Annotated in this window: 139 protein-coding genes, 2 tRNA genes and 3 pseudogenes (1 of these 144 running past the window's edge); 136 read left to right on the forward strand and 8 right to left on the reverse strand. The window is 39.6% G+C overall.

What is annotated here, in order from left to right; all coding sequences use genetic code 11:
* On the reverse strand, positions 1-960 hold the 5' end (the start) of the coding sequence (locus L877_RS0107700) for a BMP family ABC transporter substrate-binding protein (RefSeq protein WP_026835559.1). It extends 981 nt beyond the left edge of the window; the window shows 960 of its 1,941 coding nt (coding positions 1-960); the start codon lies at positions 958-960; the stop codon falls past the left edge of the window.
* A gap of 204 nt (positions 961-1,164) precedes the next feature.
* Between L877_RS0107700 and L877_RS0107705 the strand changes: the two genes are divergently transcribed.
* The 4 genes and pseudogenes from L877_RS0107705 (at position 1,165) to L877_RS0107715 (ending at position 5,267) form a co-directional block, all read left to right on the forward strand.
* A complete protein-coding gene (locus tag L877_RS0107705) occupies positions 1,165-1,773 on the forward strand; it encodes a nucleoside triphosphate pyrophosphatase (protein ID WP_026835560.1) in 609 nt (202 codons plus the stop codon).
* A 127-nt stretch (positions 1,774-1,900) separates the two neighbouring features.
* A pseudogene (locus L877_RS14580) lies at positions 1,901-3,568 on the forward strand (GDSL-type esterase/lipase family protein); the annotation flags it as partial.
* A 234-nt stretch (positions 3,569-3,802) separates the two neighbouring features.
* Positions 3,803-4,006, forward strand: a pseudogene (locus L877_RS14585) (DapH/DapD/GlmU-related protein); the annotation flags it as partial.
* A gap of 82 nt (positions 4,007-4,088) precedes the next feature.
* Positions 4,089-5,267, forward strand: coding sequence for an FprA family A-type flavoprotein (locus L877_RS0107715; RefSeq protein WP_026835562.1), 1,179 nt, complete (start codon positions 4,089-4,091; stop codon positions 5,265-5,267).
* 128 nt (positions 5,268-5,395) lie between these two features.
* On the opposite strand, the gene L877_RS0107720 is transcribed toward L877_RS0107715, so the two are convergent.
* Positions 5,396-6,037, reverse strand: coding sequence for a hypothetical protein (locus L877_RS0107720; protein WP_026835563.1), 642 nt, complete (start codon positions 6,035-6,037; stop codon positions 5,396-5,398).
* A 122-nt stretch (positions 6,038-6,159) separates the two neighbouring features.
* Positions 6,160-6,528 (reverse strand): hypothetical protein, encoded by a 369-nt coding sequence (locus L877_RS0107725; RefSeq protein ID WP_026835564.1) that lies wholly within the window; start codon positions 6,526-6,528, stop codon positions 6,160-6,162.
* 182 nt (positions 6,529-6,710) lie between these two features.
* On the opposite strand from L877_RS0107725, the gene L877_RS0107730 reads away from it, so the two are divergent.
* The 9 genes from L877_RS0107730 to L877_RS13555 all read left to right on the forward strand — a co-directional run bounded on the left by L877_RS0107730 (position 6,711) and on the right by L877_RS13555 (position 18,322).
* Positions 6,711-6,794: transfer RNA gene (locus L877_RS0107730), tRNA-Leu, on the forward strand.
* Positions 6,795-6,841: 47 nt separating this feature from the next.
* The gene (locus L877_RS0107735; RefSeq protein ID WP_026835565.1) at positions 6,842-8,056 is read left to right on the forward strand and encodes a peptidylprolyl isomerase; all 1,215 of its coding nucleotides are present in this window, start codon (positions 6,842-6,844) and stop codon (positions 8,054-8,056) included.
* 36 nt (positions 8,057-8,092) lie between these two features.
* Complete coding sequence (locus tag L877_RS0107740; protein WP_026835566.1) at positions 8,093-11,875, forward strand: phosphoribosylformylglycinamidine synthase; 3,783 nt, start codon at positions 8,093-8,095, stop codon at positions 11,873-11,875.
* Positions 11,876-11,887: 12 nt separating this feature from the next.
* Complete coding sequence (locus L877_RS0107745) at positions 11,888-12,313, forward strand: hypothetical protein (protein WP_026835567.1); 426 nt, start codon at positions 11,888-11,890, stop codon at positions 12,311-12,313.
* Entirely contained in the window at positions 12,310-13,326 is a 1,017-nt protein-coding gene (locus L877_RS0107750; RefSeq protein ID WP_026835568.1) for a hypothetical protein, read from the forward strand. The genes L877_RS0107745 and L877_RS0107750 overlap by 4 nt, the downstream gene beginning before the upstream one ends.
* A 20-nt stretch (positions 13,327-13,346) precedes the next feature.
* Positions 13,347-14,201 (forward strand): diadenylate cyclase CdaA, encoded by an 855-nt coding sequence (gene cdaA / locus L877_RS12690; protein ID WP_051437752.1) that lies wholly within the window; start codon positions 13,347-13,349, stop codon positions 14,199-14,201.
* On the forward strand, positions 14,198-15,442 hold the full coding sequence (locus L877_RS14130; protein WP_156923014.1) for a CdaR family protein: 1,245 nt from the start codon (positions 14,198-14,200) through the stop codon (positions 15,440-15,442). Before cdaA ends, L877_RS14130 begins: the two co-directional genes overlap by 4 nt.
* A 44-nt stretch (positions 15,443-15,486) precedes the next feature.
* On the forward strand, positions 15,487-17,178 hold the full coding sequence (gene leuA / locus L877_RS0107765) for a 2-isopropylmalate synthase (RefSeq protein WP_026835570.1): 1,692 nt from the start codon (positions 15,487-15,489) through the stop codon (positions 17,176-17,178).
* 1 nt (position 17,179) lies between these two features.
* Positions 17,180-18,322: a polysaccharide deacetylase family protein gene (locus L877_RS13555; protein ID WP_051437753.1), complete on the forward strand. Its 1,143-nt coding sequence runs from the start codon at positions 17,180-17,182 to the stop codon at positions 18,320-18,322.
* Between the two features lie 659 nt (positions 18,323-18,981).
* Here L877_RS13555 and L877_RS0107775 read toward each other — a convergent pair.
* Positions 18,982-23,199: a 2-hydroxyacyl-CoA dehydratase gene (locus L877_RS0107775; protein ID WP_026835571.1), complete on the reverse strand. Its 4,218-nt coding sequence runs from the start codon at positions 23,197-23,199 to the stop codon at positions 18,982-18,984.
* Between the two features lie 225 nt (positions 23,200-23,424).
* On the opposite strand from L877_RS0107775, the gene L877_RS0107780 reads away from it, so the two are divergent.
* From L877_RS0107780 to L877_RS0107975, 38 genes are all read left to right on the forward strand, one after another.
* Entirely contained in the window at positions 23,425-24,348 is a 924-nt protein-coding gene (locus L877_RS0107780; RefSeq protein ID WP_026835572.1) for a magnesium transporter CorA family protein, read from the forward strand.
* Positions 24,349-24,359: 11 nt separating this feature from the next.
* On the forward strand, positions 24,360-25,268 hold the full coding sequence (locus L877_RS0107785; RefSeq protein WP_026835573.1) for a rhomboid family protein: 909 nt from the start codon (positions 24,360-24,362) through the stop codon (positions 25,266-25,268).
* 21 nt (positions 25,269-25,289) lie between these two features.
* Positions 25,290-28,487 (forward strand): glycosyltransferase family 39 protein, encoded by a 3,198-nt coding sequence (locus L877_RS13560; RefSeq protein ID WP_051437754.1) that lies wholly within the window; start codon positions 25,290-25,292, stop codon positions 28,485-28,487.
* A 19-nt stretch (positions 28,488-28,506) separates the two neighbouring features.
* Positions 28,507-29,922 (forward strand): hypothetical protein, encoded by a 1,416-nt coding sequence (locus L877_RS0107795; RefSeq protein WP_026835574.1) that lies wholly within the window; start codon positions 28,507-28,509, stop codon positions 29,920-29,922.
* Positions 29,906-30,259: a hypothetical protein gene (locus L877_RS12705; protein WP_051437755.1), complete on the forward strand. Its 354-nt coding sequence runs from the start codon at positions 29,906-29,908 to the stop codon at positions 30,257-30,259. The genes L877_RS0107795 and L877_RS12705 overlap by 17 nt, the downstream gene beginning before the upstream one ends.
* A gap of 14 nt (positions 30,260-30,273) precedes the next feature.
* Positions 30,274-31,170, forward strand: coding sequence for a DUF2953 domain-containing protein (locus L877_RS0107805; protein WP_026835575.1), 897 nt, complete (start codon positions 30,274-30,276; stop codon positions 31,168-31,170).
* A 35-nt stretch (positions 31,171-31,205) separates the two neighbouring features.
* Positions 31,206-31,580: a GerW family sporulation protein gene (locus tag L877_RS0107810; protein ID WP_026835576.1), complete on the forward strand. Its 375-nt coding sequence runs from the start codon at positions 31,206-31,208 to the stop codon at positions 31,578-31,580.
* A gap of 120 nt (positions 31,581-31,700) precedes the next feature.
* On the forward strand, positions 31,701-31,886 hold the full coding sequence (gene rpmB / locus L877_RS0107815; RefSeq protein ID WP_026835577.1) for a 50S ribosomal protein L28: 186 nt from the start codon (positions 31,701-31,703) through the stop codon (positions 31,884-31,886).
* A gap of 194 nt (positions 31,887-32,080) precedes the next feature.
* Positions 32,081-32,437: an Asp23/Gls24 family envelope stress response protein gene (locus L877_RS0107820; protein ID WP_026835578.1), complete on the forward strand. Its 357-nt coding sequence runs from the start codon at positions 32,081-32,083 to the stop codon at positions 32,435-32,437.
* Positions 32,438-32,474: 37 nt separating this feature from the next.
* Entirely contained in the window at positions 32,475-34,181 is a 1,707-nt protein-coding gene (locus L877_RS0107825; RefSeq protein WP_026835579.1) for a DAK2 domain-containing protein, read from the forward strand.
* Between the two features lie 112 nt (positions 34,182-34,293).
* Positions 34,294-36,999: a DNA polymerase I gene (gene polA / locus L877_RS0107830; RefSeq protein WP_026835580.1), complete on the forward strand. Its 2,706-nt coding sequence runs from the start codon at positions 34,294-34,296 to the stop codon at positions 36,997-36,999.
* Between the two features lie 31 nt (positions 37,000-37,030).
* Positions 37,031-37,621, forward strand: coding sequence for a dephospho-CoA kinase (gene coaE / locus L877_RS12710; RefSeq protein ID WP_051437756.1), 591 nt, complete (start codon positions 37,031-37,033; stop codon positions 37,619-37,621).
* Between the two features lie 12 nt (positions 37,622-37,633).
* Positions 37,634-38,437 (forward strand): MBL fold metallo-hydrolase, encoded by an 804-nt coding sequence (locus L877_RS0107840; RefSeq protein WP_026835581.1) that lies wholly within the window; start codon positions 37,634-37,636, stop codon positions 38,435-38,437.
* A 17-nt stretch (positions 38,438-38,454) separates the two neighbouring features.
* A complete protein-coding gene (locus L877_RS0107845) occupies positions 38,455-38,991 on the forward strand; it encodes an NUDIX hydrolase (protein WP_026835582.1) in 537 nt (178 codons plus the stop codon).
* Between the two features lie 77 nt (positions 38,992-39,068).
* Positions 39,069-40,112, forward strand: a complete 1,044-nt coding sequence (locus L877_RS0107850; RefSeq protein ID WP_026835583.1) for an ABC transporter ATP-binding protein — start codon at positions 39,069-39,071, stop codon at positions 40,110-40,112.
* Entirely contained in the window at positions 40,113-41,003 is an 891-nt protein-coding gene (locus L877_RS0107855; protein WP_026835584.1) for an ABC transporter permease subunit, read from the forward strand.
* Positions 41,004-41,015: 12 nt separating this feature from the next.
* Complete coding sequence (locus L877_RS0107860; RefSeq protein WP_026835585.1) at positions 41,016-42,449, forward strand: Gldg family protein; 1,434 nt, start codon at positions 41,016-41,018, stop codon at positions 42,447-42,449.
* Positions 42,449-43,987, forward strand: a complete 1,539-nt coding sequence (locus L877_RS0107865; protein WP_026835586.1) for a DUF4340 domain-containing protein — start codon at positions 42,449-42,451, stop codon at positions 43,985-43,987. The genes L877_RS0107860 and L877_RS0107865 overlap by 1 nt, the downstream gene beginning before the upstream one ends.
* A gap of 102 nt (positions 43,988-44,089) precedes the next feature.
* Positions 44,090-45,481 (forward strand): asparagine--tRNA ligase, encoded by a 1,392-nt coding sequence (asnS, locus tag L877_RS0107870; protein ID WP_026835587.1) that lies wholly within the window; start codon positions 44,090-44,092, stop codon positions 45,479-45,481.
* A gap of 39 nt (positions 45,482-45,520) precedes the next feature.
* Positions 45,521-46,522 carry an aspartate--ammonia ligase gene (asnA, locus tag L877_RS0107875; protein ID WP_026835588.1) on the forward strand — a complete coding sequence of 334 codons (1,002 nt, stop codon included), beginning with the start codon at positions 45,521-45,523 and terminating at the stop codon, positions 46,520-46,522.
* A 92-nt stretch (positions 46,523-46,614) separates the two neighbouring features.
* Positions 46,615-47,985 (forward strand): RNA-binding domain-containing protein, encoded by a 1,371-nt coding sequence (locus L877_RS0107880; RefSeq protein WP_026835589.1) that lies wholly within the window; start codon positions 46,615-46,617, stop codon positions 47,983-47,985.
* A 21-nt stretch (positions 47,986-48,006) separates the two neighbouring features.
* Complete coding sequence (locus L877_RS0107885; protein ID WP_026835590.1) at positions 48,007-48,216, forward strand: response regulator; 210 nt, start codon at positions 48,007-48,009, stop codon at positions 48,214-48,216.
* A gap of 113 nt (positions 48,217-48,329) precedes the next feature.
* Complete coding sequence (locus tag L877_RS0107895; protein ID WP_026835591.1) at positions 48,330-49,502, forward strand: iron-containing alcohol dehydrogenase; 1,173 nt, start codon at positions 48,330-48,332, stop codon at positions 49,500-49,502.
* 198 nt (positions 49,503-49,700) lie between these two features.
* On the forward strand, positions 49,701-51,827 hold the full coding sequence (gene nrdD, locus L877_RS0107900) for an anaerobic ribonucleoside-triphosphate reductase (RefSeq protein WP_026835592.1): 2,127 nt from the start codon (positions 49,701-49,703) through the stop codon (positions 51,825-51,827).
* 11 nt (positions 51,828-51,838) lie between these two features.
* On the forward strand, positions 51,839-52,363 hold the full coding sequence (nrdG, locus tag L877_RS0107905) for an anaerobic ribonucleoside-triphosphate reductase activating protein (RefSeq protein WP_026835593.1): 525 nt from the start codon (positions 51,839-51,841) through the stop codon (positions 52,361-52,363).
* Positions 52,353-52,802 carry a dUTP diphosphatase gene (gene dut, locus L877_RS0107910; protein WP_026835594.1) on the forward strand — a complete coding sequence of 150 codons (450 nt, stop codon included), beginning with the start codon at positions 52,353-52,355 and terminating at the stop codon, positions 52,800-52,802. The genes nrdG and dut overlap by 11 nt, the downstream gene beginning before the upstream one ends.
* Positions 52,744-54,840, forward strand: coding sequence for an ATP-dependent DNA helicase RecG (recG, locus tag L877_RS0107915; RefSeq protein WP_084554830.1), 2,097 nt, complete (start codon positions 52,744-52,746; stop codon positions 54,838-54,840). Before dut ends, recG begins: the two co-directional genes overlap by 59 nt.
* A 117-nt stretch (positions 54,841-54,957) precedes the next feature.
* Complete coding sequence (locus tag L877_RS0107920) at positions 54,958-55,908, forward strand: hypothetical protein (protein ID WP_026835596.1); 951 nt, start codon at positions 54,958-54,960, stop codon at positions 55,906-55,908.
* A 134-nt stretch (positions 55,909-56,042) separates the two neighbouring features.
* Positions 56,043-58,190, forward strand: a complete 2,148-nt coding sequence (locus tag L877_RS0107925) for an HD domain-containing phosphohydrolase (protein WP_026835597.1) — start codon at positions 56,043-56,045, stop codon at positions 58,188-58,190.
* 15 nt (positions 58,191-58,205) lie between these two features.
* Positions 58,206-61,835: a hybrid sensor histidine kinase/response regulator gene (locus L877_RS12715; protein WP_051437757.1), complete on the forward strand. Its 3,630-nt coding sequence runs from the start codon at positions 58,206-58,208 to the stop codon at positions 61,833-61,835.
* A 55-nt stretch (positions 61,836-61,890) separates the two neighbouring features.
* Entirely contained in the window at positions 61,891-64,221 is a 2,331-nt protein-coding gene (locus L877_RS0107935; protein WP_242837137.1) for an HD-GYP domain-containing protein, read from the forward strand.
* Between the two features lie 402 nt (positions 64,222-64,623).
* The gene (rsmD, locus tag L877_RS0107945; protein ID WP_026835599.1) at positions 64,624-65,178 is read left to right on the forward strand and encodes a 16S rRNA (guanine(966)-N(2))-methyltransferase RsmD; all 555 of its coding nucleotides are present in this window, start codon (positions 64,624-64,626) and stop codon (positions 65,176-65,178) included.
* A 5-nt stretch (positions 65,179-65,183) separates the two neighbouring features.
* The gene (locus tag L877_RS12720; protein WP_156923015.1) at positions 65,184-65,840 is read left to right on the forward strand and encodes an ATPase; all 657 of its coding nucleotides are present in this window, start codon (positions 65,184-65,186) and stop codon (positions 65,838-65,840) included.
* Between the two features lie 31 nt (positions 65,841-65,871).
* On the forward strand, positions 65,872-67,062 hold the full coding sequence (locus L877_RS0107955; RefSeq protein ID WP_026835600.1) for an acetate/propionate family kinase: 1,191 nt from the start codon (positions 65,872-65,874) through the stop codon (positions 67,060-67,062).
* 55 nt (positions 67,063-67,117) lie between these two features.
* Positions 67,118-67,390: an ACT domain-containing protein gene (locus L877_RS0107960; protein ID WP_026835601.1), complete on the forward strand. Its 273-nt coding sequence runs from the start codon at positions 67,118-67,120 to the stop codon at positions 67,388-67,390.
* A 47-nt stretch (positions 67,391-67,437) separates the two neighbouring features.
* Positions 67,438-68,802, forward strand: coding sequence for a PFL family protein (locus L877_RS0107965; RefSeq protein ID WP_026835602.1), 1,365 nt, complete (start codon positions 67,438-67,440; stop codon positions 68,800-68,802).
* 110 nt (positions 68,803-68,912) lie between these two features.
* Positions 68,913-69,095: a 50S ribosomal protein L32 gene (gene rpmF / locus L877_RS0107970; RefSeq protein WP_026835603.1), complete on the forward strand. Its 183-nt coding sequence runs from the start codon at positions 68,913-68,915 to the stop codon at positions 69,093-69,095.
* 194 nt (positions 69,096-69,289) lie between these two features.
* Positions 69,290-69,805 carry a hypothetical protein gene (locus L877_RS0107975; protein ID WP_026835604.1) on the forward strand — a complete coding sequence of 172 codons (516 nt, stop codon included), beginning with the start codon at positions 69,290-69,292 and terminating at the stop codon, positions 69,803-69,805.
* Positions 69,806-70,342: 537 nt separating this feature from the next.
* Here L877_RS0107975 and L877_RS0107980 read toward each other — a convergent pair.
* Positions 70,343-70,426, reverse strand: a tRNA-Leu gene (locus L877_RS0107980).
* A gap of 265 nt (positions 70,427-70,691) precedes the next feature.
* Positions 70,692-72,284, reverse strand: coding sequence for a glycoside hydrolase family 43 protein (locus L877_RS0107985; protein WP_034785426.1), 1,593 nt, complete (start codon positions 72,282-72,284; stop codon positions 70,692-70,694).
* A 420-nt stretch (positions 72,285-72,704) separates the two neighbouring features.
* On the opposite strand from L877_RS0107985, the gene L877_RS0107990 reads away from it, so the two are divergent.
* The 64 genes and pseudogenes from L877_RS0107990 to L877_RS0108305 all read left to right on the forward strand — a co-directional run bounded on the left by L877_RS0107990 (position 72,705) and on the right by L877_RS0108305 (position 139,355).
* On the forward strand, positions 72,705-75,725 hold the full coding sequence (locus tag L877_RS0107990; RefSeq protein ID WP_051437759.1) for an extracellular solute-binding protein: 3,021 nt from the start codon (positions 72,705-72,707) through the stop codon (positions 75,723-75,725).
* Positions 75,726-75,752: 27 nt separating this feature from the next.
* Positions 75,753-76,685 (forward strand): carbohydrate ABC transporter permease, encoded by a 933-nt coding sequence (locus L877_RS0107995; protein WP_026835607.1) that lies wholly within the window; start codon positions 75,753-75,755, stop codon positions 76,683-76,685.
* A 17-nt stretch (positions 76,686-76,702) separates the two neighbouring features.
* Complete coding sequence (locus L877_RS0108000) at positions 76,703-77,566, forward strand: carbohydrate ABC transporter permease (protein WP_026835608.1); 864 nt, start codon at positions 76,703-76,705, stop codon at positions 77,564-77,566.
* A gap of 16 nt (positions 77,567-77,582) precedes the next feature.
* Positions 77,583-79,079: a hypothetical protein gene (locus L877_RS12725; RefSeq protein ID WP_034785428.1), complete on the forward strand. Its 1,497-nt coding sequence runs from the start codon at positions 77,583-77,585 to the stop codon at positions 79,077-79,079.
* Positions 79,076-79,747, forward strand: a complete 672-nt coding sequence (locus tag L877_RS0108010; RefSeq protein ID WP_026835609.1) for a YIP1 family protein — start codon at positions 79,076-79,078, stop codon at positions 79,745-79,747. The genes L877_RS12725 and L877_RS0108010 overlap by 4 nt, the downstream gene beginning before the upstream one ends.
* Positions 79,748-79,771: 24 nt before the next feature.
* Positions 79,772-82,354, forward strand: coding sequence for a DUF5696 domain-containing protein (locus L877_RS0108015; protein ID WP_026835610.1), 2,583 nt, complete (start codon positions 79,772-79,774; stop codon positions 82,352-82,354).
* On the forward strand, positions 82,355-83,269 hold the full coding sequence (locus L877_RS0108020; RefSeq protein WP_026835611.1) for a carbohydrate ABC transporter permease: 915 nt from the start codon (positions 82,355-82,357) through the stop codon (positions 83,267-83,269).
* Positions 83,262-84,257 (forward strand): carbohydrate ABC transporter permease, encoded by a 996-nt coding sequence (locus L877_RS0108025; protein ID WP_026835612.1) that lies wholly within the window; start codon positions 83,262-83,264, stop codon positions 84,255-84,257. The genes L877_RS0108020 and L877_RS0108025 overlap by 8 nt, the downstream gene beginning before the upstream one ends.
* 158 nt (positions 84,258-84,415) lie before the next feature.
* A complete protein-coding gene (locus L877_RS0108030; RefSeq protein WP_026835613.1) occupies positions 84,416-85,846 on the forward strand; it encodes an ABC transporter substrate-binding protein in 1,431 nt (476 codons plus the stop codon).
* Positions 85,847-85,992: 146 nt separating this feature from the next.
* On the forward strand, positions 85,993-88,137 hold the full coding sequence (locus L877_RS0108035) for a glycoside hydrolase family 3 C-terminal domain-containing protein (RefSeq protein ID WP_242837138.1): 2,145 nt from the start codon (positions 85,993-85,995) through the stop codon (positions 88,135-88,137).
* 45 nt (positions 88,138-88,182) lie between these two features.
* A complete protein-coding gene (locus tag L877_RS0108040) occupies positions 88,183-90,198 on the forward strand; it encodes an alpha-glucuronidase (protein ID WP_034785430.1) in 2,016 nt (671 codons plus the stop codon).
* Between the two features lie 20 nt (positions 90,199-90,218).
* Positions 90,219-91,289 (forward strand): mannonate dehydratase, encoded by a 1,071-nt coding sequence (gene uxuA, locus L877_RS0108045; protein ID WP_026835616.1) that lies wholly within the window; start codon positions 90,219-90,221, stop codon positions 91,287-91,289.
* 19 nt (positions 91,290-91,308) lie between these two features.
* Positions 91,309-92,907, forward strand: coding sequence for a mannitol dehydrogenase family protein (locus L877_RS0108050; protein WP_026835617.1), 1,599 nt, complete (start codon positions 91,309-91,311; stop codon positions 92,905-92,907).
* Between the two features lie 12 nt (positions 92,908-92,919).
* Complete coding sequence (nrdR, locus tag L877_RS0108055; protein ID WP_026835618.1) at positions 92,920-93,375, forward strand: transcriptional regulator NrdR; 456 nt, start codon at positions 92,920-92,922, stop codon at positions 93,373-93,375.
* Positions 93,376-93,426: 51 nt separating this feature from the next.
* Entirely contained in the window at positions 93,427-94,965 is a 1,539-nt protein-coding gene (locus L877_RS0108060; RefSeq protein WP_026835619.1) for a YifB family Mg chelatase-like AAA ATPase, read from the forward strand.
* A 322-nt stretch (positions 94,966-95,287) separates the two neighbouring features.
* A pseudogene (gene dprA, locus L877_RS14405) lies at positions 95,288-96,129 on the forward strand (DNA-processing protein DprA).
* A 42-nt stretch (positions 96,130-96,171) separates the two neighbouring features.
* Positions 96,172-98,271 (forward strand): type I DNA topoisomerase, encoded by a 2,100-nt coding sequence (topA, locus tag L877_RS0108070; protein ID WP_026835620.1) that lies wholly within the window; start codon positions 96,172-96,174, stop codon positions 98,269-98,271.
* 109 nt (positions 98,272-98,380) lie between these two features.
* The gene (locus L877_RS0108075; RefSeq protein ID WP_026835621.1) at positions 98,381-99,142 is read left to right on the forward strand and encodes a transcriptional regulator; all 762 of its coding nucleotides are present in this window, start codon (positions 98,381-98,383) and stop codon (positions 99,140-99,142) included.
* Positions 99,143-99,244: 102 nt separating this feature from the next.
* The gene (gene flgB, locus L877_RS0108080) at positions 99,245-99,634 is read left to right on the forward strand and encodes a flagellar basal body rod protein FlgB (RefSeq protein WP_026835622.1); all 390 of its coding nucleotides are present in this window, start codon (positions 99,245-99,247) and stop codon (positions 99,632-99,634) included.
* A 16-nt stretch (positions 99,635-99,650) separates the two neighbouring features.
* Complete coding sequence (flgC, locus tag L877_RS0108085) at positions 99,651-100,088, forward strand: flagellar basal body rod protein FlgC (RefSeq protein WP_026835623.1); 438 nt, start codon at positions 99,651-99,653, stop codon at positions 100,086-100,088.
* Positions 100,089-100,121: 33 nt separating this feature from the next.
* Positions 100,122-100,442: a flagellar hook-basal body complex protein FliE gene (gene fliE / locus L877_RS0108090; protein ID WP_026835624.1), complete on the forward strand. Its 321-nt coding sequence runs from the start codon at positions 100,122-100,124 to the stop codon at positions 100,440-100,442.
* A gap of 41 nt (positions 100,443-100,483) precedes the next feature.
* Positions 100,484-102,106, forward strand: coding sequence for a flagellar M-ring protein FliF C-terminal domain-containing protein (locus L877_RS0108095; RefSeq protein WP_026835625.1), 1,623 nt, complete (start codon positions 100,484-100,486; stop codon positions 102,104-102,106).
* Between the two features lie 6 nt (positions 102,107-102,112).
* Positions 102,113-103,123 carry a flagellar motor switch protein FliG gene (gene fliG, locus L877_RS0108100; RefSeq protein ID WP_026835626.1) on the forward strand — a complete coding sequence of 337 codons (1,011 nt, stop codon included), beginning with the start codon at positions 102,113-102,115 and terminating at the stop codon, positions 103,121-103,123.
* On the forward strand, positions 103,116-103,988 hold the full coding sequence (locus L877_RS0108105) for a FliH/SctL family protein (RefSeq protein ID WP_026835627.1): 873 nt from the start codon (positions 103,116-103,118) through the stop codon (positions 103,986-103,988). Before fliG ends, L877_RS0108105 begins: the two co-directional genes overlap by 8 nt.
* The gene (gene fliI / locus L877_RS0108110; RefSeq protein WP_479723596.1) at positions 103,985-105,337 is read left to right on the forward strand and encodes a flagellar protein export ATPase FliI; all 1,353 of its coding nucleotides are present in this window, start codon (positions 103,985-103,987) and stop codon (positions 105,335-105,337) included. Before L877_RS0108105 ends, fliI begins: the two co-directional genes overlap by 4 nt.
* Before the next feature lie 28 nt (positions 105,338-105,365).
* Positions 105,366-105,821, forward strand: a complete 456-nt coding sequence (gene fliJ / locus L877_RS0108115) for a flagellar export protein FliJ (RefSeq protein ID WP_026835629.1) — start codon at positions 105,366-105,368, stop codon at positions 105,819-105,821.
* A gap of 21 nt (positions 105,822-105,842) precedes the next feature.
* Complete coding sequence (locus L877_RS0108120) at positions 105,843-106,592, forward strand: MotE family protein (protein ID WP_026835630.1); 750 nt, start codon at positions 105,843-105,845, stop codon at positions 106,590-106,592.
* A 139-nt stretch (positions 106,593-106,731) separates the two neighbouring features.
* The gene (locus L877_RS0108125) at positions 106,732-108,108 is read left to right on the forward strand and encodes a flagellar hook-length control protein FliK (protein ID WP_084554833.1); all 1,377 of its coding nucleotides are present in this window, start codon (positions 106,732-106,734) and stop codon (positions 108,106-108,108) included.
* A gap of 13 nt (positions 108,109-108,121) precedes the next feature.
* Positions 108,122-108,889: a flagellar hook assembly protein FlgD gene (locus L877_RS13575; RefSeq protein ID WP_051437762.1), complete on the forward strand. Its 768-nt coding sequence runs from the start codon at positions 108,122-108,124 to the stop codon at positions 108,887-108,889.
* Between the two features lie 32 nt (positions 108,890-108,921).
* A complete protein-coding gene (locus tag L877_RS0108135; protein WP_034785433.1) occupies positions 108,922-109,311 on the forward strand; it encodes a TIGR02530 family flagellar biosynthesis protein in 390 nt (129 codons plus the stop codon).
* A gap of 82 nt (positions 109,312-109,393) precedes the next feature.
* Positions 109,394-110,839, forward strand: a complete 1,446-nt coding sequence (locus L877_RS0108140) for a flagellar hook protein FlgE (RefSeq protein WP_026835633.1) — start codon at positions 109,394-109,396, stop codon at positions 110,837-110,839.
* A 141-nt stretch (positions 110,840-110,980) separates the two neighbouring features.
* Positions 110,981-111,169: a flagellar FlbD family protein gene (locus L877_RS0108145; protein WP_026835634.1), complete on the forward strand. Its 189-nt coding sequence runs from the start codon at positions 110,981-110,983 to the stop codon at positions 111,167-111,169.
* A gap of 24 nt (positions 111,170-111,193) precedes the next feature.
* Complete coding sequence (locus L877_RS0108150) at positions 111,194-111,997, forward strand: motility protein A (protein WP_026835635.1); 804 nt, start codon at positions 111,194-111,196, stop codon at positions 111,995-111,997.
* Positions 111,998-112,942 (forward strand): OmpA/MotB family protein, encoded by a 945-nt coding sequence (locus L877_RS0108155; RefSeq protein WP_026835636.1) that lies wholly within the window; start codon positions 111,998-112,000, stop codon positions 112,940-112,942. It abuts the gene before it with no gap.
* Positions 112,943-112,954: 12 nt separating this feature from the next.
* On the forward strand, positions 112,955-113,467 hold the full coding sequence (locus L877_RS0108160) for a hypothetical protein (protein ID WP_026835637.1): 513 nt from the start codon (positions 112,955-112,957) through the stop codon (positions 113,465-113,467).
* 63 nt (positions 113,468-113,530) lie between these two features.
* Positions 113,531-114,508, forward strand: a complete 978-nt coding sequence (fliM, locus tag L877_RS0108165) for a flagellar motor switch protein FliM (protein WP_026835638.1) — start codon at positions 113,531-113,533, stop codon at positions 114,506-114,508.
* 6 nt (positions 114,509-114,514) lie between these two features.
* Positions 114,515-115,690 (forward strand): flagellar motor switch phosphatase FliY, encoded by a 1,176-nt coding sequence (fliY, locus tag L877_RS0108170; RefSeq protein WP_026835639.1) that lies wholly within the window; start codon positions 114,515-114,517, stop codon positions 115,688-115,690.
* A 19-nt stretch (positions 115,691-115,709) separates the two neighbouring features.
* Positions 115,710-116,072, forward strand: coding sequence for a response regulator (locus L877_RS0108175; RefSeq protein ID WP_026835640.1), 363 nt, complete (start codon positions 115,710-115,712; stop codon positions 116,070-116,072).
* 1 nt (position 116,073) lies between these two features.
* Entirely contained in the window at positions 116,074-116,421 is a 348-nt protein-coding gene (locus L877_RS0108180; protein ID WP_026835641.1) for a flagellar biosynthetic protein FliO, read from the forward strand.
* A 24-nt stretch (positions 116,422-116,445) separates the two neighbouring features.
* Positions 116,446-117,300, forward strand: coding sequence for a flagellar type III secretion system pore protein FliP (gene fliP, locus L877_RS0108185; protein WP_026835642.1), 855 nt, complete (start codon positions 116,446-116,448; stop codon positions 117,298-117,300).
* Between the two features lie 37 nt (positions 117,301-117,337).
* Positions 117,338-117,607 (forward strand): flagellar biosynthesis protein FliQ, encoded by a 270-nt coding sequence (fliQ, locus tag L877_RS0108190; protein ID WP_026835643.1) that lies wholly within the window; start codon positions 117,338-117,340, stop codon positions 117,605-117,607.
* A gap of 20 nt (positions 117,608-117,627) precedes the next feature.
* The gene (fliR, locus tag L877_RS0108195) at positions 117,628-118,404 is read left to right on the forward strand and encodes a flagellar biosynthetic protein FliR (RefSeq protein WP_026835644.1); all 777 of its coding nucleotides are present in this window, start codon (positions 117,628-117,630) and stop codon (positions 118,402-118,404) included.
* Between the two features lie 15 nt (positions 118,405-118,419).
* Complete coding sequence (flhB, locus tag L877_RS0108200) at positions 118,420-119,520, forward strand: flagellar biosynthesis protein FlhB (protein WP_026835645.1); 1,101 nt, start codon at positions 118,420-118,422, stop codon at positions 119,518-119,520.
* Between the two features lie 36 nt (positions 119,521-119,556).
* Positions 119,557-121,593, forward strand: a complete 2,037-nt coding sequence (flhA, locus tag L877_RS0108205; RefSeq protein ID WP_026835646.1) for a flagellar biosynthesis protein FlhA — start codon at positions 119,557-119,559, stop codon at positions 121,591-121,593.
* Positions 121,590-122,897 (forward strand): flagellar biosynthesis protein FlhF, encoded by a 1,308-nt coding sequence (locus L877_RS0108210; RefSeq protein WP_026835647.1) that lies wholly within the window; start codon positions 121,590-121,592, stop codon positions 122,895-122,897. Before flhA ends, L877_RS0108210 begins: the two co-directional genes overlap by 4 nt.
* Positions 122,897-123,799 carry a MinD/ParA family protein gene (locus L877_RS0108215; RefSeq protein ID WP_034785435.1) on the forward strand — a complete coding sequence of 301 codons (903 nt, stop codon included), beginning with the start codon at positions 122,897-122,899 and terminating at the stop codon, positions 123,797-123,799. Before L877_RS0108210 ends, L877_RS0108215 begins: the two co-directional genes overlap by 1 nt.
* 13 nt (positions 123,800-123,812) lie before the next feature.
* The gene (locus L877_RS0108220) at positions 123,813-124,562 is read left to right on the forward strand and encodes a flagellar brake protein (protein ID WP_026835649.1); all 750 of its coding nucleotides are present in this window, start codon (positions 123,813-123,815) and stop codon (positions 124,560-124,562) included.
* A gap of 13 nt (positions 124,563-124,575) precedes the next feature.
* Entirely contained in the window at positions 124,576-125,661 is a 1,086-nt protein-coding gene (cheB, locus tag L877_RS0108225) for a chemotaxis-specific protein-glutamate methyltransferase CheB (RefSeq protein WP_051437764.1), read from the forward strand.
* Between the two features lie 63 nt (positions 125,662-125,724).
* Positions 125,725-127,809, forward strand: a complete 2,085-nt coding sequence (locus L877_RS0108230) for a chemotaxis protein CheA (RefSeq protein WP_026835651.1) — start codon at positions 125,725-125,727, stop codon at positions 127,807-127,809.
* 15 nt (positions 127,810-127,824) lie between these two features.
* Positions 127,825-128,286, forward strand: a complete 462-nt coding sequence (locus tag L877_RS0108235; RefSeq protein ID WP_156923016.1) for a chemotaxis protein CheW — start codon at positions 127,825-127,827, stop codon at positions 128,284-128,286.
* On the forward strand, positions 128,286-128,771 hold the full coding sequence (locus tag L877_RS0108240) for a chemotaxis protein CheD (RefSeq protein ID WP_026835653.1): 486 nt from the start codon (positions 128,286-128,288) through the stop codon (positions 128,769-128,771). Before L877_RS0108235 ends, L877_RS0108240 begins: the two co-directional genes overlap by 1 nt.
* A 23-nt stretch (positions 128,772-128,794) precedes the next feature.
* Positions 128,795-129,121, forward strand: a complete 327-nt coding sequence (locus L877_RS12740) for a hypothetical protein (protein WP_034785437.1) — start codon at positions 128,795-128,797, stop codon at positions 129,119-129,121.
* A gap of 38 nt (positions 129,122-129,159) precedes the next feature.
* The gene (locus tag L877_RS0108250) at positions 129,160-129,933 is read left to right on the forward strand and encodes a FliA/WhiG family RNA polymerase sigma factor (RefSeq protein ID WP_341349140.1); all 774 of its coding nucleotides are present in this window, start codon (positions 129,160-129,162) and stop codon (positions 129,931-129,933) included.
* A gap of 35 nt (positions 129,934-129,968) precedes the next feature.
* Entirely contained in the window at positions 129,969-131,543 is a 1,575-nt protein-coding gene (locus L877_RS0108255; protein ID WP_207637251.1) for a DUF342 domain-containing protein, read from the forward strand.
* 25 nt (positions 131,544-131,568) lie between these two features.
* Entirely contained in the window at positions 131,569-131,874 is a 306-nt protein-coding gene (locus L877_RS0108260) for a hypothetical protein (protein ID WP_026835656.1), read from the forward strand.
* Positions 131,875-131,884: 10 nt separating this feature from the next.
* Positions 131,885-132,532, forward strand: a complete 648-nt coding sequence (locus tag L877_RS0108265) for a DUF6115 domain-containing protein (RefSeq protein ID WP_026835657.1) — start codon at positions 131,885-131,887, stop codon at positions 132,530-132,532.
* 66 nt (positions 132,533-132,598) lie between these two features.
* A complete protein-coding gene (locus tag L877_RS0108270; protein WP_026835658.1) occupies positions 132,599-133,597 on the forward strand; it encodes a leucine-rich repeat domain-containing protein in 999 nt (332 codons plus the stop codon).
* 123 nt (positions 133,598-133,720) lie between these two features.
* A complete protein-coding gene (locus L877_RS0108275; RefSeq protein WP_026835659.1) occupies positions 133,721-134,716 on the forward strand; it encodes a leucine-rich repeat domain-containing protein in 996 nt (331 codons plus the stop codon).
* A gap of 36 nt (positions 134,717-134,752) precedes the next feature.
* Positions 134,753-135,142 carry a hypothetical protein gene (locus L877_RS0108280; RefSeq protein ID WP_026835660.1) on the forward strand — a complete coding sequence of 130 codons (390 nt, stop codon included), beginning with the start codon at positions 134,753-134,755 and terminating at the stop codon, positions 135,140-135,142.
* Between the two features lie 50 nt (positions 135,143-135,192).
* Positions 135,193-136,032, forward strand: a complete 840-nt coding sequence (locus L877_RS0108285; protein ID WP_026835661.1) for a DUF3737 family protein — start codon at positions 135,193-135,195, stop codon at positions 136,030-136,032.
* Positions 136,033-136,047: 15 nt separating this feature from the next.
* On the forward strand, positions 136,048-136,257 hold the full coding sequence (locus L877_RS0108290) for a hypothetical protein (protein WP_026835662.1): 210 nt from the start codon (positions 136,048-136,050) through the stop codon (positions 136,255-136,257).
* A gap of 273 nt (positions 136,258-136,530) precedes the next feature.
* Entirely contained in the window at positions 136,531-137,256 is a 726-nt protein-coding gene (gene rpsB, locus L877_RS0108295; protein WP_026835663.1) for a 30S ribosomal protein S2, read from the forward strand.
* A gap of 29 nt (positions 137,257-137,285) precedes the next feature.
* Positions 137,286-138,218 carry a translation elongation factor Ts gene (gene tsf, locus L877_RS0108300; RefSeq protein ID WP_026835664.1) on the forward strand — a complete coding sequence of 311 codons (933 nt, stop codon included), beginning with the start codon at positions 137,286-137,288 and terminating at the stop codon, positions 138,216-138,218.
* Positions 138,219-138,311: 93 nt separating this feature from the next.
* Positions 138,312-139,355 (forward strand): 3-deoxy-7-phosphoheptulonate synthase, encoded by a 1,044-nt coding sequence (locus tag L877_RS0108305; protein ID WP_034785438.1) that lies wholly within the window; start codon positions 138,312-138,314, stop codon positions 139,353-139,355.
* Between the two features lie 105 nt (positions 139,356-139,460).
* Here L877_RS0108305 and L877_RS0108310 read toward each other — a convergent pair whose 3' ends face one another.
* Both L877_RS0108310 and L877_RS0108315 read right to left on the reverse strand, forming a co-directional pair.
* Positions 139,461-139,769 (reverse strand): AzlD domain-containing protein, encoded by a 309-nt coding sequence (locus L877_RS0108310; protein ID WP_026835666.1) that lies wholly within the window; start codon positions 139,767-139,769, stop codon positions 139,461-139,463.
* Complete coding sequence (locus tag L877_RS0108315; RefSeq protein WP_242837139.1) at positions 139,762-140,472, reverse strand: AzlC family ABC transporter permease; 711 nt, start codon at positions 140,470-140,472, stop codon at positions 139,762-139,764. The genes L877_RS0108310 and L877_RS0108315 overlap by 8 nt, the downstream gene beginning before the upstream one ends.
* A gap of 203 nt (positions 140,473-140,675) precedes the next feature.
* On the opposite strand from L877_RS0108315, the gene L877_RS13580 reads away from it, so the two are divergent.
* From L877_RS13580 to L877_RS0108420, 21 genes are all read left to right on the forward strand, one after another.
* Positions 140,676-141,710: a bactofilin family protein gene (locus L877_RS13580; protein WP_051437765.1), complete on the forward strand. Its 1,035-nt coding sequence runs from the start codon at positions 140,676-140,678 to the stop codon at positions 141,708-141,710.
* Positions 141,711-141,740: 30 nt separating this feature from the next.
* Positions 141,741-142,445: a UMP kinase gene (gene pyrH / locus L877_RS0108325; protein ID WP_026835668.1), complete on the forward strand. Its 705-nt coding sequence runs from the start codon at positions 141,741-141,743 to the stop codon at positions 142,443-142,445.
* Between the two features lie 39 nt (positions 142,446-142,484).
* Positions 142,485-143,039 (forward strand): ribosome recycling factor, encoded by a 555-nt coding sequence (frr, locus tag L877_RS0108330; protein ID WP_026835669.1) that lies wholly within the window; start codon positions 142,485-142,487, stop codon positions 143,037-143,039.
* A complete protein-coding gene (locus L877_RS0108335) occupies positions 143,036-143,737 on the forward strand; it encodes an isoprenyl transferase (RefSeq protein ID WP_026835670.1) in 702 nt (233 codons plus the stop codon). The genes frr and L877_RS0108335 overlap by 4 nt, the downstream gene beginning before the upstream one ends.
* A 16-nt stretch (positions 143,738-143,753) precedes the next feature.
* A complete protein-coding gene (locus L877_RS0108340; protein WP_026835671.1) occupies positions 143,754-144,560 on the forward strand; it encodes a phosphatidate cytidylyltransferase in 807 nt (268 codons plus the stop codon).
* Between the two features lie 30 nt (positions 144,561-144,590).
* Entirely contained in the window at positions 144,591-145,766 is a 1,176-nt protein-coding gene (gene dxr, locus L877_RS0108345; protein ID WP_026835672.1) for a 1-deoxy-D-xylulose-5-phosphate reductoisomerase, read from the forward strand.
* A gap of 20 nt (positions 145,767-145,786) precedes the next feature.
* Entirely contained in the window at positions 145,787-146,908 is a 1,122-nt protein-coding gene (locus L877_RS0108350) for a M50 family metallopeptidase (RefSeq protein WP_026835673.1), read from the forward strand.
* A 24-nt stretch (positions 146,909-146,932) separates the two neighbouring features.
* On the forward strand, positions 146,933-147,985 hold the full coding sequence (ispG, locus tag L877_RS0108355; RefSeq protein ID WP_026835674.1) for a flavodoxin-dependent (E)-4-hydroxy-3-methylbut-2-enyl-diphosphate synthase: 1,053 nt from the start codon (positions 146,933-146,935) through the stop codon (positions 147,983-147,985).
* A gap of 11 nt (positions 147,986-147,996) precedes the next feature.
* The gene (locus L877_RS0108360; protein WP_034785439.1) at positions 147,997-152,508 is read left to right on the forward strand and encodes a PolC-type DNA polymerase III; all 4,512 of its coding nucleotides are present in this window, start codon (positions 147,997-147,999) and stop codon (positions 152,506-152,508) included.
* An 85-nt stretch (positions 152,509-152,593) separates the two neighbouring features.
* Positions 152,594-153,514: an aspartate carbamoyltransferase gene (pyrB, locus tag L877_RS0108365; protein ID WP_026835676.1), complete on the forward strand. Its 921-nt coding sequence runs from the start codon at positions 152,594-152,596 to the stop codon at positions 153,512-153,514.
* Between the two features lie 22 nt (positions 153,515-153,536).
* On the forward strand, positions 153,537-153,959 hold the full coding sequence (locus L877_RS0108370; protein ID WP_026835677.1) for an aspartate carbamoyltransferase regulatory subunit: 423 nt from the start codon (positions 153,537-153,539) through the stop codon (positions 153,957-153,959).
* Between the two features lie 2 nt (positions 153,960-153,961).
* Positions 153,962-154,261 carry a DUF1294 domain-containing protein gene (locus L877_RS0108375; RefSeq protein ID WP_051437766.1) on the forward strand — a complete coding sequence of 100 codons (300 nt, stop codon included), beginning with the start codon at positions 153,962-153,964 and terminating at the stop codon, positions 154,259-154,261.
* A gap of 121 nt (positions 154,262-154,382) precedes the next feature.
* A complete protein-coding gene (locus tag L877_RS0108380; RefSeq protein ID WP_026835679.1) occupies positions 154,383-156,659 on the forward strand; it encodes a hydratase in 2,277 nt (758 codons plus the stop codon).
* Between the two features lie 72 nt (positions 156,660-156,731).
* On the forward strand, positions 156,732-157,217 hold the full coding sequence (locus tag L877_RS0108385; RefSeq protein ID WP_051437767.1) for a VanZ family protein: 486 nt from the start codon (positions 156,732-156,734) through the stop codon (positions 157,215-157,217).
* Positions 157,204-158,583 (forward strand): 23S rRNA (uracil(1939)-C(5))-methyltransferase RlmD, encoded by a 1,380-nt coding sequence (gene rlmD / locus L877_RS0108390; protein WP_026835681.1) that lies wholly within the window; start codon positions 157,204-157,206, stop codon positions 158,581-158,583. Before L877_RS0108385 ends, rlmD begins: the two co-directional genes overlap by 14 nt.
* Positions 158,584-158,718: 135 nt before the next feature.
* Positions 158,719-160,098 (forward strand): MATE family efflux transporter, encoded by a 1,380-nt coding sequence (locus tag L877_RS0108395; protein ID WP_026835682.1) that lies wholly within the window; start codon positions 158,719-158,721, stop codon positions 160,096-160,098.
* A gap of 2 nt (positions 160,099-160,100) precedes the next feature.
* Entirely contained in the window at positions 160,101-160,847 is a 747-nt protein-coding gene (locus tag L877_RS13585; protein WP_026835683.1) for a MerR family transcriptional regulator, read from the forward strand.
* Positions 160,848-160,988: 141 nt separating this feature from the next.
* Positions 160,989-161,420 (forward strand): MerR family transcriptional regulator, encoded by a 432-nt coding sequence (locus tag L877_RS12755; RefSeq protein ID WP_051437768.1) that lies wholly within the window; start codon positions 160,989-160,991, stop codon positions 161,418-161,420.
* A gap of 90 nt (positions 161,421-161,510) precedes the next feature.
* Entirely contained in the window at positions 161,511-162,497 is a 987-nt protein-coding gene (locus L877_RS0108410) for a YPYG domain-containing protein (protein WP_026835684.1), read from the forward strand.
* A gap of 62 nt (positions 162,498-162,559) precedes the next feature.
* Positions 162,560-162,979, forward strand: coding sequence for a hypothetical protein (locus L877_RS0108415; RefSeq protein WP_026835685.1), 420 nt, complete (start codon positions 162,560-162,562; stop codon positions 162,977-162,979).
* 63 nt (positions 162,980-163,042) lie between these two features.
* The coding region (locus L877_RS0108420; protein WP_026835686.1) for a transposase at positions 163,043-163,305 on the forward strand (263 nt) is incomplete at its 3' end.

Here is a 163,305-nt window from a genome sequence, read left to right on the forward strand (position 1 = left end):
AACTTCGTTGAGGTGGAGCCTGCCGAGTTCGTGAGCGTAGATCCAATCTGACACTTTGGGCTCTCTGTCGTAGACAAATGCGACTTTTTTCTTGGCGTGAGAAATAATCTTTTTGAACATATTTTTTACAAATTTTTTCTCATCACTTGGATCCATGACTATTTCGACTGAGTGGGACTCACCCAACAGAACGATTTCCGGCCATATCTTTTCAAGCTGCTTTTTGATATCTGCTGGTAGTTTGTCCTTGACCTTTTTGTAAGGATAAACAGATATGTAGAAGAGCAGGGCGTCGCCGACTGTGATAGTCAGCTTGTTGCCGCCGCACTCGTTGTATGCGAGCGTGAAGTTGTTGTAAAATGATGAAAAATCAATCTTTTTGTCATCATTCCAATCCTCGGCGCTTGTTACGCCTAGGCTGCTGAGCAGAGAGGGAAAACTACCCAACTTGCTCATCTGAATAAAGTTAACCTTTGTTATCTCATAGAAATCCATATACTCATAATAGATTTGAACATCGATATCATGAGTTTTTTTGGGGATTTTCCTTGTAACATCGGCGAATATAGTTGGACAATCCATATACTTGAGGACACTTACTCGCTTGTTTCCTTCGAGTACATAGTATTTTCCCATATATTCATATACTTTGACTGCATCATGTATACCCTCGGATATCTGAGCGTCATGAAGCTTGGACCATTTCATAGCGAACTCACTGTTGTAATCTAACAGTGGCATAAAGTTGGATGCAAATGCATTGGTGCGCCCGGCTGTACATGTTCCTATGACCTGATCCAAAGGAATATCCATAGTTCCAAGGTATACTTCACCTTCAGTCACAGTTCTAGACAAAATGTCATCCAAAACCGGGAGGTAAGGGTAGTGTCCCTTGGCAGTTCTTCTTCTAAACATATATCGCCCTTCTTGCAGGGCGTTCATATAATCTTCGTATGCCATAAATCTCCTCGTGCGGTCCGTTGTCGGACTATTTTCAAAAACAAACGTTAGTCCGTTTGATTTACGTGTTTCTATTCAAGTTTATTGTATTATATTGCTTGAGTATTGTCAAAGTAAATACTTGCCTTTTTTTGGTATTTGGAGTATAGTTAAATTGAGAAAAGTTTGTGGATTTTTGGAAATTCACTGAAATGGAGGTAAAAAATGCTGAAGTTTGCTGGGAAAAAGGTGGTTTTAGCATCTGCGTCACCTAGACGCCAAGAATTACTAAAAAATATTGTAAAGGATTATGAGACGTTCAACACGGAGTGTGATGAATATGTAGCTAGCTCGGAACCTGAGGAAATCACTTCGATTCTCTCAAAGAGAAAAGCTATGGCAGTTATTGATGCAGAGCACATCAAGGATTCGATTGTTATTGGAGCAGATACGGTTGTCTGCCTTGATTATGATATTCTAATAAAGCCAAGTAATGAAGAAGAAGCTTATGATATGCTCGAGAGGCTCAATGGAAGAGGTCACGAAGTTGTATCGGGTGTTACGATATTGGTAACAGATGAGCATGGAAAGGTTGTATATGAATCAACTTTCTCAGAGAGTACCAATGTTGAAGTGGCTCCAATGAATGACGAGGAAATTAATGAGTATATTGCTACAGGTGAACCAATGGACAAGTGCGGTGCTTACGGAATTCAGGGCGAGTTTTCGAAGTATGTTACTGAGATAATGGGAGATTATTATAATGTCATGGGATTGCCCGTGGCTAGGCTCTACAAAGAGTTGAAGCTGTTGGATGAAATAAGTACAATATAATTCAAAAAAAATATAAAAAATATGTAATTTTACTAGAAGTATAGCACAGAATATGGTATAATATTCTACAGAATTAGTTTGAGTAAACCGAACAGCAAAAACTAACGACAAGGAAGGTAAGGATTAAATGAAGCGAATTTTATGTTTTGGAGATTCTAATACAGATGGTTACTCACCGGACGGTGGAAGATATGACGACGACGTGCGTTGGCCTGGAGTATTAGGTGCGTTATTGGGTGAAAGATTTGAAGTAGTCGTAGATGCTAAAAATGGCAGAACGATTGCCTTTGATGATCCATATGCAGAAGAGAATTGCAATGGTATGAATGATATTGTTGAGAGCATTAAGGCCAATGAACCACTTGATATGATTATTATCATGCTTGGAACAAACGACCTCAAGATGCATTTCAACGCTACTCCTTCTATTGTTGCAGAAAAACTCAAAGAAATGTGTGATGTCGTCAAAGAGAATAGTGATGCTAAAATTTTGCTTATGAGTCCTGCACTTTTGGGCGATCAGATTGAGTATTCAAAATACCATTTGGAGTTTGGTAGAGAACAGGTTGATTACTCTTTCGATATGGGACCACAGATTCAGAAAGTTGCAAAGGAAGTGGGAGCGGATTACTTGGATGTTTCGCTTGTTGCTGAATTCAGTAGCAGTGATTGCTTACACTTTACGTCAGAGGCCCATCAAAGTGTCGGAAAAGCTGTTAATGACGTGGTTATGAAAGCTTTTGAAGCAGAGCTCAAGGCCGAGGAAGAAGAGGCTAGACGCAAAGCTGAGGAAGAAGAAGCCAGACGTAAAGCTGAAGAAGAAGCCAGACGTAAGGCTGAGGAAGAAGAAGCTAGACGTAAGGCTGAGGAAGAAGCCAGACGTAAGGCTGAGGAAGAAGAAGCTAGACGTAAGGCTGAGGAAGAAGAAGCCAGACGCAAGGCTGAGGAAGAAGAAGCCAGACGTAAAGCTGAGGAAGAAGAGGCTAGACGTAAGGCTGAGGAAGAAGAAGCTAGACGTAAGGCCGAAGAAGAAGAGGCTAGACGCAAGGCTGAGGAGGAAGAAGAAGCCAGACGTAAGGCCGAGGAAGAAGAGGCTAGACGTAAGGCTGAAGAGGAAGAAGCTGCTAATGAGGATGACACTCCAGAGTTTAAGTTAAACCTCGAAGATGAAGAATTATTCAAGAGCAAAGAAAGTGATTTTGTTATCGATAAGGCTGAGGATTTCTCAGATGATGATGATACACTTATTGCGGGTAACATTAGATTTGACGATGATTTTGATGATTTCCCAACAGTTGCAAGTGGTGAGGAATTAGCAGATTTCCACGCAGATGATAGTACTGAAGAAGAAGTGAGAAAGAAAGTTGATGCTATTCTCAAGAAAGCTGAGGAGGAAGTTGCTAAGGAAGAGCAGAAAGAGGATATTATTCTCAAGGGCGAGATTACCACTGTGGATGGAATTTCTTCAGAAGAGGCAGTGGGACCAACAGAAGATGTATTCGGAAGTACTCTTGGAAGCTTGTCAGGTGGACTTGATGATGAGGAAGAGGAAAACTTTGGTACATTGACTGCAGGTGTTGACGAAAAAGACAGCGGCGAAGAGGACGGCATGTTCGGTAGTCACTCAAGCGGTGTTTCTGGACAGCAGGAGAGAATGTTGTCTAAGAAGCTGTACAAGGATACAGATCCTTCACTTATAGCTGCACGTGGTAATGCACGTAGATTGATGCAGATGTATGATCGTATAGATAGTGAGAATCTGGATTCACAGAGAGACGCTTTAAGAAAATTGTTTAAGTCAATTGGAAGCGAAGCTAAGATTGATGCACCATTTAGATGTGATTATGGTAATAATATCACAATTGGTGACAATTTCTGCGCAGGATTTAATTGTGTGATTCTTGACACAGCGGAGATTAAGATTGGAAACAATGTTACATTTGGTCCGGGTGTTCAAGTTTATGCAAGTAAATTGCCAATTGATGCCAATGTAAGAAACAAAGGATACGCTTGCTCAGATGGAGTTACAATTGGTGACGACGTATGGGTAGGAGGTAATGTAACTATCATGCCTGGTGTTACAATCGGAAACAATGTTGTTATCGGTGCTGGTTCTGTTGTAACAAAGGATATCCCGGATGGCGTTGTAGCATATGGCAATCCATGTACTGTTCAGCGCGACATCGATGAGGAAGATAAGAAGTTCTGGGATGAGAAAATGATTGAATTGTAATTTATATTACGATGATATAGTGATAGGCGTCTTCTTGAAGGCGCCTATTAAAAATTTATGACCAAATGAATAGGAGGAAACAATGGACGTAAAAATAAGTGATGCAATTAAGTATGTTGGGGTAGATGATACAACTATCGATTTGTTTGAAAGCCAGTATGTTGTGCCGGAGGGAATATCATATAACTCTTATGTTATTCTCGATGACAAAATTACAATCATGGATACGGTTGATGCCAGAGCTACAGATGAGTGGATAGAAAATGTGAAGAAGGTTCTCGGGGACAAGACACCGGAGTATCTCGTGGTATCTCATATGGAGCCGGATCATGCTGCAAATATTGAAGTATTGGCAAAGATGTATCCAGATATGAAGATTGTTGGAAATGCCAAGACTTTTGTATTTATGAGTCAATTCTTTGAGTTTGATTTTGAGGATAGAAAAGTGGTTGTTGCTGAGGGTGATGTTCTCGATCTCGGTGCGCATAAGCTTCAATTTATCATGGCACCTATGGTTCACTGGCCAGAGGTTATGATGACCTATGAGCAGACGGAGAAGGTTCTGTTTGCTGCTGATGGATTTGGAAAATTTGGTGCTCTTTCTCTCACTGCTCATGAGGATGACTGGGCTTGCGAGGCGAGAAGATACTACTTCAATATTGTTGGAAAATATGGAATGCAGGTGCAAGCGGTATTAAAGAAAGCTGCAACACTTGACATACAGAAGATTTGTCCTTTGCATGGACCTGTACTCGATGAGAATCTTGGATATTATATCAATCTTTATGACACATGGAGTAGTTATAAGCCAGAGGATAAAGGTATATTGGTTGCATATGCTTCAATACATGGAAATACGGCTAAGGCCGCAGAGGAACTTGCTAAGATGTTAGAGGAAAAAGGTGCACCAAAAGTAGTTCTCAGCGATGTGTGTCGAGATGATGTAGCTGAAGTGATTGAGGATGCGTTTAGATATGACAAGATGATTGTGGCGGCTTCATCATATGATGCTGGACTATTTCCACCTATGGAAGAATTTTTACATCATTTGAAGAGCAAAGCGTATCAGAATAGAGTTGTGGGAATTGTTGAAAATGGTTCATGGGCGCCTTCTGCTGCAAGAACCATGAAGTCAATTTTTGATGGAATGAAAAATTTAACAATTATTGATGATGTAGTTACAATTAAGTCAACATTGAAGGATGACTCCAGGGCAGCGCTTGAGAAGCTTGCAGATGATATTATAAAGACTAATATCTAATTAGAAAAATTGTATTACAAGCAGTATACATAAAAAAAGCTTTCCGCATTTTGTGGAAAGCTTTTTTGGGGAATCGCATATTGCTGGTCTTACTCCCTGCGGTCGTAAGACAATTATTGGAATCGTTTTTATAAAAGCGAATATCCAAAACTGTTCACTATAGCATCTAGCTTTTTGCCTGCATGGCAGAGAGGGCATTCTGTCTGGCTGAATGACTTATAGTCATCAAAATCCGCTGTGCTAAATATGTGATTGATTTTATGTCCGTCAATCTCATCAGCAGCGGAGAAAATCGCTGAAATACCCTGGATAATACCGCCGTAGTACTCGATGCACTGCAAGCTCTGAGAAATAGTCTTACCTGTTGTTGCAGAAGCGAGGAGTAACAGAATATTTTTGTTCCTTACCATCGGCTGAATATTATCTCTAAACATCATCTGTCCGCTAGAGTTGAACTCGGGTTCGATAACATAGATACTCTGATGCATATTCATGGACATTACGCCAGCTTCGGTTAGCTTTTCTGCGAGGAAAGCACCGATAACATAGCAGCCGTCCATACATATTACTGTATCGATTGGCTTGTTGTACTGATAATCCTTGGCCATTGTCTTTGCAACTTCGTAAGATTCTCGCTGACCGGATTTTAATCTCGTCATATCCATATAATAATTGATATGTGAGTGTGTTGTTGCAAAGTGTCCGGGCATAACCTTAAGGATAATCTTTGAATTGTGTTTAGATGGTATCTTGATTTCGTTTTCTAGCATTTTTGTACCTCCTTGTGGTTGTATATTAATAAGTTCTCATATAATATTCGCAATTCAAACTATGTATGAAACATCGTGATTACAGGGATTAAAGGAGTATATGATAAAAATATATTTTTGTATTACCTTGCAGAAGTATTATCTATTTCATCCTCTGATTCCTGTGAATCAATAGAGTCAGTTTCTTCGGAGTCGTCTTCCTTTATTTTCGGTGGCATAGATAAATATGCCAAGATAAATAGGAGGATTGACATGACAATTGGCGCGGCATATATGCCATTTTTTATAGTATCGCTGATTTGAACTCTTGGATTTTGGAAATATACAAAAATAGCAATATAGATGCCAAATATGATTGTTCCAAGAACGATTCCTAGAATCCTTCCTATGTTCTTGCCTTTGAACCAGGCTTTTAGCAGGCAATATACAACTGTATATGCGAGTGCTCCATCGATGATGGCGAATAGTAACCAGCCAATTGGAATTCCCATGATAGCTCCTTTTCATACGTTAAATCACATATATACTAGTGTTAAATTACACATAATATTATACTACAACTATAGTATGTTTGGCAACAAGAAAATGATATGCATAAAATATGTACTTTTTTTAAAAAGAATGGTCAGTTATATTGACATTTTTCTTGCTTTATGGTATTTTTAATAGGTATGCAGGAATGGCGGAATTGGCAGACGCGCACGGTTCAGGTCCGTGTGGTAGCAATACCATGAGGGTTCAAGTCCCTTTTCCTGCATCCTTTTATCTAAAAGGAAATATAGACTATGATTTATGGAGGAAGTCATGAACAGTTCAAAGAAATTGGCAAAAAATGATGGTGTGGGAAAAGACACTAATGATGTTGTAGAAATCGGAGGATTAGGAGAACTTAACAAGTATAAGGTTCTGGGGATTATCGGAATACTCGTGATTCTAGTTTTAGGTGTAGGTATTTGTTACATGCAGTTGAGACCTCGTGCAATCCTCGAAGTGACAAGAACAGATGGAACAAACAAGGCAAGTGAAACTGTATATCTCAAAGATGCTATGTACAACATAGCTAGCGTTGAGAACCAGTATAATGCATATAGCAGCATTTATCAGCAGCTTTATGGCTCAACTTATTGGGAAATGGAAGATGCCGATGGTAAGGGTCGTGATGGCTCTAGTGCAGCAAAGAAGCAGATTATGGATACAATTAAGCAGGAGACTGTTCTCTCAATGGAAGCTAAGGCGCTTGGATATAGCCTTACTGATGCAGAGAAGAAACCTCTTCAGGATCAGGCCAAGAAATTCGTAGATGGTTTGACAGACAGCCAGAAAAAGCTTGATGGGCTTGATACTAAGACAATTGAGAAAGTTTTGGAGAGAAGTGCTCTTGCTGATAAGTATCGTAACATCATCCTTTCCGAGAGCGGTTTCAAGGAGGATGAGGTAAAGGCCACAGTTGACAAGAAGGAATTCCGTCAGTATGATCTTCAGTATTATATGATTAGCAATACAAAAGATGATAAGGATGTAGATAAGGCAACTAAGGCTAAGAACTTTAAGGCAATGCAGGAGCTCAAGAAGAAGGCTGAAAAGACAAAGGACTTCTCTAAGCTTGTATTGGCAACAACAGGCGCTGGTGCAGTAAGTGCAAGTGCTATCAGCGGTGACAGTGTGTCTGCAGAGGAGAGCGGAATTAATGCAATGAAGACAGAAAAGATTATTGCAAAAGATATCAATGAATCTTCATTCCTTGACAAGAAGACGAGAAAACAGCTTATCAAGATGAAGAAGGGCGAGATCTCAGATGTTATCGAGGGAAGTGATGGATATTACTTGGTTCGCATGGACAATGATAATAGCACAGAGGCATATGATCAGGAGTGCGAGTCAGTGGTAAATGAAGAGAAAGATAATAAAGTTAAAGCAAAGCTCAAAGAGATATTGCCTAAGTATCAGATTGAAGTTCAGGCATATTGGAAGAAGCGTGTAAATATCGGTTATATGACAAGTGATGGCGCTGTACAATAGTGAGCGCTTGCAAGTTTAAGAAAAGGAGAAGCGAGCATGGCTAATGTTAAGAGAATTTATGTAGAGAAAAAGGATTCCTATGCAGTTGCTGCAAAGGATTTACATAATGAGATTAAGGAATATCTTGGAATTACAGGTATTGACAAGGTAAGAGTACTCATTAGATATGACATTGAGCGCGTTACTGATGAAACATATAAGAAATCACTTTCTACAGTTTTTTCAGAACCACCGGTGGATTTTCTTTATGAGAATGATTTTGACAAAGATGCAGATGATTTGATATTTTCCGTGGAGTATCTTCCCGGTCAGTTTGATCAGAGAGCAGATTCTGCAGAGCAGTGTGTGAAGCTTCTCAATGAGAAAGAAGAGCCTATCATTCACTCAGCAACAACCTATGTGTTGCATGGACATATTACAGATGAAGAGTTTTCAAAGATTAAGGAGTATTGTATCAACCCAGTCGATTCAAGAGAGACTGATGAGACGGTACCTGAGACTTTGGTTACTCAGTTTGATGAGCCGGAAGATGTAATCATATTTGACGGATTCAAGGATATGGAAGAGAGTAAGCTGAAGGAGCTATATGATTCTCTTGGACTTGCAATGACATTCAAGGATTTCCTACATATTCAGAAATATTTTAAGGGAGAAGAGGACCGCGATCCAAGTATGACAGAGATTCGCGTTCTCGATACATATTGGTCAGACCATTGTCGCCATACAACATTTTTGACAGAATTAAAGAATGTTAATATTGAGGGCGGCGATTACGTTGAGCCTATTAAGAAGACTTTTGATGAGTATAAAGCTCAGCATGAGGAATTATATAAAGGTAAGGATGGCAAGTTCGTATCACTTATGGACATTGCACTTCTCGCAATGAAAAAGCTTCGTAAAGAGGGCAAGTTGGAGGATATGGAAGTATCTGATGAAATCAATGCTTGTTCAATCGTAGTTCCTGTAGAAATCGATTATGAAGATGGCAAAGGCCCTGTAACAGAAGAGTGGCTTGTGTTCTTTAAGAATGAGACACACAATCATCCTACAGAGATTGAGCCATTTGGTGGAGCTGCCACATGTTTAGGTGGAGCTATCAGAGACCCATTGTCAGGTCGTGGATACGTATATCAGGCCATGCGTGTTACCGGCGCTGCAGATCCAACAAAGCCACTGTCTGAGACTCTCACAGGTAAGCTTGCGCAGAGAAAGATCGTAACAGGTGCTGCAAGTGGTTATAGTTCATATGGTAACCAGATTGGTCTTGCTACAGGATTGGTTGATGAGATTTATCATCCAAATTACGTTGCCAAGAGAATGGAGATTGGTGCTGTTATGGGAGCTGCACCAAGAAGAAATGTAATTAGAGAGAATTCAGATCCAGATGATGTTATCATCCTTCTCGGCGGAAGAACAGGTCGTGATGGATGTGGTGGAGCAACAGGTTCTTCTAAAGCACACAACACAGAGTCTATTGACACATGTGGTGCAGAGGTTCAGAAGGGAAATGCTCCTACAGAGAGAAAGATTCAGAGACTCTTCAGAAGAGAAGAGGTTAGTAAGATTATAAAGAAATGTAATGACTTTGGTGCTGGTGGAGTTTCAGTTGCTATCGGTGAATTGGCTGATGGTTTGACTGTTGACCTAGATAAGGTACCTAAGAAGTATGCTGGTCTTGACGGAACAGAGTTGGCTATTTCTGAGTCACAGGAGAGAATGGCTATCGTCGTTGATCCAAGTGATGTAGATAAGATGCTTGGATTTGCTGAAGAGGAGAATCTCGAGGCCGTTCCGGTTGCAGTTGTAACAGAAGATCCTCGCTTGATCCTCAAGTGGAGAGGCAAGGAGATAGTTAATATTTCAAGGGCATTTCTTGATACCAACGGAGCTCATCAGGAAACAGATGTTGTTGTAAAGACTCCATCTAAAGCTGATAATTATATTAATAGAGATATTAAAGTTGATGGATTTAAGAGTGCTTTCCTCAGTAAGATTGCAGAACTCAATGCTTGTTCGAAAAAAGGTTTGGTAGAGATGTTTGATAGCTCTATCGGAGCAGGAACAGTTGATATGCCATATGGTGGTAAATATCAGTTGACACCAATTCAGACCATGATTGCTAAGCTTCCTGTAATCAAGGGAAAGACAGATGTTGTAACTATGATGAGTTACGGCATGGATCCATATCTAATGAGCTGGAGCCCATACCACGGTTCACAGTATGCTATTCTTTCATCAGTTGCAAAGATTGTTGCAGCCGGTGGTGATTTTAAGAAGATTAGATTTACTTTCCAGGAGTACTTCAAGAGAATGACAAGTGATCCGGAGCGTTGGGGAGAGCCGATGGCTGCATTGCTTGGTGCATATGATGCTCAGGTTAAGTTAGGGCTTCCATCAATTGGTGGAAAGGACAGTATGTCCGGAACATTTAATGATATTGATGTTCCACCAACATTGTGTTCATTCGCTGTAGATGTGGCTAAGCTTTCAGATGTTATTACCAATGAGTTCAAGGCTGCCGGTCATAGAATTGTTAAGTTCACAATAGCTAAGGATCAGTATGATTTACCGGAATTTGACAAGATTATGGAGCAGTATGACAAGATTCATAAGCTTATTCTTGATGGTGTTATCAAGTCTGCATATGCCCTCGATGGAAATGGTGTGGCAGATGCAGTTGCTAAGATGGCATTTGGTAATAAGATTGGTGCCAAGTTCTGCAAGCACAAAGATTTGGAATATTTCTTCAAGCCTGCGTATGGCGAAATCATTGCAGAGATAGAAGAAGAAGACTTAGCTAAGCTTGATGAAATCGGTGTTGAATATGATAGAATTGGTAAGACACTCGATGAGGCTAAGTTTGAGTGTAGAGATGAAGAAGTATCTATGGAAGAGGCCTTGAAGGCTTGGACCGGAACACTTGAGAAAGTATTCCCAACTCGATCAGGAGTTGAGCAAACCAAGATTGAGACAGGACTCTATGATACAAAAGATATATATGTATGTAAGAATAAAGTTGCAAAACCTAAGGTATTTGTTCCTGTATTCCCTGGTACAAACTGCGAGTATGACACTATTAAAGCATTTGAAGCAGCAGGTGCCGACACAGAGAGTATTGTATTTAAGAACATGACAGAGCAGAATATCGCCGACAGCGTAGATGCTTTTGAGAAAGCTATTAAGGATTCTCAGATTCTCATGTTCTCAGGCGGATTTAGTGCAGGTGATGAGCCAGATGGTTCAGCTAAGTTCATCACATCAATCTTCAGAAATGAGAAGATCAAAGATGCAGTTCACCAATTGCTTCAGGAGAGAGATGGACTTGTACTTGGTATCTGTAATGGATTCCAGGCACTTATAAAGTTGGGACTTGTACCATATGGTGAGATTAAAACTCAAGAAGATAATTCACCAACCCTTACTACTAACAGTATTGGCAGACATATCAGCAAGTCTGTTTATACTAAGGTAGTGACAAACAAGTCTCCATGGCTACAAAAGGCAACACTTGGCGGTGTATATTCTATTCCTGCATCTCATGGTGAGGGAAGATTTGTAGCAGACAAAGAGTGGATTGACAAGCTCTTTGCCAATGGACAGGTAGCAACTCAGTACGTGGATGTTGATGGAAATCCTACAATGGATGAAGATTATAATCCTAACGGATCTTATGGAGCTATCGAGGGAATCACAAGTCCAGATGGACGTGTTCTCGGTAAGATGGCTCACTCTGAGAGACGTGGTGATGGAGTCGCTATAAATATATTCGGTAATCAGAATCAACTTATATTTGAAAGTGGAGTTGAATACTTCAAATAACAAGGAGATTGCATGTTAAGTGAAGAAAAAATCATTCTTATGACCAGGCTCGCTGAGTTTGAACAGGGAGCTGGTCAGATTGATTTAAAAAGAACGAATTATTATAAAACTGACTACATAAGGTGGCAAATTATCAAAACACTTCTCTCGGTTACGGGAGCAGTGTTTTTGGTGCTTTTATTAGTTGCATTGTATAATGCGGAATATTTAATAACTAATGCGTTGGAACTTGACTTTGTAAATATTGGAAAATATATTCTCGTTATTTACATTGGAACCTCAATTTTTTTCGTATGTTTGACGATAGCTATTTCATCAATACAATACGAGCAATCCAAAAGGCGCGTCAAGGAGTATTATGCAAATATGAACAACTTGATGGAGTACTATGAGGAAGAAGAGAATAACAGCAACAAAAAGGAGGATATGTTCCCATGATGACTTTACTCGTTCTAGAGTCCAAGCTAAAAAATATCTATGCGAGATATTCTCGTTGGATTAGAATAATTGTCAAGTTTATTATCGGGATTAGTATTACTCTGGTTGTTGGAAATACGATGCCATATAATCCCATGGTATGCGATAATATTATGCTATTGTCGCTTGTACTTGGATTTCTGATTGCACTGACACCTGATTCAGTCGGAATATTTTTGGCTTCGGCTGTGGTTGTAGCTCAGGTTATGTATATTTCAATAATAATGGCAGTGGTATTTCTCTCTGTAGTGATTATATATATTTTGCTATTTGGCAGATTTGATGAGGGACAGAGTCTGTTTATAGTATGCTTGTTGCTATTTTGGACTATTGATCAACCCTATGCATTTCCGATTATAATTGCATTGCTTGGAACAGTTGCTTATGTTCCGGCATGTATAATAGGAGTTTTACTCCATTATGTCATCAGCGGAATCAAGGAATATCATCTTTTGACTATGGGAAAAGTTGAAGCTCCAAGTCAGATTGAAGGATTGAGATTTATTGTGGATTATATCGCAAGAAACAGAGAAATGCTCCTTTATATGGGATTGTTTTCAGTAGTTATTGTATTGGTATTTATCCTTCGCAAGAGAAGTTATAATTATGCTTCATATGTGGCAATTGCAGTTGGTCTGATTGTCTCTGCTGTGGGAATGATTGTTGGTGATACTATGCTTGGAACTAAAACTGATATAGTTAAACTTCTGATAGCTATGTTGGTTGCGGCTATATTGTCCATCATAGTTCAGTTCTTTAGGATGAACCTAAATTACTCGGGTGTTAGGATGCTACAATTCCATGACGATGAGTATTATTACTATGTGAAGGCCATTCCAAAAATCAAAGTTGAGGCCAAGGATAAGACTATAAAAAATATTAAGGATTTGGAGCCGGAGGCGATAGATCTGCAGGATAAGATAGAAAAAACATTAGAAGAGGATTTGGAAGCAGAGAATCTTAAGAAGAAATAAAACTAAGTGAGGTGGAAAGCATGGAAGCAATCAAATCATTTTTTCGTGACTATGTTGCATGGCTGTCCATGCCAGATATAAATATTGTCGATATTATCGAGATTTTGGTTATCGCATTTGCGGTATATCAGATTATCATATGGATAAAAGATACCAGGGCGTGGGTACTGCTCAAGGGTATTGTTATCCTTGTTTTAGTATGGCTTATTGCCCTAGTCCTAAACATGAATGCGCTGCTATGGATTTTCCAAAATGCTATGGTTATAGGAATTACAGCCATAGTCATTATATTTCAGCCAGAGTTTAGAAATGCTTTGGAAAAATTGGGACGTAAGTCTTTTGCATCGCTGACAACTCCGTTTGAAGGTGACAAGTATAGAAATGAGAAATATTCTCAGAAGAGTATCGACAGTATAATCAAAGCTGTATATGCTATGGCAAAGGAAAAAACTGGTGCTATTATCGTTGTTGAGAAGGACATTCAATGTCGTGAAGTCGAATTAACCGGTATTCCTTTGGATGCGACTATAAGCAGTCAGCTCTTAATAAATATTTTTGAGGACAAAACTCCGCTACATGATGGAGCGGTAATTCTTAGAAATGATAGGATCGTTGCTGCTACATGTTATTTGCCATTATCAAACTCAATGAAAATAAGCAAAGATCTTGGAACAAGGCATAGGGCAGGTTTAGGTGTCAGCGAGGTATCTGACTCAATCACAATCATTGTTTCAGAAGAGACAGGTGGTGTGTCAGTTGCACAAGAGGGAAAACTAAGAAGATGGATCGAGGAAGATGAATTGCGCAAGATTCTTCGAAAGGTTTCCCCACATAGAAGTAAAGCTAAAGGCGATTACGGGAAGGGGGGAGTATGATGAAAAATCTATTGACCAAGAATCTCGGAATTAAGTTGATTGCACTAGTACTAGGTTTCTTGATTTGGCTATTTATCATCAACTTCACCAATCCGACGATTACTAAGAAGTTTGAAGATATTCCGGTACAGATTGTCAACGAAAGCGTTATATCTTCTGCAAATCAAGTTTATACTGTAAAGTCAGGCGATAAGGTTGACGTAGTTGTCAAGGGCAAGAGAAATATTGTCGAGTCCCTCAATTCGGGAGACTTTGAGGCCATCGCCGATTTGTCCAAACTTTCAACAGTAAATACTGCGGGAATTGAAGTTAAGGTAAAGGATGAAAGGAATAAGAATCTGGAAATTGATTGGAATAATGAAGTTCTCAGCATTAAGCTAGAGAAGAAAGTGACACAACAGTTTAAGGTAAAGGTTATTACTGAGGGCGAGTTGGCTGAGAATTATATACTAGGTCCTATAACTGTTAATCCTTCCATGATTGAAGTCAGTGGTGCAAAATCACAAATCAAGAAGATTGATGCAGTTGGAGCAGTTGTTCAGCTAGATGGCCAGAACAAAGACTTCGAGAAAGAACCGACGGCAATCCTATATGATGCTGACGGAGAAGTCCTCGATGGAGAGGGAGTTTCTCTGGATAAGGATTCGGTGGATGTAAAGGTTAATGTTTTGCCAACCAAGACAATTCCTGTTAAGGTTCTAACCAGGGGAACAGTAGCCTCGGGATACAGTCTGACTAAGACAGATTTTAAGCCGGAGAGTATTCAGGTTTCAGGAGATAAGAATGCTTTGTCAGGTATTAATGAAATCACAATACCTGTTGATGTTGATGGTGCCAGAAGAAGTGTAGAAAAAGAAGTGGATTTGGAATCACTGCTACCGAGTAGTGCAACCCTTGCGGACGATTTTACTACTGTTTCAATAAAATGCAATATCGTCAAGAAGGGAATAAGAAAATTCAAGGTTTCTACATCTGATATCACAGTGAAAAATCTTCCGAACAATCTGGCTATTTCCTATGACGATGAGGACGAGAGTCACAATGTCGTTGTTGTTGGCGAAGAGAGTAAGATTAAGGACTTGACTCTTTCATCACTAAAGGCTACTATAGACCTAAAGGGAATGTCAGTTGGAAGTCATAAGGCAAATGTGAATCTGACACTTCCAAATGGTGTTAAGTTAAGACGTCCTATTAGTGTTAAGATAACACTAGAGGAGACAGAGATACAGAGTGTAGATTAGTATAACCAAGGAATAAGAAAGAGAATTTAGAGAGGTGAACAAATATGTTGAATTATAAGAGGTATAAGAGAGTACCAGTTGTTGATTACCCAGAGCGTGAGTGGCCTAACAAAGAAATTCAGAAGGCGCCTATCTGGTGTAGTGTGGATCTTAGAGATGGAAATCAAGCTTTGATTGAGCCCATGATTGTTGAGGAAAAGGTTGAATTCTTCAAGTTGTTGGTTAAGCTTGGTTTTAAGGAAGTAGAGATTGGCTTTCCAAGTGCTTCCCAGATAGAATATGACTTTTTGAGAAAGCTTGTTGATGAGGATTTGATTCCTGATGATATGTATGTTCAGGTGTTAACTCAGTGTAGAGAGCATTTGATTGAGAAGACTTTTGAGGCTATTAAAGGCGTTAAAAAAGCTATTGTGCATATCTATAATTCAACATCAACACTTCAGAGAGATGTTGTATTTAATGCTTCTATGGATGAAATTAAGCAGATAGCCATAGATGGAACCAAGATGGTAAAAAAATACATGGAAAATCATGACGGCGAGATTATCCTTGAGTATTCTCCTGAGAGTTTTACGGGAACAGAGCTTCCTTATGCGTTAGAAGTATGTGAGGCTGTGTTGGATGAGTGGGGAGCTTCAAAAGATAAGAAGGTAATCATTAACCTTCCATCAACGGTTGAGATGAATACTCCAAATGTTTATGCAGACCAGATTGAGTGGATGGCTAAGCATTTTAAGGACAGAGAGAGAGTAATCCTCAGTATCCATCCTCATAATGACAGAGGTACTGCTGTTGCCTCAGCTGAGCTTGCATTGCTTGCAGGTGCAGATCGTGTAGAGGGAACACTTTTTGGAAATGGTGAGAGAACAGGAAATGTAGATGTATTGAATATTGCATATAATATGTTCTCACAGGGAATTAATCCGGAACTTGATATTGAAAATGTAAATGAGATTATAGATGTTTACGAGAGATGCAATAAGATGGATATGGATATGAGACATCCATATGCAGGAAAGCTTGTATTTACTGCTTTCTCCGGTTCACACCAGGATGCTATTAATAAAGGTGTTCAGGCTATGAAGGAGAGAAAAGGCGAATATTGGGAGGTTCCATATCTTCCGATTGACCCAAGTGATCTTGGAAGAGAGTATGAGCCAATCGTGCGAATCAACAGCCAGTCCGGTAAGGGTGGAGTTGCATTTGTCATGGATACTTACTATGGCTTCAAATTGCCGAAGAACATGCACAAGGAGTTTGCTGATGTGATTCAGGTGATATCTGAGAAGCAGGGTGAAGTTACACCTACTCAGATTATGGATAAGTTCAAAGAGAAGTATATCGATATGAAGGAGCCATATCACTTCCGTAAGATCAAGATTGAGGATTTGAGTGATGATTCTGTCGATGATGACGAGTTTGATACAAAGATTACATTGACATTCACATTCAAGGGACAGGAGAATGTAGTTGAGGCATTTGGAAATGGTCCGATTAATGCCGTTCAGCGTGCGATGCAGGATGTAATCGGATTCCAAATCAAAGTATTGGATTACAATGAGCATGCATTGACTCAGGGTTCTAATGCCCAAGCTGCAGCTTATATTCACTTGTTAGATGAGGAAAAAGACGATGCAACATTTGGTGTTGGAATTAGTTCGAATATAAACAGAGCATCTGTGAGAGCTGTATTCAGTGCAGTTAATAGACTTCTTGCCAAAAGAGGTGAGAACTAAAATGAATAAGAGAATGAAAAGGATTATTGCTACGTCTTTTACAGTGGCGGCATTTGCCTTACTTGGCGGAATATTTTCAAGGGAGATAGCTTGTAATGCTGAAGAGACAAGTATCACTTTGCAGCTTGGAGAGTTGTATGATATTGGAGCTGGGGATAATGCTGTTGTCACCAGTGACAATAATAAAATTGTAAGTATTGTTGATGGTAAGATTCATGGATTGAGTCACGGAAAGACGGCGATTACAATAGATACAGACGAGGGATCTAAAGTTATTGATATCACGGTAAAGAAAAGTGGTTTTCCATATGGTGAAATTACCATGTACAAAGGTGAGAGATTGCCACTTTGCTTTACAGAGTTCAAGCACAAAGATGCCAAGTGGAAGACCAGCAATAAGAAAGTTGCGAAGCTCTCTGGCAGCGAGATTGTTGCCAAGAAAGTCGGAAAAGCAACTGCCAAGTGTACAATCAATGGAAAGACTTATGCTTGTCATATAAAGGTAAAAAAGGCTCCCAAAAAGCTTGTCTATCTGACATTCGATGATGGTCCAACCAGGAGTTCAACGCCTAAGATTCTCAAGATATTAAAGAAGAATAATGTGAAGGCAACTTTCTTTGAGATTAATCCAGCTAAGGCTGATTATGATCTCACCAAAAAGATTATTAAGAGTGGTCATACACTTGCTGTTCACGGATATTCTCACAATTATAATTATATCTATGCATCTGAGTCAAGATATAAGAATAATATTACAAAGCTTCAGAAGCTATTCTTCAAGAAGTTTGGAGTATGGACTGTTCTCACAAGGTTTCCGGGGGGAAGCTCCAATATGGTCAGCAGATTTAATCGTGGAATCATGACTAGATTGACAAAGTCCGTAAAGAAGTGGGGATATAAGTACTTTGATTGGAATGTGTCTTCTGCTGACGCCGGAGGAGCGAAAAATCCTAAGCAGGTTTATAAGAGCGTAAAAAGGGGATTGCATGCGGGAGAAAATGTTGTCTTGATGCATGACTTTGCCAATAATTATAAGACTATAAATGCACTTAATAAAGTCATTAAGTATGGTAAAAAGCATGGTTATGTATTTAAAGCAATGACAGCAGCTACAACAGAGATTCATCATGGTGTAAATAATTAGATAATAAAGTAAGAAAATAAAAGGGGCTCTCGCACTAACAATTAAAAAATTGTTAGTGCTCAGCTCCTTTTTGTGTCTAAATTAGGGAGATTTTATTATTATTCTTTGTTAATTGAGAGGCGTGAGGGGCATGCCTATTTGAAAAAAGAGGATTTGGCATGCCACGAGAGGGGAAAAGACTTGACTGTTAATTCGCATCAAATCTAAAAATAAGCGCACTAATACAAGCCTTATCAAAAAGTAATTTTGAGGATTTTGAATTTTCAAAATTTATGCTGTTTTCAAAGGAAATAAATGAGTTCCAGTTGTCAGATATCTTCTAAATTGCATATCCTACTAATGTCTTACTCCCTATGGTCGTAAGACAATTATTTTTCGGAGGAATGTCAGCACTAGATAAGTATAATAATTGTCTTACAAGCAAAGCTTGTAAGACCAGCAATATGCGTTTATTGTCTTACGAACGACGTGAGTAAGACTAGCGCTATGCGATTCCGATAAATTGTCTTACGACCAAAGGGAGTAAGACCAGCAATATGCGATTCCAATAAAACAGGAAGAGACCAACCAGAGAGAGACTTCAATGCGTATGCATTGCGTCTCGAGTCGGTTGGACTCTTCCTGTTTTTAAACTGTCTTAGTGCGACAGCCCCTTTTATTTAGTCGTTAAGAGCCTCGTTTGCTGTTGCAAGCATAAGCTTGATACGGTTGAGCTGATTAACTTCACTTGCACCTGGATCGTAGTCTACTGCAACGATATTAGCACCAGGGAATGATTTTCTCAGAGGTTTGATAACTCCCTTTCCAACTACGTGGTTAGGCAGACAACCAAATGGCTGAGTACATACGATGTTTTTGACACCGCTATGGATGAGTTCTATCATTTCTCCTGTTAGGAACCAACCCTCTCCGGTTTGATTACCGGCAGATACGAATGGCGAAGCGTAGTCCACAAGATCGTATATTGATGGTGGTGCTTCGAAACGGTTGCTCTTTTCTAATTCTTTTTTCATGTGCTTTCTGGCATTCTCGAGATACCATATACCTGCTTTACCCACCAACTTGCTGGTCTTAGATTTACCAAAATGTTCCGCTTGATAGATGGAATCATACAGGCTATACATGAAGAAATCGAGCATATCAGGGCATACTGCTTCTGCGCCCTCTTTTTCGAGGAGCTCGACGATGTAATTGTTGGCCGCAGGAAGGAATTTTACTAGGATTTCTCCAACGATTCCAACTTTTGGCTTTTTGATACTCTCGTCTATCTCTATGCTGTCGAAGTCCTTGATGATTCCGGTTATATTTTTCTTGAATTCGGAATTCTTAGGGTGCTTAACCGCTTCTATACATATGTTTTTCCACTTTTCGTGGAGCTTATTAACCGAACCGGGCACCTTCTCATAAGGTCTAGTCTTGTATACAACTCTCATAAATAAATCGCCGTAAATCAGGGCGTGAAGTGCACCCTTTAGCAATCTATAGTTGATGTGGAATCCGGAGTTTGCCTCTACACCGGCACTGAGTGAGATAACAGGTATCTGTTCCATGCCGGCATTTTGAAGTGCGCGTCGGATAAAGCCTATATAGTTTGTTGCACGACATCCACCACCGGTCTGGGAGATGATAACAGCCGTTCTGTCAAGATCATATTCACCTGAGAGAAGCGCTTTCATAATCTGTCCTACAACTATGAGTGAAGGGTAGCATGCATCATTATTAACATACTTCAGGCCGTAATCGAGTTCGTCACCGCCTGTTGGAAGTTGAACAAAAGTATAACCGCATGCTGCCATAGCCGGTATGAGCATGTCAAAATGAATAGGAGACATCTGAGGCGCTAGAATTGTATAATTCTTTCGCATGTCTTCTGTAAACTCAACTCGCTTGTAAGAAGTATCAACCGGTTTTGGCTTAATGCCCTTTCTATCTCTGTCCTTGACAGCGGAGATGAGAGAGCGAATACGAATTCTTGCCGCACCTAAGTTGTTTACCTCATCGATTTTCAAAACAGTGCATATCTTGCCTGATTTTGTCAGTATGTCATTGACCTGATCTGTCGTTACTGCATCCAGACCGCATCCAAATGAATTGAGCTGTATGAGCTCCAGATTATCCTGGGTTTTGATAAATGAAGCTGCAGCATATAGTCTTGAGTGATACATCCACTGGTCCATGGCGATAGTAGGCCTGTCGATTGGAGCCAGATGTGAGATGCTATCTTCAGACAATACGGCAATGTCATAACTTGTAATCAACTCAGGAATTCCATGGTTAATCTCTGGATCGATGTGATAAGGACGACCGGAAAGGACGATTCCCTTTTTGTTATTTTCTTTCATCCATTTTAGGACTTCCTCGCCCTTCTTACGGATGTCATCTCTTGTATGTTCAAGTTCCTCAAATGCCACCTTGACAGCGCTACGAATCTCGCTCTCAGGGATGTTGTTTGACTCGGACATAACCTTTGCCAGCTCGTTTTCAAGAATCTCTTCTGACTCAAAGGAGAGGAAAGGATTTTGGTATATTATATCTTCGGATTGAAGTTCTTCTACATTATTTTTGATATTTTCGCCGTAGGATGTGACGATAGGACAGTTGTAGTGATTTCCCGCACCGTCAAACTCTTTTCTCTCGTAAGGAATACAAGGATAGAAGATATACTTGATTCCGTGATTGAGAAGCCATGCCACGTGTCCATGTGCCAACTTAGCAGGATAGCACTCCGATTCACTTGGGATTGACTCGATTCCAAGTGAGTAGATTCCGCGAGTTGACTTAGGAGATAAGATTACCTCGTAGCCAAGTTCTGTAAAGAAAGTATACCAGAACGGATAATTTTCATACATATTGAGAACTCGAGGAATTCCAACTTTGCCTCGGTAAGCCTTGTCAGGTGAGAGAGGCTTATAATAATTGAACAAGCGATAATTCTTGTATTCATATAGGTTTGGAATATTTTTATTGCTTTTCTCTTTTCCAAGCCCGCGCTCGCAGCGGTTACCTGAGATGAACTGTCGTCCGCCACCGAACTTGTTGATGGTGAGAAGACAGTGGTTTGTACATCCCTTACACCTAGACATGGAACTCTCAAATTTGAGGCTGATGATATCTTCAAGTGAAAGCATAGTGGTAGGCACATCGCTTTCGTAGTGCTCCCTTGCGATGAGAGCTGCACCAAAAGCGCCCATGATTCCCGCAATATCCGGTCTGACTGCTGTACAGCCTGATACTCTCTCAAAACTCCTGAGAACAGCATCATTGTAAAATGTTCCGCCTTGTACGACCACGTGAGTTCCAAGATCCTTTGGATCCGTGAGCTTAATAACTTTGAGCAGAGCATTTTTAATAACCGAGATTGCAAGACCGGATGAGATGTCAGCGACTGTGGCACCTTCCTTTTGGGCTTGCTTTACCTTGGAATTCATAAATACGGTACATCTTGAACCCAAGTCGATTGGATTCTCAGCAAATAGAGCCAGCTTAGCGAACTCTTTTACTTCGTAGTTGAGAGACTTGGCGAAAGTCTCGATAAATGATCCGCATCCGGAAGAACATGCTTCGTTGAGCTGTACGCTGTCTACGGAGTTGTTCTTGATTTTGATGCATTTCATATCCTGTCCGCCGATGTCTAAGATACAATCAACTTCAGGGTCGAAGAATGATGCGGCATAGTAGTGAGATACAGTCTCAACTTCGCCTTCGTCTAGCATCAGAGCGGACTTTATAAGAGCTTCTCCGTATCCGGTGGAGCAGGAGCGAACGATGTTTGCCCCCTCTGGGAGAAGTTCATAGATTTCCTTTATTGCCTTGATTGTAGTTTTAAGGGGGCTTCCGTTGTTGTTATCATAAAATGAATACAAAAGGGATCCGTCCTCGGCTACAAGCGCAACTTTCGTGGTTGTGGAGCCGGCATCGATTCCAAGGAATACATTGCCCTCATAGGAAGCAAGGTCGGCTTTTTTAACTGCATGCTGATTATGTCTTTCGGTGAATTCAGCATACTCCTTTTCCGAAGCGAAGAGTGGCTCCATACGGGTGACTTCAAACTCTAAGTGAATCTCTGAATTGAGTTTTTTGAATAATTTCTTGAGAGTTGTCTCGCCTTCGCCGGTAGAGTTCATAGCTGCACCACTTGCTGCGAAGAGGTGAGAGTGAACCGGTGCGATTATGGCATCCTCTTCAAGCTTCAAAGTTCTTATAAATGCGGCCTTAAGTTCTGTCAGGAAGTGGAGCGGACCACCGAGAAATGCAACATTTCCGCGAATAGGCTTTCCGCATGCTAGGCCACTGATTGTCTGATTTACCACTGCTTGGAAGATGGATGCGGCCAAATCCTCCTTGGCGGCTCCCTCGTTAATCAGTGGTTGTATATCTGTTTTGGCAAATACTCCACATCGCGCGGCGATAGGATAGATTGCTTGATAATTCTTTGCATACTCATTGAGACCAGCTGCGTCTGTCTTCAAGAGAGAGGCCATCTGGTCGATAAATGAACCTGTACCTCCGGCGCAGATTCCGTTCATTCGTTGTTCAATACCGTCAGTGAAGTAGATTATCTTGGCATCCTCTCCACCGAGTTCTATTGCAACATCAGTTTGTGGTGCGAAGTCCTTGAGACTAGTTGCCACACTTACAACTTCTTGCACAAATGGTATATCTAAATGTTTGGATATGGACAATCCGCCAGATCCTGTAATCATAGGAGCTACAGGCATATCACCTATTTCTCCAAGAGCCTTTTCTACAATACTTTTCAAGGTCTCCTGAATATTTGCATAATGACGTTGATAATCTGAAAATAGAATTTCATTATTATCATTGATTATGGCTATCTTGACCGTAGTAGATCCAATATCAATACCAATACGATTCATTGTGCATCCTCCATTCAAAAAAATCTTCTTATATTTATATATAAAGAGCACTAAATTTTAGTATATCCTATCTTAAGCGATTTGTCAAAGCAAATCGTAATCTAAATCATTTGACAAAAGGCACTCAAAAAAGTATAATTAATATGTCTGTGCTTTTAGGTCAAAACATGGATTTGCATGGAATTGACCCGGTGCGGAATATTTTCACGAGAGGGGAGTTTGTGTATGCTTCAGATATTCAAAAAAGACGAATCTATAAAGGAACTTAAAGCCCTAGAGGAAGGCTGTTGGGTGGCACTTACAGCCCCGACATACGAGGAACTCAACAAAATCAGTGAGGCGACTAATATTGATATTGACGATCTTCGTGCTCCGCTGGATGATGAGGAGAGATCGCGTATTGAGCATGAAAATGACTACGTTATTATCGTGGTTGACATTCCATCTCTCGATGAGAAGGATAGATATGTGACTATTCCGCTTGGTATATATATTACCAAGACTATGATTGTCACAGTTTGTCTTGAGGAAACACCGATATTGACGGCGTTTATGAATGATAGAGTGAAGGAATTCTATACTTACAAGAAGACTAGATTTGTGTTCCAGATTTTGTATAGAAATGCCACATCTTATCTGAGATATCTTCGAATTATCAATCGAAAGAGTGACCAGATAGAGGATGAGCTTCACAAATCTCAGAAGAACAAAGAGTTGATCGAACTCTTGGAATTGGAAAAGAGTCTGGTATACTTTACCACGTCATTGCGTTCAAACGAAACTGTGTTAGAAAAATTATTGCGCACAGATAAAGTTAAGAAGTATCCGGAGGATGAGGAGCTCTTGGAGGATGTAATCGTAGAAAACAAGCAGGCCATCGAGATGGCCAACATCTACAGTGGAATCCTCAGTGGAATGATGGATGCCTTTGCCTCGGTTATTTCCAATAACCTCAACGTGGTAATGAAATTCTTGTCAACTGTGACAATTGTGCTGTCTATTCCTACTATGATTGCCAGTTTCTACGGCATGAATTTTGATAATATTCCCCTTGGGCATAATCCGTTTGGATTTGTCATAGTTGTGGTAGTGGCACTGTTTATCGCCCTCGGCGTGTCATTGGTATTTTGGAGAAAGAATCTATTTTAGGAGATTATACAATGAATTTTATGGACAATTTGGAGAGGAAACTCGGAAAGTTTGCTATAAAAAATCTCATGTTGTATATGTGCATAATCAACGTGGTGGGAAGCATACTTGGAATTATCAATCCAACTTTGTATTACAGCTTTCTGAGTCTCGATGTTTATCAGATATTACATGGACAGGTGTGGAGGTTGGTGACATTTGTATTGTATCCGTCACTCAATCTCTCGGACGGTGGATTTATCATAAATCTACTGTTTTATGCCATCATGCTTTATATCTATTTTTGGATAGGAAGAGTGCTAGAGAATATGTGGGGAACATTTAAGTTTAACGCATTTTACTTCTTTGGCATCATACTCATAATACTATTTACATTTGGATACTACTTTGTATTGATTAGTGCAAACGGCGCGAATATGGGACAATTCATAGGATTGAGTCTCTCGGCACAGATTACACTGGAAGAGATTAATCTTGCGATGTTTTTGATATTTGCCTTTTTGTTTCCGGATACACAATTTATGTTATATTTCTTGATTCCGGTAAAGGCCAAATGGCTTGGGTATTTGTACTTGGGATTCAATGTATACAATATTGTGACATTTTTCATGTCGGGTCAGTTCCAATATATCATGAATATGTTTTTGATTGTAGCGGCATTGATAGACTTTGTAGTATTCTACTTCTTGACGAGACCGACTAAGAGATACACTCAAAAGGTCAAAGTCAAGACCAAGAAGAGGCAGTCTGATAGATCGAAGAACAGTGGTGGCTCGGGTCAGGGACCTCGACATAAGTGTGCAATTTGCGGAAGAACAGAGCTAGATGCACCGAACCTTGAGTTTAGATACTGCAGTAAGTGCAGAGGGAATTATGAATATTGTTCCGAGCATTTGTTTACACATGAACATGTAAAATAAAACAAGGGAGAAAATATACTAATGTTTAAGGATATCATCACAGTAACAGTATTATCAATTATTACATTTTGGGCAGTTTATAAGTATGCTCTAAAGCCGGAAGTAATCGGATTTAGAGGAATCAGAGAGAAAGAGATGAAGTTCAATTGGATGTATATCTCGATTGTCATGGGTATTGCGCTTATTATCAAGCTCTACCTGGCATTTAAGTACGATGGATATATCGGAGATATCAATTGCTTTAGATCTTGGTCAGATACGATCTACAATGAGGGAATCGGCAGATTCTACTACGTAGACGAGGGAAATGGTTATCCACCGGGATATTTGTTTGTCCTCTGGATTATGGCATGCTTAAGACATCTATTCAAAATCGATAATTACGGCGATTATGGAATTATGTTTATCAAGCTCGTTCCTATTCTCTGCGATATCGCAGCTGGATTTGTCATCTACAAACTCGCCAAAGAGAGATTTTCTGAGTTTGCTTCAGTGACACTTGCTGTAATCTACGCACTCAGCCCAATTACAACTATTGACTCGGCGATTTGGGGTCAGGTTGACAGTGTATTTACACTTTGCATACTTCTTGTTTGTTACTTGTGTATGAAACAGAAGAGAATAGCTGCATACTTTGTTTTCTGTCTCGGAGCCCTTCTCAAGTTCCAGACTATTATGTTTGCGCCTATCCTCATCTATACGATTATTGATCAGGTATTTTTACATGACTTCAATGTCAAGAAAATGGTCCGCGACTTGGTTGGCGGTCTCGGCGCGATTGCGTCAATGTTTATCTTCTGTATTCCATTTGGTCTTGATGTTGTAATTCCTAAGTATATCAACAGTTTGGGATTGTTCGAGTATTGTACTATCAATGCTTACAATTTCTGGGCTATCGTTGGAAAGAACTGGGTAAGCCAAAATGAGAAGTTTTTGTTTGTCAAGGCAGTTAACTGGGGAACAGTAGCTATCCTTGTGTCAGTTGCCTTATCAGCTCTTGTTTACTTCAAGATGAAGAATGACAAGTCAAAGTACTTTATGAGCATGGCTGTACTTCTTACCAATATGTTCTTGTTCTCAGTTCGTATGCATGAGAGATATTTGTTCCCGGCTATAGTTCTCTTGTTGGCAGCATTTATCTACAGACCTTGTAAGGAAGTATTTTTCTGCTTTGCTTCGGCGGCAGTTCTTCAGTTCTTAAATGTCGCTCATGTGTATTATGCATGGGCAGAGGAGGGAACGACGGGACCTTCCGGCTATATTGTGGGAGCAACAGCAGTTGGAACTATTTTCTTCTTTGGATATACACTTTATGCTATATTTAAGAAGACAGAAGTTGTGACAGAGCCTACAATTATTCCTAACAATGAGAGTAAGAAGGACAAGAAGGCAAGGCTCATAAGAACTATGCCTAAGGAAGAGAAGAAGAAGTTTAAGTTTACAATTCTTCCTTCGGCGCCAAAATTACAGATTACTAAGATTGACCTCATAGCAATATTTTCTCTGATGGCTGTATATTCATTCTTTGCTTTCAGAGACCTTGGAAATGCCCATGCACCTGAGACCGGTTGGTTTGGAAATAAGGCGGGGCAGCAGATAGTCCTAGATTTTGGTGAGCAGAAGGACTTCACCAACATGTATGCTTTCTGTGGAAACTATGAGGGAAGAATATACTATGTTGAGGCAAGTAACGATGGAACAAATTACAATAATTTGGGAAGTGTTACCGTAGATAAAGTATTTAAGTGGAACGACCTTGGTATTAATGCAAGTGAGGAAAATCCTACACCGGGATTCAATCTTACTGCCAGATATCTCAGGTTCTCCCTAGCTCACAATGAGGGCACTTTACTTGAACTAGCATTCAAGGAAAAGTCCGGAAAACTCATTCTTCCGGTAAACAAAGATGAGTACAAAGAGCTCTTTGATGAGCAAGACGAATATGTGGATATTCCTACATTTAGAGACGGAACATATTTTGATGAGATTTATCATGCGAGAACAGCATATGAGATGATTCATCATATGTATTGCTATGAGAATACACATCCACCACTTGGAAAATTCTTCATATCACTTGGAATTAGAATCTTTGGTATGAATCCATTTGGTTGGAGAATAGTGGGAACTGTTTTTGGTGTTGGTATGATACCGCTCATTTATATGTTTGGTATGAGATTGTTCAGAAAGCGTTGGATGGCAATCGTTCTAGGATCGCTTTTTGCATTTGATTTCATGCACTTTGCTCAGACCAGAATTGCGACGATTGACGTTTACGGAACATTTTTCATAATGGCAATGTTCTACTTCATGCTTCGCTATGCGCAAACAAGTTTTTATGATACTGAGTTTAAGAAGACACTTATTCCTTTGGGATTAGCAGGTGTTATGATGGGACTCGGTTGCGCAAGTAAGTGGACAGCTGTATATGCAGCAGCCGGACTTGCAGTGTTCTTCTTTGCAATCATGTTCCAGAGATATAGAGAGTTCTGTATAGCAAGAAATAATCCTGGTGGAAGTACAGAGGGAATTTCGCACAAGTATATCGCAGAGAATTTTACAAAATACTTCTGGAGAACTATCGGATTTTGTGTGATTTTCTTCATGGTTATTCCGGGATTAATCTACCTTTGTTCATATATTCCATTTAGCGATGGAAGTACAGATAACTTGTTTATGCAGATGATCAATAACCAGAAGACTATGTATAGCTACCACAGTCAGTTGGATGCCACACATCCATATTCATCAGTTTGGTATGAGTGGCCGGTTATGATCAGACCTGTATTCTATTACAGTCAGACCCTTGCCAACGGCTTAAAAGAGGGTATCAGTGCATTTGGTAATCCTCTTGTATGGTGGGCAGGTATATTTGCAACTATTCATATGGTATATAGAATATTTAAGAAATATGATAGAATTGCACTATTTATGATTTTTGCATATCTTGTACAGTATTTGCCATGGATGCTTGTAGAGCGATGTACATTTGCATACCATTACTTCCCAAGTGTGCCATTTGTGGCAATGATGGTTGTTTATTCACTTTCCTTGTTCTGGGGAGAAAATCCTAAGACAAGAAAGCTCATATATGCATATTGCGGTGTGGCTTTTGCTATATTTGTACTGTTCTATCCACTACTCTCGGGACAGCCTGTGAAGTATGATTATGTCAAGGATGGCTTGCAGTGGCTTAGTGGATGGGTGCTGACTATTTAAATAACTGAAAGGTGAGAGAATGAACAATATTAGACGAAAGATAAAGTCGATAGAAAAGAAGACGGATATTGACGTAGAATTAAAGGAAATAGTTGATGAGATGTATGATATCTATATCAAGTTTTCCTGCTTTAATATACTTTTTATGTCTGGGTATTATGTAAAAAACATACCGGACAAAGTGGAAAACACTCCTGTATCAAAGTTGCAGGAGGAAGTGAGAGTTGTAGTTGACAATCACTTGGGCAACCGAGAGGTGACTGACGAATCTCTTGAGAGATTGCTCAAAATAAGAGAGAATAATTGTACTCTGGCAGAGTCTTATTCCAGATATGTGGATGAATTAAGTGTCTACTTGGAATTGCTCAATATAAGAGAATTTGATTTTGGCAACAAGGCAAAGGACTTTTTGGCCGATCATACTGAGCCAAAAGTTATTGATGAGATTAGAAATTATATTCTCCTAGGGGAGACGGATGCTCAGAAAAAGGCAAGATACGCGGATATCATGCCACTTATTCCAGAGAAGATAACGAAGAATAAGCTATTTAACAAGATAGAGAATTTTGTGAAGATTTTTGAAGGCGATCTTCAGTCATTTGAGTCTTTTGCATATAAATGCAGGACAGCAGCGCTTGCTAAATCCGTAGATGAAAAGGTCCAAGACGCCGGTATAGAAGCAGGTCTTGCAAAGCTCAGGGAGATTGATTTTGACGACTTCACCGAAGGTGACTGTGAAGCGGCATTTTTGATGGCCAAAAAACTCATAGATGATGTGGACTATGTAATAGACGCTCTTTACTCGAGCCAGGAAATGATTAATAACATCTATGCTTATAGTTTGCTTCGCAGATATGTTGATGCCAACAATCTCCAGGGTGATAAGGGGCTTCTCACAGAAGAAGTTATCAAGTACATTACCGGCACAATTGACGGGGAGCAGCCTGATGATAAGTTCACAGACAAAATGGATAGAATGTTTGCGGATCTGGTCAGTGATGTGAGTGAATTACATGGCATTAGTGAAGTATTGATGGAAAATGCGAAGAGATGTGGTGTAGATAGCGATCTAGTTAAATCTATATCGGAAATAATAGATATAGAGAAACTCTTCTCAAGCAGTGTATATGCTGAACTAGAGGGAGATGGTGATAGAGCGGTATCGGGAGATGTTGTCGCGATGACTGGAGAGCTTATCAATGAGTTGGATGAGTGTCTATCCAAAGCGCCAACCAGTATCAGAAAAATTCTCATCAAGAATATCAATGCCTTGATGCCGGCATCAGTTGACTTTAGCTCTTCTCTAGAAGAATATGTCATGCTCAACTTGTTTACTGCTAGATCTGATAGCGAGAGGGCGTTCTACGTATCTGAGATACTCGAGGTCATCCAGAGCGAGAAAAAGGAAGGCGATATAAGTGATTTTTTGGTATAAGGATTTGATTGTCAGTTCGTCGCTTTCAGGCAAGGAAAAGGTCTTCAAAAGAGATGTGGAGAAGAGGAGTGTCTTCGCCAAGCTTCCGTTTAAGAGGAGCTATTATATAATTTGCCTTGCTGAAAATTCTGACAACTTGCTTGAAATCATACCCACAGACCAAATGTTTTTTAAGTATTATGGCGTCAAGGATATTTATATCGTTGGAATCGCAAAGACAAACCAAGAGGCAGTGGAACTAGTGTCTTCAATAGTCAGCGAGGGGTATGAGAAAGACATAGACTTTGATGTCAGATCATATTATCCCAAGAAGGACTTTTGTAAGGGCAAAAAGTAGAGAAAGGCGATGTTATGGTTATATTAACTATATTAAAAGTAATAGGAATTGTGCTTTTGATCATTCTTGGTATTGTTCTTTTAGCATTGCTTGCAGTCTTGTTTGTTCCCGTTAGATATGCGGCGATATTCGAGACAGAAGATAAAGTAAGAGTGAATTACAGAGTGTCGTGGTTTCTCAGGGCGGTGCAATACAAAAAGGGAATATCAAGCAGTAAGCCAAAGCTTTATGTTTTCGGAATTGATGTTGCAGCAGTTAAGTCATGGTTTCGTAGAAAAATGGGCCGCGAGGACGAAGTTTACGAAGATATTCACGTGGAAAACAGTGACGTTGGACTTGTAGATGACTATCACGAGGAAGCGGAAAACCATGAGGAAAAGGTCAGCAATTTTTCAGTTGAGAGTGATTATGATGATGAGAGGCTTTCTGATGATGACGAGATAGATCCGGAACTTGGCTATGAGGAGAAGATTCCTAAGGAGGGACTTTTGAAGAAGGCCAAGAGGGCCGGAAAGAATGCAAAAAAAGCAAAAAAGAACTTTTCATTTGATAAGATATCTAGTATAATAAAAATGTTGAAAGATTCGGGGAATCAGCGAGTTTTCGACAAAGTCAAGAAAGAGTTTATAGGAATTGTAAAGTATATTCTTCCATACAAGATAAGCGGAAGATTTAATGTGGGAACGGGAGACCCTTGTACTACAGGGTGGATTATAGGAGCTGTGGGTCTCACGCCGATTGCATACATGGATGGTGTAAAGATTGAGCCTGATTTTGAGGAGAAGGTTTTTACAGCTGACGGTTTCGTTAAGGGAAGAATGCGAGTTATATTTTTCTTGCGCGTGATTATTAGATGCTATAGGGACGAGGAAATGATGCGAACCTATAGAGAATTTAGAAATGTATTATAAGAAGTATATGATAAAGGAAAGAGAGGTTTGGCAAGATGAATGAGAATACTTTTGGAAGCACAGTAGAGGCTTTATTCAAGGGCATGGATAGTTTTATCACAACAAAGACTGTAATTGGTGACGCAGTTAAGTTTGATGATGGAACCATTATATTACCGCTTGTCGATGTGAGTTTTGGTGTGGCAGCAGGTGCCTTTACAAATTCAGATCAGAAGAAGAATAACGGCGGCGGTGGTATGGGTGGTAAGATCCAGCCAAGTGCTGTTCTTGTTATCAAAGACGGTAAGACTAAGTTAGTAAATGTCAAGAATCAGGATGGAATCACCAAGATACTTGATATGGTTCCGGATGTCATCGACAAGGTTAAAGGTGACAAGAAAAAAGATGACGAAGATGTTGATGTAGAGTGATGATATGAATAATTAAAAAAAATTCAAAAAAACACTTGCATAATTCTTTGACATTTGATACAATTGACATGTTGTGTGTGAAAAAAATAATGTTTTGATATACAAAAGGAGGTGCTTTTCATGGCAAAGTGCGCAGTATGCGGAAAAGGCGTACATTTTGGTAATGCAGTGAGCCATTCTCACAGGAGAAGCAACAAGATGTGGAAGTCAAACTTGAAGTCTGTAAGAGTTAAGGTTAATGGTGGTACTAAGAAAATGTATGTATGTACTTCCTGTCTTCGTTCAGACAAAGTTGAGAGAGCATAGTTTAAAGTGTTTTAAAAAAGCTAATGAAGTTCTGGATGCTTGCATTCAGAACTTTTTTCGTGACATTGGAATTAAACAAATTGCGGTCTGTCCCCATGCTTGATTTTTCACCTAGAATGTAGTAGAATATATATGTATGTGTATTAAAAGAAATCAAATGTCTAATACACTTAGACATGGAAAGGTGGTTAATTATGGCAGGACAGATGGACGGAAACATGGGCAAGGTTGTTGTTGATGAAGATGTTCTAGCAAAATATGCAGGCTCCGCTGCTGTTGAGTGTTTTGGTGTAGTTGGCATGGCTTCAGTTAATATGAAAGAAGGACTAGTCAATTTATTGAAAAAAGATAGCATCAGACACGGTGTTGAGGTACAAGTTCAGAATAATAAGATATATATTGTTATGCATATTATTGTGGCGTATGGTGTAAGTATTATGACAGTGGCAGGCAATCTTGTTAAGAATGTAAAATACAAAATAGAAGAGTTTACCGGTATGGAGGTTGGTAAGATAACCGTGCTTGTAGAGGGAGTAAGGTTAGTAGACTAATCTGGTATCGAATCTAGTTTTTTGGAGGGCAATAAAGGTGGCAACTAATGTGATTGATGCAGCAGTTGTTAGGAAGTGTTTTTTATCAGGTGCTGCTGCACTTCAAGCAAAGAAAGAGTACATCAATGAACTGAATGTATTTCCTGTTCCGGATGGAGATACTGGAACTAATATGACAATGACTATCATGTCATCAGTTCAAAGCGTAAAAAGTATAGAAGAAGTGAAGATGTATGATATCTGCAAAGCGATTTCCGGTGGAGCATTGAGAGGAGCTCGTGGAAATTCAGGAGTCATATTATCACAGCTTTTGCGCGGATTTACTAAGACGCTTGAAAAGAGAGAGGAAGTAGATGTTCTCACTTTGGTTGACGCATTTGAAAATGCAGTTAACTCGGCTTATAAGGCAGTTATGAAGCCAAAGGAAGGAACAATTTTAACAGTTGCAAAGTCTGGTGCCGAGAAGGCACGTGAGATAGAAGACGAGCATGATGATATCATTCCATTTATGGAGGAAGTCATCGAAGAGATGAGAAATACTCTTGATCAGACTCCTGAGATGCTTCCGGTTTTGAAGGAAGCCGGAGTTGTTGACTCGGGTGGTATGGGGCTTTTGACAGTTGTCGAAGGAGCATTTGACTGTCTCAGAGGAAAGAAAGTTGATTACAAGAGCGTACTTAATGAAGCGCCGGGCAAGAAGGGTGTAACTCCTACAAAAGGTGGAGCATCTAAGGGCGCAGCCAAACAGGGTATCAGCACAGAAGATATCAAGTTTGGATATTGTACAGAGTTCATAGTATTGTTAGAGAAAGAGTATACTGACAAGGATGAGCGCGAATTCAAAGCTTATCTTGAGAGTATAGGAGATTCCATAGTATGTGTATCAGATGATGATATTGTAAAAGTTCACGTACATACCAATGATCCCGGCCTTGCATTCCAGAAAGGATTGACATATGGCCAGTTGACAAGTATGAAAGTTGACAATATGAGAGAAGAGCACAACGAAATCCTCATAAATGCCAGCGAGACATACAAGAAGGAAGAAAAATCCGAACAGGCAGAAGAAACTGCAGAGCCGGCAAAGGAAGTTGGATTTATCAGTGTATCTGTCGGTGAAGGATTATCTGAGATATTTAAGGGACTTGGCTGTGACTATATCATCGAAGGTGGGCAGACTATGAACCCTAGCACAGATGACATTCTCGGTGCAATAGGGAAAGTCAATGCTAAGGTTATTTATATACTGCCAAATAACTCAAATATTGTTTTGGCAGCTAATCAGGCCAAGGATCTTACGACAGATAAGGAGATTGTTGTTGTTCCTACTAAGAATATTGCTCAAGGCATAACAGCGATGATTAATTATGCCGAGGGAAGCTCTACAGAGGACAATGCAGCATCGATGCTATCTGCTGCCCAAGATATCAAGAGTGGTCAGGTCACTTATGCAGTCAGAGACACATCTATTGACGGCAAGGAGATAAGCTCCGGAGATATTATGGGACTCAGTGATAAGACCATTGAGGCTGTTGGTAAAGATATTAAAGAGACTACAGTCGAGCTCATCAAGCGATTGATTGATGATGACTCTGAACTCATAACCTTGTATTATGGTGAGGAGATTTCAGAGGAGGAAGCTACAGATGTAGCTAGCGAGATTGAGAGTAGTTACGAAGACGTTGAAGTGGAAGTTGAATACGGCGGACAGCCTATTTACTACTATTTTGTTTCAATAGAATAATTAATATGGCATCATTTGTTTGGAGAGTGCCTCCGATGGCAGTTCTGTCAGACGGCATCTCCGACAAAGGTGCTATTTTTTAAATGAGATTCTTTGAGGGGGATTTCTTACAATGAGTCAGCAAGACAAGTTATTATTAATAGATGGAAATAGTATTATAAACCGTGCCTTTTATGGTGTGCCTACCTTGACTAACAAGGCAGGATTGCACACTAATGCAGTGTACGGTTTTTTGAATATTTTGACTAAAACCATGGATGAGGAGAATCCTACACACATGCTGGTGGCTTTTGATGTCAAGAAGCCCACATTTAGGCATAAGATGTTTGAGGAATACAAGGGGCAGAGGTCTCCGATGCCGGGAGAGCTCAAGGAGCAGGTTCCTGTTCTCAAAGACGTGTTAAAAGCCATGGGTATTACAATCAAAGAGGAGCCGGGGATTGAGGCGGATGATATTCTCGGAACAATGGCTAAGCTTGGAGAGAAGAAGGGATATGATGTAACCATTCTCTCAGGAGATAAGGATTTGCTTCAGTTGGTTACAGATAAGATCACAGTCAAGATTCCCAAAAGCATGAAAGGTACTACAACCGTAGAAAAGTATAAGCCTGCAGATGTAATCGCAAAGTATGGAATCACACCTATTCAGATTATAGACTTGAAGGGACTTATGGGAGATTCATCTGATAATTATCCCGGTGTTCCAGGCGTTGGTGAGAAGACCGCTCTCAAGTTGTTGACTCTTTATGGGACACTTGAAAATGTTCTGTCAAATATTGACAATATTAGTGGCAAGAAACTCAAAGAAAACCTAGCTAATAATGTGAAACTTGCTGAATTGTGCAAGGAGCTTGCTACAATCAAAGTGGATTGCAAGTTGGGAATAAATGTAGAAGATTGCAAATTGGAGAATATTTATAACGAGGCGGCCTATGATGTCCTCAGTAAACTTGAGATTAAGACATTTCTCTCAAGATTTAAACTCCAGAATAGTGGCGGTAATGCTGCTGTAGAGAAGGGCTTTGCCTATGTTAATAAAAAAGAGCAATTTAGCCATGCAGTTAAGACTTGTCTTGAGTCGGATATAGTTGCTTTTAAGCTTTTGCTTCAGGGAAAGAATGATGATGAAATCGAGAACAGCGGACAATTTACCTTTGTCTTAGAGGAAAAGCCTAGGATTTTAGGCCTGGTTCTTGCATGCAACTCGAAGATGGTATATTTTTGCAGAGTTGGAGATGAGATTGGGGTAGATGATATACGAGAAGCTCTGGGCAAATTAGAAGAGAGCTGTGATACTCTAGTCACCAACAATCTCAAGGACCAGTTAGACGAGATGCAGGACGTGGATATAACAAAGTACTTTGATACAGAGATTGCATCATATGTAATTGACCCTCTTGGAAAGAGCAACTATTCTGAGGATATATCGATGGAATATGCAGAGATTAGCATGCCTACGTATGAGTTGCTTTTTGGAAAAGAAAAGATAGCGAGCCTTATAGAGAGCAAGAGAAAAGAAGTAGTAAGATACTACTGTTATGATGCATTGGTTTCTTTCCTGGCTTTCAAACCAATGCGAAGAAAACTCAAGAATATAAAATCCTATGAGTTGTTTACACAGGTGGAGATGCCGCTTGTAAAAACGCTTCACAATATGGAGCGCGAGGGTATATATATCAAGAAGGATGAGCTTGCCAGGTACGGAGAGAGATTGGCAGAGAAAATCGATGAGCTGCAAGCTGACATATATAGACTTGCAGGAGAGGAATTCAATATCAACTCGCCAAAGCAGTTGGGAGTGGTATTGTTTGAAAAGCTGAACCTTCCATACGGGAAGAAGACCAAGACCGGGTACTCAACATCGGCGGAGGTTTTGGAGAAGCTTAGAGTTGAAAATCCAATTGTTGAAAATATACTTGAGTACAGACAGTTGTCTAAACTCAAGTCCACATATGCAGATGGTTTATCCAATTATATCGACCCGGATGGTCGCATCAGAACCACTTTTAACCAGACTATTACTGCTACCGGACGACTAAGCAGTACAGAGCCGAATTTGCAAAATATTCCGATAAGGATGGACATAGGGCGAGAGATTAGAAAAGTATTTGTGCCAAAGCAGGGATATGTATTTCTTGACGCTGATTATTCTCAGATTGAACTCAGAGTCCTCGCTCACATGTCTGGAGATGATGAGCTTATAAAGGCTTATAGAGAAAATGCAGATATTCATCAGACAACGGCATCGCTTGTATTCCACGTGCCTTATGATGAAGTCACAGAGCTTCAGAGAAGAAGTGCCAAGGCGGTTAACTTTGGTATTGTCTATGGCATAAGTGGATTTGGGTTGTCAAGAGATCTTGGCATAACAAAGAAACAGGCTGAGCAGTATATAGAGGACTATTTTGCATCTTATCCAAAGCTGAAGGAGTATTTAGATGGTCTTGTAGATGCGGGAAAGAACAAGGGATATGTGACATCTCTTTATGGACGAAGAAGACCGATACCTGAGTTGTCTTCATCTAACTACATGCAGAGACAGTTTGGAGAGAGAATAGCCAAGAATTCTCCTATTCAGGGAACTGCGGCGGATATAATCAAGATTGCAATGATAAATGTCGACAGAAAGTTGCGTGAAAAGGGACTTGAGTCGAGATTGATTCTTCAGATACACGATGAATTGCTCATAGAGACCAAGGAAGAGGAGATTGAAATAGTCAGAGAGATTCTCCAGAGCGAGATGGTCAATGCGGCAAAACTCGATGTTCCGTTGATTGCTGAGGTTAAGCAGGGCTCGGATTGGTATACCGCGAAGTGATGCGGAATATTTTTCTTTGATGGAGAGATAGATGATTATTGGAATTGTTGGTGGAGTTGGAAGTGGCAAATCAGAAGTTTTGAATATTATTAAAAGGCGCTTTGGGGCCAGGATTATCATGGCCGATGCGGTTGGAGCCAAGATTATGAGAGCAGGGGAGCCCGGTTTTGAGCCGATTGTGGAGCTTTTTGGTCCGGAAGTGATTGGTGCTGACGGGGAACTTGACAGAGAGTATATTGCCAGTCGTGTATATAAGGACGAAACGCTTATGGAAAGACTGGAGGCAATAGTTCATCCCTTGGTAAAAAAAGAGGTTAAGAGCTATGTAGAGCACTTGGATCCGGACGAGATATGCTTTTATGAGTGTGCTATAATGTTTGAGACGGGAAGTGATGAGATATGCCACAAGATTTGCGGCATAATCACAGATGATGATATTAGGATTCAAAGGCTTCAGGAGAATCGTGGCTATAGCCCGGAGAAGTCTAGGGAGATAATGAGTAAGCAGATGTCATGTGATGAATTGAGAAAACGATGTGACTTTGTGATAGAGAACAACCGTGGAAAGGAAGAGCTGGAGGCTCAGGTGATGGAGGTTCTTGAAAAATATTTTGTAAAATAGAGGAATGATGCTATGAGATTATACAGTTTGGCCAGCGGAAGCAGCGGAAACTGCACTTATGTTGAACCGGAGGACGGCGGAAGAGGAATTCTCATTGACGCCGGAATCAGCATGAAGAGAATAAGAGAGGGATTAGAAAATCAGAACATCAATATTGAAAATGTTCTGGCTATTTTCGTGACTCATGAGCATGCAGACCACATTAGCGGATTGGGGCCTGTAGTTAGAAAGTATGGGATTCCCGTGTACTCTACCAAGGGAACTATAGATTATATACTTGAAAGTGGCAAGTGTGGAAAGCTGGATGAGAGCCATTTTAATATAATAGTTCCGGATGAGGAGATAGAGATAGATGGAATCAAGGTAACACCTTTTAGAATCTCCCATGACGCGGCGGATCCTGTGGGATACAGATGTTATTCCGGGGGAAAGAATATTGCAGTTGCCACGGATATCGGTGTATGCAATGAATATATATTTAACTATCTCAAGGAATGCGATGCCATATTATTGGAGGCAAATCATGATATCAGCATGCTTCAGGCAGGACCGTATCCGTATTCTTTGAAACTCAGGATTCTCGGGAATGAGGGGCATCTGTCAAATGATAAGTGTGCAGAGTTTGTGAAGAGATTGGCTCATTATAAGCTGAAAAATCTTATATTGGGGCATCTGTCTAATGACAACAACTACCCAGAGTTGGCCTATCAGACGGTGAAGAATGAGTTGCAATTGGAGTGCGACACTCATGATATTCCGATGCTTGATATGTGCGTTGCCAAGCGAAGTGGACCGACACCGCCGGTAGTAATATGATTTTGGAGGAAGGAAAAGTGGATAAGTTTGAGATAATAAATAGAAAACTAGAGCACAAGGGAGCAATTGTCGATTTTTATACTCTTGATGTGAAAGTACCCAATGGTAATATAGCTCATTGGGATCGCATAGAACACAAGGGGGCATCGGCGATTGTTCCTGTTGACGAAGAAGGAAAAATAATCCTTGTAAGACAATACAGAGGGGCGATAGATGATCTGATGCTTGAACTTCCTGCCGGAGGAAGAGACAGCATTGATGAGGATTTTCGAACATGTGCTACAAGAGAATTAGAGGAAGAGATAGGCTATAGATCTGAAAATGTAGAGCATCTAATAGATTATCACTCGGCAGCAGCTTATACAAGTGAATTGATAGCAATTTACTATGCAACAGATCTCATTCCATCACACCAGAATCTCGATGAAAATGAGATGATTGATATTGAGAGGTATACTATTGCTGAGATAGAAGATATGATTTTTAGCGGAGAGATTACGGATGGCAAGACGATTGCGGGAGTTTTGGCATATAAATCTCTTATAAGTAGATAATTCACATTTTGGTAACAAAAAGATAGTAGAATTATAATCGCGTTATAGAGAAGAAAATACCTAAGGAGGTTGACAAATTGATAGAAGTAAAGAATCTCGTCAAGAGATATGGAGATAGAAATGTTGTCGATGATTTGAGTTTCACAGTAGACAAGGGACAAGTAGTGGGATTTCTTGGACCAAATGGAGCAGGTAAATCAACTACCATGAATATTATTACCGGATATATATCGGCGACAGAAGGCGAAGTTAAGGTAAATGGATATGATGTATTTGAAGATCCGGAGAAAGCTAAGGCTTGTATAGGTTATCTTCCGGAGCAACCGCCGGTATATCCTGACATGAAGGTTAGAGAGTATCTTGCCTTTGTAGCTGAGCTTAAGAAGGTTGACAGAGAAGACAGAGAGAAGCAGATTCTAGATGTCGTCAGAGCAACGAAGATTCAGGATGTGTCCGAGAGACTTATTAAGCATTTGTCCAAGGGATATAGACAGCGTGTGGGACTTGCCGGGGCTATGATTGGCAATCCGGATATCCTCATTCTCGATGAGCCAACAGTTGGTCTTGATCCCAAGCAGATTATAGAAATCAGAAATCTCATAAAGGAGCTCAGCAAAGAGCATACAATCCTCATAAGTTCTCATATTATGCAGGAAGTAAATGCTGTTTGTAATCAGATATTGATTATCAATCAGGGAAAACTCATATTGTCTGATACACCGGAAAACATTCCGGAACACATATCTCAGACCAATGAGATAGTATTTCGCGCCAAGGGCGAGAAAAACTTGGTCAAGAGTCTTGTTGAGAAGCTCGATGATGTCATTGATTTTAAAATCAAGAGAACAGAGGAACAAGAAGTTATTCAAGTGGAGTTATCAAGCCCGGCAAACAAGGATGTAAGAGAGGATATATTCTTTACATTTGCTGAGGCCAAGTGTCCTATTATAGAGATGAATCTCAATGTTCCTACACTTGAGGAAGTATTCCTGCGATTGACAGGTGAGGGTACACGCCAGTATGGTGGCAAGATTTCCAAGGATGAGCGCAAGAAGATGAAGAGAAAGCTCATTCAACAGAAGAGAGATAAAGAAGAGAAAAGCGAAGAGGAGGCCAAGTAAATGTTTGCAGTTTATAAGAAAGAATTGAGGTCCTACTTCACATCGATGATAGGATGGGTGTTTATCGCATTCTTCCTGGTTCTTGTAGGCCTGTATTTTATGGTATATAATTTGATGAATGGCTATACGGATTTTGGAGCAGTATTCACAGGAATAGAGATGTTCTTTGTATTGCTTCTTGTGCCTGTTCTCACTATGAGAATTATAGCTGAGGAGAATAGACAGAAGACGGATCAGTTGCTATATACATCACCGGTATCAATAACTAAGATTATTGTTGGAAAGTATCTGGCACTTATCACCTTGTTTGGAATGGCTATGGCAGTTGTATCCACGTATCCATTGATTTTGTCCGGACTTGTTAAGGATGTTGCGACAAACAACGAGAGCGTTGACTTCGCCATGGCATATGGAAGTATCCTTGGGTTCTTCCTTCTCGGATCGGCATATATCGCCATCGGACTATTTATCTCGTCTCTCACTGAGAGTCAGGTAATATCAGCGGTTGTATCCGGTATCATAATGATTTTTACATACCTTATGACTAGCCTTGCAACTATGCTACCGGCGAATCATACGTTTGTATTTTGGTTCTTGGCAGCTCTTATCATCGTTATTGCCATTATCCTTGGATTCTGGATTCACAACCCATGGATGACTGCATTAGTTGCCATTGTTGCGGAAGTGGTCCTCACGGCATTATTTATTCTGAAGACAGAGAGTTTTGATGGACTTATCGGAAATGCTCTCAGCTCAATATCTATTGTTGACAAGTATCAGAATTTCACCATGGGAATATTTGACGTAAATGCACTTGTTTACTATATCAGTGTGGCATTTATATTTGTATTTGTAACAATTCAGAGAATCAAGAAGAAGAGATGGAACTAATGGAGGGTAACCATGAAATCATTTAATGAAAATTTTAAGAATAGAAAATTTAAAATGGGCGGTTATCAGACATTAATCATGATAATTGTCCTGGTTGTAGTAATATTTATCAATCTTGTGGTCAGCAAGATTGATATCACAGTGGATTTGAGTAGCGATCAAAAGTATACTCTCACAGAGGATACCAAGAAATTCTTGGGAACTGTAAAGGACAAGATTAAGCTTTATTATATGTGCGAAGACGGAGAGCAGAACAAGGTTATCGAGAAAGTTCTCCAGCAGTACAACCGCGGTAACGTGGAAGTTGTTGACAAGGATCCAATCATCTATCCTAGTTTTTCCAAGGAGTTTACGGATGATAAGGTAAATAACAATGACGTTATCGTTGTCAATGAGAACAACAAGAAGAGCAGACACGTGCTCATGTCAGATATGTATATAACTGATATGAATTACAATACATATACAGAGAGTCATACTCTTGATGCCGAAGGACAGATAACAGCGGCTATCGAGGGTGTAACGTCTGCCAAAATAAAGAATTGTTATTATACATCCGGTCACAATGAGGTTGAGCTTTCATCGGCATTTAAGGATATTCTCAACAAGTCAAACTATAAGCTCAGTGAGTTTGCTGCAAATTCTGCAGAAAAGCTTCCTGCGGATTGTGATGTGCTCATTATCAGTGGACCTGAGTATGATTTTAGCGATGCTGAGTACAATATGATTTCTGAGTATCTAAAGGGTGGCGGAAAAGCCATGATATTTATCAATCCAACAACCAAAAAAGGACTTAAGAACTTCAACAAGATTATGGCTGATTACGGCGTAGATGTCTGCGAGGGATGTGTCATGGATATTGAGGAGGCACTGACCGAGAAGTATCCTACAGTATTCATTCCGAAGGCAGCAGAGCATGATATCACAGCAGGTCTCGATGAAAATACTCAGACTGTAGTTGCAAGTGCAAGAGGTATGCTCAAGCAGAGCAATGTAAGAAGTTCCCTTACAGTTGATTCCCTCTTGACAACTGCTGACAGCGCTTATTCCAAGACAGATATTACATCCAAGGTTCTCGATAAGGAGAAGAATGATGTAAATGGTCCGTTTGATGTGGCTGTTGCAATTAAGGACGACTTTACGGAGAAGACCAAAGGTAAGGGACTTGCTACCAATATTGTTGTTTTTGGTTCAGCCAACTTTATTGCCAATGAGTTCATCTCAACAAAGCAGTATGGAAACCGTACAATGATTGTTAATTCCATGACATACTTGACTGGACAGGAGAGTTCGACTCTTGCTATACCTCAGAGAAACCTAGACCAAGAAATGGTATCTATAAAGGACAGTGACAAGATATTCTTTACAGCTTTCCTCGTTGTAATTATCCCACTTGGATTGCTCATCACGGGATTTATCATTTGGTTTAAGAGGAGGAAGAACTAGTGAGCAAAGGTGCTAAGAAAACTATAACACTTCTGGGACTTGTTCTTGTTTTGGGCGGAATAATTGCAGCATATATGCTTGTGCCTAAGAAGGACAACAAAAAGCAGGAAGTAAAGAAAGAGAATATTGGTGTGGCCAATATCCTGACAGATGGAATTAGATTGGTAAAGATTGATGCCGGTGAAAATAAAATGGAGCTTGTCAAAGATGGCGATTCTTGGAAAATAATGGAAAAGCCAAGTGCGCCGGTTGACAGAGAAGAGGTTGATAAATTTCTCAAGGGATTTGAAGCAATCAGAGCTACCAAGGAAATCAAGATGGATTCAGTGGGACTCGGCGAATATGGACTTGAGAAAGATTATAAGACAATTGAGATAGTGGATGAAACGGGAAAGAAGTACGAGTTTAAGCTTGGAGCTGATGTTCCTGTAGAAGGTGGAATGTACGGAACATTTAACGATGTAAAGCTTGTATATGCCTTCAATGAAGAGTTTAGCAACAAGTTGAAGACCACTATGAATTCCATTATCAAAAAGGACGTTATAGAGAATGTTGGAGAAGAGTACTTGACGGGCGTCAAGATAAATCTCAAGGGGACTGATATATTTGAGGCCAAGGTGGTAGAACCTAAGGATCAGGTGGATCTCTACAACGACTGGAATATCGTTAAGCCGTATGCAAAGCCTCTTTCAGGGACCAATACGGAAGATTGGACTACACTTCGCAAGTTATACAGCTCTCTCAAATTTGATGAATTGATCGAGTATGACGCGAAGGATTTAAAGAAGTATGGGCTTGATAAGCCGGACGCTTGCGTGGATGTGGATTATATCGAGGCCAAGAAGGGATATAAGGCAGATGATGATGAGCCAACAACAACAGCTCTCCCACAGAATCAACTGTCATCGGGAAGAACCAATGAAGGCATGAGAATTATAAGTAAAGCCAATGTGATTCCCAAGAAATTCCAGAAAGCCAAGTCGTACAAGTTTTTGGTTGGAAAGAAGACAAGCGATGGAAGCTACTATGTAAAACTTGGATCCAACAATAATATATACAAGCTCTCAGCTGAGATGGTAGACGGCATGGTAAATGTAGATGCATATACATATATGGACCCATGTGTCTATGCCGTTCTCATCAATGATATCAAGGGCTATGAGGTTGAGATTGGTAAAACCAAGATTAAGGTAGACAGAGTAGAAGAGAAGAATGATGCGGGAAAGAAAGTTGACCGCTGGGTTATCAATGGAAAGAAAATTGATGACTCCAAGGAAAATGAGGTTCTAACTCCATATAGTAAGGCTTATCTTCTTACCTTCACATCAAAAGTGGATCCAAAGGTGGACCCTAAGGCCAAGAAACCGGTTATGAAGATTACTTACCATCAGAAGCTAAATGACGTTGTTGTCAAGTATCTTCCATACGATGGAACCAACTTCTACAAGATAGATAAAAATGGAATGGATTATTTCCTTGTGGACAAGAATTCGGCGGATGCGGCTATGAATGCATTCAAAGGATTATTAAAATTGTAAAAAACCCATTCAAAGTATTGAAATATTATGAAAAATAGTGCATAATAGGGTATGTATTTGTAAAATTGTGTGAGAGATTAGAATTAATGAGGAGATGAAAGAATGAATCTTGTAAGTATTAGAGACTTATTTAAGAACCAAGAAGAGTATATTGACAAGAAAGTGACTGTCGGCGGTTGGGTTAGAAGTATCCGCGACTCTAAGACATTTGGCTTTATTGTTATCAATGACGGAACATTTTTCGAGCCTTTACAGGTTGTATATAATGATTCAATGGACAATTTCAAGGAAGTGAGCAAGATTAATGGTGGAGCGGCTATCATAGTGACAGGAACTCTTGTTGCGACACCTAATGCGAAGCAGCCTTTTGAGATTCAGGCAGATACAGTGGATGTAGAAGGAAGCTCTACTAGCGATTACCCATTGCAGAAGAAGAGACATACTCTCGAATTCCTCAGAACAATGACACATCTCAGACCTAGAACCAATACGTTCCAGGCTGTATTTAGAGTGCGTTCACTCATCGCATATGCTATTCACAAATTCTTCCAGGAGAGAGATTTTGTATATGTACATACTCCACTTATCACAGGTAGTGACTGCGAGGGTGCAGGTGAGATGTTCCGCGTAACTACACTGGATATGGAAGATATTCCTAAGGATGAGGACGGAAATATTGATTATAAGAAAGATTTCTTCGGCAAGGAGACAAATCTTACAGTTAGTGGTCAGCTCAACGGTGAGACATATGCTCAGGCATTTAAGAATATTTATACATTTGGTCCTACTTTTAGAGCAGAGAATTCTAATACTACAAGACATGCGGCTGAGTTCTGGATGATTGAGCCGGAGATTGCTTTCGCAGATCTCGGAGACGATATGGATTTGGCTGAGAGCATGCTCAAGTATATTATCAATTATGTTTTGGAAAATGCTCCGGAAGAGATGGATTTCTTCAACAAGTTTATCGATAAAGGTTTGATTGATAGACTTAAGGCAGTAGCTAGTGCAGACTTTGGTCGCGTTACATATACTGAGGCCATAGAGATTCTCGAGAAGAATAATGATAAGTTCGAGTACAAAGTATCTTGGGGAGTGGATCTTCAGACAGAGCATGAGAGATATCTCACAGAGGAAGTATTTAAGAAACCTGTATTCGTCACAGACTATCCAAAAGAGATCAAGGCTTTCTATATGAAGTTAAATGAGGATGACAAGACTGTAGCAGCTATGGACTGTCTCGTTCCTGGAATCGGTGAGATTATCGGCGGAAGTCAGAGAGAGGACGACTACGATAAGTTGGTTAAGAGAATGGAAGAGTGCAATCTCAAAAAAGAGGACTATGAGTTCTATCTTGATCTTCGCAAATATGGTTCAACAAGACATGCGGGATTTGGACTTGGATTCGAGAGATGCGTAATGTATCTCACAGGAATGCAGAATATCAGAGACGTAATTCCATTCCCACGTACAGTTAATAACTGTGATTTATAAGAAACACTGAGATATATAGGTGAAAGCGAGGAACAACAAATGATTAAACCAAGTGAATATAAATCAGCTCTTAACATTAGAGAGACAGAGGTAGCCATAAAGTTAGTTAAGGATTTTTTTGAGCGAGCTATCGCAAAGAACTTGAATCTTACGAGAGTGTCTGCGCCACTTTTCCTTCCACCTGAAACAGGTCTCAATGATGACCTCAACGGTGTAGAGAGACCGGTTGCATTTGGCATCAAGGAGCAAAATGAGCGCGAGGTACAAATCGTTCATTCACTTGCCAAGTGGAAGAGACATGCCTTAAAGAGATATGGCTTTGAGGTCGGTGAAGGCCTTTATACTGATATGAATGCCATTAGAAGAGATGAGGATACAGACAATATTCACTCAATCTTTGTTGACCAATGGGATTGGGAGAGAATAATCAAGCACGAAGAGCGCAATGTAGATAAGCTCAAGGAGATTGTGGGACTTGTATATAAGTCTTTGCTTGAAACTGAAGAGTATATGGCAAACCAATATGATTATATCAAGAAAGATTTGCCGGAGAATATTTTCTTCGTTACAACATCTGAGTTGGAAGAAAAATATCCTGACAAGACGCCAAAGGAGAGAGAGTATATCGCCGCTAAGGAGCATGGTGCTATATTCCTTATGCAGATAGGAGATAAACTTGCATCCGGAGAGCCTCACGATGGAAGAGCTCCGGATTATGACGATTGGGCTTTGAATGGCGATATCATCGTATACTATCCAGTTCTTGATATTGCTCTTGAACTCTCTTCAATGGGAATTCGAGTTGATGAGGTTTCTATCCTTGAACAGCTCAAAAAAGCCGGTTGTGAGGAGAGAAAGGACCTTCCTTTCCAGAAGGCGGTTATAGAGAAGAGACTCCCTTATACTGTGGGTGGAGGAATCGGTCAGTCAAGAATATGTATGTTCTTCCTCAAGAAAGCGCACATAGGCGAGGTTCAGTCATCTATTTGGCGCGAGGACATGATGGAAGAAGCTAAGAGCTGTGGAATTAATATTTTGTAAGATATAAGACAATAATTGAAAGTCTGGTGTGTTTTCACAGCAGGCTTTCTTTGACATTTAATAGTTGCTCAAGAAGTTGGAGGTTATTGTTTATGGCAGAAAGTCAAAACATTGAATATAAAGAATCCTGGCGGGATGAATACCTGAAGTGGCTTTGTGGCTTTGCCAATGCCCAGGGCGGCACCATTTACATCGGTGTTGATGATGCTGGTGATGTTGTCGGTGTTAAGGATGTCAAAAAGCTGATGGAAGATATCCCGAATAAGATTCAGTCAGGGCTTGGCATTGTTGCCGATGTGAATAAGCTCACGAAGGATGGGAAAGACTATTTGGAGATCAAAGTGAAGCCAAGTTCTTTTCCCATCAGTTATCATGGAGAATTCCATTACCGAAGTGGAAGCACGAAGCAGCAACTGACTGGGATTGCGCTGTCGGAGTTTATAATGCAAAAAACCGGTTTCCGATGGGAAGATGTTACTGTCGATAATATTACAGTAGACGATTTAGACGATGAAAGCTTCAAAATATTCCGAAGAGAAGCCTTAAGCAAAAAACGGATGTCGGAAGCAGAATTGAATGTTTCCAATGCAGAACTTCTGAAGAAGCTTCATCTAATAGTCGATGGAAAACTGAAGAGATCGGCAGTGCTTCTATTCTACAAAGATCCGGAGATTATTCAAAATGGCAGTTTTGTAAAGGTCGGGAAGTTCGATGAGAGAGGCAGGGTAGTCTATCATAATGATCTTGAAGAGTCGCTGATTGTAAATGCGAGTAAGGTGATCGACCTAATCTATCAAATGTACCTGAAGGCCAAAATCAGTTATGAGCATGATATAAGGGTTGAAGAATATCCTTTTGCACGAGAAGCTATCCGCGAGGCAGTTTATAATGCTATTGCGCATAACTGTTATATGTATGGTACTCCGATACAGATACGTATTATGGATGATGCCATAACCATAAGCAACAGCTGTATTCTTCCCGAAGGCTGGACGGTGGATACACTGATGGAGCCGCATGAGTCAAAGCCTTATAATCCGGATATCGCCAGGGTGTTTTATCGTGCCGGTTTTATTGAAAACTGGGGTCAGGGTATCCAGAAGATATGTGGTGAGTGCAAGGGAATCGGGGCAGAACTCCCTGTGTATGAACTGACAGGTACTACATTACGGATTCGGTTCAAGGCACTGGAAAGTGCACTTATAGATCAGCCTAATACGCCAAACCGCCAGAATGGCGGATTAAGTGGCGGAATAGATGGCGGATTGGCGGAAAAGATTATTGAATTGATCCGTGCAGATGAAACTGTCAAGGTTTCCGAGATGGCTGAATCATTGGGTATTCCTAAGAGAACCATTGAGCGAGAAATGAAGAGACTCCGTGACAGTGAACGTATTTCCCGTGAAGGCGGTAACAGATATGGGCGTTGGAAGATAAAACAAGAGGACAAAGTTAGTAGTTAGACCAATCGGAAGGTAAGAAGTATGATTGAAGTATATTATGCGGAGGATGATGAAAGTATAGTCCAATCTGTGAAGGAGTATTTAGAACGGAATGATGCTAAAATTGTAGTATTTAAGACAATTTCCGAGATAAAAAGTGCATTAATGAATCATTTACCCGATGTTGTTTTATTGGATCGGAATATGCCGGACAGGCAAGGCTCTGGAGAGTGGAATACGGATGAAAAATGAATTTTTAAGGAAACATCCGTATATAGAGGAATATTGGAAACGCATATTGCTGGTCTTACAAGCTTTGCTTGTAAGACAATTAATGAATTAAGAAAGAAAGGACTATGATAACTATGGATAATTTTCAATTTTATTCACCAACTTACTTTGAGTTCGGTAGAGGTGCAGAGGATAAAGTAGGAGAGCTTTTGAAGCGATTTGGGGCAAGTAAAGTGCTTATTCACTACGGAGGTGGATCCGTTCAGAAAAGTGGACTTTTGGACAAGGTTAGAGCAAATCTTGAGAAAGCGGATATACCATTCTTTGAACTTGGAGGAGTAAAACCAAATCCTAGAAGTGGTCTAGTATATGAGGGTATTGATATTTGTAAGAAAGAGGGCATTGACTTTATCTTGGCAGTAGGAGGTGGAAGCGTTATAGATTCTTCTAAGGCTATTGCTGCCGGAGCATGCAGTGATGAGGATTTTATTAACTTCTACAGAGGCAAAGCCAAGTTTGACAAGGCATTACCTGTGGGAACAATACTCACTATAGCAGCGTCCGGTTCTGAGGGGTCAGGAAATAGTGTTATAAATGATGAGGAGATAGGTAAGAAGAAGGGCATCAGAGGTGATGTTTTACGTCCAAAATTCTCTATTCTCAATCCTGAGTGGACTATGACTTTGCCAGCTTATCAGACAGCTGCAGGATGTACAGATATTATGGCTCACGTCTGCGAGAGATATTTTTCTAACACAGAGGGTGTTGAAGTGACAGATAGACTTTGTGAGGCCTTGTTAAAGACTATTTTAAAAGAGGCTCCTATTGTCATCGAAAACCCTAAGGACTATGATGCAAGAGCAAATATTATGTGGGCTGGAATGCTTGCGCACAATAACGTATGCGGCGTTGGAAGAGTTCAGGACTGGGCAAGTCACCATATTGAGCACGAGTTATCTGCTCTATATGATGTGACTCATGGAGCAGGTCTTGCAGTTATCATGCCTGCGTGGATGAGATATGTTGTAAATATCAACCCAGGCAAGTTGGTTGACTTTGCAAGAAATGTTATGGAAGTTGAGGAAGCAGAAGATGACATGGCAACAGCTATGCGTGGAATTGAAAAGTTCGAAGCATTTCTCAAGTCCATTGGAATGCCTTTGACATTTGATGAAATTGGTGCCAAAGAAGAGGATATAGATTATCTGACAGAAAAACTTCTCGGTAAGAACAAGACTGAGGGTAATTATGTCAAGTTGGAAGCGGAAGATGTGAAGAAAATCTATCATTTCGCCGCAAACCGCTAAAATGGGCACTTACAACAACTAGTGTTCATTTTATAAAAATCTCATAAAAAATCACAATATATTGTTGCAATGGAAATCGTGTAGTGATATAATTAATTCTAGTGTGGTTCTGATATAGATATTGTGGGTGATATACTATATCAGACATAGTGTTCGACAATATGTTGTTAGAGGATTAATTTATGAGAGGATGGTTTTGTGAAGGTAATAAAGCGTGACGGTCGAGTTGTTGACTATGATAGGAATAAGATTTTAATTGCAATCAGGAAAGCGAATGCTGAGGTGGAGCAGTTTGAGAAGGTGCCTGAGGACGATATAGATGGCATCATTGCAAGTATCGAGAATTCTAAGCGTGAGACTATTCAGGTGGAAGATATTCAGGATATGATTGAGCAAAAGCTCATGGCTGCAGGGAAATTTGTTCTTGCTAAGACTTATATTATCTATCGTTATACAAGAGAAATGGTCCGCAAGGCAAACACAACAGATGATTCTATCATGAGCCTTATTAAGAATAGCAATAAGGATGTTATGGAGGAAAATTCCAATAAAAATGCCTATATTGCATCAACGCAAAGAGACCTGATCGCCGGAGAGGTGTCAAAAGACCTTACAAAACGTGTACTTCTTCCGGAGAAGATTGTAAAGGCACACGAAGATGGAGTATTACATTTTCATGACATGGACTATTTTGTGCAGCCTATTTTCAATTGTTGTCTCATTAATATCGGAGATATGCTTGAGAATGGAACTGTCATGAATGGCAAGCTCATCGAGAGCCCTAAGAGTTTCCAGGTTGCGTGCACAGTAGTAACTCAGATTATCTCTGCCGTGGCAAGTAGTCAGTACGGCGGACAATCAGTTGATGTTAGACATCTCGGCAAATACCTCAGAAAGAGTGCGGACAAGTACCGCAAAAGATATGAAGATAAATTCGCCGGATCAGTTCCAGGCGATGTTATAGATAAGATGGTAGCTGAGAGAGTTAGCGATGAGCTTCGCTCAGGCGTTCAGACAATCCAGTATCAGATTAATACATTGATGACCACCAACGGTCAGTCGCCATTTGTCACTCTTTTCCTCAATTTGGACAAGGATGACGAGTATATCGAAGAGAATGCGATGATCGTAGAAGAGATTCTAAAACAGCGTTTAGAGGGAATCAAGAATGAGAAGGGCATATATGTAACCCCTGCATTCCCTAAGCTCATCTATGTTTTGGATGAATTCAATTGCCTCAAGGGCGGAAAATACGATTATATCACAAAGTTGGCAGTAAAATGTTCAGCTAAGAGACTTTACCCGGATTATATCTCAGCTAAGAAGATGCGTGAGAATTATGAGGGAAATGTCTTCAGCTGTATGGGATGTCGTTCTTTCCTATCTTCATGGAAGGATGAGAATGGCAATTATAAGTGGGAAGGACGCTTTAATCAAGGTGTTGTAAGTCTTAATCTCCCACAAATTGGAATCCTTGCGAAGGGAAATATGGAATACTTCTGGCAGCTTTTGGAGGAGAGACTTTCACTTTGCTTTGAGGCGCTCATGTGCAGACACAGAGCGTTGGAGGGTATCACAAGTGATGTCAGTCCTATCCACTGGCAGTATGGTGCAATAGCCAGGCTTGAAAAGGGCGAGAAGATTGACAAGCTTTTGCATGATGGCTATTCGACCATTTCTCTTGGATATATCGGTTTATATGAGGTGACCAAGCTCATGACAGGGGTAAGTCATACTACCGAAAAGGGCAAGGAATTTGCACTTAAAGTCATGAATAGACTCAGACGTGCAACGGATACTTGGAAAGAAGAGACAGGACTTGGATTTGGTCTTTATGGAACTCCGGCCGAAAGCCTTTGTTACAGATTTGCTGAGATTGACAAGAAGAGATTTGGATCAATCGAGGATGTTACAGATAAAGGATATTATACTAATTCATATCATGTTGACGTCCGCGAAAAAATTGATGCTTTTAGCAAGTTCAAGTTTGAAAGTCAATTTCAAAACATCTCATCCGGAGGTGCTATATCATATGTGGAAATTCCTAATATGCAGAAAAATATTCCTGCACTTGAGGAACTTGTAAAGTTTATTTATGAGAATATTCAGTATGCTGAGTTCAATACAAAGTCAGATTATTGCCATGTGTGTGGATTCGATGGAGAGATTATTGTCAATGATAAGCTTGAGTGGGAATGTCCTAATTGCGGAAATAAAGACCACAGCAAGATGAATGTAACCAGAAGAACATGTGGTTACCTGGGAGAGAATTTCTGGAATGTTGGAAAAACTAAGGAGATCAATGCCAGAGTTTTACATATCTAAGGAGTTCAGCTATGAATTATGCAGATATAAAACAATATGATGTTGCAAATGGTCTTGGTGTTAGAGTATCCATATTTGTAAGTGGATGCACCCATCACTGTAAAGGGTGTTTTAATGAAGCCACATGGGACTTTAATTTCGGACAGCCATTTACTCAAAAAGAAGAAGATGCAATAATAGATTACCTTGCACCAAGTTATGTTTCCGGATTATCTTTGCTCGGAGGAGAACCCTTTGAACCCGTAAATCAGATGGGATTGCTACCGCTTTTAAGGAGAGTTAAGGAATTATATCCGGAGAAGGATATTTGGTGTTATACAGGATATCTATTTGATGAAGATTTGATTGGCAAGATGTCTCATAAGTATGATGAAACTATGGAGATGCTGTCATATATAGATATCTTGGTTGACGGACCATTTGTCTTGGAAAAGAAAAATCTTAAGCTCAGGTTTCGCGGGAGCGAGAATCAGAGGATAATCAGGGTGCAGGAGTCGTTAAAAACAGGAAAGGTAGTTCTTTGGGATGGAGAATAGATTTAAAGTAAGTTTTAAGAAGCTTGATGAGAGAGCTCAGGTGCCAACATATGGAACTGAGTTTGCTGCAGGCGCGGATCTGTATGCATGTATGGATGAGGCGATTGTTATAAAGTCCGGTGAGACGGCATTTGTGCATACCGGAATAGCAATGGCAATTCCTGTTGGAGTAGTGGGACTGATCTATGCCAGAAGCGGGCTTGCATGTAAGAAGGGCTTGGCACCGGCCAACAAGGTTGGAGTAATTGACTCAGATTACAGAGGTGAGATTATGGTGGCGCTTCACAACCACTCCGGTGTGGATATAGAAGTGGAGCCAGGGGAGCGTGTTGCTCAAATGGTTATGGCGCCATATTATGTTGCAGATTATACAGAGGTAGATGAACTGGAAGATACCGAGCGTGGAGCGGGCGGATTCGGATCAACAGGAAAGTGCTAATATGAGATTAGAGAGCAGTATAAGAGATATTAAGGGGATTGGAGAGAAAGCAGAAAAAAACTTTCATAAATTAAATATCTATACTGTAGGAGATTTATTGGAACACTATCCGAGGGATTATGATGAATTCAAGGATATTGTTCCTATTTCTAGTGTAAAAATTAATCAGATTTGTGCAGTTGAAGTTCTTCTAAAAACTAGACCCGTGATGAATATGAAAAGCCGTTTTAAGGTTGTCTTGGCGGATTTTTACGACAGAACAGGCACTATAAGTGTTGCATGGTTTAACATGCCATTTGTTGCCAAACAGTTAAAAATGGGAACAAGTTATATTCTGCGAGGAATGGTCAGTGAAAAAAAGGGAAAACTCTATATATCCCAACCCAAAATCTATAGCAAGAATGAATTCTATAAAAATGTGGGAAAGTTTCTTCCTATCTATCCCTTGACAATGGGAATAACCAACAATCAAGTAAAAAAGGCTATGGAATTTGCTTTGGGAGAATGTGATGATCTGAAAGAATTTTTGCCATCAGAAATCAGAAAAAGATATAATTTGCCAATTTATAGTAAGGCTATAAAGGGAATACATTTTCCGATGTCCGTAACTGAATACAGAGAAGCCAGGAAAAGACTTGCATTCGATGAACTATTCTTATACCAAGCGGCTTTATATGCTATAAGAAATCAAAGAGCTAACAAATCGGAGTATGTGGCGAATCAGGATATAGATGCGTTGGAATTTTCAAAGACTTTGCCTTATGAGTTGACTGGAGCTCAAAAGCAAGTGTCTAGCGAGATAATAAGTGATTTGGAGAGCGGTTATGTGATGAACCGTCTTGTTCAAGGAGATGTTGGCTCAGGTAAGACGGTAATTGCCGAGATGGCTATATACAAAACCGTAAAGTCTGGATACAAGGTGGCTTTTATGGTTCCTACAGAAGTATTAGCCCATCAACACTACCAAGAATTATCTAGAGTATTTGAAAGTCATGGGATAAGTGTATGCCTTCTTGTGGGTTCTCAGACGGCCAAAGTGAAGAGAGAGATTAAGGAACAACTTGCCTTTGGCATATATGATGTTGTTGTTGGAACTCATGCCCTAATTCAGGATGATGTTGACATCCCAGATCTTGCTCTTGTGATTACGGATGAACAACATAGATTCGGTGTTCGTCAGAGAGAAAAATTATCCGAGAAAGGTAGCATGCCTCACATATTAGCTATGAGTGCGACGCCTATTCCAAGGACACTTGCACTTGTCTTATATGGTGATATGGATATCTCCATAGTTGGAGAGAGGCCTAGTAATCGACTTCCGATAAAAAATTGTGTGGTTGGAAGAGAATATAGACCTACAGCCTATAAGTTTATCTACGATGAAGTAAAAGCAGGTCATCAGGCTTATATTATATGTCCAATGGTGGAAGAAAGCGAGGATAGCGAGCTAGAGAGCGTTGTGGAGTATTGTGACATGCTATCAGAAATTTATGGAGATAGGTTAAGGGTTGATTATCTTCATGGGAAGATGAAGCCAGTGGAGAAAGAAGATGTTATGACAAGGTTTGGTCAAGGTGATATCGACATCCTTGTTTCTACAACTGTGGTCGAAGTCGGAATTGATGTTCCAAACTCAACCGTTATGATGATAGAAAATTCTGAGAGATTTGGTTTGGCTCAACTTCATCAGTTACGCGGACGTGTTGGACGAGGCGGTAGCCAATCTTATTGTATATTTATGATGGGAAATACAAGTAAAGAAGGACGTGAGAGACTCAATATTATAGCTAATTCCAATGACGGTTTTGTGATTGCTGAAAAAGATTTGGAATTACGTGGTCAGGGAGATTTCTTTGGTGTGATGCAAAGTGGCGAGAGACCATTTTTAATTGCAGATATATTTGAAGATTCAGATATAATTCGTTATGCTGCAGAAGAGGTAAAGAATTACGATTTTGAGAGTATATGTTCCTTTTATGAAAAGAATAGGAGATTTAGAGAGAGATTAGAGTATTATATGGGAAATGTTTCACTATAAAATTTCAAATAATACTTTACAAAAAAGGTTCTCTTGTATAATTAAATATATTGACATTGTTTTAAATATAGTGATATAATTTAAAAGGTTTAAATATATTCATAGGGAGACAGAAGAATGAAAAAAAGAATTGTTATTTTGGTTGGATTAGTACTATCGCTATCATTGGGAAATACTACTAATGCAAAGAGCTATGTAAGTGAACAGGACATCCTTCAGAAGAATGAATTCGATGGAATGTATAAAACAGCTGATGGGGAGGTTAGATTCATCAAGGAAGAGCCAGATGACTCACCGAGAGTATGTAAGTGGACTGGTGATGGTTATGAAAATATCAAAGATCCATTTTGCTATTTTGTATGGGGAGTTGATGAGAAGCATACCACAGGATATACTTCTCCAACTGCAGCAAAATCCGGAAAAGCTTTTTATGCAGCGAAAAAAACTGTTCTTTTCAAGTACAATAAGTACGGAAATGTCAAGGCAAGATATGACCTTCGAAGACGTATACGCGGTTATAAAATTCAAAAGGTTTTTTGGGTTAAGGGCGATAAAGTGCTTTTGCAAATAAGAAAGTCATCGACAAAGAAAAGAATAATATTAGTGGATATAAGAAAGAAGAGAGTTGTCAAAAGATACAGTTCCAAGTATAAATCCGTCAAAGCTGTCTCTGGCAAGTATGCCTTTGTTGTATCTGGAATCATCGCAGACGGGGATGAGAAAATCAAAAAAATAGTTGTATCCAGCGGAAAAGTTGTAAAGAGCTTGGAAACTAAAAAACTGAGAAAAACTGCATCAGATCTTGAAGATGAAGATGATAAGTATGGTTTGCTTAAGAATCAATCCATGACGGGTGCGATTTACAAGGGAAAACTATATGTAAGATATTATGGTGGTCTGTATTTGTGCGACTTCAAGAGCTCCAAGTTCAAAAAGGTTGAAACTGAGAAGTTTAAAGCGGGAAATTTTTACGTTGGAACAATGATGTTTGACAAGTCAGGTGATTTGTATGCGATGGGATATACAGAAAAATCCGACTATGTTACAAATTTATATCTATACAAATAGTATTAAGAGGAGGCATAGAAATTCTATGTCTCTTTTTTTTAGAAGGCGAATTGTTGTCTATGGCAAGTTTTTGTGGTAAAATATTCCTATAGTATGAAGAATGAAAAGGGACTATCAAGTAGGAGGCTAGATAAGTGAAAGGATACTCAAGAAGATCACGTAGGGGTAGTATGCTTAGAGCATTGGCGGTGTTCATTGGAGTGTCGGTAAGTGTGGCATTATCATTTATAGCTTATCATTATAATTTTCCGATATATCCGGATACTGTGGGGACAGTAGGCGTATCATTGATAGGGGGAGCATTTCCGGGAATAGTTGTTGCGGTTGCGACAGATCTTATCTGCACAGCATTCAATCCCAATGCATTATATTTTTGTTTTATAAATACATTAACTGCGATTTTTACTGCATGGTATATTAGAAAAAAATCACATTATAACCTTAAGAGATATGTGCTTTTTGTTTTGATTTCTGGTTTTGTTGCCGGAGGACTGAGTGGCTTGGTTCAATGGGGACTTTTTAATGATGTGCAAAACTCGTCCCTGTCTGCATTTAACAGCGCTATCAAAAATAATTATGGAATTCCCAATATCGTTGTTATTCTCATATCTAATATTTTACTCAATATAATTGAAAAAAGTTTATCGCTTGGAATCGGTTTGTTAGTTCACAGATTCTTAACTGATAAGATAAAAAAACAAATAAGGAACAGCGCTCTAAGGCAAAATCCACTGTCCATAGAGAGAATAAAATTTGTGGATTCGGCTAATGCCAGAACTAGTTTATCTGTCAAAGGTAGAACTTCACTTATGCTACTTGTTGTAGCTTTGACTCTTATGATTATTATGGGGAGTATAGGTATAGGCTTATACTTTAATAATGCTAAAAAAGAAAAAACTGAACATGCTTTAGCTACAGTTCAATCTGCGTCAGATGTAATAGATGGTGACAAGATTAGAACATTTATCCAAGAGGGAAAAAAGGCAGAGGGATATGAGGAAACATATAAATTGCTATATTACATATGGAAAAGCTCTCCAAATGTTCAATATCTATATGTGGTGACGTTTGATGAAGAATATGCCACATATGTTTTTGATGTCAGAGACGAGAGCAACAGAAAACGTTTTAAAATCTATAAGCCGGGAGAAAAAGTAGCTATAAATGAGGAGTTTAGGGAGCATCTACCTCAATTATTGGCTGGAAAAGATATTAAGCCAATTGAGACTAATACCGATTGGAGTTGGTTGTTGGCGGTATATAAACCTGTTTATGACAGCGAGGGACGCTGCGTATGCTATGTTGGTGCGGATGTTTCGATGGAATATATTGCTGATTACATGAAAGACTTTATTATAAGAGTATTTCTAGTTTTATCGGGTTTCTTTGTCTTGATTGTCGCTTTTGGTTTGTGGAATACCGGGGTTTATATAGTATATCCTCTTGATAGTATTATGACCGGAATCGAAGAGTTTATTAAAGCCGGAACAGATCAAAGACAGCTTGATGATGCAGTAAAGAAGATGCGAACAATAAATATTCATACAGCGGATGAAGTAGAGAAGTTATATCAAGCGATATGTGATATGGCCTCTAATCAGGTCGAACAGATGCGAAGTGTGAGAAGGTTATCTGAGAATACTGCGAAAATGCAGGATGGTTTGATTATTACCATGGCTGATTTGGTTGAAAACCGAGATTCAGATACGGGAGCACATATCCAGAAGACATCAGAATACGTTAGGATAATAGTGGAGGGACTGAAGAAAAAAGGGTATTATACAGAAAAGATTACACCAAAGTTTATGTCTGATGTGGTTCGAAGTGCGCCATTGCACGATGTAGGAAAGATTAATATATCTGACAACATACTAAATAAACCCGGAAAACTCACGGATGAAGAGTATGAGATTATGAAAACCCATACTACTGCAGGTAAGATGATTATGGAGAAAGCCATCAGTACTGTAGAGGGTGAAAATTATCTGAGAGAAGCGAAGAATATGGCGGCATATCATCATGAGAGATGGGATGGAAAGGGTTATCCAGAGGGACTTCACGGCGAAGTGATTCCATTGTCGGCGAGAATAATGGCAGTGGCTGATGTCTTTGATGCCCTTACTTCGAAGAGAGTATACAAACCGGCTTTTTCCCTGGAAAAGGCAATTTCCCTTATAAAGGAAGGGGCGGGAACCCAGTTTGATGAAAAGTGTGTAGAAGTCTTTATAGATTCGTTAGCAGAAGTAAAAGCCGTGATGACAAGATACAATGAGGATCATTAGGAGGTGGGCATTAGTATGAAAAAGGAAGAAGGAAAATTAATTTATATTTTTATGATGATTTTTGCATGTATGAGTGCAGTAATTACATGGGATGATTCTCTTGCGGCATCTACTGATGATCAAGTAAAATCAGCTTCAGCTGAAAAGTATGATTTTTATGGTGGCGGATATGCTGCGACAGGGCAGATATTTGGAGCAGGATATACCACAGAGCTCTATAATTCAACAAACAAACTTCCTACATCGGATGCCATGTATATAATGGGATCCAGAGACGGCCACGTGTGGGTTGGCGGATATGCAGGAGTTATGCGTTTTGACGGTTCCGAGTTTGAAAGACTTGATGCGTCAGAGGGACTTACCAGTGCAAGAGCTATATTTGAAGATTCCAAAGGAAGAATATGGGTAGGAACAAATGACAATGGTGTAGTTGTGGTGGATAATGGCACGAAAACGCACTTAACTTACAAAGATGGGCTACCTTCGTCGTCAATAAGAAATTTTGCGGAGGATTCGAGTGGGAATATTTTTATAAGTACTACTTCGGGTATATGTTATGCGGATAGTAATTATAATATTCATGGTATTCCAGGAGCTGACTTGTCTAATGAAAGAATACTTCGCCTTACTTCAGATTCAACAGGACGAATATATGGTCAGACTGCCAGTGGACTTGTGTTTGCCATAGAAAATAAAAGAATTGAGGAAGTTTATACAAGCGAGCAGTTGGGAATGGGGCTTATCACAACGATATTAGCTGATCCATGGAATCCGGGAAATGTGTATATAGGGACAGAGGAAAGTGTTGTTTATTGCGGAAAATTTGGCAGTAGGTCAGATGATATGCGAAAGATTCCTCTCGGGGATATAGGAAGTGTTCATTGGCTGAATTTTGATTGCAAGAGAATATGGGTGTCATCAACGACGGAGATAGGGTATTTAAACGAGAATAAACATTTTTGTAAATTAAGTAATATACCCGTGAATTCAGGAATCGAGATGGCCACATCAGATTATCAGGGGAATATATGGTTGGCTTCCTCTACTCAAGGTGTCATGAAAATTGTTACCAATAATTTTGTCGATTTGACAGGTGAAGTGGGATTGCCAAGAGAAGTGGTAAACTCTGCATGCATTTATCATAATTGTATTTATATTGGAACAGACAATGGATTGCGTGTACTTGATTACAATAAAAAACAAGTTACCAACAAATTGACAGAATACGTGGGGAATGATCGTGTGCGCTGTATAAAGACCGACAATGATGGGAATTTGTGGGTTTCGACATATACAGGAAATAAGGGAGTTATTTGCTATACCAATGAGGAGACGCTCAAAGTATTTACTACCAATAATGGGTTGCCTCATAATGAGGTTCGCAGCTTGGCTATTGGTAAAGCGGGAAGAGTGCTAGTGGGCACCAATGGTGGACTGGCAGTTATCCAGGACGACGATGTGGTTAGAACTGTAGGAACTCAAGAGGGAATAACGAATACTGTATGTCTCACTGTGGAGGAAGAATTGAGTGGAAGTATTATTGTGGGCACAGATGGGGATGGTTTGTATGAGATAAAGAATGATTCGATAAGAAAGTATGGAAGAGAAGATGGACTGACCAGTGATGTTGTTTTGAGAGTAATCCGTGACGATGCTAGGCATGTGACTTGGATTATAACATCTAATTCGATAGAGTATATGAAAAATGGGAAAATATATCAAATCAAATCAATTCCATTTAATTACAACTATGATATGTGCTTTGATAACAAAGATAATGCGTGGATTCTCTCTTCATATGGAGTATATTCCATTAACGTTGAGGATATGCTTAACGACTCTGTAAATAATTATAGTCTTTATACATTGGAAAATGGTCTGCCATATTCTATTACTACTAGTTCGTACAGTATGAAGGATGAAGATGGTAATCTGTATATTCCGGGAAGAAACGGTCTGATAAAAGTTGATATTAATGATTATAATGTAAAAAGAGATAAAGTTTTAATTGACATTCATTCCATATATTGTGATGAAATGAGAATCTATCCGGACGCCAATGGTGAATATCAAATACCATCATCCACCGGTCGTGTGAAGATAAAGGCATCAGTTATGGACTATACTATGCTTAATCCAACAGTACGTGTCTATATGGAGGGTGTAACGGATGAAGGTATTTGCGTTCCAATGAGTCAGCTAGACAGTTTGGAGTATACAAATCTTCCATATGGAGATTATAAACTTCACATTCAGATAATTGACAGAGTTACAGGAAATGCCCTCCAGGACAGCACATTTAACATAAAAAAGATTGCAAAATACAGCGAACTACTCATAGTTAAGATATTGGGATTGGGCCTTATCGTATTGTTTGTGGGATTTGTAGTATGGAGAATTATGAAATCAACAGTAGTTGCAAGACAATACGAGGAGATTAGCGAAGCCAAGGAAGCTGCGGAGAGGGCCAATGAGGCGAAGTCAAGGTTCCTTGCCAGCATCTCTCATGAGATTCTCACTCCGATAAATGCTATTATGGGCACCAATGAGATAATGGGACGAGAAGATACTACAGGAGTGCCTCAAGAGTATAGAGATGCGATTCGTAGATATAGAACAAATATCAGAAATGCATCAGAGTCTCTATATGCGCTTATAAGTGAGTTGCTCAATATATCCAAGATTGAGACTGGACAAATTAGCCTTGTAGAAGAAGAATATGATTTATCCAAATTCATTCGTTCAGCTATATCAATGACAAGAATTAGAAGCGAAGAAAAAGGAATTAAACTAAATGTATCTATAGATGAGTTGCTTCCGTCTAAATTGTATGGAGATATAGCAAAAATTGAGCAGATATTGCTTAATTTGTTGACGAATTCAGTCAAGTACACAGAAGTGGGAGAAATCAAGGTCAATATCTCAATGACGAGTAGAAAAGACGATTATGCTCATCTGCGATTTCGAATAAGCGATACGGGGAAAGGAATAGCAAAAAAGGATTTAAATGCTATTTTTGTCACTTATGATAGGCTTGGAGAAGAGGATGAGGGAACTCTCAATGAAACCGGACTGGGATTAGATATCACCTATAAGTTGGTGAAAATTTTAGGAGGAGATATTCGCTGTAAGAGTAAGGTTGGAGAGGGAACCGAGTTTGTAATTGATTTGGATCAGAGAATAATCGATGAAACTCCGATTGGAAAATTTGAGGAGTCAGTCGACGAAGAAAACACGGAAAACACATATAAACCGAGCTTTGTAGCGCCGGATGTGGATATTCTTGTGGTTGGAGATAATCCATCCAATATAAATATTATCAAGGGCTTGCTTAGAGATACTAAGGTCTTTGTTACAACATCTCATAGTGGAGAAGATGCCCTTGAGGCCATCAAGGATTCCAAGTTCGATATCATTGTCATAGAGCAAGTACTGGCAGGTATGGATGGCATAGAGACTGTTGACAAGATAAGGAAATATGATGAAAATATTCCGATATATCTAATCGTTTCAGGTGACCTAGTCACGGAAGAATACTTGGAATCAAACGAGAATAATGGAATACTTAAACTTCCTATTGATTATAGAGAATTAGAGAATATAATTATGAAACATATTTCTGATAATATCATGATAAAATATTAATCATAGGATTGCTAGGGGGAATTTTGTGATATTTGATTTTATACGAGAACATCAAATGAATATTATGCTGGCACTTTGTGCAATATGCGCCAATATGGCAATATTGCTTATGTTTACGCGCTTTTTAACTCCGAGAAGAAGGTTGATACTGATCCTTATGGAAGTAGCGGCGACTCTCCTGTTGGGGTTTGATAGAGCTGCGTATCTTTATAAAGGGGATATTTCAGATGTTGCATATATTATGGTGAGATTATCCAATTTTATGGTATTTTTCCTCACTTCAGCAATTGTATTTATATTTAATATTTATATTACGGACTTATTGTTAAATGAGGGAAAATTAGAGGTTGTTCCCAAAAGATTAAAGTTTATTCAGGTCATAACTATAATCGGAATGCTCATGGCAGTTGTGTCTCATTTCACAGGGCTATATTACTATATTGATAGCAATAATGTATATCACAGAGGTCCTGGATTTCTCCTTTGTTACGTTATTCCTGTAATTGCTCCGATTGTTCAATTTTCTGTAATTAGAGCTTATAAGAAAAAGTTTAGTCGCTTGATTTATGTATCACTCACATTGTATGTTTTCATCCCAATTATTGTGGGAATTATACAGATTTTTACATATGGATTATCTATAGTTAATATGGCAATGGTCCTTGTTTCGATTTCATTGTATATTTTTTCCTACCTGGATGTTAACGACGCCATAGAAAGGAAACATCAGATAGAGGTTGAAAATCTTGAGAAAGACCAACAGAGTATGAAACGACTTTTTGACCAAACTGCGATGGCGTTTGTAAAAGCGGTTGAGAAAAGAGATGCAAGTTCGGTGGGACATTCTCTTTGCGTGGCCAAGGTGTCGAGAATTATAGCAGAAAGAGCCGGTAAAAACAAAGAGGAATGCGATGAGGTCTACTATGCCTCTCTTCTCCACGACGTGGGATTGATTGGAATAGCCGACGCGGAAATGCACACATCGACATTAGATGACAAAGGCTATGAAAGAGCCAAACTAAAATCAACTCTCAGCGCTGATATCCTGGCGAATATCACAGAATATCCTTATCTCAGTCAGGCGGCAAAGTCCGTATGTGAAAAATATGACGGATCTGGGTATCCTGACGGTTTAAAGGGAGAAGAGATACCGGATATTTCTCGAATAATAGCTGTTGCAAATGCATATGACATATTGGCATCCAAGGATGATAAGTACTCGGCTCGCTCTTATCAGGTCATGAGGGAAGAGTTTATCAAGCAATCCGGAAAGGTGTTTGATCCGAAGTATGCAGATATAATGATCAAGATTTTAGATGAGAAACAGGAACAAGTAAATACAGATGAAAAACTAGAACCGGAAAAGGCAATAAAATGTTCTGCCTACAGAGAAGAAGTTACAACGGGAGTCCTCCTGAAAGAGGAGAAGGTGAGTATCAAATTCAATTGTAACGAGACTAAATCCCAAGACAGTGATTTTTCTGCACCATCTATAATTGTATTTGATTCAGATGATAGGAGTATTCACAGTAACTCTAAGGCCATCGAAGAGTACCGTTATGTGGAATTTGGAGAAGTGTGGTTTGACGGGAATTTCATATGCACAAGTGCAAGAAATATTGAAACGATAATTAAAGATGACGATAATATGATCAAAGATGCCAGTGAATATGAGATTATAGCAGGGAAATACGAGGATCATTTGTTGATAATTATGAGAAGTGCAACTCAAACTCTTGAGACAATTATAGCGCTTCCGGATAATTCAAATTCTGCCTATATAAGCTTGACAGGGGAAAATTGCGATATAAGCAATATTGTAATTAAGAGGGTTGGTGCATGTCTGACTGAGAACAGTATTAGAAAGATTGTCAAGAAAATTAATTATACAAATCGATTAGAATCTGACATACCAAATGTTCAGATTGACAGAACCTGTTCCGCCTTCACAGAGGGAATCCTTCTTAATGATGATATTGATATTAGTTTTCATTCACGAAGTCTTCCGTCTTCGAATCTTGTTTGGCAGTGCCCTTATGTGCTTTTGTATTACTCGGATGACGGGCGAGTTTATGGACGTGGATATTATGAATATGCTTTGATAAAGCTCAATGGTGAGGGGACTGGAAAATCAAGTCTTGTCGACAATACATTCACCATGAGTAAATCCGAAGACTTCCCTGGATGGGATGAGTGGAAGAGAAGGAATAAAGAGGGATTGGAGTACTTGGTTTCTGTTGAAAAGAATAAAAAGAGGGTTAAGATAATATCAGATAATCTTGGTATTCATATTGAGAATATTACCAATTTTTCAGATAAAATAGACAAGGTTTATGTATCATTAACCGGTGATCAAGTCGCACTGACCGACATTAGGGTGGAGTAATAAAAGGTCATAAGACAGTATCCCAACAGATATACAGCCCTGCAGGCTGCCAATGTGGAAGACGGTGATGAGAAGTATGGGATACTAAGAAGGGTGATTTTAAGAAAATATCAACACCTAGTTTTAGTGCCGGGAAAATGTACTTTGGAGATATGATATTTGACAAATCAGGAAATGTATTTTGTCTTGGGAATACTATTAAGAGCGGTACTCCGACGAATCTTTTCTGGTATTATTGATGATGATAATAGAAAAGGTATTTGTTCTTATTTTGAGAATAAATACCCTTTTTGGGCATTTTATATGAAGATAAAGTATAAAAACCCTTGAAATTTCAAGCGTTTTCGTATACAATAGATTGGGTAGGGGTAGGTGTGTGCAAAATTTGACGGAGGAATTCTAATGAGAGTAATCGCTGGAAAGGCAAGAAGGATTCCCCTTGTTACAGCTGAGGGCAAAGATACAAGGCCTACGACAGATAGGATTAAGGAGACACTTTTTAATATTATTCAAGATGATGTTCCGGGAGCGATGTTTCTTGATTTGTTTAGTGGATCTGGTGCAATTGGAATCGAGGCACTTAGCAGAGGGGCGAAGAAGGCATATTTGGTTGAATTTGCCAGAGAGCCATTGAAGTGTATAAAGGCAAATCTTCAGAAGACAAGACTTGAAGAAGATGCTGTGGTTCTGCCGATTGAGGCCACATATAGTATCGCCAAGCTTGGCAATGATGGGATTAAGTTTGATATCATATATGCGGATCCACCGTATAGATCGGGGTTCGAAGAGAAGATAGTGGACTTGATTGCCCATTCTAATATAGTCAAGGAAGATACTTTGGTCATAATAGAATCGGCATTGGAAACGGAAGTTGATTATATCGATGACAGCTTATATGAAGTTGTAAAGATTAAAGAATATAAGACGAATAAACATATCTTTTTAAGAGTAAGATAACAAAGATGAAAGGAAAAGGTAATAATATGACTAAGTCAAAGATTGAACAATTGCTTGATGAATTGGCAGATTATATCGATGGTTGCAAGGGGAGTAAGTTAGCGCCAAACAGAGTTACCATTGATAGGGATGTATTCTATGAAATATTTGAGGATTTGCAGAGCAGTATTCCGGAGGAGATTTCAAGATATCAGAAGATTATTCAAAACAAGGATAAGATTATCGAGAAGGCTCAGGAAGATGCATCTGTTATGGTTAGTGAAGCTCAGACTAAGACTGAACGACTTCTAGATGAGAACGAGATGGTTCAAGAGGCATATAGAAGAGCTGAAGAGATCATGGCCCAGGCTCAGGCTGAGGCTGAGCAGATTGTTGGAGAAGCAGTTGCTCAAAGTGATGAGATTAGGAAAAGTGCGCTTGTTTATACAAGTGATTTGCTCGGTGGAGCTGGCAAGAATATTGAAGCTGCTCTCAATGAGTTTGAGACAAAGTCAACTATGTTGATTTCTGCTTTGAAGATGGATGCAGAAGAAATCCGTAATAACAGAGCAGAATTACAATCACAGATAGAGGGGCAGGATGTTCAACCTGAAGAGGTTGCAGCACCTACAGAAGAGAGTATCGAGGAGATTACTTTTGAACCTGTAAATCCTGAAGAATAATAATATAAATAATTGAAAGAAGGCATTAAAGATGAAAGTATTAGTTATCAATTGTGGAAGCTCATCTCTGAAGTATCAGCTTATTGATTCAGATACAGAGGAGTCATTGGCAGTAGGTTTGTGCGAGAGAATAGGTATTGACGGAAGGCTTAATCACACTCCAAAAGGTCAGGATAAAGTGGTTATTAATCAGGATATGCCAGACCATAAAGTTGCTATTAAGATGGTTATTGATGCACTTACAGATAAAGATCATGGAGTGATAGCAAGTCTCGATGAGATTGACGCAGTTGGTCATAGAGTTGTGCACGGTGGAGATAAATTTGCAGAGTCAGTTGTTATTGATGATGAGGTTATCAAGGGTATTGAGGAAGTAAGTCCTCTCGCTCCTTTGCATAATCCTGCAAATCTTATTGGAATTAGAGCATGCAAGAGCATCATGCCGGATGTTCCCGGTGTTGTAGTATTTGATACAGCATTCCATCAGACTATGGAACCGGTTGCATATATGTATGGACTCCCATATGAGTGCTATGAGAAGTATAAAGTTCGTAGATATGGATTCCACGGAACAAGTCATAGCTTTGTATCTAAGAGAGCCATGGATATTCTTGGACTAGATCCTGACAATTCCAAGATAATTGTTTGTCACCTTGGAAATGGTGCCAGCGTCACAGCAGTAAAAAATGGCAAGTCAGTTGACACATCAATGGGTCTAACACCATTGGAAGGTCTCGTGATGGGTACCAGATCAGGAGACATTGATCCGGCCATCATCGAATATTTGGCTAAAAACATGAACAAATCTCTTGAGGAAGTTATGAATATCATCAACAAAGAATCAGGTGTATATGGACTCTCAGGAGTTTCAAGTGACTTTAGAGATTTGGAAGCGGCTGCCAATGAGGGCAATGAGAGAGCACAGTTGGCTCAAGAAGTATTTGCTTATAGAGTGCTTAAGTACATAGGTGCATATACAGCTGCTCTTGATGGCGTAGATGCAATAGTATTTACTGCTGGTCTCGGTGAAAATAACGCGTTAATGCGCGGTATGATTTGCAAGAACCTTGGTTTCTTGGGAATTAATATTGATAAAGAAAAGAATTCAATTAGAGGACAAGAACAGGTTATCTCAACACCGGACAGTAAGGTGTCAGTAGTTGTAGTTCCTACTAATGAGGAGCTTGCAATTGCCAGAGAAGCTGTTGCGCTAATTAAGTAATTTGCTCTTCTAGAGATGATAAATTGAGCGGATTATTTTAAAAGGGGAAATGAAAATGATAAAGTCGATAATTACAGTTGTTGGAAAAGATAGTGTGGGAATCATTGCTAAGGTTTGCACATATCTTTCAGAGGATAATATCAATATACTTGATATATCTCAGACAATCGTTAATGGATATTTCAATATGATGATGATTGCAGATGTTTCAAATGCATCAAATAGCTTTGAGAGTATCGCCGAAGAGCTCGAGAAACTCGGCGATGAGATCGGTTGTATTATCAAGATTCAGCGCGAGGATATATTCAATTCTATGCATAGAATTTAAAGGTGCAAAGAAGATAAATTTAATTTGATATGGAGGATGATGCAATCGTGATAAACATAGATGAAGTTCTAGAAACTAACGCGATGATCGAAGAGGAAAACTTGGATGTCAGAACAATAACTATGGGAATTAGCTTGTTGGACTGTGCGGATTCTAAGTTGGACGTTTTATGTGACAATATATATAAACGAATAACTGAAAAAGCCAAGGACTTAGTTAAGGTTGGCGAAGATATAAGCAGAGAGTATGGAATTCCTATTGTAAATAAGAGAATTTCAGTTACGCCTATAGCATTAGTTGGTGGAGCCGCATGCAAGACTCCGGAGGATTTTGTGGAGATTGCAAAGACTCTTAACAGAGCGGCAGAGGCGGTTGGAGTTAATTATATTGGTGGATATAGCGCGTTGGTTGCCAAGGAGATGACTAAGAGCGATGAAAATCTCATCAAATCAATGCCTATGGCGCTTTCGTCTACTGACAGAGTGTGTAGTTCTGTAAATGTTGGTTCGACCAAGATTGGAATTAATATGGATGCAGTTAGACTTCTCGGACATATTATAAAAGAGACTGCAGCAGCAACAGCAGAAGAGGATTCAGTGGGATGTTCCAAGATTGTTGTATTCTGTAATGCTCCAGACGATAATCCTTTTATGGCAGGAGCATTTCATGGAGTTACTGAGGGCGATGTTGTCATCAATGTCGGCGTAAGTGGCCCGGGAGTAGTAAAGAATGCTCTTACCAAAGTGAAGGACAAAGATTTTACAGAAATATGTGAGACGATCAAAAAGACTGCATTTAAGATTACCAGAGTGGGCCAGTTGGTGGCTAGCGAGGCATCTAAGAGGTTAAATGTTCCGTTTGGAATTATCGATTTGTCTCTTGCACCTACTCCGGCAGTTGGAGATAGTATTGCAGAGATTTTTGAGACCCTTGGACTTGAGAGAGCGGGAGCTCCCGGAACAACGGCAGCGCTTGCTATGCTCAACGATCAGGTCAAAAAAGGCGGAATCATGGCATCCTGTTCCGTAGGTGGCTTGAGTGGTGCATTTATCCCTGTTAGTGAAGACCAGGGTATGATTGATGCCGTAGTGGATGGAAGTCTTACATTGGAAAAGCTCGAGGCGATGACTTGTGTATGTTCGGTTGGTCTTGATATGATAGCTATCCCTGGCAATACCAGTGAAGCTAGTATATCCGGAATTATCGCTGACGAGATGGCTATCGGTATGGTAAATCAGAAGACAACAGCGGTAAGAATTATTCCGGTAGTCGGCAAGGATGTAGGTGAGCAGGCTGAATACGGCGGACTTTTCGGATATGCGCCAATTATGCCGGTAAACAAGTTCAGTTGTGAGGATTTCGTGAATAGAAAAGGACGCATTCCTGCGCCGGTTCACAGTTTTAAAAACTAAAGATGATAAAAGATTGATAATTTTTCAAAAAGATTTCAAAAAATCATTGACAAAGAAATTAACAATCGTTATAATATTAAGAGTGTTTGAATTTAAGGAGGTGTAATGACATGTCAATTTGTCCTAAGAATAAATCTTCAAAATCAAGAAGAGACAAGCGCAGAGCTAATTGGAAGATGACTGCTCCAACATTAGTTAAGTGTAGCAAGTGTGGCGAGCTTATGGTTCCTCATAGAGTATGCAAGAACTGTGGTAGCTACAACAAGAAAGAGATCATTGCTGCAGCAGAGTAGTTTTAGCGCGTTTTACAATGATATAAGAATTTACAGAACCCGTTTTTCGGGTTCTTTTCTTTTGTGGAAAAATATATTGTAGGTCTTACAAGCTTTGCTTTTTTCTGAATTCACAAGTTTTACATATTTTATACACACTTTCTAAAACTTCTTCAAGTATATTGATAAAAAAGAAAAAGAAAGGAATGGTAATTATGGCAAAGTTGAATTTAAGAAAGAGTTTGGCGGGAATCCTATGTGGCGTTATGGTTTTGGGATGTCTTGTCGGTTGCAGCGAAAAAAAGGGAGATGATACTACAGTTGTTGGCAGAATCTCTTCGATATCTGATAGTGAAATTCAGATTGGTGTATTGAATGGTGATGCGAAAAATATGAATCCACCACAGGGAGATAAAGGCCCTAAAGGGGATAATGGAAGACAAAAACCACCGGTTAGCGGAGACAGTATCCAGGGTGAGCCAAAATCTGTTGATCATGGAAAGGATATCAGTGGGAAGCCAATGGACAGTGGTGAGACAAAGACGATAAAAATCAATGGCAGTACAAAATTCTATAAAGAATCAAGTGGAGAAAAACAAGAAATATCCAGTGCAGATCTTGAACTGGGAGAATTTGTCGAAGTAACTCTTGATGGAGATGAAGCCTCGATGATCGTTGTAAAAAACATGGATAGAAAGGATGGCAACAGAAAATCAAAAAATACTAAATAAATGCGTTTTCAACAAAAAAAGGAACATGAAACATGTTCTCTAAGGGGCATGCCTATGTGAAAAAGCTTGATTTGGCATGTCCCCGGAGGGACTTGCTCCGCTCCCAAGCGAGCCACGGGGCATGCCTATGTGAAAAAGCTTGATTTGGCATGCCCCCAGAGGAATTTGCTCCGCTCCCAAGTGAGCCGCGGGGCATGCCTATGTGAAAAAGCTTGATTTGGCATGCCCCCAGAGGGATTTGCTCTGCTCCCAAGTGAGCCGCGGGGCATGCCTATGTGAAAAAGCTTGATTTGGCATGCCCCCAGAGGGATTTGCTCCGCTCCCAAGTGAGCCGCGGGGCATGCCTATGTGAAAAAGCTTGATTTGGCATGCCCCCAGAGGGATTTGCTCCGCTCCCAAGTGAGCCACGGGGCATGCCTATATGCAAATAGAAGGTTTGGCATGCCCCGAGAGTGGGAGAGAGTTGTTCGAGAAGGCGTGACTTTATTTTTATTGCTATACAACAAAAAAAGGAACATGAAACATGTTCCTTTTTTATGCGGATGGTGGGACTTGAACCCACACGAGGTTGCCCTCGCAAGATTTTGAGTCTTGTGCGTCTGCCAATTCCGCCACATCCGCAAAATCTTATGTTAGAAGCATTAGTATTTTGCTAAACCAACAAAAACTATTATATCATCAAAGGGTATGGTTGTCAATTTTTTTTTGGAAAAAATATGAGTTTTTTGAATTAGCATAATAAATGTCTTACGAACGACGTGAGTAAGACCAGCGCTATGCGATTCCGATAAAATGTCTTACGAACGACGTGAGTAAGACCAGCGACATGCGTTTCCTCCCCCAAAAAACGGTCTCCCGCCCAGAGGCGAGAGACCGTGATATATTATTATGCATTTACATATTCCATATAATCGAAGTGTGCCCAGTCGTCAGCTGATGAGTCGCCGGTCTCGGCGTATATTCCCATTGTAGTTCCAACGAATCCGCCGGCTACATCTGTTGATAGGATTCGTCCGTTCTGAACATCTCCGATTTGAACAAAGTCGCTATAATCAGATCCTGTGCAGGAATATGAGAAGTACAAGTCTTGCTGGTCAGCGATTAACCTAAGTGTGAGTGTCTCATAGAAGTTGTCTAGAGTCTTCTCGCAGACTGTCTGAACATTATCATGCTCAACTTTAATGAGCTGGATATGAGATTTATCACCCTTCTTGGAAACTAACAACTGATAGTTGTAACTCTGGCTTTGGAAAATCGCGATTCCCGCCTTCGAGGTATCAGATGCAGGATCAAAGCTAAGCTTAGATTGGAACTTGAAGGATGGTGCCTGCTGTCTCTGACATACAAAAGTTGGCGTGTCATAAGAGGAGAGAAGATCAGTATAACACTTCAGTGAAAGATGACTTTCTTTCTTATCATAAGAGTAATTCTCCTTGATAGGATTTCTGACATACATCATATGGAGTGGAAGCGTATCATTGTTAAAATCTTCCCTGGCAGGAACCGGTGAAGGGATAAATAATGGAAGGTCCGGTGCAATTCCCTGGTCTTCGACAATAGCTTTGCCTGGATTGATGACAGGCCATCCACCTTCCCACGTAAATGGTACAAGGAATGTCTCTCTTCCGAGATTTCGGTGGTAATCCCCGCCATATGGTCTTGATGCCAATAGTACCATCCACCATTCACCATTTTGCGTTTCAACTATATCAGGGTGACCGACGTTTACAATAGGATATGAATAACCCAAATTTCTGTGGGTGAGGATAGGATTTCCTCTATGTCCCTCAAACTTTTCGAACAAACTCTTGCTTCGGGCGATTGAGATTGCATGATCATGGGCGGTTCCGGCCTCAGAAATCATCAGGTAGTACCAACCATCTTTCTTATAGATATGTGGTCCCTCAGGCCACTCCATATCTCTGAGAGCACCGTGCCAAGCAGGAAAACTCTCGCCGACAAGCTGCATGGTCTCCAAATCCAACTCCTGAATATATATCTCATTGTCACCAAAGTACTTTGCGCCTTCGCGTCGTGGCTGAGTACCACAGTAGTAACATTTTCCATCGTCGTCGAAGAAGAGGGATGGATCAATACCGGCAGAGCCCAGTGGATATGGTTTTGACCATGGACCACGAGGATCCTTGGCTGTAACAATAAAGTTTCCGAGCTCATCAGATACATTTGTAGTAATCATATAAAATGTTCCGTTATGATATCTAAGCGTTGGGGCGAATATTCCGCGGCTTGTTTCAGAGTTTTCCGGACTTCCGTTTGGAATTGGGAGTTGCTCCGGTGTAGTTAAAACATTACATATCTGTTCCCAGTGAACGAGGTCCTTGCTATGAAAAATAGGAACGCCCGGGAAATATGTGAACGTTGATGTTGCTACATAATAATCATCGCCTACACGGCAAATTGTTGGGTCTGGATAGAAGCCCGGCAGAATCGGGTTCTGAAAGGTTTTCTTGATAATCATAAATATTCTCCTTTTAGTTTGCTTTTGTGCAAAATTACAACAGCGCACGATTTATTGTGTAAGATATACGAAGTCATAGGATATCCTTTTGTCAAAAATGACTTGAGATTTATGACAGTATGATTAAAAATCTATAAATATTTCGAAAACGTTATAGATAATGCACAAATATTTTTAAAAATATTATAAAATAGAGCCAATTTCTTGTAAATAGTTTTCGACAAAAAAAGAATAAAAAAATTTTTTTGGTAAAAATTCATAAAAAATCACAAAAAACATATAGACATTTTACAAAGCTAATGATATAATTGTAAGTAATCATGTGTTAAATACATAAATACGACTTGAACTGTGTATCCTACACGGGGTTTTTTCTTGTGTAAAAATACACAAAAAGGGCGAAAGGAGAAAGCGACAGCCATGTCAAAGTTGATGAAAAAAAAGGGCTTGAGGAATTTTCTGATATTTGTACTACTTGTTGTAGCACTGGTAGTATTCTTCCAAATTAAAGGAAATTCTAAGAGCGACAACTCCGCAAAGTACAAGGGAGTAGATTTTGAGAACACTTCGACGGATTATGGAAGAAGTGATACGTATGCCCAGTACGTCAAAGCGCACGGAGAGAATGAGCCAGCAGGAGACGGTAATGCTTATGATGTAGATTTGTTTAAAGCAAAGACATCAAACGGCACTAAGAAACGTCCGGGTGTTGGGCCAAATGACGATAAGTCAGACGCATTGCAGATTCCGGAAGAGGGATTTGCTGAGTTCACAATCGATGTTAAAGAGGAAGGTTACTACAATATTTATACAGAGTACTTCCCAACAACGGATGAAGATGACCGTGGAATCAACATCGAGGCCAAGGTAGAGATTAACGGACAGGTTCCGTTTAATGGAGCAGACTCTATCTCATTCCAACGTGTCTATGTCGACAAAGGTGAGCCTACAAAGGATAACCAAGGAAATGAGGTTAGACCTACACAGGTTCAGGATCCAAACCAGCGTTGGATGCCAGCCTACTTTGAAGACGGAACGGGATACGAGGTAGATCCGTACAAGTTCTTCTTTAAGAAGGGTAAGAATGTTCTCCGCATCACAGGAGTAAATGAAAAGTTTGTAATTCGTAAGCTTAAAGTTGCGAATATGGCTAAGACTCCTACATATGAAGAATATGCAAAGGGTATTAGCGAAGAGAACACTGCACAGCAGGGATGTAAAAAGATTCAGGGAGAGGACGCAGTAAGACGTTCAGCTCCATCATTGTATGCAACATACGATCGTACATCAAGTGACACAGAGTATGTTGACAAGAATGGAAAGGTCTCTGTTGGAAACACCAGTAAACAGGTTCTTGATATGACTGGTGGTACTCAGTGGAAAGTTCCTAACGATTGGATTGAGTGGGAATTTGAAGTTGAGGAAGAAGGAAACTATGTAATCGGTATCAAAGGACGTCAGGGATATAACAGAGGTTATATCGCCAACAGATCTTTGTACATAGATGGAGTGATTCCTTTTGAAGAGGTTTCCCAGATTAGATTTAGCTACAGTAACTACTGGGATATGACATGCCTTCAGGATGCGAAAGGTAATCCATACAAATTCCATCTTACCAAAGGAAAACATGTGATTAGACTTAAGAATACACTTGGAGATCTTGGTGAGTATTTGTCAGAGCTTTCAGATAGTGTATTTAATATGAATAAGATGTATAGAACGATTCTCGTTTTGACAGGTACAGAGCCTGATGAGTATCGTGACTATCAGATTGAAAAAGTTTATCCAGAAGTAATCGAAGCGATGGATTTGGAGTCTAAGAGACTTTACAAACTCGTTGATGAAGTTACAGAGTACGCTGGGGAGAAGAGTGGAGAAATTTCAGTTGCCCAGACACTTGCAGCACAGATGGAATTGTTCGTTGAAAGACCGGACAAGATTCCTGGAACGCTTGCAAACTTCAAAGAGAATATCAGTTCACTTGGAACATCAATTAATAACTTGAGTGCAGCTGCTATGGATATTGACTATATTGCAATTGCAGACGACAAGAAGAACCTTCCTTCTGTAAACGAAGGTGGATTTGACAAGATGGTACACGAGAGTATCCTCTTCTTCAATTCATTTAGAAGTGATTCTTCTGCACTTGGTAATGTCTATGACTCAAAAGACAAAGACGTTATCGATGTATGGATTACAGCTGGTCGTGACCAGAGTACAATCCTTAAGAACATGGTTGACCAGGTATTTACTCCAGAGTCAAATATCAAGGTTAACGTTAAGTTGATTGATGCAGCGAATACAGTAAGTTCTGCTGGAGTTAATGCGATGCTCCCAGCCGTTATCTCAGGATTTGGTCCTGATGTGGCACTCAGTATCGCACAGACAGAGCCTGTTAACTATGCACTTCGTAATGCGGTAGTTGATTTGACTCAGTTCCCAGACTTGAATGATGTATTGTCAGAGTATTATGAGAGTTCATATGTATCATATGAGTTCAATAATGGAATATATGCTTTGCCGGAGACACAGAACTACAACGTTATGTTCTATCGTACAGATATCATGGGAGACCTTGGTGTCGATGTAGAGAAGGATGTTAATACTTGGGATGACGTTCTCAGTATTCTTCCAATTCTTCAGAAGAACAGTATGACATTTGCAGTTCCTTCAGTAGAGAGAAAGATCGGTAATACTACAAACCCTGACCTTGCTAACTACTATGCTCAGTTGTATCAGCGTGGTGGAACACTTTATGATGACCAGGCTATGGAGACAACAATTGGTACAGCAGAGGGAATCGATGCATTTGAATTCTATACTAAGTTGTTTACAAACTACAAACTCGCAAAGCAGTATGACTTTGTAAACCGTTTCAGATCAGGAGAGATGCCTATCGGTGTTGCAGATTACAACAACTTCAACACTTTGGCTGTATTCGCACCTGAGATTAAAGGTTTGTGGAATTTTGCTAAGATTCCTGGAGTTAAGGATAAGAATGGACGCATTAATAGAGCTACTCAGTCATGGGGTACATGTTCTATGATGCTTCGTGGAGCTGAAGAGCGTAACAAGAAAGAGAACAGCTGGAAGTTCCTTAAGTGGTGGGCTAGTGCTGAGACACAGGCTACATTCGCTAGCGAGCTTGAGGCGGTTATGGGTGCATCTGCACGTTATGCTACAGCTAATAAGAAGACTTTCGATACTCTTTCATGGAGTAGTAAAGAGTCTGCAGCTTTGAAAGAACAGTGGAAGTCAGCGTTCGGATTACCTGAGGTTGCTGGTGGATATTACACATCTCGTCATATCACTAATGCTATCCGTAGGGTTATGAATCAGAACGAGGATCCTCGTGAGACTATTCTTGATTACGTTCGTACAATCAATGAAGAGATTACGAACAAGAGACAAGAGTTCGGCTTACCAGTGAAAAAAGAGTAAAATACAAAAAGAGAGGAGAGTTAATGTATGTTTCTTAAAAAATACTTTTCAATAAAGAAACGTAATGCCAAGATTGCTTGGAAAAAAGCAAAGGCGTCTAGAACATGTTATTTGTTCTTGTTACCATACTTTATTGTATTTACAGCATTCTATATTTTGCCGGTATTGATGTCGATTTATTATAGTTTCACTTACTATAACGTATTGGAGCCTGCAAAGTTTATAGGCTTTGACAACTATATTGATTTGTTGCTCAGTGATGATGTAAATCTTATTGGTATCAAGAATACATTCCTCTTGGCAGCTATTACAGGACCACTTGGATATGTCATGGCATTTATCTTTGCGTGGTTCATCAATGAGCTTCCAAGATATATCAGAGCTTTCGCGGTTTGTGTATTCTATGCACCTACAATTTCCGGACAGGCATATATGGTATGGTCAATCCTGTTCAGTGGAGATGCTTATGGTTATGTAAACGCGTTCTTTATTAAGTTCGGTATCATCAGCGAGCCGGTTCTATGGCTCACTGATGTGAAATATATGATGAATGTAGTTATCGTTATTGTACTTTGGATGAGTCTTGGTACAGGATTCCTTTCATTCGTTGCCGGTCTTCAGGGTATCGATGCTTCACAGTTTGAGGCCGGATACGTTGACGGTGTTAAGAACAGATGGCAGGAGCTTTGGTATATCACATTGCCTAATATGAAACCTATGCTTTTGTTCGGTGCGGTAATGGCTATCATGCAGTCATTCGGTGTAGCGGATGTAACAATGGCACTTTGTGGTTTCCCAAGTACAGACTATGCAGCCAGAACAGTTGTAACTCACTTGATTGACTACGGTACAACTCGTTTTGAGATGGGTTATGCATCTGCAATTGCTACGTTGCTGTTTATCGTAATGATTATATGTAACAAGGCAGTACAGGCATTACTTAGCAAAGTTGGAACTTGATAGGAGGTATTAGACAGATGAAATTAATCAAAATTAAGAGAAGAAAACCTAACCGTTCACGCGGTGGTGACTTAGGCGTTTATATAATGTTGATCTTGTTTGGTTTATTCTTTGTTATGCCTCTTGTATATGCTATAAGTAGTGCATTTAAGCCATTGGATGAGATTTATCTCTATCCACCAAGATTTTTCGTTAAAAACCCTACATTCAATAACTTCCAGGATTTGTTGGTAGTTATGTCAAGTTCATATGTACCATTCACAAGATACGTCTTCAATACAGTTTTGACAACTCTTGTTGGAACACTTGGTCACTTGCTCATAGGTTCCATGGCAGCATATGTTCTTGCAAAATATGATTTCCCACTTGGAAAGGGAATATTTAACTTGATTCAGTCAGCCCTGATGTTTAACGCATATGTACTTATGATTCCTACATATCTTGTTATGTCAAATCTCGGCTGGGTTGATACATACTTGGCACTTATTGTTCCAGCCTTTGCGCTTCCTATGGGATTGTTCCTTATGAAGCAGTTCATGGAGCAGATTCCTGACGCTTTGATAGAGGCGGCTAAGATTGACGGTGCCAAAGAGGGAAGAATTTATCTTCAGATTGTCATGCCTAACGTAAAGCCTGCTTGGCTTACTGTGACAATCTTCTCAGTACAAACATTGTGGAACCAAAAAGGACAGGTTTATATTTACTCAGAGGAATATAAGATGCTTCCTTATGCACTTCAGCAGATTATGTCTGGTGGTGTTGCCCGTGCGGGTGTAGGTTCTGCTGCAACGATGGTTGTTATGATGGTTCCAATTGTTATCTTTATCGCAGCACAAAGTAACATTTTGGAAACAATGGCAAGCTCTGGTATTAAGGATTGATAAGGGGGATAAAGAGATGAGAGTATCATATAAAAGAATTACATCTTTACTTGCTCTATTAGTAGTTTTATCCATATCTTTATCAGTTGTGGATGTACAGGCTAGCACGAGTTCAGATGGAAATCACTTCACATATATATATGACTGTTGGGGATACGATCGTGAATCTCCAGATGCATATTCAGTAACTCGAACAATTACAGGTGCTGATTTCGAGTGCGGAAACTTCAAAGACCCTGAAGGTTTGTATGTAAATGGTCAGTATATGTACGTGGCAGATTCTGGAAACAACAGAATTTTGGAGTTTACATATATCAATGATAAATTCGAGTTTATCAAAGAAATCAGTAAGTTCCAGTACAATGGAAAAGAGGAGAGTCTTAAAACTCCTCAGGATGTTTATGTAAATGATGATGGTGATTACTATATCGCCGATACAGGAAACTTCAGAATTGTTCATCTTGACAAGAACTTGAACGTTGTTAAGATTATCACAAAGCCAGAGGATGAGACAGTTAGTTCTTCAGAAAACTTCATTCCACAGAAGCTTGTTGTTGATAGTTCAAAGCGTATTTTCTGTCAGGCTCAGAACGTGAACAAAGGTTTCATGGAGTTCGCCGATGACGGATCATTTACAGGTTATGTAGGAGCAAGTAAGGTTACATATAACTTCTTTCAGTATTTGTGGAAGTTGGTTGCTACAAAAGAGCAGCGTGAGAGAATGGCACTTTTTGTACCAACTGAGTATAGTAATCTATGTCTTGATTCAGAAGGATTTATCTATGCGACAATTGCTGCAATTGGTGAGGATGTAACTATTGAAAATGCTCAGCCAATTCGTAAGCTTAATGCAAAGGGAACAGATATCCTCGTTCGTAATGGTTATGAAGAGCCATATGGTGACTTGAGATATACACCGGACGGAGAGATGAAGGGACCTTCAAAGTTCGTAGATATTACATGCCTTGATAATGATGTTTATTATGCACTTGATAATACACGTGGACGTGTATTTGCATATGACTTCCAGGGTAATATGCTCTATGCATTTGGTGGTCACGGATACAAGGCAGGATATTTTATTAATGCTGTGGCATTGGAGGATCTTGGCGATACACTTTGTGTATTGGATGCAAACCTTGGTTCTATTACACAGTTCTCATTGACTGATTACGGTACCCTTATTAATCAGGGATTGAGCCAGTATAAAGTCGGTGATTATGACGGATCAGCTTCAACATGGAGAAAGGTGCTTAAGCACAACGGTAACTACGACCAGGCTTATATCGGAATTGGTCGTTCAGAGTTGAGACAGAAGCACTATGCTGAGGCTATGAAGTACTTCAAGATTAAGCTTGACTCTACCAACTACTCAAAAGCATATAAGTTATATCGTAAAGAGTGGTTCGAAAGCAATATCTTATATATTCTTGCGATCATAGTTCTCCTCGTATTGATAGGATTTGGTCGTGGGTTCATAGTGAAAGCAAGGAAGGAGGTAGAGCGAGGATGAGCTTAAAGCAACGTATTCTTAACAAAGATGCATGGAGTGCGTATGGAAGATCCTTGAGATTTTCACTTCACTGTATCGTCCATCCATTCGATGGTTTCTGGGATTTGACCCATGAAAAAAGAGGATCAATGGCAGCGGCAAATACATTGATTGTTCTAGTATTGCTTGTTAACCTCTTGAAGCTTGGTTTTACTAATTTCATGTTCCAGGACCCTGTTGTCAACTGGAATGAAGTAAACTTGCTCATGGAAATCATGACATTCTTGCTACCATTTTTAGTATATTGTTTGGCAAACTGGTGCCTTACAACTTTGTTTGAAGGTAAAGGTACTTTGAAAGATATTTATATGGGAACAGCATATGCATGTACACCATATATTATCATTCAGTTGCCACTTATGATAGTTAGTAATTTCGTAACAGAAGAGGAAGGTTCCTTCTATGTATACTTTGGATACTTCTCATTGATTTGGTCAGGACTTTTGATCATGGCTTCTGTAATGATGATTCACGACTTCTTGCTTGGAAAAGCATTTGTGTCTATCGTCTTTACTCTCGTGGGAATGTTGGTAATCGTATTCCTTATGGTTCTCTTCTTCAGTTTGATTAGTGACGGTATATCATATTTCTATTCGATATACAAAGAAATCGTCTACAGATTCTATTGATTGGGAAGGAGGACATAGTTAATAATGAAAAAGAAATTAACATTATTTATTGTTACTGCAATGGCTTCACTCCTGATGGTAGGCTGTACAAGTACAACCACTTCTAACAAGGAAATTAAGACCTATAAGAATGATGGTTGTAAAACTGTAACAATATCAAATGACGATTTGGAATTTACTGTTGACAAGGACACTACACAGTTTAAGCTTGTTAACAAGAAAAATAATAAGGTTTATACATCTAATCCTTCTGCACAGGATGTTGAAAAGTATGCCAATGCTAAGGGACCACTTAAAGAGGTTATCAGTTCAACACTTAACCTCACATATTCCAATAGCACTGACACAAAAAAAGAAATCAACAACTTCTCAGCATCAGTAGGCAATGGAAACTACTCAATTGAGAAGGTTAGCGACAACGAAGTTGATGTTAACTATTCAATCGGAGAGATTGAGAGACAATACCTTTGTCCATTGGCAGTAAAAGTTGATGTAATGGAAAAGTATCTCGAGGGCTTAGACAGTTCAACAAAGAGAGCAGTTACTCGTAACTATGTTAAGTACGAGTATGACGGATTTGAGACTGATGCCGAGAGAGATATGGCACTTGAGAAGTTCCCTGATCTTCAGGAACATCCGGTATATTACCTCAATGAGAAAATTACTGAGTCCAAGGCTAAGCCTTTGGAGGAGATTTTCGCAAAGATAGGTTATACAGAAGAGCAGCGTGCCAAAGATATGGAGGGATACAATATTGACCGTAACAGCGGCAAGCCTGTATTCTCTATCACAATGCAGTATATCCTTGAGGATAATGAATTAGTTGTAAATATTCCGATGGATAAAATCGAGTACAATACAAAGTATCCAATTGTTGAGTTGCAGGTTCTTCCATACATGGGAAGTGCTAACAAAGACGAAGAGGGATTCTCAATTGTACCTGATGGAACTGGTGGTATTATTAACTTCAACAATGGCAAGACTACTCAGCAGACATATCTCGCTGAGATGTATGGTTGGGACTACGGTATCAGCCGTAAGAGTGTTGTTGATGAGACAAGAGCGACATTCCCAATGTTCGCCATTGCCAATAAGTCATCAGAGCAGTCATTCCTCTGCGTATCAGAATCAGGTAGTGCTTATTCAAGCGTTATGTCTGATATAGCAGGTAAGAAGAGTGGATACAACTACAGCAGATTTGTATACAAGATGGTTCATGGTGAGAACATGGACATTTCATCTAAGTCAGATACAACAGTTCGTGTATTTGAAGATGGCTTGCCTAAGGGCGAGAACATCAAACAGAGATATATCTTCTCTCAAGACACAGATTATGTAAGTCTTGCAAAGACATACCGTGAGTACTTGATGAAGAGATATCCGGAAATCAAGAAACCTGAAGAGGGATCAATTAAGTCAGTTCCTATGGCAGTTGAGTTGATCGGTGCAGTAGATAATGTTGAGCATATCTTGGGATATCCGGTAACACGTCCACTTGCATTGACAACATATGAGGATGCGCAGAAGATTTTGACTCAGTTGTCACAATCTGGCATCAGCGATATCAGCGCTAAGTACACTGGATGGTTCAATGGTGGTGTAGATCCTACATCAGCAGCTCATGTGGACTTGATTGGAAGACTTGGTGATTCTTCAGATATGAAGGCATTGAATAACTTTGTAAAGAACGAAGCTGCAGTAAACTTCTACTATGGTGGTAAGTTCATGTATGTTGGAAAGAACAAGTTGCTTTTCGACGGATTCAATGTCAACAGAGATTCAGCTAAGTTTGTTAGTAGAGAGATCTGCGAGATTTATTCAACAGATCCAGTAACATATCAGTCAAATGAGGACTATGAGACATGTGGTCTTTACTACTTGACTAAGCCATCATATATGTTAAATAATATCGACCACTTTGTTGATGAGATTACAAGTTATGGTGGAAAGAATGTAAGTTTTGAAGACATCGGATATTCTCTTGCAGGAGATTATAATTACAAGTCAAGAGTATCTCGTGAAGCTTCACTTAACAAGCAGGTTGAGAAACTTAAAGCTTTGAAAGAGCATGATAATGGTGTGATGATTACTACAGGAAATATGTATGCAGTACCATATGCAGATTATGTTACTGACCTTAACATTTCTCCTAAGGCAGTTAATATCATCGATGAGTCAATTCCATTTCTTGAGATTGCACTCCATGGTTTGGTTAAATACTCAGGAAGTGCTATAAACCTTTCTGCAGATGAGAAGGATATCGTTCTTAAGTCTGCTGAGACTGGTTCAGGACTTTACTTCACATTTATGAATGCTCCAACTTCAGTCTTGCAGGATGGCCAGTATACACAGTACTATGCATGTAACTTCACAGATTGGAAAGATACAGCTGTTGAATTGTATAACAGATTCAACAACGAGCTCGGTGATACATATGGTTCATATATCACTAACCATGAGAAGCTTGCAGAAGGTGTATATAAGACAACATTTGAAAATGGTAATTACGTTGTTGTAAATTACAATTATTCAGATTATGATGACGGAACATACAAGGTACCAAAGAGAGACTTTGTTACTAAGAAAACTAATGGAGGTGATAAGTAAATGGATAAGCCAAAGAAGAAGAGAAAAAGAACGCTTGCGCAGGGAAATGCCATTGCGGGATACTTATTTATACTTCCATTTATTTTAGGATTTATCTTGTTTATGATAATTCCATTGGGTCAGTCACTTATGATGACTTTTAACGATGTTTCTCCACAGTCCGGAGGATTTTCGATGACTTGGGTAGGAATTAAGAATTACAAAGATGCATTTATGGTAGATGCGGAATTCGTTCCTACACTTTTGAGTGAGATTACAAAGATGTTGATCAATACACCAGCAACATTGATCTTCAGTTTCTTTATCGCATTGATACTTAACCAGAATTTCAAGGGAAGAGGACTCGTAAGAGCAATCTTCTTCCTTCCTGTAATTCTTTCATCAGGTGTTATTGTGGGAATCGAGTACAACAATGACCTTTTGAATGATATGAAGGATGTTATCTCTGAGACAAGTAACGATGCAAGTGTAACAGGAGTTTTGGAAGATATCCTTGTTACATCAGCTAATAGTCCAATGTCTAGATTGTTTGAGTATGTATTTAATATCATCAATCAGGTTTATGATATTGCTATTGCATCTGGTATTCAGATTATTATTTTCTTGTCCGGATTGCAGACTATTTCGCCTAGTATGTTTGAGGCGGCTAAAATTGAGGGATGTACTGCTTGGGAGAGTTTCTGGAAGATTACTTTCCCAATGGTAAGCTCACTGATTCTTGTAAACGTTGTATATACTGTTATTGACTTCTTCCTCAAGACAGATAATAATGTCATGGCGAAGATTTCAACAGAAGTAGGAAAGACGAGTTATGGTTTTGCATCAGCAATGGCTTGGGTATACTTTGTATGTGTTGCATTGATACTCGGAATTGTTGCGCTGATCATCTCGAAGAGGGTGTACTATTATGAGTAAAAAAGGAAAATTCAAAAACTTTCTTGAAAGAAATAAAAAGTCTAATGGATATTTGCTCAGAAAGACATCTTTCAACGTTGGATTTAAGATTATCAGAGCAATATTGATATTCGGACTGTGCTTTATGATTTTGCAGCCATTGTTGAACAAGATTTCCATCAGCTTCATGGAAGAGCAGGATTTGTACGATTCAACTATCGTTGCAATACCAAGACATTTTACATTGAGCAATTATAAGATTGCTTCATCACTTATGTCTTACTGGGGATCACTTCTTAATACAGCATGGATTTCATTGCTTGTAAGTGTACTTCAGATTATCTCTTGTACATTGGTAGGATATGGATTTGCAAGATATAAGTTCCCTCTCAAGGGATTGTGGTTCGCTGCAGTTATTCTTGTAATTATCATTCCACCATCAACAATTCAATCATCATTGTACCTTAACTTCTGTTACTTTGATCTCTTTGGATTGTTTAAGATGATTACAGGTCAACCACTTAACCTTCTTAATTCGTTAACTCCATATGTTCTTATGTGTATGGGTTGTATGGGACTTAAGAGTGGTTTGTACATCTATATGATTCGTCAGTTCTTCCGTGGAATTCCTAAGGAATTGGAAGAGGCTGCATACGTGGATGGATGTGGAAGACTTAAGACATTTATTAGAATTATGCTTCCAGACGCTAAGCCTATTATCACATCATGCTTCTTGTTTGCATATGTATGGCAGTGGACAGATTCATTCTATTCTAATTTGTTCTTGAAGGATAAGTTTTCTCTGTTAGCAGTTAAGCTTACAGGAGTTTCCGGTGCTTTGGACAGTTACCTTATGCACAGAGGAATCGCCATGAAAGCTACAACAGCATACTCACAGGGTATGATTGCTACAGGAACACTTATGGTGATTGCACCATTGATTTTATTGTATCTCTTTGCACAGAAGGGATTTGTGGAAAGCTTGAGCCAGTCAGGTATCAAGATGTAATTGAGATATTCATTTAAGGCATACAAAATATGCACAAATGATATAATACAATACATTTTTCTAGTGACATATTGGAAAAATGCGTGTATAATATAATTATAGTTATGAAGTTATTGCGAATGCATAACGATATTTATTTTAAGGAGGTAACAATAACTATGAGAGCAAATAAGAAAAAATTGCTTGCTATGGGACTTTCCGTTGCACTTGCCATCGGCTGTCTTTCAGGTTGTGGTGGAAATGGTAGTTCGCCTGATTCAAAGAAGACTGCAGTTGATGACAAAAAAGGCGGAAGTTCAACAAAGAAGAAAATGGATGATTTGGGTGGCATAAATGTCCTTATCGGAGACTGGTACACAACAGATGAAGTTGGTGAGACAGACTATGCCAAGGCTACTGAGAAGTATCGTAAGGATATTCAGACTAAGTACAATTTCAAGATCAAGAGATCTAATGAGTATTCTTATACAGATATGCAGGAGACATACGTTAACGGCGTAATGTCACAGAGCCCAAGTTGTCAATTGTTCTACTTGTATCAGGAGATGGTTTCTGCGCCTCTTATGAGAGGACTTATGAAGGATCTTTCTAAGCTTCCTGAATTTGATTTCTCAGAGGAGAAGTGGAATCCAACAGTTACTGAGATCATGAGTATTGGTAATGGTATTTGGGGAATGAGCAATGAGTCAGAGCCTCGTGGAGGATTATTCTTCAACAAGCGTATGCTCAAAGATGCTGGTATTGACCCAGATGAGCCATATGATCTTCAGAAAGCTGGAAAGTGGACTTGGGATAAGTTCGAAGACTATTGTAAGAAGCTTACAGTAGATACTGATGGAGACGGTAAGACAGATCAGTATGCTTTAGCAAGTTTCTCTAAGTACTATTTGCCAATGTGTGCAGCTAACAACATGGCAACATTTGTTAGTCGTAACAAGGATGGTAAGTATGAGAATGCAACAGGTACATCTGAATTCCTTTATGCTATGAACTGGGGTATGAGCCTTATGGATAAGGGCTATATTATGCCTAAGCCAAACGGAGCTGCATGGGATTGGTACAAAGCTGCATTCCGTGACGGAGAAGTTGCTATGCAGACTGCAGAAGTTTATGAGATTAGTGCATTCGCAAGCATGGACGACGAGTGGGGATTTGTAATGTTCCCTTATAACCAGAAGAGCAAGGATAAGAACATTACAAACAAGACAACTCCTAACGACAATATCATCGTAATGCCAAGTTGTACAAAGGATGATGACGCAGAGAAGATCGCTGCTGCATTCGACCTTTATACAGAGCCTACTCCAGGATATACTCTTGATGACAGATGGAAAGAGACATATCTTGAGCAGTTCAAGGATACACGTGCTGTAGATGAGACATTGCAGATGATGACAGAGCAGAAGCACAAGCAGACATCATATCTTCCACTTATCAATGATCTTGATTATGGTGATTTCTGTTACGCAGTATATGCTGGCGCAACAAAGCCTAAGAAGAAGATTGAAGAGATTTCTGCTCAGTGGGATAGCAAGATTAGTGATATGAATAAGAAGTATGCAAACTTTGCTGCTACTCATTCAAAATAATCTGATTAATCTAGAATAGGAATGAGAGGACTGTTCAGAATAAGCTATTTGTTTGTTTTGTTCAGTCCTCAATTTTTAATAATTCAACGGAAAAGTATGTATTTAAGTTTTTTTGAAAGGAAAAATTAGCATCAATGAAGAGATATATGGATGAAACATTAAGCTTTGAGGAAAGAGCTAAAGCATTGGTGTCAGAGATGACATTGGAGGAAAAGGTTTATCAGACTTTGCATAGTGCGCCTGCAATTGATAGACTTGATGTAAAGGCGTACAATTATTGGAATGAGGCACTTCACGGAGTTGCTAGAGCAGGTACAGCTACTGTATTTCCGCAAGCTATCGGTCTTGCGGCAACTTTTGATGAAGATTTGGTAGAGAAAATAGCAGTGACCATATCTGACGAGGGACGCGCTAAGTTCAACGCTCAGCAAAAATATGGTGACTATGATATATATAAGGGACTTACATTTTGGTCTCCAAATGTCAATATTTTTAGGGATCCCAGATGGGGAAGAGGACATGAGACTTTTGGTGAGGACCCGTATCTCACATCAAGATTAGGAGTGAGATTTATCAATGGTATGCAAGGAAACCATGAAAAATACATGAAAGTTGCAGCATGTGCCAAGCATTTTGCTGTTCACTCAGGTCCGGAAGACGAGAGACATAGTTTCAATGCTGTTGTTTCTGAAAAAGATTTGCGAGAGACATATTTGCCGGCATTCAAGGCATGTGTCAAGGAAGCTGGCGTCGAGGTTGTCATGGGGGCATACAATAGAACCAATGGTGAGCCTTGCTGTGGTAGCAAGAGACTCCTCGTTGATATCCTTAGAGGCGAGTGGAACTTTAAAGGTCATGTGACATCTGATTGTTGGGCAATAAAAGATTTCCATGAGTACCATATGGTTACCTCTACTCCTGTAGAAAGCGTTGCCTTGGCGATGAATATGGGATGTGACTTGAATTGTGGAAACATCTACGGCAATCTTCTCAAGGCAGTTAAGGACGGACTTGTCGAGGAAGAAACTATCACGAGAGCAGTAGAGAGATTGTTTACTACTCGAATGAAGCTCGGACTATTTGACAAAAAGGAAAATGTTCCGTATAACACTATTGATTATAGCATTGTGGACAGTAAGGAACATAAGCAGATAAATGAAGAGGCTGCAAGAGCCAGTATCGTACTTGCCAAGAATGAAGGTAATATGCTCCCTCTTGATAAGGCTAATATCAAAACTATTGGCGTCATTGGACCTAATGCCAACAATAGAAAAGCTCTGGTTGGAAACTATGAGGGAACAGCATCTGAGTATATCACTGTTCTCGAGGGAATTCAGAGAGAAGTTGGAGATGATGTAAGAGTTCTCTATTCTGAGGGCTGTCATCTTTGCAAAGATAGAATTCAGGGACTTTCATGTGGAAATGATAGAATGGCTGAGGCCAAAGCTGTGGCGGATGCTTCGGATGTTGTTGTCGCTGTCATGGGGCTTGATGCAAGCCTTGAGGGCGAAGAAGGCGATGAGGGTAATGAATTTGCCAGCGGAGATAAGCCAAATCTCTCTTTGCCTGGGTTGCAAGAAGATGTACTTAAGGCCCTTGTAGAGTCCGGAAAACCGGTAGTATTAATTGTTCTTTCGGGTAGTGCCCTCGCAATCAAGTATGCAGATGAGAATATTCCGGCGATTCTTCTCGGATGGTATCCAGGTGCAAGAGGTGGAAAGGCCGTAGCTGACGTCCTTTTTGGAAAATATTCTCCAGAGGGAAAGCTCCCTGTGACATTCTACAATACTACAGAGGAGTTGCCTGACTTTAAGGATTATTCTATGGAGAATAGAACTTACAGATATATGAAGAATGAAGCTTTGTATCCATTTGGATATGGACTTAGTTATACAAGCTTTGATCTCAGTGATGTAAATATTTCAACACTAGATGCTTCAAGTGAAAATATTGATATTACTGCAAAACTCAGCAATAATGGCGAGATGGACGGAGCGGAGACAGTTCAGGTATATGTTAAGTATCACGGTGATGGTGCGCCAAATTGTCAGCTCAAGGCTCTTAAAAAAGTTCACCTGAAGAAAGGCGAGACAGCTGATATAAAGCTTTCACTGGACAGAAATGCAATGGGACTTTATAATGATGAAGGTGTCAAGGTGGTTCGCAAGGGCGACTATGAGGTGTTTGTAGGATTGTGCCAGCCTGACAGTAGGAGTGTGGCATTAAAGGGAACAAAGCCGGTTACCTTCAAAATGTCTAATTCTTCTGATGACATTGTTGTACCGGAGTGATAGACTAAAATAGAGAAAAAATTGGAATGGAGATTAATAGAGTTAATGTTTAATAGTACTAATTATACAAAGTGTTGGCTTAATTATAAAGCCATTGACGCAGAAAAAGTACGTGAGTGCTTTGCCAATGTTATACTTATGTCAGCTGATCGAGTTGCAATTACAGCAGCGGAAGAGTATTGCGAGCACATGGGTGCAATGTTGGATGCAAAAATAGAATATTCTACAGATATAGAATATGAACCTGCGGTGTGTTTGCAGGTTGAGGAAGATGATGATTGCGATGCTCTGACCAACCAGTCATTTTACATTGAAAAGAATGAGGACAGTTATGCAATTGTTGGAAAGAGCGGATATGCTTTACTTCAGGGTGTCTATGCATTTCTTAGAATGGTTTATCTTGGAGATTTGGAGAAGATTGATGGGCAGAGATACGAGTTCACGCCTTCTATGCCCCTGAGAATTGTAAATCATTGGGATGATATGGACGGCTCGATAGAGAGAGGATATTCCGGCAGATCATTTTTCTATGACAACTATGAGATGTTTTACAATGACAGAGTGGAGTATTATGCCAAGTTGATGGCATCCATAGGAATTAATGCCATTGTGATTAACAATGTCAATGTGCACCAGAATGAGACTTATCTCATTACCGATAGATATTTGGAAATTGTGAGAAAATATTCCGATTTGTTTGGCAAATACGGTATGAAGCTTTTTCTCAGTGTAAACTTTGCCGCACCGATGGAGCTTGGGAATTTGGAGGTTTCTGATCCCCTTGATTCAGATGTATGCAAGTGGTGGGAAAAGGCGATAGCTCATGTTTATGAGGTGATACCGGAGTTTGGAGGTTTTCTTGTCAAGGCGGACTCGGAGGGAAGGCCGGGACCATTTACATATGGGCGAACTCACGCGGATGGAGCCAATATGCTTGCAAGAGAGTTGAAAAAGTACGGTGGACTGGTGATTTGGAGATGTTTTGTTTACAATTGTGGGCAGGACTGGCGAGATACGAAGACGGACAGAGCGAGAGCTGCATATGACCATTTTATGGAACTGGACGGAACATTTGACGACAATGTTATACTTCAGATAAAAAATGGTCCTATGGATTTTCAGGTTCGAGAGCCCGTATCTCCAATGTTTGGCGGATTGAAAAAAACGAATATGATGTTGGAAGTACAGATTGCACAAGAGTACACGGGTCAGCAGATTGATTTGTGTTATCTAATTCCTATGTGGAAGGAGATTCTTGAATTCGATACTTTTGCCGAGGGTGAGGGCTCCACGGTGGAAAAAATCGTTTCCGGGAAGGCCTATGGCAATAAGTATTGCGGAATGGCCGGAGTTATCAATACAGGAGATGATGAAAACTGGACCGGGAATGAGCTGGCGGCAGCTAATCTGTACGGTTATGGAAGGTTGGCAATGGATCCAAGTCTCAGTGCAGAGGATATTGCCAGAGAATGGATCAGATTCAGCATATCAAAGGAAGATGACATCGTGGATGATGTGGCAAAGCTTCTCGGTGGTTCATGGGCCACATACGAGAAGTACAACGCACCCCTTGGAATAGGCTGGATGGTGACCCCGCATTATCACTATGGACCGGATATTGACGGTTATGAATACGACAGATGGGGAACATATCATAGAGCTGATTTGCATGGGATTGGTGTGGATAGAACGGATTCTGGAACAGGATATGTCAACCAGTACAATGAACCTTGGCGGAACATTTACGCGGACAGGGATAGATGTCCTGAGGAGTTGATACTCTTTTTCCATCACTTGCCTTATACCTATGAATTAAAGACGGGGAAGACAGTGATACAGTACATCTATGATACTCATTTTGAGGGCGTAGAGGAAGTCAGGGAGATGATTGGGGTTTGGAAGAATCTCGAGGGAAGAATAGATAGAAGAATCTATGATAATGTTCTTGAGAGATTTGAAAGACAATTAAATAATGCCATAGAATGGCGAGACAGAGTCAATACATATTTTTACAGAAAGTGTGGCATTGACGATGCAAAAAATAGGAAAATATTCAGATAATTAGAAAGGATGATTAAAAAATGGATATGACATTGAGATGGTACGGTGAGGGTAATGATAGTGTTACATTGGAGCAGATTAGGCAGATTCCCGGTGTTTCGGGCGTAATTACTGCATTGCATGATATTCCTGCCGGAGAGGCTTGGACATATGAAGATGTAATGGCCAGAAAAGAGCAAATTGAGAAGAAGGGCCTCAAGTTTGTGGGTGTTGAGAGTATCAACGTCCATGAGGATATCAAGATTGGTTTGCCTTCACGAGATGAGTTGATTGAGAATTACAATAAGTCTTTGGAGGCAGTTGGAAAAGCAGGTATTCACCTTGTATGCTATAATTTTATGCCTGTATTTGATTGGACAAGGACAGACCTTGCCATGCCTCTGGAGGATGGTTCTACAGCTTTGGCCTATGACTCATCAATTATCGATGGTATCGATGCCAGTGAAATGTTTGAGAGAATAGAGAAGGCCAGTGGCGGATTTGTTATGCCAGGTTGGGAGCCTAATAGAAAAGATGAGATAATGGAGCTTTTTGACAAATACAAAGATGTAGATGCTGATAAGCTCAGAGCAAACTTCAAGTATTTCTTAGATGGAATCATGGACACTTGTGAGAAGTATGAAATCAAGATGGCCGTGCATCCGGATGATCCTGCATGGGATGTTTTCGGACTTCCACGTATTGTTACTTGTGAGGATGATTTGCTCAAGATTGCTGATATGAACAAGAGTATTTACAATGGATTTACATTCTGTACGGGATCTCTTGGAAGTAATCTTGCTAATGATTTGCCAAAGATTATCAGAAATCCTAAGATTGCAGAGAGAATTCACTTTGCGCATATCAGAAATATTAAATATGAAAATGATCAGTTGTTCCATGAGGTTTCTCATTTGTCAAGCGATGGTAATTTTGACATGTTCGAGATTGTAAAAGCCCTTATTGACATGGGATTTGATGGTGTAATCAGACCAGATCACGGAAGAATGATTTGGGATGAGAAGGCTAGACCTGGCTATGGTCTATATGACAGAGCTCTTGGTGTTGCCTATATCAACGGACTTTGGGAAGCTATCAATAAAATGAGATAAATTAGGAGGAACAGAGAACATGAAGTTGTTGGATTTAGAAAATGAGATATCAAAAGAATGGGAAGAGAAGGGATATGACCTTCCAAAATATGATAGAGAAGCTGTGAAAAAAGCTACAAAGGAGAATCCTACATGGGTTCATTTCGGCGCTGGGAACATTTTCCGCGCGTTTCCCGCTGCTAAGTTGCAGGATTTGTTGAATCAGGGAGAATACGACAGAGGCGTAATTGTGGCTGAGAGTTTTGACCACGAGATAATCACAAAAGCTTATAAGCCTTATGATGCATGGAGCTTATCTGTTGTATTAAAAGCCAATGGAACGATAGACAAAGTTGCTGTTGGAAGTGTGGTTGAGTCATTGGTGGCAGATCCTGCTAATGAGGATTATGCAAGACTAAAGGAAGTTTTCGAGAATCCTTCGCTCCAGATGGCAAGTTTTACAATCACTGAAAAGGGTTATTCTCTCGTGAATGGCGCAGGAGACAAGCTTCCTGGTGTAGATGAGGGAATCCTCAGCGGCCCGGGGGCTCAAAGCCATCTCATGGGAAGAATTGCGTCTCTTTGCTATGACAGATTTAAAGCTTGCAACAAGCCTCTGGCACTTGCCAGTATGGACAATTGTTCACATAATGGAGACAAACTCAAAGCAGGAGTCATGGAATATGTGAATGGATGGAAGAATAATGGCAAAGTTGAGGATGAGTTTGTTGAATATATGAATAATAGCATTTCATTCCCATGGTCTATGATTGATAAGATCACACCACGTCCAGATGAGAATGTGAGAGAGATGCTTACTAAGGATGGATTTGAGGATACTGAACTCATCATCACAGGATTTAATACATATACAGCGCCTTTTGTCAATTCAGAGGAGACAGGATATCTTGTAATTGAGGATGATTTCCCAAATGGAAGACCACCTCTTGATAAAGTGGGAATTCTATTTACAGATAGAGAGACAGTTGACAAGGTAGAGAAGATGAAGGTTTGTACATGCCTAAATCCACTTCATACAGCCCTTGCTATATATGGCTGTATGCTTGGTCATACGTCTATTCATGATGAGATGGATGATGAGGATTTGAAAAATCTCATCACCAAGATGTGTTATGAAGAGGGAATGCCGGTTGTAGTAAATCCCGGTATTATTGATCCCAAGGATTTTGCAGATGCGGTTCTCAGATTGAGACTGCCAAATCCTTTTATGCCGGATACGCCTCAGAGAATTGCCTGTGATACTTCACAGAAGCTTCCAATTAGATTTGGAGAGACGATTAAGGCATATGAAAAATCCCAAGAACTCGATCCCAAGAATCTAGAATTGATTCCACTTGTCATAGCAGGATGGTGTAGATATCTTATGGGAATTGACGACAATGGGGAAGCTTTCGAGCAGAGTCCAGACCCAAGACTCGATGAGGTAAAGGCTTATGTAAAAGATATCAAGTTTGGGGACACAGATGTACATGCAGCACTTGAGAATATTTTGAAAGATGAGACTATTTTTGCTGTTAACCTCTATGAGGTGGGACTTGGCGAAAAGATTGAAAAGTTGTTTGTTTCACTTATCTCAGGAAAGGGTGCTATAAGAAATACAATTCACAAGTCACTTTAGGAGGAAGAGTTTATGAAATGTCCTTTTTGCGGAGAAGAGAATACTAAAGTTATTGATTCTCGTCCAGCTGATGAGAATACTTCAATCAGAAGAAGACGTCAGTGTGAAAGTTGCGAAAAAAGATTTACAACTTATGAAAAACTAGAGACAATCCCTCTTGTAGTTATCAAGAAAGATCAGTCTAGAGAGCCATATGACAGGGCAAAGATTGTTCAGGGGATATTTCAGTCTTGTACTAAGTTGCCAATCTCTTTGGATGACATCACAAAGATTGTTGACGGAATCGAAAATGAGATTTTCAATATGGGAGAAAAAGAAGTTTCCAGCCAGATTATCGGTGAGATAGTTATGGAGAGATTGAAGATTGTTGATCCCGTTGCATATGTTAGATTTGCGTCTATTTATCGTGAATTCAAAGACGTAAATACCTTCATGGACGAAATCAAAAAAATACTGGACAACAAATAGACTTGAGTGTATACTTATTGTTAGGTGTTTCTCTTGAGTAAGGAGAATTATTTGTACAGTAAAGTGTATAGTGCGGGAATCTACGGGATTGAAGCACAAGTAATTGATGTAGAGGCAGACGTGTCACTAGGTCTGCCTTGCTTTAATATGGTGGGATTTTTGGCCTCTGAGGTTAAAGAGGCTAGGGAGCGTGTGCGCATATCTATTCAAAATGCCGGGTTTTCTTTCCCGGCAAAGCGCATTACCGTTAATCTATCACCGGCGGATTTGAGAAAAGACGGATCGGGCTTTGATTTGCCCATAGCAATAGCATTATTTGCCGCTTTCGGTGTCATATCACAGGATTATTTAGAAGAGACTATTATTACAGGTGAATTGGGCCTTGACGGGACGGTGTCCGGCGTGAAGGGTGTCCTTTCTATGGCTATTTTGGCAAAGAATAAGGGGTTTAAGAGAATTATTCTTCCGGAAGAAAATGCCAGAGAAGCTGCTATGGTAGAGGGCATAGAGGTTATAGGGGCAAGGAGTTTAGTTGATATTGTCTCTTTTTTTAGGGGTGAGAGAACACTCAAGCCAACTAAACCGGAGAACTGGGCCATGTTGCGACAGAATGAAACTTCTGGCATGGATTTTTCTGACATAAGAGGACAGAAAATGTGCAAGAGGGCCATAGAGATAGCAGTAAGTGGAGGTCATAATATTCTCCTGATTGGTGCACCGGGGATAGGAAAGACTGCTATTGCAAAGCGAATTCCCGGTATCATGCCAAGTCTTACAAGGGAGGAATCACTGGAGCTAACGCAGATCTATAGCGTATCCGGGCTTTTGAATAAGGATGTGCCTATAATATGCAACAGACAGTTTAGAGCACCACATCACTCTGTGACACAAGCAGCATTGTTAGGGGGCGGTAGAGAGCCCATGCCGGGAGAGATAACTCTATCGCATAATTCGGTACTTTTTTTGGATGAGTTGACAGAATATCCGATGAGTGTACTAGAGGCCCTTAGAGAGCCCTTGGAGGAGGGAAAGATAACTATATCTAGACTTGGTCGTTCCTATGTATTCCCGGCGCGTATGATGCTTGTGGCGGCTATGAATCCGTGTAAGTGTGGGTATTTTCCCGATATGAGAAGATGTAGATGTTCTAATACTGAGATTAGAAGATACCTCTCCAAGCTCAGCGAGCCTTTGTTGGATAGAATAGACATCTGTGTCGAGATGGAGCGAGAGATACCGATGTATGAAAATCAGAGGGGAGAAGCCAGCCAAACAATCAGGGAGAGAATAGAAGAAACCAGAGAGATTCAGAGAGAGCGATATAGAGAGGAAGACTTTGAGACCAACAGAGAGTTGGAGGGTAAGAACCTAGAGAAATACTGCGAGCTGACAGGGGAGACGCGGAATATTTTCAGGGAAATTATAGATACTCATATGCTTTCGGTTCGAAGCAGTCAGAGATTACTCAAGGTGGCGAGGACAATCGCTGATATGGATCACAGTGAGATAATCACAGAAAATCACATACTGGAGGCGGCCACATATAAAGTGATTAATAAAAAATATTGGGGGGAAAACTTATATGAATAATCAATATATTATATCAAGTAATAATATAATAACAAATAGTGATATACAAGAAGGACAAAAAGCACAATTTAAGGGAGATAACTCTGAGAAAATATACTCTGATTGGTTGTGCACTATAGACAACATTGGGCATAAAAAAATACTCGAATTAATCAGAATATTTAAATCCTGTTACAATGTTTTTCATGCATCTGAAAAAGAGATTGATAGAATTCCGCTATTGACAGAAAAGGATAAAAGAAATATTATTAACAGCAGAGATATGATTCATCTTGATGACATAAGGGCAAAGTGCGAATCCAAGGGGATACGCTTGATGACCATGTTTGATGATGATTATCCGGAGCAATTGGAGAGCTTGAGCAATCCTCCAAAACTCATATATGTCAGGGGAGATATGCCTGAACTAGGCAGTTGTGTGGCTATCGTAGGGGCAAGAGCTTGTTCAGTATACGGACGAGAGAATGCCAGGGGGATAGGAAAGTACCTAGCTGAGCGAGGTCTGACTATAGTCAGCGGTATGGCTCGCGGTATAGACGGTTGGGCACATCACGGAGCCCTTGAGGGCGGAGGAAAGACAGTTGCTGTATTGGGAAGCGGTATAGATGTTCCATATCCCAAGGAAAATGGGCGACTATACAAGAATATATTGGAGAATGGCGCGATTATATCGGAGTATGGACCGGGGGTACGAGCAAATCCATCTTTTTTCCTATGCGCAATAGGATTATTGCAGCTCTTTCTACAGGTGTAGTGGTAATTGAAGCAGAGAAGAAAAGTGGTTCATTGATTACAGCGGATATGGCTTTGGATCTTGGCAAAGATATTTTTGCTCTTCCGGGAAGATGTGGAGACAGTCTCAGTGCGGGTTGCAATAACCTCATAAAGCAAGGAGCATTCATAGTTTCAGACTATTCTGACTTTGATGAAATTTATGCTTTTTCTTCCAATATAAATAAAATTTTTTCAAAAAAAGGAAAATTTTTTCTTGAAACATATGAAAAAATGGTGTATGCTAATTTAAGTCTTGAGCCTAAGCACATCAATCAGATTGCCAATGAGTGTGAAATGCAGACAAGTGAAGTAATGAGGCACATATACGGCCTTTTGAAAAAGGATTACGTTAAGGAAGTAGGCATGAATTACTACATACGGCAAGATTGAAAACAGGCAAAATTTACAAAAGTTTAAGGAGAGAGTTGGGAAATGGCTAAGAATTTGATAATAGTTGAGTCGCCTGCGAAGTCCAAAACTATAAAGAAGTTTTTGGGTAGTAATTATAATGTTGTGGCTAGTAATGGTCATGTTAGAGATTTGCCTAAGAGTAAGATGGGTATAGACTTTGATAATGATTTTGAACCACAGTATATAACTATAAGAGGAAAGGGTGAGCTTCTTGCACAGCTCCGAAAGGAAGTTAAGAAAGCGGATAAGATATTCCTCGCAACTGACCCGGACCGTGAGGGAGAAGCTATATCTTGGCACTTGTGTAATGCGCTAAAACTCGATATGAGTAAGACTAAGAGGATTACTTTTAACGAGATTACCAAGAATGCAGTTCGCCAAGCTATCAAACAGTCTCGAGAAATAGATATGAACCTTGTTGATGCACAGCAGGCCAGACGTGCACTTGACAGGGTGGTTGGATATTCCATCAGTCCACTTTTGTGGGAGAAAGTTAAGAGAGGGTTGAGTGCGGGACGTGTTCAATCTGTGGCACTTCACATAATTGCGGAGAGAGAAGCTGAGATAGATGCTTTTATTGCCAAGGAATACTGGAGTCTTGATGCATTGTTTGAAGTCAAGGGAAGCAAGAAACCGCTTGAGGCCCATTATTATGGTGATCCTAAGAAGAAGGAGTTTATCACAAGGCAGGAACTTGATGAGATTATCTCTGACTTAAAAAATGCCAAGTATGAGGTCAAAGAGAAGAAGATTGGTGAGAGAATCAAGAAGCCACCTCTGCCATTTACAACAAGTACAATGCAGCAGGAAGCTTCTAAAAATCTGAATTTTGCGACACAGAAGACTATGAGGGTTGCGCAACAACTCTATGAAGGAATTAGTATAAAAGGTCATGGAACTGTAGGTTTGATCTCTTATTTGCGTACAGATTCTACCAGAATCTCAGAGGAGGCAGATCAGGAGTGTAAGGAGTTCATAAAGAAAAACTACGGAGATGAGTATATCATCTCTCCAAAGCATGTCAAAGAAGATTCCAGAAAGATACAGGATGCCCATGAGGCTATTCGTCCAACTGATGTCAATCTTACGCCTTCAGTTGTCAAGGATTCTCTGACACGCGAGCAATTTAGACTATATCAGTTGATTTGGAAGCGCTTTGTTGCAAGCCGTATGGATGCCGCTAAGTACGAGACCATGACAGTCAAGATTGAAGCCGGAAAACACAGTTTTAGAAGTACTGGATCTAAGATTGCCTTTCCTGGATTTTTGGCAGTTGAGAAAAAGTCCAGCGATAAGGCTGAGAATAATGCAGTTTTGAAGAAGGTGGAAGTTGGCGATAAGCTAAAATTTAGTGAATTTAGTGAGGAACAGCACTTCACACAGCCACCTGCTCATTATACAGAGGCCAGTCTTGTTAAGACTTTGGAGGATATGGGAATCGGCCGTCCAAGTACCTATGCGCCGACTATTTCTACGCTTATAAATAGGCGTTATGTCGCTAAGGAGCAGAAGAATTTGTATCTTTCTGACCTTGGAGATATTGTGGACAAGATCATGGTAAGTGCTTTTCCAAGTATTATAGATGCCGGTTTCACGGCTATGATGGAGACATTGCTTGATGGAGTTGCCGAAGGAAATGTCAAGTGGAAAGATGTTTTAAGAAACTTTTATCCAGACTTTAGGGAGGCGTTGGATCATGCCGAATCCAACCTGGAAAAGGTGGAGATTAAGGACGAAGTGTCCGATGAAATCTGTGAGAATTGCGGAAAGAATATGGTTATCAAGTATGGACCACATGGAAAGTTTCTCGCATGTCCAGGATTTCCTGATTGTAGAAATACTAAACCATACTTTGAGAAAATCGGTGTTAAGTGTCCTAAGTGTGGTGGCGATATAGTAATTAAGAAGACTCAAAAGGGTAGAAGATACTATGGATGTAGCAATTACCCTGAGTGCGAGGTTATGACGTGGCAGAAGCCATCTAACCACAAATGTCCTAAATGCGGTGATATGTTGCTTGAAAAGGGCAACAAATACGTCTGTGTTGATCAGAATTGTGGAACCGTATTGGCAAAATCTGATATTGACAAGGATTCTAAGTCTCAAGATGATAAGAATTAAGTCATGTAATACTTGAATTTTTAGAAATCTTGTGATAGAATATGTACATGTATAACAATATCTTGTGTTATCTACAAAAAAATAATAATTTGCATAAGCGAGGTATAGGATGAGCGTTGATTTACTTGACAAAACCAGAAGGATTAATGGCCTTGTTCGTGATAGTCGAGTTCCCAAACTTGCTTTCAACGATATTTGTAAGGTTTTATCGGAGCTTTTGTCATCAAACGTCTATGTTATAAGTAGCAGTGGTAAGGTATTGGGAGTATCGTTTCGTGATTTGGACAATGTGATTTCAGAGATTCCTGTGGTAAAGAGTAAGAGGATTGATTCTAAGATTGCCAGCAGGATGAAGAATGTATTGTCCACCAAGGAAAATGTCAATTTACAATTATTGGGATTATCCCGAGATGAAGTGAGAGGATTGCAGGCAATGATTACACCTGTATATGTGGCAGGTAATCATTTGGGTGCGTTGTTTTTATATCGTAAGGAAGAAGAATATGATATTGAGGATATCATATTATGTGAGTATACAACGACTGTTATCGGACTTGAGATGCAGAGGTCTGTCATGGAGGAGAAGTCTTCTGAAAGTCGTATGAAGCAGGATGTAGACTCAGCAGTTAGCATTCTTTCTCCGCTGGAGAAAAAAGCTATCATGAATGTTTTGGGAGAGGTTGATTCCGGAGAGTCAACTATTGTTGTATCCCAGGTTGCCAAGGAATCCGGGATAACCAGAACTGTAATTATCAATGCTCTCAAGAAGATGGAGAGCGCGGGTTTGCTTGAGACCAAGTCCATGGGAGTAAAGGGGACTAATATCAAGGTCCTCAATAGCATAATTTACGAAGAATTTGATATTATGTAGAATTTATCAACGCAAAAGGAATTGTGATAATTCATAATGCCATTTGCGTTTTTGAAAGTATGAAACTTATAACTCATGATCCTATGAAAGGTTGTGATAGTTGTGATATTATCAAATGCATACAACTATATCAATGTTTTGGACAAGACAGCTGACGCCAGTTGGAAGAGAAATGATGTTCTCGCCAACAATATAGCTAATGCTGATACTCCTGGTTACAAGAGAAAAGATGTTCAATTCGAGTCATTTCTTTCGTCGGCGATAGCTGGAACAGATTCGCTTGATGCAACTGTTGCCAATATTGATCTCAATGAGCTCAATAGCATGACATATACAGATCAAGTGGGTATGAGCTTCAGGTATGATGGAAATAATGTTGATATTAATACCGAGAATGTAGAACTTGCAAAGAATCAGCTCAAGTACTATACTCTCATGAATTCGATGAATGCTGAATTTTCACGACTCAAAGCAGCTATGAAGACAACATAGTTAAAGGAGTGATTATATGTCTGTTTTTGGAGCAATGGATATAAGCGCCACAGGTATGACGGCGCAACAGTTGAGAACTGATATAATCGCACAGAATATTGCCAATGTCAATACGACCAGAGATGCGAATGGAAATCCCTACAAGAGAAAAACAGTGCGTTTTGAAGAAAAGAGTTTTCCAACATTTGACGAGTCGCTCAGCATGGCAAATGGTCACACGGGAAAGGGCGTTAAAGTAACACAGATCGTAGAAGATCCCAGTCCCGGAAATATGGTATATGACCCATCACATCCGGATGCTAATGAGGATGGATATGTAGTATATCCTAACGTTGATACGGTTACTGAGATGACCAATCTTATCGATGCGACCAGAGCTTATGAGGCCAATGTAACAGTGTTAAATTCTACCAAGAGTATGGCACTTAAGGCCTTGGATATATCAGGAACTTGATGACATGTAGTTTGGGGTAAAGGATGAGAATAAATGGATATTTCTAAGATTAATGCAATTGATCCATTGGGGTCCGCCAGCATATATGGCAATTCAATCAGAGCTGTTGACAAGACAGAGTCTGAGCAAAGTTTTGATTCTTTGTTATCATCTGCAATGGGGCTGATTAAGGAAACTGATGCCCTGAGTAATAAGGCAGAGGAAGAGGAAATCAAGTATGCTATGGGTCGTTCAGATAGTATACATGATTTGCAAGTTGCTCAGCAGAAGGCGTCTGTGTCATTACAGTATACTGTGGCAGTGAAGAATGCGGCAGTAGAGGCCTATAAGTCTATTATCAACATGCAGTTTTAATTAGCTGATTTTGCCAGAAAATATGAGGAGCGTATTCAACAATGATGGAACAATTGGTATCCATTAAGGATAAGATTTTAGATTTTTGGAATAAGTACACAACAAAGCAAAAAACTATCATCATATGTGTGGTATTGGCGATATTTTTTGCTATTGTTGTGTTGTCTTATGTTTTGACTAGGCCGACATATAAGCATCTTGCCACACTTTCGGATCCTGCACTTGCCAGTACTTTGTCTAGTTCACTGGACACTGAGGGGCTTGATTACAAGATGGAGTCAGATGATTCCGGAACAACGTCTTTTGATGTTGAGGAAAGTGATTATTCCAAGGCGGTTCTTGCAATGGGATCTAATGGAATTGTGGACACAGAGATGTCATGGGATGAGGCTCTTGAAAGTGATATGACCTCATCATCACTTGAAAAGCAAACCAAGATAACATTGGCTTTGCAGTCGTCTATCAAGACTAATCTCATAAATTTTGAGAACGTGGAAGATGCCACAGTGATTATTGACAAGAAAAAAGACGATAAGACTATTTTATCTGAGTCAGAAGAAGCTTCGGTGAGCGTTACGCTCAAACTCACCAGTGGCAAGGAACTCAGTAAAGAGACGGCAACTGCTATGGCATACTACTTAACTAATGCCGTTGGAAATAAGTCAACAGACAATGTTGTCATTGTAGATACTGCTGGAAATCTTCTCTATGGAGCTAAGACAGATAATACTCTCGGTGGAACTATTTCAAGTACAGAGGATTATAAGGCGAAGCTTCAGAAGACATTTGCAGAGCGTACAGAGAAGATGTTACTTAAAGCTGGTTTTGATGATGCGGATGTAAGTGAGCCGGCAATTAAGTTCAACATGGATAAGGTAAGCGAATTGGTAACTGAGTATTCTGTGGCAGAAGGACAGGATCAGGGTTATTATTCCAGTTCTTATGAGTATTCTTCTACAGGAAATTCAGGAAGCGGAGGTGTTCCGGGAACTGATTCCAATACCGAAGAAACAGATTATATGCTTCAGGATTCCGGTTCATCAAATTCTGAGACGATATTAAACAAGTACAATTATCTCCCTAACGAGGATGTAAAGAATATAGAAAAAGAAGTTGGAGCGGTTGTACCGGAAGAGTCTTCTGTTGGTGTTGTATTGACAAAATACAAAAAGATATCACAGGAGTCACTTGAGGAATCGGGCGCTCTCAAAGATATGAGTTTTGAGGAATATGTTGATGCTAATAGTGCATCTACTGAGATAGATGTGCCAGAAAATGTGATTCCGCTTATTGCAGCAGCAACGGGAATTGCTGAGAATAATATTAGCGTTGTGGCATATGAAAAACCAGTTTACGAAGCGAGCGAAGACAAGGGAATATTTGGCAATGTGACGAATTATCTCATGATAATTTTGGCAGTTCTCATTGCAGCGCTTCTCATATTCGTTATCATTAGGGGAACTTCACCTGTTGAGGTTACAGAGACTGAACCTGAGTTGTCAGTTGAGGATTTGCTCTCAACTACAGATGAGGAAGATAGCATTGATGATATCGAGATTTCAGAGAAATCTAAGATGCGACTTGCCATCGAAAAGATTATTGATGAGAATCCGGAGGCAGTTGCATTGTTGTTGCGAAATTGGATTAATGAAGATTGGGGGTAATGCATAATGGTTTCTATTGATGAAATGGATGGAATTCAGAAGGCGGCAATACTCCTAATTACTTTGGGACCGGAGAAGGCGTCTAGTATATTCAAACATCTTAAGGACGAAGAAATAGAGCAATTGACACTTGAGATAGCCAATACTCGAAATGTGTCACCGGCTCAAAAAGAAATGGTATTAAATGAGTTTTACGAAGTCTGTCTTGCGCAGCAGTATATCGCAGAAGGTGGTATTGGATATGCAAAGGATCTTCTTCAGAAAGCTCTGGGTGAGGATAAAGCCAGTGCAGTTCTTGGAAAACTCACTGCATCTCTTCAGGTTAGACCATTTGAATTTATCAGAAAAACAGAGGCTTCGCAGATACTCAACTTTATTCAGGATGAGCATCCACAGACTATAGCGCTTATCCTTTCATACCTGTCAGCCGGACAGGCTGCGGCGATTATCAGCACGCTTCCGCCAGAGAAACAGACAGATGTTGCAAAGCGTATTGCACTCATGGATAGAACATCCCCTGATGTAATCAAGGAAGTTGAGGGAATTCTTGAACAGAAACTAGCTTCGCTTGTCAATCAGGATTATACGATTGTGGGCGGTATCGACTCAATCGTAGAGGTTTTGAATACAGTAGACAGAGGAACAGAGAAGCATATCATGGAGAATCTGGAAATCGAGGAGCCAGAGCTTGCAGACGAAATTCGCAAGAAAATGTTCGTATTCGAGGATATTCTCATGCTGGACGACCGTTCTGTTCAGCGTGTGCTTAGAGAGGTTGAAAACGGTGAACTTGCTATTGCACTCAAGGGCTCCAACGAGGAAGTTCAGAGTCTCATTTTCAACAATATGTCTACACGTCTTGCAGCCATGATCAAAGAGGATATGGAATATATGGGTCCTGTGCGACTCAAGGATGTTGAGGAAGCTCAGCAGAAGATTGTTAATGTTATCAGAAGATTGGAAGATTCAGCTGAAATCGTTATTTCCAGAAGTGGAGGTGACGAGATAGTTGTCTAATCTAATAAAAAATGGATATATAAATGTCCAACAGGGTAAAGCTGTCGTTATTGACCATAGTGGCGATAATGGGGGCTTTGATTCCTTTACAGAGGGAAAAAAGTTTAAGACTATTGCCGAACTTGAGGTTGAAAAGGGACTCCAGATGTATGGAGATCTTTCTATGGCAAGTATAATGGGTGAATCCGAAGAGGTTTCTGAAGTATTGCCGGAAAGTAAACCGGAGATACAATTCGATGAGGAGATTGAGGCGCAGGATATTTCTCTTGAAGAAAAGGCAACTGCGCAGGCTGAGAAAATCGTAAATGAAGCCAGACAACTTGCAGAGCAGATTCAGCAAGAGGCGAAAGCTGCCGGTGAACAGCTTAAAGCCGAGGCTTACGAAGAAGGACTTCATAGAGGGTATGAAGAGGGCATGAAGAAAGCTTCAGAGGAGCTTGATGCAAGAGAGCAAGAGATTTTAGAATTAGATAGAAAGTCCAAAGCAGAGTTGTCTCAGTGCATCGATACGATTGAACAAAAGTATGTGGGGATAGTTATGTCCTTGGTTGAGAAGTTAACGGGAAAAGTAGTTGAAAATAGTCCGGATGTGATTCTCTACTTGATAAAATCCGCCGCTAGAGATATGGAAAAATCAAGGGAGATTAAGATTAGAGTATGTACTGATGAACTGCCTGGTGTTGAAGCTTTGAAAAGTGAGATTCAAGCGGAAATCGGAGGGGATTGTACAGTTGAAATTGTACCGGACTCTGCCGTTAACGAGGGACAGTGTATCATTGAAACTGAACACCAGATGGTTGACTGCGGTATTAAGACGCAACTCGAAATGTTGCAGAGAGATTTGTCGACGCTAATCGGGGAATGACGGTGATTGATATGGATATGGCAAGTATTGTCAATATGGAACGATACGAAGGAATAATGACGAGAAGTTTTGTTAAACCTCTTGGAAAAGTTGCCAAGGTTGTTGGATTGACAGTTGAGTCAATTGGCCCCGAGGCAAAACTCAACGACTTATGCCTTATTAAGTCACATGCAAATGCTGGAGTGGTAAAGGCTGAAGTGGTGGGCTTTAGAGATGACAGAGTTCTTCTTATGCCCTATGATAACGTAGAGGGAGTCGGACCTGGAAGTTGGGTGGAAAATACGGGAAGACCGCTGATGGTAAAGGTGTCCGATGACTTGCTTGGAAAGACACTTGATGGAGTGGGAAATGTCATAAGCGGTGAAGAGCTGGATGAATATTGTCCGGCATACTCAGTTGAAGCGGAGCCGCCGGATCCCATGAAAAGAGAAATGATATCAGATCACCTGGCGCTGGGAGTAAAAGCAGTAGATGGGTTGATTACTGTCGGCAAGGGGCAAAGGATTGGCATATTTGCCGGAAGTGGTGTTGGAAAGAGTACCCTGATGGGAATGTTTGCCCGCAATACCAAGGCAGACATAAACATAATTGCCCTCATCGGAGAGCGTGGACGTGAGGTAAGAGAGTTTATAGAAAGAGATTTGGGGAGTGAAGGTATGGCCCGCTCTGTGGTGGTTGTTGCCACATCGGACAAACCTGCGCTCATAAGAAATAAAGCCGCTAAGACAGCTACGGCTATTGCGGAATATTTTCGAGATCAGGGAAAAGATGTATTGTTGATGATGGACAATCTGACGCGATTTTCCATGGCACAGCGAGAGATTGGGCTGGCGTCCGGGGAACCGCCTGTATCAAGGGGATATCCACCGAGTGTTTATGCGGAAATGCCAAAGTTGTTAGAGAGAGCGGGGAATTCTGAAGTTGGAAGTATAACAGGGCTCTATGCAGTGTTGGTAGATGGTGATGACTTCAATGAACCTATATCCGACACAGCCAGAGGTATCCTCGATGGGCATATAGTTTTATCAAGAGCGATGGCTCAGAAGAATCATTATCCGGCTATCGACGTGCTGCAGAGCATTTCTCGTGTTATGTCGGCGGTGGCTTCACCTGAGCACAAGAAGCTTGCCGGTACGCTGAAAAATGTTCTGGCAACATATAGTGAGGCGGAGGATTTGATAAATATCGGCGCATACAGACCGGGATCAAACAAGTCTATTGATTTTGCCATTGAGAAGATTGATGCTGTGAATGAATTTTTGATGCAAGGCACAGAGGAGAAGTTTACTTTCGAGGAAACACTTGAAAGAATGGCTGCTATTTTTGACGATGGGGGAGCAGTTGGATAAGGGAAAGTGATGCATGGAGGTGAGTCTTTTGGCCAGGTTTAATTTTTCAATGCAGAATATCCTTGACATGAAGGAAAAGTTAGAAGAACAGGCAAAAAACGAGTATGCTGAAGCCAACATGCGTCTCATGGACGAGCAGGAAAAGGAAGCTGCGCTGGCAAAAAGACAGGAGCAGGCTGAGATAAGACTTGCCCAGATGCTTCATGAGCAACTTGCAGTGATGGAGATTAGACGGCGAGAAGAAGCTGTTGAGATATTAAAAATGTACAAAAAACAGCAACAATTAGCTGTCAAACGCTGTGAGAAAGAAGTGGAAGCTGCAAGAGAGCGACTGCAACTTGCCATGCAGGAGCGAAAAATGTATGAGAAACTTAGAGAAAAAGCCTTTGAAAAGTTTCTCAAAGAGGAGCTGGATAAGGAGCAAAAGGAAGTTGATGAGCGCAATAGCTATCAATACGGTACTGCAGCGCAAACATCAAATTAGCAATAGAGATTGGAGATTAAGATGGCAGATAAGAATAAAGATGCAGATAATACTGTTGAAAAAGAAGAGGGCGCCGGTAGCAAGGTGCTGACTATCGTGATAGTGTTGCTCATAATACTGATATGGCTTGCTGCGTTTGTTGCACTTGTTAAAATGGACGTAGGTGGCTTTGGAAGTGAAGTTTTGGCGCCGGTTGTAAAGGATGTGCCGGTGGTTAATATGATTCTTCCGTCAAAGGTGACAGAGGAAAAGAAGGATCCATCACTCTATACCAATCTTGACGAGGCAAATGCTAAAATCAAGGATTTGGAGGCACAGCTAGCCAAGGCTAAGAGCAGTGGCTCTGCAAGTAGTGACGAGGTCAAAGAATTAAAGGCAGAAGTTGATAGATTAAAGAAGTTCGAATCTCAGCAGAGGGCCTTCGAGCAGAGAGTTAAGGAATTTGACGAGGGAGTTGTCTACAATGACAAGGCTCCTGAATTAGAGGAATACAAGAAGTACTATGAACAGATTTCTCCTGATAATGCGGAGAATATTTATAAAAAAGTTCTCAAGGATTATCAGCATGAACAGGCGATTAAGAAACAGGGAACAGTATATAGTAAGATGGATGCCAAGAAAGCTGCAGCTGTTCTTGAGACCATGGCAACGGACATAGGTCTTGTGGCTAAGATTCTTGATACTATGACAGAATCAAAGAGCGCGGCAATACTCAATGAAATGACACCGGAAACTGCCGCTCAGATAACAACGAAGATGACTTCAAAGTAGAAAAATCATATAATTCTTTTATCAAATAGTATAATATTTCTCCGACCTATGTCGATATATTTAAAGACAGAATTTTACTTTATATTTACCAGGGCAAATGCCCTGGTAGATGTGGAATTAAAGCGAGGAGGATGGACAGATGCAATCACAAAGCATATCGATGCAATTCACGACGATTCAATCTGCTTCGACCGGAAAGACCACAAAAGTAAAAGAATCCAATTTTGACAACTTCATGTCAAAAGTGTCTTCGAATGTTAATAATAACCAGGATTCTAAAAGCGATTTTAATGCGGACAAACAAACAACAAAAGCCCAGGGGACAGATGAAGAGTACAAGAATGATGGGGATTATAGGCAGAGAAGAGCAGAATTGAATAGTAAGACAGAAGTCAGATCAAAGGACGAATTTACTGAAGAAGATTTCGAGAAAGTCGAAGAAAAGATTGTAGATCTTCTTGAAGATACCTTTGGTATGTCGAGAGATCAGGTGGAAGACATTATGAATCAGCTCGGAATTACGTGTGCTAGTTTCACACTCGTAGTTACAGAGATGACAATTGATGCCACAAGCCTAAGAGCTTTTGTGATGGAAGCTCACGGAATTGAAGATGTCAATGCATTCCTCACTTCAGACAAGCTCGTGACAGAGCTTAACAATCTAATGAATGGAATCGAAGATATTCTGGATGAAATGCTTGGAATTGACATGAAGAATCTCAATGATTCAAGTATGAATTATCTCAAAGAGTTCTCAGAAAAGTTTTCAAAAATCATGGAAGATTTTGTAAATGGACAAAGTGAAGAACAGAGGGAAGTTACCGCAGAAACTCAGGCGAGTGTTCAAAGCGATTTGCAGGACGACTTGAATGCTCAGAACACAGATGCTGTGGATGACGCCAATGGATCTGAGATTACAATCGAAGTCACCGGTGAGAGTAAAACCGGAGATTCATCGAATAATCAAGGTGAAATGTCCCGACAGGGCGACAATGGCAATCAGTTAAATGCTTTTGTTGAAAATCTCAATCAAAATTTCAACGCTAATGCTGTTGATGGGGAGATTAGTGAGGCTACAACAGGAGTTTCATTTGATCAGATTGTAAATCAAGTCGTCAAACAGATTAAGATCAGGGTAATGCCTCAGACAACGAGTATGGAGCTTATGCTAAACCCTGCAACCCTTGGAAGAGTCAATCTCAGTGTTATGACTAGAGAAGGAGTTGCAACTGCGACATTGACAGTGCAGAATGAATATGCGAAGGAAGCACTTGAAAGTCAGATTGTAACACTCAGAGAGAATCTTGAAAACCAGGGACTCAAGGTTGAATCTGTGGAAGTAAATGTTTCAAACTTTGGATTTAAGAACCAGGAGGATTCAAACAATCAGAACCTAAATGGAAAGCCTAAGAAACGTATTAAGGTAGGAAGGGGAACCAATCAAAGCGAAGAAGTTCCTGAAGAGGAGAACAATGCTGCTACAAATCCGGATGGAGTTGTAGATTTTACAGCATAGAAAGGAGAACGCTATGGCAACATCTATTAATGGTTTGATTGCAGGCCTAGATGATTTGTCGTTGTCTACAAAGAGAACCAATGCCACAGAAGATAATCAGACTAAAGCTGGTGGAGATCTTGGCAAAGATCAATTTCTCCAACTCTTGGTAACTCAGATGAAAAACCAGGACCCATTGGAGCCGGAAAAAGATTCTGATTTTATCGCTCAACTAGCTCAGTTCTCATCACTTGAGCAAATGCAAAACCTCAATGAAACAGTTCAAAACTCACAGGCATTTGGACTTGTTGGTAAATCCGTAGTAATCAATACAACGAGTACTAATGGAGATGTAAATGAGGTCAAGGGTGTTGTAGACTATATCACAATGTCTAACGGAGAGGCGAAGATGTCAGTAAATGGCAATCTTTATCCGATAAGTGATTTGGCAGAAGTTAAGGATTCATATTATGCAATCCAAGAGTTTCTTCCAACAGTTGAGAAGGCGGATTGCACATATGACAAGACCAACAAATCACCGATTACAATCAATTTAGACATGGGACAAGCATCATATTCGGCTTCAAATGTTGCAGTCAAACTCAACGGAAATTTTGTTGATAAGAGTTATCTCACATATGAGAAGGGCAAATTATCGATTTGGCCGGGTGCTATGGATTCCCTTGGAATTGGAGAATATAAAGTTGAATTCCAGTTCGATGATCCATACTCAACAATTGTGGGTGACAAAGTTACTCTTAAAGTCATCAACAGCGGTGTAACTAACCAGGACAAAGAATAATATGTTTTCTCTACAAATTGGAGGTGGTTAATATGATGAACATATTAAATAATAACTATGCTTCCATTGATGAGATTAGAGATAAGATATCGACCAATCCTCATGTATCGACTAGAAATGAGGAGAAGACAAAGACGGAAGAGTCTTTTAAAGATGTTTTTCTAGAGATGGAAAACCAAGTGAAGTTTTCCAAACATGCGTCTAAGAGACTTGAGACGCGGAACATTTCCATGACTGATTCTCAGAGGCAACGGCTTGAAGATGCCACGGAACGAGCCAAAGAGAAGGGGATGAAGGAATCTTTGGTTATGGTAGACGATCTTGCTTTTATCGTAAATGTTCAGAAAAAGACTATTGTCACAGCAGTGAATGACACTGAAAAGGCAATTTTTACAAACATCGATGGAGCGGTTATAAATTGACATGCTGGCCCTTTTGAGGAGGCATGAGAGGTTCTTGAATGCCAGATAGAACCTCTACCAAGTGAAAGGAAGGGTGATCATTATGATGAGATCATTGTGGTCCGGCGTATCCGGATTGAAAGTACATCAGACAAAGATGGATGTTATTGGTAATAATATTTCAAATGTAAATACAGTTGGATTTAGATCAAGTTCTGTTAACTTCACAGACGTTTTTTATCAGACAACTCAGAGTGCGTCAGGTCCTAACGCAGATACAGGTGCAGCGGGTAAGAATGCTGTTCAAATCGGTCTTGGTTCCAATGTTGCGGCTGTAAGCGTAAACATGAGCGGAACAGGCGCTACAAGTCGTACAGACCGTGGAATGGACCTTATGATCAATGGAGATGCGTTCTTCATCGTAAAGAGCGGAACAGAGACGTACTTTACAAAGTCTGGATGCTTTGATGTTGATGCTTCCGGAACACTTTATTGTACAACAAATGGAGCTTCAGTTCTTGGCTGGGGAGTAGATGAGAGAAACAATATCCGCAAGGATACAGTTGACACAATAAAACTCATGTCCCCTGAGAACAAGAATATTGATCCACAATCCACGTCAGCAGTGACATTGTCAGGTAATATTGACAGCAAGGATCCACTTGTTCAATATGACGTTAATGGAGCCGGTTATCCAATTGCCATGGGATTTTATGATAGCCTTGGAAACTACTATACTGCCAAGCTCACAACCATGAAATCCAATGAGACAACTGATACAGAGTATAGCCTTGGGGTGTCTGATATCCTTGACAATAACGGCGTTTCGATTCTCAAGCAGGAGACTTTGGACGAGGCGGGAAATAAAACTTATGTCAGCACTGAGCAGTATGTGAATTTTGCGGGAAATGATCTTTCATATACAGTTGATCCGGATGGAACAGTTACGTTTGATAAGAGCGATGCTTTGCTTACTTTCAACGGAGCTACAGGAGCATTTGTCAGTGTGACAGGAGAGTCAGAGGGCAAACTCAATCTCAAGTTAAATGACGGCGCAGCTACCAATAATCCGTTCCCGGTTGGAGGAATTGACATTGACTTCTCAGCTCTTACAATGTTTGCATCTAGCGGAAACAGTGCAGTCAATTCTGAGAGAGGCGATGTTGATGGATACAATGCAGGTAATTCGGCAGGTTCTATTAATGGCTTTACAATCAATCCGGATGGAAAGATTTATGCTGTTTATGACAATGGCGACGACAAACTCTTGGGACAGATTGCAGTTGCATCTTTTGCAAATCCTTCTGGCCTTGAGGCAGTTGGAAATAGTCTGTTTGCAGCCACTCTTAACTCAGGAGAGTTTGATGGAATAGGCAAGGACATCTCAGAACTTGGAAGCTTTTCTATCGGAGCACTTGAAATGTCAGATGTTGACTTGGCCACAGAGTTTACTAACATGATTACAACTCAGCGTGGATTCCAGGCTAATTCAAGAACTATAACCACATCTGATTCAATGCTTGAAGAGCTCATCAACCTCAAGAGATAAAAAATATAAAAATATTGAAAAATTATCGGAAAAGGGAAACTTTTTGTTTCCCTTTTCTTTACGTTTGTGGTATAATTAAATAGGTATTGTGTGGGCTGATTATTCTACAGTTGTAATCTAGCATAATAGGAGTGATATTCTATGATTGAGTTGACGAGAATGAATGGACAAGTTTTTTCTTTGAATTGTGATTTGATAGAGACTGTTGATGAGACGCCTGATACGGTGATTTCACTGACGACCGGGAAAAAGCTGGTTGTCATGGAAAGTCGACAGGAAATAACTGATATGATTATTGAATATAAGAATAGGATTTTTTCGAATAAATAACAGATAATTAAGGTGGTGAACATAATGGATTTAGCATCTATTATAGGTTTGATAGGATGCGCGGGCGCGGTGGTATATGGAATCGTATCTGGTGACCAGGGTATGGCCGCACTTGGAAATTTTTGGGATACTCCTTCGTTCCTTATCGTTGTTGTCGGTTCCTTGATGTGTATGTTGACTATGAGAGACGATTTTGGAGACTTTATCAACTGTCTTAAGTCGGCAGGTATTATCATGAAACCACCAAAGGGAAATGAGCAGGAGACTATCCAGACTATTATTGACTTGGCCAATGTGGCCAGAAAAGAGGGACTTCTCCAGTTAGAGGAGTCGGCATCCAACATTGAAGATGAATTCATGAAAAAGGGTCTTATGTTAATTGTCGATGGTACGGATCAAGAACTTGTTGCCAGTATCTTGGAGGCTGATCTTGGCTGTATCGAGGCACGTCATATGAAAGTATGTGCATTTTGGGATAATTTGGCAGCTATGGGTCCTGCATGGGGAATGATTGGTACACTGATTGGACTTATCAACATGCTTAAGCTTTTGGATGATCCAAGTTCTATCGGACCAAACATGGCAGTTGCGTTGATTACAACATTGTATGGTTCGCTTCTTGCAAACTGGATTGGTATTCCCATTTCGACGAAGCTCAAGGCGATAAATGCCAAAGAGATTATGCTCAAAGAAGTAATATGCGAGGGTATACTCTCGATTCAAGCGGGAGAAAACCCAAGAGTTATCGAAGAAAAGCTCAAAGCATTCCTTGCTCCAAAGCTTAGAGAAGGAATGAGCGGAGAGAGTTCTGAACAAGGCGGTGAGTAAATGGCTCGAAAAAAGAAAGCGGAACCAGAATCAGCTGGAGGAGGATGGATTAGCACTTTTGCGGATCTTATGAATTTGCTTTTGTGCTTTTTCGTGTTGTTGTTTTCGATGTCAACTGTAGATGCGGATAAGTATGAAGCGATCGTTACATCACTGTCGGAAAGTATTGATATTTTTAGTGGTGGTGGAAGTACTGTCGGAGAAGGTGCTTTTGTTTCTGATGGGACTACATTCAAGATAAAGCTTGAGCAGTACTTTGATGAATTTGACAAATCGGGTAATGAAGAAGAGACTAAGACCGATGCTTCAGTAACCGGTAAGAACAAAGAAGAAGGCAAGGATGAGTATAATCCTAATCATAATCAGAATATCGATGACAATGATAGGCCGGGGGATAAGAACAAGACTGATGAGAACCAGCAGGCCGCAGCAGATAAAACTGATCTTGAGAAGCTAAAGGATGAAGAACTGGCTAAACTCAAAAAGAAGACCGAAGAGATGTACGAAGAGGTTGCAGAAAAGGCCGGAGATAAGAAGATTGAGGATATGATCAATGTGAATATGGATGAGAAGTTCCAGTATGTGCAGATCAGCCTCAGCGGTGCAGTTTTGTTTGATTCTGGAGATGATCAGATTAAGAAATCGGCCATTCCGATTCTGAGTAAAGTGGGAGACATCTTAAGGATTTATGGAGATAAGAGAATACGTATAGAGGGGCATACGGATAATGTTCCGATTAGCAGTGGAAGATTCAAGAACAACATGTGGTTGTCAACTGCCAGAGCAACTAACGTATTCGAATATTTTGTAGATAAAAAAGGATTATCGCCAAAAAAACTGGAGGCAACAGGTAGAAGCCAGTATGACAGAGTTGCATCCAACAAAACGGCAGAAGGAAGAGCCAAGAATAGGCGTGTAGAGATTAAGATTTATACAGAAGATTAGTGGAGGTAGATCATGAAAAAGAACATTTTGACAATTATAATTGCAGCATCAACAGTATTAAACTTAGTGTTGACTATGGTACTTGTTTTCTCAGTGGTACCTGCCATGAATAAAACCAATAATTTGGTTGATAAAGTTGCTACAGCAGTGGACTTGGAACTTGAGGAGACAGGACAGAGCAAAGGTTATGAGGTTACGGACTTAGAGCCTTATGATATAACATTTGAAAATAAACAGACAATCAATTTGAAGAGAGATCAGAGTGATACAGAAGCTCATTTTGTAATACTTGAAGGTGTAACAGTGTCCTTTAACACAAAGGCGGATGACTATGATGACATATCCGCATCGGTTAAGGGGTCTGGTGTCTATATATCTGACATTGTGAAGGAAGTTATTTCTCAGGAGACGATTCAGACTCTTGACGAGACCAAAATCAAGGAAAAAGCTCTTGAAAAAGTCAAGGAGTTCTATAAGTCAGAATGTATTGTCAGAATATCTCTGAAAGGATACATGTTCCAATAATTTGAGAAATAATTTGTATTATTCACAATATGTGGTATAATAAAGACAAGTGAGGTGAGATTTATGGGAGACGTCTTGTCCCAAAGCGAAATTGACAACTTGTTATCAGCTATGAGTAACGGAGAATTTGATCCGAATAGCGCAGGAACCGAGGATGAAGTCCAAGTCAAGGATTATAACTTTGCCAGACCATCCAAGTTTTCCAAAGACCATCTTAGGACGCTCGTGTTCATATTTGAACACTATGCAAGATTGCTTTCCACAAATTTACCTGTTTATCTTAGAAAAAATGTTCAGGTGGAGGTTATGCACTCGGAGGCGACTACATTTCAGGAGTTTTCCAATTCGTTATTGAATCCTGTTTTGCTTGGTATAGTGAATTTTCGTCCTCTTGAAGGCAATATAATTATAGAACTTGCCAGTGGGTTGGGGTATACCATGGTAGATCGAATGCTTGGTGGATTTGGACTGCCGATAGAAAAGACAAGAGATTTTACGGAGATAGAGCTTAATATCATCGAGAGAATCATGATTGTTTGCACAAATCTTTTAGTAGAGCCATGGGAAAATGTTCTGGAAATTGATCCTTCTCTTGATAGGATTGAGACAAATTCTCAATTTGTTCAATTTATTTCCCCTAATGAGATGACTAGTATTGTGACTATGAGTATAAAGGTCGGGGATGTTGAAGGACTTATGAATATATGCGTTCCATACTCAGTTGTCGAGCCTGTAATCGATAAGATTAATACTAAGTATTGGTATTCGACTACAGAGTCTAAGGACGATGAGATGTATAGAGAAATCATAGAGGAAAATATTAATAAAGCCAAGATTCCTGTCAGGGCAATCATGGGTAAAAGTGTTATCTCTGTTAATGATTTCATGCATATGCAGGTAGGTGATATTATTAAAATCAACACCAAAGTAGATGATGATCTTGATGTTTACGTGGGAAATATTAAGAAGTTCTCGGCTGTTCCGGGAGCTGTTGATGATTCTTATGCAGTGAAGATCAAGTCAATATATAGAGAGGAGTAAAGTGCTATGGACGGAATGTTATCGCAAGAAGAAATCAATGCACTTCTCGGCAGTATGGAGGCTGACGAACCGGTGGAACCGGTTGCTGCTGAAGGGGATTCAGCTCCAGCAGAGGGCGCTGGCGAGGAAGTACGTTTGTCTTCCGATGAGAGCGATGCATTAGGTGAAATTGCCAATATAAGCATGGGAACAGCTGCGACAACGTTGTCAGTTCTTGTCAACAATAGAGTTGAGATTACTACACCTAGCTTGTCATATATCAAGTTGGAAGATCTCAAAGGGTTGTCGGAAGCACCATGTGTATTTATATATATTTCATATAAGAGTGGTTTACAGGGAAGAAATGTTCTTATCATCAAAGAGAGAGATGTAAAAGTCATTACGGATCTCATGATGGGAGGAGATGGAACTAATACAGAAGCAGAGTTGACAGAGTTGCACCTCAGCGCTATATGCGAGGCGATGAACCAGATGATGGGCTCGGCTGCAACATCTATGTCATCTATGCTTGACGAGGTGGTAGATATAAGTCCGCCTACTTCTGTAAAAGTTGATTTTGACCAAGATCAAATCGAGATCGAAGGTCTCGAAGATATGAAAGATAAAACTTTTGTTCAGGTGTCATTTAGAATGACAATAGGTGACTTGGTGGATAGCGAGATTGTTCAGTTGTATCCGATAGATTTTGTTAGAATGATTTATGATAGGTTCACAAGTAATATGGCCGGAGGAGAAGCGGAAGAACCGGCACCAGTACCAGAACCTGCACCGGCACCAATGCCAGACCCGGTAAGTGCTCAGCCACAGGCGACACCACCACAGGGAATGCCTGCAAATCAAGGTATGATGCAACAACCATATGTTGCAGCGCCACAGCAGGAGTTGAATGTTCAACCGGCGCAATTTCAATCATTTGTGCCTATTCAAAATATGGGCGGAATTGCACCAGAAAACATCGATCTGATTATGGATGTGCCACTTGAGGTTACAGTTGAGCTCGGAAGAACAAGTAAATCTATTAAAGAGATATTAGATTTTTCACCAGGAACAATTATAGAGCTTGATAAGTTGGCAGGCGCACCGATTGATGTGCTTGTCAATGGAAAATTCATTGCTCTTGGTGAGGTTGTAGTAATAGAAGAAAGTTTTGGTGTTAGAGTGACAGAGATTATCAAAGAATGATTACGGAGGAAAGATTATAATGGCAAAAAGTGTTCTAATATGTGATGATGCTGCTTTCATGAGAGTCATGATTAAAGACATATTAACTAAGAATGGTTATGATGTTGCTGCGGAAGCAGAGAATGGCATCAAGGCAGTGGAAAAATACAATGAAACTAAACCGGATCTCGTTATGATGGATATTACTATGCCAGAGATGGATGGGATTCAAGCACTCAAGAAAATCAAGGAGATTGATTCAGCTGCGAATATAATTATGTGTTCAGCCATGGGTCAGCAGGCCATGGTTATTGAGTCAATCCAGTCCGGAGCCAAGGATTTTATCGTAAAGCCTTTCCAAGCTGACCGAGTTATCGAGGCCGTTAAGAAGGCGATAGGATAGAATGGGAGAGAATATTTTACAGCTTATTGCTACAATCATCATCTTTGTATTGATTCTTGTGGCAACTTACTATGCAACCAAGTGGATTGCCGGTAGTGGAGCATTGCAAGCTCGGACCAAGAATATTAAAGTTCTAGAGACTTTCAAAATTGGTCCTAACAAATATATACAGATAGTTCAATTGGGTAGCAAGTACTATGCTATCGGTATTTCTAAGGACAATATAACCTTTTTAACATCCTTAGAAGAAGATCAATTGGACTTGACGCCACCTGAGATTAATAGAGATATATCATTTAAGGATGTAATTTCTAAGGCAATATCAGGTGTGAACAAAGAAAATAAATAATTATAAGGAAAAAGGTTTATAGAGATGAGAAAGAACAAAAGGGCGATTATACTAATATGCAAAGTAATACCTCTTTGTTTAGTATTGTGTATATTGACCTTTTTTTCGGATGCAATGGTATATGCTGCTAAGGGAGTCAGCTCCAATGCCAATGTAAACGAAATAGGAGGAAGCACGAAAGGAGAAGTTCAGGATCCAGATGACCCTGAGAATTTTGAATTTAATATAACTACCAATGCAGGAACGTCGAGTTTATCTGCCACTTTGCAGATGGTCCTCGTATTGACAGTTTTGTCTATTGCGCCATCAATTCTTATTATGTTGACGTCGTTCACGAGGATAATCGTGGTGCTACACTTTGTCCGCTCTGCGTTGGGAACGCAAACTACGCCCCCCAATCAAGTTTTGGTTGGGTTAGCGTTGTTTTTGACGTTATTCATTATGTCACCTGTAATTAATCAGGTTAATAAAGACTGTGTTCAACCTTTTCAAAAGGGAGAAATCAAGCAGGAAGAAGCATTAAATGCGGGATTAAAGCCTATAAGAGAGTTTATGTTCAAGCAGACCAATAGGTCGGATATCAAGCTCTTCTTGGAAATCGAAGGCAAAAATGCTGAGATTACATCCAAAGAAGACATACCAACCATGGTCCTCATTCCATCATTTATGATAAGTGAGTTGAGAACAGCTTTTATAATAGGTTTTTTGATATATCTACCATTTATTGTAATTGATATGATAGTATCATCTACTCTCATGTCTATGGGAATGATGATGCTGCCGCCGACGACAATTTCCATGCCATTTAAGATATTGCTATTTGTATTGGCAGATGGTTGGAATTTGATAATCGGTCAACTTGTCAAGACGTTTTATTAGCGGAATATTTTCCTAAAAAACCAGGAGGAGATAGTTCATGACAGAAGCAGATGTTGTTGAAATTTCATATAAGATGATTATGCTCATTATAAAATGTTCCGCGCCGTTGTTGCTCGTATCCCTTATAGTGGGACTTATAATCAGTATTTTCCAGACAGTCACTTCTATTCAGGAGCAGACATTGACGTTTGTTCCGAAGCTAATTGCGATTTTTGTGACATTGCTCTTAGCCGGAGGTTGGATTATGAATAATTGCAAGGATTTTCTGACTGAATTATGCCAGAGTTTCGCTGCATATGTAAACTGATATAGAAATGGTTTGAGAGTATGAATTTTACTGTAGAACATTTGGAATTTTACCTGTTAGTATTAATACGGGTTTCAGCTTTTATACTTGCGGCGCCATTTTTTAGTTATCAGACGGTGCCAAGACGGGTAAAAGCTGTTTTGAGCATAATGCTCGCGATATTTATTATACAGATTATTCCGGTTGAAAAAGTTAGCTATACAGGAGTGCTGGGATTTTCGTCCTTGGTTATCCAGGAAGCTGCCGTGGGAATGATGCTTGGGTTTATGTGCAATTTTGCAATGTATATCGTGAGTTTTGCCGGAAACTTGATGGACATGGAGATGGGGCTATCCATGGCTTCTATGTTTGATCCATCTACTAGGATTCAGGTTACTGTTTCCGGTTCGATTTATAATTATTTGGTTATGCTTGTTTTGATGGCAACCAATATGCATTATGTGGTTATAAGGGCTATTACGGATGCCTTTAAGTATTTTTCTGTTGGCAAAGCGGTGTTTAATGGCGATCTTGCATCTATGACGATAGAGTTTATAACGAACTATTTTATCGTCGGATTTAGGATTGTTCTTCCGGTATTTGCATGTATGTTAGTGATTAATGTTGTTTTGGGCGTTCTCACAAGAGCAGCGCCTCAGATGAATATGTTTGTTGTGGGTATGCAGCTCAAGGTGCTGGCGGGAATTGTAGTACTGATGATTGTCCTGAATACAATTCCGACAGTTGCCAACTTTATAATGGAGCAGATGAAGTCCATCATTGTGGATATGTATAAGTACTTTACCCCGACGAGATAGGTATGGTGAAGGGAAATGCTTGATTTAGATCTCCAATTCTTTGCCGCAGGCGGTGACGGCGGAGAAAAAACTGAAGAAGCCACCCCCAAAAAATTAGAAGATGCCAGAAAAGAAGGCCAGGTAGCCAAAAGTCAGGACATCGGAGTGGCAGTTTTGCTGACTATTTTCTTTGCTTATATGAAAATATTCGGCGGAATGACTTCTGATCGAATCCTTGGAGTTTTTAAATATTATTATGGTCATTTAGATGAGTATGCTTTTGACTTTAATGTGGGGAGAGCGATGAATGCGCTGACCTTCGGCGGAAGAGAGATGTTGATAGTGACGCTCCCTATAATGGGTATGTTGCTTTTGGGAGGCTTTGTTGCCAATGTATATCAAGTAAAATGGCAGCCCACCATGAAACCGCTTCAACCAAAGTTTAGCAAGCTCAATCCCATATCGGGTATGAAAAAGCTCTTTTCCAAGGACAAACTTTTTGAATTGGTAAAGTCGGTAGTTAAGCTGATTGTACTATTTTATGTTGTATATACATCTCTTCAGGATGAGTGGGGATTAATAGTTAATATTTATAGGCTGGATTTGATTCCGGCAGTAAGTTTGGTAGTTGATACTGTATTGAATACAGGTTTAAAAATATGCGTAGTATTTCTCATTATTGCCGTAGTGGATTATATGTATCAAAAGCATAAGTTCCGCAAGGATATGAGGATGTCTAAGCAAGAAGTTAAGGATGAATACAAGAATACTGAGGGTAATCCTCAGATTAAAAGCAGAATTCGCAACAAGATGATGGAAGTATCAAGAAGAAGAATGATGCAAAGTATTCCTGAGGCAGATGTGGTCATCACAAACCCGACCCACTTGGCAGTGGCACTCAAGTATGACAGGGATTTGGCGGAGGCGCCTATTGTACTGGCAAAGGGTGCGGATTATCTGGCCGAAAAAATCAAGAATTCTGCATATGATAACAATATAGAGATTGTTGAGAACAAGCCATTGGCGCGTATGTTGTATTACAACGTGGAGTTGGGTGACCAGATTCCACCGGAGTTGTATCAGATGGTAGCAGAGATACTTGCATATGTATACGAATTACAGGGCAAAGTATCCTAGTATTAAATAAAGTGAGAGAAGGGAGGCGGAACGGCGATGAAAAGAATGGACATAATGCTTGGAGCGTTTGTGTTGATTCCTATTTTGTGTCTCATTATTCCAGTTCCCCTAACCCTTTTGGATATTTTATTTACCCTTAATATATCCCTCTCCATGATAATACTTTTTAATTCATTATTTGCCAAGGAACCCCTTGACATGTCATCGTTTCCAACATTGCTCCTTCTCACAACACTTTTTAGGTTGTCGCTTAATGTAAGTTCCACGAGAAATATTCTGCTAAATGGAGATGCGGGAAATGTAGTAAGTACATTTGGAAACTTCGTTGGTGGAGGTAATCTGGTAGTTGGATTCGTTGTATTTATCATCCTTATTATCATGCAGTTGATGGTAATAAATAAGGGTTCTGAGCGTGTATCTGAGGTAACAGCCAGATTTACACTGGATGCCATGCCGGGTAAACAGATGGCAATTGACGCTGACCTCAATACAGGTGCGATAACAGATGAGGAAGCCAAAGCAAGGCGAGAAAAAATTCAGGAGGAATCGGCTTTTTTTGGTTCCATGGATGGTGCTACTAAGTATGTTAAGGGAGATGCCACAGCTGGTCTTGTCATAACGTTAATTAACTTTGTGGGAGGACTTCTCATCGGTATTTTGATGAATGGAATGGATGCCGGTACGGCACTCCAGACATATTCAATTCTCACTATCGGTGACGGACTTACCAGTCAGATTCCGTCTCTTATGATAAGTTTGGCTACAGGTGTACTTGTAACCAAGGGATCTAAGGAAGCTGATATCGGTGGAATATTGCAAAAGCAACTCTTAGGAACTCCAAAAGTTTTGATTATTGTAGGAGTTGCACTGATTGGACTCGGAATATTTACTCCGATGAATATTATTATATTCTGCGCATATGGTATTGCTTTTATAGTTGCCTCGAGAGTTATGTCCAACGAGCTCGAGCAAGAGGAAACGGCCATGGAAGTCAGCGAGGAAGAAGAGTCTGCAGAGGAGATTCGAAGGCCGGAGAATGTCAGTACATTGCTTAAGGTTGATATGATTGAGCTTGAGTTTGGTTATGGAATCATCCCATTAGCCGATGTGCAACAGGGGGGAGATTTGCTCGATCGTGTTGTTATGATACGACGACAGATTGCTCTGGAACTCGGTTGCGTGGTTCCTATGATTCGTTTGCGAGACAATATTCAGCTCAATCCGAACCAGTATGTTATTAAGATCAAGGGTGTGCCTATAAGTGAGGGAGAGATTCTCTTCGATCACTATATGGCGATGAATCCTGGATTTATAGAGGAAGAGCTAACGGGTATTCCTACTTTTGAGCCTTCATTCCACTTGCCTGCCATCTGGATTACAGAATCCCAGAGGGAGCGAGCAGAGGCACTGGGATATACAGTGGTGGATCCACCTTCAATCATTGCAACGCATCTCATGGAGATTATCAGATCTCACTTGCATGAGTTGCTCACAAGGCAGGATGTTCAGAATCTCATCGACAATGTCAAGGAAGCCAACGAGACACTTGTCAACGAGCTTGTGCCTAAGCTTTTGAATGTAGGTGAGATACAAAAGGTTCTTCAAAATCTTCTTATGGAGGGCATCTCCATTAGAGATTTGATTACAATATTTGAGACTTTGGCGGATTATGCGTCTACGACACACGATACAGACGTTCTGACAGAATATGCAAGACAGAGTCTCAAAGCGGCTATTTCCAATAAATATTTCAATGGAAATGAAGCCACAAGCGTTATAACACTTGATCCAAAGGTTGAACAGGAGATAATGGATTCTGTTAAGCAGACAGAGCAGGGGGCATATCTAGCTTTAGATCCTGAATATACCAGCAAGATTTTTGAGTCTCTCAGAGAAGAGAGCAGCAAGCTTGATGATCTTGGTAAGACGCCGATTATTATTACATCGCCTATCGTGCGAATGTACTTTAAACATTTAACGAGAGAGCAATTTCCTAATTTGCATGTTTTGTCATATAATGAGATTGCTTCTGAGGTAGAACTTCAATCAGTTGGGATGGTGACAGTTGAATGATAATAAAAAAGTTTATTTCTAAAACTGAAGATGAGGCGATTGAACTTGCAAAGCAGGAACTTGGCAAAGATGCTGTTGTCCTTAATATCAAGAAGACAAAGCCCAAGGGACTTTTCAAGTTTTTTGTCAAAGGTAAAGTTGAAGTGACGGCTGCGCTTGAAGAAAATATAGATTATAAAGCCAACAAAGCTCAGTCAGATGGGAATCAGAAGGCCAAGGCAGGCAATACCATTGATTTGGCTGCAGAGGCATATATCCCTGATATTATCGCTGATTCCAAGGAGAAAGACAAGGACAATCCTACTATAGAGGAGAAGCTTGATAGCCTTCAAAAAATCATCGAGAAGCAGATGTCTGATAACAAGAAGAGTGAAAATGTCAAGGAACAAGAAAAATCTGACCAAGATGAGAAGAAGGATGAGGATAAAAAAGACGACAAGGACTCTCAGAAAGACCGAGGTGTCAGTAAAGCTGAAGCTTGCAAGTCTCTGATTTGCAAGCAAATGGTGAAAAATGAGGTAGATGAAGAGATTGCTAAGAATCTCATAGAGGAGATTGACAAGTCACTGCCTAAGGATGCGGCACTGGATCAGATTCTAGGTGTGATTTATCAAAAAATCATTCTCATGCTTGGACAACCTTATGATATAAGAGAAGCAAAGAAGGAGTCCGGCAAGAATGGAAAGAAGGAAGACAAGAAGTGCAGATATGTATTTTTCCTTGGTTCTACCGGTGTAGGTAAGACGACTACAATCGCCAAGATTGCATCAAAGCTTAAGATTGAGGATGAGAAAAATATTGCGCTAATTACAGCAGATACATACAGAATTGCGGCTGTTGAGCAGTTAAAAACTTATGCGAATATTTTAAATATTCCCCTGGAAATTGCTTATACAGAGGGGAAGGGAGATCGTCTGGATGATATGATAACACAGATGGATCAATATGAATACTGTCTGATAGATACCGCAGGTTGCTCTCATAAGAACAAGGAGCAGCTCGGCGAGCTTCAGAAGTTAATAGATATGATTCCTTTGAATCAGAGAGAAGTATATCTTGTGCTAAATGCAGCTACAAAGTACAATGATTTAAAGGAAATAGCAGATGTATATTCCAAAATCACGGATTATAGCATGATTTTTACTAAACTGGATGAAACCTCTTCATCGGGGGTTATGCTAAACATGAGAGAATATACCGGCAAGCCACTATCATATGTCACATGGGGACAAAATGTTCCGGAGGACATAGGCATTGTTGACGCACAGAAAATTGCCAAGAAACTGTTAGGAGGTAATTCATAATGGATCAGGCTGAAAAGCTTCGTAAAATGTTGAAAAGCCAAGCCTCCGAAAAGCGAGAAACAAATGCCAAGGTGGCAAAAGTAATTACTGTCACCAGTGGAAAGGGAGGAGTTGGCAAGAGCAGCTTGTCTGTTAACCTTGCGATACAACTCAGCAGAATGGGCAAGAGAGTCATCGTATTCGATGCAGACATAGGTTTGGCAAACATAGAGATAATGTTGGGGGTTAGACCTATATATAATTTGGCCGATTTAATGTACAGAGGTAAAAATATCAAGGATATTATTACCTATGGTCCGGAAAACGTGGGATTCATATCAGGTGGATCGGGAATTCACGAATTGTCGAATCTCACAAAAGACCAGATTTATTCTCTAGTACATAAGTTGATTGAGTTAGATCAGCTGGCAGATGTTATTATTGTTGACACAGGGGCAGGTATTAGTGATATGGTTCTTGAATTTGTGGCCGCAAGTGAAGAGATTCTCCTCGTGGCAACACCGGAACCAACATCAATTACAGACGCATATGCGCTGCTTAAAACGCTCAACCGCAAAATCAGAGACAGAGCTGATAATACAACTGTAAAGTTGGTTGCGAACCAGGTTAATAACGAGAGTGAGGCAGTGGAATTATATAAGAAATTCGGCATAGTTGTTGATAAGTTTTTGGATATCGGAATTGAAGAGTTGGGATCAGTTCCATATGACAGAGATATGCAAAAAGCAATTATGAAACAAGCGCCGATAAGCATTAGCATACCAAATGCAAAATCAGCAAAAGCAATTGGAGAAATAGCTAGAAAACTTGAAAATATTCAAGAAGAGCCAGAGAATCCAATTGGAATGGTCCGGGTATTTTCCCGCTTAATAAGGTTATCATTAAAGAAAGAAAATAAATGATAGGAGACAGATAATGAACGAGAAAATTAGGATTGGTGACAGGATTGAGTTGCAGCACATTAAGAGCGCTGCGAGAGCAAAATTATCGGATAAAATTTATAGGAGTCAGTTGCTTGATTATGATGGCAATGCAACTCTTAGAATTGCTATGCCTATTTATGAGGGGAAAATTATTCCTTTGGAAATAGGTGACGAATATGAGATAACATTTCTCTCATCAAGAGGAATTAATCTCAGCAGAGGAACGATAATCAGGAGATTTAAAGAGGGAACAACATACTTGTTAGAGGTTAGGTTGGATACTGATATCGTCAAGAATCAAAGAAGACAATTCTATAGACTGGATTACATGATGGAGATGAGATTTAGAATTGTTACTGAACCCGAAGAAGTCTTGAGATATAGATTGAAGATGAACAATTTTAACAGCATTGCTGATAAGATTGAATGCGAGGAGCAAATCGAAAAGATTGAGAAAATCTGGATTGATGCAATGTTGTCAGATATAAGCGGTGGTGGCGGAAGATTTCAGTGTGCAGCTGATGTCAAGCCGCAATCGACAATAGAGGTAGAAATACCTCTTGGAAATATGGTGGGAGATAAGGTATTTAGATCATTTGCAAGAGTTATTGCAGATGAGTATATACCGGATAGTACCAGAGATTATGAGATAAGGTGCGAGTTTGAGAGTTTAGAAAACAGAAAACAGGAAGAAGTAATAAAGTTTATTTTTGACGAGCAGAAGAGAAGGCTGAAAAAGTAGAGGAGATTTACATATGCCTATAAATAAAAAAATACTCGTAATAGACGATTCTGCACTCATGAGAAGGGTATTGAGTGATATAATTAATAATATCGAGGGATTCGAGGTTATTGATTGTGCCGCCAACGGCCTCGAAGGTGTAGAATTGCTTGAAAAAGGAATCAAATATGATTTTATAATATTGGACATCCATATGCCGAAGATGAACGGATTGGAATTCTTGAAGTATATGGGAGAACATAATTATAAAATTCCCGTTATTCTGTCTAGTTCGCTTGCCTCCAGAAGTACAAAGGAGACAATTATCGGACTGGAACTTGGAGCATATGATTTTATCAAAAAGCCCACGCGAATTGGCAAAGACAATGCAGAGGCTTTTACCAATGAGCTCAGGGGGATACTTGCCTGCACATCAGTGTATAATGTGGCAGATACAATTAGAAATTCCTTTGACCGTGTGGAAAAAGCGGAAGTGGTGAAGAAGAAAAATATTCCGCTGAGTGACGACGATGTGATGTTTAGTGATACGATTATTTTTATTGCTACATCTACAGGTGGTCCTAAGGCTTTGCAGGATGTTATTCCGCTATTTCCGGAAGATATTCCATATCCGGTTGTGGTTGTTCAACACATGCCATCCGGTTTTACCAAGTCTCTTGCAGATCGACTCAATGATAAGAGTTATTGTAAAGTTATGGAGACTGCCAATGATATGCAGCTTTGCAGAGGAAATATATATATTTGCAAAGGTGGATATCAGACTAGACTCATAAAAAGAGATGACGGAACTTATGCATTTAATGTCGAGAAGGGAGAGGTCAGAGGAGGACTCAGACCATGTGCGGATGTTTTCCTTGAATCAGCATTGGATGCAAAGATTAAGAATATTTATGCGGCGGTTCTCACCGGAATGGGAACAGATGCTTGTTCTGGACTTAAGAAGGTCAAAGAGAATATTGACGCATATATTGTGGGACAAAGTGAAAAAACTTGTGTTATTTATGGTATGCCAAAGGCGGTTGTGTCAGCCAAAATTGCTGATGATGTGGCAGATATCGGAGAAATAACAAAGACTATTATGAACAGGATTTATTCGTAGTATAAAAGGGATCAAATAATCAATAGCCAGACCTCAAAGCAAGTCGGCAGAACGGAGGGTAAGATGGATACAAGTCAATATTTAGAGTTATTTATTGATGAGACAAAGGAGCATTTGCAAGCTCTTAATGAACATATCCTTGTGCTGGAGAAGGACCCGGAGAATGAAGATACTATTAATGAGATTTTCCGTGCGGCTCATACTCTCAAAGGAATGTCCGGTACTATGGGATTTACCAGAATGCAGAGATTGACTCATGATCTGGAGAATGCCTTTACTGAGATTAGAAATGGCAACATGAAGGCCAATAGCAAACTTGTGGATATCATGTTTCGTGGACTTGATGCCTTGGAACAGTATCTTGATGTCATATCATCCACCGGTGAAGAGGGTACTGAGGATAATGAGGATATTATAAATGACATCAATAATATTATCAAAGAGCAGACAGGCGGTGGCGCTGATGATGCATCGACAGGTGCCAAAACAGAGACAAAGAGCGAGGACAAGAAGACAGAGACAAGTGTTTCTGATCTCGATAAATATGCAAAGATTGAGGTAAATGAATCTGATATCCTTGCTATTGAAGCTGCCAAGCAGGATGGCCATAAAATATATGGTGTAACTGTTTATCTGCAAGAATCTTGTATATTAAAAGCTGCCAGAGCATTTCTCGTATTTAAAAACCTTGAAACTAAGGGTGAGCTCATAAAGTCAGTTCCGACAATCGAGGAAATTGAGGATGAAGAATTTGATTTTGATTTCAGTTGGATTATCGCATCGAAGTCGACAGCAGAGGAAATAGAGAAAGCTGGTATGAGTGTATCCGAGGTTGCACAGGTCAGAGTTGGAGAGTTCAATTACTCTACACCTGCCGAAGAAGAGGTTAAGGAAGAAAAGCCGGCAGATAAGTCTCAAAAAGAAGAAAAAAGTGGCGGAGAGGCTGCTCCTAAGAAAACTTCACATGGAAGTAAAGGGAAAGTTGCCAGCAGATCAGTTCGTGTGGATATCGACAAGTTGGATGTTCTTATGAATCTGGTTAGTGAACTTATCATTGCCAAGAATGGTCTGATTTCTGTCAGGGGTACCGAGGAAATGGCTGCATTTGAGGGCAATTCGGTATTTAATGAAAATCTAGAGTACTTAGAGAGAATTACAACCAATCTTCATGAGTCGGTTATGAAAGTTCGAATGGTACCTATTGAGACGGTAGTAAACCGTTTTCCTCGTATGATTCGTGACTTGAATAGAAAACTGGACAAGAAGATGGAATTATATATGTCCGGTGAAGATACAGAGCTTGATAGAACTGTTATTGATGAGCTGGGGGATCCGTTAATGCATCTTTTGAGAAACTCAGCCGATCACGGACTTGAGAGTAATGAAGAGCGCGTTAAGCTTGGAAAACCAGAAGTGGGATCTATTTACCTAGATGCCTATCAAGAAGGTAACAATGTAACTATTGAGGTACGAGATGATGGCGGCGGAATTGATATAGAAAAGATCAAGAAAAAAGCCTTGGAGAAGGGAACAATCACGGAGCAGCAAGCGGAGACGATGACTGAGAAAGACTATATAGACTTACTTTTTAAGCCAAGTTTCTCTACTGCAGATAAGGTATCTGACATCTCTGGTCGAGGTGTAGGTCTTGATGTAGTTAAGACCAAAATCGAAGCTCTGGGCGGAAGTATCGATGCCAAGACTGTCAAGGGTGAGGGAAGTACATTTACAATTCAACTTCCACTGACTCTGGCTATTATTCAAGCATTGATGATTGTGGTTGCAAATGAAAAGTATGCAATTCCACTGGGAAATATTGATACAATAGAAAATATTAGCCCGGATGATATAAAGTTGGTTCAGTCCAAAGAAGTAATTAATCTGAGAGGAAGTGTAATTCCGGTTGTTCGCATGAGAGAAGTTCTCTGTGTGGATGAAGAGGCGGAAGAGCAAGAGGAATTTATCGTGGTGGTTGTCAAGAAGGGCGATCAGAGACTTGGATTGATTACTGATGGATTGATAGGACAACAAGAGACAGTTATCAAATCTATGGGTCATTATATCACCTGTGAAAAATTGTTTAGCGGAGCTACTATTCTCGGTGATGGTGAAGTTGCATTGATTCTTGATACAAATACAATGATGTAAGGAGGGGTATGAATTATGGATGAAGTATTGGAAAACCAGATTGAAGAAGAGATTCAATATATCGTAATCAATCTTGATAACGAGCAATATGGAATAAACATTGATGTTGTTGAGAGCATAGTGCGTATCCCTAGAATAACAAGAGTTCCAAGGTCTCAGGACTATTATGTCGGAGTGATTAACCTTCGAGGTGAAGTTGTTCCTGTGATGAGCTTGAGAAAGAGATTTGGAATTGAAGAAAAGGAATACAGTAATGCAACTCGTATTATTATTCTCAAGTTGGAAGATCAGTCACTTGTGGGAATTATCGTCGATCAAGTTAGCGAAGTTGTAAATTTAGAAGTTGGTGATATTGAAATACCAAATTTCAAACTCGATGAGAGGACTGCAGGATATCTTTCAGGAATTGGAAAATATGGCAAGGAATTGATTTCATTGCTTGATATCCAAAATGTAGTAGGGGAGCAAAAGGTTTGATGAAAGACAGTATTACAGTTGGATTGTCAGAGTTTAAGATTTGCAAAAGTCCACAGAAGATAGTAACTATCGGGCTTGGCTCTTGTGTAGGTGTTATTATATATGATAAATCTACGAAAACTTGTGGCATGGCACATGTTATGATGCCAGATAGCACCAAGTTTCCACAGGAGAATAACAAACTTAAATTCGCAGATATTTGCTTAAGTCGCATGATTGAAAGCTTGCTTGAGTCGGGGGGTCACAAGACTGAACTTATTGCAAAGATTGCAGGTGGAGCTTGTATGTTTGGCGAATCACAGGACAATCCTTTGATAAATATTGGTGCGCAAAATGTTGAGGCCGTCAGAACATTTTTAGAGAATAATAGTATTCCTATTGTTGCCGAAGATGTGGGTGGAGACTATGGTCGCACACTTGAATTTGATCCGTCTAATGGAGAATTGAAAATTAGGACGGCGATGGGAGAACAGAGTATAATATAGTTGTTAATGGAAATGGTGGTTTTATGAAATATAAGTTTATTCCCGCATTTGTAATGTTACTTGCTGGTTTTATATGTTGCATTATAAGCATTGTACAGCGGTGGGATGTGTTAAGGGCTTTGGGAATATTGGCCGTTGTGCTGATTATTTTCTATATTCTGGGGCAGATATTTGCGCAGGCAATTGGTAAGGTGGTTGTCGAGCGTGAGGCAGCTCTGAAGGCTGAGCGGGAGAGACAAGTTTATGAGGAAGCTGAACTTGCAAAGCAAAGGAAAGAAGAGGCGAGAAAAGCGAGAAATGCCAAGTACCACTCGGATTCCGAAGAAGAGCCTGAAGAAGCAAGTGAATAGTGTGAAATACAAGGGATAGAGAAAGGTAGAAAAAAGTTATGGCAATGAAGGAATCAGAGAGAAAGAAGCTATGGGAGAAGTATAAAGCTAAGAAAACTCCTGAGCTCAGAGAAAAACTTATAATTGAATATGCAAATCTGGTTAATCTTGTAGCCGGACGAATGGGGATGTATCTAGGATATACTGTAGAGTATGATGATCTCGTGGGATATGGTGTCTTCGGATTGATTGATGCTATTGACAAATTTGACATAGAAAAAAATGTTAAATTTGAGACATATGCCAGCTTGCGAATTAGGGGAGCCATACTTGATCAGATAAGAAAAATGGATTGGATACCAAGAGCGCTTCGTCAGAAGCAAAAGCAATTGGATCAGGCAATAGTTAAGCTTGAAGGTCAATATGGAAGACAAGCTACAGATGAAGAGGTGGCAGGTGAGCTGAATATTTCCATGGAAGACTATCACGACTTGAAGAACGAGGTTAGCTTTACAAACCTGGTTTCTCTTGATGATTTTATAGAACAGGGCGGGGATACCAGATATGATGTATCAGGAAGTAGCAGGTTTGAACAGCCTGAGGATGCTATAGAAAAAGAAGAGCTAAAGCAGAGATTGATAGATGCGCTTGGTGTGTTGACTGAAAAAGAGAGAACAGTTATTACATTATACTATTATGAAGAATTGACTCTCAAAGAGGTAAGTAAAATTTTGGAGGTTTCGGAGTCGAGAGTATCACAATTGCATACCAAGGCTTTGACGAAAATCAAAGGACAGATTGGAGATGCAATTGAACTAATTAATTTGTTTTAAAAATGGGTGAAGACATGAAGAATTCGTATTTTCAAGTGATTTGTAAGAATAACAAAACATATCTACAGGTGACCCCGGGAGACGAGGGATGTGAAAAATTATCTGTGGATGAAATAACAAGATACATCGATTTTATCAATATTGATAGGATCGATGTTGTTGCGCTAAAATCTTACATTGACAGTGAGAATTATGAAACACCATTTTTGCTGTCTATGGAGACTATAATGCCAGAACGCGAGCATCTTGACATAACTGTTAAAGATGAGGGAAGAACGGCAATAGCAAGGTTTTATCCCCCAGCAGCTGGAGGAGACTTGATCGACAAAGAGGAGATTATAAGTGATATTCAGTTTATGGGAGTGATTCATGGGATTGATGAAAATGCCGTGGACGATTTTATTGAAAATAGGCAGTATTGCACAGATTACGTGATTGCGAGGGCAACCGAACCTATAGAGGGCTATGATGCCTCTATAGAGTATTTTTTTGATATAACTACAACGGTAAAACCCAAACTCAATGAGGATGGAAGTGTTGACTTTCACCAATTGGGGAATATCAAAGCAGTAGAGGCGGGAGATATGTTGGCAAGACTCACGCCGGCTATGCGCGGCAAGAATGGAATTGACGTCAGAGGCAAGGAATTATTGGCGAAGAAAGTAAATACCAAGAGCCTTCGATATGGTAGAAATATTCGTATATCTGAAGACAAATGTACTATTTATTCGATGGTTTCAGGTCATGTATCCCTTGTGGAAGATTTAGTAATGGTATCAGATATTTATGAGGTACCAGCCAATGTAGATACATCTACTGGTGATATTGATTACAATGGAAGTGTAAAGGTCAATGGAAATGTCAATACCGGTTATTCGATTCGTGCAACAGGTGATATAATCATAAATGGCGCCGTAGAGGGAGCGGATATATATGCAGGTGGTAACATTGTCATCCTTCGTGGTATGCAGGGAATGAGTCGCGGTCGAATAGAAGCCAATGGAAATATAACAGCCAAATTTATAGAAAATAGTCAAGTTGTATGCGGTGGAGACCTTAAGTGCGATGCGCTTTTACACAGCGATGTGGAGTGCAAGGGTAGTATAGCCGTTCTTGGAAGAAAAGGCCTGATTAATGGTGGAAATGTTCGGTCTTATGGAAAGATTGAAGCTAGTAATCTTGGCTCCAATATGGGTTCTTCTACAAAAGTAGAATTAATTTCCGGAATAGAACTCAGTAAACAGATCAATAGTCACGAAAAAAAGATAGACGAGGCTAGAGCATCAATTAATAAGCTCAATGAAGTTCTCGAGGTTATTAAGGAGTCCATCGAAATTGAAGATGAAGTAAAGGAAGCACACATACAATTTCTCAAGACAGCCATATCCTCAAAACCAAAGCTTTTGAAGGAGATTAGCGTTTTGAGAGAGAGGATAGAACTGGCTGAGGAAATACTAGAGAGGACAAGAAAAGCCTCCATAAATGTAGGTGGGAAAGTATACTCAGGAGTTAAGATATCAATTCATGATGTATCGCTTGTAATTAGCAAGGATACTTCACACTGCAAGTTTGTGAGAGATGGAGCGGATATTCGCTCTAAAGCCCTTTGATTTTGAAACAAGAGGAGATGATATTATGCCGATAAGTGGAATAGATGCGGCTACACTGGCGCCGCGAACAAACGAAGCTGCTGGTTATGCCAATAGAGAGCAGATGATGAATCAAAATATCTTGGATCAAGGAGCATTTTCACTACAGAGAAATGTGGAGCATGATGCCCACAGAGCAGTGGAAAGTCAGAAAAGTGAGACCGAGAATATGGATAGAGATGCCAATCCTGACCATAGAGGGGGCGGTAACAGAAATCGCAAAAAAAAGGATAATGGTCAAGAAGAGGTAATGGCACCTAGATCAGATAGTAAGTTTGATATTATGATTTGACGGAGGAAACATGTTAGCAATAGAGATTATAATCCTTGTGCTGGGATTTAGCTTTATAGGAATTAGTTTTTTGGTTGGAAGACATAATTCTTATGAAACTGTAGATGAAGGTGAGGAACCTAATTCGATTCAGATTTGGTCCCACAAAGAAGAGGAACTGATAAAAAGACAAATAGATAATATTCTCACAATTTCAAAAGAGGAAGTCCTGTTAGAAGCTGATGAAATTCTCAATAAAAAAAGCAATGACAAAATCATGCAATTTGATGAGTTTGCCTCAGAAGTGATGGCCAAGATTGAGAACAACCATGAGGAAGTCGTATTTATGTATAGCATGCTTGAGGACAAAGAAAAATCACTCAAGGAAATAATGGCTAAGACCAATCAATATGGCTCTACCAGAACGGATAATTTGCAAGGACAACTAGAAATAGAGTTGTCATCCAAGGGCAAGAAAAAATCTGGAAAGCCAGAGAAAAAGTCAAAGGTTTCAGAGGATACCGTTGCAGAAATAATCGATCCGTCTGAGAAATCCAGCAGAATCAAAGATAGGATAATAGAGGCTTATAAGAGTGGAATGTCAGTAATGGAGATTTCCAGAGAGCTTCAAATTGGTCAGGGTGAGGTCAAGTTGTTGATTTCGCTTTATTGTAAGTAGATAGTTGTAGATTGGTGAGAAGCAAAACATGAAAAACAGTAAGAGTGTAAAGAGAGTTGTAAAAAGATGAAAGTAAGAATAAGAAAAACTGTAGCCATAATTTTGTGTATTTGTATGTGTGTCACACCCCTCAGCATAGAAGCAAAAACAAAAAAGACATCGGGGAAAGATGGAAAAAATATAACATGGAACTATGATAAGCAAACAAAAACCTTAACATTTTCTGGATCAGGACCGATTTCAGATTTTGAGATGGATGGACATAGTGCAGAACCAGGATGGTATGATTGGAGTGAAAAGGCAGAACATGTAGTGATAGAGGAGGGAATAACGGTAATAGGAGAAATGGCATTGTATCATTTTATGAACGTAAAGTCTGTTAAATTGCCAGAAACTTTAACAGAAATAAAATGCGATGCGTTTGAATATAATTTGGAACTAAAGAATATCAATCTTCCTGAAAGTCTTAAGACCATTGGTGAGGGGGCGTTTGAATTGTGCCGTAAACTTGAAATAAGTGAAATGCCTAAAAATGTAAAAAGGATTGGGGAAGGTGCATTTGAGAATTGCCAAACAATAAAGAAATTTACATTTCCTAATAACGTAAGAAAAATAGAAAGAAGAGTGATGGGAGATAATAGGAATTTGCAAGATGTTAGGCTGTCGAGCAATGCAACAAGAATATGTGGAGGGGCGTTTTATAATTGTAAGAAACTAAAAGTGTTGGATATTCCTAAAAGTGTTACACGTGTGGCGATGAGTGCTTTTAAAGGTAGTGGATTGAAAAAGATCGTATTACCGGAAAATGTGAAGAGAATTGATAACGGAAATGAAGATGGTCGTAAAGTTTTTAAAAAGAGGTATGGTTTACTTCCGACTAAAAACCTTCGTGTCATAGAAATCCATTCAAAGAAAGTAAAAAAGATTGAAAAGAATTCCTTTGGTGGCTTATCACGCAAAGTGGTAATCAAGGTGCCAAAGTCCGTGAAAAAGAAGTATATCAAAATGCTTAAAAAGAGTGGATTGTCAAAAAAGATAAGGATTAAGGCTTTAAAGAAGAAATAGGATTTTCTGTAATAGTTCGTGAAACAGAGATGTTGTAAGTGGATGAAATCACTGAAGCGCAAACTAAGAAAAGAAGTTGTGAAAAACCTTGCAAATAAGAATGTAAAAGGGGTTGACTAAAAAATGGAAGTAAGAATAAGAAAAATTATAGCAATAATTTTGAGTATTTGTATGTGTATCACACCCCTCAGTATAGACGCAAAAACAAAAAAGACATCGGGGAAAGATGGAAAAAATATAACATGGAACTATGATAAGGGAACAAAAACCTTAACATTTTCTGGAACAGGACCGATTTCAGATTTTGAAATGGATGGACATTGTCCAGAACCAGGATGGTATGATTGGAGTGAAAAGGCAGAACATGTAGTGATAGAAGAGGGAATAACGGTAATAGGTAAAACGGCTCTTCGTGATTTTTTAAATGTGGAATCAGTTGAACTACCAAAGACTTTAACAGAAATAAAATACGATGCGTTTGATTATAATTTGGAACTAAAGAATATCAACCTTCCTGAAAATCTTAAGACCATTGGTGAGGGGGCGTTTGGATCGTGCCGTAAACTTGAAATAAGTGAAATGCCTAAAAATGTAAAAAGGATTGGGGAAGGTGCATTTGAGGATTGCCAAACAATAAAGAAATTTACATTTCCTAATAACGTAAGAAAAATAGAAATAGGAGTGATGGGAGATAATAGGAATTTGCAAAGTGTTAAATTATCAAGCAATGCAACAAGAATATGTGGATCAGCATTTTTTAATTGTAAGAAACTAAAAGTGTTGGATATTCCTAAAAGTGTTACCCGTGTAGCAATGAGTGCGTTTGCAGGAAGTGGATTGAAAAAGATTATATTGCCAGAAAATGTGAAGAGAATTGATAACGGAGATTATGGCTGTAAGGTTTTTAAAAAGATGTTTGATTTACTTCCGACTAAAAACCTTCGTGTCATAGAAATCCATTCAAAGAAAGTAAAAAAGATTGAAAAGAATTCCTTTGGTGGCTTATCACGCAAAGTGGTAATCAAGGTGCCAAAGTCCATGAAAAAGAAGTATACTAAAATGCTTAAAAAGAGTGGATTGTCAAAGAAGATAAGGATTAAGGCTTTAAAGAAGAAATAGCTTGTAAGACAATTTTAAATAATGGAGGAAATAGAAGTGAACGCAAAGATGTTTTTTCGCGGTCTTGGAATAGGCATGGTTTTAACAGCGCTTATTCTATGTATTTTCTATAGACATGACAGTGAGGTTGATATTATACGGAAGGCAAAGCAGCTGGGAATGGTATTTCCAAATGTTGAGTCAGCTAGTGTAGAGTCAGCTGTCTCAGAACAAGCCAAACAACCCACACCAATTCCGACAGTAAAACCTACTGCAAGACCGAGAAAGGAAAAGAAAGAAGATAAGAAAGTGATTTCTACAAATGTAGAAACGAGCACATCTGAGATAAAGGATTCCAAGAAAACTAGGGAGATGAAGCAAAAGTTAGAAAAAAGTCGGCAGGATATAACATCTGCCTCAAGATATAATAATAGAAATGAGCAGTAAATTGCTTTATTTTTACAAAACAAAACAACAAGAATAGGAATGATAGTATTATGAAGGTGATAGAAGGACAGGCTTTTGATGAAGAGAGAGCCTTATATAATGCTGTGGATACAAGAGTTGAAAATTGCATATTTGATGGCCCCGCAGATGGGGAGTCTGTATTAAAAGAGTCGCGTAATATAGAAGTAGTTAATTGCAGGTTTTCTCTTAGATATCCTCTATGGCATGTTCAAAAGTTTTTAATGGAAGACGTGTCTATGGATGAGTTGACTAGAGCTGCTATCTGGTATTCAAACTTTGGATATATTAATAATTGTACTCTTGGAGGAATCAAGGCGATTCGAGAGTGCAGTAATATCATAATAGAGAATTGCAAAGTGAACTCTGTTGAGTTTGGTTGGAAGTCGCAGAATATAGTAATCAATGATTCTGAGCTTGAGTCAGAGTATATATTCTTTGACACAAGAGATGCGGAACTAAATAACGTCAAAATGAAGGGAAAGTACTCTTTTCAATATATGGATAATCTCACAATTAACAATTCAATTCTAGACACCAAAGATGCCTTTTGGCACAGTAAAAATGTCACGGTCAGGGATAGTGTGGTTAAGGGAGAGTATTTGGCATGGTTTTCAGAAGGCTTAACTCTTATAAATTGTCAGATTATAGGAACACAACCCCTTTGCTATTGCAAAAATTTACGATTAATTAATTGTACCATGGAGGAAACAGATTTGTCTTTTGAATATTCTGAAGTGGATGCAGACGTAAAAGGAAATATCATCTCTGTTAAGAATCCAAAATCAGGAAGAATCGTGGCGGACTCTATTGGAGAAATTATTAATGAAGATTCTGTTATGGAATGTGACGCGGACATAATTATACGTTAGCAAGGAGGAGTTTGTATGCAGTTAAAGAAATTTAAAATATTCAGCAAAGTAGGAATTATCCTAGCATTAGTACTTTTTCTTGCCATGAATTTTGTTTTGTTTGCTACAGGGCTTGGGAGATATATATTTCCGGCTATTATTCTTGGAGGTTTAGGTTTTTCTCTAATTATACTAATTGTTATATATGAGTTTGTCCGTCAGAATAAAAAAAATGACACTAGATAGATATGTCGCATTAATGAAAATACTACGAGTCTACTAGGTAAATCCTAGTGGACTCGTTGCATTTAACAAAACTTTTAGAGAAGACGATAAAAAATGCTTTTAGAGAAGCAATAATAATTGAAAAAAAGTTCTTGCATTTTAACATCTTATGTGTTAAAATATTAAGCGTTGATTAAACACGTTGGCGGATCTTGTTTAAGGGTGCCGTGGTTTTGCGGTCTTAGAGGGATTTGAAGTCAACGGAAGAAAATAACCAAACGGAGGTAAATAGTAATGAGTGTTATTTCAATGAAACAGTTACTTGAAGCAGGTGTTCATTTTGGACATCAGACAAGAAGATGGAACCCTAAAATGGATGAGTACATCTACACAGAGAGAAATGGTATCTATATCATTGACCTTCAGAAGTCTGTAGGCAAAGTAGATGAGGCTTACAATGCAATCAAAGATGTTGTTGCAGATGGCGGAAACATTCTTTTTGTTGGTACAAAGAAGCAGGCTCAGGATTCAATCAAGAATGAGGCAGAGCGTTGCGGAATGTACTATGTAAATGAGAGATGGCTTGGAGGTATGCTTACTAACTTCAAGACAATCCAGACTCGTATTAAGAGACTTAAAGATATCGAGAAGATGTCAGAGGACGGAACATTTGATGTACTTCCTAAGAAGGAAGTTATCAACCTTAAGAAAGAGTGGGCTAAGCTCGAGAAGAACCTTGGTGGTATCAAAGATATGAAGGATATCCCAGATGCAATCTTCGTTGTAGATCCTAAGAAAGAGAAGATTTGTATTCAGGAGGCTCACATTCTTGGTATTCCTCTTATCGGTATTGTTGATACAAACTGTGATCCAGAAGAGCTTGATTATGTAATCCCTGGTAATGACGATGCTATTCGTGCAGTTAAGCTTATCGTTTCTAAGATGGCTGACGCTGTTATCGAAGCAAAGCAGGGTGAGACATTCACAGCTTCAGAGGACGAGGCTGCTGATGCAGAGTAATATAATATTTGTGAAAGGAAGTAAGTAATATGGCTATTTCAGCATCTATGGTTAAAGAGTTAAGAGAGATGACAGGCGCCGGAATGATGGATTGTAAGAAAGCTCTTACAAAGACAGATGGCGATATGGATAAAGCAGTAGATTATCTTCGCGAGAACGGTCTTGCAAAGGCTGAGAAGAAAGCGGGAAGAATTGCTGCAGAAGGTATTGTTAAGACAACTATCAGCGCAGACGGCAAGAATGCTGCAATCGTTGAGGTTAACAGTGAGACAGATTTCGTTGCTAAGAATGATAAGTTCCAGGATTTCGTAAAAGATGTAGTTGAGCAGATTAACACATCAAGCGCTGCTGATGTTGAGACATTCCTTGATGAGGCTTGGGCTAAGGATTCTTCTAAGAAAGTTAGTGAAGAGCTTGCATCTATGATTGCTACAATCGGTGAGAACATGAACATTCGTCGTTTTGAGAAAGTTGCTGCAGAAGATGGAATGGTTGTTGACTACATCCACGCTGGCGGTAAGATTGGTGTTCTCGTTGCAGCAAAGACTGACAACACTGGTGACGAGGTTGTTGAGTGCCTTAAGAACGTAGCTATGCAGATTGCAGCTATGAATCCTAAGTACCTTTCAGCTGATGATGTATCAGAAGAGTACAAGGAGAAAGAGAAGGAAGTTCTTCTTGCTCAGGCAAAGAACGATCCTAAGAATGCAAACAAGCCAGATGAGATTATCGAGAAGATGATCATCGGACGTCTTAATAAAGAGCTCAAAGAAGTTTGTCTTACAGAGCAGGTTTATGTTAAGGCTGAGAACAAAGAGACTGTCGCTAAGTATGTTGAGTCTGTAAGCAAGAGTGTTGGTACAACAATCGAGCTTAAGTCATTCGTTCGTTTTGAGACTGGAGAAGGTCTTGAGAAGAAGAATGAGGACTTTGCAGCTGAGGTTGCAGCACAGCTTAAATAATTCTTATTAATTCAAGACTTTATGGGCATGAAGGGTTTATCTCTTCATGCCTTTTGCATTGAACTTATAATTTTATATTTGAAGGAGAAAAACATGAACATCAATAAGAACATTCAGTTCGAAAGAAAGCTTGCACTTCCTGCAGAAGTTAAAGATATGATTCCTGTGGATGAAAGTGTAAAAAAAACAATTACAAAGCGTAGAGAAGAGTTATTAGATATTTTTGCAGGAAAGGATGACAGACTTATTCTGATTATAGGTCCATGTTCTGCGGACAATGAAGATAGCGTAATTGACTATGTATCCAGACTATGTCCGGTTCAGGAAAAAGTAAAGGATAAGATTTTTATCGTACCAAGAATATATACCAATAAGCCTAGAACAACAGGAGCTGGTTATAAGGGAATGCTACATCAACCGGATCCTACTGCTAAACCAGACTTGTTCAAGGGTATTACTGCAACAAGACACCTTCATTTGAAGGCAGTCAAAGAAACTGGTTTTGTCTGTGCAGATGAGATGCTTTATTCTGAAAACTATAGATATCTAGATGATATCTTGGGTTATGTGGCTGTAGGTGCTAGAAGCGTAGAAGACCAACAGCATCGACTCACTGCCAGTGGTGTAAATGTTCCGGTGGGTATGAAGAATCCAACAAGTGGAGATTTTTCAATCATGATGAATGCCATTATGGCTGCACAGCATTCTCATACATTTATTTACAGGGGCTGGGAAGTTCACACAGAGGGAAATCCGTACACACATGCAATTTTGCGTGGTTATACCAATTCACACGGACAGTCCAAGGCAAACTATCATTACGAGGAATTGCTTAGATTGTGTGATTGCTATGATGAAAATGATTTTCTCAAGTTCCCTTCACTTATTGTGGATACCAATCATGCAAATTCTGGCAAAAAGCCACTTGAACAGCCTAGAATTATCAAGGCAGTTCTCAATTCTGCAAGACATAATGACAGAATCAGCAAACTTCTCAAAGGTTTCATGATAGAGAGTTATATCGAAGATGGAGCTCAAGGTGTTGGAGATGGTGTATATGGTAAATCAATTACCGATCCATGTCTTGGTTGGGAAAAATCAGAAAAATTAATCTATGATGTAGCGGATATTATTTAATAATAATTGTCTTACAAGCAAAGCTTGTAAGACCAGCAATATGCGTTTCCATTAAAATGACCAACCGACTCGAGACGTTGAAGTCTTGAATTGGTTGGTCATTTTTTATATTATTAATTCAGTTATATATACTGCAATGCAAGAAATCAATGCAACAATTATCAGCGACTTTGTTCTCGTTGAAGTTATAACTGCTATGATAAAACCAATTATTCCTGAGATTACATTGGATGTAACATAGAAAACTGCTGGAATTGTCATTGCAGCGAGAACAGTATAGGGAATATAGTGGAGAAAACTCCGTATCCTTTGATTATCAATCTTCTTGGAAAAGGCAACAAATGGCACTGATCTTATGAGATAGGTAACAGCGACAAGTATTGCAAGATATGAGAAAAACTGAATATTATTCATCTTCATTCACCTCACTTACGGGGAGTATTAAAGCACCTACCAGAGCGGCGACAACTGCACAGATACTAATTGAAAAACCGACAGGAACGGTGTTTACAACAGGAACATAGTAAAAGAATAAGCTTAGCAATACAGAGATGAAGACAGTAATTGCAACCTTCATATCCTCAATAATTCCCGGTGTTATTATAGCTATAAACATTGCATATATGGTTATTCCCAGTGCGGTTATGATGCTTGCAGGAAGAACGTTGCCTGCTATTGCACCCAAAAGAGTTCCGGCTGTCCAGCCAATCCATGGCATAGTTGAAAGACCGCCAAAGTATGACCGTGTGACTTCTTTTTTCATGCTGGCAACAGCGAATATTTCATCTGTTATAAAGAACCCATATAGAAGACGGAATATTTTTCCGAACTTTTCGTCCACTTTTTGTGAGAGTGAGATGCTCATAAAGGAATATCTGATGTTAATCGTAATCTGTGAGATAATGAGTTCGACAAATCTTCCCGGTGTGAGCATAACATCAATTGCCGAAAATTGTCCGGCAGATGTGAGAACAAGCATCGAAATCAGAAGTGCCTGCCACCAATAAAACCCCTTGGAAGTAGCTATCAAACCAAAGGTGAAGCTTACACTTATATACCCCAATCCAATGGGAATTCCGTCTTTTAAACCTTTTAAATAGTTTTGCATAATATCCATTCTTTCATTATTTTTTTAAAAAGCACTATTCTAGTGTATCACAAATTGTGATTTGTGTCGATGGAAAAAAATTAGTTGGAATTTTTGACCAAATAAGGTATAATAATATAGTGTATGCAACAAGGGGATGTACATCGAACCTGTAAAAGGGTCATATGATGTATATGTGTTTGCAATAGTAGTATGGAACGGAGGATCGTTTAATGAGTTTTTTTAAGGATTTAAAGGACGATATAGCACAGTCCATGGATGAACTCGCTGAGTCTCTCGAAGAGCAAGAGACAGAAAACCAGGACGCTAATAACCAGGATGAGGATCAAGCTAGTATCGAAGACGAGGTTCAGCAGGAGATAGATTCTTTTTTGCAGGATGATGCAAAGCTCAATGATATCATGGAGGATGAGAATTCCAAGGAGGATGTTTCTCAAGAAAAGGATTCTATTGAGGATGAGATAAGTAAGATCGAGGAGAGCATACAGGCATTTAATATGCAGAATAAAGAAGAGGAATCTGAGGGAGATGATGTTTCCGAAGATTCTGACGGGGGAGAAGATATGGCAAGTGAAGAATTGGAAAATGATATTGAAGAATCTGAAGAAACTGAAGAAACTTTAGAAGAAGAGTTGGAAGAAGAGACTTCAGAAGAGGAAGAGACTTCAGAAGAAGAATTTAAAGAAGAAGAAGTCGAGGATTCACAGAATATTTTCGATGAAGATAATGTGGGGGATATGACATTGGAAGAGTATCAGGCCAAGATGGAGGAGGTGAATGCCTTCGAGACGGCAGACGGACCATCTGTTGATGAAACTACCGTTATTACCAAAGGAACCACCATCAAGGGTGGAATTCAGTCGGATACCTCTCTTGTTGTCAAGGGAGTTATTGATGGTGATGTTGACTGCCTAGGAAAGCTTTCTATCATGGGTACAGTGTCCGGGGATAGTGAAGCATCAGAGATATTCGTGAGTACTCAGAGGCATGAGGGCAACCTTCGCAGTAGAGGAATTGTAAATATTGATGTTGGATCAGTTGTTGTGGGAGATGTAGAGGGTACTTCTCTTATTATCTCCGGCGCATTGAGAGGTAATATCATTGTAAATGGTCCGGTTGAGATCGATTCTACAGCGGTAGTAGTTGGAAATATAACTGCAAAATCAATTCAGCTCAACAGTGGAGCTGTGGTTGAGGGGAATATTTCACTAAAATACGCTGATGTAGATCTTGACAGCATCTTTTAAATAATTTATGTATATTTAAGGAGAGAGAATATGAAATATAAGAGAGTATTGTTAAAGCTTAGTGGAGAGGCATTGTCCGGTGACAAGGGCACTGGATTTGACGAGGCAACATGTGTAAAAGTTGCTGAGCAGATAAAGAAACTTAATGAAAGTGGATGTGAAGTAGCCATCGTTATTGGCGGTGGAAATTTCTGGAGAGGAGCTTCAAGTGATACTATTCAGAGAAATAAAGCAGATCAGATTGGTATGCTTGCAACAGTTATGAATTGTATCTACATGTCTGAAATTTGCAGAAATGCGGGGATGATGACACAGGTTCTCACTCCGTTCGAGTGCGGATCATTTACAAAGCTTTTCAGTAGAGACCGCGTGGAGAAGTACTTCTCTAAGAATATGGTGGTATTTCTTGCCGGCGGAACGGGTCATCCATACTTTTCTACAGACACAGCTACAGCACTCAGAGCTGTGGAGATTCAGGCTGATGTGATTCTTGCGGCAAAGTCAATTGATGGCGTATATGACAAGGACCCAGAAAAGTATCCGGATGCCAAGAAGTATGACACACTTCCTATCAGTCGTGTTATCGATGAAAAATTAGCTGTTGTAGACTTAGCATCAGCTGTTCTCTGTTATGAGAACAAGATGCCTATGTGTTTGTTCTCACTCAACGAGGAGAATAGCATTATTAATTGTGTAGAGGGTAGATGTACCGGCACGACAGTTACGACAGATTAATAATAAAAGAAAATAGATCATAATTTGGAGGTATATATTATGGAATTCGATAAGAAAGTTTATGAAGAGAAAATGGAAAAGACTCTATCCAATTTGCAGGAAGAGTATGTAAATATTCGCGCAGGAAGAGCAAATCCTCATATTTTGGACAAGATTCAGGTTGATTACTACGGAACACCAACCAATATTCAGGGTGTTGCCAATGTGTCAGTTCCTGAGGCGAGAATGATTCAGATTCAGCCATGGGATGCAAGTCTTATTAAGGACATAGAGCATGCCATTATCGCATCAGATATAGGTCTTACACCGGCTAATGATGGAAAGATTATCAGACTTGTATTTCCTGAGCTCACAGAAGAGCGCCGTAAGGAACTCGTTAAGGACGTAAAGAAGAAGGGTGAAAATGCCAAAGTTGCCATCAGAAATATCAGACGTGATGCCAATGAGACTATCAAGAAGCAGAGCAAGGCAAACGAGATTTCTGAGGATGAGCAGAAGACCCTTGAAGATGAGATTCAGAAGCTTACAGATAGCTATGTGAAGAAAGTTGACTCAGCTATTGAGAATAAGTCAGATGAGGTAATGACAGTATGAGTATTCCAAAACATGTGGCAATCATACTTGATGGCAATGGAAGATGGGCGAAAAAACGCCTACTTCCTCGCAAAGCCGGACATGTGGCTGGGGCGAAGACCGTTGAGCAGATATGCGAGGATGCATGGAACCTGGGCATCAAATATTTGACTGTTTATGCATTTTCTACTGAGAATTGGAGTCGCCCACAGGACGAGGTAGATGCGCTTATGAAGTTGCTTGGAAAGTACCTTGTGGACTGTATCGAGCGAAGTATGAAGAATGACATGAGAGTCAAAGTTATAGGAGATAAGACGGGACTCGATCCTGAGCTCGTCAAAAAGATCAATGAGTTGGAAAAAGTCACAGATAATAATCAGGGCTTAAACTTTATTATTGCATTGAATTATGGAAGTAGAGACGAGATTGTTCGCGCCACTAATCGTATCTGTGCTGATTACAAGGATGGAAAAATTAGCGAGGTAACTGCGGACATACTTTCAGATTATCTTGATACAAAGGGAATACCTGATCCGGACTTATTGATTAGAACCAGTGGCGAGGAGAGATTGTCAAATTTTCTGTTATGGCAATTGGCATATACAGAATTTTACTTTACAGATGTGCTCTGGCCAGATTTCAATAAAAAGGAATTGGAAAAGGCTATAGATTACTACAACGGTAAAGATAGAAGATTTGGTGGCGTAAAAAACAAATAGATTGGAGTAATCGATAATGTTTATTAAGAGACTGGGCAGTGCAGTGATTATGCTTGCTGTTACTGCTGCCGCACTTGTGCTGGGAGGTAATTATCTTCTGGCATTAGTAGCGCTATGCTCGCTTGTGGCAGCTTATGAGTTGCTAAAGGCGGGAGGAATCGAGAAAACACCGGTTGCATTTACATCATATATTGCAATATTTTTTATATACTTCTTACATTTTTTGGATATGAGTAAGTATGAGAATATGGTATTGGCTATAGCTGCAGTGTCTTTACTTGGTTGTTATGTCTTTAAAAATGAGAAAACTAAGTATAAAGATGTCTGCCTAGGCTTTTTTGCCATAATATATGTGGGATTCTTGCTGACACATGCCTATATGACGAGAGAATTATCACACGGAAGTTGGTTTGTGTGGCTTATTATCATCGGATCTTCCGGTTCAGATACATTTGCATACTTATTTGGAAGATTATTTGGAAAAAAACATTTTTCCAAGATCAGCCCCAACAAAACTGTTGAGGGATGTATAGGCGGATGCTTGGGAACGGCAGTTTTATCTCTTGTATATTCGTTCTTTATACCGACGGATGTCAATTGCTTATTTAATATCAATATGCACCTGGCATTTTTTATCATTGGATTGTTGTGTTCAGCAGTTTCACAGATTGGGGATTTGGCAGCCTCCGCCATCAAGAGGGGATATGATATCAAGGATTTTAGCGATCTAATTCCCGGACATGGTGGAGTGTTAGATAGAATAGATAGTATATTATTTGTTTCACCATTTGTATATTATCTCGTAATTCTATTTTTGAAATAATTATGGTTATGTAATTAGAGGTGGTTAAAGATGAGAAGTATTTGTTTGCTTGGATCAACGGGTTCTATTGGAACTCAAACCTTGGAGGTTGTGCTCAATAATCAAGAGGAATTAGCCATAGTATCTATGGTTGCAGGAACCAATGTTCCGTTGTTCGCAGAACAGATTGTGAAGTTTCATCCCAAGAAAGTTTGCATGAAGAATGCAGAGTATTCTCGCGAGTTAGAGGATGAATTGAGAGATAGATATAAATTAAACAGCGAAAGTATGCCGGAAATTCTCAGTGGAATGGATGGTATTATAGAGTGTGCAACTATGGAAGAAATTGACATAGTTGTGGCGGCAATGGTTGGTATGATTGGATTAAGACCGGTCATATCAGCGATTGAAAAAGGCAAGGATATTGCCCTTGCCAACAAAGAGACATTGGTTACAGCAGGACATCTGATTATGCCACTTGTAAAGGAGCATGGTGTCAAGTTGCTCCCTATCGACAGTGAACACTCAGCAATATTTCAATGTATGCAAAGTGGTGGCTACGATGAGATAGAGAGTCTTTATCTGACGGCTTCGGGCGGACCATTTCGCCATTATAGTAAGGATGAGCTGAAAAATGTGACAGTAAAGGATGCGCTTAACCATCCCAATTGGAGCATGGGGAAAAAAATCACCATCGACTCTGCTACGATGATTAACAAAGGGCTAGAGATTATCGAGGCATGTCATCTATTTAGATGCTCGATTGACAAGGTCAAGGTTGTTGTTCAACCTAAAAGCTTGATTCATTCAATGGTGGGATTTCAGGATGGCGCTATCATGGCACAGATAGGCACACCAGATATGAAAGTGCCGATTCAGTATGCCTTGATGTATCCTCGAAGGCCAAGGATGTCTGGCGAGAGAGTGGATTTTTCTAAGATAAGTTCTATATCTTTTGAAGAACCATCTGAAAATTTGAAGGGGATTATGCTTGCAAAGAAAGCATTTGAGATTGGCGGAAGTATGACAACGGTCATGAATGCGGCTAATGAGTATGCAGTCGCTGCATTTCTTGACGAGAAGATTTCATTCGTTGAAATCTACGAATTGATAGAATATGCGATGGATAATCATTTGGTCACAGAAAATCCATCTTTAGATGATATTCTGTTAGTTGAAAAAGAGACATATGAGAAGTTAGATTCCTATTTACAAAGGAAAATCTAACCAGAATAAGGAGAGTTAGAATGAATATATTTATAGCAATTGTATTGTTTAGTGCGATTATACTTTTCCATGAATTTGGACATTTTATCGTCGCTAAAGCGAACAAAATTGGAGTTATTGAGTTTTCTCTTGGGATGGGCCCAAGAATTATATCTTATGTTAAAACAGATGAGGGAAAGGTTGTAAAATTCTTCGGTTCCTCATCATTTTTTGAGGATGAAAAGTTCAAGGGACATACCATTTATTCGTGGAAAGTGCTTCCATTTGGTGGATCGTGTGCAATGCTTGGAGAGATGGAGCAGGATCTTGAAGAAGAAGCTGCTTTCAACCAGAAGAGCGTCGGTGCGAGAATGGCAGTTATATTTGCCGGACCATTTTTTAACTTTATCCTTGCATTCATCCTTGCTATTTTTGTCATTGGATTAGTTGGATGGGATAAAGCTGTTGTCACCGGTTTTTCGGAGAATTCTGCTATTCAGGAGGCCGGAATCAAGGAAGGAGACTTGATTACATCTATTGACGGCGAGAAAATCGTTGTTGACCGTGAGATTTCCTTCTTTCTTCAGTTCAACCAGCTAGAAGTAGGAAAACCTGTTCAAATCACATATGAGCGCGATGGCAAGGAGAATACTGTGGCCGTAAATCCGAGAGAACAGGTAAACAAAGATGGCACTAAGAGTGTCAAGCTCGGTTTTTTCCACGGTCAACGCATAAAGGACAATGTCTTAACGATTTTAAAATACTCTCTCTATGAGGTTAAGTTCTGGATTTCCACAACCCTCAAGAGTTTGTATATGCTTGCAAGTGGTCGCGTAAGTGTCAAGGAGGCATCCGGACCGGTTGGAATTGTGAAAATGGTCGGAGATGTAGTTGATCAGAGTGCACCGGAGGGATTGCTTCTCGTGGTGGTAAATGTTCTGAACATGGGAATTCTTCTCACAGCGAATCTTGGAGTTATGAACTTGCTTCCAATCCCAGCTGTGGACGGCGGAAGACTTTTCCTCCTTGTTATTGAGGCTATACGAAGAAAACCTTTGCCTGAGAAAATTGAGAATGGAATTAACATCGGAGGTTTTGCGTTTCTCATGCTTCTCATGGTACTAATTATGTATAATGATATTGTGAAACTAATTGCTAAGTGATATAAAGATATGTGAGGTGCATCCATGAATAATACAAGGGAAATTGCCATAGGAAATGTCAAGATTGGTGGGGATAATCCCATCGCAATCCAATCAATGACAAATACTAAAACTGAAGATGTGAAGGCCACGGTTGAGCAGATTAACAGACTTGCAGCCGCTGGATGTGACATTATCAGAGTTGCAGTTCCGACTATGGAGGCAGCCAAAGCAATATCTGAGATAAAGAAACAGATAAATATTCCGCTGGTGGCTGACATTCACTTTGATTATAGGCTTGCTATAGCCGCAGTGGAGAATGGAGCCGATAAAATCAGGATAAATCCTGGGAATATAGGCAATATGGAAAGAATCAAGGCTGTTGTAGATAAGTGTAAAGAATATAATGTTCCTATTCGAGTGGGAGTTAACAGTGGTTCTCTTGAGTCAGGCCTTGTGAAGAAGTACGGAGGCGTTACAGCAGAGGGGATAGTAGAAAGCGCCCTTGATAAAGTGAGGATTATCGAAGAACTCGGTTATGAGAATCTTGTGATAAGTATTAAATCCTCGGATGTGTTAATGTGCATTAAAGCTCATGAAATAATCTCAAAGAAAACGGATTATCCATTGCATGTTGGAATTACAGAATCTGGCACGGTCATGTCGGGAAGTATTAAGTCATCAATAGGACTTGGCAATATTCTGTACCAGGGGATAGGGGATACTATAAGGGTTTCTTTGACAGGAGATCCCATCGAAGAAGTTAAGGCGGCGAAGCTGATTCTCAAGACATTGGGTCTAAGAAGTGGTGGGATTACTGTTGTATCTTGTCCAACATGTGGAAGAACACAGATTGACCTGATAGGTCTTGCTACAGCTGTAGAAGAACTTGTTCAGGATTATGATCATTTAAATATCAAGGTTGCTGTCATGGGATGCGTTGTCAATGGACCGGGAGAAGCCAGAGAAGCTGATATCGGAATCGCCGGTGGAATAGGGGAAGGACTTCTTATCAAGCACGGAGAAGTTATAAAGAAGCTGCCGGAAGGCGAATTTATATCAACCTTGAAGTATGAATTAGATAATTGGAATAATTGAGGTGATATTTGATGGAAGCATTTTTCTCAGTGTTTTCTAATCTAAAGTGTAATAATACTCTTAAGAATGAGTACGGCGATGTTGTAGTTGATAAGATTGTGGCATCCAAAGAAAAGAAAATTGTATATATATATTGTCGCAAGGACCATTTGCTCAGTTATCCTAGAATTGAAGCGATGGAGAGAGAGCTTTTTAGACAGGTTTTCAAGAGCATGAATATAAAGCCGAACATTTATCTGAAATATACTGGATATGAACGTCAGACGGTAGAAGATATAGTTGGAAAAATCGGAAAGCAAATGGTCGAAGAGCTTAAGGACATCAATGTTGTTGCTGCAAATTTTTTCTTCAAATACCCATATAAAGTGACAGATAATAAAATAACATTAGTTGCAGAGGAGTCTTTTCTCTCCAGAAGTTACATGGAGGAGTTTAAGGCTACTATTACCATGTATTTTAAAAATCACTTTGACTTAAAGCCCGAAGTTGAATTCGAGTTTGTGGAGAGAAAAGAAGTAGGTGAATGGGAGCCGGAAGTATATCATATTGAGTATTTGCCGAGAGCGAAAACTGCGGAAGAGATAAAGCAAGAAAAGGCCGAGAGAAAGAAGAACAAGAAATCTGGGGCAGATGGAGCCGGAGCCGGCGCAGATAAGGGAGGCGGCGGAGAAAAGCCTGCAAAGGAAAAAGCAGGTGGTTTCAAATCGGCTGGAAATGGCGGTGGATATGCCAAGAGAAAGAGTTACAACAGAGTACCGAAGGATCCTGATCTTATTTATGGAAACAATTGTGAGGGAAATGTTGTTAAGATTATAGACATTCAAGATGACATTGGAGAAGTTGTGATTGAGGGACAAGTCCTCGAATTTGAAGAGCGTCAGATAAAGAGTGGAAACTATATTATTATTCTCGCCGTGACAGATTTTACAGATACAATCAGGGTTAAGTTCTTTGTCAAGCAGGCAATCATGGAGGAAGGCGAGCTGAAGACCATGTTGTCTACAGGCAATTTTCTGAGATTTAAGGGAGTTGCCAGGCATGATGATTTTGATCATACTCTTGCAATTAACAATGTCATGGGTATAAAGGAAATCAAGGATTTCAGAGTAAAGAGAGAGGACAAGGCAAAGGTCAAGAGAGTGGAACTCCATGCTCATACCAAGATGAGTGACATGGATGGAATAACTCCGATTGGAGAACTTGTCAAGAGAGCTCATGATTGGGGACACAAGGCAGTTGCTATAACAGATCACGGAGTGGTTCAGGCCTTCCCGGAAGCAAACCATGCTTTTGAAGATTTGGGCTTGGATGAAGATGATGATTTTAAGGTTATTTACGGTTGTGAGATTTATCTGGTTGATGATATTTACAATCCGGCAGTGTTTAACCCAAAATCACAGAGTTTGATGGACGAATTTGTAGTATTTGACCTCGAAACTACCGGTTTTTCTGAGGCGAATGATAAAATTATAGAGATAGGTGCCGTCAAAATCAAAAATGGAAAGATTGTGAGCCGATTCAGTGAGTTTGTGAATCCAGAGATAAATATTCCGGACCATATAACGAAACTCACATCTATTACAGAAGATATGGTCAAAGATGCAGAAACCATCGAGACCATGCTTCCAAAATTCCTTGAATTTATAGGAGATGCGGTTCTTGTTGCTCACAATGCCGGATTCGATCATGGTTTTATCGTTGAAAAGGCGAAACAACAAGGCATAGATACTGATTTTACCGTAGTGGATACGGTGAATGTTGCAAGATATCTTATTCCGGATCTTGGAAAAGCTACACTTGATAATGTGGCCAAAAAGCTCAAGGTTTCTCTTGGGCATCACCACCGAGCTGTGGATGACGCCGAGGCGACTGCTGGAATATTTGAAAAAATGATAAGTATGCTTGGCGATATGGGAATTGACAATCTTGATATTCTCAAGGAAAAGACAGATAACTCAGAGGAGATTGTCAAGAAAAAGCATCCTAATCATTGTATAGTTCTTGTCAAGAATGAGATTGGTCGAGTTAATTTGTATAGACTGGTATCACTTGCTCATCTTCAGTATTTTCACAGACATCCAAGGATTCCTAAGAGCCTTTTACAGAAGTATAGAGAGGGATTGATAATTGGATCTGCTTGCGAGGCCGGTGAGCTCTACTCCGCGCTTTTGAGAGATGAGCCACAGAGGAGAATTAAGGAATTATGTGAGTTTTATGATTATCTGGAGATTCAGCCTGTGGATAACAATCTTTTTATGATAGAGAGTGAGAGGATTGAGTCGGTCAACTCTGTAGAGGATATAAGAGATTACAACAGGCGAATAGTGGAGTTGGGAGAAATATACAACAAACCGGTAGTGGCCACATGTGATTTGCACTTTCTTGATCCCGAGGACAACATTTACAGGAAAATCATCCTTGCGGGCAAGAAAATGCGCGACGTGGACACACAGCCACCACTATACATGAGAACTACAGACGAGATGTTAGAGGAATTTAGCTATCTTGGGGAAGAGAAAGCCTTTGAAGTGGTTGTTACCAATACCAATAAGATTGCCGACGAGATTGAGAGAATTTCACCGGTTTATCCGGATAAATGTCCACCTGTAATTGAGAATTCAGATGAGATGCTAAAAGAGATTTGTTACAATAAGGCGAAGTCAATGTACGGAGAAGTTCTTCCGGAGATAGTTAAGGAGAGACTGGATAGAGAATTAAACTCTATTATATCCAATGGATTTGCCGTTATGTACATCATTGCGCAGAAGTTGGTATGGAAATCCAATGAGGATGGTTATCTAGTTGGATCCCGTGGATCGGTAGGATCTTCCTTTGTTGCCACCATGTCAGGAATCACGGAGGTTAATCCTCTTCCCGCGCATTACTATTGTAAGGAATGCCATTACAGTGATTTTGACTCCGAGGAAGTAAAGGCATTTTCAGGAAGTTCGGGATCTGACATGCCACCAAAGAAATGTCCCAACTGTGGGGCAGAACTCGAGAGAGATGGGCATGATATACCTTTTGAAACATTCCTTGGTTTTTATGGAAACAAAGAGCCGGATATAGACCTTAACTTTTCGGGTGAGTATCAGAGTAAGGCTCATGCATATACTGAGGTTATCTTTGGTGCAGGGCAGACTTTTAGAGCCGGTACTATAGCCGGTGTCGCCGAGAAAACGGCATATGGATTTGTAAAGCACTACTTTGAAGAGAGAGAGACTCCAAAGCGTCATGAGGAGATAATGAGACTCTCCAAGGGATGTGAGGGAATCAGGCGCTCAACAGGGCAGCATCCGGGCGGTATCATAGTTCTTCCGCTTGGAAATGAGATTTATACATTTACACCTGTTCAGCATCCGGCCAATGATATGAACACGCCTATTATTACAACCCACTTTGACTACCACTCCATTGACCACAACCTTTTGAAACTAGATATACTCGGACACGACGATCCTACCATGATAAGAATGTTAGAGGATATAACTGGGGTAAATGCTCAGAAGATTCCTCTCGATAACAAGGAAGTTTTGGCACTGTTTGAGGACACAAGTTCACTGGGAATTGGGCCGGATGAGTTGATGGACTGCGACCTGGGAAGTTTGGGAATCCCTGAGTTTGGTACGGATTTCGTAATGCAGATGTTGAGGGATACAAAGCCCAAGAATTTTTCGGATCTTGTTAGAATATCGGGCTTATCTCACGGAACAGATGTATGGCTCAACAATGCACAGTATTTTATAGAGCAGGGAAATTGTACCCTGTCCACGGCAATATGTACTCGAGATGATATCATGACATTCCTGATTCACAAAGGTGTAGAGAAGGGACTTGCTTTTGATATTATGGAGGCTGTCCGTAAGGGAAAGGTTGCCAAGGGCAAAGAGAAAAAATGGCCTGAGATGGAAGCGGCCATGAAGGAAGCCGGAATAGAGGACTGGTACATAGAATCCTGTAAAAGGATTAAGTACATGTTCCCAAAAGCTCATGCGGTTGCCTATGTCATGATGGCATTTAGAATTGCCTACTTTAAGGTGTTCTTTCCACAGGCGTACTATGCAGCTTACTTCAGTATTCGTGCCAAGGCATTTAATTATGAGAAAATGTGTATGGGACGAGATGTTCTGGAGAAGCACATGAAGGAGTTCAAGAAGAACCAGAAGCCGAGTCCCAAGGATGTTGCTGAGTTTGGTGACATGAGAATTGTACAGGAAATGTATGCCAGAGGCTTTGAATTTATGCCTATAGATATTTACCGAGCCAAGGCCAGTAGTTTTCAGGTTATTGATGATAAAATCATGCCTGCGCTTACTGCCATTGATGGAATGGGAGCATCGGCTGCAGAAGGACTTGTTGAAGCTGCTAAGAAAGGCAAGTTTAGTTCTAGAGAGAACTTTAGAAATCGAAGTAAGGTTAATTCTACAGTAACTGAGACTATGAATCGGTTGGGACTTCTCGGAAATTTGCCTGAGAAAGATCAGTTGTCAATATTTGATTTTGGAGACCATTTACTATTGTAATTTCGTCCTAAGTATTGTAAAATAATCTATAGTTGGATTTGTGTGAAATCCGTAAATTTGATTATTATACAGTGAGGTTAGAAATATGCGACATATAATGGATGCTCTCGATTTATCACCAGAAGAGTTAGATGATTTGATTTGTCTTGCCAAGAGAATAATTGACAATCCAGAAAAATATTCAGAATGTTGTAAGGGAAAGAAACTTGCAACGTGTTTTTATGAACCAAGCACACGTACCAGACTAAGTTTTGAGGCTGCTATGCTCAACTTAGGTGGTAGTGTTCTTGGTTTTTCTTCTGCTGACTCAAGTTCAGCGGCAAAGGGCGAAAGTGTATCGGATACTATAAGGGTAATTTCTTCATATGCGGATATATGTGCAATGCGCCATCCCAAGGAAGGTGCTCCGCTTGTGGCATCTATGCACTCCAGAATTCCCGTTATCAATGCCGGGGATGGTGGACACAATCATCCAACACAAACCTTGACAGATTTGCTTACAATCAATATTCTCAAGGGAAGATTTGACAATCTTAAAATTGGTTTTTGTGGAGACCTCAAGTTTGGTAGAACTGTTCATTCACTTATAAATGCCATGGTAAGATATGAAAATGTAGAATTTGTTCTCATATCACCACCTGAACTTCGAATACCGGACTATTTGCGCAAGGGAACACTTGATGCTAACAACATCAAGTATACAGAGGTAAGTGATTTGGATTCTGTCATTGGAGATATGGATCTTCTGTATATGACAAGAGTTCAGAGGGAGAGATTCTTTAACGAGGAAGACTATATTCGTTTGAAGGATAGTTTTATACTTGATGCAGCAAAGATGGCACTTGCGAGAGAAGATATGTTGGTGCTTCATCCACTTCCTAGAGTGAATGAGATTTCTACAGAGGTGGACGAGGATCCTCGTGCAGTGTATTTTAAGCAAGCTCAGTATGGAGTTTATATTCGCATGGCTTTGATTATGACGCTTCTCGGTATTAAAGTAGATTGATAGAAAGGAATTAGGTGAAAGAATGCTTAACATTGGTGGATTGGATCAAGGTGTGGTAATTGATCACATTAAAGCCGGACATGGAATGAAGATTTATGATTATCTGGGACTTGAAAAATTCGATTGTTCTGTTGCAATCATCAAGAATGCCAAGAGCAACAAGATGGGCAAAAAAGATATCATCAAGATAGAAGGGCCGCTTAGAGTTGATCTTGATATTCTAGGAGTTCTCGATGATAAGATCACTATTAACATAATTGAACACAATGATATTGTTGAGAAGAGAGCGTTGAAGCTTCCCAAGGTAGTGACCAATATCATTAAATGCAAGAACCCAAGATGCATAACTTCTATTGAACAGGAACTGGATCACAAGTTTGTACTCACGGATCCGAAGGAACGAGTATACAGATGTATGTATTGTGAGCAGAAATTCAAGGAGTAGTTATGTTGGAAAAGTTTTATTTTGCTCACCAAGATTTAATATTGTATTTTGTAGCAGTGATAAATATTCTCACGTTTTTCATATATGGGATTGATAAGTGGAAGTCAAAACACAAGAAATATCGCATATCAGAAAATTGTTTGATTAGTTTGGCTGTGATAGGTGGGGCTTTTGGAGCATATCTTGGTATGAGAGCATTTCATCATAAGACCAAGAAGAACAAGTTTCGCATAACGGTGCCTCTGTTTGCTTTATTATACATGGCATTCTTCATATGGATGTATGTACATGTAAAGCTATGATGTATAGAAAAAATATTTGCAAAATAGAGAAATAAGAAGTATAATATTGAATGATGTGTTTTGACTTTTAAAGCGCGTCAATCATAGAAGATTATAATTTATCAGAGTAAGGAGAGAGACAATGATCAATTTGTATGACGGCGGAGCTTATCTCGTTAATGGAAAAGAATTAGTTCCGGAGAACGAGCAGGGAAAGCTTGACAGCCTTGGAGTTAAGACAAGCAAAGAAGATGCCAAGAAAGGAACTATGGCATATAGAATATTAGAAAACCACAATAAGTCTGGAAATATGCAGAACTTGAACATTAAGTTTGACAAGCTTATTTCTCATGACATTACATTTGTTGGAATCTTGCAGACTGCAAGAGCATCAGGACTTGAGAAGTTTCCGGTGCCATATGTATTGACAAATTGTCATAATAGTTTGTGTGCCGTAGGTGGTACTATCAATGAAGACGACCATGTTTTTGGTTTGTCATGTGCTAAGAAGTACGGCGGAATCTATGTTCCACCTCATCAGGCAGTTATCCACCAGTTTGCCCGTGAGATGCTTGCTGGCGGAGGAAAGATGATTCTTGGTTCTGATAGCCATACTCGTTATGGAGCTCTTGGAACGATGGCAATGGGCGAAGGTGGCCCAGAAATCGTTAAGCAGCTTCTCGAGCAGACATATGATATCGCTATGCCTGGTGTAATTGCTATTTATCTTAAGGGAGCGCCTGCTAAGGGAGTTGGTCCTCAGGATATCGCTTTGGCAATTATTGGCGCGGTATTTGAAAATGGTTATGTCAATAATAAAGTTATGGAATTTGTAGGAGATGGAGTTAATAACTTAAGTGTTGATTATAGAATTGGTGTTGATGTTATGACAACAGAGACAACATGTCTATCTTCAATATGGAAAACAGATTCCAAGGTAAAGGAATTCTATGACATACATGGAAGAAGCGAAGACTTTAAAGAGATTAATCCACAAGATGTAGCTTACTACGATGGTGTGGTTGAGGTTGATTTGTCTAAGATCAAACCTATGATTGCAATGCCATTCCACCCAAGTAATGTATATACTATTGAGGAGCTTAATAACAATCTTGAGGATATCCTCCGTGATGTTGAGAAGAAAGCTCTTGTCAGTCTTGACAATAATAAAGACATTAAGTTTACACTTACAGATAAGATTAAGAATGGTAAGCTCTATGTAGAGCAGGGCGTTATCGCTGGTTGTGCCGGTGGTGGATTTGAGAATATCTGTGATGCTACGGATATTCTTAGAGGAAAATACATCGGCGCTGATGAATTCTCTCTAAGCGTATATCCAGCTAGTCAGCCTATTATGATGGAAATAGCTAAGAATGGATGTTATGCAGACTTGTTGGCTACAGGAGCTACAGTGCGTACTGCATTCTGTGGACCATGCTTTGGTGCAGGTGATGTTCCAAGCAATGGCGGTCTTAGTATCCGTCATTCAACACGTAACTTCCCTAATAGAGAGGGATCAAAGGTTACAAATGGTCAGATTGCATCTGTTGCGCTTATGGATGCTCGTTCTATTGCTGCAACAGCAGCTAATAAGGGATATCTTACAGCCGCAACTGATATAGATGTAAATTATAATAAGCCAAAGTATTTCTATGATAAGAATATTTATGAGAATCGTGTATACAACGGAGTAGGAAAGGCTGATCCATCAGTTGAGATTAAATTTGGTCCTAATATCGTTGATTGGCCAGAGATGTTCCCACTTACAGAAAATGTATTGTTGAAGGCAGTTTCAATGATTCATGATCCTGTAACAACGACAGATGAGCTCATCCCTTCTGGAGAGACATCATCATATCGTTCTAATCCTTTGGGACTTGCTGAGTTTACACTTTCAAGAAAGGACCCTGCATATGTTGGTAAAGCCAAGGAAGTTCAGAAAGCAGAGAAGGCGAGACTTGCAGGAGAAGATATATTTGCAGTAGATCCTGAACTTGAGAGCGTATATAAAGCAATCAATGAAAAGTTCGATGCAAAACCAGAGGAGACAGAGATTGGAAGTGTGATTTTTGCTGTTAAGCCTGGTGACGGTTCAGCTAGAGAACAGGCGGCAAGTTGTCAGAGAGTACTTGGCGGAATGGCCAATATTGCCCGTGAGTATGCGACTAAGAGATATCGTTCAAATCTCATTAACTGGGGAATGCTTCCATTTGTATTTGATGGTGAGCTTGAGTTCGACAAAGATGATTATATCTTTGTTAAGGATATCAAGAAGGCAATCGAAAACAAAGAAGATACTATCAAAGCATATGTTGCCAATAAGGGCATGAAGGAGATGGAACTTCATCTCGGAGCTTTGACAGATGATGAGAGAGAGATTATTCTCAAGGGTTGCTTGATTAACTACAATAGAAAATAAGAATAAATGATATATTCATCAGGGCTCACTGATAAGGTGGGCCTTGATTTGTATATAGAGGAATAGTGGGTTATGTTTAGAAACAATAACAGAATATTTTACTTGGTGTTAATTGTAATTGTTTGTGGTATTATTTTTTCTTTTTCCGCCACGCCCGGCAATGAATCTGATTCAGAGAGTTTGTATGTTGGAAGAATGATATGCAATGCTGTGGTACCCGAATATCAGAGGATGAGCGAGACGGAACAATACAACTTAGCATTTAGTATTAATTATGATATTAGAAAGTGTGCCCATGCTTTGGAATACGCGGTTTTGGCAATGTTATTTTTCGGCTTTTGGGATTCATTTAGGACCTCAAAGTGGAGGGTATTTATGATTGCAGGTTTGTGCACGTTGCTTTATGCCGCCAGTGATGAATTGCATCAAATGTTTGTTCCGGGTAGGGACGGAAAGGTTTTGGATGTAATTAATGACTGTCTAGGCGCATGTATTGGGCTGTTGGTGATACTATTAATAACGCGATTTAAAAGGAAGAAGATTGATGAAGAAAAATGAGATATATCAGGGAAAAGTGATGAAATTAAAATTTCCCAATAAAGGAGTCGTCGAAGTAGAGGGCGAGGAAGACAAGGTAATAGTGAAAAATGTTCTGCCCGGACAAGTTGTTTCTTTTAGGCTGACCAAGAATAAGACCAATAAAAAAGAAGGGCGCTTGATTGAAGTTGTCGAGGCTTCTGAAGTGGAGAATCAAGTTCCACCATGCCCTCATTTTGGTGAATGTGGAGGATGTTCTTATCAGAGCATGTCATATGATAGACAGACGGAACTTAAGCTCAGCCAAGTTAGAGAGCTTCTTACCAATGTTGTTCCGGATATAAAACTTGATACATGCGTTGAGAGCCCAGATATCTGGGAATATCGCAACAAGATGGAGTTTTCCTTTGGAGATGAAATCAAAGACGGACCATTGACTTTGGGATTACACAAAAAGGGAAGCTTTTATGACATTGTTCCGGTAAAAGAATGTAGAATTGTACATGAGGATATACGCAAGTGCTTGGCGACAACACTTAATTATTTTGCTGAAAAAAATATTTCATATTATCATAAGATGAGCCATGAAGGATATCTCAGACATTTGCTTGTCAGGAGATCAAGGAAGAATCAGGAAATCATGCTTTGCCTTGTGACGACTTCACAAATTGAAGATGATGATGAGTTAATCTCTGGATATTCGAAAGCTATTCAGGAACTTGATCTTCAGGGGAGTTTGGCTGGAATACTCCACATGACCAATGATGGCCTTGCAGATATGGTACGAGCTGACAAGATTGATGTTTTATATGGAGCGGACTATTTTTACGAGGAAATATTGGGATTAAAATTCAAAATCACGCCATTTTCCTTCTTTCAAACAAACTCTTACGGAGCAGAAAAACTATATTCGATTGCAAGGGAATACCTAGGTGATGAAAAGAAGAATGTGGTCTTTGATTTGTACAGTGGAACGGGGACTATCAGTCAGATTATTGCACCTGTTGCGGGAAAAGTGATTGGTGTTGAAATTGTTGAAGAGGCGGTGGAAGCTGCTAAGGAGAATGCGAAACTCAATAAACTTGACAATGTAGAATTTATAGCGGATGATGTGCTGAAGGCGCTTGATAATATTGCTGATAAACCGGATTATATCATTCTTGATCCACCGAGGGAAGGCGTTCATCCTAAAGCACTAAGAAAGATTCTTGAATATGGAGTCGAGAAGATGATATATATTTCCTGTAAACCAACATCTCTCGCAAGAGACCTAGAGATGTTCATAGAGTATGGCTACTATCCAGAAAAGGCTGTGTGTGTTGATATGTTTCCGTGGACAAGAGGGGTTGAGACGGTTTGCCTCTTAAGTAGAAGTGTGGTAAAATAAACATATGTGCTTGCTATACGCATTCTGTGCCGGATAGGGATGATGATAATGAAGATAGTAGGGAATCTTTCATTGAAGTAATCATCTGTTTAAGGGATTCTAAGGGATAAAAGTAACAGTTTAAATGAAAGGTATATGATTAAAATGGGTAAGAAGAGTTCTATCGTAATTGACGAGAAAACACCGCTGCTTTTCTTGGCAGGTCCGATGTTTCTTGAAATGCTGCTCAATACTATGCTCCACAATGTGGATACAATTATGCTTAGTCACTATGACGAATATGCGGTTGGAGCAGTGGGTAATGCCAATACTATTATGTTCATGATGAACATTTTGTTTAATATCATTGCAACGGCGACAAGTGTTGTTGTTGCTCAGTATCTCGGAGCAAAGCAGTATAAGAAGATGAATATGATTTATACGCTTTCCGTAATCGTAAATCTAATTGTTGGATTTGCAATTAGTGGCTTGTTCTGCGCGGCTAATCCGTTTATCATGGATTTTCTCCATGTATCACCGGAGATGCGTCCGTATTCCATGATATACATCTATATTGTAGGTGGATCTGGAGCTGTGACTGCAGTATTTAACGTAATGCTTCAGATTCTTAGATGTAACGGCTATACCAAGATAGGTATGTGGGTAACATTTGCAATCAATATTTTTAATATAGTTGGAAATTATTGTTTCCTTTATGGACCATTGTCGTTCCTGAAAATGGGAGTTGCAGGAGTGTCAATATCAACGGTTGTTGCTAGAGTTTTGGCAGTTATTGCCGTGATAGTTTTCTTCTATGTCATGAAGATTGGTAGGATTTCTCTGAAATATTTGAGACCTTTCCCAGGAAAACTTCTTATTAAAATGATTAAGATAGGTCTTCCTACAGCGGGAGAGCATCTTACTTATAATCTCTACCAGACCACATTACTCTCATTTGTAAATGCAATGGGAAATGATGCTGTAAATGCTAGAGCATACTGCAATACTCTGATTTCCTTTGGAATGATTTTCTCCAACTCTTGTGCAATGTCTACTCAGATAATAACGGGACATCTCGTGGGTGCAGGAAAATCAGAAAAGGCATACAAGCGAGTATTTAAGACATTAAGGACATCCATGCCAATAACGATTGCATTATCGGGGATAAATGCTTTGCTATGTAGGTATACGATGCAAATATTTACACAGAATGAGAATGTCATTGCTCTCGGTCAGATGATAATGATTGCTGACATATTTGTTGAAGCAGGACGCTGTCTTAATATGACTTTTGTAAGTAGTCTGAAAGCAGCAGGAGCTTATGTATTCCCATTGATAGCCGGTATTATATGTAATTGGGGACTTGGTCTGACCACAGGATATGTTGTTGGCGTTGCTATGGGAGTTGGAGTTGCCGGAATATTTGCCGGAACTGCTACCGATGAGTGCATCCGTGGGCTTATCGTCATGTATTATTGGTACAAGAAGAAGTGGTTTGGTAAATCTGTTGTCAACAGGAAAAAGGAGGAGACTTAATAATGGGACTGTATCGCCTCAGTGAAGTGGTAAAGAGGACAGGAGTTTCACGAAGGGCCCTGCAAGGGTATGAACGGATGGGACTCGTCAGACCTACGGACAAAACTGAGAGTGGATATTGGCTTTATGACGACGAAGCGATTGGAACTATCATCTGTATTAAGATGATGTCATGTGCGGGTTATACGAGAAAACAAATTAAAGAGATTCTTGATCACGGCTATTTTACTTTAGAAAATATTGATCAGATTGTTGAAAATTTGGAAGATAAGAAAAAAAGAATAGAGAATATTCTGGAGTACATGAGAGTATATAGAATAGTATATCAAGAATATAAAAGAGTATTACAGGATAAGATATCCCCCGAATTAGCTGATGATTGGGTTGCTCGTATACTTCCCGAAACTTCAGTGTCTATTGAAGAAATTGTAGACTATATGATGGAAGATGAATATGAATTTAAATATCATAATATTATGCTTGTGCTGTTTGAGATAGTGATGCATTATGATGATGGCATAGATGATCCGAACAATCAAGAAAAGATATTGCGTGTATTCAATTTTTTCAAAAATGAAGGGATTTTTGATGACGAAAAGCCATCAGAAGAATTTATCCAAATGCTTGAAGAATTAGCAGATGAGGGATTCTATGATAACATGGATAAAATGCTGGGGGTTAATGGTAGAAAGATTGTGCGCGAAGCGGCACAGGAGATGATAAATAATTACAAATTAGATTTAATATAGAAAAATGGTGTATAAGTAAACAATTACACTGATTTATCGATGTTTTTAACGCTGGAATAATTCTAGCGTTATTTTTTTGCTCCAAAGTATTGACCTGCACGTTGCGTGCAGGTGTATATTATTCTTGTGGAGGTCGTAATCATGAAAAAGATTAGAGAGGTATGTGAAATAGTCGGGGTCTCGAGAAGGACCCTTCAGGAGTATGATAAGGTAGGATTACTAAAACCTACGGAAAAGTCAAGTGCAGGATATTGGCTATATGACGATGAGGCCATAGGTATGCTTATGCTCATACAAGTATTTATTCAGTCCGGCTACAAGAGAAGTGAGGTTAAGAAAATCATAGACTCTCCAGAAATTGATTTTGTGAAAGAGTACGACAAAGCGATTGATGTCCTTGAGAAGAAGAAAAAGAGGATTAATGGCAATATTAATCTGTTAAATCAGCTCAAGAGTGTATCAATGGATGTAACTGATGTGAAAACTTATGATGAAAAAAGCCTAAATGAGAGCTTCGCAGGAAGCAGCTTCCTTAACCAATGGAATGAGTTGTTGAGGAAGATGTCGGTGTAGAGGTAATGCATGTGTTTTAAAGTGCTTTTCTAGTAACATTGTGGGCGTGGATTTAAAAATACTAGAGTTAAAAAAGAGGATGGTGACAACATGAAGAAGATAATTATAATTATGTCAATACTTGTTTTGTTAATATGTGGGTGTTCAGCAGAGAAGATGAATTATGAAGGAAATATAAGCTCTGATGTTTCTAGTAGTAATGATATTAATGAAATGGGTGGAAAGAAAATTGTTATTGACGATTATTATGGTGCAAATTTAGAAAAAACTATAAAAGAATTGGAATCAAAAGGTTTTGATAATATAGATTATGAGCCAGATGGATATATGTTTATATTTGATACATCAAATTGGATAATTACTAAACAAAATCCTGAATCAGGTCAAGAGGTTGATCCTTCATCTAGAGTAACATTTAAATGTGTTAAGGCAAGTGATTTTGACAACCAAAATGAATCGGAAGAAATTGTGGAAGATGATGATTCTACAAATAAAACAGAAGAGTCAAAATCAGACACCGTAAAAGGAAAATTAAAAAAAGAAAACAAAGTCAATATCTTGAAAAAAATTAAAGGGAAATCAGTTTCAAGTGCAATCAGAATCACCAAGAAACATGGATATAAGGCGAAATTCAAACATGCAATCAGCAAAATGGATTATTCGATTGGAACACTTAAATATACATGGCCAGGAAAAAAACTAGCAAAAGAAGTACTGGTCACGAAAGTGGGGAAGATAAACGCAGAGAAGAAGTCAATTGTGTTATATTTTAATTCCAAAAAGAATATTGCTAAGCAAAACAGGAAAAAACGCATGAGAAAAGTGCTAAGCAAAAGGCTTGATCCTATAAGCGCTTGGACAGCGGCAGAAGATTATGGTAGGTGGAATTATAATGATTCTTTTAACCTTCATTATTATACGATGAAATATGCTGAAAGACCAATAAATAAGAAAACATGGTTTCTTAAGGCAGGATGTACTATTAAATCAAATGGCGATAAATATAGTTTTACATGTGAGGCAAAAGTTGCTGGAACTGATAATAATCCAGTTGTTAAGTATTTTATAGTATATTGATTTTATTCATTTGTTAAATTAATATTAGATTTACGGTATCGATATATGTTAGGAGGAATACTATGAAGAAGAGAATTATATTTATAATTTTGATATTATCGGTTTTATCAGGCTTTTGGCGAAGTGATGTTGAGGCATCAAAAAAAACAAGATTGACAAAAAATAGAATCACGATAAAAAAAATGTCAAGTGTATCCGTAAAAGTAAAGAATCCAAAGTCAAGAGTGAAATGGACAGTAGAGAATAAAAAAATAGTCAAGATAAAATCTGTTAGCGGAAAAAAGAAAAACCATTGTAAGATTGTTCCGCTTAAGAATGGCAAAACAAAGGTGAAGGCGAAAGTGGGCAGGTATAAACTAAGTTGTAAAATCATTGTAAAGGTCAATGCATTGTCGAAAAAATTTACAAATAATAAGTATCATTATAATGACAATGACACTTATAACGACAATGATACTTATAATGATAATGATGTAATATAATAATAGTTGGCACTTTTCTTAGGAAGTTTGTAGTGATATAATACAACCCAAAGGAGGTGCCACATGGCAACAAAAAAACAACGTAAATACGACATGGAATTTAAAATCCAAGCAGTTAAACTTGGTAAGGAAATTGGCGTTCAACGTGCTGCAAAAGAGCTCGGCATACCCGCACATACCATTTATAACTGGAATAAACAAGTCAAAGATGGAAGTCTTGACATCGGCGAAGGTGCTCATTCGCCCTCTAATGCCCGTACACTTAACGCAGAAATGATTGAACTGCGTAAGAGGATAAAAGCCCTGGAAAAGGACAATAAACGTCT

It is taken from the genome of Eubacterium xylanophilum ATCC 35991, from assembly GCF_000518685.1.
Taxonomy (GTDB): Bacteria; Bacillota; Clostridia; order Lachnospirales; family Lachnospiraceae; genus Eubacterium_F; species Eubacterium_F xylanophilum.

Coding starts and splice junctions, on each gene's coding strand:
- leuA (WP_026835570.1), top strand. CDS start 15,487: ATGTTGAATTATAAGAGGTATAAGAGAGTACCAGTTGTTGATTACCCA.
- L877_RS14130 (WP_156923014.1), top strand. CDS start 14,198: ATGATGAAAAATCTATTGACCAAGAATCTCGGAATTAAGTTGATTGCA.
- L877_RS0107720 (WP_026835563.1), bottom strand. CDS start 6,037: ATGCTAGAAAACGAAATCAAGATACCATCTAAACACAATTCAAAGATT.
- L877_RS0108335 (WP_026835670.1), top strand. CDS start 143,036: ATGAGTATTCCAAAACATGTGGCAATCATACTTGATGGCAATGGAAGA.
- L877_RS0107740 (WP_026835566.1), top strand. CDS start 8,093: ATGGCTAATGTTAAGAGAATTTATGTAGAGAAAAAGGATTCCTATGCA.
- L877_RS0107920 (WP_026835596.1), top strand. CDS start 54,958: ATGAAAAAAAGAATTGTTATTTTGGTTGGATTAGTACTATCGCTATCA.
- L877_RS0108380 (WP_026835679.1), top strand. CDS start 154,383: ATGATCAATTTGTATGACGGCGGAGCTTATCTCGTTAATGGAAAAGAA.
- L877_RS0108275 (WP_026835659.1), top strand. CDS start 133,721: ATGGAAGTAAGAATAAGAAAAATTATAGCAATAATTTTGAGTATTTGT.
- L877_RS12725 (WP_034785428.1), top strand. CDS start 77,583: ATGAGAGTATCATATAAAAGAATTACATCTTTACTTGCTCTATTAGTA.
- L877_RS0108265 (WP_026835657.1), top strand. CDS start 131,885: ATGTTAGCAATAGAGATTATAATCCTTGTGCTGGGATTTAGCTTTATA.
- L877_RS0108215 (WP_034785435.1), top strand. CDS start 122,897: ATGGATCAGGCTGAAAAGCTTCGTAAAATGTTGAAAAGCCAAGCCTCC.
- L877_RS0108125 (WP_084554833.1), top strand. CDS start 106,732: ATGCAATCACAAAGCATATCGATGCAATTCACGACGATTCAATCTGCT.
- L877_RS13555 (WP_051437753.1), top strand. CDS start 17,180: ATGAATAAGAGAATGAAAAGGATTATTGCTACGTCTTTTACAGTGGCG.
- rpmB (WP_026835577.1), top strand. CDS start 31,701: ATGGCAAAGTGCGCAGTATGCGGAAAAGGCGTACATTTTGGTAATGCA.
- polA (WP_026835580.1), top strand. CDS start 34,294: ATGAGTCAGCAAGACAAGTTATTATTAATAGATGGAAATAGTATTATA.
- L877_RS0107960 (WP_026835601.1), top strand. CDS start 67,118: ATGATAAAGTCGATAATTACAGTTGTTGGAAAAGATAGTGTGGGAATC.
- L877_RS0107735 (WP_026835565.1), top strand. CDS start 6,842: ATGAACAGTTCAAAGAAATTGGCAAAAAATGATGGTGTGGGAAAAGAC.
- frr (WP_026835669.1), top strand. CDS start 142,485: ATGGAATTCGATAAGAAAGTTTATGAAGAGAAAATGGAAAAGACTCTA.
- asnS (WP_026835587.1), top strand. CDS start 44,090: ATGAATCTTGTAAGTATTAGAGACTTATTTAAGAACCAAGAAGAGTAT.
- pyrH (WP_026835668.1), top strand. CDS start 141,741: ATGAAATATAAGAGAGTATTGTTAAAGCTTAGTGGAGAGGCATTGTCC.
- L877_RS0107895 (WP_026835591.1), top strand. CDS start 48,330: ATGGATAATTTTCAATTTTATTCACCAACTTACTTTGAGTTCGGTAGA.
- flhB (WP_026835645.1), top strand. CDS start 118,420: ATGCTTGATTTAGATCTCCAATTCTTTGCCGCAGGCGGTGACGGCGGA.
- L877_RS0108210 (WP_026835647.1), top strand. CDS start 121,590: ATGATAATAAAAAAGTTTATTTCTAAAACTGAAGATGAGGCGATTGAA.
- uxuA (WP_026835616.1), top strand. CDS start 90,219: ATGGATATGACATTGAGATGGTACGGTGAGGGTAATGATAGTGTTACA.
- L877_RS0107985 (WP_034785426.1), bottom strand. CDS start 72,284: ATGATTATCAAGAAAACCTTTCAGAACCCGATTCTGCCGGGCTTCTAT.
- L877_RS0108290 (WP_026835662.1), top strand. CDS start 136,048: ATGCAGTTAAAGAAATTTAAAATATTCAGCAAAGTAGGAATTATCCTA.
- L877_RS0108155 (WP_026835636.1), top strand. CDS start 111,998: ATGGCTCGAAAAAAGAAAGCGGAACCAGAATCAGCTGGAGGAGGATGG.
- L877_RS0107810 (WP_026835576.1), top strand. CDS start 31,206: ATGAATGAGAATACTTTTGGAAGCACAGTAGAGGCTTTATTCAAGGGC.
- L877_RS0108010 (WP_026835609.1), top strand. CDS start 79,076: ATGAGCTTAAAGCAACGTATTCTTAACAAAGATGCATGGAGTGCGTAT.
- L877_RS0107750 (WP_026835568.1), top strand. CDS start 12,310: ATGATGACTTTACTCGTTCTAGAGTCCAAGCTAAAAAATATCTATGCG.
- fliE (WP_026835624.1), top strand. CDS start 100,122: ATGGATATTTCTAAGATTAATGCAATTGATCCATTGGGGTCCGCCAGC.
- rpsB (WP_026835663.1), top strand. CDS start 136,531: ATGAGTGTTATTTCAATGAAACAGTTACTTGAAGCAGGTGTTCATTTT.
- L877_RS12715 (WP_051437757.1), top strand. CDS start 58,206: ATGAAAAAGGAAGAAGGAAAATTAATTTATATTTTTATGATGATTTTT.
- L877_RS0108305 (WP_034785438.1), top strand. CDS start 138,312: ATGAACATCAATAAGAACATTCAGTTCGAAAGAAAGCTTGCACTTCCT.
- L877_RS0108000 (WP_026835608.1), top strand. CDS start 76,703: ATGAAATTAATCAAAATTAAGAGAAGAAAACCTAACCGTTCACGCGGT.
- fliM (WP_026835638.1), top strand. CDS start 113,531: ATGGGAGACGTCTTGTCCCAAAGCGAAATTGACAACTTGTTATCAGCT.
- coaE (WP_051437756.1), top strand. CDS start 37,031: ATGATTATTGGAATTGTTGGTGGAGTTGGAAGTGGCAAATCAGAAGTT.
- L877_RS0108415 (WP_026835685.1), top strand. CDS start 162,560: ATGAAGAAGAGAATTATATTTATAATTTTGATATTATCGGTTTTATCA.
- L877_RS13580 (WP_051437765.1), top strand. CDS start 140,676: ATGAGTTTTTTTAAGGATTTAAAGGACGATATAGCACAGTCCATGGAT.
- nrdG (WP_026835593.1), top strand. CDS start 51,839: ATGAATTATGCAGATATAAAACAATATGATGTTGCAAATGGTCTTGGT.
- fliQ (WP_026835643.1), top strand. CDS start 117,338: ATGACAGAAGCAGATGTTGTTGAAATTTCATATAAGATGATTATGCTC.
- L877_RS0107990 (WP_051437759.1), top strand. CDS start 72,705: ATGTCAAAGTTGATGAAAAAAAAGGGCTTGAGGAATTTTCTGATATTT.
- rlmD (WP_026835681.1), top strand. CDS start 157,204: ATGAAGAAAAATGAGATATATCAGGGAAAAGTGATGAAATTAAAATTT.
- L877_RS0107880 (WP_026835589.1), top strand. CDS start 46,615: ATGGCAGAAAGTCAAAACATTGAATATAAAGAATCCTGGCGGGATGAA.
- L877_RS12740 (WP_034785437.1), top strand. CDS start 128,795: ATGAAATATAAGTTTATTCCCGCATTTGTAATGTTACTTGCTGGTTTT.
- ispG (WP_026835674.1), top strand. CDS start 146,933: ATGAATAATACAAGGGAAATTGCCATAGGAAATGTCAAGATTGGTGGG.
- topA (WP_026835620.1), top strand. CDS start 96,172: ATGGCTAAGAATTTGATAATAGTTGAGTCGCCTGCGAAGTCCAAAACT.
- L877_RS0108140 (WP_026835633.1), top strand. CDS start 109,394: ATGATGAGATCATTGTGGTCCGGCGTATCCGGATTGAAAGTACATCAG.
- L877_RS0107715 (WP_026835562.1), top strand. CDS start 4,089: ATGGACGTAAAAATAAGTGATGCAATTAAGTATGTTGGGGTAGATGAT.
- dxr (WP_026835672.1), top strand. CDS start 144,591: ATGAGAAGTATTTGTTTGCTTGGATCAACGGGTTCTATTGGAACTCAA.
- L877_RS0107975 (WP_026835604.1), top strand. CDS start 69,290: ATGGCAAAGTTGAATTTAAGAAAGAGTTTGGCGGGAATCCTATGTGGC.
- L877_RS0107935 (WP_242837137.1), top strand. CDS start 61,891: ATGAATATTATGCTGGCACTTTGTGCAATATGCGCCAATATGGCAATA.
- L877_RS0108145 (WP_026835634.1), top strand. CDS start 110,981: ATGATTGAGTTGACGAGAATGAATGGACAAGTTTTTTCTTTGAATTGT.
- fliG (WP_026835626.1), top strand. CDS start 102,113: ATGGTTTCTATTGATGAAATGGATGGAATTCAGAAGGCGGCAATACTC.
- L877_RS0108340 (WP_026835671.1), top strand. CDS start 143,754: ATGTTTATTAAGAGACTGGGCAGTGCAGTGATTATGCTTGCTGTTACT.
- rsmD (WP_026835599.1), top strand. CDS start 64,624: ATGAGAGTAATCGCTGGAAAGGCAAGAAGGATTCCCCTTGTTACAGCT.
- L877_RS0108030 (WP_026835613.1), top strand. CDS start 84,416: ATGAGAGCAAATAAGAAAAAATTGCTTGCTATGGGACTTTCCGTTGCA.
- L877_RS0107780 (WP_026835572.1), top strand. CDS start 23,425: ATGCTTCAGATATTCAAAAAAGACGAATCTATAAAGGAACTTAAAGCC.
- L877_RS0108015 (WP_026835610.1), top strand. CDS start 79,772: ATGAAAAAGAAATTAACATTATTTATTGTTACTGCAATGGCTTCACTC.
- L877_RS0108395 (WP_026835682.1), top strand. CDS start 158,719: ATGATTAAAATGGGTAAGAAGAGTTCTATCGTAATTGACGAGAAAACA.
- L877_RS0108220 (WP_026835649.1), top strand. CDS start 123,813: ATGAACGAGAAAATTAGGATTGGTGACAGGATTGAGTTGCAGCACATT.
- L877_RS0108385 (WP_051437767.1), top strand. CDS start 156,732: ATGTTTAGAAACAATAACAGAATATTTTACTTGGTGTTAATTGTAATT.
- L877_RS0108095 (WP_026835625.1), top strand. CDS start 100,484: ATGATGGAACAATTGGTATCCATTAAGGATAAGATTTTAGATTTTTGG.
- L877_RS0107745 (WP_026835567.1), top strand. CDS start 11,888: ATGTTAAGTGAAGAAAAAATCATTCTTATGACCAGGCTCGCTGAGTTT.
- L877_RS0108035 (WP_242837138.1), top strand. CDS start 85,993: ATGGATGAAACATTAAGCTTTGAGGAAAGAGCTAAAGCATTGGTGTCA.
- L877_RS0108040 (WP_034785430.1), top strand. CDS start 88,183: ATGTTTAATAGTACTAATTATACAAAGTGTTGGCTTAATTATAAAGCC.
- L877_RS0108310 (WP_026835666.1), bottom strand. CDS start 139,769: ATGAATAATATTCAGTTTTTCTCATATCTTGCAATACTTGTCGCTGTT.
- L877_RS0107995 (WP_026835607.1), top strand. CDS start 75,753: ATGTTTCTTAAAAAATACTTTTCAATAAAGAAACGTAATGCCAAGATT.
- L877_RS0108230 (WP_026835651.1), top strand. CDS start 125,725: ATGGATACAAGTCAATATTTAGAGTTATTTATTGATGAGACAAAGGAG.
- L877_RS0108410 (WP_026835684.1), top strand. CDS start 161,511: ATGAAGAAGATAATTATAATTATGTCAATACTTGTTTTGTTAATATGT.
- L877_RS0107820 (WP_026835578.1), top strand. CDS start 32,081: ATGGCAGGACAGATGGACGGAAACATGGGCAAGGTTGTTGTTGATGAA.
- cheB (WP_051437764.1), top strand. CDS start 124,576: ATGCCTATAAATAAAAAAATACTCGTAATAGACGATTCTGCACTCATG.
- L877_RS0108360 (WP_034785439.1), top strand. CDS start 147,997: ATGGAAGCATTTTTCTCAGTGTTTTCTAATCTAAAGTGTAATAATACT.
- pyrB (WP_026835676.1), top strand. CDS start 152,594: ATGCGACATATAATGGATGCTCTCGATTTATCACCAGAAGAGTTAGAT.
- nrdR (WP_026835618.1), top strand. CDS start 92,920: ATGAAATGTCCTTTTTGCGGAGAAGAGAATACTAAAGTTATTGATTCT.
- L877_RS12755 (WP_051437768.1), top strand. CDS start 160,989: ATGAAAAAGATTAGAGAGGTATGTGAAATAGTCGGGGTCTCGAGAAGG.
- L877_RS0108120 (WP_026835630.1), top strand. CDS start 105,843: ATGGCAGATAAGAATAAAGATGCAGATAATACTGTTGAAAAAGAAGAG.
- L877_RS0107955 (WP_026835600.1), top strand. CDS start 65,872: ATGAAAGTATTAGTTATCAATTGTGGAAGCTCATCTCTGAAGTATCAG.
- L877_RS0108020 (WP_026835611.1), top strand. CDS start 82,355: ATGGATAAGCCAAAGAAGAAGAGAAAAAGAACGCTTGCGCAGGGAAAT.
- fliP (WP_026835642.1), top strand. CDS start 116,446: ATGAGAAAGAACAAAAGGGCGATTATACTAATATGCAAAGTAATACCT.
- fliI (WP_479723596.1), top strand. CDS start 103,985: ATGACGGTGATTGATATGGATATGGCAAGTATTGTCAATATGGAACGA.
- L877_RS13575 (WP_051437762.1), top strand. CDS start 108,122: ATGGCAACATCTATTAATGGTTTGATTGCAGGCCTAGATGATTTGTCG.
- cdaA (WP_051437752.1), top strand. CDS start 13,347: ATGGAAGCAATCAAATCATTTTTTCGTGACTATGTTGCATGGCTGTCC.
- L877_RS0107795 (WP_026835574.1), top strand. CDS start 28,507: ATGAACAATATTAGACGAAAGATAAAGTCGATAGAAAAGAAGACGGAT.
- L877_RS0108150 (WP_026835635.1), top strand. CDS start 111,194: ATGGATTTAGCATCTATTATAGGTTTGATAGGATGCGCGGGCGCGGTG.
- recG (WP_084554830.1), top strand. CDS start 52,744: ATGAACTGGAAGATACCGAGCGTGGAGCGGGCGGATTCGGATCAACAG.
- L877_RS0108025 (WP_026835612.1), top strand. CDS start 83,262: ATGAGTAAAAAAGGAAAATTCAAAAACTTTCTTGAAAGAAATAAAAAG.
- L877_RS0107785 (WP_026835573.1), top strand. CDS start 24,360: ATGAATTTTATGGACAATTTGGAGAGGAAACTCGGAAAGTTTGCTATA.
- L877_RS0108160 (WP_026835637.1), top strand. CDS start 112,955: ATGAAAAAGAACATTTTGACAATTATAATTGCAGCATCAACAGTATTA.
- fliR (WP_026835644.1), top strand. CDS start 117,628: ATGAATTTTACTGTAGAACATTTGGAATTTTACCTGTTAGTATTAATA.
- asnA (WP_026835588.1), top strand. CDS start 45,521: ATGATTAAACCAAGTGAATATAAATCAGCTCTTAACATTAGAGAGACA.
- L877_RS0108270 (WP_026835658.1), top strand. CDS start 132,599: ATGAAAGTAAGAATAAGAAAAACTGTAGCCATAATTTTGTGTATTTGT.
- L877_RS0108175 (WP_026835640.1), top strand. CDS start 115,710: ATGGCAAAAAGTGTTCTAATATGTGATGATGCTGCTTTCATGAGAGTC.
- flhA (WP_026835646.1), top strand. CDS start 119,557: ATGAAAAGAATGGACATAATGCTTGGAGCGTTTGTGTTGATTCCTATT.
- fliY (WP_026835639.1), top strand. CDS start 114,515: ATGGACGGAATGTTATCGCAAGAAGAAATCAATGCACTTCTCGGCAGT.
- L877_RS13560 (WP_051437754.1), top strand. CDS start 25,290: ATGTTTAAGGATATCATCACAGTAACAGTATTATCAATTATTACATTT.
- L877_RS0108285 (WP_026835661.1), top strand. CDS start 135,193: ATGAAGGTGATAGAAGGACAGGCTTTTGATGAAGAGAGAGCCTTATAT.
- L877_RS0108135 (WP_034785433.1), top strand. CDS start 108,922: ATGATGAACATATTAAATAATAACTATGCTTCCATTGATGAGATTAGA.
- L877_RS0108350 (WP_026835673.1), top strand. CDS start 145,787: ATGAATATATTTATAGCAATTGTATTGTTTAGTGCGATTATACTTTTC.
- dut (WP_026835594.1), top strand. CDS start 52,353: ATGGAGAATAGATTTAAAGTAAGTTTTAAGAAGCTTGATGAGAGAGCT.
- L877_RS0107775 (WP_026835571.1), bottom strand. CDS start 23,199: ATGAATCGTATTGGTATTGATATTGGATCTACTACGGTCAAGATAGCC.
- L877_RS0108180 (WP_026835641.1), top strand. CDS start 116,074: ATGGGAGAGAATATTTTACAGCTTATTGCTACAATCATCATCTTTGTA.
- L877_RS0108235 (WP_156923016.1), top strand. CDS start 127,825: ATGGATGAAGTATTGGAAAACCAGATTGAAGAAGAGATTCAATATATC.
- L877_RS0108240 (WP_026835653.1), top strand. CDS start 128,286: ATGAAAGACAGTATTACAGTTGGATTGTCAGAGTTTAAGATTTGCAAA.
- L877_RS0107725 (WP_026835564.1), bottom strand. CDS start 6,528: ATGGGAATTCCAATTGGCTGGTTACTATTCGCCATCATCGATGGAGCA.
- L877_RS12720 (WP_156923015.1), top strand. CDS start 65,184: ATGAAAGGAAAAGGTAATAATATGACTAAGTCAAAGATTGAACAATTG.
- L877_RS0108375 (WP_051437766.1), top strand. CDS start 153,962: ATGTTGGAAAAGTTTTATTTTGCTCACCAAGATTTAATATTGTATTTT.
- L877_RS0107840 (WP_026835581.1), top strand. CDS start 37,634: ATGAGATTATACAGTTTGGCCAGCGGAAGCAGCGGAAACTGCACTTAT.
- L877_RS0107805 (WP_026835575.1), top strand. CDS start 30,274: ATGGTTATATTAACTATATTAAAAGTAATAGGAATTGTGCTTTTGATC.
- L877_RS0108250 (WP_341349140.1), top strand. CDS start 129,160: ATGGCAATGAAGGAATCAGAGAGAAAGAAGCTATGGGAGAAGTATAAA.
- L877_RS0108075 (WP_026835621.1), top strand. CDS start 98,381: ATGAGCGTTGATTTACTTGACAAAACCAGAAGGATTAATGGCCTTGTT.
- flgC (WP_026835623.1), top strand. CDS start 99,651: ATGTCTGTTTTTGGAGCAATGGATATAAGCGCCACAGGTATGACGGCG.
- L877_RS0108050 (WP_026835617.1), top strand. CDS start 91,309: ATGAAGTTGTTGGATTTAGAAAATGAGATATCAAAAGAATGGGAAGAG.
- L877_RS0108370 (WP_026835677.1), top strand. CDS start 153,537: ATGCTTAACATTGGTGGATTGGATCAAGGTGTGGTAATTGATCACATT.
- tsf (WP_026835664.1), top strand. CDS start 137,286: ATGGCTATTTCAGCATCTATGGTTAAAGAGTTAAGAGAGATGACAGGC.
- L877_RS0107860 (WP_026835585.1), top strand. CDS start 41,016: ATGAAATCATTTAATGAAAATTTTAAGAATAGAAAATTTAAAATGGGC.
- rpmF (WP_026835603.1), top strand. CDS start 68,913: ATGTCAATTTGTCCTAAGAATAAATCTTCAAAATCAAGAAGAGACAAG.
- L877_RS0108260 (WP_026835656.1), top strand. CDS start 131,569: ATGCCGATAAGTGGAATAGATGCGGCTACACTGGCGCCGCGAACAAAC.
- L877_RS0107705 (WP_026835560.1), top strand. CDS start 1,165: ATGCTGAAGTTTGCTGGGAAAAAGGTGGTTTTAGCATCTGCGTCACCT.
- L877_RS0108315 (WP_242837139.1), bottom strand. CDS start 140,472: ATGGATATTATGCAAAACTATTTAAAAGGTTTAAAAGACGGAATTCCC.
- L877_RS13585 (WP_026835683.1), top strand. CDS start 160,101: ATGGGACTGTATCGCCTCAGTGAAGTGGTAAAGAGGACAGGAGTTTCA.
- L877_RS0107885 (WP_026835590.1), top strand. CDS start 48,007: ATGATTGAAGTATATTATGCGGAGGATGATGAAAGTATAGTCCAATCT.
- L877_RS0107855 (WP_026835584.1), top strand. CDS start 40,113: ATGTTTGCAGTTTATAAGAAAGAATTGAGGTCCTACTTCACATCGATG.